Below are 230,686 nucleotides of genomic sequence, written 5' to 3'. Positions count from 1 at the left end.
GCCAAAAGGAATTCGGTACGAAAACCGAATTGAAAAACTTGAATTCATTCAACTTCGTTCGCAAAGGGTTGGAGCATGAAGAAATCCGACAAGCGGAAATCTTGAATGAAGGCGGCATAATTGAACAGGAAACTCGCCGGTTCGACGAAGCTACAGGCAGAACCGTACTAATGCGAATTAAGGAAGGCTCCGATGATTACCGTTATTTCCCGGAACCGGACTTATTGACGATCCATATTGATGAAGAATGGAAAGCTCGTATCGCTGCCGAAATTCCGGAACTTCCGGATGCACGGAAAAAACGCTATGTCGAAGAATTTGGCTTACCTGAATATGATGCAGCCGTTTTAACGGTAACGAAAGAAAGTGCGGATTTCTTTGAAGCGACAGTTGCTTCAGGTGCCGATGCAAAACTAGCATCTAACTGGATCATGGGTGAGGTTTCCGCTTTCTTGAATGCAGAAGGCAAAGAGCTGCATGATGTCAAATTGACTGCTGAATCATTGGCTGGAATGATCAAGCTGATTGAAGATGGCACGATTTCGTCTAAAATCGCTAAAAAGGTTTTCAAAGAATTGATTGAAAACGGCGGGGATGCTGAAACGATCGTCAAGGAGAAAGGATTAGTCCAAATTTCCGACGAAGGCGCATTGCGTACAGCCGTTGAAGAAGCATTAAATAATAACCCGCAATCCATTGAAGATTTTAAAGCCGGTAAACAAAAGGCAATCGGCTTCCTTGTCGGGCAGATTATGAAAGCGACAAAAGGACAAGCCAATCCACAACTTGTTAATAAAATTTTGGTGGAAGAAATCAATAAACGTTAATGTTGACCGTATCACTTTTAAAGTGGTACGGTTTTCTCTTGATTAAGGAAAGAGTTTACTGAGAAAAATAATAAGCGGAAAAATAACTTTGAGTTATCTGTAGGGGTAACTCCTTTTTGTGTCGTCTATTACATGAATGTTTATCAGGAAAGGGGGAAGAGAAGTGTCCGATGAGTTAGTTGAGATGGTAAGGGCTGGGAATGATCATGCATTCCGAATGTTGATTGAAACTTATAAACAGACGATTTATAGAACCGTCTATTCCGTCTTGCGGAATCAAAAGGATGCAGAAGATGTTACCCAGGAAGTCTTTATCAAAATCTACACTTCTCTTCCTCAATATAAGAACCAAGGCTTCAAAACTTGGATTACCCGAATTGCCGTCAATCATGCAATCGATCTAAAGAGAAAGAGGGAACGCCAAAAGGAAGAATTACAGGACGAACATTCATCGGAAGTTAATTTGGGCTTAACGGATGATGTCGAGGCAGTATTTTTTCGGAATGAAAGGCGAAAGCAAGTATTACGGAAGCTGAATGACCTTCCAGAGGGATATCGGGACGTTGTATATGGCTATTACATAAAGGAAAAGACATTCAAGCAAATTGCAGAGGAACAGCAGATTCAAGTGAAATCTGTGGAAGTGAAGCTATACCGGGCAAGAAATTGGATGAGAAAACATTGGAAAGAGGAGGATTTTTCATGAATCATGTTTCAGAGGCACAATGGGTTGCATATTTGGCAGATGAAATACCAGAGGCTTTAAAAATTGAATATGAAAATCATCTATACTCTTGTGACAAGTGTTTGTCCGTCTATATGGAAGCGATGGAAAAAGAAGAAACAAGTCTGGACCTTGAAGTATTTGATATTGCAGGTCCAGTCATGGACTCGATTAGCCGATTGAAAGGCGGCTCTGTTGAAGAGTCTTGGCCACACCGAAAAGAGAAGTCACTTCGGACAATCACAAGACATTACCTGATTGCGGCCGGATTTACGATTTTATTAATGGCAGGCGGGGTATTTCAATCATTGACAGAATACGTGGATTCTGTGGAATCAAGCAGTGATAAGAAAACGCAGTCCTTGACCGAGGACCTTATTGATAAAACATTTACTTGGATGGATACAATCGAAAAGAAAAATAAGGAGGGGTTTAGAAATGAATAAAAGTCCGGTATTAGCTTTTTTATTATCCTTTCTGCCAGGTTTCGGACATTTTTACCTAGGAAGGCAATATAAAGGGCTATTTTATTTTCTTGCCACAGCTGGATTGGGGCTTGGAGGTCTTTTTCTTTCGTTGATCAGTCAATCGGATGCGTTTCTGGCATTTTCCGTTATTGGAATGGTGTTTTATTTCATCAGTATATTTGATTTGGTGGTCACCTCACTGAGGAATCCTAAAAGTGAAGAGGGTATGGAGGGAATGGCAAATCAGCCGGAAGCGGAAAGGTTTTATGTAATCATCCTTTCATTCGTTCCTGGGTTAGGGCATTTTCATCTAGGCCTCATGAACCGTGGGCTCATTTTTCTCATCAGCTTTTTAGGCTTTGGCATCATGGTGATATTCATCAGTGTGATGACACAAATGGAAGGCCTGTTAATATTCATGGCACTATTGCCTGTTATCTGGATTTACAGCTTTTTTGATTCTGTTCAACAGCTGAATAAAAAGCAAAGAGGTGAGGAGCTTATCGATCGGACCGTTTTGGAAGATTTCGAGGAGAGACGGGAATCCGGGAAGAAGAGTAAAGCGGTCGCGACTTTATTCGCTATTTTCCCTGGTGCAGGTCACTTATATTTGGGGCTGCAAAAACGCGGGATTCAATTGATGGCCGGCTTTTTATTCGCCATTTACATACTGGATTTACTCCGGTTGGGTTTCTTCTTCTTCCTTATTCCGATTATCTGGTTTTATAGTTTTTTTGATGGATTGCAAAAAGCATCAAAAATGGAAGAGGGTCCAGTAGAAGATACGCCCATCATTTCAGGAATGGTCAATCATCAAAAATGGTTAGGGTTGGGTTTGGTGGGAATTGGAATCTATTTCTTGGCCAGTAATATGATCGTCCCGGCGATCGCTCCCCATTTAGATGAATGGATTGGAAGCAACTTGGAATATTGGTTTAGGGATTATTTTCAAAAAGGCCTTGTATGCATCCTTCTAATAGGCGGAGGAATCAAATTGCTGTCGGGAAGTAAAAAAGGGAGCGTCAAGGAGGAGACAAAATGAGAACATGGAGAGTCGGAACGATTTCAATGGGGATCTCCCTGGTTGGTTTGGGTTTTGTTTTACTCGTTTCTCAAATTGCGGATATGAATTTGACGACGATTCTGCTATCATGGTGGCCGTTGCTGTTCATTATCTTGGGTGCAGAGATTCTCTTCTATATTTATTTTTCCAGAAAAGAAAGTTCTTTTGTGAAGTATGATATTCTTAGCATTCTTTTCGTGGGATTGCTTGGAACGACGGGAATAGTTTTAATTCTGCTTACATCAAGCGGATTGATGGATCAAGTTAGGGCTGCCGTGAATAGTGAAGAGAAAACGGTCAATTTGCCTGGTTTCAGTCAAAAGGCAGGAAAAGGCATACAGAGAGTTGTCCTGGACCCTGGCCCATACCCATTGACAATTGAAAGTGGTAAGGACGAAGAAGTGTCCGTTTTTGGAACATATGGTGAGCGGGTAATGGAAGATGCTGATTCATTATTGAACAATGCGGAAGATTATTTACTTGTTGAAAGAAATGGTGATACTCTTTATATTAGCTTCAAGGATTTACCGAGTCAAAATGGACTTTTGGACAGTGGTACAAGGAATCTTAAGGCAACCCTTATAATTCCTGCTGAGTTGGCAGTGGAGATAGACGGTCAAAGTACCGATCTTGTCTTGAAGCCTAGAAAGCTCTTGAATGACTGGAGTGTGAAGGACAGCGGAAATCTAAGTATAGTCCTTCAGGATAATAGTGATATCAAGATAGATGCTAGAGGGGTCGAGGAACTTGAAGGCCCCGAGAGTGGCTGGAAGATGACTGAAGTGAAAAAAGGAACAAGTGATGAAGGCATTGTAAAAAAGAATGGGATATTCAATAATGGTGATGGGAAACATACTTTAACGGTTACCGATACATTTAACGTGAACGTTCAATATCCATGATTGAAATCATTTACTAGAATAAAATTGTAAAAAGCATTATAATTTTCCCTGATAAGATTTCTAGTAAAATGTAAAAGATATGGACCGAAATACGGTCCTCTTTTTTTCGAATATTGCTTTTCATGTAACGAAGGATTAAGATGTAAATTATGGAATCAATATGTATAAGGATGATGGGAAATGAAAAGAGCAAGGTTGATTTACAACCCGACTTCGGGCCGGGAAGCCATTAAGAAGAGCCTGCCAGGTGTGCTAGCGAAGCTTGAAGAAGCTGGTTATGAAGCTTCTGCACATGCGACGACCGGTGCTGGGGATGCGACGAAAGCGGCAAAGATAGCGATTGAACGCGGCTATGAGGTAGTTATTGCAGCAGGGGGCGACGGTACGATTTATGAGGTTGTTAATGGACTGGCCACTGCAGAGAAACGTCCGAAACTAGGAATCATCCCGACGGGAACGACCAATGATTTCGCGCGGGCGCTGCATTTACCGAAGTCGATCGAAGGGGCAGCCGAAATTATTGCCGGCGGGCATACGATGCCGATCGATATCGGGAAAATGAACGATAAGTATTTTATCAATATTGCTGGCGGGGGCAGATTGACCGAATTGACCTACGATGTGCCGATCAAGCTGAAAACGATGCTCGGTCAGCTAGCGTACTATATTAAAGGAATTGAAATGCTTCCTTCAATTAAGCCGACGGAAGTTTCTATTGAATATGATGGAAAGCTTTTTGAAGGGGAGATCATGCTTTTCTTGGTGGCTAACACGAATTCGGTCGGCGGCTTCGAGAAACTGGCCCCTGACGCCTCTTTGAATGATGGTATGTTCACGTTGCTTATTTTAAAAAAGGCAAACCTGGCTGATATTGTCCGTGTCGCAACATTGGCAATGCGCGGTGAGCATATCCATGATAAAAACGTCATTTATGAAAAAGCCAATCGAATTAAAGTACAGGCCAAAAAGGATATGATGCTTAATTTGGATGGGGAATTTGGCGGGATGGCCCCAGCTGAATTCGTCAATCAGTATCGCCATTTTGATGTATTCATCCCGCAAGGACTACTGCCGGATGATCCGGCAAATAAATAGGTTGAAAAGGCCACTGAATCTGGTGGCCTTTTCAGTTTAATGAAGCAAGGAGAATTGCAACATGTATATCAGGAAAGCGACACCGGAGGATGCGGACAAGGCAGCCATATTGACCCGGTTAGCGATTAAGGAAATTGCAGAGGTTTTGACAGGTGAAACGGAAGAAGAAAGAATACTTTCCGTTCTTGCCGAGTTGTTCAGGAAAAGTGGGAATCGGGTCAGCTATGAAAATACGCTTGTCAGTGAACATGATGGACAAGTATCTGGATTGATCATTGCTTACCATGGCAAGGATGCCGAAAGCTTGGATGAACCGATAGTGAAACAATTAAGGATGAAAATGAAAGACCCAAGCGTTACGCTCGATAAGGAAGCGGAAATGAGAGACTTTTATTTGGATACAGTATCCGTCGACCCGAATTTTCAAGGAAGAGGAATTGGCAGTGCACTGATTCAATATGTGGAGGAATACGCTAAACATAAGGGGTATCCAAGAATTTCTTTAGTCGTTGAAAATGAAAATGTAGCGGCGAATCGTCTCTATGGCAGATTAGGATATATAGAAATGAAAACCATTTCGATTAGCGGCCATGAATTTCGCTATATGGTAAAGGAAATAGAAGAACCTCCTGTTTAACAGGGGGTCCTTTTTAGTTCTTTGAAGTTTGGCATTGTATGCGATTACATTTGCTGACCATTCATGGCGGCCCAATCAGCGTAAGCTCCGGTGCCGTTACAGCCGGGACAGTCGTGTATATCGGAAAAATGATATTCCGTAGGTACGAAGGAGCTGTATCCACGTCCGTAACAATCTGGACAGAGGCCTTTTTCCTCCATACTCGCTCGATGTTTTTCTATCCTTGTAGCATTCCAGGCCGATATAGAGTTAAATAAACCCATTTCCTCACCTCTTTTGTTTTTCCTTATTTTTCTTTTTTTATTGAACTTTTATTCATGGAACTATGAAAAATCCGTAATTCCTTCCACTATATTTTTATGAAAACCAGGGTAAATTGGTGAGTGGTTTTGTGGCAAGGCCCCTATTGTGGTAAAATACAGGCTAGCATAAAAAAGAAAAGAGAAGATGATATGAAAAAAACAGCACCAGTTGCTAAAAATGATATAGTAGAGGTTTTATTTGAAGATTTAACACATGAAGGAGCTGGCGTCGCTAAAGTCGATGGCTACCCGATCTTTGTTCAGGGCGCCCTTCCAGGTGAAAAAGCAAAAATCAAAGTGATGAAGGCTAATAAGGGTTATGGCTTCGGGCGCTTGATGGAGATTATCGAAAACAGTCCATACCGGGTTGAGGTCACGACTGAAGACTACCATAAGTACGGTGGTTGTCAGCTGCAGCATATGAGCTATGAAGGACAGTTGGAATTCAAGGAAAAGCAAGTACGTGAAGTGATGACACGCATCGGGAAACTTGAGGATGTGAAGGTTCATCCGATCATCGGGATGGAGAATCCAACCCATTATCGCAATAAAGCGCAAGTGCCTGTTGGTGAAAAGGATGGCAAGCTAATAGCAGGGTTCTTCAAACCGCGGACACATGAAATCGTTGAAACGAAAGAAAGCATTATCCAAAATGAAGTGATTAATGAATCCGTTCAAGTCGTTAAAGAGATTTTCAGTAAACTTGGTATTCCCGCTTACAATGAAGAGGCACATAAAGGTGTATTGCGGCACATCATGGCCCGTTATGGCAAGCAAACAGGGGAATTAATGATTGTTCTTGTTACTAGAACGAAAAGTATCCCTTTCATTGAAACCATCGTGAAGGAAATCGTTGAACGTCTTCCACAAGTTAAATCCATCGTTCAAAACGTGAATTCCAAGAAAACGAATGTTATCTTAGGCGATAAAATGACTGTGCTATGGGGCGACGAAGTGATCCATGATATGATCGGTGATGTGAAATTTGCGATATCCGCAAAATCCTTCTATCAAATCAATCCAGATCAAACGAAAGTCCTTTATGATAAAGCTCTTGACTATGCAGGGCTGACTGGTGAAGAAACGGTGATAGATGCCTATTGCGGCATTGGGACCATCTCATTATTTTTAGCTAAAAAAGCGAAAAAAGTAATCGGTGTCGAAGTGGTCGAAGAAGCGATCGAAGACGCACGGCGCAACGCTGAATTGAATGAAATCTCAAATGCAGAATTCATGGTCGGCGATGCAGGTAACGTTATTGCTGAATGGTATCAAAAGGGCAACACTGCTGATGTCATCGTGGTGGATCCGCCACGCAAAGGTTGTGAAGAATCCCTTCTGAATACGATCATCGAGATGAAGCCTAATAAAGTCGTATACGTATCATGCAACCCAGGCACTCTAGCGCGTGATCTTCATATCTTGGAAGAAGGCGGATATAAAGCAGTTGATATCCAGCCTGTCGATATGTTCCCGATGACGACACATGTTGAAAATGTAGTGTTATTAGAGTTGAAATGATTGAATGTGGGCCCGGTCTAATTGACTGGGCCACATTTTTTATGTTTACAACAGTTAGAAAGGAGACCATGCCTCAGGAGGTAGCAGGGCTGCTTTGGGTCAGGTTGTTTCGGGAGAATATTTGAAGAAAGATAGGTTCCCGAACCCCTTTGTCAACGAACTGTTGGTCCCGGTCTAAATGACCGGGACCTTTTTCATGTAGTTAAATTGAAGAAAAGGGAGGGGGATTTTTTTTTTTGCATGATTATTCTTGACGCTCTGACTTGGACATATATTAAGAAATATATGGATTGGGAGGCAAGGTGATTTTATTAATTTTCAAAAAGCGGTGGCTGTCATTGTTGGTAGCTTTTTGGTGGGCATTGGAATAAATGGATTTTTGGTTCCTCATCATTTAATAGATGGCGGCGTAATTGGGATTGCACTCATCCTTCATTATTTCTTTAGTTTTCAAACGGGACTATCCATGTTGGTCCTTAGCATTCCTATATTTTTATATGCCTGGTATTATGAACGCCCTTTTTTCTATAGCAGCGTTCACGGATTGCTTTTGACATCCCTTTTTATGGATTGGCTTAATCCATTGAAAAAGGTTTTTTCCATTTCAATACTGGCAAGCTCCTTGATTGGCGGTGTCATCATAGGGATGGGCATAGGACTCATGCTTCGATATGAGACAAGCAGCGGGGGGACGGATATGCTAGCCAAAATCATCTCAAAATCCACCTCCATGGATATTGCTTTAGCGATTATCGTCATAGATACATTAATCATTTCAGCTGCAGCATTCACCTTAGGTATCGAAATTTTTCTTTTTTCATGTGTGACGATCGTGATCATTGGACTGGTCACATCGCTTATGAAAGTGAGGGAATGAATATATAATCAGTTCCTTAAGATATGGGCTACGTTATCTATTGCCTTTTGCAGCTTTTCGCTATTTTTGCTAAACATCTCTTTAGCTTCTTTTGATTCAGTTCCAAGTGCAAACAACTCCAAGTCCGCTTGGCACTTCTTCAAGGTCGCGAGCATAAGAGGCTTTTCTTGAGGAGAAGGGACTTTAAGTTTATCATCAAAAAGATCCACAGTTAATTCTCCGTTAGAATTAGCTTGACCAAGAAAAACATTTTCGAGGATTACTCCCAACTTATCAAGTTCAGTATGAAGCCAATTTCGGTTCAGGCCAATGGTGGAAAGTGGTTCATCAAGTATTAGGCCGTCCATGATGATGGTTTGTGGCTCCTTTACTGCAGCTACTGGCAGATTAAGGTCCTTAGGTGTTACAGGTTGATTTTGCTTCTTTAACATTACGGAAAAATCCCCATTGGCTTCCAATAAGGCAAACTCAACTTCAGAAATATCGAAGACATCCTTTTTTCGGAGCAATCCCAGCAATTCATCGATGGTATATTTCTCTTTTTTTAAATTATCTTCCATGACTTTCCCATCTTTGATGAATACCGATGCTTTTCCTTCAATAAGATCACGGAAAGTTTTACTTTTCAAGGATATTAATCCTGCAATGAAGGGTGCTATGGCAAAAACGAGAATGGACAGTACGCCATGTATAATATTGCCCTCCACTTTTGTAGCTAATTCTGCCCCAACATTACCAATGGTTATGCCTGTTACATATTCAAAAAAGGAAAGCTGGGACAATTGTTTTTTTCCTAACACTTTAGTGATCAAAAAAAGAACAATTAAAAAGAAAAATGAGCGTAAAAGAATTTCTATCCAATCCGGCATTACCAAACACCTCCTGCTTGATCATGGTTATTAAAAACCTTTATATTGTGGTTCTTCCCTTTCTAACTCGCCCACGCGCTTTTGTACATCCTTCCTGACTTCATTCACCACCAGCATCGTTTCATGCAAAATGCGTTTAGATTCATCATCTTGAGTCCGGAGTGCTAAGCTGGATAAGCCCGCTTCAACTCCTTTTAAGCTAGAAACACATTGTTTGACATTGGAAGCTATCGTCATGCAGCATCCTCCTTATCTTTTTAGGTCGTCTGAAATAATGACTCGGAACCATGAGCGGCTGTTATCCAGGCACTGGTTGCAAAACAACCGATCAATCGATGCTTTTTTCACACCCGCTAAGACTACGGAAACAAACTCCGCAGCCAAGAATTGTTCAACCAGTATGAGCAGGTGTGCGTGTTCAAACATTAAACCTTAGTTTTGTGCTTCTCCGTCATATTCAATCGATACGGCATGGGCGATGCATGGAATCGTCTCGCTTTGTTGAAAGGATAGGGGAGATAGCAAGGCGCCCGTGGCCACGACGAGCAATCGTTTTATTTCTCCTTTTTTCATGCGATTCAATAAATGACCATAAACGACGGTTGCGGAACATCCAGGGCCGCTTGCCCCGGCCAGGACCGGCTGACCATCCCTGTATATCATTAAACCGCAATCTTTGTATTGCTCTTCTATAATCGGCGTGCCATGTTTTTTAAATAATGCCAGAGAAACTTCATGTCCGATCTTTCCTAAATCCCCGGTCACTATCAAATCATAATAGGATGGGTCGATGTTTCTTTCTCTAAGATGCGCTTCAATCGTATCTACAGCGGCCGGAGCCATGGCACCGCCCATATTGAAAGGGTCGGTCAATCCCATGTCGATGACACGGCCTATCGTAGCTGAAGTGACCCTTGGGCCTTCCCCGGCACTGCTTAATAAAGCCACGCCAGCCCCCGTAACGGTCCATTGGGCTGTCGGAGGTTTTTGCCCTCCGTATTCAGTTGGGTAGCGAAATTGCTTTTCTACTGCGGCGTTATGACTTGATGCTCCTGTCAATAAGTACTCTGCCCCTTTGGTGTTGACAAGGTATGCACCAAGAGCCAGTCCCTCCATGGAGGTGGAGCAGGCGCCAAATAAGCCGAGATAAGGTGTTCCTAGTGTTCGACAGGCAAAACTGGTAGGGGTAATTTGATTGATTAGGTCGCCTCCTAGGAAAAATTGTATCTGTTCCTTTTGTAGACCCGCCTTCTCGATTGCTTTTGTACTCGCTTCCTCCAATAAGATTTTATGTGCTTTTTCATAGGTATCTTGGTTGATCCATAAATCGGAATGGAGAAGATCGAAATCATCCGCAAGCAAACCGTCTGCTTCAAATGGACCGCCAACGGTTCCTGTGGAGACGATGACAGGCTTTTGATCAAACACCCATGTGCGATGCCCCGTAAGCATTATTAAACCACCCCATTGTATGAGTATTGTCAGTAAGATTAAACAAAGGAATAACATAAAAATCCATCAGCCGATTTGAATATAGTACAGCCATTACCTAAAGGAAACCTTTGGCCCGATGTTCAATGGTCACCGCAACCTGAAAGTAACAAAGCAGCCAATTCGGTCAAACAAAATCCGGAGATAAAGCAGTCAGCTTTTACTTTTTATCATTTAACATCCTTGTATCTCATCATTCGGCGTCAAAAGTCTTTCTGAAGTCCAGGACAATCGTAATTCTCAAAACGATTTTCTACGATGATTATTAAGTGGCAGTCGATCATAATTTAAGAATTACAGCTTTTTCATCCGCAGTTCAAGTCTAGTATGTAACCCTTTGGTAGTTTGTGATTGGCTTAAAGATTTTGTTCTACATTATTTTTTGATATAGAAAAAGGAATGAAAATTTTATTCTTGGTTATGGAAAGAGATAAAAAAGGCTGGTTGCTTTAACCAACCTTTTTTATATGGATGATCATTGTTTATATTGAGGCTCCTCGTTTTGAATCTCTTCAATGCGAGGAGTGATGCTGTCGACAATCGTTTGTGTTTGTTGGGCAGCTTGTTGATACAATTGTTTGGCTTGCTCATTATCTGTAGAAAGGGCGAAGGTTTCAAAGCTCGCCTGAGCGCTTTTTAACCCTGCTATAGTTGTTTTGACATCGTTTATAACTGTCATATATGAACCCCCTAATTTTTTAACTGCCTTATTAGAGTGGGGAAAAAATGATTATCTATACCTTCCAAATATATCTATGAGTGAAATCAAGTGACTAGCTTCTTAATCAAACGTTTGATTAATGGGATGGAAACAGGCATTGTTTTAATCCTCCTTTTTCAATGTACGAATCGTTTTTATTGTTTAATTATTGACCGAATTCAGAATTTTAAATATAATGTAATGAAACATAACGTGAATACGTGAGGTGATGTGACATTTATATTATGGACGATTTATATAGTAGGGTAGTTATTGAAATTTCATCTGAAGAAGTGATAAAAGGACTGCTATTCCACAAAAGCAAACAGGAGTCGGAAATTGAATCAATCAAAGGTAAAATTCATAAATATGAGCAAAAACGACGAGCTGAGGAAGCTTGGTATCAATCCCTGTCACCATTTAAACGTTTTTTTACAGGGCGTGCCCCAAGTCATCACCAGGCGGTTGAACATTTGGTGAATGTGAAAGATAGATATAAACAAATCGAGAAAATAAAACAGCGGGTCGCTTTTTTAGATGAGGTGATCGGTTTACTTGAGGCTGAACCAGAAAAAAGGGAAATGAATTTACCATCAGACATCATTAAAGAAATAATGGCCTGGCAGAAAGCGGAGGGAACGCCGAGATGACTCTAGAAACGTTAAACGCAGGCTTGGATACGATTTGGGTGGTTCTTACAGCAGCCATGATACTATTGATGGAGGGCGGGTTTGCCTTATTGGAGGCAGGGTTCGTCCGTACGAAAAATAATGTGAACATCATCATGAAGGTTTTTGCCGATATTACGATCGGAACGCTTTGCTATTTCGTCGTTGGTTTTGGCTTAATGTATGGAAAGGATGTATTTGGAATCATCGGGGCAAGTGGCTTTCTGCTGAAAGGTGATTTGTCGCACATCGACCTTACGATTTCCATGGATGCATATTGGTTATTTCAAGGGGCATTCGTCATCGCCGTCATTTCCATCGTTTCGGGAGCAGTTGCGGAAAGGATCAATTTTCGGGCGTATCTTATTTTTGTCGTAATGATGACAGCATTCATCTATCCGATTGCCGGTCACTGGGTATGGGGTGGCGGATGGTTAAGTAGGATGGGCATGCAGGACTTCGCAGGGTCTGCTGTCATTCATGCACTAGGCGGTTTTTCAGCACTTGCGGCTGCCATTGTTATCGGGCCGAGAGCAGGTAAATTCACTTCAAGGGGGACCAGCTCCATTTCGCTGCCGAGTAATCTCCCCTTGGCATCTGTCGGGGCATTCCTTTTATGGTTTGGCTGGTTTGGATTTAATGCAGGAAGCACCTTGCAAGCTACAGATGTCCGAATTGGACATATTGCCATTGTCACGATGCTCTCAGCTGCATCAGGGGGAGCGGTTACCCTGCTTTATACACTGTTTAGATATGGACGCTCGGATGCACCTTCCGTCATCAATGGCTCACTTGCTGGTCTTGTCGGGATTACAGCTGGATGTGCATTCGTTAGTGATTTGGCGGCGTTGCTGATTGGAGCAGTTTCTGGAATGTTGATGTTAGCTGCGACAAATTGGTTGGAAGCCCGGAAAATCGATGATCCGGTCGGTGCCTTTCCTGTTCATGCGGCATCAGGAATGTGGGGGACGATAGCGGTAGGGCTTTTCTCCACTGAAAACGGATTGTTTGCCGGCGGGGGATGGCATTTGCTCGGAGTTCAAATATTAGGATTAGTGGTGTTATGCACCTGGGGCTTTTCAGTGACTTGGCTTGTTTTTAAAGTTATAAATGTTTGGCTGCCGATAAGATCGACTGAAGAAGAAGAAGAACTTGGGTTGGATATCAGTTATCATGGCATCATGGCCACACATACCTCGCCGGAGTTCATCAAGGTCGAGGATTACTATAAGCAGGATGAAGAATTGACAAGGTAATATCTATAATACAATGGTAAAATCAAGTAAGAGGTGAATTTTTAAATGGGTGTATGCAATCTTAATCATTCGCAGCAAGATGTCAGGCTAAAATTTGAGAGCCAAAAGGCATTTTTACCAACACAATTGAGTCAAACATTAGATCGATATCTTGAAAAAGGGATTTCGCAGGAAACATTGAATGAACTTTTTCATCTATTGAAGAAGTATGACTTGTCTACCCAGGAGGAACAGGAATCTAGAAACGAAAAGTTGAAACGGATCATGCCGTAAATTAGAAAGAGCAGGAGTGTAAATATGACTCCCGCTCTTTTATTTTCTTGGCTCTTTTCGTAAAGATTGTTGTTTTTAAAACGAAACTATCTAAGGTTGATTGGAGCGGAAGTGTGAGACTCCTGCGGGAGCGGCGGGACAGGTGAGAGCCCACAGGCGTTTACGCCGAGGAGGCTCACCGCCCGCCCCGCGGAAAGCGAGCATCTGGAGGGGAAATCAACCACACCTCACTACTTGGTAAATAGCAACAAAGTATGTGAAAACAGCCATTTTCTTATAAATAACTTGATGAATTCCGCGGGAATATGGCAGATTCCTATTTTTTATTCTGCAGATCAGTATTGTGTAACTACTTTTTTAAAGCAAGTAGCAGGATTCATATTTAAGGCGGCGAAAACAATTGTGTATATGACAAATAGTGAAAATCGTAAAGCTTTGTAACCCTGGACAAGGGTTTGGTGACCTTTAAAGATTAATCAATCGTTTGATTAAATCTTAAATGAAAAAGCGGGAGCTCACAATGAGCTCCGGCTATTTCCTTCATTAAAAACCATCATCTGTTGCGGTGAAGGGGATATTAAGGTTTCTTTCCACGGCCCGAAGTCTTTGATTCAGTCTGTTTAACCTATTCGTATGTCGCTGGTCCGCTTGACTTAGCCTGGTGATTTCCTGGTTAATGCGGTTCACTTCACGATTTATCCGCGTGATTTCTTGGTTCTGCCGATTGAGTTCCCTCGTTTGACGCTCGTTTTGACGCTCAAGTTCCCGGATTCTTCTTTCAAGTTGTTGAGGCTGCCTTTCAATATCGAATTGGTCTGGCACCTGGCTATATGGATTTTCTTGTACCTGCTGAAAGTTCCAATCTTGCTGTGGCATATAATCAAATCGTTCAGGCTGTTGGAAGTATGGGTTAAAATTTGGTTCAAAGTACTGATGATTTCCGTTTTGTTGTGGATAAGGATAAAATCCGTATGAATTCATGGTCAACTCTCCTTTTTAAAATCAGGATGGATACCCTATAACTTATGTCAGTTCCGGTGAAGTGACTAGGCGTTAGCCCATATGAATGGGAAGAAGAGGTAATTTACAGAAAAAATTTCAATAAATTTGCAGAAATCATCCGGTTCCTATATCGTTTAGGATAGGAGAAATTCTTTTTTTCATCTTGAAACCAATTCCAAGGATAATCCGTATATAAAGAAAAGAGTGTAAGTCAGGAGTGTAATGATAATGAATCGATTTGTTGCTGATTTTGTTCCAATATTGATTGCATTTCCAATGGTTTTGCCAGTTTGGATGATTAGCTATTTCGTATTGAATCAACCGTTTGCCCTGTCCGTTGTCATATCTTTAGCAGGAGGGGTACTTGCATACTGGCTGAGTTCCGTATATTTTTCATCAAGATACCTCAAAAAACATGAATTGACGAGAAAAGAATATCAATATATAAAGAAAAATTTAATTGAAGCAAAACCGAAGATATGGCGGGTGCAAAAAGCACTAATCTCGGTCAGGCATATCTCTTCTTTTAAACAGAGGAAAGAGATGATTAAAATGATCAGGAAAATATACAGTCTGACAAAAAAAGAACCGAAGCGGTTTTATCAAGCGGAACAGTTTTATTACTCCCATCTGGATTCTGCCATGGAGCTTGCGGAGAAATATGTTTTTCTAGCACAGCAGCCAAAAAAGAATAGGGAACTCGAACTTTCTTTAACGGAGACTCGTAAAACTTTAAAGGAACTTACTAATACGATAGAAAAGGATTTATATAAAGTGATTGCCGATGATATCGATGACCTTAACTTCGAATTGGATGTTGCTAAGCAATCCATTAAAACTAGAAAAGAGTCACAAGTAATTGATGAAAGCAGGAGGTTAAAATGAATAACAATGATCCAAACCTGTTGAATAAAACGAATAACTCCAGTTTGATCGATGACCTTTTAGCCAATCCATTTGATGGGGTGCAGGAGCTTGAGAAAGTATCTTCCCAGGAAGCGAAACCGGTTAAACTGATTGATGTCATTCCTGAAGAGAACAGGGCAAAAGCTTATCAGCTTGCCGAACAAATCGACCCAACGAATCATCAGGCAATGATATCCTATGGTACACCCGCCCAATCAAAGCTCCTGACCTTTTCTAATTCCATGCTTGAGCATGTCCAGAAAAAAGATGTGGGTGAAGTGGGCAGCATTATCAATGATTTAATGAAAAAGTTAAACGAACTCAGCCCGGATGAGTTAAAACCGGATAAGCCCTCATTTTTTGCGCGTATGTTCGGGAAGCTCTCGGGATCTGTACAGGAGGTGCTATCCAAGTATCAAAAAACCGGTGCCCAAATCGACCGAATCAGCGTAAAACTCGATCGGAGCAAGAATATCCTGTTATCGGATATCGTAATTCTCGAAAAGCTATATGAAACGAATAAGGAATATTTTCAAGCATTGAATGTCTATATTGCAGCTGGGGAAATCAAACTCGAAGAAATCCATGAGAAAACGATACCGGAGCTAAGGAAGTCCGCTGAATCAAGTAATGATCAAATGAAGTTTCAAGAAGTAAATGATATGCTGCAATTTGCTGAACGGTTGGATAAAAGGCTTCATGATTTGAAGTTGAGCCGTGAAATCACGATTCAAAGCGCACCGCAAATCAGGCTAATCCAAAACACGAATCAGGCACTAGTCGAAAAAATCCAATCTTCGATCATGACAGCCATCCCACTTTGGAAAAACCAGGTTGCGATTGCACTGACCCTAATCAGGCAAAGGCATGCTGTAGAAGCCCAAAAACAGGTTTCCAAGACTACAAATGACTTGTTATTGAAGAACTCCGAGATGCTGAAAACGAATACCATTGAAACCGCAAAAGAAAATGAGCGCGGACTTGTCGATATTGAAACATTAAAGAAAACGCAAGCTAACTTGATATCCACGCTTGAGGAGACCATGCGGATTCAAGAAGAAGGCAGGCATAAACGCCGTCAAGCTGAACAGGAATTGGCGTCAATGGAAAATGAACTGAAGCAGAAACTATTAGAGATAAAGGGATAAGGGGAGATAACATGGAGACTATCGAGGCTATAAAAACGAGAAGAAGCATTGGAATCGTTAAGCAGGATCCGGTTCCTAAAGAAATGATCGAGCAAATCATTGAAGCCGGAACATATGCACCTAATCATCATCGGACGGAGCCTTGGCGTTTTTTTGTTTTGACAGGGGAAGGAAGAAATAAACTTGGGCAGGTATTCGAAGAAATAACAAGAATCGAAAATGCTGATGATACCCCTGAAAGTTTAATCAGCAAGCTCGAAAGGCAAAAAAAGAATCCATTAAGGGCTCCAGTCATCATCGCAGTGGGCATAGAGCCTAGTGATAAGAATAATGTCCTCGTCGCAGAAGAATATGCGGCTGTGAACAGTGCCATCCAAAATATGCTTCTTGCAGCACATTCTCTAGGTTTGGGAGCAGTATGGAGAACGGGGAAAATAACTTATCATGACAAAGTCCGTGAATTTTTCAATTTATCCTCTAAGGGAGATGTGTTGGCTTTCATATACTTGGGTTATCCTGACATGGAGCCGAAACCTGCTAAGAAAACACCGATTGACGAATTGACCACATGGATCGGATGAGGATTAGGGGCTGCATCAGTTTATAGACACTGATGCAGCTTTTTTTATTGCCTTCAATAAGGCTTCTTTAATTATGTTTTTACTGAAAGGGATTTGACTTTGTCAGGCTTCGTTTCAAGTGACGATTGGTGAATTAGGTTGTACAATACAAAGGAAGAATAAATTTTGATGAATTAGGATGTGTCTATAGATGAGAACGATTGATCCATTTGAGATACTCGATGGAAAAGCGATAAAATATTTGGATGTATTTGGCGTTGAGGATGGCATTGCTTTAAAAAGTAAATACGAAGATAAATCGTATTGGATATATGATTATTATTGCATGCATCAGACTTGTGATTGCCAGGAAGTATACCTTGAATTCGTTGAGGAGCTTAAAGGCAATAAACAGGCGGGACAGCATTTTGGAGTGAGGGTTTCTTTCGGGGATAATCAATTCGTCCTGGAGGATTATAATATTTCGAAGCAAAAGGCGATGGATATCGCGGAAGATACGCTGAAGTACAGTAAAGATGTAATGGAGTTATTTAAACAGCGGTATCAGCAAATGAAGGAAAAAGGCACGCAAATTATCACGGAAAGTGCAAAGGCAGCTAAAATGCCGCATGTTCATGCAGAACCGGTCATTGGCAGAAATGAGCCTTGTCCATGCGGAAGCGGGAAAAAATACAAAAAATGCTGCGGTGCAGCTTAACATCTTGGAAGCTGACTCGATTCGGAGTCGCTTCTTTTTTATTGGAAAAGTGCGTGCTTGGGAAAAAAATGAGAAAAAAGTGTAGCATAAAACGAACATTTGTTCTATAATAAGAGTACCAGATAATAACACAAAAAGAAATAAAAACTAGTTATTTAGACGGAATTTTCCGAAAACTTCTTTTTTATTTTCATAAATCTGGTATATATAAGAGAGAAGAGTTTTTTGATCTCATCTCTTTCAACGGTAGACGGCAACCAGACGGGATGAAAATCCCTACACTGATGGCAGTTTAACTTATTGAACGAAGGAAGGGGTAATCAAATGACAAGAGAAAAAAGATTAATACCTTACAAAGTTCTTGAAGTAATGGAAACGGTGAAAGAGAAGATTCCTGAGGGTGTCGAGCTTGTGAAAGCACCGGCAATTTGGGAAAAAAGCAGCTATGGTGAGGGCGTGGTAGTTGCCGTCATTGATACAGGCATAGACAAGGGACATCCAGACCTCAAGGAAAGAATCATTGGCGGGAAGGATTTTACCAATACCGGGGATTATCAAGATGATAACGGACATGGGACACATGTTAGCGGTACGGTTGTTGCTGCCATTAATAATGCTGGTGTAGTGGGAGTGGCTCCGAAAGCAAGCATATTAGCGTTAAAGGCCCTAAATGGTCAAGGACAAGGCGACATTGATTGGATTAATGGTGCTCTAGAGTATGCCATCAATTGGCGGGGACCAAATGAAGAAAAGGTTTCGGTTATTTCACTTTCGCTTGGCGGACCTCCCGATGAGACTGAACACAAACTCATTCAAAAGGCACTTCAGAACGATATCCTTGTTGTTTGTGCAGCTGGAAATAGCGGTGATGGGCGTCATGAAACGGATGAATTGGATTATCCAGGAGCATATCCCGAGGTAGTGGAAGTGGGGGCTGTGGATTTAAGCAGAAATTTAGCGGATTTTTCAAATTCAAATGATGAAATTGACTTGGTGGCGCCAGGGGTTGATATTCTCTCTACGTATCCAGGAAATAAATATGCCAGGTTGAGCGGAACGTCAATGGCTACGCCTCATGTAAGCGGTGCGGCAGCCCTCTTGAAAGTGATTGCTGAAAAAGAATTTGAGCGCAATTTAACTGAAGCGGAATTATATGCACAGCTGGTGAAAAGTACGGAAGATCTGGGAATAAGCAAAAAAGCGCAGGGAAATGGACTGCTTAACTTAACGATTACGGAACAAAGAGCTGAAAAATCGATTAAGATTACGATAGAATCAGAAAATCTAAAGCTACCGAGTAAATCGGTGGTCATGGAATATTAGAGAAAAAAGGTGCCCCAAGAAATTTTTGGGGCACCTTCCATAATGATTATTTTTTATTTTTCCTTAGAGCTGCAAAAAGCGCTACAATGGAAAGAATTAATGATATGACAGCCAGGGTAATGATCAGCGTTTGGTTGCCATCACCTTCTGTTGTTGCTGCATCCTTTGAATTGTCAGGTGTCGTGGAATCATTAGTGTCAGCTTCATCTTCGTGACCATGGTCCGCAGGTGAAGCATCAGCCTTGGGTGCAACCGTGATTTCCGTTACAGAATGCGGTAGGTCTGAGCCTTCTTCACCGCTCCATTCAACAATTTCACCATCTTCGTAATATTGAAATGCATCCCAGGCAACTTTCGTTTCTTCTTTAGGATTTTGTGCTACGAAAGAGAATTGCTGGAATTGTCCAGCAGCTATTCCTTTGTCAGTTGCTGCCCAAGTTACCGTTTTTACATGCCCATCTTTGTCACCTTCTGTCGTTACTTTCCATCCCGGTACAGGCTGATAGCTTTCAAAAGTAACCCCTTCAGGTACTTTTAAAGTCACCTTTGTAGTGGCAGTTTCTTTTTCTACGGGTACTTTAATTGTATAAGTTTCCCACGCCTCAGGTGCAGATGAACTTGGCTTGACCGTAACGTGAGCATATGCTGAACCGGAAAAAATGAATAATGAAGCAAATGTAAAAATAAGTAGCTTTGATATGTTTTTCATTTGTATAAATCCCTCCTATTATGAATTCCCTATGAAAATTATAAAATCAGCATTGATTGAATCCAGGCTTTCAGTCAATCCATGAATATGGATATTCCACTTTCCTGGCATGGTTAATATAGACTTTGATGTAAATGTCCCTGTGTTTTTCTCCTTCATTTGAAGCTTTATTTCACCGCGTGGCGTATCCAATGGCTGCATCGTGATCGTAAGCTGCTCTATTTCAGCAATTGGCTTGCCTTCCTTGGATAGATTTACTTGAATCAGGTTATCCCCGACTTCATTGGGCGTCACCATTAATGTAACCTCGTTATTTTCTTCAGTCCGTAACGTTTTTTCAATGGGGCCGGGAGAAGACATGGCAGTTTGGACATTTGTTAATAAAGCTGCAACGAGAAGGATGACGATTCCTAAACCAAACTCCATCCCCACACTATAACCAAGTTTTTTCGTTTGCTTTTTCCCACTGAGAAAATGAAAGCCGCCTAAAACGATCATGATTAACATGAGACCGATTTTCGCTAGTATCAATTGGCCATATGTTGTGTTAAACATTGAATGGATAGTTGGTACATGCTGTAAACTGCTATATATTCCGCTAATAATCAGGATGATTACAAACAGAAATGCCCATTTGGAAAACCTTTGAATGATCGACCAGTAAAAGGTTTTCTTATCTTCTTGGACTGACTGCCGATCTGCAAGCCCAGGCAAAATCACCAATAAGGCCATAAGGCCGCCGAGCCATAAAGCCATGGACAATAAATGAAGGAAATCCATCAAAACGGCCAGTGCCTGATTAGGAACGGCTGCTGTATGTCCGGTGAATGCCTTACAAATCATCAAGCTGGCAATTATGATGAATGAAATGAAAGGTAGTGATTTATTCAATGAGTTCTCGAGCATGAAATAAATTACTAAAAATAGAAGGAGCAATATTAGAATTTCCATGATCCAGATCGTCCCAAAGTTTGTAGCATTCAATACTTCCTTTATATAACTAACATTAAATGCATCGGTCCAACCTACGCCAGCATCGATCGTAACTCTTAAAGGCAGACTGCAGAAGATGGAAAATGCTAAACCAGCATATGAAAGCCAAAGGTATAGACGGGTTCTTCTGCTTGCTTCAAAAAGTCGGGAATCCTTCATTAGCGATAATCTGAAAAATAGGATTCCGGTAAGGGCAGCGAAGCATATGTATTGTAGACTTTGCAGAATAACGTTGATGGAATTCGGAAAACTTTCATTCACTTCGGAATTATTTTGATCTGATAGGCCTGCCGAATCTCCGAATTTAAAGGGGATAGTTCCTTCAATAGGATGGCCATCACTCGAAACCACTCTCCATTTAATATAGTAAATCCCTTCATCGATCGTGCCCTTCCACTTAGCTTCCAGTATTTTTTCACTCTGTTCAGAGATTGTACTCTTTTGAGTTTGAATTTTGTCTCCATCTTGGCTGAATACCTCAAGCGAATGAAAAGCTGGTTGTATATTCTCGCTGAATTGAATGGTGATCTTTTCAGGAAGAGTATCCATCGCTTCATTCGGGCTAGGATTAGAGCTGATTACTGTAGCATGACCAGAAGCCATTGCCGGGTATAAAAGCAAACTGAATAGGCTGACTACCAGCCATAAATATTTTTTCATCTTGGTGTGCCATCATCCTTTCATCCGATTATGTAAGCCCATTATAAAAGGAAAATGTGAAAAAACAGTGAAAATAATTTAGTTATCTAAAGGCAGTTTAAGAGGTTCGCTAGAAAATGAGAACAATAAGTTTTAGTTTTGCCTTCCATTCCAGTATAGCCATAAATAAGTGGTGGGAATTCCACTTTGCATAAAGTTTATACCAAATAGGCATCCTCCTTTTGATATAAACTCCATTAAGAAATAATTAAGGTTCCTTTAGTAATCTGAACCTATCATGTTTAAGGAATTTGGAGGGATAGGTTTTGATGAAGAAGGGATTAAAAGAAACAAGTGTGAAGGTGATCTTGGTTGGTTCCCTTGTGGGGATGGGAACATCCACTTATATGCCAGCGACAGAAGCTGCGGAAGGCACTTCTGTCATTTTGGAAGAGGCACAAACGGTAAATAGTCTTTCAAAGCTAGAGATAGAGGGTATGGCATTGGATCAAAAGTTTACAGAAGATGTACACGACTATAGTTCAACAGTGGGGAATGATGTGGAAAAGATCACCTTGCTTGCAGCAAGCCCTAACGAGAATGCAGCCATATATGTGAATGGTGTCAAAATGACGGATGGTAAATTGAAGGATTTAACACTTCAAACTGGCATGAATACGTTTGTAATCACCGTCAGCGATGGGGAAAATGAAACCGTAACCTATACTCTCAAGGTCGAAAAACATGAAAGTGATGATAACCTTTTAACATCGATTGGATTATCAAAAGGCTCATTAACATTCGATTCTAAAGTGACAGCTTATCATGCTTCAGTTGAAAATGAAGTCCAGTCGGTTACGGTAACTCCGACATTGAGTAACAGTAAGGCAATTGTAAAGGTGAATGGAAAGGATGCAACCAGTGCAGGTGTAAAGGTTACCCTTCCAGTCGGTAAGACCACGGTGAAGATAACCGTTACAGCAGAAAATGGAAATGAAAAAAACATATACACTTACGATTACACGGGCTGCAGCCGCAGCTAAGGAAACGGAATCGAAAGCTGCTCCAAAAGAGGATGAAGTCCAAAAGGAGCCTTCTACAGGAACGAGTAAAGCCCATCCTTCCTCGGATAAGGGGAATAAATCATCTTTATCATCAGCAGGATCCTCGGATAAGGGGAGTAAAACATCTTTAACATCAGCGGAATCCTCCAATAATCAAAAGCCAAGCGGTGGTGTCAGTGAAGTAACGAATGCACAGCAAATTGAAAGTATTTCAACACAAAAAGTGAAAACGGATTCTGTTGAGAAAGTAACGTCCGCAGATTCTTTAGGCGAGGAAGGCAATAATGGACCAGTGTTGAACAGTCTGACGGTGTCATCCGGCGTATGGAACAAATCTTTTGAATCTAATGAGCATACCTATCATATCGAGGTCGATAATGATATTTCTTCAGTCGAATTGAATGCAACTACAAATGCCAGCGGAGCAACGATTGAATATGACGGTGCGAGCAGTGCAAAAGTGAAGATCAAGGATAAAGCGAAAACGGCCATTTCCGTTACCGTTTCAAAGGATGGGGAGCGTCGTACTTACGTCCTTGTTTTCGAAAAGGACATGGATGTTGAAATGGATGAGGAAGAAACCATGGATGATGTCAAAACAAAAGAGGTGGAAGTTGAGGCAGCGCAAACGAGTACAGCTGGTATGACGGAGAGCGAAACATCCAATGATTCAGAAGGTCAGACTAATGGGAAACAACCTGTTGAGACGGTTTCATTCTTTGGGAATATAAAGGAATTCTTCACCTCTCTGATAAAATAGGATGGTTTGAATCCTGCAAAAAAAGGACAAGGTTCAGGCTTGTCCTCGAAGTTCATATTTTTATGGGCAAAATGATTTGGACCTCGGTTCCTTGGTTCAGTTCACTGTTAAACCGGACCTTTCCCCGATGCGCCTCAATGATTCGGCAACTGACTGTCAGTCCTAATCCGGTTCCTTTTTCTTTTGAAGAATAGAAAGGCTCTCCAAGATGTTTTATGCGGTTTTTTTCTATTCCGCTACCGTTATCTTTGATGGTGATGGAAAGGTTATTGTTCATTCGTTCAAAATCAATCCAAATGTGGTCGGCGGATGCCTCCATGGAATTCTTGAGCATGTTTATGAAAACTTGTTTTAATTGGTTTCCCTCACATAATAGAAGCGGTATTTCATTTTTGACAGATATTGATATTTTGGTGGAGTACGAGTCCGCCTCTGGTTTCAACAAGGTTTTGACATCGTTCATCAGGTCGATGATTTGATGTTTGCTGAATGGAAGTTCCTGTGGTTTTGCCAGAACGAGTAACTCGCTTACAATAAGATTGATCCGGTCCAATTCACTTAACATGATCGTGTAGTATTGTTCATAGGGATGGTCGCTCTTTTTAAGCAGTTGGACGAAACCTTTTAAAGAAGTCAGCGGATTTCGTACCTCGTGGGCTACACTTGCGGCAAGTTCGCCGACTATCGATAATTTTTCGGTTCTTCTTAAGCGTGCTTCGGTTTCTCGAATTTGAGTGACTTCTTTAGCATAAGTAATGATTCCGACTAAATCCTCGCCAACCATCATCGGGACAAACGTACAAGAAAGTAAGATGGACTTCCCGTACTTCGTCAGGAATTCTATATCTTTCCCTTTTTTGATCCCCTTTTGGTTTTCCATGACATATTGGCATGATGTACGGATCAATTCCGCGTCTTCTGCTGAAAAATTCAAATTAATGAATGAAGCGCCATGTATTTCTTCCTGTAGAAAGCCTGTTACCGTTTCAAACCTTGGATTCACGGTCGTGATCATTCCATTTAAATCAAGCATCAGCATTGGATAAGGGTTGTGCTCAAACAATGATTTATAGCGTTGTTCGCTATCAAATAATTGATTCTCCGCGACAACTCTTTCAGATATATCCCTGCCAATGACGACTAAGCCTTTACGTGAACCATCTTCATTGAACAGGGGAACTTTAATCGTATCAAAGGTCTTGTGATTGCCATCGGGAAGAGGGATGATTTCCTCGCACCTAGTAATTTCCCCCTTTACCCACGTTTCTTCATCGGAAATTTCACAGTAGATCAACGATTCTTTATAAAATTCGGTGTATTCTGCGAGCTCACTGTCTCTTTTTCCCTTATAATCTACATTCTCCAATTGAAATAATTGCAGCCCGAAGGTATTGGATTCAAGCCATCGGCCATCCCCATCCTTGAAATTAACGAAATCCACCATTGAATTGATGAGTGTGCGCCGACGTTGTTCCGCCTCTTTTAATCGTTTGAATTCTTCCTTTTTAGCTAAATAAAGATATAGAATTAAGCCTATTGATAAAAGGAAAACAATGCCTTCCGCCCTTTGGAGTTGAATGAAGACCTCTTTATTATGGATATTTGTAGTTAAAAAATAGTCGAATACGACTAATGTAAGAATCCCGGATAGGATATATATTGCTAAGATGGAGCGTTTGGACATGGAGATTCTCCCTGTTTTTAAGACATTTCAAAGGTAAAAATACATACACATTTTAACAAACTATCGGAAAAAAATATATGCAGAATCTCTAAATAAAAAAACAGGGGCCAATGTGGTCACCTGTTTTTTCTGAAGAAGGTTAGTTTCTTCTTCTTTTTTGCACGCTTATAGACCATGAAGAATAGTAAGAAAAGGAGTGCAAGAGCAGCTAGCGTATATTGGTTCATTTCGACAGATAGCAGTCCATAGGGAATCAGTGATAGGAAGAAAAAGTATATAAGGTTGCCAAGTGCCGTCGCCAATAAATAGTCTTTGAAAGTGACGGTGCTGACTCCGGCTGCCAAGTTAATTAAGCTTGTGGGGATAAGTGGGAAAATCCTGCCTGTAAACACGTACATGAAGCCATGCTCCACTACAGATTCTTGCCACTTTTCACCAATCTTCTTTAAAAGAAGCTCCTGAAACCAGTTTCTTGCTGCATAAAAAATGAATCCTGAGGCAACAACACTTGTAAACCAACTCCATAGATAGCCATATATGAATCCGAATATCGTGACATTGATGGTCAGGAGCAAAATTAAGGGGATGATTGTAAAAGAATTTTGTACAAACATCAATACGAATGTCACAATAAATGTAAGCAAAAGATTTTCCTTCAATATGCCAATAACAGAATCCAAATCACTTTTCCAAACCAAAGTGAACAGTTCTGCATTAGAGTATATAAAAATTGCGATTACAAGTAGACCGATTATGGTCAGGACTTTTTTCAAAGGGCCACCACCATTCTTACTAATAGTTTATCATTTTAGAGTTCAATGGTGAAAAAAAAGAGCTGCCGCATCATGCAGACAGCTCTTTTCCATTATAGTGGCTTAACGGCGCGAAGATTCCTTTTAAAGCCACTTTTCAAACTGAATTCTTTTGTTCATTCCATAAATGATTGGCGCTCCAATCAAAAGGACAACGAACTCACCGACAGCTGTAGTCATCCAGCTTAGCCAGAATGGCAAGCCAAAGGCAAGGTTCAGTTCAATTGCAATTAAAAACATTGTGAACGTGAAAAAGATAATCGTAGCGACCATACGTCCTTTAATGCCTTTTATGAAACGAGAAACATAAATGACAAGCAATAAGGCGAGCAGGGATTGGCCCACCCCAAAAATCAAATCATATGGCACCATCGGCGAAAAGAGCAGATTCGATATGAAGACTCCTCCAACGATACCGTAGATATACTTTTTATTGAATACAATCAGATGATTCAACATTTCCGGTACACGGAATTGGAACATCTCAAAAGCTATTGGTTTAAACACCAATGAGACCGCCACATACAAGGCAGCCAATAACCCGTTTATCACGAGTGTACGAACATTCATTTTACTCTCTCCCTAGTTTTTTTATCGTGGGATGGTTACGAACCACGTGCAGGCGTTTACCCGATGATTAATAGTAGCCCATGTAAGCTTGTTTCGTCAATTTGTAAAGAATGGTTTTAATTTATAGGTTTCCAATCAGATAAAGTAGCACAAGTGGATTTTGAATTATTGCAATGAAGGATGATATTATTTCAATATGTACATAAAAAGGAGTGAATATTAATATGTCGATCGAAAGTGTCAAAAGCCATTTTAAACAATGGAATCGGGAAGGCGACGTAAAGGAGTTCGAAACATCTAGTGCCACGGTAATTGAAGCAGCGGAAACCATCGGTGTTATCCCAGCGCGGATTGCCAAGACCCTTTCCTTTAAAGGGGAAGGTGAACACGCGATTTTGGTCGTTGCCGCAGGGGACGCGAAAGTGGATAATAAGAAATTTCGTCAGACGTTCGGTTTCAAGGCACGAATGCTTTCACCTGATGAAGTGCTTGCACAGACCGGCCATGCAATCGGAGGCGTTTGCCCGTTTGGCCTGGCAAACGATTTAGCTGTTTTTCTTGATGTATCGATGAAGCGCTTCGAGTCATTGTTTCCGGCTTGCGGCAGTTCAAACTCTGCAATAGAACTTACACTCGCTGAATTATTTGAATATTCAGGTGCCAAGGATTGGGTGGATGTTTGTAAGGGGTGGGAAGAAAAGGGGAATGTGGAAACGGCGGCTGGAAATGCAGTTGATGGCATTTGTTGAATGGGATGGAGTCCACTAAAGTGAACTTTATTTGCGGGGGGGCCGCATTCATTTCTATTATTGAAAACGGGCAGAAAGTGTTCCTGATCGGAGGTTGAAAGATGTTAAATGGAAGCGAAAGAAAAAGCAATAGCAATAGCAGCTATCTGAGTCTTAAAACTCTTTATGAAGAAAATATAACGGTTAAGAGCATTGCCCAGGAGCTTGAGTTTTGCCATAAAAATGATCTGGCGCTGGATATCCAGAAAGCAATGAAAAAAAAGAATTTTGATATATTGGCAGTCCAAGATCAAGGGGAAATCATCGGATATATCGAAAGGCAAGAACTAGGTGAGGGAAGTATTTCTGAATATATGAGAAACTTCTCACCAAGGGAAATGGTTTCGAATTCAACCCCTTTGATCCAGCTTCTCCATATTTTTAAGAATAAGACAAGGGTGTTCGTATTAGAGAATAATTCAATTAAAATGTTGATTACCCATGCCGACCTCCAAAAGCCTCCGATCAGGATGCTGATATTCGGATATATTACCTTATTGGAAATGAGGATGAGCGATATCATCCTGGATAGATTCGGCGATGGCAGCTGGTATCCAATGATCAGCGAAGACCGTTTAGAAAAGGCAACCGAATTATATAAAAGGAGAATCGATAAAAATGAGGATATCAATATAATAGAGTGCCTGCAAATCAGTGATAAATTCGATATTATACATAAAGATAAAGAATTGAGGCGCTTCTTCCAAATCCCTTCCAAAAGCAAAGGGAAGAAGGATGCGAATGCCATCCGAAAATTACGGGATAAGATTTCCCATGCTAATGAACTGGGTCTGGACATGTCATGGATGGAAATCATCGAGGTTGTCGAGTCCTGCGGCCGACTGCTCGAAATCTCTGAATCCTATCCTTATGAAAAATAAGATCCGGCTAATCATGCTGGTTCTTTTTTTTGCGCATCCAGATAGAAAAAAACTGCCCGTATCAGGCAGTCTCCCCGAAAAACTCAAAACTCCGGCAGTTGATCCAGGTTATTTTCTTTAATCCCATCGGGCTCACTCCGTAATATGTCACGTCCATATTTATGAAAGACGTCTACATTGGCCAGGTTGCCAGCTTTCGCTTCCGCAAGGGCTGTGGGGTAGTCGAGTTCGCGGCCGGAGTCCGTCTTGATGGCGATAATATTGTCCTCTTCATTTTTCCTTACGGCGATGATTTCTTCTTTTCCTGCTGCTGAATCACTTTGGTTTGCTTGCGGTGTTCCCTGCTGTTTATATGACTCATAGGCTTCTTCAAATTGGTCCATGTGTTTTAGACACCTCCTATTTATAGGGTGAACCATTTTTCCTGCAATATACAAACCGGATTTCGTCCAACTTGAGCCGTTAATTCGTCCAAATGGGCCGATCTTTCGGCACTTTTTTTTGTGAATGCTGTCGTCTTGGCCTTTTTGCAGTGGCATGGCACTTGCATCTTGTATAAGTAGTAGCAAGAAATAATATCCACCAGATTAAGGGAGGAATAGTAATCATGAATGTAAAACAAGGGGCAAGCACTGTAAATGCAAAACAACAGGTCAAGACAATGAAAGCGGCGGTCGTCAATGAATTTAACCAAAAACTTGAGATTAAGGAAGTACCGATCCCGGAATTGGAATATGGTGAGATATTAGTGAAAATTAAAGCCTGTGGCGTGTGTCATACCGATTTACATGCTGCACATGGTGATTGGCCGGTAAAACCCAAGCTTCCGCTTATCCCGGGACATGAGGGTGTTGGCATTATAGAAAAGGTGGCGGAAGGCGTAACTTCCTTGAAAGTGGGGGACCGTGTTGGGATCCCTTGGCTTTATTCGGCCTGCGGCGATTGTGAATATTGTCTGACCGGCAGGGAAACGCTTTGCTTGGACCAATTGAATGCAGGCTATTCCGTGGACGGCGGATATGCGGAATATTGTAAAGCACCAGCCAAATATGTGGTGAAGGTTCCTGAAGGGCTTGATTTTGCGGAGATTTCACCGATTTTCTGTGCAGGTGTAACGACTTATAAGGCGCTTAAGGTATCAGAAGCAAAACCTGGCGATTGGGTAGCGATTTATGGAATTGGCGGATTGGGACATGTTGCCCTGCAATACGCAAAAGCGATGGGTTTTAATGTCATTGCTGTCGATATTCAAGATGATAAGCTTGATCTGGCAACGGAACTGGGGGCGGATTACACGGTTAATGGGCTTAAGACCGATCCTGTACAGGCCATTAAGGATAAGGTTGGCGGCGTGCAGGCATCCATTTCTGTGGCGGTTACGAAAAAAGCATTCGAACAGGCTTACAGTTCAGTCAAGAGGGGCGGCACACTTGTCGTAGTCGGATTGCCGAATGATGAACTTCCAATCCCGATTTTTGATACAGTGTTAAATGGGGTGACTGTAAAAGGGTCCATCGTCGGGACGAGAAAAGATTTACAGGAAGCTGTTCAATTTGCGGCTGAGGGTAAAGTCAGAACGAATATTGAAACAAGAAAGCTTGATGAAATCAATGACGTGTTTTCGATGATGGAAAACGGAGAAATCAACGGCCGCATCGTATTGACGCTAGAATAGGAACAGAGGAGGAAGCCCTGGAATGGGGCATCCTCCTTTTTATTATGTCTGGCTCTTCTCATTTAATATATAGCGCAATTTCCTTATGGATATTTGCAAGCGTTTGGCAGCTTCATTCCGGTTGCCGTAGGTTTTTTGCAGAGCCTGCATGACGAGCTCCTTTCCAATTGTTGATTGAAGCTGTTTGATTTCCGTAAGGATTTCTTCAAGCATCAGTTCATCCTTCTCATTAAAATCAGCCACCAGCCTTTTTCGCCACTCTACAAGAAGGTTTTCTGTTGACTGTATCTCAGGTGACACATTTTTGTCAGGTGTGATCTGGCTGTTGGATAGTGAGATATCATTGGCGGTTATTTCTGACTTATTGTCTGCAAGAGTTAGCGTGCGCAAGACCACATTAGATAGTTCGCGTATGTTGCCTGGCCAGTTGTATTGCTGTAATTTTTCAATGGCTTCATTGGAAAATGAGATATCTCCATGACCATTTCTCTCAACCAAGTGTCGGACAAGCAACGGAATATCCTCTTTTCGGCTCCTTAATGGCGGGATATCCAGAGTCACGACGTTCAGTCGGTAAAATAGGTCTTCCCGAAATTTATTCTTGTCCACTGCCTTTTGCAGGTTTTCATTGGAGGCCGCCACTAACCGGGCGTTCGTCCGTAATGTCACGCTGCTGCCAACCCGCATGAATTCCCGCGTTTCCAAAACCCGAAGCAATTTAACTTGAATGGCCGGACTTGCATCCGCAATTTCATCAAGGAAAAGCGTCCCGTTCCCAGCAATTTCGAAAAAACCCTTTCGCAGCTGGGTCGCTCCGGTGAAAGCGCCCTTTTCATGACCGAATAATTCGCTTTCAAGCAGGGATTCAGAGATCGCTCCGCAATTGATGCCGATAAAAGGTTCATGGTTTCGGGGGCTGGCTATGTGGATGAAGCGTGAAAGCACTTCTTTCCCGCTTCCGGTTTCTCCTTCGATTAATACATTGACGGATTTTTGGGCAACCTTGAAGGACGTTTCAATCAAATTCTTCATTAAAGGACTTTCACCGACAATGAGTCCTGAATCCTCGGCAAGCTTATGGATGAAATGCTGGTTCAAAGCTTCATTTTCATTCAATAGGTTATCAATCTGCCTTTCCAGTACTTCAATATCTACGAAGGGTTTTTCCATGTAATCACTCGCGCCGAGTTTCATGGCATCAACGGCGGTCTTGACGGTGCTGTATCCGGTCATGATCAGTACCTTGCAACGCGGCTGCAGTTGTTTTAGATGCTGCAGGAGGGAAAGTCCATCGCAATCCGGAAGCTTCAAATCTATCATTGCGACATCAAAACGCTGCTGATTCCAGTCGATTTCATGAAACTCCTTCCCGCTATTCACAACTTGTACGAGGTAACCTTTCATCGTAAAAAGCCGGGATAGAAAAGTCCCAACCTCTTTCTCATCGTCTACCACAAGTAAATGAATCACCTTATCATCCCCTTTCCTCTCCTTGTATAGGAAGCCTCAGAAAAAAAGTGCTTCCATGTCCTGGTATGCTCAAAACGTCGATCTTTCCGCCATGGTCCTTGGCGATGCCAAGGCTTACAGACAGCCCCAAACCTGTTCCCTTTTCACGGTCTTTAGTCGTATGAAAGGGATGGAATATGAAGGGCAGGCGTTCTTGTTCAATCCCCGTTCCGTTATCAGTCACCTGAACCACCATGAACTTGTTTTCTGAATAGGTAGCGATCGCAATCGATTTTTCCGTTTGCGCGGACTCATCCAATGCGTCCTTGGCATTCAATAGCAAGTTGATGATGATCTGTTCGATCTGCGGCTGGCTGCCCTTTATGAAAGGAAGGTCTTCCTGAAGGCTAAGATGGAGGGAGATTTGCTTCTTCCCAAGTTGGAACTTCAATAGGTTCAGAACCTGGTGAATGGCCTCGTTAATAGAGTAATAGTGGAACCTATACTCATCCTGCCTAGAAAAGGTAAGCAGGCTTTTCACGATTTGCCTGCATCGGTCCCCGCAAATCTTAATGTCGTCCAATAGCATATAATCCGGATTGTCCTGTGGGGTTTTCCGTAATAAAATTTGCGAGTTACCAAGAATGGCCGTTAATGGGCTATTCAACTCATGGGCAATCCCAGCTGCCATTTCACCAATCGCCCCAAGTTTACCGGCATGTAATAGCTGGACTTCCATCTGTCTTCTTTCGGTGACATTTTTATAATAAGCAATGACCCCATATACTTGATGCTCCTTATTCTGTATCGGGTAAGCATGCATTTCCAAGATGGTATCATGCTGAAGGAGTATTTCCTGAAACCCTGGCTTATTAAATGAAAAGGTATCTTGAATCAGATTTTGCGATTTTTCAATTAAAGGAACCAAGTTGGAAAAGCCCCTGGCTGAATCATTGGATTGATAGACCGTTCCTTTGTGATCGAAGACGATGATCATATCTTCAACTGCTTTGAATGTATCCTCCCACTCCTGTTTGGAATGAAGAACTTCCTTATAAAGCTGGGCATTCTCCAAAGTTAACGCAAGCTGATTGGATAGTTGCTCAAGAAATTCGAGTTCATCTTCATGCCATGTTTTCTTTTTCTTCCTGCCGAAAGTCCAAATTCCGATTTTTTTACTTTTTCCGTATAAAGGGACTAATAGAAGTGATTCGATCTCAAGGGATAATAGACGATCCTTTTCTGGGAAGTCCGGTAACTGGTTAACTTCCACCTGAATCGGCTGCTTTTCTTTCAAGGCCGATGAGAATTCCTGAAAAGGGTGTAACAGGTTTTTGGGATCCATTTCAAGATCGCAGTGACCATTAGGGCAGATGTGAAGCAGGGCAGGTTCTTCCTCATACAATATGACAAAATGACTGTCATCGAAGGTAATGAGCTGCTTAAGTTTTTCAATAACATTTCGGAGAATCTCTTGGATGTCGATTTCCATATTCATATTTTTTGTGATGTCATTAATGATTTCAAGCTGCATATTCTTCTTCTTCAGCTGATCCACGGTTTTCTTAAGTTCCGTGTAATACGTTTTTTTTGAAGATTTAACGCCTGTCATTAAATCTATCAATTCATGTTTGTTCATGCTTTTCACCTCTTATAGGGCTGTAAGAAGCAGCTGATTAATCTGTTCTAAGGACATATCACGGGGGTTTGTGATCATGCAGGCATCCTCAAGAGCGGTCATCCCTATGGGATCTATCATTTCTTTCGTAATGCCGACATCACTTAAACTCTTGGGAGCCCCTATGTCCTGCGATAATTCCCTTACGAAGTGAATGGCAGCCATTCCTGCTTGCTGCTCCGTCAATGCCCGTGTATCGATGCCCATTATGTCTGCAATCTCGCTGAATCGCCTTGGTGAGGCAATTCGATTGAAATCCATGACATGGGGAAGGAGTATCGCATTGATTTCACCATGCGGAAGGAGGTACTTGCCGCCTATGGCATGTGAAATGGCATGGGCAGCTCCCAAAATGGCATTGGAAAAAGCCAGTCCAGCCTGCAGGCTCGCCATCGCCATCGCCATTTTTGCTTCCTCATTATGCCTGGATGCAACAGAGGGGCGTAAGTGGCGGGAAACGATGGAAAGCGCGTTTTTAGCTTGTACATCGGTCAAAGGTGTCGCAGCGATTGAAACATAGGATTCAATGGCGTGGGTTAACACATCCATTCCGGTAGCTGCGGTCAAATCCGGTCCCAAGGTGGTTAAGGTGGCAGGATCGACTATTGCAATATCGGGGACGAGTGATTTAGAAATGATCGTCATTTTTTTCTCGCGGAATGAATCGACGATCACCGAAAACTGGGATACTTCCGAACCCGATCCTGCAGTGGTCATGATCATCACCATGGGAGGGAGGGGAGAGTGGACTTTATCAACACCTTCATAATCACTGATGATGCCGCCATTCGTTACTAAAAGGGCTACCCCTTTGGCAACATCCAAAGCACTGCCTCCGCCCAAACCGATGATGGCATCACATTCTTGTTCTTTAAATGCCAAACAGCCGGCCTCGATCTCCCTGTCCTTCGGATTGGTCGTCATTTCAATGAAGGTAGCAAAAGCAAGGCCTGCAGCTTGGCAGGATTCAATGACTTTATCCAACCAGCCAGCATTGGCCACCCCGGAGTCGCTTACGATCAGCGCCTTGTTGGCACCCAGCCGCAAGCAGGACTCACCGGCTTGTTCAATCGAACCTTTACCGAAAATCACTTCCGGCATCACGAATTTAGTTATCGACATCTTTGCGCCTTCTCCCTGTAAAAATTCAATATCTTCTGTATTATTTTCCCGAAAAAGTGCGAAAATCCTGTTTGGATTACAGGTATTTTTATATAATATGACAAAATATCGAATGAAGAAGGACTTTTGATACAGGTCAAATCACCTGATTATTTCTTGCATTTGTAAATTTGTTACTTTAGACATGCGTGAATAGGGATAAACCTACCTAGTTAGCATTTTCTATATATTGTAAAATCATGGTAGAAACTATTAAACTGGGAGGCAATCTATGAAAAAACAATTTCTGTCGTTAACATTAATTACAGCATTGACACTCGGGACAGCCGGGACAACCACCGCTTTAGCAGCGCCGCATTCATCGCCGGTGATATCTGAGCCATCCACGGACAAGCAAGTCATTAAAAGAATCGATGCCAATAAAATCTACAAGAATATTGAATACCTCTCACAAACACCTCGGGTAGCCGGTACGGATTCTGAGTATAAAGCCGTCCAATTCATCAAAAAGCAATTCCAATCTTATGGCTATAATGCCGATATCGAAGAGTTCAATTTTTTATCTTATACAGACCCAAATCTGGTCGAGCTATCAGTTGCCGGATTTGATGGGGAAATCCAAGCGAACCATTTAACCTATTCAGTTAATGGGGACCTATCCGGTGACGTTGTATATGCCGGTTTAGGAACAAAAGAAGAGCTTGAGGAAACCGATGTTGCAGGGAAGATTGCCCTTATACAAAGAGGGAACCTCACTTTTGCAGAGAAAGTATTGAATGCAGCGGAAAAAGGGGCAGCGGGAATCATCCTATTCAATAATGCAGATGGGGAATTAAACGGGACACTCGGGGAGGATAATGACAAGTATATTCCATCCGTCACGATCACCAAAAAGGATGGAGAAGCCCTTTTGGGAAAATTGAATGATGGAGTCAAATTGACAGCATCATTAAAAATTGAAGGAGCCCATTCAGGAGAAAAAACCTCTTATAATGTAGTGGCAACGAAAAAAGCAACAAAGAACAATAAAGCAAATAAGAGCGATATCATTTATATTACCGGACATCATGATTCCGTCGCGGGGGCACCCGGAGCGAATGATGATGCATCTGGAACATCCGTCACCCTTGAACTTGCCCGTGTTCTGAAGAATCTTCCTACAGATACGGAAATTCGCTTCGTCACCTTTGGGGCAGAGGAAAATGGATTGTTGGGATCGCAGCATTATGTGAGCAATCTCCCTGATGATGACATCAAGCGGACCATTGCAAACTTCAATCTCGATATGGTGGGAAGCAGGGATGCCGGAGATTTGGTCATTTTGACTAATGATGGAGAAATGAACCTTGTAACCGAGCTGGCCCAGGCATCAAGTACAAGACTGAATGGTGAGCCGACTCCATATGGACAAGGCGGCAGAAGTGACCATGTGTCATTTGCTGAGGCTGGAATACCCGCTGCTTTATTCATCCACAGTCCATCAGAACCTTGGTATCATACTCCTGATGATACCATTGATAAAATCTCAAAAGAAAAGCTTCAAGATGTTGCTGAAATTGTCGGCACAGCTGTCTATGACCAAGCAAAAATCGAAGCTAAAATACCTGATTTCAATCATAAAAAAGGGAAAAAGGTGAAAGTTCCGCATTTATTTGGCGAAAAGGAATTCAAATAATGCAGTAAATATTCAGAGGGTGCAGCCTGCACCCTTTCTTTATGTTTAAAAATGGAAATGCGAGGGTAAAAAGTCTAATTTGGAATTGGAGCGTGCGGGCTGAATTTCCTAATTCCGTAGCATAAATAGCTTATTTATCCCTATTTAACTCTAAGACTATAATCCTTATAATAAAAATTATGAAAAATATGACAGTCTACATAATGAGAATAGTATGTTTGAGGTGATTTTTTAGGTGTATGCAAATTCATTGAGTGAAATTCACTCTGCCCTCTCCAGTAAAACTTCCGATGTGAATGAAAAAATCAATCGTTTGGAGCAGGCAAAAAGACAAATCAAAGAAGAACAGAATGCTTGTCTTGGGGAAATAGCTAAAATTAAAAACCCGGACTTGGCAAAAAGCTGGACGGGAAACCGGGCAGAAGACTTTCAAGATGCCCGCAGTGATGCATACAAGGCAATGTCAACGATCATTCATGATGATTATGATGACTATCAAGAGAAAATCGACGGTAAAATCATGATGCTTAATATAGAGAAAAAGGCTCTGAGTGCAGCAGGTACGATAGCACATGAAGCGGATGTTCTTTTAGGCAAAGGAGAAGCCGTCATAGATCAATTGGAAAGCAAAATATCATATTTAAAAGGGTGGTTGTTTTAATGACGACAATCAAACTGAATCATCCTGCCGTAACGAAGCAAGTCGATCAAGTGAAGACGGCACTTGGTACAGTCACGCTTGGAAATTTGCCGGCAGGCGAGCTGGGCAACAATAAATTGGAATTTACCTCGAAATGGATCGATCGCGAAACGAACCTGGAGAAGGTCTTTGAGCAATATATCAAAATCGTCCAGAAAAATGTGGAAGATACCCGTGCCAACATTGACTTATTAAAAGAACAGGATGAAGCCATCGCCCATACGTCTTCACATGGGTATCAGCGATGAAGATATATGAAGCCGAGACATTGACAGCCGCAACCAAGTCGCGCGCCAAGCAATATGAAGAACTAAAGAAGGAAGTCACAGCCCTGAAAAAGGAATTTCAGGGCATCGTCGGCCTGGAAGACGAGTTCCAGGGAGCCGGTGCTACCGCCATCAAAAGCTTCTATGAAGCACAAATCGAGGTGGCGGACGCCTGGATGGAACTATTCACGACCCAGATCAGTTTTTTGGAAGGCATACCGGCCAGTCTGGAAGAAGCGGACCTCTCCGGAAATACGGTGGTCGAGGTCCCCTTTTTAGATGGCGAAGTCTCAAACGGCATCAACCAAGCGAAGTCGCTTGTCGATCAACAAGCGAACGACCTTCAAAGGATCCTGAACAGCATTGACGATATCCTGCCTCTTGATATGTTCGACCAAAAGGACTTTAATGAAAAAATCACGCTGGCCGGGCACAGGCTGGATGACACCGTGACAAAGGTCGAGAATGTCGACCGGCAACTGGTCGAGGAATATGATGTGTCCATCGGGCAGGAAAACGTGGCCGTTGGCCTCTTCCGTGCCTTGCTTGATGCGACCAAACAGGACGGCAACATTTCGCCGATGACATTCAACCAATCGGCATTCAAGAACAGTGACGTCTATCAAGTGAAGGATGAAGTCGCCGGTCAGATGAAAGACTATCAGACCTTCAAAAAGGAACAAGCCGAAGCCCGGAAAATCGAACAGGAAATGGAAGAACTCGAAAATCGTCCATGGTACGAAAAGGCCTGGGATACGACAAAAACCTTTACAGGGGAATTCACGGGATATTATGATTCAATCAGGGCCTCGACCGGAGTCGATCCAGTAACGGGCCGCAAGCTGTCCGATGCCGAACGAATCGCCGCCGGTGCCATGGCCGCCGCTGGATTCATCCCCGTCGTCGGCTGGGCCGGACGGGCCATCAAAGGCGGCAGCGCCATCTACAAAACGGCCAAAGGACTCAATGCAGCGAACCACGCGCTCGATGCCTATAAAACGTCAAAAGGCTTTAGCCTCCTCCAGAAAACCGAATACGGGATATACGGGCTCCTCGCAGCCAACGGCCTCGGTGAAGCAGCCACAGGCAAAGACATGTTCGGCAACCAGCTAACCGAGGAACAGCGCCAGAACGGGCTGTTGATGGCACTTGGAATCGGCGGTGTGGCAGGTGCGGCTAAAGTCGTAGATAAAGTAGCAAGTGGTACAAAGTTCGTCCCTTACAGCAAAGAATTTGCGCAAAAGCAGGTTCAGAAGGTTCAAGCTACAATAACAGACATAGCGAGATCAGGAAAAAACACGTTAAAAAATATAGGTGAAGAAATCGGTAAAAAAGAAATCCCTAAACGAATAAGTATGGAACAAGTATCCCTCGCAGGAGGACCAGCCCTTCCCCAAGTTGTGATGGAAAAGCAGACAATTAAGGAAGCCTATCAGAAATTCACGGTGAAGGATAGAAAAGTAGAGGGTGTTTCAGGGGAGAGTATTCCTAAGGGTACGGATGATCTTAAGTTTAAGAATGTTGGGGAGTATTTTAATAGTATCAATAATATTGGAAAACGAAATGATTTAACGAGTGAACAGAAGCTTGTAAAGATTCACGAAGCATATGCCGCATTAGAAGTAAAAGGTGATGTTACTGTTGTAAAAGGCACAAAATTCCTTCGTCCAGAAGGGTTTGGTCGAAATGGTAGAATGATTGTGGATTGGCCAGATAAAATGGGGTTTGTAGAAGAATCCATCCAGCCAATTAATAGAAATAGTCCGTTACCAGAAAGATGGGATAGAGTAGGTGGAAAAGGTGGAGAGAATTTCACCACTTTACCTCATAATGGTATTCCATACACATATGATCAACGTGCAATACCGTATATAGAAAACCCTGCTGCAAGGCACGTTGGGCATTTTAATAATGAATCTTATTTTGAATCTATTGATGCAGTCAAAAGTGGAAATCTTGAAGAGTTAAATCGAATTGTAGTGGCCAATGGAAGAACAGCAATTTCTGATTCAGAATTTGCTGATTTTAAGGCTTATTATGACGATTTCCAAGATAGAGTACAAAAATTTATTGGAAATACAGATACTACTTACGGAGTGAAAGGTGCTGCTGCTTCCTGGACTAGTAGCTCTACAGGTGAGAAGTTAATGAATGGTGGAGCAGAACAAATTGTAACGCCATTAAATGGTGAGATGCTAGAGATTATAGGAATTATACCTAAATACTAGGAGGGCTAGACGTGACAAAACAAGAGTTCTTAAATAGATATGAAGCTGAAAAACTAAATATTGGTGAATATATTATGGTACTAGATACTATAACGGATGAGTCGCTAGTAATAGGATGTGCACATGATCAAGGAGTGTGGAAAGTTTATAAAACAAGAGAGAGAGGAGGTCACTATATAATTAAAGAAATTGCTAGTGAAAATGAAGCATTTGATTTTCTTTATGAGTTAATATTAAGTAGACATAACAGAATTAATAATTAAAATTTGCATTAGATGGGAAAGTGTAAAAACACCACTTATTATTCAATTTATATTTTGCATACAGGAATGACCGAACTTGTAGCAAAACATGTACAGGTAATTGAAAAACAAAGCATATTTGAAGTGTACAAAAAAAGAAAAGGCCATTTTGAAGAATCGACTCTATGATGGTTGTACCATCAACAGTAGGTGCCATTACAGGAACAATGGCAGGTATGTACTATAAAATGGACGACATTCCTAAAGAATGACTTGAGAAAATCATCGGAAAAGAAGATATTGATGAATTAATCAACCAATTCCATAGTTTTTGTGCAGATAAAGCCATTAAAGAAAAGTATGGGGCTTGATGTAAATCCCCAATATAAACAAAAAACTCCTATAAAATTCCTTTTATAGGAGTTTTTTATGTCCAGAGTCCAGTTTATGCGATGTTAAACGGAAAGCAAGCAGTTTGAATTGGGTGATGGGAAGTTAAATAATGGAGTGAGTGGGAAAATGATAAGAAAAGGTGAGTATACGATCTATAATGGGAGAGAGTATAGATTCATAGAATCTGAAAGCAAAGGATTTATAGAACTAATAAGCAATAACAAGGAAGACATGAACTATGGATTTATCCAAAATAAAGATAATATTTATACAAAAGTTATTTCCTTAAATGAAGTAGAAAAGCTATTTTTAATTCATTCTTTTGCAAAATATAAAGGAGAATTATTTGGAGCTTCTAATGGTGGAAATGGAAAAAATAATTCTAGCAACTCCTCATTTAAAACTAGCTGAAAGATATGGCTTTAAACGTACACATAAATATCTTTATTCTAAAAATGTAAATTTAGATGAAGTTGAAATAATAGAAGAACGAAAACCATTTTCGTTAGATTAGATTATATATATATAAATCAATAAAACATATATAGAGAAAATAGGGGCTCCTAGTGTTACTAAAGCTGAGCATATTGAAGCGATAGGAGTTGCTGATTTATTTTGAAATGGGGATTCGCTAATGAATAACTTGAATAATGGAATATTGACAATAGAGGGAATTGAAGTAAAACAAGATACAAATTTGGATTTTTTGGAGAAGTCATTTGTAACAAATCCTAATTTTGAGGTTAGGAGAAGGCAGTCTGATGAAGCAGCAACAGTCGGATCTTTAAGGCCTATTCAATTGGGAAGCAAAAGATTTTCTGTTAGAATTTCTTTCGAAAATAATATAATACAAGGAATACGCTTAAAAGTTAGTGATCCATCCATTAACCAATGGGACTATGAAGAAAAACTTTCGCAGCATGGTGAATGGCTTACAGAGAAAATTGGGTATCCAGATGGTATATTGTCTGAAAATGTATTTGAATGGGGTAAGATTACCCAATGGTATGATCCAAGGTCATGTGATGCAGGAATCAGCATACTATATTTTCAAAGATAAAAAGAAAAAGGTGTTATATCCGAATCGTGTAAGAAGATAACTCGGATTATATATTTCTTGAGGTGAAGCTAAAGGTGAAATATGCCATATATAATCATAAGGATTACCTCTTAAATATCCGTAACGGCAGGTTAAGACTAAGAACCCATGAACCTGAACAAGGATTTCGTGAAGTTTTTGATCAAACAGGGAATAAGACAAATCTATTTATCAAGGATGTGACTAAAGAAGAAGTTGATTTAGTTTATGAACTAAAGTTTTTGGTCGCTTACAAAGGTAAAGAGTTTGAGCCATATTCATTAAGCAGGCATATCTTGGATGAAAATGAGATTTCGTTATTTAGTATGGATAGTAATGATGGAGACTGCTATGGATTCGAAAAGCAAGAGCAATTTGTTTTTAAAAAGGACGTGCCTCTTAACGACATAGAATCGATTATTGAGGTGAAAAAACCACTATTAATATTTGAAGATTTACCTGAAAGCAGGAAGGTTATACCTAGGGGAGAAGTTAGAGACTATATAATGAAGTTGAATAGTATATGAATGCAATTTAATTTTGATGATAAATACTTATCTGGAGGAACCTATGATAAGAAAAGGAAAGTATGCAATACATAATGGTAGCGAGTATAGTTTTAGTCTACTGGAAGATAAGTCTATAAGGTTAATAAGTAATAAATATGCTGATCTATCTCAAGGTTTCAAGCATTTAGGTGAAAATATCTATATAAAAAATGTTTCTGTAGAAGAGGTAGATTTATTTAAGATAAATTCAAAGGCAATATATAAGGGAGATTTGTTTCCAGCATCTGAAGAAAGAAGAACTGGAAAAGTATTGTTGGATACAACAAACACTGAACTTGCTAAAAAGATGGGGTTTGAACGGACAGATAAATATATGTACTCCAAATCTGTGGAATGGGATGAAGTGAAAATAATCAAGGAGAGGAAACCCTATTCATTAGATTAATTTCCTGATTTAAAGCCCTACATAAAGTAAAAGCGATTATTTCTTCAAAAAGTGGGGTATTAAGAATTAAGCGGTCTTTCATTTAATATCTAGCACTAAGTTTTCTTTATGTTGAATAAGGAGAATTTGGTGGGAGGTGATTAAATGAGGAAAGCCTATGGCATAAGAAGTTTAATAATTTACTTTGAGTCGGTAAATTATCCAATTACCGAAGAGGAAATCAATGATCTAATTTTGAATAAAAAGATCCCCCATCTCAGACCCATCGATAATTTGCTGATTTTTAATTTGGATCATATTGATGGCTGGCTTAGTGATCAGCAATCCAACCCTTAGTTAATGAAGCCTTGCTTTAAGTGGAGCTTGATTTATATGTGTACCTGTAATCTAAGTCTATTGATGCAAACATATTAATATGAAAAAGGAAAAGCTAGCCGAGGTGTTTCATGAAAACCTTGGCTGGCTTTTTATTTATCTCTTCATTTTCAGAAAAACGAATCAGTCCAAGTTGATTTGGTAGCGACAGTATTCTGCCGTTCTGCCTGGATTATAATAGTTTAAGCAAAGCCTGTGCACCTGTTAGGATAAGCCCTATGATAAAACCACAGACCGCCCCGTTCACCCGAATCCATTGCAAGTCTTTTCCTACACCGTTTTCCATCATGTCAATCAGCGTTTCATTGTCTAGCTTATCTAAGTTTTCTTGTACAAGATTGCCGATTTGCGTATGATTTTTTTCAATGAGAACAGTAATTTGTTTCTGTATCCATTGATCGATGCGGGTGCTATTTTCCTTAATATTGTCCAGTATATGATGAATCATTGGAGTCAGGTAAGTATCCATGAAATGTTCTTCTTCGACGAAATCCAATGCTTCTTGTTGAATTTGTTTTAGGCTTCCCTCTATTGTCGCCTCGGGCTCCCATTTTGTCAGAAGTTGTTTTTTCCATTTTTCAACTCCTTCTAACAGTTCCCGGTTATGGTTAATGCCTTGTATCTCTTTCCTGATATATAATATTAAAGCCTCTCTATTTGGTTCTTTCTCGTTTTGTAAATTATTTACGACACTTAATAGCAAGTTTTGGATGATATTCCCAAGTTTCTCTTCGTTAAGTAGACTTTGAATGGACTTAACGGCGAACTGAAGCATACCTTCCAGTTCAATCTTGCTGAGTACATCCATGGAAACAGTGCCAAGTCGGTGACTGGTTTCTTTTTTTCCTAACCAATCTTCAGCTTTTTTCAAAACATGATCCAAAGCCTTCTTATCAAATTCTTCGTTAAGTAACTCTGAACTTACTAAATGTAGAATCTTGCTCATGTCTATGCCAGAAAGTGATGCTTTTATTTTTTTTGCAACGAAAGGTGTAATCTTTTCTATATCTATATAACCAATCATTTGCTTGATCAGTTTAATCAGGACTTTTCTAAAAGTTTCACTTTCAATCTCTTTTCCTAAAATAGGGATCAATTTTTCAGTAAATGGAATATGCTTTACTTTGTCCTGAATGCTTTCCTTAGAAAGCCAGTCGTTTTTTAACATCGATACAAGTGCATTTGTCATTCTTTTACGATTGTTGGGCAAAAGCGCTGTATGAGGGATTGGTAATCCAAGCGGATGGCGGAATAATGCAGTGACTGCAAACCAGTCTGCCAATCCGCCGACTAAACCAGCTTCAAACCCTCCATGTAATAAATCTAAAGGCAATGTACCTTGAAATGGAGTGGTTGCAATATAACCCGCCCCCATGATAATTAGTGAATATCTAGCTATTTTTCTTGACGATTTTATTTTTGGTGACATTATATTCTCTCATCCTTAAAAAGAAATTCAATTACTATTAACGTATCATCCATATGTTTAATGTCTTACTTTTATCTAGTAGTAGTATAGCAGGTAGTTCAAAAAAATACTCCCAACAAAGGCAGTAAGTTCATTTATTTGAGAATGGGAAAATCACTTATTAAGTAATTACACTTTATAAAGCATTTCAATATGAATCGAAGTTAGTGGAAAACTAATTTATATGGAACCGGAAAGTGAATTAGTATTTGTTGTTTTACATGTTTAATTATTGCTATTGTATGTTTAGCCAGTGCTATAAAAGAAGTGGAGATGTGGTTTCTTTGATACATATATTAATTGCGGATGATGATCGGCATATTCGGGAGTTGCTTAAATTTCACTTGGAAAAGGAAGGGTACATGGTATCGGAAGCGAAGGACGGTAATGAAGCTTCCTTGTTACTGGAGAAGGAACGGATCCATCTGGCTGTTGTCGATATAATGATGCCGTATAAAAACGGACTGGATCTTTGTAAGGAAATCCGAGATCAATATGATTTGCCCGTCATTTTATTGACAGCTAAAGATCAACTTATCGATAAGGAAAAGGGGTACTTTGCGGGTACGGATGATTACCTCGTGAAGCCGTTTGAGCCAAGGGAGCTTCTATTTCGGATAAAAGCGCTATTGCGAAGATACCGTATGGTGAATTCTGAATCCATTTCATTGAATCAAACGGTGATTGACCGAAAAAGTTACGAAGTGCGAATAAGAGGGAATACGCTGCTCCTGCCGCTTAAGGAATTTGAGCTGCTGGCTCAGCTGGGGAGTTTTCCTGATCAGGTCTTTACGCGTGAGCAGCTTATTGAACTGGTGTGGGGTGCTGACTTTGCAGGGGATGATCGAACGGTTGATGTCCATATTAAACGGTTAAGGGAACGTTTTGCCGGCCGGACCGATGATTTTGTCATAACGACTGTCCGTGGCTTAGGTTATAAACTGGAGGTCAACAAGAAGTGAAAACTCTCTATTTCAGGATAGTTATTCAAACCATTTTGGTCATGGTGCTTGCCAGTGTCATCGCTTTTTTAATTTCCAATGTTTATTATCATCAGGTTCAAAAATCCTACAATGGTGAGAAGATAAACAAAGTCGCAAGTGAGATCGTCTCTTTATATGAGGAGAATCCTGATCAGGATATTGATGCGTATTTAACCCATATTGCAGGATTGCACTATCAAATGTATCTATTTAATGAGCAGGGTGAAGGAACTTTATATGGTGAGCCGTTTCGGGAAACGAGTTTGGACCGCGACACGATTTCCGGAGTCTTGAATGGGAATACCTATCAAGGGATCGCCAATTATAATAATGGGTTATTTATTACGGGTTTTTTTGAAGATGCATTAATTAATAGCATTGGGGTCCCGATGAACGTGAATGGCGAAAAGCATGCATTGTTTGTAAGGCCCAATATAGAGCTGCAGTTTGGCGAATTTCGCTTTTTCCTTGCAGTTTTACTCGTACTGACGCTCCTTCTCAGTTTTTTATTTGTGATCATTAATACGCGTTTCATCGTTAAGCCGATTACGAAATTAACGGAGGCTACAAAAAGAATCGCCGATGGGGATTATAGTAGTGAATTGAATGTCTCCCGAAGAGATGAAATAGGGGACTTGGCACAGCACTTCTCGAAAATGACTCAAAGCATACAGCGTTTGGATGATATGAGGCAGGAGTTCGTATCGAATGTATCTCATGAAATTCAATCTCCACTTGCATCCATCCAAGGTTTTTCCCAAACCCTTCAATCGGAGGAATTAACAAAGGAACAAAGAAATCAGTACTTATCCATCATTGAAAAAGAAAGCAGGCGCATGTCGTCGTTAAGCAAACAGCTGCTCATGCTTGCTTCGTTGGATAAAGTAGATGATCCGCTGCAGCGGTCAAAGTTCGATTTAGCGCAGCAAATCCGGCAGGTGTTGTTCATGCTGGAATGGAATTGGCGGGAAAAGGATATGGTGATCGAAATGGATTTGCCGTCAATCGTCATTTCTGCAGATGAGAAACTTTTAAATCAAGTTTGGACGAATTTGATAACCAATAGCATTAAATACTCGGAAAGCGGCAGTTCGATCCATATTCGGATTAAAAGTATAGGCAGTACTGTTGAAGTGATGATTGCGGATACGGGCATCGGTATTCCAGAAGAAGACCTCCCTTATATCCTTGATCGCTTTTATAAAGTCGACAAAGTGAGGAACAGGAGTGAAACAGGCAGCGGATTAGGACTTTCGATCACGAAAAAGACGGTTGATCTTCATGGAGGAACGATTGAAGTCCAAAGTGAACTTGGTAAAGGGACCACTTTTTATATACGGCTGCCCCTTATGTAATCAGTTGTTCATCTTCCATTCATATTGAGTGTTTACAATCAAGTCATACCGATTGAAGCAGGACTTGATTGGTAAACAAAAGAAAAGGGAGATGAAATGATGTTTTTGGCAATACGTGAACTAAAGCATTCAAAGTTACGTTATCTGCTGATTGGACTGATCATGGTATTGGTCGCTTTGCTTGTTTTTATCATTTCAGGATTAGCTAATGGACTTTCATCAGATAATGCTTCATCCATACAAAACATGAAAGCCGACTATTTTGTCATGGAGCATGACTCTAAAAATAAATTGAATCGATCGATCATATCGATGGAAAAGCTTGATGAAATCCGGGCTATATCGGATGTTAAAGCAGCCGAAGGGCTGGGGCAAATGATGATCACATTGAATAAAATCGGCTCTTCGGAGAAAACGGATGTCACGATTTTTGCGACTGATGCCAGTGGGATTTTAGCACCGAAGGTTATAGAAGGAAAGAGCTATGACAATAAGAAACAAGGTGAAGTCATTGCAGATCGTTCTTTAAAAGAAGTCGGTTATAAATTGGGTGATTCACTTAAAGATGACCTATCAGGTAAGGTTTTCACCATTGTTGGTTTTACTGAAAAGCAGTCTTACAGCCATACACCGGCAGTTTACATGAATGTTAAGGGGTGGCAGGAGATTAATCCTGGATTGAAAAATCAAGGTAAAGACTCAATCAGCACAATAGCCGTGCAAATGGATTCGAAGTCAGAAGAGAATGTACGTGAATCATTGCCTGAAGGTGTAACGCTCATTTCGAAAGAAGAATCACTTCAGAGTATACCAGGGTTCAAAGAGGAACAGGGTACATTGACGATGATGATTGCCTTTTTGTTTGTTATTGCGGCTTTCGTTTTGGCCGTATTCTTTTATGTGATTACTTTGCAGAAGACGAATCAATTTGGAGTCCTTAAAGCACTCGGGGCAAATACGGGCTACCTGGCAAAAAGCATCGTTGGTCAAGTAATGCTGCTTGCCGTGACATGCATAGCCATCAGTGTTGCCCTGACATACGGCGTCACTTTAATCATGCCAGAAGGAATGCCATTTGAATTGAGTGCCGATTTGGTCATTAAATATTCCGTGTTACTTTTGGCTGTATCGGTATTGGGTTCGCTGCTATCACTATACCGAGTAGCGAAGATAGATGCGATCGAAGCAATAGGGAGGGTATCATGATGGGGGATAAACTATTATTTGAAAACGTCAGTAAGGTTTATGGGGAAGGTGATAATAAGGTAATAGCCCTTGATGATATTTGCCTGAATGTAAGAGCGGGGGAATTCGTCGCGATTGTGGGTCCTTCGGGCTCAGGAAAAAGTACTTTCCTTTCAATAGCAGGTGCGTTACTATCCCCGAGCAAAGGCCGCTTACTGCTGAATGGTGAGGATATTACAACACTATCCCCAAAAGAATTGACTCGGGTGCGCCTTGAAAAGATTGGGTTTGTATTCCAATCGTCGAATCTTGTGCCATATCTCTCCGTACGAGATCAGCTTCTGCTGCTTTCGGAATTGATCGGCAAGCGAGATAAAACAACTGTGAAAAAAGCGGACGAATTGCTCAGCCAGCTTGGACTTGGGCATCGGGCTGGCCACCTGCCAGAAGCACTGTCGGGCGGTGAACGGCAGCGGGTAGCAATCGCCCGTTCGCTGATGAATGATCCAGAAATCATTTTAGCGGATGAACCAACCGCAAGTCTTGATTCCAAAAGAGGCAGGGATGTTGTTGAAATGCTTGCACATGAGGTGAAATCAAGAAATAAAGCAGCCATCATGGTCACCCACGATGAAAGAATGTTGGATTTATGTGATCGAGTGGTCAATATTACGGATGGCAAGGTATTTGGATGAATTTATACGTAAAAAGGCCGCCGCCTCTCCAAAGGAATTAGGAGTTGCGGCGGCCTGAATTGCTTGAAGGGGATGGTTAACCGACAGTAAGCGGATGGAATACTAATCGTTACTTTATATAAACGATTTGCGATTATGTATAATATTTTGCTTGTATCCCAGATGGTTATCTTCGGATTAATCATGTTTTTTTATTTTAAAGAACAAGCAGTGATAGGTTGCTTTCACACCTGAATCATTTCGGTATTCTGTGTCGTATATGTTGATTAACTCTCGAAAAAAGGAAGGGCGCTGGCAGTAGTTTTCTTTGTTGCTGTTAGCAGCGCCAATCTTTTTGATTGAAGTGAAAAATTCACGTACTGTCTGAAAGTACTCCAGTTCAAGCTTTTCTATTTTTGTAATCTCGATTGGAGCTGCTGCTGAATAGGGGATTGCTGCTTCGCAAACTTGGGATAATTCTTCCAGAGTGTAAAACGTTTGGCCTGGTGAACTATCCATGGAAAGTTGAAGCTTTTCTTTCGCTTGTTCATATGACCTATGAAGCTCTTGAAAGGTATCTATTCCGAACGTTGAAAATATCAGGCTTCCTTCCGCCGTTAATCGTGTAAAAAGTTTTTCAAGGGTTGCAGGAAGATCATTCAGCCATTGAAACGTTGCATTGGAAATAATCAAGTCGTAATTTTCATTTAGTGCCATTTCTTCGATGTCCGTACATAAAAATGTAACACGGTCTTCCTTTGTCAATCCTTTTGCCACTTCAACCATACCGGGTGCCAAATCAACAGCCGTAATGGCGGCATTAGGGAATGTTTTGACGAGTAACCTGGTTAAGTAACCGGTGCCGCAGCCGATTTCAAGAATATTGATTTTATGATTGGTGTTTTTTTGAGGAAGCAAATCCACTAATTGCTTTGCCATGTTTTTTTGAACATTTGCATACGCATCATATGTTTGCGCGTGTTCACTGAATCGCTTGCTTAACAATCGTTTATCTATCATGGACGTACTCCTTTTGAATAAATGTTTTTATATGCTCCATACATTCCTTTGGTTTTGTGAAAAATGGAATATGACCAGCACCTTCGATAATACGAACCTCGGCTTTCCCGCCCAACTTTTCTTTAATGAAAGATGAGGCTTCAAGTGGACAAATTTTGTCTTCCCTCCCATGAAGCATTAAAAAGGGGGCTTCAATCCGGTCGAGTCTTGCTCGAGCATCTTTCTGAAGTAAATAATCCAATCCAATCAGAAGCGAAAACACATCATCTCCATGAAACTCGCTTTGAATGATCTTGGTGAATTGATGATAAAAACCTGCTTCTTTTTCAGCATCGGAAAACATTTCTTCATAGAAGGAAGTCAAAGTCTTCTCTTTATTGCGCGGCAGTTGTTTCTTCATGCGCTCGACCATTCGCGGATCCCAGCCAACTGAATAATTTTCCCCTGTAGTGAACCGACTTGTTGCGCCAAAAAGGATAAAACCTTTTATTCTTTCTCGAAAACAACTTGAAAGTTCAAGTGATACTAGTGATCCTAATGACCAGCCCAATAAATAAACAGGACCATCGATGGAACCGATTGTGTTTATGACCCGTTCTTCAAAGTCATTTAGTGCCTTCATATCTCTCCAATCTATAAATGAAAGGTGAAACAGTTCTGACAGCGGTTTGATTAACGGTTGAAACGCCTCTTTTTCCATTCCCCAGCCAGGAAGCACGACTAAATTCGGCTGCTTCATTCAACAACACCCATTTCTTTTCCAATGATCGAAACTTTTTGAACTGCCCAATCAAGATCTTTTTTATCGTGGAGAGCCGTTACGGTAAACCGGATTCTCGCTTCATTTTCTGGAACGGTCGGCGGCCTGACAGCAATAGCGGCAATTCCTTCTTTTTGCAAACGTGCAGCAAATTCCATCGCTTTTTCGTTTTCCCCGATGACGATAGGAACAATTTGTGATCGGCTTCCGCAAATGTTAAACCCGTAATTTGTGAGTTCTTCTCTAAAGTATTCTGAATGTGTTTGGAGCAGTGAGCGGCGTTCTGGTTCTTGCTGTACAAGTTCAATCGCTGTTTTTATAGCACCGAGTATGGCAGGGGGAAGTGCAGTTGAATAGATGAATCCGCGCATGCGATTTTTTAAATAGTCGATGAGCCATTTTTTCCCGACAACATAGGCCCCGAATGAACCAAGCGCTTTACTGAATGTTCCCATTTGGATATCTATTTTATTTTGAAGATGGAGATGACCGGCATAGCCTTCACCGTTTTTACCGTAAATGCCGCTTCCATGTGCTTCATCTGTCATTAACATTGCGTTATAACGTTCCTTTAACCGAACTAGGTCTTCTAGATAAGCGAAGTCACCATCCATGCTGAAGACCGTATCCGTCACGATTAATTTACGTGCTTCAATCGGTGATTTTTTCAAAAATGCTTCTAAATGATCTAAATCATTATGACGATAGCGTACATGCTTTGCTCTGCTTAAAAGAGCTCCATCGACAATGCTTGCATGATTCAATTTATCGCTATAAATAATATCGTTACGGGACAGCAGGGTGGAGATTATTCCAAGGTTCGCGTTATAACCACTGTTGATGATGAGTCCTGCTTCAGCCTTCTTCCAATTGACAAGAGCTTGTTCCGCCTGCTCGTAAAGAGGATGATTGCCAACAATTAAACGTGAAGCCGTTGCTCCTGCACCATATGTATGTACGGCATCAACCATAGCCTTTTTCAGCCGCTCATCTCCTGCATATCCTAAATAGTTATTAGAAGCTAGATTAAGCATCCTGCACCCGTTGATCGTAAGCCAAGGCTGCTCGGCACATACGGTTGATACGAGTTCGCGCTTTTGCGAAATCTCTTCTAAATGAGCCAGTTCTTTTTTTATTTTTTCTTCCCAACAAAGTAAACGTTTTTCACTGTGCATGGCCATTCTCCTTTTTATATGTCAACTAAAAATAATATAGGTTAACACATAAAACATTCTAATCATGACTCAATGAAACTGTCAAGCTTTGAAAACGAGCATGAGAATAAAGTAATGATCCATTAATCTGGGAGAATTCAAGGGTCGGAAAAGGCTGGTGGATTATTTAGATACCAGCCAGGAACATGAATCTAACCAGAAAAATCAGTTTAAGGAGAATCGGGCAGCGGTGGTTTTGTTAAGTTAATGTATAAAAATATGTATTAAGCTCATTCATTGAAGATAATCTAACTTCCAAGGTAGTCTTTTTGTTAAACCTTCAAATCTTTGAAGGATTAAATGGGATTCCATGTTACTATAGAGCAGTGAAATTTAACAGAATTCACATTAACCATTACATAAAGGAAGGGTATAAATATGAAAAAGATTTCTTTAGATGTTTTCTTTATATTAATAGGAGCTTTTATTTTCGCTTTGGCAATAAATCTTTTCGTCATTCCCAATGAGCTTGGTGAGGGAGGAGTCACAGGGATAACCATCATTCTGTTTTATCTTTTTGAATGGTCACCAGGGCTGTTAAGTTTGATCATTAACGCTGTCCTGCTCATTGTCGGTTATAAATTTTTGTCGAAAATGACAACGGTATATACAATCGTAGCCGTTGCCTTTAATTCACTTTTCCTTCATTTAACCGAAAGCTGGACGATATCTTCAGATGAATTGGTCATCAATGCGATATTTGGCGGGGTTTTTGCCGGTGCAGGAATTGGCATGATCATTCGTGTTGGAGGCACTACTGCCGGTACGACGATCCTTGCCCGAATTACGAATAAGTATTTAGGATGGAGCTTAAGCTACGGACTTCTGTTTTTCGATTTAATCGTTGCGTTTTCATCTTATTTCATAATTGGCGCAGAAGGTCTGATGCTCACTATACTAATGCTTTATATTGGAACAAAAACGATGGAATTCATCATTGAGGGATTGAATCCGAAAAAAGCGATCACCATCATTTCAAAAGAAGCGGACCAGATTGCAAAACAAGTAACCGAATTGATGGACCGGGGAGTCACTGTTTTTAGTGGTCATGGATACTATACAAAAGAATCCAAGGATATTTTATATATCGTTATAAGTAAGCAAGAGGTACTGAAGTTAAAGAGAATAGTGCAGTCAACGGATAGCAATGCTTTTATAGCCATACATGATGTTCGGGACGTATTCGGTGAAGGTTTCCTGGATATATCGAAGTCCTGATGGTAATAATGTATAAGCGAAATGAAAAGGCCTAATTAGGCTTTTTTATTTTGTATGGCGAAAAATCTATAAATTCTGAATAATTTGTTATATTATGTAAGTAAGAAACCACACACCCTGAGGAGTGCAGCCATTAAATGTGGAGGTGTCCAAGATGATCCTTTTAAAAGTGGATGACAGAAAGTTTGGGAAAAGCAATATCAAGTACAGTGTCGTTGATAAGGAAACGAATGAATTGATCATTAGCGGTGTGTTTAAGGAATTTGGACAAGCAAGCGATAAATATTATGAATTGAAGGATGAATACGGTCCTTCCAATGTGAAGATGATATTGAAGTGAAAAGAAGGGGACCGACGGGTTTCCCTTTTTTCGTATAAATGAAAATGCCCGTACAATAAATAATCGGATAAAGGAATAATCAAAGGTTTCTAAATCATATAATTAGATTAAGAGAGTTCTTAACATCCTTTTTTTACAATATACTACAATTTTATTGTAAAGTATGGAATTTGGTGGTAATATAAAGCGCATAAATGTAAACGTTTGCAATATTTTTGTGAGGAGGTGATGTAAAAGAAGTACGATAGACTATGAATTTTATAGAATGAATGGCTTTTATTTTACTAATTTTATGCAAACGTTTTCTTAAAATTGCATGAATATTATGAGAAAAAGGGAGAGTGGGTAGGCATGAAGCGTAAAAAATGGTACGGGGGAATTCTTACTGTTTTATTGATTTTTAGTGTGATTTTGGCTGGATGCTCTTCTTCAACTGGCGGAAACAGCGACTCAAAGGATGTCGTGACGCTGGATATATTTCAATTCAAGGTAGAATTCAAGTCACAATTCGAGACATTGGCAAAACAATATGAAAAAGAAAATCCAAATGTGAAGATCAAGGTATCGACAGTCGGCGGCGGAAATGATTATAAATCAGCCATTACGGCAAAGTTCGCTTCAGGTGAGGAGCCAGCGGTGTTTAACATTGGCGGACCGGTAGATGTCGCACAATATAAAGATAGATTAACAGATTTAAAGGACACGAAGGCTGCTGCTGCAGCACTTGACGGTACTTTGGATGGCGTGGAAGAGGACGGGCAAGTCCTTGGACTTCCATTTAACCAGGAAGGATACGGCTTGATTTATAACAAACGGATATTTAAAGAAGCCGGAATCAATCCTGATGAAATTACAAGTTATGAAGCCTTAGAGGCGGCAGTTAAGAAAATCGATTCACAAAAAGACAAATTGAAAATCGATGCAGTTTTCGCTTATCCGATCAAAGAGAAGTGGGTGACAGGAAACCATTTATCCAATGTATTCTTATCACCGGAGTTTGATGGGAATGTGTTAGAAGCAAGTAAGGCACCAACGGTTAAATTCACGGATGGTGACAAGTTTAAACAATTGGTCGATATCCAAAATGAGTATTCCGTCCAGCCGACAGCAAGTCTTGATTACTCCCAACAAGTGGAGGAGCTGTTCTCGCTTGAAAAGGTTGCGATCATTCAGCAAGGTAACTGGGTGTATAACACAGTCTATGATATGGATCCTGAGTTAGCTGAAAAGGGAATTGGCATCATCCCGATTCCAAATGGAGACAATGCAGGCATGCCGGTCGGTGTACCGAACTATTGGGCAGTGAACAAGAAATCGGATGAAAAGGTACAGGAAGCAGCGAAGAAGTTCCTGGACTGGATGTATACATCCGAAGCAGGGAAAAAAGCCGTTTTGGAAGATTTTAAATTCATTCCTGCTTATGAAGGATATGATGTAGAGAAAATTGCCGATCCAATTTCAAAAGAAATTTATAAATACTCTCAAGAAGGAAATACGATTGGATGGGTGTTTAATGGATATCCGGTCGGTTGGAATGATGATCTTGGTGCAAGTGTCCAAAAATACGTAACTGGTAAATTGACTTGGGAGGAACTTGTCCAACAGAACATTGAAAATTGGGAGAAGATTCATAGCAAATAAGTGTTGGGGAATGCAAGTGACCAATCGGCAAGAAAAACGTGTCGATTGGTTGTTCCTTATTATAGAAAAGCCGCTAAGGGATTCATCAAATAACCCAGTCATGATCTAACCCATTAACTATTAAATCATTTCAAGGAGGTCGGTTTCGTTGAGAAATCGGGATGCCGCATATTGGCTGTTTTTGACACCTGTTCTTGCTGCACTCATTTTGGTTGTGATCGTGCCACTCATCTACGGATTTTATTATTCCTTTACGAATTGGAACGGTTTAGGGACACCGGATTTCATCGGTTTTAAGAATTATATAGACTTGTTTACGGATAAAGGGTTCCTTGATACATTTTGGTTCACGATTAAATTTTCCGTAGCGGCAATTGTGGTAATTAATATCATCGGATTAAGTTTGGCTCTCATCGTGACTTCGAAAATTAAATCAAGCAACATATTGCGGACAGTTTTCTTTATGCCCAATTTAATTGGCGGCTTGATACTCGGCTTTATTTGGCAGTTCATTTTTATTAAGGTCTTCGGTGCGATTGGAGACTTGACGGGGATCGAAGCATTTAATGGTTGGTTATCGACGACTGATACAGGTTTTTGGGGATTGATCATTTTAACGTCCTGGCAAATGGCCGGATATATCATGATCATTTATATCGCCTATCTGCAGGCAGTTCCTGAAGACTTGATCGAAGCGGCAAAAATTGACGGAGCTAACAGTTTCCAGCGCTTTCGCCATATAACTTTTCCGCTAGTGGCACCTGCTTTTACCGTCAGTTTGTTTTTGACGCTTTCCCACTCGTTCAAGATCTATGATCAAAACCTTTCCTTGACGAATGGAGCTCCCTATAATTCAACTGAAATGGTTGCGATGAACATTGTAAAATCCGCCTTCACCGAAAACGATATGGCATATGCACAGGCAAAAGCCGTTATTTTTTTCGTAATCGTGGCGGTCGTTTCGCTGACACAAGTCTATTTCAATAAAAAACGGGAGGTTGAGCTGTAATGAAGGGAAAATGGAAATTGTGGCTGATTGGATTCATCGGATTCATTTTGGCCATATTATGGCTCACTCCGTTTTATTTAATGCTTGTCAATGCTTTTAAAATGAAACGGGATATATTTGCCGATACATTGGGACTGCCTGAAACCTGGACATTGGAAAACTTCACTCAAGCTTTCGAGCAATTGGATTTCCTCCGGACTTTATTCAATTCTTTATTGATATCGGGCGTCAGTGTAGTCATCATCATCATTTTTTCTGCGATGGCAGCATACGCTCTTTCCCGAAATAAAAGTAAAATAAGTTCCCTGCTTTTCTTTGTGTTCGTAGCAGCCATGCTGATCCCGTTTCAGTCTGTGATGATACCGCTCGTTGCCCAATTCGGACAGCTTGGGATGCTGAACAAGGCTGGACTGATTTTCATGTATTTAGGTTTTGGCTGCAGTCTATCCATATTCCTATATCATGGTACCTTAAAAGGGATTCCCCTCTCACTAGATGAGGCAGCAAAGATTGATGGTGCAAACCGATTTCAAGTATTTTGGTATATCATATTTCCATTATTAAAGCCGATGTCCATTACTGTTGGGATCTTGAATGTCATTTGGATATGGAACGACTATTTGCTGCCATCCCTTGTTATTGGCGGCGCGGGATCGGAGACCATTCCACTTAAATTATTCTTCTTCTTCGGACAATATACGAAGCAATGGCATCTCGCCTTGGCTGGACTTACTTTATCCATCATTCCAGTCATCATTGCGTACTTTTTTGCTCAGAGGCAAATTATTAAAGGAATTGCAGATGGAGCCGTTAAATAACTATTTAAATATAGGGAATATTAAACCATGTGCGGTGAACGAGGAGTGTTGATGAATTTGTCTGTTACTATAAAAGACGTTGCCAAAAAAGCAAATGTCGCTCCATCAACGGTATCGCGTGTAATCCATAACAGCCCGACAATCAGTGAAAAGACCAAGCGCAAGGTATTAAAGGAAATGGGCTATCATATGAATGAAAATGCCCGGAACTTAGTCACGAAGTCAACTAAGGCCATTGGGATCGTCATGAAAAGTTCGGCAAGGGAATCACTTTATAATCCCTTTTTTCCCGAAGTGATCCGTGGCATCGGAGATTTCTGTAATAAAGAAGGGTACAGTCTTTCTCTGACTACCGGCGAGACGGAGGATGCCATCTTTGAGGATGTCGTGAAAATGGTCCAGGGCAGAAGAGTGGATGGCATGATTGTTTTGTACTCTAAAAAGGACGATAAAGTGGTGCCGTATTTATTGAAGCAGGGCTTCCCGTTCGTTTTGATCGGGAAGCCAAGTACGAACATGAGCGGTATCACATTCATTGATAACGATAATGTTCAAGCGGCCAGGGAAGTATCGGAGTTTGTAATCAATCTTGGACATGAGCGAATCGCCTTTTTAGGAGGCAGCCCCGAGTTTGAAGTGATCCAGGACCGCTTGACAGGCTTTCAACAAGCGATGGAACAGGCCGGGGTGGATGTGCGACAGGAATATATCAAATTGATTCCTTTAAATCGAACGGATGGAATAAAGGCGATTGACGAATTGCTGGAATTGAAGGAGGCACCAACCGCTTTTTTGGTTATGGATCTTTTATTGGGTGTGCTCTTACTTGGAGTGTTAGCCGAAAAGAACTTGAAAGTGCCGCAGCAAATAAGCGTCGTCTGTTTTAACCACTCAGAATTCATAGAATTTTTAAGTACCCCGCTGACAACGGTTGATATCCATACGTATCAGTTAGGGTATGAAGCCGCAAAATGCGTTTTCGATCTTATTGCGAATCCGGAAATGATGGAAAAGAGCATCAGCATTCCTACCAAAATCATAAAGCGGGAGTCGCATTTTGTTGCTGAAAAGGAAATTAAATGAAAATTGTAGAAATGTTTTACCAATTAAAGCTTGATTTTTGCTAACATAAATTTACAATATAGATTATCACTATTATTTTTGAAAATTCATACTTTCTAAGGTCGATAAGTATGTTCTTATATTTTGATCATCCCTAACGCAAACGTTTGCGTTTTGAATAAAGAGGTAATAGTTAAACATCAAAACAAGTTGTCGTGAAATGATTCTTGAATGGAGGAGGTTGTTCATGAGAGTCCTTGTATGGAATGAGTTTCGCCACGAGAAAACAAAGCCTGAAGTAGCAAAAGTATATCCGGATGGCATCCATGGTGCAATTGCCGGCTTTTTACAAAGTGAACAGGTCGAAGTGAGGACCGCTACTCTCGATGAAGAAGAGCACGGATTAACCGAGGAAGTACTGGAACGAACCGATGTACTGCTTTGGTGGGGTCATGTTGCACATGATGAAGTTCAGGATGAAATCATTGCAAGGGTTCACAAGCGAGTACTCGAGGGAATGGGTCTCATCGTCCTCCATTCTGGTCATTTTTCAAAGATCTTCAAACGATTGATGGGAACGACTTGTGATTTGAAATGGCGGGTGGCGGATGAAAGGGAACGGCTTTGGGTAGTCGATCCTAGTCACCCTATCGTTGATGGAATCGGAGAATATATCGAGCTTGAAAAGGAAGAGATGTACGGGGAACATTTTGATATTCCTGCACCAGATCAATTAATATTCGTCAGTTGGTTTGAAGGCGGGGAGATATTCAGAAGCGGTTGCACGTATCAGCGGGGTAAAGGGAGGATTTTCTATTTCCGTCCAGGACATGAAACATATCCTACCTACCATAATCCGGAGATTCAACGTGTGATTAAAAATGCCGTTGATTGGGTCAAGCCGGAATTCGGAATCGCAACGAACTATGGTAAAGCCGAACCGTTGGAATCCATCTCATCCAAAGAGCTGAAGTGAAGGAGAGAACAAAATGGGCATAGTGAAGGTAGGAGTCATTGGATGCGGGAGTATCGCAAAAAACAGGCATTTTCCGGAGTATGAATCACATCAGGAAACGGAGATCATTGCCGTTTGTGATATTGTGCCGGACCGGGCGAATGCAGCAGCACAAAGGTATGGAGCGCAAGCATATACTGATTATATAGAACTTTTGAAGAATGAGGAGATTGAAGCGATCAGTGTGTGTACACCGAATTACCTGCATGCACGCATCACGGTTGCGGCCTTGGAAGCGGGTAAGCATGTCCTATGTGAGAAACCAATGGCTACTTCTTTAGCAGACGCTGAAAAAATGAATGAAGCAGCAGCGAAAAGCGGCAAAATACTAATGATTGGCCATAATCAGCGATTTGTTCCCTCTCATCAAAAAGCGAAACAGCTTATTGAGAGCGGGGAGCTAGGGAAGATCTATAGCTTCCGGACGGCTTTTGGACATTCCGGGCCGGAAACCTGGAGCGTGGACGGACTGGAAAGCTGGTTTTTTAAAAAAGATCAGGCGGTCATTGGTGCAATGGGCGATTTAGGCGTTCATAAAGCTGATTTATTACGGTATATCCTTGGAGAAGAATTTGTTGAAGTGGGAGCCTTTGTGGAAACGACTGCCAAGAAAAACACGGACGTTGATGATAGTGCGGCCTGTATCCTCCGGACGGAGAACGGTATCATCGGAACTCTTACCGCCAGCTGGTCTTATGCAAAAGAAGACAATGCTACCGTCATTTATGCGGAAAAAGCGGTATTGCGCCTTGAAGACGATCCGAAATACTCACTGATCATCCATCATGATAATGGAAAGACAGAAACCATCCAATTAGGAAGCATCCAGACTAATGACTCAGAAGGACAGCATGATTCCGAAGTGATCAGCCACTTTGTAAAATGTGTGGTGGACAATGAGGAGCCTCTTGTCTCAGGAGTTGAAGGATTAAAATCATTAAAAGTCATTCTTGGCGCGATGGAATCAAATGCATCCCGAAAAATCATCCGCTTATAAAGGGGTTAAAAGTCATCATGTACAAATTAAAAATGGGTATTATCGGTGCTGGCGGAATTGCCCAAAAAAGGCATATCCCAGCTTTTCAAAAATTTCAAGATAAAGTGGTTTTATACGCCATTCAGGATATAGATGAAATGAAGGCGCGGGAAGTGGCGCGGGAATTTCATATCGAGAAGGTTTTCACGAATTATGAAGAAATGTTTGCTGAAGTGGATGCTGTTACAATCGCAACGCCAAACAAGTTTCACGCTGAGATTTCCATTGCTGCCCTGCAAGCGGGTGTACATGTGTTATGCGAAAAGCCGATGGCCATTACAACCGAGGAATGTTTAGCGATAACCGAGGCTGCAAACATATCCGGTAAAGTGTTATCGACTGCCTATCATTACCGCTTCATGAAGGAAGCCCAGGCTGCAAAGAAAATGATTCAGGCCGGTGAAATCGGTGAACCGTATGTAGCGCGTGTACAGGCAATCAGGCGGCGCAAAGTCCCTGGCTGGGGAGTTTTTACAAGCAAGGAATTGCAAGGCGGGGGAAGCGTGATCGATTACGGCTGCCATTTGCTCGATTTGGCATTATGGCTGATGGATGACCCAGAACCGATTGAAATCGTAGGTTCGACATATAATTATGTCAGTAAGGGTGTCGATCAGGTCAATTTATGGGGCAATTTCGATGCCTCGGTATTTGAAGTGGATGACCATGCCACGGCATATATCAAATTTGCCAACGGAGCATCTCTATTATTCGAAACATCTTGGGCCGCGAATATCCGTGAAGAAGCAACTGTTTTGAGTTTATCCGGAACGCAGGGCGGACTTGATGTATTTCCGCTGGTCTTGAATCAGGCTAAGCACGGCATGCTTTTAAACAGTGAGGCTGTATGGATGCCAGGAGAGGATACACCAGACCTGCAACAGGCAGAGAACTTTATCAACAGCTGCCTAGGGTTAGCGGAACCATTGGTAAAACCATCGGAAGCCATGAAAGTTTCGAAAATAATCGAAGCCATCTATCAAAGCTCGGCAAGTGGGAAGGTCATGAGCATAAATTAATGAAAAGGTGAGGTGGGGCAAGTGAAATTAGGGGTCTTTACAGTGCTATTTGCTCAAAAATCATTCGAGGATATGCTTGATTATGTCGCGGATTCCGGATTAAAAACAGTTGAAATCGGTACAGGCGGGTATCCAGGGAATATCCATTGTCCACTCGATAAACTGCTCGAAAGTGAAGAAAAGCGCCAAAAATACCTCGAAGCCGTTCAAACAAGAGGGTTAACGATCAGTGCATTCAGCTGCCATGGCAATCCAATCTCTCCTGATGAAACCTTCGCTAAAGAAAGTGATGAAACACTGATCAAAACAATCAAACTTGCATCCTTACTGAACGTCCCGGTCGTCAATACCTTTTCTGGTACAGCGGGTGATCACGAAGGAGCTAAATATCCAAACTGGCCCGTAGCCCCATGGCCGAATGAGTATACAGATGTGCTGAAATGGCAATGGGAAGAAAAATTGATCCCCTATTGGAAGAAAGTGGCCGCCATTGCCGATGAACACAATATAAAAATCGGCCTTGAACTGCATGGGGGCTTTCTCGTCCACACACCCTACACCTTGTTAAAACTGCGGGAAGCTACATCTGATGCAATAGGCGCCAACCTTGATCCAAGCCATCTTTGGTGGCAGGGCATCGAACCAGTAGGAGCCATCAAAATTCTAGGGAAAGCGGGAGCAATCTACCACTTCCACGCAAAAGACACATACCTGGATCAGGATAACATCAATATGTATGGATTGACCGACATGCAGCCTTATGGCAATATCCAGAGCCGTGCCTGGAACTTCCGCTCTGTAGGATGTGGCCACAGCCTGCAAGAGTGGTCCGACATCATGAGCGCCCTTCGCACATACGGTTACGATTACGTCGTCAGCATCGAACACGAGGATCCGCTGATGTCAGTTGAAGAAGGATTCCAACGGGCCGTAACCAATCTGAAAACTGTACTCATCAACGAAAGTCCAACTGATTTATGGTGGGTATAATTTAGAGCCGAAAAGAGCAGCCTAATGCAGGTTGCTTTTTATTTTCGCCCTTACTCGTGCAAAAGTGGATAAGTGGAATTCACGAGTAAAAGTGCGAAATTCACGAGTAAAACAGCATAATTCACGAGTAAAAGTGCGAAACTCACGAGTAAAAGCATAAAATTCACGTGTAAAAGCGTGAAACTCACGGATAAAAGTGAATTTCACGAGTAAAACAGCTTAAATCACGAGTAAAAGTGCGAAACTCACAAGTAAAAGCATAAAATTCACGAGTAAAACAGCATAATTCACGAGTAAAAGTGCGAAACTCACAAGTAAAAGCATAAAATTCACGAGTAAAACAGCATAATTTACGTCTGCTGTATCGAGAGAGCTAGTTTTAAAAAAAATCAATTTGACAGTCACCCTACTGCGTGTTACAGCATATCTTGTAGTAAGTAACACAATATACCGATATCACAGAGTAGTGAAGTTGCAGAAATATTTTTAAGAAATAAAGTTGACACTTCTGCTACTCGGTGTTACAGTTTAGTTGTAATAAGTAATACTAAATAGTGTGATTTCCCAAAACCTATTCAGTATAAAAATTTCCCTCGGAACTACGTTGTAATATAAGTCACAAAATAGAGGAGGCTGAGCATGGAAAATTTAACTGAAATGCTGAAGGGTTCGCTGGAAGGCTGCGTGCTGGAAATCATCAGCCGCCATGAAACCTATGGCTACGAGATTACCCGCCGCCTGAACGAGCTTGGGTTTACTGAAGTCGTGGAAGGGACGGTCTACACCATCCTCGTGCGATTAGAAAAGAAAAAACTGGTGAACATAGAGAAGAAACCGTCAGATATGGGGCCGCCCCGCAAGTTTTACTCACTTAATGAGGCTGGACGCCAGGAACTTGAATTGTTTTGGGAAAAATGGGATTTTGTTTCATCAAAAATCAATGTCTTAAAGTCAATCTAGCTTCATAAGATATTCCGTACGCATTTTTGGAGTGTCTTGTTTATAAAAAAGGAGGATAAATAACATGATGGAATTATTCAAAAAAATGATTGGTGATAAAAAAGAGTATAAAATGATGATGGCACGGGTTGAAGCTCTGCCAGAGGACTACCAATTTGTATTTAAGAAAATTCAAAACTATATGTGGAATTTCTCAGCGGGCAACGGGATGGATATGCTGCACATGCAGTATGAATTAATCGAGTTGTTCGAAGCCGGTGCTGCGGAAGGTAGGCAAGTGCTGGAAATCACTGGGGACGATGTGGCGTCCTTTGCCGACGAACTAGTGGCAAATGCTAGAACCTATTTCGCCAAGTATCGTGAGGATTTGAATGACAGTATCATGAAGCGATTGGGAAAAAATAAATTCAATAAATAATTCCGACTGAATAGCTGGTTACAAATGTGGAATGCCACCTTCGCTATTCAGTTATATTTTTAACCCAGTAGTAAGTTATACAGATTATCAGTAAGACTAAATAGAGGAGAATAGGCAACCTAGTCCGCTGGGTGCTCGGAAGGATAAATTCGAATCTTACAAGCGGCATTACTGCGCTATTAAAAGGAGGAAAAAAGTATGAGCCATGCAGTGATTACTGTAAAGGGGTTAAAAAAATCCTTTAAAGACAATGAAGTTTTAAAGGGGGTGGATTTTGAGGTGCGGCGTGGCGAAATTTTTGCCCTGCTGGGCTCAAATGGAGCGGGCAAGACGACGACGGTCAACATCCTCTCGACGCTGATGAAGTCCGATGGCGGCAAAGTAGGTATTTGCGGCTTTGACGTTCAGCATGAACCGGATCATGTTCGTCAGAGCATCAGCCTGACAGGACAGTTCGCAGCTTTAGACGGCATGCTCACCGGGCGGGAAAACCTGCTGATGGTCGCCAAGTTGCGGGGAGTTTCCAATCCCGCTCAAGTCGCCGACAATCTGCTTGCGAGATTCAGCCTGACCGATGCGGCCAACCGCCGGGCGGATAAATATTCCGGCGGGATGAAGCGCCGGCTTGACATCGCCATGAGCCTAATCGGGACGCCAGCAGTCATTTTTCTCGACGAACCGACGACAGGGCTTGACCCCGAAGCCCGGATTGAAGTCTGGGATACGGTCAAGGAGCTAGCTGGCGGCGGCACGACAATTCTGCTGACGACCCAGTACCTGGAGGAAGCAGAACAACTGGCGGACCGTATCGCCATCCTGCATGGCGGAAAAATCATCTCGACCGGTACCCTTACCGAACTCAAGGAGATGTTCCCGCCAGCGAAAGTAGAGTACATCGAGAAGCAGCCGACATTGGAGGAAATTTTCCTCGCAATCATCGGCAAAAAGGAGGAGATGTAAATGAATAGCAAAACAGGGGTATTACTAGGGCGTTTAATGCGCAACATCATGCGCAGCCCGGATACGATTATCACGGTGGCGATCACGCCAATTATGATGATGTTGCTGTTTGTCTACGTATTTGGCGGGGCCATAGAGGCAGGCTCGGACAACTACGTCAATTATTTATTGCCGGGAATCTTGCTGATGGCTATCGCATCCGGCGTCGCTTACACTTCAGTAAGGCTGTTTACGGATGTGAAGAGCGGGTTGATGGCGCGTTTCATTACCATGCCCATCAAGCGCTCGTCGGTATTGTGGGCTCACGTGTTGACCTCGCTAATATCCAATTTGCTTACTGTCGTCGTGGTTATCCTCGTCGCACTCTTGATGGGCTTCCGTTCCAGCGCTGATATCCTGGATTGGCTAGCGGTAGCTGGGATAATCGTGCTGTTTACGCTGGCGCTGACATGGCTGGCGGTCATTCCTGGATTGACAGCGGGGTCTTTGGAAGGAGCGACAGCCTACTCGTACCCGCTGATTTTCCTGCCGTTTATCAGTTCGGCCTTCGTCCCCACCGAAACCATGCCTAAAATTGTCCGTGCGTTCGCCGAGAACCAGCCAGTGACTTCAATCGTGAATGCGATTCGAGCCCTTTTGTATGAAGGGTCTGTTGGGAACGATATCTGGATTGCGCTTGCCTGGTGTGTCGGCATCATGGTCATCGCTTACTTCTTCGCCAGTAAAGTATTTAAACGCCAGTTCGGGTAAGTACACCATTATCGGATTGGTCATCTCATAGTCAGCCGGAGCGATGAATGCATCACATGGAAGACTGCTTAAATGCCGGAGCAACCATCGATGAAATCATGGAAACCTTCAAAATTGATGTGATTGGTGGCGGCCACTTATCCCATCATGGGATTTGCCATACTTGCTTTAGAAGAATTTACAGCAAAAGGGTAGTGGTCGTTCGCAGAGGAAAAATGAAAAGAATAAAGCACATAGATGTAATTGACAGGAAAAGAGTAGATCCAGAAACAATCTTTAAAAACTAGATTCCTATCATTATCATAAAATGCATGGAGCTCCCCGCCGGAATTCGCGAGTAAAAGTGCGGAATTCACAAGTAAAAGCGTGAAACTCACGAGTAAAAGTGCAAAACTCACGAGTAAAAGCGTGAAATTCACGAGTAAATCTGCAAAACTACGAATAAAAGCAAAATGATTGCAGGAAATTCTCCTGAAATTAAAAAAGCGATGCCCCCGGAATTCTGGGGGCATCTTCATTATCATCTTTTCCTAGGGGAATAATCCAATTCCTTAAATAGTTCCGTCAATTCATCCTCGGTCAGGTCACGCCATTGTCCGATCGCCAGTCCGTCCAGATGGATGTTCATGATCCGGATTCGATGTAAATCACGGACTTCATAACCTAGTGCGGAGCACATACGGCGGATTTGCCTGTTCAGTCCTTGCATTAAAGTGATGTTAAATGTGTATTTGGTCAACTGCTCAACTTTACAAGGAAGTGTTTTCGTATCCAAAATCTCCACTCCGGATGACATATCTTTGATGAAGGAAGCGGTAAGTGGCTTATCCACGGTTACGATGTATTCTTTTTCATGCTTGTTTTCTGCACGAAGGATTTCATTAACGATATCTCCGTCATTTGTAAGAAGGATCAGACCGCTTGAGTCTTTGTCCAGCCGTCCGATATGAAAAATGCGAAGCGGATGATTTACAAAATCAACGATGTTCCCTTTTATGTGTTTTTCGGTCGTACTTGTAATCCCTATCGGTTTATTCAGTGCAATATAGACATTTTGCTGTTCGACTTTTATCGGCTTGCCGTCCACCCGGACATCATCGCCGGGTTCAGCTTGACTGCCGAGCTCAGCTACAGTGCCATTAATCGTCACACGGCCCTCGGCTATCCATTTGTCTGCGCCTCGTCGCGAGGTAATTCCGGATTCACTGATAAATTTATTGATCCTCAACTAAAGCACACCTTTACTTTCAGATTTTCTTCTTTAAAGGATAACGTAAATCATGGTGCATAGACAAGGGGAAAAGAGAAGAAAGCGTTCGTTGGTGTGTATCACTGGATGCCCTTTACATGTTCTTCGTGATAGCTGACGGATCTGCTTTTTTCTTTTTGCTTGTCAGGTAGACGCCGAGGAAAACAAGGAGGCCACCGAGGGTTTGGATGGTCGTAATCGCATGACCCAAAATAAGGCTAAGAATGGCGGTAAATACAGCAATCAAATTTAGATAAATCCCAGCCTGGCCGGCATTGATATGACGAAGGGAAATATTCCAGAAAATAAATGAGCCGACAGAAGGGAAAATCCCGATATATAAGAGACCGGTGATGGCTTTACTGCTTAAATCAAGGTTCATTCCCGAGCCAATGGCAAATGGAGCAATGAGAAACAAACCGAGAAATACGGAAACGGCAGTGGCTGAGATGATCGGAATGTTTTTCAGTTTTTTACCGATTATAGAATAGAAGGTCCAAACGAGAATCGCCAGGATCATCAATAGGTCGCCTTTATTATAATTGAGCTCGAATATATCCAGAAGGTGTCCTTTTGTCAAGACTAATAAAACGCCGAATAAAGATATGATAAGTCCGAGTGCATGGATGGATGAAATTTTCTCCTTTAACAGCAAAGAAGAAAAAAGAACAATTAATGCAGGGTTCATGGAATTGACAAGAGCTGCATTCATGGAAGTTGTGTAGGTCAGAGCCCAATAAAGGAAAAAATTATAACTGATGATCCCGAGCACACCCATGACTAGTAGTAATTTCCAGGCTTTCCATACACTCTTCCAGTCTGGTTTTTCAATCCATTGCGCTAAAGGAAACAATAAGAAAACTGCGATTAGCCATCGCGCAAATGTTAGTTGGATCGGGGAAAGTTCGGTCACAACGTACTTTCCGAATATATAATTACCGGCCCAGAACAAATTTGCCAAGATAAGAAATAAAATAACAATAGATTTTTTCATCAGACTGCCTCTCCCTGAATTTATGGAATATTCACTAAATATAGCAAAATAGGGGTACCTAAGCAATATAGGGGGCCTATCAGTCAATTTTGAACAGGAAAAAGGCCGTTCAACTTTAGCTGAACAGCCTTTTCACACATCTATATTAAGCGAAAATGGCACTGATTTCGGCGATTTCATCCATGGTTAGATCGACGTCCAATGCTTGTAGGTTGCGTGTGACCTGTTCTGGTTTTTTCGCTCCGGGAATCAGTACATCTATCGAGTGCCTGGTTAAATACCAAGCTAGTACGACATCGGCGACATCGGTATGCTTCCTGTTGGCGATCGCCCGTACTTCTTCCACTTTTTGCAGGTTGCTTACAAAGGCTTGTCCTTGGAAAAGCGGACTTTTTGCCCGGCCGTCATCGAATGTTGAATCCTGATTATATTTGCCGCCGAGCAAACCGGAAGCAAGGGGGAAATAAGGAATGAAGGAAATATCATTTTCGGCTGTATATGGAAGCAGGTCTTGCTCTGCCTCCCGTTTGAATAGATTGTACTCGGATTGCAGGACATCGACATAGCCGTCTTTATTCGCTTCCTTCAATTGTTCAAACGAAAAGTTAGAGACGCCGATTGACTTTATCTTGCCTGCATCCTTCAATTCCTTTAAGGCACCCACTGCCTCATCTTTAGGGGTATCACCATCAGGGAAATGGATATAGAATAAGTCGATGTAGTCTGTTTGGAGCCTTTTTAGACTCGAGTCCACGGCATTTTTCAGAAAAGCGGGAGAGTTATCAAAAACGATGCTGCCATCGACAAATTTGTGTGCCCCTTTAGTGGCAAGGACTATTTCTTCGCGTTTCAGGCTCTCTTTAAGGATTTCACCGATAAGTTCTTCTGAACGTTCAGGACCGTAAATGTAAGCTGTATCCCAAAAGTTGATTCCTTCTTCCAATGCCGTTCTCAAAACATCCCTTCCTGTATCCTCACTTAGATTAGGGAATAGGTTATGTCCGCCAATTGCATTCGTGCCAAGGCCAATCGGGTTTACATACAGATCTGTTTTACCAATACGGGTTTGCTTGGACATATTACTTATCATCTCCTTTGACACCATCATAACAAAAAGTCGTTGCCGATTTCCAAAATAAAGCAATGAAGTAAGCAGATGACCGGAAAGATCACCTGCTTACTTCATTATTATAGTGTTTCGACTTCCAACTCCTCAGCGGGAGCAGTTTGTCCAATTTGACTGAGCAGAATGCCAAGGGCTGTACCGACGAGAGCAGGGATGACCCACTCCATGCCGTAAGCGGAAAGGGGAAGGACATCAGTCAAGGTTTGTACGGGTCCTAATTGTAAGCCGAAAGCATTCAGCCCATCCATCAAGGCGAATACTCCTGTGAAAGTCATTGCACTGCGATAAACCTTCTTCGGGTTTTTGAAATGACGGCTGAAGAATGTCAGGACAATCAGGACGATCGTTAGCGGATAAGCCATCACAAGGAATGGTACCGATACTTTCAGAATTTGATTCAGACCCATATTTGAAAGGATGAAACCGACGATTGTTACAATCAGAATGACGGTTTTATAGTTCAGCTTTGGGAAAAGTTTCGAGAAATACTGTCCGCAAGCAGTCGTCAACCCGACAACGGTGGTGAAGCATGCCAAAGTGAAAATGATGCCAAGAAGGGCCTTCCCGCCGGTTCCTAGTAAAAGGGTGGAAGCGACAGTGAGGATATCCGTTCCATTTTCGAATGACCCACCGGCCGCCATGCGTGCTCCCATTACACCTAAGGAGATATAAACTAAAGAAAGCAAAACGCCAGCGATGAGACCCGCTTTTACTGTATATCTCGTCAATTGTTTTCGTTCGGAAATCCCCCTTTGCTGGATTGAAGTAAGGATGACAATCCCAAAGGCCAAGGCAGCTAAAGCATCCATCGTGTTGTAGCCTTCGATGAACCCTTTTGAAAAGGCTCCTGCAGCATATGCTTCGGTTGGAGCTTGGAAAGGAGCATCAAGCTTTACGAACCCAACGACACAGAGAATGACCATGGACAAAAGTAGAACGGGCGTGATCCAGCGTCCCATGAAGGTTTCCATTTTTTCCGGATTCAATGAAATGGCATAAACGATGATGAAAAATATGGTTGTGAAAATGAATAGAAATAGTGGTTGATCCACAGAGTCGCCAAGATACGGCTTGAAGCCCATTTCATAGGCAACATTCGCATTCCGCGGAATGGCCAGAAACGGCCCGATGCTTAAATAGATTACGACCATGAACAACGTGCTGAATAGGGGATGTACTCGGGCACCGATGGTTTGTGCGCCGCCTTTAACAAGTGAGACTGCAAGAAGCACCAAAATTGGCAGGCCGACTCCGGTGGCGACAAAACCGGCGATGGCTGGCCAGAAAGAAGTTCCAGAAGATGCTCCTAAAAATGGAGGGAATATGAGATTCCCGGCTCCGAAAAACATTGAGAAAAGCATAAGGCCGATAAATAATGTGTCTGTTTTTTTCATGGTGATTTCTCCTTTTTTTTTAATGATAACTCCCGCCGACTGGCCTGAAAAAGGCTAATTAAAGTGTTTTGTGCAAATAAAAAACTCGCCCCTGAAATATCAGGGACGAGTTTGTGCTCGCGTTACCACCCATATTCCGCACTTCAAAGAAGCTGCGGCACTCAGTCAACGTACGAATTCATACGTGATCCATTGTAACGGCGGAAACCCGTCAAAGCCTACTGCATTTTCAGCTTTGCATCTCAGAGATGATTTTCGGATAGGCCTTGGACATCGACTTCCACCACATGTCGACTCTCTGTGGAACAGGGTTCTCATCTTACTCTTTCTCTTCATAGATTTTATAATATAAAGATAATTTAGCAAATTCTGATTATGAAGTCAACAAAATTTATCATTAATCCTTTCAAAGGAGCAGGAAATTAGTCCCCATTTGGCGAAACCAACTTTATCAAGAGTGTTTTTTAAAGAAGAATAGGATATTACTCCCTATTATCTTTCTAATCGCAACTATATTATAATAGAAGGCAGAACACTAAAGGAGACAACAACATGTCTGAAAATAAAAAATTAAGCCTGGCGGATGCAGTCAAACAAAAACTGGCTCAAAAGCAAGCAGGATCAAGTAAAGATAAACTGGAAACAGGCGTTGTGAAGAAAACGAAACAGCTAAAAAGCCAGTTGACCAAAAAGCCGAATAACCAACGTAAGCGTACAGGGGTATAATCCTAATTCGTCAAAGGACAAGTACTGTTCGGAGCTTATCATTGAGCAGTTACCTTTTATGAATGAGGGTACTGCTTTTTTATATGAATGCAAAAATGGGGATTAAGTAATGGACGAGCCAGAGTGATTTTGTTTTTTATCGTTTATAGGTAAGTTGAAGGGCTGGGCTTCTGGTCATTTAGAGGGATGGAGAATGGTTCGCTCACTTCTAGCTGATATGTAGAAAAACATATTTTCTCGAAAATGGAAATGACATCTCTGTATCGGTTTATTAAAAACATTACAGTTCCAGTTGTTTCTGTTTTAAAATTGTAAGAGTGGTGACATGTTGTTACCATATTGTTTTGCTAAAATAACATTTTAAGGTTTTGTAAATGATTTTTTAACTAAAGGAACCTATAAATTGAATATTAGGTCTGCTATGAGTCTTATAGAATCAGTGATTATCCTTTAATTGAAAATATGAAATATATCGGGGGAATAAAGATGGACGAACGTCTGATCGGAAAAAAATATTATGAAACGATGCTTGAGGATACAAGGAAGCACCCGATTCAAGCTTTGGGTGAAATGTTCCTCGTGGAACAAAAAAAGGAAAGATCCGATTTAACCGCAATTAGATTTGCTCAAGGAGAGGTGTATTTTCAGCACCATGACTATGAAGCAGCCATTTTTAAATGGGAAAACATAGAAGGGGAACTTGGTTCATGGGCGAAGAAAAACATCGCTGATGCGTATTTTGAATTGGAAATGTATTCAACCGCAGAGGATATCTATAAATCCGTCGATACGGATGAAGCTGTCTTGAAAACAGAAGTTCTTTTGCAGCTGTTTTCCCTGTACATAGTGGAATCGAGAAATGATTTGGCTTCCAAAGTCGTGAAAGAAGCAGTCGAGTTTCAACCAGACTACCCGAATGTCACTGAAATCGCACGCGCCTTTTTTGAAGAACAAAAGGATTGGAACAGTGCAGTGGTATTAGCGGCGAATGAAAGTATCCGTACAGAGTCAATGGGCTGGTTCGATGTGCTGAAAACGTATATCCAGCAGGGTGTTGCCCAATCGATGGAGCCGGATTATTTCTCAACTGTCCTTGGTTCGCTATACACACTCGACCAGGAACGTTTCGAGAAAATGACGGTTGCCCTTTGGAAAAATTATAAATATACGGATGCTTATTTCGAATGGTTAAGAGTGATTAATAATTTGATAGATACCATCGAATTGAACCATGCGGATGTATGGGATGAGCTTTCCGTCTATTACAGGGATGCATATGCAGGTTTGTTAGAAGGAACGCATCTAATCAAAGAATTAAGTCCTGTCGTGCCAAGGTTGCTGGAAAACTGGCTCAAAATCGCAGACGGGGAGCTTTCGCTGTTTGCGGCGGCATCCACGTTGTCCTGGAATGAAATCTTCCCGGATACGATCAATGCGCTGGTCATTCAGGATGCAGAGAGCCTGCTTTCGAAATCGCCTAAATTGGGAGGCGGACTGGAAGCGGGAGAGAAACTGTTCAATTCCATTATCCAGTGGGCTGAAGATAATGATTTAAGGGTTGGAAATAAGCTTAAATGGATGGTGGAGGGGCTTAAAGATACCAGCAATTTCAATCTCCTTCTTGCAGGAAGTACAGGAAATGGCAAGACATCCTTTATTCAGTCAATCGTTGGAGAGAGCATTGCTGCTGAGGACCATTCTTCCCTAGTCAGTGTCAAAGACGGGGATGATTTGGAAATCCTTGAAATTACCGATACAGATAGCAAAGTTGTCGAGGAGCTAACTGATTTGGATGAAACACGCCGTCAGCGCGGGACTATAGTCGATGTGACAATCATCAGTGACTACCTAAGAAATAATCATTTGCGATTATTGGATACACCGGGGTTCAATGGGGAACAAAGCGTGGAATCCGATTTCCAAGGCTATTTACATGGCAGTGATGGCCTGATGTTCGTTCTTGACGCCCGGGCTCCTTTCACCGGCAGCGAAAGGGATCTGTTATTGGAAATTCAAATGAAGGCACCTAAACTGCCGATTCATTTCCTATTAAATAAAATGGATACGATATACAGTGATCAGGTCGCAGTCCGGATGGAAGACGAAACATGGGATAAAGTGAATGCATATTTCCCGAATGCGAAAGTGTTCGCTTTCTCCAAACATTATGACAGCAGGCAGCAATTGAAGGACCTTTCAGCCTTCCTTCAATCGAATTATCAAGATGATAATTGGAAGGAAAGAAGATCTGAAAAAATCCTGGCATTCATTCGTAAAACCTTATCTTATCTATTAGAAAAACGGGTTGCCAATGAGCGGAAATGCGAGCATTCCATCTCTTGGAATGAGCAGATGGAAGTCAAACTGAATGGAGCGGTCAATCAACTGGCTGATCTGGAAAAAGAAAAAAGTGAAAATATCATAAGGTCGTATCGTTCGCTTAAGGACGAAGTGAGAAGTCAGCTTTATTCAAAAATTCCTGAGTTACTGAGGGATTGCTCTAAATCGTTAACGGAAAGCAGTGATTTCAGTCAGGTCCATGTACAGTTAAACCAGGAAATGAATGAGCGGATTCAAAACTTCATTTCTGACAAGATCATGCCTCAATATTACCGTTCTCTTCAAGACTGGATTGCCAGTTCCCAAATGGAGTTCACACAAAGCCAGCAGTTCATGGATGAGATGAGTGCCGGATTCAATGAATTATACAAAGAAGAACGGATTATGCTGGCAGGTGACTTCAGGGTATTGGATGACTGGCGCCGTGATGCCGACCGGATGACAAGCAGTATCCGCATCGAAAACGTTAATATCCTTTTGCGCAGGACTCCATCACAATTGTTGCTTAAAGGAGCAGGGAAGCTATTTGGGGCGATACCGCAAAATAAGGCCAATATGTACAATCGTTACAAGAAATACCTGGAAAGTGAAGATTACCTGGATGTTGCCGAAATGATCACGGAACGTTTCCTAACCCAATTTGGATTGTTTGAAAAATCATTGGATCGGGACATCTCACTTTTCTATCGCAGTTCATTTGCCTTACTTCAAAAAACGATAGAGCAGACGCAGACGGAAATAAAAGACTACCAGGCTGCATTGGAGCATATGAAAGAAAATCCGGAAGTTTACCGTGATCCGATCACGTTGTTCGAAGTGAAATTAAGGCAGTTGGAGAGGCTTGAAAAAATCGAGAAAAAGCGTCTAGCCCAGCTTCAAAGAAAATAAAAATAACGGGAAACATTTCAAATATTCAAAAATCTATTGACTTTACGACTATATCCCTATAAAGTGATAATTACGAAAACGTAACATAATATATCTCTTATCAAGAGTGGCGGAGGGACTGGCCCTAAGATGCCCAGCAACCGTTCCATTAGGAATTGGTGCTAAATCCTGCAAAACAGAAATGTTTTGACAGATAAGAGAGGGACAAGTCTGCAAAACAGCCGATTAAACCTCTCTATATTAGAGAGGTTTTTATTTTGGGATTTACACCGACTTAACTGATAAGACTAATGAGAAAACATGGAGGGGAAACAAGATGAGAAGGTCTATTAAAGGGATATTCATTTTTGCCATCGCTTCGGCTTTGCTTTTAACGGGTTGCTCTGCAGGGCAGAGTTCCACAGAATCGAAGAAAGAAGAAAAAGTATCATTTGAAAATGTCCCGGAAAGATTTGCTGATGGCGATGGAGTCAAGATCAAAGTGATCCGAAAAATTGGCGGTGATGATCATACTGCCCAATACTTGGCGGGGGCGAAAGAAGAAGGAGAAGCACTGGGATTTCAAGTCGATACGTACACAGCCAATGGTGATACGGCTAAATTCCATGATGCGATAGCACAGGCTTTGGAGGAAGATTACGACGGCTATATCATTTCACATGGTGATGATGCCGCAACTGTAAATGACGTTCAGAAGTTGGTTGATGCAGGTAAAAGCGTTGTCACATTCGATTCAATAAGCGATCTATCTAAAATAGAGGGCGTGACATTAACTTCACAAGATGATGAAGCGCTGGCAACACTGGCTTTCGATAAACTGATAAAAGAACAGAAAGGTGAAGCGGCAATTGCATATCTTTGGGTGGATGGTTTTCCTCCAATGGTAAGAAGAAATGCAGTCTATAAGGAAAAACTAAAAGAAAATCCTGGGATTAAAGAAGTCGAAAGATTCGGAGTGGCATCCGCTGATACTTCGGTTCAGACACAAAATGCTGTAGCCGCAATGCTGAATAAATACCCTAAAGGTAAATTGGATGCCATTTTCGCAACATGGGATGCCTTTGCTATCGGTGCAGCCCGGGCGATTAAAGAAGCGGGCCGCGATGAAGTGAAGATATATGGAATTGATGTTTCGAATGCAGATCTCCAGGAAATCCAATCCGCTGATAGCTCTTGGTCCTACACGGCAGCAGTCGATCCCAAGTTGATCGGTGCAGTGAATATGAGGATATTGGCTAAAAAATTAGCGGGTGAAGAAACACCGCAAACATATGATTTGGAGGCTTCACTCATTTCGCAAAAGCAAATCCAAGCTTCAAAAGAAGCGGTAAACATGGCCAACCTGTCTAATATTGTCGATGGCTGGGGTGTATCGACGGAATTTGAAGAAGATTGGATGAAGGTTTTGAAAGATCATTATAAAAAATAAAAAGAGACACTCTCTTTCCAGCGAAGGGAGTGTCTGTTCAATAAGGGGGAATGGACATGGGCAAGCAACTAGAAATGAAGATGATTTCGATTGAATTTCCGGGGGTGAAGGCGCTGAGTGATGTTGATTTTTCCGTACAATCAGGAACAGCCCACGCATTGGTCGGTGCAAACGGAGCAGGGAAATCGACGTTAATGAAAGTTTTATCGGGAGCCCATGTTCATTATTCAGGTGACATTTTTATTGATGGGATGAAGCGGGATATCCGCTCGCCAAAAGCTGCTCAGGAACAGGGCATTCAAATAGTTCATCAGGAAGTGGATACCGCCCTCATCCCTTATTTAACAGTTGGGGAAAATGTAATGTTGAATGATATGGTCCAAAACATGGGAAAAAAACAAAGGGTACATTGGAAAGAACTGCACAACAAAGCCACTTCCATTCTTGAAGATATGAAAATTCATGTCCCTTCGAAAAAGTTGGTTAGAGACTTGACCTTGGCTGAAAAACAGATGGTCCTGATAGCAAGAGCCGTTTCGACAGAATGCAAATTCCTGATTCTCGACGAGCCAACTGCTCCGTTAAGTCATACGGAGACGACGGAACTTTTTCGAATTGTAAATGAATTAAAGCAAAAAGGCGTGGCAATCATTTTCATTTCACATCGTCTGCCTGAGATTTTTGAAATCTGTGAGGAAATTACGATCATGAGGAATGGGGAGCTTGTCACTTGTCGAAAAATCGAGGACATAACCCGTGCCGAAGTGGTAGAGAACATGCTCGGGAAAACCATGGATGAACAGTTTCCTGAAGTGAATGCTTCGATTGGAGACGTAATTCTGGAAGTGAACGGATTGTCAGATGCCGAGAAAGTTAAGAATGTCAGTCTGAATATTAAAGCAGGCGAGATAATCGGCTTGGCTGGGCTGGTCGGGGCTGGGAAAACGGAGCTGTGTAAAACCCTTTTCGGTCATACGTCCATCACAGCGGGTGAAGTCATCCTGAATGGTCGAAAGCTTTCTCTGAAATCACCGCATGAAGCAGTAAAAAGCGGGCTGGCACTTGTACCTGAGGAACGCAGGAAAGAAGGGGTCCTTGTACAGGAATCAGTCTCGGCAAACTTGACTGCAGCCAGTCTCGGTAAATTCTGCAAAACATTCAGTGTCGTCGATCGTAAGGCGGAAAAGGAAAAGGCAAAGGAAATGATCGCAAGTCTTGGCATTAAGACTCCTTCGGGGGAAGTGAAGGTTGAAAACCTATCCGGTGGTAACCAGCAAAAAGTTGCCATTGGAAAATGGCTTATGGCAGATGCGGATGTATACATATTCGATGAACCAACGAAAGGGGTCGATGTCGGAGCCAAGAAGGATATATTCGAATTGATTGCAAAGCTTGCAAGGAATGGAAAAGCGATCATTTATGCATCCTCCGAGCTTTCCGAAATCATTGGCATTACCAACCGGACCTATGTGTTATATGACGGGAGCACTGTCATCGAATTAGAAACAAGCAAAACGAATGAAGAAGAACTACTATTCTATTCAACAGGAGGTAAATAGGATGAGCATACCCATTCCTGTTACACAGACAGCGAAAGCGAAGAAAAAGGTGGAACTATTCGACTTTTTCTATAAATACGGCACAATATTGACGATTATCATTCTGATTGGAATTTTCGCCGTATCCAATCCATCTTTCATCCAAACTTCTAACCTGATAAACATCCTGCGTTCCATTTCAATCGTGACCATCATTGCGATCGGCATTACGATATCACTGACCGTGGATGGCTTCGACCTTTCCGTCGGCTCCGTCGCATCATTGGCCAATGCCATCGTCATCTCGATGTTTGTCTGGTTTTCTCAGGATACATTCATCGCCATATTAGCTGCGGTCGGTGCCTCACTTTTCGTAGGGGCTTTGAATTCATTCATGATCGTTAAATTGAGAATTCCCGACATGCTGATGACTTTGGCTACCATGTTCATTATCCAGGGAATTGCCCTTACCTATACAAAAGGGGCCACGGTTTCGCAAAATATGGTCATGCCAGACGGGACGTTCGCAACAGGACTGATCAGCCCGTTTTTCGCCAAAATTGGCCAGGTACCGTGGATAATCCTGATCATGGCCGTCATTGTGATAGCGACCCATATCTTTTTGACTTATACGAAGCACGGTCGTTATATGTACATTATTGGGGGAAATAAGGAAGCGGCGAGGCTTTCCGGGATATCGGTTAATAAATACAAAATCCTTGCCTATCTGCTTTCGGCTCTATTTGCTGCAATCGGGGGGATTGTCCTTGCTTCAAGGGTCATGACATCGGAAATCAATTCAGGGTCACCCTATTTAATGGATGCCGTCGCGGCAGCCTTCATTGGTTCCTCCGTTTTAGGAGCGGGAAAACCGAATGCCTTTGGAACCTTTGTCGGAGCAGTCCTGATCGGAATCCTGCAAAATGGGCTGATCATGATGTCCGTTCCGTATTATGCGATGGATATCGTCAAAGGAACAGTGCTGGCCCTTGCACTCGCTGTAACCTATTACAAGCAAAAACATTAAAAAGAATTCGTTACGTTACTCAATAATATGAAAAAATCCTGTTGTAATGCAACAGGATTTTTCCTTTTTAAAAAGGGGTGGGTTAAGGAGATCGTCATCATTATACTTACGCTAAAATGGTGGCAGGAGCACTTTTTCAACCCTCATTTTGGAGTATAAAGATTGACCGCAATTGTAATTTTTATAGGGACCTTATTTACCTTTTAATAAGATTGATAATGATCTATTGTAAAGTATGAACATTCATATCATATACTTATCTAAAGGAGAGTGTAAACTTATGCGAGAAACCTGTGTTCCGGCAGGTGTGAAACCGAATGAAACTGGCTTTGGATATACGCTGTCCTTGATTGGCGGCAAATATAAAATGATCATAATGTATTGGCTGTCTGAAAATAAGGTCATGCGTCATAATCAACTGAAGCGAAGTATCGGTACCATTTCCTTTAAAACGCTAAGCATCATGTTAAAAGAGTTGGAGGCAGACGGCCTTATCATACGCAAGGAATTTCCCCAAATCCCTCCAAAAGTAGAATATTCATTATCTGAACGTGGTCTATCTCTCATCCCATTGTTAAATATGATGTGCGAGTGGGGAGAGAAAAACAGTTTGCCAGTTCAGGAGACTAAACAGCAGTAGGTGTTGCTATTTTGATTAAATCAAAAGAAGTATTTCCCTTACAAGGAAATACTTCTTTAATGAACTGCCTATTAAAGGTTATCGACAAAATTCAAATAATCTTGTGCGCTTTTTTCCAATTCGCTCACGGATGGCTCATTTTCAGCACCATAAAAAGCAAAGGATGAACGATAATCTGCATTGCAGTATAGGAAGGTAGTTTCAAAGGGAGATAATAAATGTTCAAGTGTATAGCGATATCTTCCTTCTTTACTATAATCCTCTTTGCTAATTCCGGCAGATACAGCTAGAGCTGCTTTGCGATTCTTTAATTTATCCCCTCCATTTGAACCATACGCCCAACCATAAGTAAAAACATCGTCAAGCCATCTTTTTAGGAGAGGCGGACAATTAAACCAATAAAAAGGGAACTGTAAAACAAGATTACTATGCGATTCGATTAATTGCTGTTCTTTTTCCGCATTAATGTTTCCGTCAGGGTAAACCTTATACAATTCGTGTACGGTATACTTTTCCGGATATTTCCTTAGCGCTTCTACCCATCGTTTATTTATGAGGGATGTTTCTAGACTGGGGTGTGCTACGATAACAAGAGTTTTCAAAGATTTCTCCTCCTTAACTATTATTTATTTTAAGTATAAAGTGCACTCTGCAAGTGCGTAAGTATGCACTTTTAGTATAGGTACTTACCTAAAGGAGAGTGTTAAATCTGTTATAACTAAAAAAACGATCTGAAAATTTCAATATAAGTAAGATGTTAATAAGGGAATCTTAAAAGGCCAGATAGACACGCTCATCCTAGGAGGGATATGTACGGCTTTGAATTAGCCAAAATTGTTCGAGAAGAAAATATTAAAGACGTATCTCAGTGTGTGAAGAAGGCTTTAAACAAAAACTCCTGGAATGGTAAATTGTTAGAGATGTGATTGATTCCTTTTTAGAGTGGGGGAAATAAGGAAGCGGCTAGACTTTCCGGGATATCCGTTAATACATATCTGATTTCAGCTCTATTTGCTGCAATCGGGGGAATTGTCCTTGCATTAAGGGGCGTGAAATCGGAAATCAATTCAGGATCCCGCTAATGATGCCGTCGCAGCAGCCTTCATTGGTCCCTCCGTTTTAGGAGCGGGAAAACCGAATGCCTTTGGAGGCTTCAGCGGTGCAGTCCTGAGCGGATTCCTTATCATGGATGCGATTGATATCATCAAAGGAACAGTTCTTGCCCTTGCGCTCGCGGTAACCTATTACAAGCTAAAACACTAAAGTTTTACGAAAGATTAAGAAGAAAGAGGGTTCTTTTTAACCCTCTTTCCAATACACTCACTATATTTTGTTTTTATAAATGACTTTGCTAACATCGTGTCTTACTGTTTTGTGACCTTCTTTCATTCCTTTCCCCATGGCAATAAGCATAACATCTAAATACCTATCGGAAATGTTTAAGGCTGACTTTAATTGTTCGGAATCATACCCGGACATTGTAATGGTTTCAAGACCTGCCTCGTTCGCCAATAAAACTAACGACATTGACGCCAGGCTTGCGTCTCTTATTAATTCAACCTTTAAATCTTCTTTTGATTTATTTAGATAATAATTGATTGCCGCGTTTGTTAGATAATCTCTTACTGATGCGTCAAAATAACCTTTTTGAAATTCATCCTCATGTATCATTATGATATTTTCTTTTTCAAAAGCTTGATAATCACCTAGTATAACAATCAGTACTGAGGCTTCAATTACCTGTTGTTGATTAAAAGCGATGGGCAGTAACAAATCCTTTAAATATGGTTCATCTATAACCAGGTATCGTGTTGCTTGAATATTGTTTCCGTTAGGCGATTTACTGGCTCCTTCAATAAGTGTCGCCAATGTTTCTGGACTAATTTTATAATGGGGATCATACTGCCTTACGGAACGTCTTTTTTCTATTGTCTCTTTTACACTCATCGTGTTCACTCCCAATGTTATATTTGCTTTATAATCAGAGTATAATGGACCCATGATGTAGAAGAAAATAACGCACAATAAAGTGGCATAGCCACCTTTATGTGCCTATTCAGGAGGAATGAGGAATGAAGAGTCTAAATACGGGAATAAATATTTTCATGAATACTGTAGGAGGAAAGTGGAAATGCTTAATCCTCTTTTTTCTGAGTCAAAAACCAATGAGGACAAAAGAGTTTTATATTCTAATACCGGCCATAACCCAGAAAGTCTTAACCGACCAATTAAAGCAGCTGGAAAGAGATGGGCTTGTCCGAAGAGAAGTATATAAAGTAGTACCACCAAAAGTAGAATATAGTTTAACTGAGTTAGGTCAATCATTTGTACCTGTATTAAATACAATGTGTGAATGGGGCGCTACATATGCAGTCGAACAAAACCTCGAAAGACAAGATCAAATCTGTCGTCATCATAAATAAGTAAGATATGCTTCAACTAAGGAGTGTGGATTTTTTTACAAGTTCAGTAAGGCAAGCAGAATTTAATATTAGTAGAGGAAATGTCTTGAAGATGACTTTTGGCATTCTCTCTAAAGATTGTATTAAACTAACAGGTGCTTTACTTTAAAGTTGCTTTGCCCCGCCCCGCTCTTTTTTTAATGTAACGGTTAGTTGCATAAGATTTTTTTTGCTTTATAATTAGTACCAGGTGTTAATATCAAGTTATAAAATGATGCAATTCATACACACGAGGTGGCTATTCTATGTTCAAATCCAAAGCACGTATTACTGCGATAGGTTCGTATGTTCCTGAAAAAAGGTTAACAAATAAAGACTTAGAAAAAATGGTTGAAACCAATGATGAATGGATTGTTAAACGTACCGGTATTAAAGAACGAAGAATTGCACATGAAGAGGAGTTTACCAGTGATATCGGTTATAAAGCTGTAAAGGATTTAATGGAACGGTATGATAAATCTGTCGAAGATGTTGATATGATCATTGTCTGTACCTTTACTCCTGATTTCAACACTCCAAGTGTAGCATCTTTAGTCCAAGCAAAGCTAGGCATTAAGAATACTGGAGCTATTGATTTAAACGCTGCCTGTGCAGGATTTACTTATGGTCTGCATGTAGCTAATGGATTAGTAACATCGGGATTAAATAAGAAAATCCTAGTTATTGGAGCGGACACTTTATCAAAACTTATGGACTATGAAGATCGAGCCACATGTATTTTATTTGGAGACGGCGGAGGAGCAGTTCTTGTAGAATATGATGAAAAACAGCCAAGTTTTCTTTCTTCACATTTATATTCGGAGGGTGAAGGCGGAAAACATTTATATAGTACAAACCTATCGACACGCATAAATGGTGAAGACTTAAATGATAGCGGCAACCTTGTACAAAATGGACGCGAGGTTTATAAATGGGCTGTCACGACCGTTCCAAAAGGAATGCAAACTGTGATGAAAAATGCTGAATATCAATTGAATGATGTTGATTGGTTCGTACCGCATAGCGCAAATTTAAGAATGATCGAGTCAATATGTGAAAGAAGCGGCTTTCCAATCGAACGAACTTTATATAGCTTAGTGGGGTATGGAAATACTTCTTCAGCAACAATTCCCTTATCTTTGGAAATTGGGATAAAAGAAGGGAAGCTCCGTGGTGGTGAGAAGGTTTTATTATATGGTTTCGGCGGTGGATTAGCTCAAGCTGGACTGCTTATCGATTGGACCCTATAAAGGTATTTTCTATAACTAATAACTGAGTTTGTTCCAGAAGAAGGCCTCTCATCGGGGGCCTTCTTAAAGTATGATTCTTTGCAGAAATATATATTCAAGGTAAGGTAAAAACCATCTATAAAACGATGCAGGGACATGACCTTCATTTAAACTACAAATAATGAGGAAAGGATATCTATAAAGAACAATTTCCGTTATGTTTTTTACTCACGGAATCATCCTGAAGAATTGGGAATTTTGCAAAAGTCAAAAAATGCTTCGTGAAATTAGGAAGCGATCTTACAAGGCTTTTCTCACCCACTTTCGTGTTAGCTGGCTGCTATTTTGTGAAAATTTAACTTTCTGCAGCAGTTCCATAAAATTAAACGGAAAACCCCGTTATATCAAGGGTTTTCTCGGTGTCACTCATAGGTTGCATAGTATTGCGCTTATTACTATCTTTACTTTGCACGATTCATCTCACAATACTAGGAGTAGGAAAGGCGATGAACTCATTATGATTTTTAGCGAACGTTTAAAAAAAGAACGGGAAAAAAGAAACTGGTCACAAAATGATCTTGCAGAGAAGATTCATGTGAGTCGCCAATCTGTGTCCAAATGGGAAACGGGAAAAAATTATCCAAGTATTGAAGTACTCATTAATCTAAGTGATTTATTTCAGATTACGGTAGATGAATTATTAAGGAGTGACGAGGAATTGAAAGAAAAAATAATACGGGAAAGTAAGCAGTTAGCATTTCCAAATTGGAAAATGTTTTTTGATATCGTGTTACTAATAGGAGCATTTTTATTAGTGTCCAAATTAATTATTTTTGGTCTTAACAAATTTGCTGGCACCGATATTACCATTTTAAAAAGCATGCCGGTTGTATCTAATTTTTTACCCTTAGCTTTGATGGTTATTGGCGGTATCGGTTCAGATTATTTGAAGGATAAATATCTAGATTAAAAATACTCTCTTCTAAAAAGGGATAGTGATTAAAGTGAATGAAAACCTTTTGGTAAACTTGATCAAAAACGAACAGAACCTTTGAATTTCAGGTTCTGTTCCCATTTCTTATTTGAACTTTTGCACTTCTTCATTTCCCTCGAATTTGTTATCTTTCAATATTCCAATTTCTTCAATGTGATTTCGTGCCGTTTCATCCCCTAATTTATAAATTAAGGCATAAAGCCTTTTCATGGCTGCATCGTATTTATCATTTGCCCGGTCATGATGATAGAGAAGGTAGGGCACATGTGATCGGGCATATGCCTCCAGGTCATCTGTCCGGTGTTCCTCCAAGCATTGTTTCAATTCTGCAAGTTCCTCATCAGTTGCGTGCACCGTGAAGCTTGGATTCTCTTCAAGTTTTTGTCCGAGTACGTCACCGCTGACCAAATCGACATGGTAGGTCTGTTTTTCCTGTATCATTCTGCACATCACCCTTTCCGGCATTTATCTATTCTGTACCACTATTTGTAAAAAGTTAATCATGAAAGTAAACATTTCCTTAATGAAAAAGATAGGAAATAAAGGTATCGGACTCCTTATCAAATGGTTTAAGATGGATTTACAGAATAATATGGTAAATGGAGTGGTGATATTGAAGAGGTCAATCATGGTTGTTTTTTTTGTGTTGATTGCTTCAGGCTGCGTAACAAGGAATTATGATTCCAATATGGATTTAGGGAAAAGTCAGTTGAATGAGGAAAATTATTTAGAAGCCCACGAGGCATTTGAATTAGCTTATAAAGAAGCAAAAACACCTAAATCAAGGGAGTTAATGGATCTTTCAGGTTTGCTGGCGAGTGGATTGAAGAAATACGACGAACAGGATTTTGAATCGGCCAAAAAAGATTTTGAAGAAGCAACCGCATATAAAGCAAAATACCGGGAAGGTAAACAAATGGTTTCAAAGGCGGCGGAAATGCACCCGGTATCAGACTCGGCCACGATAGAAGCAGTAGTGGGAAATGATGAAGTGAAATCCACGGAGGAAACAACCGAGGAAGGATCCAAAGCAGAAGATGAGGCGGCAACGGATACAAAAGGCAAAGAGGGAAGCAAGGATTCGGAGCGTGCATTAAGTAAATCTCAGGCGGAGAAGCTTGTGAGGGATTACGTGGATATGGAAAACTTTTCGCAATTGCAAATCGAATATGATCATGATGCCGAAAAGGGAGATTATATTTTTCATGTTTTCGAGGTAGATGAACCTAGTCAGAAAAGCGGACACAAAACCACTTGGGGCTGGTATGGCGTGAATAAGGAGACCGAAGAAGTTTATGAAGTCATGTAAGGATAACTGAATGGTCGAATGGGAGGCCCCTGTTGTGGCCTTTTTATTTTGTTGTGCGGCAACATACAGGATTCGATAAAATTTTATGATTTTTGTTAAAGGATAGCCGAATTTTTTATTTTCTTAAGGAATTTTTAATAATTCCTGTTTATGATTGGGGCAAGTAAAGGACAATCATAGGAGGGATAAAGATGGAGAATTATAATGGTGAGGAGCAAGTCAGAATCAAGGCAGAACGGAAAAAGGGTAAGTCTCTCTGGATAACTAGCCTTGTTTCCGGAACGGTTGCTTCTATGGTTACATCATCTGTATTTCTATTTGGCGGAGACTTTATAGATCAAGGGAAAAGTTCAGTGAATGAGTCAACCGAAACGGCAGGTGTACAGCAAACGGACAGTGTTGAAAAGGATAAAAATGTCACGGCGGAAAAGTTATCGACAAGTACGGATTCAAATGATAGGGCAGAGATGGTCGAATCAGCATCCAAATCGATTGTAGGGGTCGTGAATTTACAGGAGATGCAAAGCCAGAACCCGTACCAGCGGCAAAGCACGGAGAGCGAAACGGTTGAGAGCGGAACTGGCTCAGGGGTCATTTATAAAAAAGCTGATGGGAAAGCCTATATCATCACGAACAATCATGTTATTGAAGGAGCTAAGGAAGTCGAAATTTCATTGTATGACGGACAAAAGGCAACGGCAGCTGTTGTCGGGGCAGATGCTTTGACGGATTTGGCGGTTTTGACAATTGATGCCTCGAAAGCACCAGAGGGAATTAAATTCGGGAATTCTGATAGCATGCGTCCAGGTGAAGAAGTATTGGCAATTGGCAACCCACTTGGACTTGATTTTTCAAGATCGGTTACACAAGGAATCGTCAGTGCCAACGGACGCACCATTTCAGTCGATACCTCGGACGGGGAGTGGGCACTTGATGTCCTTCAAACCGATGCAGCGATCAACCCTGGCAATAGCGGCGGTGCTTTGATCAATACCGCTGGGGAAGTGATCGGCATAAACAGTCTGAAGATTTCCGAAAACGGTGTGGAAGGCTTAGGGTTTGCCATACCAAGCAATGATGTGATTCCGATTGTTACGGAACTGATTGAAAATGGAAAAATCACGCGTCCATATTTAGGAGTCAGCTTGGCCAGTATGGAAGAACTTCCGCAATATTATATTCAAAATGTTCCTGAAGCCGTAAAGTCCGGTGTAATGGTGACGAGTATAGAAGCGGGATCGGCTGCGGCGAATGGAGGGCTTAAGCAACAGGATATCATTGTTGAGATTGATGGAACGAAAATAAATACTTCCGCAGCATTAAGGAAATATTTATATACAGATAAGAAAATCGGCGATAAAGTAAAAATTAAAGTATACCGAGGTACTGAAGAGAAAACGGTAACGATAACCTTGCAAAAACCATAGAAAGAGGTAAGGCCCCTGATCATTCATTAGGGGCCTTTTATTTAGAAGTTTTTAATAGTAAACGCAATTTTAATATCGGAAAAATAGATAGTGTATTTGCACTGTTTTTTAGATTTTCAATCTAGCCCTTAATACCCAAAAGCTAATAGTGGCATGTTCTATTTGTCAAGGTTTTCATTGTGAATATGTTAAAATATAGAAAAGATTTGACAAATTTGTGAAATGTCATAAAATAGAAAGAAAGGGGATGAAATTATGGAAGCTAATCAGAAGATGTTAGATGCAGTGAAATGGGTATCGGGCACAGGTTGTGTAATCGGAACTATTATTTTTGCTTTAAGCTTCATTGTAAGCGATTACAATAAAGATTATATATTTACCTCCGTTGGAATCGCCATCACACTAAGCGCAGCTGCAATTTTTCTAGTTGGTATATTTTTTGTCCTGACAGAAGAAATGGTAATGAAAACACATAAAGGTGAAAGAATTGTACCGGAAACGACTAAAATCATAAAAATGAAGTCAAAGTCTAACACTCAAACAAAAAGAAGTACAGAATTCAGTAACTAAAACGAGGAATATAGCATAATGAGCATTCTAGCATCAGATTTACTAACATGGATGAACGCCTGTCTAAAGAATTTGAGTCAAAGTGATCCGAATGATTGAATGCGCTTTCATATTGTGGAGGACTTGGATTAATCATCAGTTGGCTACTTTTTAATTCAATACAATATACTGCACTCGTTATGTATCAAAAATATGACCAACCCTCTCATTAAATGGAATACACACGATGTGCTCGGATATCCAAACCGAACTGCCCGAGCGCAGGAAGTTCTGACTTTGAACTTTGAACTATATCCACGAGAAAAGGACATTTTTTAAACGTCCTTTTTTTGTGTTTTTTTTTGTACTTTTACTTGAAGTTTCATTCAATGAGGAAGTCGTGGGTTACAAAGGCGGAGTTTATTGAACAACCAAATGTCCTTTTCTGTAATTCAGTCCTGTCCTGCTGACCGATAAAAATCACTAGTTGCAACAAGTTTGACCGACCCCTGAATTATTTCACTCATGACTACTGGTAAACGGCTGGTTAGGAATACTGAAAGGGCAATAAGTATTGCGAGGAGAAAGAGCCCAATTTACCCACTCGTTGTTTCCTTATATACATATAATATTGACCAGTGTTGGATCATTAGAGTTTGGAAGCATGGATTTAACATCATATCGAATGCTGCTACCATTTACCAACTTCCCTGGCCGAGTGTAAAAGATCCGTTTTAAATCATGTTTTCCAACGATAAATACCTACTTGACAGGATAGGTAATATCATTCATATTCTTGAGGGAGGTTGAGGCAATAAACACGGAGAATATAATGTGAAATTTTCATTTCATTATATTAGAGTAATAATAAATGGGTAGTGGACCGGTAATATATGCAACCCTGTACTGATAAGTGAATGTCCATAGGTATGTTATTAAACAATTATTATATTTCATTTGCTGAAGATTTTCGAACATTTCCGTTCATTTACCATCTTCTTACTGCTCTTTATTGAACTTTATGTGACAGATGTCACTTTGTATTGTCTTTTTTTAGACTTGGGATTAATATTGGTATGTCGGGGTTTGTGAACATGGTAACACTTTGTCCGAATAATTACCAATTGGAATTTTATTATGTAAGAAAGGGGTAGTACTATGAAAATAAAATGGGCTCTATTAACTATACTTTTTACTATTGCCACTGTGCTAACCGGTTGCGATAACCCATTAATGGTCTTGGACCCTAAAGGGCCAGTAGCTGCAACACAAGCAGATGTTATTATGATTTCGATATGGACAATGGCCTTTGTCGTCCTTGTCGTTATGGTACTGTATATCTTCATGATAATGAAATATCGTGCTTCCAAACAACGTGATGATTATGAACCGCCTCATATTGAAGGAAGTAAGGTTCTTGAAATAATTTGGGTGGCGATCCCAATTATAATCGTCGCTTTCCTATCCGTTGTTACTGTTAAAACAACAAATGAAGTTGAGGCAACACCTAAAGGATACGGAGATCAAGAACCTTTAGTTATTTACGCTTCATCTTCCAACTGGAAGTGGCATTTTAGCTATCCGGAAGAAGATATCGAAACGGTCAACTATCTGTTTATACCGACTAACCGACCAATCGAATTTAAACTTTACTCATTCGGTCCAATCTCAAGTTTCTGGATTCCGCAACTTGGAGGACAAAAATACGCGATGTCGGACATGGTTAATACGTTGCACTTAGCAGCTGATGTACCAGGTGAGTATATGGGTCGAAATTCAAACTTCAGTGGTTCAGGTTTTGCTCAGCAAACGTTCAACGTTAATGCATTGTCAGCAAAAGATTACGATAAGTGGGTAGATGAAATTAAAGCTACTGCTAAACCGATTACTGAGGAAAAATTCAATGAATTATTAAAACCTGGTCATGTGGGACAATCCACATACACTGGAACTCATTTAGAGTTTTCACCAGCTCCTGAAGGTGAAAATGCTGGTCATGACCACGGATCTTCTGATACTGAAGAACATGATTCCAAGGATTCACACGAGGAACATTCAGAACACAGCAACATGAATCACTAAGAATTAATTTCGTTCGATAAAACAACTAGGTTTACAAGATAAGGAATATTTTCCTGAAAGGAGTCACAAAAGTATGGATTACTTTGATCGATTTGCCGTACCTCATCCAAGTCCTGCGATTTATGCATCCATGGTTGCCATTGGTTTAACCATGATTGCGGTTGTTGCCGGAATTACCTATTTTAAAAAATGGGGTTACTTATGGCGTGAGTGGTTAACAACGGTTGACCATAAACGTATTGGTATCATGTACATCTTGGCAGCACTGCTTATGCTTTTCCGCGGTGGCGTCGATGCTCTTATGATGCGTGCTCAAACGGCTATTCCAGATAACGGTCTTTTGGATGGACAGCATTATAATGAGGTATTTACAACACACGGGGTCGTCATGATCCTGTTCATGGCTATGCCATTTATCATTGGGTTAATGAACATTGTTACACCATTACAAATTGGAGCGCGTGACGTAGCATTCCCACGTCTGAACGCAGTAAGCTTCTGGTTATTCTTCATGGGGGCAATGCTATTTAACATCTCTTTCGTAGTCGGTGGTTCTCCTGATGCAGGCTGGACATCTTACTTCCCGCTGGCAAGTAACGATTTCAGTGAATCAGTCGGTTCGAACTATTACGCGATTTCACTTCAAATAGCAGGTATCGGTACATTACTGACTGGTATCAACTTTATCGTAACAATCTTGAAAATGAGAGCACCTGGCATGAACTTAATGAAAATGCCAATGTTCACATGGTCTATCTTGATCACTAACTTCATTATCGTTTTCGCTTTCCCTGTATTGACAGTGGCACTTGCGTTGATGACAATGGATCGTCTATTCGGAACTCAATTCTTTACGATGGCCAATGGCGGTAGCGATATGCTTTGGGCGAACTTGTTCTGGGTTTGGGGACATCCTGAAGTTTATATAGTAATTCTTCCAGCTTTCGGTATTTACAGTGAAATCATTTCGACATTTGCACGTCGAAACCTGTACGGGTATAATTCGATGGTTATCTCCATGGTAGCTATTTCTACTCTATCTTTCATTGTATGGGCTCACCATTTCTATACAATGGGTCACGGTGCAATGGTTAATGGTATCTTCTCGATTACCACGATGGCAATTGCCGTACCGACTGGTGTTAAGATTTTCAACTGGTTGTTCACACTTTGGAAAGGTAAAATCGTATTTACCGTTCCAATGCTATACTCTTTAGCTTTCATTCCGATTTTCACGCTCGGTGGGGTAACAGGGGTAATGCTTGCCATGGCAAGTGCTGACTACCAATACCATAATACAATGTTCTTAGTAGTTCACTTCCACTACGTTTTAATCCCTGGTACTGTATTTGCCGTACTTGCCGGTTTCACGTACTGGTGGCCAAAAATGTTCGGTTTCATGTTGAGCGAAAAAATTGGGAAATGGTCGTTCTGGTTCATTACAATCGGCTTTAATGTAACCTTCTTCCCGATGTTCATCACTGGTTTAGATGGGCAGGCACGTCGTATGTATACGTACTCTGAATCAACAGGGTATGGTCCATTGAATATGCTCTCTTTCGTTGGAGCGATTGGCTTGGCAATAGGTTTTGCACTTATTGTGTACAATATCTATTGGAGCACTCGTTATGCGTCAAGAAATATTTCAAACGATCCATGGGATGCACGTTCTCTAGAGTGGGCTACACATACTCCAATCCCTGAATATAACTTTGCAGTTGTGCCAACAGTTGCTTCTACAGAAGCATTCTGGGATGCAAAGAAAAAAGGCTTTAAATTATTTGGCGGTAAAGTAGAAAAGATTCATATGCCAAATAACAGTGGCGTGCCGTTTATCATGAGCTGTATCTTCTTCGTTTGGGGCTTTGCATTGGTATTCAGCATGTGGATCATTGCAATCATTGCAACGATCGGTATCTTTGCTTGTATGATTCATCGTTCATTCGAAAAAGACCACGGACGTTATATCTCTGTTGAAGAGATCGAAGAAACTGAAAATAAATTGCGAGGTGCTAAGTAATGAAAATAGATAACTCGCTGCCACTAGAATATAGCACGGAAGAAAATCGCTTGAAGATTTTTGGATTCTGGATTTTCCTAGGAGCAGAAATAGCTCTTTTCGCTACACTGTTCGCCACTTATTTTGTATTAGTTGATGGAACTGGAAATGGTCCAACAGGGGAACATCTTTTTAAAGTGCCAACCCTGATGTTTCAAACAATCTTTCTTTTAACCAGTAGTTTTACCATTGGTCTTGGAATCAATGCAATGAGACTTGGCAGGCAGAAAGCAACGATTGGTTTCTTCATCATCACCCTTATTCTTGGTTTAGGCTTCTTGGGAGTCGAAATTTATGAATTCGTGGAGTATGTACATGAAGGAGCAACCATTCAAACAAGTGCTTTCTTATCTAGTTTGTTTACATTACTAGGTACGCATGGAGCTCACGTTACACTTGGTTTATTCTGGGGAACCTTCATCATCATGCAGATCAAAAAGCGCGGTATGACTCCAGAAACAACAAACAAGGCTTTCATCTTTTCACTTTACTGGCATTTCTTGGACGTTGTCTGGATTTTCATCTTCAGTTTCGTCTACCTGAAAGGAATGATGTAATATGAAAGAATTATTCCCACGGGGCCAAGTTATGGGATTTGCCTTTTCACTAGTCCTGACTTTGGTCGCACTATCAGTTATTATGTTTGATCTCTCACTTAAAATGGGTGTGATCATCCTTCTTGTTACAGCTTTCATGCAAGCTGCACTTCAATTAGTTATGTTCATGCACGCAGGTGAGTCTGAAGATAAAGCATCGATTTATACAAACGTTTATTACGGATTGTTCGTTGCATTGGTTACAATTTTCGGTACAATGCTAACAATGATTTGGGGATATCAATAATCGATTCCGGAAAAGCTGGGTGTCTTGATGACGCCCAGTTTTTTTGATTTTTAAACCGGTCTATCCATTTCATTCATGGAAGTTTGTTAACAAGGATTTGGCCGAAACCATATTGTTTAGTATAACCATATCGCAACATTATATTTATAATGGGAAATTTTCACTTTCGAAGCGCGCCCGTACGTTTAAGTGCAATGTTTTGCTAAAGTAAAACGTTAATAGAACGGACACATCTACTAAGAAAACGATCAGCCACTTTTGATATAATAAGTTATATAAGAATTAATTAATAAATGTAGCGTAGATGATGAATTGACATTGCCGGTTTTGATTGTGACAATTATTATCTTAAGTTTGTTAAAATATTGGTTTCCTGTCTTCCGACAGATGCAGTTAATTGGATTATCAGTAAATTTAAAATATATTCAGAAATTAGTGGCGGGAATGCAATCGTAACCTTTGACGGAAAACGTTTGGAAGGTGAAGAAAAAATTCAAGTTATTAATTATTTTAATAGCGCTATTTTTGAAGAAAAATCATATATTCCCGGGTAATGAGGAATTGTTTTTACATCCAGAAAATAGTGGGACTCCATTGGTCATTGATACTAAAAGAGGCAAAAAGGATGTTAGGTTATTTGTATATATTTACAGCGACCGCGTGGATGTAGTTAAACAGTACTAGAAGAAGCTCATTTCTTATAGTCTGTTTTCAGATAGCCTTCAAGAACGTTCCATGCCATTAATAAGAAATTTAGTTTAATAGAACATTAAAAAGACGGTCCTTAAAAGACCGTCTTTGAGTTTATAAACAAAAGGGCTCTAACTAAACTTTAAAACATAGTTGATTGGAGCGGGTGTGCGAGACTCCTGCGGGAAAGCGAGTCCAAGGGAGCACTGCGGGCGCAAAGGCACCGGGGAGGCTCCCGGACCGCCCGCGGAAAGCGAGTGCCTGGAGTGGAAATTAACGGTTAAATTGTCTACAGCTGAGACGTGCCTTTAAAATACCTTCTTTTTTATAAGGCTTTTAATATAATTCCAGTTCAAAGATATTTTTTCATTATAAAAATTCTGGTACACAAACTGGCATCTTGATTCTAGGGCCTTTTGAAAAAAACAATTAAAAGTGTTTTTAAGTAGGAGGGAATTGCAAGAGGGTCGTTAATCGTGCATATGAAAAGTATTTGGGATAGTATTTAAGGTAATAAAAAAGCAGGTATCTATTGCGATGCCTGCTTTTTTATGCTTTCCACTGTTTTTCAACTTGATGAAGGGCTTGTTGTAAAATTACTTCATGATCAGTACCCGGTTTAGCAAGGACGTTAGTTTGATAAGATTTTCCTTGGAAATCAACTGTTACTGTAACTTTTACCATTATGCATCTTTCCTTTCCTAATTCAGAATTAAATGAGGTGGTTGTACCTATTTCTTTTATACCCGTGGCAGAAGGATAATCAAACATTTCAAAAGCTAAAATCGTGAGAATTAATATTCAAAATTATCTGATATTTTAAGTGAAGTGTCAACACTTTTTTTTGACATGCCCCATTTTCAGGTTTTTTAAAAAACGACCTGGCTTGTATACATGACAGCCAGGTTGTTTTTAAAACGAACTATATTCATATTTTAGTTAAAATAATACCGATTAATGCTGCGAGGACACCAGCAATTTGATAGTTTTTTAGTTTTTCCTTGAATATATAACATCCAGCGAATACGACAACCAAACAGTTCAGGCTGACGACAGGGAAAATGATGCTTGCGATGCCAGTGTTCAACGCAAAGAAATAACATCCATAGCCTATCATGCTTAAAAAGCCTACTAAGGAACCGATTTTGACTTCCTTTAGCTTGATTTTTTCTTTTTTAAAGGCTAGAGCCGAAAGAAGATAAAGCATTCCGCCTCCATACATTGATACAAGGATATCAAGGGAGTTTAATTGAAGACGTGTTGATGTCGTCATAAGAATGCCGAGCACACCAAAGGATAAGATGGAGAGTAATGTGTGCATCATCCATGGGACATATTGATGATTACCTTTTGCATTAGGTGTATATTGGATGACTAATGTAGCGATAAACATGCAGGCGATTCCACTCCACTGCAAGGAAGAAATATGTTCGTGAAAAATTAAAGCTGCACAGAGAATGGGGAATATGGCATTCGCTGCGATTAATGGAGATGTCAAGCTTGCCGGACCTTTTTCAAAGGCGCTTGCCATCTGGATGTTACCATTGGCGTTCAGTACACCGATTGCTGCACCAAGCATGATGGACAGCCAGTTCAGCTGCAAACCATCCATTAATACTCCATAAACAATGGACAAAATAAAAGCTGAAAAATAAAAGAAAAATTGGATATGTATCTTGGAATACCCTTTTCCGCTGCTCCATTTAAAAATGCTGTTATTGATTCCGAAACATAAACTCGTGATGAGTGCTGCAAAAATCCACATTGACTTAATCTCTTCCTTCATGTAGGATAAACTTCTTCTACATTTTAAGCTGAATGCCCTTAGGAATCAAAACAAATTTAAAATGTATGATTGACAGATTAGATATTTTTTTCTATATTTACTATGACAATTTTAAAATATTTCCCGATAAACGGGAGAGGTTCATAGCATCACCCTCTTAAAAAAACTATGGCTTTGATATTTTTTGCGAATCAACCATATCTTTGAGGAGATATGGTTTTTGTTATATAGAGGCCCATTTTATGAATCTCCCTGAAATGTGGGATTAGGAGGACTTTTCATGTCTGGAAGAAAAGAAGAAGAATTAAAAAAAGATATCACACTGCTTGGGAATCAAGGAACAAAATATACATTCGACTATGCTCCTGAAATCCTTGAGTCATTCGATAACAAGCATCCGAACCGGGACTATTTCGTCAAATTCAATTGCCCGGAATTCACTAGTTTATGTCCAATCACGGGCCAGCCGGACTTTGCTACCATTTACATCAGCTATATTCCCAGTGTGAAAATGGTGGAAAGTAAGTCTTTGAAACTCTACTTATTCAGCTTCCGCAATCATGGTGATTTCCATGAAGACTGCATGAACATCATCATGAATGATTTAATCGAATTGATGGACCCTAAATATATTGAAGTCTGGGGCAAGTTTACACCTAGGGGCGGAATTTCCATCGACCCTTACACGAATTATGGGAAACCAGGTACGAAGTATGAGGAAATGGCGAATTACCGCTTGATGAATCATGACTTATACCCGGAAACCGTGGATAATCGCTAAAGAATAGAAGGGACAATGGGCATATGCCCGTTGTCTTTTTTTAGTTTATAGCTAATTTCGATCAGTGATTCTGTCATTTGTCCTTTTTAAAAGTACAAATGTCCTCCTATAATGGAATTTTCACTTGATTGTTTCTGGAAAAAGCGTAATAATAGGGAGAGTTAATTTTGACAGAATATTTACGAAAATAGGGGATGTCGAGATGAAAGTTGCAAAGTTTGGTGGAAGTTCACTTGCTTCAGGTGATCAGTTGAGGAAGGTATTCGAAATTGTTGTTTCTGATCCAGAGAGGAAGATTGTGGTCGTTTCCGCTCCAGGAAAACGCAATTCCGATGACATAAAGGTGACGGATTTATTGATTGAAGCTGCGGAACAGCAGCTGCGCGGGGATAACGGAGAGCATTTGATAGAAGATGTTGTATCCCGCTATGCGAGCATTGCTGAAGAATTGGATATATCCGAGAGTGTCATCACAGGGATTCATGAAAATTTAATGGCGCTGCTGCATGCAGATCAAACTAACCCAAAGCGCTATCTGGATGCCTTGAAGGCAGGTGGCGAGGATAATAATGCGAAGCTGGTCGCAGGTTATTTCCAAAGCCTTGGAGTGGAGGCACAGTATATCAATCCGAAGAAGGCAGGCTTGATCGTAGCGGATGAAGGTGGATTTACCAGGGTGCTGCCAGAGTCTTATGATCGGTTATATGCTCTGCGTGATGAGCCGGGAATCGTTGTATTCCCAGGATTCTTCGGATATACGTTAGATGGTGATGTGTTAACCTTCTCAAGAAGCGGTTCCGATATTACGGGTTCGATTCTTGCTAATGGGGTCAAAGCTGATTTGTATGAGAACTTTACGGACGTGGATGCCGTTTATGCGGTGAATCCAAATGTGGTTTCCAATCCTAAGGGAATCCGGGAACTAACCTATCGTGAGATGCGTGAGCTTTCTTATGCAGGTTTCTCGGTATTTCATGATGAGGCGCTGATTCCTGCATTCCGGGCGGGAATACCTGTCCATATCCAGAATACGAACAATCCGGCGGCGCAGGGGACCCGCATTGTGAATACACGGGATAATACGAACGGGCCTGTTATTGGGATTGCAAGTGATAAAGGATTTTGCAGTATTTACATTAGCAAATATTTGATGAACCGGGAAGTTGGTTTTGGCCGGAAACTGCTGCACATCCTCGAGGATTATGGAGTTTCATATGAGCATATTCCATCAGGCATCGATGATGTGACGCTTATTCTAAGGCAGGACCAGATGAAAGGGGATGCCGAAAAGAAAATCATTTCCCGAATCAAGAAAGAGCTTCATGCCGATGAAGTGAATGTGGAACATGATCTTGCCTTGATCATGGTTGTAGGGGAAGGAATGCGCCATAATGTCGGTACAACGGCAAGAGCGTCAAAAGCCTTGGCCGAAGCAAAGGTGAATATTGAGATGATCAATCAAGGCTCTTCGGAGGTAAGCATGATGTTCGGTGTGAAAGGGCACAACGAAGAGACGGCAATTCAGGCATTATATCACGAGTTCTTTTGAGTATGAGCGTTTAGGGACCTCCTTTTAGAAGGAGGTTTTTTTTGATTGATCTTTTAATCACTATACATACGCTGGATTTTTTTTATCTGGTTCTTTATGGTAGTGGCAATGACCGTGGGGATAATCATTCCAAGCTAACAGACGCGCTGTAGGGTTTAGGGCGTCTGTTTTCAGGTGGCTAAAGCAATTGGAGGAGAACGGAGTTGACGCTCTTGAAACGGATATAAAGGGACGTCCAACCTCATACATATCTTACACCAAATTATAAAAGAAATAGATGTCAATGGCACATCAAGTTTACGAGCTAAATGATTTACTGGCACCAATTGATTTAAGTAATTACTTCGAGTTGATCTTGCTGAATGGAATCATGTTTAAAAAGCATCCTTACCTAGTTAAATACTTCTATATAAAACAAAAAAAGAATGTAGGAATAAGTTCTATCTATATGTGATTGGAGTGTAAGGCACGAGACTCCTGCGGGAAAAGCGAGTGCCTGGAGCGGAAATCGACGTTCAAAAAAGCAATAAAAAAACTGTAGAAAACCCGGTTTTCATCGAGTTCGTCTACAGTCTGAGCCTCCAACTGGAAGATTGGAGGCCTTCCTTTTATGTTAGTCCATGACGGTCAGGAGTTGATCGATCGCGTTCCTTGGACGAGGGGCAGGAATCATATCGGGATAGCCAACGTGAAGGCTGCCGACGACCTTCTCGCCTGGTTTCACGCCCAAAGCTTCACGAAACTCCATACTGTGTATCATGCCGTATGTTTCCCATATCATCCCGATTCCCTGTTCCCAGGCAAGCAGGCTGAAATTCTGGATCAAGGCACTTGTAGCCGCATAATCTTCTTCACGTGTCATGGGATTTGGATTCTCTTCCATGATCACTGCGACAAACATCGGTACACCTATGAGTTTATTATATCCTCGCTGTCCGGCTGCTTTTTTCTTTTCAGGGTCCTTCTCTTTGCCTTCCATGAATGCACGTGTTGCTTCTGCGAGTTTTAAACGGCTATCACCATGCACCACGACGAAGCGCCATGGCTGGGTCATTTTATGGTTCGGTGCCCATGTCGAAGTTTCCAATAATGATTGGATGGTATCAATAGGAACAGGAATGTCCTTAAATCGTTTGATGCTGCGCCGTTCTTTAATGATATCTTCTAGTTTCATGATCATCCTGCTCCTTTAATCATATATGTAAGTTTAATAGTTGAAAAAAATAGTCCCCGGCTGCCTAATATGCTTCCAATGTGAATAAATTACTTGAATAAAGAGGGGGCAATATTCTAGTGACTTGCATTCGCTAATGAGCATATAATTTTACTAGGCACAGAGAAGCCGGGGCGACATTGTATCTATGTACAATATCAAAAGGGTACGATAAGAGAATATCGTAATTGCTTATCAAATTTCAGAGATCGATAATGAAATTGAAAATCATTATCAATTAGAATTTTCGCTTATTTCCTGCTATTTGTCAAGGGTATTTACAAAAAAAATTAAGATATTTACCAATGCCTTAAAACAGTTAAAATCTTTTAAAAAATCTGTATAAAAATGTATAATGAGAGGATGAAAAGATGCTATTTACATACGGAGAATCGAAGGTGTCATAGATGAAAAAATTGTCCTCATTTCTTAAGCCATACTGGCTTTTGATCATTCTTGCTTTATCCTTAATGATTGTCGAGCTCGGGGTAGAGCTATTACAACCTCTATTTATAGCAAAAATCATTGATGATGGCATTTTGCAGAAAGATTTATCGGTGGTGATTAAATGGGGAAGTGTCATGGTTGGACTTTCCGTTTTTTCATTTCTTGGCGGGATCGTTAATTCATTTACGGCATCACATGTAAGTCAAAGCTTTGGACATGATGTCAGGACAAGCCTTTTTGGTAAAATACAGGCGTTTTCTTTTGCGAACTTGAATAATATCCCGACTTCCTCGTTGATCACAAGGATGACGAATGATGTGACCCAACTTCAAAATACGGTTTTTATGGGATTGCGTATCATGGCAAGGGCGCCGTTGATCGTAATCGGCGGAGCGATCATGGCTATTGCGGTCGATTTGAAATTATCCCTTGTATTGGTCATTTCAATTCCGGTTCTTGTTTTCTTATTGGGATGGATTATGAAACGGGCGGCTAAGCTGTTTAAGCTCGTCCAGAAAAAACTCGATAATGTCAATGGAGTCATGAGGGAAAACCTGATAGGCATGCGCTTGATCAAAGCTTTTCTTCGTAAGGAGCATGAAATCGGCCGATTTGACGATGCGAATGAAGAGTTGAAAAGAAAGACTGTGTCTTCCCTTCGTTTAATTGAAACAACGATGCCTGTGCTGATGCTTGTCATGAATATGGCGATTATGATCATTCTCTGGCTTGGAAGTGAATTTATAACAACGGGAGATATACAGGTAGGGGAAGTTGTGGCGATTGTCAACTATGCCACGAGGATAGCGGCATCTCTTTCCGTTTTTTCATGGCTGATCATGGTCATTTCCCGTGCAAAGGCTTCAGCGGAACGTGTGACGGAAATATTTGAAACCCCGATAGATATTGATGAAGGTAAAGCGGAAAGCAAGAATGGGGCGGTCAATGGGGGAGGCATTAAGTTTCTGGATGTATCTTTCCGCTATCCTGGAACCGAAACCCCGATATTGAAAAACCTGACCTTCTCCATCGATCCGGGAGAATCGCTTGCCATCATAGGAGCGACAGGATCAGGGAAGACATCACTGTTTCAGCTGATTCCGAGATTATATGAAGTTGAAAGCGGCTCCATTCAAATTGATGGCCAAGATCTGAAAGATATTCCCTTGAATTCGCTGCGGAACAGGATCGGCTATGTACCGCAAGAGGCCCTGCTTTTTTCGGGGACCATAAAAAATAATGTCGCTTGGGGAAAAGAGGGTGCCTCGATGGAGGAAATCATGGCTGCGGCCATGCATGCTCAGGTCCATGAGACCGTAATGAAACTTCCGAAGCAATATGAAACCCAGTTAGGGCAAAAAGGAGTGAACCTGTCTGGAGGGCAAAAACAGCGCTTATCGATTGCAAGAGCATTGGTGCGCAAACCGAAGATTCTCCTTCTGGATGATAGTACAAGTGCGCTGGATTTGAAGACGGAAAGTAAATTGCTTGCCGCTTTAAAGGACTATACATACACAACGCTCATCATTACACAAAAAATCAGTACAGCCATGGAGGCTGACAAAATCTTGTTGCTGGAAAGCGGTCAAGTCCTTGCGTTGGGGAAACATCAGGATTTGATGCAAACAAGCGATCTTTATCGAAAAATCGTTCGCTCACAGTTTGGGGAGGAGGGGATTTCGCTTGAGTCGAAAAATATCTCCCGATAAGGCAAAGTCTAAACCGGTCAACTCCTGGAATACGATAAAGAGGATCATTCCCTACTTGGCAACGAATAAAAGCCTGCTATTTTGTGTCCTTTTCATGGTACTGATAAGCTCGGTTTTGGGGTTGCTTGGCCCCTTTCTTGTTGGGATGGCCATTGATGATTATATTGTCACAAGTGATAGCGGGGGGCTGATCAGCCTTCTTTTAGGGCTTCTCGGAGTCTACATATTTTATTCCCTATCCATGTGGCTTCAGAATTATTGGATGATCGGAATTGCACAGGATACGGTTTATGCGATGCGCAATCAACTATTCAAAAAGCTTCACCAGTTGTCCATTCCCTTTTTTGATCGGCGTCAGCATGGGGAGTTGATGAGTAGGGTCACGAATGATATTGAAAATGTCAGTTCCACTTTGAATAGTTCCGTCATCCAGATCTTTTCAAGTGTGCTGACACTTGTCGGGACGATCGGAGTCATGCTGTATTTGAGCCCTTTATTAACTATTCTAACCTTATTCATCGTTCCTCTCATGTTCTTCGGTCTGAGGTGGATAACGAACAGGACGGGAAAGCTGTTTAAAGCACAGCAGAAGAACCTTGGAGAACTGAATGGGTTTATAGAAGAAACGATTTCCGGCCAACGGATCGTAAAGGCTTTTTCACAGGAAGATAAAGTGATCCGTGATTTTATCATCCGGAGTGAAAATTTAAAGAAAGCCGGATTCCTATCACAATCATACTCAGGGCTGATTCCAAAACTGATGAATTTACTGAACAACTTAAGTTTCACGGTAATAGCCGCTGTCGGAGGGTTTTTGGCGCTGAATGGCATAGGTACGGTTTCCATCGGGGTCATTGTCATTTTCACCGAGTACTCAAGGCAATTCACCCGTCCGCTCAATGACCTGGCTAACCAATTCAATACACTCCTCTCAGCTGTTGCCGGTGCTGAACGGGTTTTCGCCATACTTGATGAAAAAGAAGAAGAAGTGGATGAGAAACAGGCTTTTGAACTTCGTGAAGTCCGCGGTGAGGTGGACTTTGAGGGTGTTTCCTTTTCGTATAATGATGAAGAGCAAACGATATATGATGTTAGTTTCCATGCAAAAAAAGGGGAGACCGTCGCGCTTGTAGGTCCCACGGGGGCAGGTAAGACCACGATCATTAATCTTCTTGCCCGTTTTTACGAGCCGAACAACGGCCGGATATTGATTGACGGCCAGGATATCCAACAGGTGACGAGGTCCAGTCTCCGTAAGCATATGGGCTTCGTTTTACAGGATTCCTTCTTGTTTCAAGGTACGATTCGTGAAAATATCCGCTACGGCCGGCTGGAGGCGGAAGATGAAGAAGTGGTGAATGCAGCCAAGCTTGCCAATGCCCATTCCTTTATCATGAAACTGCCAGATCGATACGATACCATCTTGAATCAAGATGGTAGTGGAATAAGTCAGGGGCAGCGCCAGCTATTATCGATTGCCAGGGCTATTTTAGCGGATCCTGTATTATTGATTTTGGATGAAGCGACAAGTAGCATAGATACGATAACCGAGCTTAAAATTCAGGAAGCATTACACCGCTTGATGGAGGGAAGGACAAGTTTTGTCATTGCCCACAGATTGAATACAATTCAGCAAAGTGATCAAATCCTCGTACTTGATGAAGGAAAGATCATTGAAAAAGGATCCCATGATGAATTGTTGCGGCAGAGGGGTTTTTATTACGATCTAAACCGCAGCTCATTAAGGGAAAATCAGATAGGATAAAAGAAAAAATGTGTGCCATCCGGCGCACATTTTTTGTGTTGGTCCCATAATGAGCATCATAAACTTGGGGATCGCATCCCGTTCATTTAATGATGAACCTTCTAAAAATGCGTTCACACAATACGATTTTTTATAAAGCATGAAAATCATCGATTCCACCAAAGTGGGAAAAGAGGGAATTATCGACAAAATAATGGAAAATACTTTACAAATTGACTAAATTGCTATTGCTAAAAAACCTTACGGTAACATATAATTCAGAATATATATAAAATTCTTTAAATTTAATGGGCACGGGAAGAAATACAGCCCTGGCCCCTTATAAATGAAGGTTTTTTATAGTTGTACACTAGATCGATAGAGAGGAGATGGAAAAAATTGAAAGCGCTTAAGTCTGTTATTCTTTGGGGGATCATATCTGCATTGGGTGCGGTGAGTTTTGGTTTCGTCGCGCTAAACCGGGGGGAAAGCATCAATGCCATGTGGATTGTTACTGCGGCACTCTGTGTTTATTCAATTGCATACCGCTTTTATAGTAAATTCATTGCACGGAAAGTGTTTGAGCTAGATGACAATCGCCAGACTCCATCGGAAGCGAATAATGATGGGAAAGATTATGTACCTACAAACAAATGGGTGTTGTTTGGCCACCACTTTGCAGCAATTGCCGGAGCTGGACCTCTCGTAGGTCCCATCCTTGCAGCTCAGATGGGATATTTGCCAGGGACGCTATGGCTTGTAGTCGGGGTTGTTTTGGCTGGTGCCGTACAGGATTTCATCATTCTTTTCGGTTCGCTGCGCCGTAACGGCAAATCTTTGGGAGAAATGATCAAAGAGGAGATTGGACCGATTACAGGCTTGATAGCGATGGTCGGTATCCTCGGTATCATGATCATTTTACTGGCGGTACTTGCCCTGGTTGTCGTAAAAGCGCTGGTGGGCAGTCCTTGGGGAATGTTCACGATTGCCTCGACCATACCGATTGCAGTCCTGATGGGCATTTACATGCGTTATATAAGGCCGGGACGGGTTGGTGAAGGGTCGATTATCGGAATCATACTTTTGATGCTCGCATTATATTTCGGACGCTTTGTAGCCGAGAGTGCAACATTGGCCCCAATGTTCACTTTCGACGGGGAAACGATTGCCATCATGTTGATTGTCTATGGTTTCGTTGCTTCCGTTTTGCCAGTATGGATGTTATTGGCACCGCGTGATTATTTAAGCACATTCTTGAAAATCGGTACGATCATCGGACTTGCACTAGGTATCTTTATTGTCATGCCGAGCCTTGAAATGCCTGCGGTCACTCAATTTATCGATGGAACGGGACCTGTGTTTTCCGGAAATTTATTCCCGTTCCTATTCATTACGATCGCTTGTGGAGCGGTATCGGGATTCCATGCACTCGTTTCCTCAGGTACAACTCCTAAAATGATTGAACGTGAATCGCATGCACGTCCAATCGGATACGGGGCGATGTTGACTGAATCCTTTGTAGCGATCATGGCGATGATTGCCGCCTGTGTATTGACGCCAGGCATCTATTTTGCCATTAACAGCCCGGGGGCCGTTGTGGGAACGGAACCAGCGCAAGTGGCTGCTACGATATCAGATTGGGGTTTCCTTGTGACACCTGAGATGATTACCGGCCTTGCAGAAGATGTTGGGGAAGAGACCATTATATCCCGTACTGGAGGAGCTCCAACCTTTGCAATCGGCATGGCCCATATCTTCTCGCAAGTGATTGGGGGGGCGTCACTGATGGCGTTCTGGTATCATTTCGCGATACTGTTCGAGGCATTGTTCATATTGACCACCATTGATGCAGGAACCAGGGTGGGACGTTTTATGATACAGGATATCATCGGCACCTTTTACAAACCATTTGCCGAAACGAATAGATGGCTGCCCAATATAATTGCGACTGCCATTTGTGTAATCGGTTGGGGCTACTTCCTTTATCAAGGGGTCATTGATCCTCTTGGCGGAATCAATACCCTTTGGCCATTGTTTGGAATCGCGAATCAGATGCTTTCTGCCATTGCGTTGCTGCTTGGGACGACGGTCCTTTTCAAAATGGGCAAAAAAGCGTACACATGGGTCACTCTTGTACCCACTACATTCTTGTTGATAGTGACCATGACGGCAGGGTGGCAAAAGCTGTTCCACGAAAACCCGGCAATTGGCTTTTTAGCGCATAAGGATAAATTTAAAGCGGCTTATGATAGTGGGGAAGTTCTTGCTCCGGCAGCCAATCTGGCCGAGATGAAGCGGGTTATCGTCAATGATTATGTGGATGCTGCCCTATGTGCCATCTTCATGATCGTGGTGATCACGGTCCTGATATCTGCCATTAGGTTATGGATAAAAGTCTTGAAGAACCAGAAAATAGATTTACATGAAACGCCTTATGTATCAAGGTCGTCATAAGGGAGGGAAAGCGATGTTGAAAAGAATAATTACAATTCTTAGCTACAGAAAGCAATTCGTCAGTTTGCTCGTCGGCGTGCCAAGTTATGATACGTATGTGGCACATATGAGAAAGCATCATCCTGAAGATCCCGTGAAAACCAGGAAAGAATTTTTCTGCGAAGCCCAAGATGAACGGTATAACGCAAAGGGTGGTAAAGTGTCTCGTTGCTGTTAATGAATATTTATTGAAGGGTCCTCAATAGGAGGGCCCTTTTTTTAATGGTTTTTTCGAGGGGGAATAAGTGGAGGGTGAAATGTAACATCCATGGAGTCGTGAAGATGTGGAAAAGTAACTATTAAACCAAAAAAATCACATTTGCTGGTCCTTTATTCTTATTGATGTTATATAATCTAACATTTTTTCTGGAAAATACAAAAAATAAGTTGAATTATTAGAAAATTAAGTATATGATAAAAAATATAACATAATAGTGTTAATAAACATAACATATATAAAAAGGGGGAAAAAACAGTATGCAAATGGCAGATTCGGTATTCATGTTTTTGGCGACGATGATGGTTTGGCTAATGACACCAGGGATTGCCCTATTTTATGGAGGGATGGTAAAAAGTAAAAATGTCCTGAATACGGCAATGCATAGTTATATGCCTCTGGCTGTCATTTCTATTCTTTGGGTGCTGATTGGGTATTCATTATCATTTTCACCTGGTAATTCACTTCTGGGCGGTCTGGACTGGGTTGGTTTAAAGGATGTGGGTTTTGCAACTGGACCTTACAGCGAAACAATTCCCCATAGTTTGTTCATGTTATTCCAAATGACTTTTGCCGTTTTAACGGTCTCGATCATTGCGGGTGGCATTGCCGAACGGATGAAGTTTTCAGCATTCCTGATTTTTACGATCCTATGGTCTTTATTCGTATATGCTCCCGTTGCACACTGGTTATGGGGTGGAGGCTGGTTAGCGGAACTGGGTACACTTGACTTTGCAGGTGGCAACGTTGTTCATATTTCTTCAGGGGTTGCAGGTTTGGTATTGGCAATCATGTTAGGTAAAAGGAAAGAGTCGGGGGACAGTGCGCCGCATAATCTTCCTTTAACATTTCTTGGAGGTTCATTAATTTGGTTCGGTTGGTATGGCTTCAACGTCGGAAGTGCACTGACAATCAATGAAGTGGCGATGAATGTATTCGTTAATACAGCTGTTGCAGCAGCTGCTGGTATCATTGGATGGCTGATCGTCGAGTATATGGCTAATAAAAAGGCAACATTGCTGGGTGCAGTATCCGGAGCCATTTCTGGCTTGGTGGCCATTACACCCGCTTGCGGATTCGTAACGCCCGCTTCATCAATCATCATCGGTGTCATCGGCGGTGCCGTTTGTTTCTGGGGCGTATTCTTCCTGAAGAATAAACTGGGTTACGACGATGCGCTTGATGCTTTCGGATTACATGGTATCGGCGGGACTTGGGGTGGCATCGCTACAGGTTTGTTCGCGACAACTTCCGTAAACGAAAGCGGTGCAAATGGTTTATTCTATGGAGACTTCAACTTGTTGTGGAAGCAGCTTGTAGCGATCATTGCGACCTATATCTTCGTTGCCGTGGTCACTTATATCGTTGCTAAAGTCATTAACCTTTTCATACCGTTGCGTGTCAGTGAAGAAGATGAGTCAATGGGGCTTGATCTTACACTTCATGGAGAAAAAGCTTATCACGAATCAATCTAAAAGGGGGTGCCCATATGTCCGAGATTTTAACGAAAATAGAAATCATTACACGTCCTATCCAATTTGAACAATTCAAAGCGGAACTTGCGAAAATAGGGGTAAGCGGAATGACAGTATCGGAAGTAAAAGGAACGGGTCTTCAGAAAAGTTATGTGGAAACATATAGAGGCAGAAATCGTGAAATGTCATTGCATGATCGAATGAAAATCGAAATCGTCGTGTGTGAAGTGCCAGTTCAGGATGTTGTGGATGTAGCAAGGAAATTCTTGAGTACCGGTAAACCGGGAGACGGTAAAATCTTCATATATGAATTGGCGAATGTTGTGAATATCCGTACCGGTAAAGAAGGTCATGATGCGTTAAAGAATGACATCTGATGCTGTGATCAATTCCGCCGGATACAGAAGATTAAAGAAAGGGAGCTGAAAATGGGGAGACTGGTCCGAATTGTTAATGCAAAAAAACAGAAGATCGTTAATACGCTCATTTCAGAGGATGTATATCAACCTGATGACCGACCCTTTTTATTGGAATTGCCACTGAAAAATTTAGAAGAGATGTTTTCACTCCGATTAAAATCCCCGTTTCAAAATCCCCCTTTAAAAAAATGACCTTTCAGCCGTTATCCTAGGGGAGAGCGGCTTTTTTGTTTAATGTCCAGCTGGATTGTGATATTAAAATGTTTGTATAATAAGGAAACTTTTTTCTTGAATCCCCCATGGAAATCGCGGAGCATTCCAACTATAATGAATAAGGATATAAATTTAAATACGATTTTTTTGCTTTTTTCGACACTTTTCGCTTAGTTACTTCAATTTTTCTTTAATTTTCCGAAAAGTGAATTCAAAAAAATGTAAGTTTACCAATAAACTATGAATTACTTCATGAATGCCCTGTTTAATAATAGGGGAATTATTAATATGTTCTTTTAAGAGGTGAAAGGAAATGGATCAATTTACGGTCGAATCCGTTTTAAATATCATCAGGGAGTTTGTTCCGAAGGATGCTTCAATTTCTGTGGCTGATTCCGAAAAATACATTTATTATCAACCGAGCAAACAAGTGGACTTAAGAATAAAACCAGGTGATTTAATCAGTGAAAATACGGCGACATATAAAGCGCTGAGCGTCCGTAAAAAAATAGGGGTGCAAGTTGAAAGTAATGTATTTGGCGTACCTTACTATGGGCTGAGTGTTCCTATCATGGACGAGGGCAACCCTTTAGGGGCGGTAACGGCCATCTTGCCGTCAAAGCCATTAATTTTACCGACATCATTCCTGACCATTAAAACAGATGATCGCTGGATACCGCTTCCATATGATGAAATTATGTATTTGGAAGCTCAAAATAGGAAAACTAAAATTCAGTCCGAACGTGTGAGTGGATTTCATAAAATGAATTTAAGTGAATTGGAATTCATTTTACCTAGTGATTCATTCATTCGTGTGCACCGTTCGTACATCGTCAATATCAACTATATACAAGAGATCCTCCCTGATTTCCATTCTACATTTTTATTGATAATGAAAGACAACTCCAAAATCCAGGTCAGTCAAACATATGCAAGTCAATTCAGGAGGGCTTTGGGGTTTTAGTGATTCTCCTTTGTGTGAAAGAAATGCTGGTTTATGCCCAATTTAAGGCTTTTCATTCGAAAATGAATGTGACGATTACACAGGATTGGTAAAATTAAGTGTAAGAAAAGCGAAAAATGGGGGTCTTTTGTATGAACGAAAGCGTTTTCAAAAAAATTCGCAACGAACAATTTAAGGGGAAAGTAGTTACAGCGGAAGAAGCAGCTTCATGGATTAAAAATGGGATGAAACTCGGTATGAGTGGATTTACCCGTGCTGGTGATGCTAAAGTTATTCCGATGGCTCTAGTTGAAAGAGCTAAAACTGAAAAATTCAAAGTTGACGTTTATACTGGTGCCTCATTAGGACCGGAAGTCGACCAACATATGGCGGAAGCAGGTATCATAAATAAACGTTTGCCGTTCCAAGCGGATAAAGGCATTCGCAATAAAATCAATGCTGATGAAGTAACTTATGTGGATCAGCATTTGTCTCATACAGCTGAACAAGTTCGTCAAGGCATTGTCGGACCAATTGATTTTGCAATCATCGAAGCATTGGCGATTACGGAAGATGGATTGATCATCCCGACAACTTCTGTAGGCAACTCAGCCATATTCGTTCAAGAAGCTAAACATGTTATCATTGAATTGAACGTGTCCCATCCAGAAGGATTGGAAGGGATGCATGATATATATACACCGGCTAAACAAGGGGAACGCGAACCGATTCCTATGACTAAAGCAAGTGATCGCCTTGGATCGATCGGCATTGCGGTCGATCCTGAAAAAGTAATGGGAATCGTCGTTTCTACAGATCTTGATGCACCTTCCACAATCGTGCCGCCGGATGAAGAAACTGCAACAATCGCCAACCACCTCATTAACTTTCTTCGTGGAGAAATCAAGGCTGGCCGTTTAACTGAAAGCCTTGCTCCGCTTCAGTCGGGTGTAGGTTCAGTGGCAAATGCAGTATTCGCTGGCTTCCTTGATTCTGAATTCAAAGACTTGGAAGTTTATTCGGAAGTGCTGCAAGATGCGGTATTTGATCTGATCGATGCTGGAAAGGTTAAATTCGCTTCAGGGTGTTCGATTACATTAGCTGAAGAAAAAGGGAAACAAGTTTACGGTGAGCTTGAAAAATACCGTGATAAACTAGTTCTTCGTCCACAAGAAATATCTAACCATCCTGAGATCATCCGTCGTTTGGGCTTGATTTCAATCAATACAGCCTTAGAGTGTGATATCTATGGTAACGTAAACTCGACACATGTTTCTGGGACAAGAATGATGAATGGAATTGGCGGATCAGGAGATTTTGCCCGTAATTCACGCCTAGGCATTTTCGTAACGAAATCATATGCAAAAGGCGGCAAAATTTCCAGTATCGTTCCTTTCGTTTCTCATGTGGATCATACTGAACATGATGTTGATGTATTAGTGACAGAGCAAGGGATCGCTGATTTACGTGGCTTGGCACCAAAAGAGCGCGTAGAGTTAATCATAGAAAACTGTGCTCATCCTGACTACCGTCCGCAGCTTCGTGCATACTTCACTGAAGCAGTAGCGCAAACGGGCGGGCATCAAACTCCGCACATACTTGAAAAAGCATTTTCATGGCATACGAACCTAGCTAAAAACGGTACGATGCTTGAAGCGGTTCTTCAAGATCAAAAATAAGACTCAAAACCCCGCCAATACAGCGGGGTTTTTTATTTGGGTCCGTGTCCGGTATAGGTGAAAACCAATGAATCTTTCGTCACATCAATGGAATATTGAAAGGTAAATAGATTATTTCTCCTATGTAATTTGTATGGTGTTTCCTATTGATTCATTTTCCTGCGACAAATAACAGATTTAAAGTGTAAAATGATGCTTAACCATCAAATGGATAGGGAACTGTATCTTTAGGCTTTTTTCTTTTATTTTTGTATATAATTATTCATTCAAGTTATAGAAATATGGTAAACTGCTAACAATGAAAGATTATCATACATAGAGTTTTTCACATTCATGATGTTGTTTCCTTAGAAATAAGGAGTTATATAGAATTGCTTATAGTGGAGGAGATAATTTGTTCAAGCAAAAACTGCATTTTTGGACGTTAGAGTTATTACTATTGTCTTTACTTTTTTATGTTGGTACAAAGATTTCTTTTCTTTTTGAACCAATAGTCATTTTTACATCTACATTGTTCTTTCCAATCTTGATTTCGGGTTTTCTCTACTTCCTGTTCAATCCCACTGTTGATTTCCTCGTTAAAAGAAGAGTGCCAAGGGGATTGGCGATTTTATTGCTTTACGTATTTTTCCTAGGGTTGATTAGTTTACTGGTCGGTCTGGTTGGCCCGTCACTTTCCAAACAGGTTACGGACTTAATCAATAACCTTCCGGATTATTTCAATCAAACAAGGAAGTTCATTGAAGATTCTGCGGATTCAAAATGGTTTTTATGGACGGTGGAACAAGATTATGTACCTCTGCAAGAAGTAGGGGATTCGCTGCAAAAATATTTGACCAACTTACCTAGTAATATAACGAACAGTTTAACTTCCGTTTTCAGCGTGGTGACGAATATTACTTTAGTGGTCGTAACGGTTCCTTTCATCCTGTTTTATATGTTGAAGGATGGGGATAAGCTTCCGGCCGCCATTATGAAATTCGTACCGCTTCGCTATAGAAAACCAGCTTTAACTGTACTTCAGGAAACTGGCGGGACGCTTACTACATACATACAAGGGCAGATTCTTGTTTGCATGTTTGTCGGGATCGGAACGTTCATCGGGTATTTGATCATTGGTTTGCCTTACGCGTTCTTATTCGCGCTGATTGGTGCTGTAACCAATATCATTCCATATGTAGGACCGTTTATCGGAGCCGCTCCCGCTGTCATTGTGGCATTGATCCATTCACCGACAGAGGCATTATTGGTCATTCTGGTTGTAACGGTCATTCAGCAATTGGATGGTAATTTCATTTCACCGTTAGTCATCGGGAAGAAATTGAACACACATCCGCTTACCATCATCATCCTATTGCTTGTCGCCGGAAACCTTGCCGGTATCATCGGCATGATTTTGGCCGTTCCGACCTACTCGGTTGTTAAAACGATAGTATTGAATATCGTTAAATTCATCAGGATCCGAAAAGAGGAAAAGCTTGAAGAAGATATATTGGAATGAAAAAACGGGCCCGACTCAATTGAGTCGGGCCCGTTTTCTTAGTGTCACAAACCTAAGGAAATATATTTTACTTCCAGGAATTCTTCGATGCCCTGGTGTCCGCCTTCACGGCCGAGTCCGCTTTGCTTGAACCCGCCGAATGGGGCTTGCGGAACGGAAGGAAGTCCATCGTTCAAGCCGACAATACCGAATTCAAGTGCCTCGGTGAATTTGATGCCCTTTGTGATGTTTTCAGTGAAGACGTAAGCTGCCAAACCGAAGATGGAGTCATTTGCCCTCTTGATTGCCTCTTCATCAGTCTTAAAGGAGGCAATGGGAGCTAGTGGACCAAATGTTTCTTCCTTCATGCAGAGCATGCTGTCATCAATGTTGGACAATACGGTCGGTTCAAGAAAAAGGCCGCTTATTGATTTACCGCCAGCTTCGAGCTTAGCGCCGCTGCTGATTGCTTCATCAATTTGTTTTTGAACCTTATCCACTGCATTTTGATCGATAAGCGGACCGATATCGACGCCATCTTCCAGTCCATTTCCTACCTTTAGTTCCTTGACCTTGGCAACGAGCTTTTCGATGAAGGCCTCTTGAATGGCTTCGTGGACATAAATGCGATTTGAACAGACGCATGTTTGTCCTGCGTTACGGAATTTTGAACTGATGATGCCATCAACCGCTTTATTAAGGTCGGCATCCTCAAGAACGATTGCTGGTGCGTGACCTCCGAGTTCTAGCGAGATTTTCTTTACCGTGTCTGCGGAGCCCCTCATCAGGGTTTTGCCGACTTCTGTAGAACCGGTAAACGTCAATTTACGAACCCTCGTATCTTGAAGCCAAGTTTCGCCGATTTCTGAGGATTTTCCTGTCACGACGTTGATGACCCCTTTTGGAATGCCAGCTTCTTCGGCTAATTCAGCCATTTTTAAAGCTGTTATGGGAGTCAGGTTTGCCGGTTTAATGACGACTGTGCAGCCGACGGCAAGCGCTGGTGCCACTTTTCTTGTAATCATGGCTGCAGGAAAGTTCCAAGGCGTAATGACAGCTACAACTCCGACAGGCTGTTTAGTCACGAAAAGCCGCTTATTGGACACGGAAGCAGGAATCGTTTCGCCGTACACCCTTTTTCCTTCTTCGGCAAACCAAGATAAAAAGCCATTGGCATATGTCATTTCACCAAGAGCTTCTTTAAGGGGCTTTCCTTGCTCTTCAGTCATGATTTTTGCCAGTTCTTCTTTATGATCATCAATCAATCGATGCCATTTCCAAATTAGTTCAGCACGTTCGTAGACTGAGAGTGAAGCCCAGCCCGTAAAGGCTTCATATGCGGCATCTGTAGCCTTCGCCGCTTCAGTTGCACCGCCTTTAGGAACGGTGGCAACTACTTCATCCGTTGCCGGGTTTCTCACTTCAATTCTATCCAATCCAAAATCCGACCACTCACCATTAATAAATAATCCGTAATCCTTCATGATAAAACCTCCTAATTTGGTTAAATCCATCAAACTACTAAAATTCTAACTTTATACTTTTACCTGTTACATAAAAGTATAAACACTTTTCAGTGATTCTGAAATTTATTTGATTGGCTATTTATAGAAAAATGGCTTTTCATTGCTAGAAAGGGAGGAATGCACAAAAAAAAGAGGTGCAAGCTGCACACCTCTTCATTCAAGGTTCGATTATTTTTCCGATGAAACAGCCACTTCATTCATATCATCTGAGATGGCTTGGTTTGGATTGAATTCACCTTCTGATTTAGAAATGACCACCGTAGCGACACTGTTACCGATTAGATTGGTGATGGCGCGTGCTTCTGACATGAAGCGGTCGACTCCAAGCAGTAATGCCATTCCTTCAACTGGAATCATTGGGAAGGCAGCTAATGTTGCAGCAAGTGTGATGAAACCGGATCCCGTTACACCGGCAGCACCTTTGGATGTTAACATCAAGATTCCTAGAAGGGTCAATTCCTGCCAGATGCTTAAATCGACACCATAGGCTTGGGCGATGAAAATCGCAGCCATGGATAAGTAGATGGAAGTGCCATCAAGGTTGAAAGAATAACCGGTTGGGACAACCAAACCGACTACCGATTTTGAGCAACCGTATTTTTCGAGTTTTTTCATCACGCTTGGCAGGGCGGATTCCGATGAAGAGGTTCCTAAAACTAAGAGGATCTCTTCTTTTATATAGGCAATGAACTTGAAAATATTAAAGCCATACATTTTTGCAATCGAGCCAAGGATAAGAACGATGAAAAGTGCCATTGTGATATAAACACTGCCCATTAATTGTCCTAACGAGGATAAAGAACCAAGGCCAAACTTACCGATTGTATAAGCCATTGCTCCAAATGCGGCCAATGGAGAAACTTTCATGATCATACCTACTATGCCGAAGAAAATGTCGGCAATATGCTGAAAGAAAGAAACGACTGGCTGCACTCTCGGTCCCATTGCTGCCATCGATAATCCGAATAATACGGCAAAGAATAGAATAGGGAGTAAGTCTCCGCCAGCCAGTGCGGCAACGGCATTATCAGGAATGATATTAGAAATGAAAGCAACGGCGCCATGTTCCGTTTCGGAAGCGGCTGTCGTATATTGTGATACATCTCCGCCCTCGACTGAATCGATGTTAAAGCCTTTACCGGGTCCCAGCAGATTGACCACGATGATTCCGATGGCAAGTGCGAAAGTGGTAACGATTTCAAAATAAAGCAGGGCCTTACCGCCGATGCGGCCAACCTTTTTCATATCACCCATACCGCCAATTCCGATTACGACGGTTAAGAAGATGATTGGTGCAATGACCATTTTAATCATTTTAATAAATAAATCTGCTAATATCTTCAGCTGTTCACCGAAAGCAGGGAAGAAGAAACCGACTGCTATACCCAGAATGATACCGATGATGACCTGAACTGTTAAATTTTTTAATATTTTCAAGGGGCATTCTCCTTTGTTATATGATAGCGCTTTCTTAACTTGATAATAGTGTAACAGAAGAAAGAATCAGAATATTCTTTTGGTTATATTGTTTTCTTTTTGTTCTTTTTGGTCTTGGGGATTTTTAATAACTGAAGGGAAGAAGAGGAATTAAAAGTGACATTAGGATATAGAGATAGATTAATAAGCTGCAAAAAAAATACCGGTGGAGCACCGGTATTGGGTAAAGATCAATTTTCAAATGGTTTTATGAGTGCGTATAGAGTTCCGATCACAGGAAGTTTCAAACCGGCCTTGTCGGCTAGGCGCAGTGCACCGCCCTGCAAATGTTCAACTTCGAGGGTGAGGCCCTTCCGGCGGTCCTGGTGCATCGAAGAGGTGGATTCATCAGGTAAGACTGACATGTTTTCCAACGCTTGAGCAATATTCTCCGCAGTGATCCCGACATCATAAGCATTTGCAAGCTCCTTCATTTCACCAAGGACCTTTTCTAGCAATCCATTGGTTTCCGGGAATCTCCGTATCGTGCCGATAGGGAGGTTGGAGGCAGTTGTCACACCGGAGAACGCGGTGATGAACATGTATTTGATCCACATCCTGATCAATATGTTTTCCGTTCTGCTAACCTTCATGATAGCTGATTCCGTCGCCTGTTCGAATTCATCACAAATCTTTTTTTGTGACGGGTGAAGGGGGCCATAGATTAAATCGTGATTTTCATTGGAATGAATGACATGCCCTTTTTCATCAAGGGTGGCGATGATGAAGGCACTTCCTCCCAAGACAGCTTCATCTCCAAGCGCTTCCTGTAAAATGGATATATGCTCCAATCCATTCAAAAGCGGGAGGACCTTTGCCCCTTTTTCAACAAGGACCTTTAAATCTGTAAGTGTGCCTTGCAGATGCTGGCCTTTTACGGCGAGAATCACGAGGTCGACCTTTTCGATGTCACTTACATTCTCTGTGATATGAAGGTCCTTGAATTGGTAGTTTCCATGTGGGCTGGTTATGCTGATCCCGTTTTCCTTCAATTGTTTGGCGCGGTTTTTTCGGACAAGGTATTGAACATCCTGCCCGGCCTGCTGCAACCTGCCCCCAAAGTAGGACCCGAGTGCCCCGGCCCCTATAATGACAATATTCAAAGCGCACACCTCTCTTTTGATTAAGATGTACTAATCATAACATTGACTGAAATTTCAGTAAATATTTCCGTTTGAAGGTCAACTGGTTGTTTAGATGTTTGTAAGAATGGGAAAAACAAAAGACCAGCCTGAAAGGTTTCAGGCTGGTGCTTATCATTATTTATAGATTTTTACTTTAACGGTTTTTCTGCCCCAATTGATAGCTTTTGAGTGAGAAGAGTAGAAGACGTCAATTTTATTCCCTTTGATTGCGCCGCCTTTATCTGCCGCAATGGCATCCCCGTATCCTTCTACATGAACTTTTGTTCCTAGTGGAATGACCTTAGGGTCAACCGAGATGGCTTTTACGTTAGGATTTTTCTTTAAGTTAAGACCAGATGCTGTAATCCCGCTGCAGCCTTTACAGTTCGCTGTGTAAGCTGTTGCCTTCACCGTGATCGTTTTATATTTCTTGGATGATGATGTTGTTTTAGCTTTAGCTTTAGGTTTAGAAGAGGTCGATGTTTTCTTGACCTTTAAAACTTGTTTTGGATGGATGTTATCTTTTTTCAGGTTGTTCCAACTTTTGAGTTGATTGACTGTTATATTATGTTTATTGGCGATACCCCATAGTGTGTCGCCGCTTTTAACTTTGTATGTAGTAGTAGCAGCCGATGAAACTCCGGAAAAACTAAATACCAAAAAGAAAGCAGTGAATAGTGGAAGTAGTATTTTTTTCAAAATGAATAGTCTCCTTTGTTTTAAATCGTAGACTTAGAATAACAGGTCTTTATGACAATAATGTTTCGGTGGAATAGTAATTGTGTTACAAAAAGGTTTCCCTTGATAAATAAATGTAATATAAACTAGGTCAAAAGTACTTATCTAATTAATGTAAATATATTATTTATTATGTCAGTATAAGCGTATTTTTGTTAAATAGTGTTGATGTAATGGCGTATCCTGTTTAATGAGGTAATATATGGATGTGGAATCCCTGGTTTTAAAGTCCTGTATATTTTGTAAAAAAACAACGTAATAATAGACGATTGAATGCTGTTTATTTTAGTAGGAGAGGATATTCGGAACATGAAAAAAGCCGACATCTATGTAATGCCGGCTCAAACTGTAGACAAAATCGATGAAAATCGAGTTTGTCTAATTTTTTTTGAGAGCTTGTTAAAATTCGAACATTGATTTCCACTCCAGGCACTCGCTTTCCGCGGGCGGTCCGGGAGCCTCCTCGGCGCCTTTGCGCCTGTGCGGTCACCCTTGGACGCGCTTTTCCCGCAGGAGTCTCGCACCTTTCGTTTCAATCAACTTTGTTTTTAAAATGTAGATAGACTTCCTTTTGTCTATATGTGATGAAGGCTTTTTTCATGATTTGGATTAATGTAAAACAAATTCAGAAGCGAAATCGACCAGCATTTTTTGATAGACTGCTACTGATTCAAGATTGACGCATTCCCTATCTCCATGCCAGTTCTCGCCTTTTGGTCCGAATTCAATCGCTGGGATATCATATGCCGCAAAAAAGACGGTATCTGCGGAGCCATGTTGTCCGAAAATGACAGCGTCTTGCTTGGTGTTTCTTTCGATAATCGGTCGGAGCAAAGTGATGAATGGGTCTGACTCTTCGGTTTTTACAGGTTTACTGTACATATTAAGATGAACATTTTTTCCTGTCACACTTTCGATCTGAGCAATGATATCTTCCATTGTTTGCGTAGGGAGATAACGAATATCAAGACTTAGCAAACAAGCATCCGGTACCTTATTATAGACATCCCCGCCTTTTATTTTTGCTAGGTTAAGTGAAGGGAAAGGGTAAAGGGGAGTATGATCCCGGGTGAATGGAAGTTCCTTTATTTTTTGATAGAGTTCATAGGCCTTTTCAATTGCATTCACGCCTTCCCATGGACGGCTTCCGTGTGCAGATTTGCCGGATACTTCAATATCGAGACGAAGGGCACCCTTTGCCTGGAGTCCGATTCCCAATTGCGTCGGTTCAGCACAGATTACAAAGTCCCCCCGATAACCATGTTTCGCTAAATATCCGGAACAGTTCAACCCGCCAATCTCTTCATCCGATACGATCTGTAGCTGGATTTTTAATCTTAAGTCCTTATCTTTCAGTTCGGTAAATGCACACATCATCCCTGCAACTCCAGCTTTCATATCGGCTGTTCCGCGTCCATATAAATTTCCTTCATGAACCTCAGGGAAAAATTGATCCGGTGTACCGCTGACAACATCGACATGGCCATTCCAAATTAGGGTTTTTTCTCCGCTGCCAATCTCGCTAACAAGCATTTTATAACCGTTATTTACGATCACATTCACGGTAAGTCCTTGATCTTTAAGCCAGTCCGCACAGTAATCTACCGCTTGGTTGGCTCCTTCTTTCGATGAACTGTCGATGGATACTAAATCTTTAAGTAACTCGATGAGCAAAAAGAAAACCTCCTAAAAATATGCATACTACTATTATATATACCCTTTCTGAGTAAGGGTTAACTCGAAAATATTTTTCCTGTTAAATAACGTTTAGCATTTTCATCCCCTGGGGTATGTAAAGGGGGAGCGACAATTTACATTCTTTAAGGAGGATGATAGATATGGATAAACGTATAATTGGTGTATATGAAACTGGAGAAGAAGCCATAAAGGCTGTTGAGTCATTACAGGCCCAAGGGTATAATCGTGAAGATATTTCAGTGGTAGCTAAAGATAAAGAAGAATTAAATGCAGTGAATGAAGAAACGGGTACAAAAGTTGAAGAGGGGCTCGCAGCTGGTGCGGCGACTGGAGGCATTTTGGGCGGTGCTGCCGGATTATTGGCAGGTGTGGGTGCGTTGGCGATTCCGGGAATCGGGCCGGTACTGGCTGCTGGACCGCTTGCTGCAACATTAGCCGGAGCGGCTGTAGGCGCTGGAACAGGAGGATTGGCCGGTACATTAATCGGAATGGGCATACCTGAAGACGAAGCGAATCGTTATGAAGCGGATGTAAAGAGCGGCAAATTGCTTGTGTTAGTCGATTCGGATGCGAGAAAATCCAGTTCTTCTTACTCGGGAATAACCGAAACCGATGAAACGCTGACGAATGGCAGAAGAACTCTATAAGTCGTAATTTTTAAAAAGGACGGATCCCTTATGGGGCCGTCCTTTTTTTTGATTAGAATGTGAATTTCTTTATTTCTTTGTGCATTTCCTGGGATAGGGCATCCAATTCACTAGCCAGGGCATTTAATTGTTCCATGGAAGCTGATACTTCTTCAGTTCCTGCCCCAGTTTCCTGACTGATTGAATTTAATTTTTCTGCATTGCCCGCCATCCGTGTGACCTCGTTTACCATATCGTTCATCATCTCTTTTATTTCGTCAAAATTGCTGAATGTGGTCGCGATGATGGATGCAATGTGACTGAAAGCATTTTCCGTATGGATTCCTGCAGCTTTTTAATGGGATTCGTTAAAGAACGGGTAAAGAGGATGGCAGATAGTGCAGTGACGATAAAGACAATCAATAGTGTGATGATATTATCGATTATCATCGGGCTTGCTCGGACTTTCACTTCATTTTCCTCCATTACCCCTGCTATTCTCCATCCAGTGGTAGGATTTGTGACGTATCCGACGATCCGGCTTTGCCCTTCAAATTCCTCGATCATTGATCCGGATTCACCTTTCATTTTTTTGAAAATATTTTCCTTTGATATATCCTGTTGAATTTTTTCCTTGTCTGGATGTGTAACGAATGACCCTTTCTGATCCAGCAAAACCGTATAGCCCGTTTCGCCAAATTTCGTTTGATTGACCATCGTGATCAATGTATCGATCGAGATGTCGACACCGAGCACGCCTATTAATTCATCTCGATCATCATATATGGCTTTTGCTGCCGTAATGACAAGTTCATTCGTAGCCTGATCGGTATAAGGTTCCGTCCAAATGGTCTTGTTTTTTTGTTTCAATGCGGATTGATACCAATCCCTTTGTCTCGGATCGAAGTCAATCGGCAAATCCGCTTTAGGGAATATTAATGTTTTTCCATCTTTCTTGGTGCCAAGGTATAAACCATTTATTTCAGAACTGCTTGACTGTGTATGGGAAAACTCATCCATTATGGATTCGGGGTTCTTATCATAAGTACTCATGATAGGATACTTACTGATCCTATCCAATTGGTTTTCCGTTTTATGAAAGAAGATTTCGAAAGAATCGTTCATTGCCTTGGTTTGCTCTTCTGTCGTTCCGGTAAGCTCCTTGGTCGTCAACTCGATACTATTTTTATAGCTCATGTAAGAAATGGCCATTCCGCTTATCATGATCAAAGCCAAAAAAGGAATCAATATTTGTTTTTTTAGCGAATTAAAATACCAGTCTGTCAGTCTTTTCATCTGTAAAATTCTCCTTATATACTTCTAATTAATTTTGACTTTTATTTGATATTTCGGTCTTCTTTCGCTTTTTTGAAGTGACAAGTTAGAAAATTCCAATATTAATTTTGTCGTGAAGTGCAAAGGTGGGAAGGGAGTGGAATATAGTGGATAAAAAAAGAGCTGACTGCCATGGTCAACTCTTTCATTCATAGATTACTATTCGAATTGGATATTTTTTGTCCTGTCCATATACCATGTGTAAAATTCGTCTGCATATTCAACGGATACATCTTGGAGCTTTGTATGGTGTACAGGCTTGGAGCGATTGATCGTTTCAATTGTGGCAAGCCCGAAAAGCTTTTGCAGCTTCGAACGTTCCACCTCAATTTGAATGACCTTGCTTCTTTTGGTAATGAATAGTGATGTTTCCAAACTTCCGGATTTGAACTGAATGAACTCATCATTTAACAAGTAACGGCTATTTTTGTAATCCATTATTCTCAATGTATAAATGAGGACGAGTATAATCAGCGAGATATACCATAGGGAGGGTTTGAAATAATAAATCGCCAATGTTGTGAGAATCCAGAAAAAGCTGGGCCGCAGCATTCGGATTTTGAAGGCCTGTTTCGATAGTGATCTCATTGATCGTTCCACTTTGTAAGCGGGTAAAATCTCTTCTACCATCCCGTATGCCCGTTCAATTGATAAAAAAGGATAGAGGGTGTTCGTTTCCAGCTCTTCATCACCGGTGCTTCCTGCACTGATCAGTTTCACTTCTGCCAACCCCAGCACTCTTTTAATGATTGATTGGGTGATTTCGACTGCTTGTACTTTTTCTTTCCGAATGGAAAAAGCGGATTCGTCCAGTACACCTTTCTTGATATATATGCGCTCGTGATCGGATGAAATTTCATATTTTCCATATTTAACGAATGTGGAAACGATTCCGAAGGCAACGGCGACACATATGAGGCCTGCAATAACGATGGTAATGATCCACCATGTATCCAATAACTTGGCAAGAAACCCTTCGGCGTTTTCCAAATCAATAAAATCATCGAGTGTATTATATAACGTAGCCAATATCGGGATAAGAGCCAGGAAACTGAGTGATGTAAAGGAAGCTTTCAGCACATCATGTTTGCTTGGAGTGAAATGGATCGTTTTTTCAATGGCTGGTTCCATATCCTCAGCAATTCGTTCTTCGGAAATATCCGCTTCAATAACCGGAAGTTCCTGTTTTGAAGAATATTCCCCCTCAAGCCTTTCGGCCTCTTTTCGGGAAATCATCTCGAAAGGTACGCTACCCTGTTCACCAGTCATCCCCGTTTCGAATGTTAAAGAGGTCAATCTGAAAATCTTATGAAATAACGTCGTGCGTTGCTGGACATTCTGAACCTTATGAAGCGGGACAGTTCGATACGTTTTCGAGACAAGCCCTGAAGTAATGTATAAGGTACCATCTTTGATTTGGTATTTGTATGTATACCATTTAAGGATGACAGAAATGACTTTCCAAACCAGATAAACTAGAAAGCCAATTTGGAGTAATTTCATATACATCTTTTCAGAACCGAAATTCAGGATATAAAGCATGATTATGAAAAATACATTTCCTTTCAGCAATTTCCAAAATTCGAAAAGGATTTTGATAGGGTGTAATCGTTTTGCGTGTTCTTCCATCATTAATCCACTTCCTTAATTTTCGCGAAATGGGCAATTTTATCTCGTAATTCATACGCCTCTTTCTCGGGAATGGCCGGTATGTCATGAGAGTCGCCCATTGTTCCGATGCTTAGGGAATAAAGGTTGTATTTTCGCAAAAACGGTCCTTGGTTCAATTTGACGGATTGAACCTTCGTCATCGGAATGAGTTCATGCGTTTCACTCCAGGCTCCACGTTTTGTTTGAATGAATTCTTCGTTCACGTCGTAACGCCAATACTTTTGCAAAAGTATCGGTTCAATGAAGATGGACCAGATAGCATGGAAAAAAGATAATACGATAAGTCCGTTTAAAATCCATCCAATCCATTCTTTCCAAGTGAAATAATCATCAACAAATAATAGGATGCCAAGGACGGCGAGGATAATGAGATTGGTAATGGCTTCAGTCATCCGCCACACCTTCACTGATTCTTTGGATATTTTCTTCGTTGGTGGCTGTATCTTGGAATACATATATTCACTCCTTACTATGTCTTTATACTTATACTGATTATCTTGCAAAAAAGTTCCCTATTAAAGGTATATGTATAGAAATTATGCAGCCCATGCCGTGGAGTGGCGGGCGAATAATCCTGCAGTTTCCCGAGTATGTATAAATAAGGAGTTTTCTAGTGGATATTTTCTTTTTATATGACCGAATAATGGACAAGATAGAAGTGGTGAGTTTCTAGAGTGGGAGTGATAGGTTTGACGTATAAAAGGAAGTTGAGTTTTATATTCTTCCTGTTTTTGATTTGTTTTTTTAATGGAGAATCGATGCAGGCTGCGAATGATGATGGAAACCTAGGGCAGGAAATTCAACGAATATTGGAGCAATCGCCAGGATTGGCTGGGGCGTTGACGGGAATTTCCATCCGTTCAGCTGAAACGGGGGAAATGATTTATGAACGGGGATCGCAAACGAGATTGCGGCCTGCTTCGAATCTTAAGCTTTTGACAGCAGCAGCTGCGTTGGAAACTTTAGGGGAAGATCATGCTTTTCAAACGGAACTATACATAAAAGGAGTGCAGGTTGGCCAGGTTCTGCAGGGCAATGTATACCTGAAGGGAAAAGGGGATCCCACATTATTGGAAAAGGATTTTGATGAGCTGGCAGCTTCACTGAAGCAAAGGCACGTTAAGTTCGTTCACGGGGATCTTATAGGGGACGATTCTTGGTATGATGATGTTCGTTATTCCCAAGACTTAGTTTGGAGCGATGAACAGGAATATTACGGTGCAGCCGTTTCGGCTTTAACTGCTTCCCCGAATGAAGATTACGATACCGGTACCATCATCGTGGAGTTAGCTCCTGGGGAAAAGGCTGGAAAGAGGGCAACGGTAAAGCTGGAGCCTGAAACCGATCACGTGAAGGTCATCAACAAAACGAAAACTGTATCGGCAGATGCTAATGATAAAATTGAAATTGAACGGTCTCATGGCACACAAGTCGTTACGGTGACTGGGACCATTCCGGAAGATGCCGGGGTGACCAAAGAGTGGATTTCGGTGGAAGATCCCACAGAATATGCCTTGAGCCTATTTGAAAAATCAATGAAGAAACATGGAATTAAAGTGTTGGGAAAAAGGAAAAAAGGGAAAACGCCAGTAGGAGCGGACATGATTGCCGCTCATCAGTCCATGCCGCTTTCACAATTGCTTATTCCTTTCATGAAATTGAGCAATAACAGCCATGCCGAGGTTTTGGTGAAGGAAATGGGCAAAGAAGCAGATGGGGAGGGAAGCTGGAAGGATGGTTTGAAGGTTGCTCGAAATCAGCTGAAGAGTATGGGTCTTGATATGCAAACGATCATGATGCGTGATGGATCTGGAATTTCCCAAGTCAATATGATTCCAGCGAATGAAATAACGAAGCTGCTGTATGCCATTCAGGAAAAAACGTGGTTTCCTGCTTACTTGAATGCTTTACCGATTGCAGGCAACGAAAATCGGATGGTGGGCGGTACTCTTAGAAAGAGGATGAAAGGGACAATTGCAGCCGGGAATGTCCGCGCGAAAACAGGGACAATTTCAGGTACGAGCTCCTTATCAGGTTATGTGACGACCAAAAGAGGGGAAAAAATCATATTTTCAATCATCTTGAATAATTTTGTAGAAGAAAAAGGCATTACGGCAATCCAGGATAAGATAGCCGTAATGCTCGCAGAACAGGAAAACCTATTGGGAAGCGGCCATTAGTATCCATTGAAAGCTAAGTTGAAGTTCAGGATCTGCGAGAAAGAGGTCGGTATCAGCCAAATCATTTTCTTCAGCAAGTCCGAATTGGCAGCATAATGCCGCTAAGCCATTTTATTTGCTGACGATCAGGTTTCAAACGCAGATCCGAATGGATTATTCAATTCGATGGTCATTATATAAAATTGAATCAAGTCGGCATTCGAACATTCGAAGGCCTTTCTCCGATATATATGTCTATAACAAGAAGTTTTCAAGTCCATTACATGGAAAGTCCTAGCCGTTTGATCGTAGACAGTTTCTCCATGAAGTGGAGGGAAAGAGGCCCTTTTCCTCCTCTGTTTCTTTAATCAGACATGAAGCTTGGGAGCAAATTGGATTTTATTCAATGCCAGCACCTTCTTCTTATTTTTTTAATTATCCCCTCAAGGAAGGAGTTTAAGGGAGGATTAATAGAAATAAGTATATAGGGGGGAATGCTTATGAACTTTCCAACACTTAATGGACAGTATACGATCAGCAGTCTTATAGCTGAAATTCACGAAATTCCCAAAAAACGCTCACTCTATATATTGGCCATAGATGGCCGGGGCGGATCTGGAAAAAGTACACTCGCTGCCCGTATCCAAGCAGAATGTCCAGGTAGCGTGGCCGTTCATATGGATGATTTTTATTTGCCTTCATCGGATAGGGTTCAACTGCCTCCATCCCAAAAGCCGATTGGGGCGGATTATGATTGGGAACGGGTTTATAACCAAATCCTAAAACCGCTTACAAAGGGGAAGGAAGCAAGATATCAAAGGTATGATTGGGAAACGGATACTATGGCCGAATGGCATGAAGTTCCTGCTGGGGGCCTTGTGATTATAGAAGGAACGTATTCCATCCGTAAAGAATTGGCAGGGTACCATGATTTCACGATTTGGGTGGAATGTCCCCGTGATCAGCGTTTGAAACGTGGCCTTGAGCGGGATGGTGAAGATGCGCGTCAAATGTGGGAGGATAATTGGATGGTTCATGAAGATCTCTATGTGGGTGTGCAAAGGCCTCAAGAAAGAGCGGATCTTGTTGTGGACGGAACGAGCTGAGTCAGAGGATATTTTAATTGTAAGGGTTTACCTATAAAATATATTGTATGTTTAGATAAATTTCCGGGGAGCCGGAAACAGGGGGGAAATTATGTTTACTAATGAAGAACAAGCTGCCGTATATAAAGCCATTTATAACCGTAGGGATATCAGGAGTTTTTTGCCAAAGCCCATTTCAAAGGATATACTCCGCAGAATTTTGGATGCTGCACATCATGCGCCGTCTGTAGGATTCATGCAGCCTTGGAGTTTCATCGTGATTTCGTCTCAGGAAACCAAGAACAGTTTGGCATGGGCAGCGGATAAAGAAAGAAGGGCCCTCGCTATTCATTATGAAGGAGGTAAAGAAAATAAGTTTCTTAGTTTGAAAGTGGAAGGGTTAAAAGAAGCACCATATACCATTTGTGTTACATGCGACCCGACACGGGGAGGCTCCCATGTTTTAGGGAGGAACTCCATTCCGGAAACCGATATCCTATCCACTGCCTGCGCCATTCAAAATATGTGGTTGGCTGCCTATGCGGAAGGATTGGCAATGGGATGGGTAAGCTTTTATAAGAAAAATGATATTCGTGATATTTTGGAGATTCCGCCGCATATAGAACCTGTTGCACTCCTGTCGATTGGCTATACGGATCAATATCCGGATAAACCCATTCTTGAACTTGCTAATTGGGAAAAAAGAAGGCTGATGGATGACCTTATTTTCGAGGATAAATGGGGGAATAAATAAACCGATATATTATGATTCCACAACTGTTTATTAAGCCCCTGGTTCAGGGGTGGTAAATATAGAAGACTCTTACAATAAATACTCATTTGTAAGAGTCTTTTTAAAAATTCGGTTTGATTTTAAAATCTGCGCCGTTTTGAAGATCCCGGTATACCGAGGTCTTCACGGTATTTTGCAATAGTGCGGCGGGAGATCTTCGTCCCTTCATTTTCGAATATTTGACAAAGTTTCTGATCTGAAAAAGGCTTTATTTTATCTTCATCGGCAATCAGGACCTTTATTTTTTCTTTGATGGTGGCCGTTGATTCGGTTGCTGGGCTGTTCACGCGGTGTAACCCTCTAGTAAAGAAGTTCCTTAGTTTAAAGAGGCCATGCGGCGTCTGGATATATTTATTGCTCGTCGCCCTGCTGATCGTTGATTCATGAAGCTGAAGTTTTTCCGAAATATTCTTCAGTGTCATAGGTTTTAATCCTGTAATTCCCTTCATGAAAAACTCATGCTGCTCCTCCACGATTGACGCGGTCACTTTGTAAAGTGTCATTTGCCTTTGTTCGAGCCCTTTTAATAGTAATCGGGCATCATTTAAGTGCCCTTTTATATAATCTTTAGCTGGATTAACAGAATTGATGGCGACGTGGTTCTTGTAGTAAGGATTGATGGAAAGTTTAGGTGTACAGCTATCGTTGACCGTTATCAGAAAACCTTCTTTATCTTTTTCCACGTAAACATCCGGAACGATGTAATGAGTCATATCATCGGAAAAGTGACTGACAGGACGCGGGTTTAACGTACGGATGAAATCCGAGGCCTCTTGCACTTCCTGAACGGTCACTTGGTGAAAGGCGGCAATTTTCCTGTAGCGTTTTTCTGCTAAATCCGCTAAGTGCTTTTTAACGATCTTATACGCCAATTCATTGTGATTCTCATGCTCACGCAGCTGAATGAGTAAACAATCGGTCAGATCTTTAGCCCCGACTCCAATTGGGTCAAGGGATTGCAATATTTGAATCATATTTTCGATTTCTTCCACTGGTACGGAAAAATGCGAAGCAGTCCAATGGACATCCAATTCTAGAAATCCATAATCATTTAAGTTTCCAATCAAAAACTGGAGAATCTTCTTTTTAAATGCATTCAATGAACTTAGTAAACTCAATTGTTCCAGTAAATGGCTTTCCAGTGTTTCTGTGTTGACTGAATAATTGTTGATAGGGTTGTAATCATTGTCTCCGTTGAAACTTTTACTTTTAGAGGAAGAACCACGTATCTGAGAATTTATTTTATTTGTACGAATACTGAGCGATGCGGGGGGTTCTTTAAAGCTAATTTCGAGAACGGGATTTTCGTAAGCCTGTCGGTTCAGGAAATCTATCAGTTCATGGGTGGAATATTGAAGGATATTGATCGATTGCTGTAATTCAGGGGTTAATGACAACTTCAAGGTTTGTTTTTGGTACATTTCAAATCCTACCTGCATATATATCAACTTCTTTCATTTAGATTAACATAGCGGCTCAAAAGGAATGAAAAAATATTAACTAGATGATAATAATACAAATCTTCCGAAAATTCAACATTACGTGTCAGGTTTTGTAACATCAATTAGAAATAAAGAGGGCGATTCGAAAAAATGCTTGTCATTCAGTAGTTAATCTAATGAATGGGAGTTGAATGATTCGAATTTGAATCAAATGATTTATATGTGAATCAAATCGTGCTCCTATTGATTTATATATGAATCGTTTTAACTTGAATACCTTTAATATCAGGCTCATATAATTTGGCATGCATCTTGCTACATCTATAAATATAAAAATAAACTAGCTTGAAAAAATCCATTACATGAGAAGGGTGTTTTTTACATGATTAAAGAGACTACGAGTATTCAGGAATTAATCGATTTGGATAAAAAGCATTTTATTCATCCGACCACGGCAATCGAACAGCAGCAGGCAGATGGTCCAAGTTTCATCTTTAAGGAAGGGAAGGGAATATATCTTACGGATGTCACGGGCAGGACTGTCATTGATGGCATGGCTTCACTTTGGAATGTGAATATTGGACATGGACAAGAAGAGATGGCTGAAGTCGCGAAGGAACAAATGGCCAAATTAGCTTTCACCTCAAGTTTCGCCACTTTCAGCAATGAGCCGGCAATCCGTTTGGCGGCCAAAATCGCATCCATCGCACCTGGGGATTTGAATGCAGTTTTCTTCACTTCAGGTGGATCGGAATCGAATGATACGGCGATCAAACTTGCTCGTCATTACTGGCTTTTGAAAGGGCAGCCTAATCGTCAAAAAATCATTTCTCGCTCGAAATCCTATCATGGAGTGGCAATGGGAGCTACAAGTGCGACTGGGCTGAAGCCGTTCCGGGATTTCACGAATTCAATCGCACCTGATTTTTACCATGTGGACGGTTCCTCCATTGAGGAGTTGCGTAAGGTCATAGAACAGGAAGGACCGGAAACGATTGCGGCATTTATCGCTGAACCGATTCAAGGGGCAGGTGGCGTGAACCTTCCTCCTGAAGGCTATTTTAAGGAAGTAAGGGAAATTTGTGATGAATACGGCATTTTGATGGTGACGGATGAAGTCATTACAGGTTTCGGAAGAACAGGGACTTATTTTGGGATTGAACACTTTGGCGTTGTGCCTGATATGATGTGCTTTGCAAAAGGTGTGACGAGCGGATATGCACAGTTAGGCGGGGTCGTCCTGAATGATAAGATGCATCAGGATTTCATTGCCCTTTCAAAAGGTACGCTTTTACACGGCTACACATACAGTGGCCATCCGATGGCATGTGCGGTTGCTTTGAAAAATATTGAAATAATTGAACGTGAAAACCTTATAGAAAACTCGAAACAGCGTGGTGAAGAGTTGCTTGCCGGCTTTAAGAAGCTTCAAAGTAAACATCCGATTGTTGGTGATGTAAGGGCACTTGGACTAATTGGAGGCATCTCCATCGTAAAGGACAAACAAACAGGTGAAGGCTTTGACACACAGCTTGCTCCAAGACTTGTTGCTGAAGCTGCGAAGAATGGTTTGATTTGCCGTTCAGTTACGTTTGATCAAGATACACTCGTATTCGCACCGCCTTTAATCATTACTAAAGCAGAAGTCGAAAGAATGATTGAAATCCTTGATGAGACATTTACTGCAGTCGAAAAAGAAATTTTATAAGAGGTGAAAGTGATGGTCATGACGGAAACGCTGAAAAAGAAATTATACATTAATGGTAAATGGCAAGAAGCTGAAAAGTTCACGACACTAAAGTCTCCTTATAGCGGGGAAGTCCTAGCGGAGATTCCCTCGGCAAGCCTTGAAGATGTCGAGTTGGCCATAGAATCAGCCTATCAAGCTAGAAAAACGATGGCAGCTTTACCTAGTCATAAACGCGCTGCCATTCTTGAAAAGCTTGCGAGCCTTTTGGAAAGCCGCAAAGGTGAGGCAGCTGAAATTATTGCAAAAGAGGCAGCGAAACCGATTAAAACGGCAATGGTTGAAGTATCCCGGACGATTGCCACATATAAATTTGCAGCAGAGGAAGCAAAAAGGATTCATGGAGAAACATTGACGATGGATGCCACAGCTGACGGAGAAGGAAGGATAGGATACACGGTCCGTGAGCCTCTAGGCGTTGTGGGTGCGATTACGCCATTTAATTTTCCGATGAACCTGGTTGCCCATAAAGTGGGCCCGGCCATTGCTGCAGGAAATACACTCGTCCTGAAACCTGCGAGCCAAACACCGCTATCTTCACTATTTCTTGCTGAATTATTGGCCGAAACTGATTTGCCGGCAGGTGCGTTTAATTTAGTTACCGGAAGCGGTTCGGTAATCGGTGATAAATTAGTCACCGATTCACGGGTGAAGAGCATCTCATTTACTGGAAGTCCGGCTGTAGGAATCGGGATCCGTAATAAGGCCGGGTTAAAGAAAGTGAGTCTTGAACTAGGTTCGAATGCGGCTGTCATCGTGGATAAAGGGATCGATATCGATAAAATCATCCAACGCTGTGTATCGGCAGCATTCGCTTTTCAAGGGCAGGTCTGCATTTCCTTACAGCGCGCTTATGTTCATGAAGAGGTGTATGATGAGTTCGTCAAAAAATTCACGGAAGCAACGAATGGCTTGAAACTGGGAGATTCTTTGGACCCGTCTGTGGATATTTCAGCATTGATCAGCGCTGGGGATGTACAGAGAAGTCTGGATTGGATCGGTGAAGCTAAACAACACGGGGCGATAGTTGCAGCAGGAGGTAAATCTGAAGGTAATATCCTGCATCCTACTGTGTTGCTGGAAGTGGATGCCATGCTTAAGGTATCTTGCCAGGAGGTGTTCGCTCCAATAGTTTTGATCAATAAGGTTTCTTCCGTTGAGGAAGCGATTGACTTTGTCAATGATTCCGAATTCGGATTGCAGGCCGGGATTTACACAGAAAATATCAATCTAGCTCTTTCTGCCGCAGAAAAATTGGAAGTGGGCGGTGTCATTATTAATGATATCCCAACTTATCGTGTTGACAACATGCCATATGGCGGAGTCAAAAAAAGCGGGACTGGGCGCGAAGGATTGAAATATGCCATTGAAGAAATGACGGAAATGAAATTGGTCATTATTAATCGGAATTAATAAGAAAAGAGGTGAGCAGCTGCTCATCTCTTTTTTCTGTGAAACTTGGAAGAAGTTCTGCCTATGAGTTATGCAAAAATGAATAGGTAATTCACGACTGAATTTAAATATGACAGGAAAGGGCAAAAAAACGTGAGTTACCTAAAATTTCAAACTGGCATGAATCTTGCTCATATTATATATAGGTAGATAACTTAAAACAGAGGAGGAAATTACATGCAGGAAACTTTGCAAAATAATACGAAAAAAGAAGGAACGGGAGCATTGGACTTAAAGATGTTCATCAATGGGGAATGGGTGAATTCGACTTCGGGTGAGAAGAGGGATGTATTGAATCCGGCCACGGGGGAAGTTATTGCCAAAGCAGCGGAAGGAACACAGGAAGATGTGGATGCAGCGGTCGAGGCAGCAAAATATGCTTTCTATGAAGGTGGCTGGTGGGGAACTCCTGCCGTCGAAAGAGCTCGCATTTTATTCAAAATAGCCGACAAAATAGAAGAAAAAGCTGAAGAACTAGCTGCGTTGGAAACATTGGATAATGGGAAACCATTGCGTGAGGCTCGTTTTGATATAGCTGATTCGGCAGCATGTTTTAGATATTATGCAGGATTGGCCACAAAACCGACAGGTCAGACTTTTGAAGTTCCTGACGGCCAGCAAGCTATGGTCGTAAGGGAACCGATCGGTGTATGCGGGCAGATCGTTCCTTGGAATTTCCCACTAATGATGTCAGCCTGGAAACTTGCTCCGGCGCTTGCTGCAGGAAATTCCGTTGTGTTCAAACCATCTGAGATCACTCCGGTGACGGCGGTCAAACTATTTGAAATCATGGATGAGGTAGGATTGCCAAAAGGTGTCGCGAATCTTGTGTTAGGAGCGGGGCCAGTTGTCGGACAAGCCATTGCAGAGCATGAGGAAATCGATAAAGTAGCCTTTACAGGAGGCACGGCAACAGGACGTAAGATCATGGAGGCTTCCCTGGGTAACCTAAAGAAAGTCACATTGGAGCTCGGCGGCAAATCGCCTAATATCGTATTTGCGGATTCTGACTTTGAGACTGCAGTTGATTATGCTCTATACGGGATTTTCTGTAATCAAGGACAAGTGTGCTCAGCAGGCTCCCGTTTACTATTGGAAGAGTCCATTTACGATCAGTTCATTGCAAGTCTTACTGCAAAGGCGAAAAAAATCAAAGTAGGTTCAGGTTCTGATGAAAACAGCCAGATGGGACCTATCGTTTCAGAAGCCCATATGAACAAAATATTATCGTATATCCAAATCGGAAAAGAAGAAGGTGCCAAATTAATCGTCGGTGGAAATCGAATTAAAGAAGAAGGCATGGATAAAGGTTACTTTGTCGAACCTACTATTTTTGTTGATACGACACCGGATATGCGGATTGTGCAGGAAGAAATTTTTGGACCGGTGCTTGTCGTTCAAAAGTTCAAGGATGAAGCGGAAGCTCTTCGACTTGCCAATGATACGAAATATGGTTTAGCGGGAGCGGTGTTCACGAATGATATCTCAAAAGCGTACCGTGTCATTAAAAAAGTGCGTGCCGGCATCACGTGGATAAACTCATATCATCCGACTTATAACGAAGCTCCTTGGGGAGGGTTCAAGCAAAGTGGAAATGGACGCGAACTGGGAACTTTCGGTTACGAAGCTTACACCGAAGTGAAGCAAATCAATAACAACTTGGATATCCAGCCAACAGGCTGGTTTGATGAAGAGTAAATAGCTTGACGAAAAAAGGCTGTTCCTTGGAGAACAGCCTTTTTTCTATGGAATCGCAGATATAATCCGAGAATCGTAGATATATAATCCAGAATCGGAGATATAATCCGAAAATCGGAGATAAATTCGGGAATCGAAGATATAAAATCCGAGAACCGCAGATATATTCAAAGATTGCTAAACATTTCTTTACTATTGTTGGACTTTTTCAAGATCAACCCGTCCTGAAAAGAAAACGGCGCCATTACCCATATCCGCGAGGCGATCTGGGGTAAGGGAATTGATGTGTTGCTTTGTTTCGGGCGTATTCTGCCACAAGCCTTGGCTGACAAGAACGCCTGGTAACACATTTTCACCGGGAGCAGCGGTAAGCAAGCATTCACCGCGACCATTCCAGATTCTAACCATATCTCCGGCGGCTACCCCCATTGTTTTGGCATCAGCGGCATTCATGTGCAGTTTCGGTTCCTTTTCCATGGAGATATGTTTGGCATTATTAGAAAAGGTTGAATTCAAGAAATTGTGATTAGGTGCCGGAATGAATAAAAATGGCAGGTCGCTGTCTTTTATGATAGGCGTATATGTGGGCAATGGCTCGAATCCATCCCGCTTCATCCGTTCGGAATAAAGTTCGATTTTACCGCTTGGTGTCGGGAGTTTGCCTGGGAACATCGGCTGCATTTTGGCTTTGACAAATTGATTCCTTGAAAGGGAGTCATAGGTGATGCCTTCCAAATGCGGGTTGTCGGGAAAATCCAGAGCCTGCCGTATCATATCTTCCTCTGAATCTCCAAATGCTTGTTCCCCAAATCCCATTCCAGCAGCCAACAGTTTGAACAATTCAACATTCGATTTCGATTCGCCATATTTTTCGACTACAGGTTTTTGTATTTGGACGTAATTATGCCAATATGAATTATAAAAATCCTCCGTTTCATAAGATGAAGTGGCAGGAAGGACGAGGTCGGCAAACATGGCCGTTTCGGTTAAGAATAGATCATGTACCACTGTGAATAGATCTTCCCGCATTAGACCTTCCTGCACCTTATTTGCATTCGGAGCGACAAGTGCTGGGTTGGAGCCGTATACAAGCATAGAGCGAATCGGGTTTTCTTTTTCCATAAGAGCTTGGCCGATTTGGTTCATATTAATGGTCCGGGTAGCTTTATTTCGCAATAAATCAGGACGTCTTAAGGCATTTATATTAAAGGCTAGATATCCTGAATTACCTTTGATGGCTCCGCCGCCTTCCTCCATCCATTGGCCGGTAAGGGCAGGCAGGCAGGCAATGGTACGTACCGCCATGCCTCCATTGTCATGGTGCTGCAGGCCATTGCCTATCCGAACGAATGATGGACTTGTGGTGCCATACATCCTGGCAAGTTCATATAAGTCATCAATGGGAACGCCAGTTATCGCGGAGACGGTCGCAGGGTCATATTGGCGGACATGTTCACGCAATTCAGCAGCACCCACTGTGTATTCATCGAGAAAGGGCTGGTCGACTAGATTCTCGGCATAAAGAATATGCATTAATCCGAGGGCAAGTGCACTATCGGTGCCGGGCAGAATCGGAATGAACCAATCTGCCCACTTGCCGGTTTGGTTTTTATGAACGTCAATGACAACTACTTTGGCCCCGTTTTTTCTGGCTTGCTGGGCAAGCGTCACTTGGTGCATATTTGTGCTCACAGCGTTAATGCCCCACATGATGAAAAGCTTCGTATGGATCGTTTCTTCTGGATCGATGCCGAATGAACCACCCATTGTATAGCTGTATCCGATTGAGCCTGCCGCATTACAAATGGAACGCTCGAGCATGCTTGCGCCGAGTTTGTGGAAAAAGCGGCGATCCATTCCCTCGGCGCTGAGGTTGCCCATGTTTCCGTAAAAACTATAAGGAAGTATGCTTTCCGGTCCATGCATTTCGATCAAGTCTTTCCATTTGGAAGTGATTGTGTCAATGGCCTCTTCCCAGCTGATTGGAACGAAATTCCCTTTTCCTTTCGGACCGATGCGCTTTAATGGCTGTTTTAAGCGATTGGGGTCATATAGGCGGGCAGTCATGTTGCGGACTTTGTTGCAAATATTCCCTTTTGTGACTGGATGATCAGGGTCTCCTTGAACTTTAATGATTTTCCCATCTTTTTTGTGCAGCAGTAAACCGCATTGATCAGGACAGTCAAGAGAACAAACAGAGGGAAAGACTCCATCTGGCTGATTGATATAGGATTGCATGGCGTATTCCTCCTAAATGATTTATTCTAATAAAATGAATTTTCTTACTTATATTGAAAGTGAAATCGTTGAAAGGTGCAAGAACTTCTTAACATATGTTTTTTTTTCTGATAAGCTTACAAGATGAAAATTAACCTATAAATAGGAGGATTCATTTTTGGAATATGGAATTATAATATCAATTGCAATATACATGGCGGGTATGCTTTTAATTGGTTATTTGGCCTATCGGAAAACGGCTAACTTAACCGATTACATGCTTGGCGGCCGGAACTTGGGGCCGGCTGTAACGGCATTGAGTGCAGGGGCTTCCGATATGAGTGGCTGGCTGTTGATGGGTCTACCTGGTGCGATGTACATAAGCGGGTTGAGTGCTGGCTGGATTGTCATAGGCCTGTGTGCAGGCTCTTATTTAAACTGGTTATTCGTGGCACCAAGACTTCGGACATATACGGAAATTGCCGGCAATTCGATTACGATTCCCGACTTTTTGGGAAATCGGTTTAAAGATGGCTCCCGCGTCTTAAAAGTGGTATCAGCATCGGTCATTTTAATTTTCTTCACCTTTTATACCTCTTCAGGCATGGTGGCAGGCGGTGAGCTTTTCCGTACGGCTTTCAATTTAGATTACCGGTGGGGTATCTGGCTGACGGCAAGCGTTGTTATTCTTTATACATTATTTGGCGGATTCCTGGCTGTCAGCTGGACGGACTTCGTACAAGGTACAATCATGTTCATTGCCTTAATTTTAGTACCAGTTGTCACTATTGTAAATATTGGGGGCTGGGATCCCACCTTCAATGAAATAAAATCGATTAACCCGAATTTATTGCATGTTTTTGAGGGAACATCAACCATTGGCATCATATCTCTTCTGGCATGGGGGCTTGGTTATTTCGGGCAGCCTCATATAATCGTCCGCTTCATGGCGGTCTCATCTGTTAAAGAATTGAAAAGTGCACGGCGAATCGGCATGGGATGGATGATTTTTGCTATTGTTGGAGCGATGTTCACCGGATTGGTGGGAATAGCATATTTTAACCTGACAAATAGTCCTTTAGGGGATAGGAATGCTGAGTCCGTCTTCATCATATTAGCTAAAGAACTGTTTCCATCTTTGATTACAGGCTTCTTGTTGGCTGCGATTTTAGCAGCGGTCATGAGTACGATTGCATCACAGCTGTTAGTATCGGCAAGTGCTCTGACAGATGATTTCTATAAGCAGTTCATTCGGCCGAACGCATCTGATAAGGAATTAGTTCTGGTAGGTCGGTTTGGTGTGTTGGCGATATCTGCCATTGCCCTATTATTGGCTTTTAATCCAAGCGGTACGATCCTTAAATTGGTTGGTTATGCATGGGCTGGTTTTGGAGCGGCATTCGGTCCTGTCATTTTGTTAAGCCTGTACTGGAAACGGATGACGAAATGGGGAGCCTTGGCGGGAATGATTGTCGGTACGGCAACCGTGATCGTCTGGGATATGATCGATAGGTTTGCTGAAATATACGAAATCATTCCTGGTTTCATCGCTGGTTCAATAGCGGTGGTCGTTTTCAGCTTACTATCGGCCAAGCCTACAAAAGATATCGAAGAAGAATTTAATCAAGCCATTAAAGACCTCTCTTGATTTATTGAAAATCCAGTAGTAATGCTGCTGGATTTTTTAACGATATAAAACAATGATTTCTATATATATGTTACAATATCGATAGAGTCCTTATGTTGAAAACATGAGGGCTTTTTTTGAGTGATTTGGGAATAATAAACCAAAAAACAATACAAAGGAAAAAATATGAACCAATCTCATAAAATTGCATGTAAAGTGGCTTTTATATATATATTCATTGGGGTCTTATGGATTATCATTACGGATTACATCTCTATGACGCAGGCAAGGTCAGATGTTCAGATATATGCAATGTTTCAACATTCCAAAGGGTGGATGTTCATATTCATAACCGGACTTTTCCTGTACTTCATAATCAGGTATTGGACGGGGAAAATGCTGAGGTCCCAACAGGAATTCATTCTGAAGGATGAACAGTATCGATCGCTGTTCAAGCATAACCCGGATTGTGTCCTTGAGCTGAATCTCGAAGGAAATGTCGTTTCGATAAACCCGGAAGCAGAAAAACTGTTAGGTCAGCATAGTGACAATTTGAAAGGCAAGAATGCGAATCATCTCATCAACTGGAATGAAAGTGATAAAGTAGCTGAATTCTTTCTACAGTCCCTTCAAGGGGAGGCTGTAAAATTCGAAACGACCATTCAGAATAGCAGTGATGAACAACGGATAATCCGTGTAACTTTTTTACCGATCATCGTCCACTCGGAAATGCTTGGAGTATATGCCATAGTAAGGGATATTACCGAATTGCGGCGCGAAGAGGAATTGATGATCATGTCTGAAAAGCTATCTGTTATCGGACATCTGGCTGCAGCCGTCGCACATGAGATAAGGAATCCGCTGACATCGTTAAAAGGATTCGTACAGTTAATGGATATGACCCAGGAAGTGAACCCGCTGCATTCTGACATCATGTTAAAGGAAATTGACCGAATCAATATTATCTCAAGTGAACTTTTGGTTCTCGGGAAGAAACAGGATGTCGCATTCTGCAGGATCGATCTTGCCGACAGTTTACAACAGGTATTCACGTTGATGAAAGCAGAAACGAATTTGAATAATATCGAAATGGGGCTAAGGATTAAAACCGCCGAACCGATTTATATTATGGCTGATTCAATTGAACTTAAACAGTTGGTAATCAATATCGTCAAGAACAGCATTGAAGCGATTGAAGATAATGGGGAAATTCATATATCGCTGCAAATCATCGATGGACATGCTGTAGTCAGCGTGAGTGATAATGGCATGGGAATGGGGCCCGAGCGCCTTGAACGGATTGGTGAACCTTTTTACTCGACGAAGGAAAAAGGTTCAGGGATCGGGCTTGCAATTTGCCGGAAAATCGTTCATCGCCTTCAGGGGGAAATGGATTTTGAAAGTGAGATAAACAAAGGGACGACGGTTACAATTCGTATTCCGTTGGCTACTGGACAAGAATAAATGGTACTATGAAAGATAGGAAAAGTTTTATATTAAAGGAGAACGATATGAGCGAATTACCTGCATTAATAAACGATAGAAAACCATATATACAAGAAGCCTGGAAAAAGTCCGGATTCGGACAACTTACCCCGATACAAACGAAAGCGATCCCCGTGATTGTCGAGGGAAAGGATATCATGGCCGAATCACCGACAGGTACAGGAAAAACATTGGCATATTTACTGCCATTGCTTGAAAAGATTGATCCTGAAAAAAAATCGCCCCAAGCTTTGATTCTGGCATCATCACGAGAACTGGTCATGCAGATCAATGAAGAAATTCGCATTTGGTCAGAGAAAAGCGGCATTACGGGTGCAGCATTCATCGGCGGTGCTAATGTGAAAAGGCAGTTGGACAAACTGAAGAAGCGTCCACAGGTGATTGCTGGAACACCGGGGCGGATTTACGAATTGATTGCCCAAAAGAAACTGAAGATGCATGAAGTTAAGACGATAGTACTTGATGAAGGTGACCAATTGATCATTCCAGAGCATATGGGAACGATCAATAATATTATCAAAACAACACTAAAAGATCGGCAAATCATGGTATTTTCAGCAACCCTGCCAGAGGAAACGGAAAAAGCGGCCAGGGGATTCATGAATGAACCCGAAATGATCAAGGTCGATAAAAATGAAAAAATGGAATCCAAGGTGGACCATCTTTACTTTGTTGTTGAGAGACGGGAAAAGTCCAAGATTCTCGAGAAAATCACAAGACTTAAAGATGTGAAGGCACTTGCCTTCCTGAATGATATTGCGGAGCTTAGCGTCTTACATGAAAAGCTGAGTTATAAAGGTATTGAAATGGGCGTGCTTCACGGTGAATCCAATAAAGTCGACAGGGAGAAAGCACTGCGCAAGCTTCGTTCCGGAAAATCCCCGATGCTGATAGCAACGGATGTAGCGGCAAGGGGGCTCGATATTAAAGGCCTTACTGCGGTCGTTCATATTGATATGGCTGACAATATCGAACAATATATCCATAGATCCGGGAGAACTGGGCGTGCAGGTGCAGATGGCACGGTCATTTCAATCGTAACGGAAAGAGAAGAGCGAGAGTTGAAAAAAATGGCTCGTGAACTGGAGTTACCATTAACGAGAGTAACCTTCTATGGTGGAAACATCGTAGTCGATGAATGATTCGCAAAAAAGGGACGGCCATGGCGGCTGTCCCTTTTTTTGGGAATTCGAGTTAGGATTAAAAATTAAAAGAGGTGCTCAATTTGCAGGATCCAACTGAACAGAATGAAGCTTATTTTTACTAAATTCAGGGTTCATTTATGGGTGATAATCACGAATGAAAACGCTTCCTTTATGTGGGTTTTTGACATATGATAGCAATAGACATAGGTTAGGAGGAGACGGCATGACAAGAAAGTATAAACAATTTGAAACGGCAGTCATCCATGAAGGATATGACTCGAAGAAGCATTTGGGAAGCTTGGCAACACCTTTATTCCAAACCTCAACATTCACTTTCGAAAATGCCGAGCAAGGGGAGAGGCGTTTTGCCGGTATCGAAGATGGATATATTTATTCTCGCCTTGGAAATCCAACGGTACAAGTGCTTGAGGAAAAGATTGCCGCACTGGAAGGCGGGGAAGCTGGCCTTGCTTTCGGTTCAGGCATGGCAGCCGTTTCAGCAGTACTTTTTGCGTTAACTAAAACAGATGATCACATCCTCTGCTCTCAGGGGTTATATGGTTGTACATTCGGCCTTCTGCAGCTAATGAAAAATAAATACCGGATAACTCATGATTTTTGTGAAATGGATACTGAAGAACAGGTCAGGAAAATGATCCGGCCGGAAACGACCTGCATCTATGTAGAAACCCCGATCAATCCGACGATGAAAATGATTGACTTACAGATGGTGGTAAGGATTGCGAAGGAATATAATGTGACGGTCGTAGTCGATAATACGTTTTCGACGCCATACCTACAGAGACCGCTTGAGTATGGCTGTGATATCGTCCTTCATAGCGCTACGAAATATCTTTGCGGGCATGGGGATGTCGTTGCGGGACTTGTCGTCGGCAAGAAGGAATTCATGAATCAGGTAGCTGGGACTACACAAAAGGATATCGGTGGAATCATTTCACCTTTCGATGCCTGGTTACTATTGCGGGGGTTAAAGACCTTGCCCGTCAGGATGGACCGTCATTCGGCCAATGCAATGGCAATCTTTCATGAACTTAAGAAACATCCAAAGGTGAAAAAGGTATATTATCCAGGTGATGATGCTTCACCGGATCATTATATCATGCAGAAACAGATGAAACATGGCGGCGGCCTTATCTCTTTCGAATTGCATGGCACAAAAAAGGATGCACAGGAATTCCTCAATAAATTGAATCTAATTAAAATTGCCGTAAGTCTTGGGGATGCCGAAACGTTGATCCAGCATCCCGCTACCATGACGCACTCTGCCGTTCCTGAAGCTTCAAGGGAACAAATGGGCATCAGTGACCAGCTGGTCCGTCTCTCAGTTGGCCTAGAGGCTTGGCAGGATGTATGGCAAGATCTTCAGCAAGCATTTTAGGCTACCATATTCCTTCTACTTTTTATGAAGATGGTTATGGATATGATAAAAGTGATGGCAGCGAGGATATAAGAAATGTCCGTGATTATAGGATAGGCGGAGCTATTTCGTATCCCGATGCCTATGAACGCCCAAACGAATACGAGAGGATAGCACCAATCCCGGTTTTTACCTGCGAAGACAAAGGCCAGGGTTGTTGCTGCAATCAGCAGGACGATCGTCCAAGTTGATTCGGAAACCCCAAAACCGTCCCATTTGATATAGGTTAGGTAATAAGAAATGTCAGCTATAGTTGCGACACTTACCCAGCCTGTATAAACGGAGAACGGAAATAGGTCGAAAGTAGTGTGTCCCACTTTTTTTATGCTTGTATAAATGACCATTAAAGTAGCCAAAAGAGCAATGATGATGAATACGGATAACAAAAAGTGTTCATAGTGCCAAGCTAAAAGCCAAGCGCCATTCAAGACACAGCTTAAAGCGAACCAAGGGAAGGATGCCTTATAAGCAGGGCTGTTTTGATGTTTACTTAAAAACTGCCTGAATACCCAGATGGCGAGCAGGAAATAGATCAAGCCCCACATGGAAAATACATATCCGGCAGGAGTGAAAAGGACATTAAGTTTATCGGAAATCTCTCCTGATGTCTGGCCGTTCAATGGCAGGAAATTGGCTGAAAAATTCATCGTGACGACGAACAGATAGAAAATCAGGTTGATGATGGAAATAAGCATGGTCTTCCTCCTTATATGAATTGTGACCCTCTAATCCTATTCCACATATTAAGCCTGCCTAACCTTTTTGGAGCACATCGGGGTTAATGGGGATCATTTTTACATAAAGATAGGAAGTTCCTGTAACAATTGAACCATTTAAGGTTAGAAATTTTACATCTTCACTTTATGGTGATAAAATATTCAAAGATTCATATTATTTTAGTCCTTCGGGGTCGGGTGAAAATCCCAACCGGCGGTGATGAAGAAATTCTAAGCCCGCGAGCCTGTTAAAAGGCAGGATTTGGTGAGATTCCAAAGCCGACAGTACAGTCTGGATGGGAGAAGGACGTGTGGAACCCAAGTGTATACGTACGCCTAATTTTTCGAAAATGAAAATATTAGGCTTTTTAGGTATACAATTTTTTTCACTCATTTCTCCTGCTAACCCCTTAGGCCATCCTAAGGGGTTTTTTATATTTTATAAAAGGGGGAAAAACATGTTTACGGGAATCATTGAGGATATCGGTACCGTACATTCCTTGAAAAAAGGAAAAAGCAGTATGGAGTTATCGATTCGTTCTGAAAAAATCCTTGAAGATGTGCATCTGGGGGATAGTATTTCAGTCAACGGGGTCTGCTTAACGGTAACGTCCTTCACGAAAAGTTTATTTACGGTCGACGTAATGCCGGAAACGGTCAAAGCTTCCTCGATCCGGACGTTAAAATTGGGATCACCTGTTAATCTCGAACGAGCCATGAGTGCACAGGGAAGATTTGGCGGTCATTTTGTTTCAGGTCATATCGACGGAACCGGAACGATCATAAAAAAAGAACGGAAAGAAAATGCCGTATATTATGTAATCCAACTGGAAGAAGGGCTTAGTGCCTTTTGCATTCCAAAAGGTTCCGTGGCCATTGATGGAACAAGCTTGACGATATTTGGGATCGAAAGGAACCTTTTGACGGTATCATTGATTCCATTGACTCATCAGGACACCATATTGGGACAAAAAGCGGCTGGCGATATCGTTAACATCGAAAACGACATGATTGGGAAATATATAATACATCAAATGAAAAATGGCAATCCAAAACCAGGACTGAATTTAGAGTTTCTGGCAGAGCATGGATTCTAATAAAAGGGCGGTGTAATGATGTTCCATACAATAGAAGAAGCAATAGAAGATTTGAAGGCTGGCAAGGTAGTAATCGTGTCCGATGATGAAGACCGTGAAAATGAAGGGGATTTTGTAGTGTTGGCCGAAAAGGCGACACCGGAAGCGATTAATTTCATGGCGACTCATGGACGTGGTTTGATTTGTACGACCATCACTGAACAACTGGCAGCAAAATTGAAACTGCATCCTATGGTAGGCGAAAATACCGATCATCATGGCACTGCTTTTACGGTGAGTGTCGATCATAAAAGCACCTCTACAGGAATCAGTGCTTTTGAACGTTCCTTGACCATCCTTGAGCTTCTTAATGAAGATTCGGTCGCTGAAGATTTCCAAAGGCCAGGTCACACTTTTCCGATAGTCGCTAAAGAAGGCGGCGTATTAAGAAGGGCAGGACATACGGAGGCATCGGTGGACTTGGCGAAGTTATGCGGTGCCGCTCCAGCCGGTGTAATTTGTGAGATCATGAATGAAGATGGATCGATGGCCCGCGTATCCGATTTAGAAGTCATCGCTGATAAATTCAATCTGAAGTTCATTACGATAGCCGATTTGATTCGGTATCTTCAACATAATGATCCAATCGGGAAACAGGAACTTGAACTGAACATCCCGAAAGCTTGACGGATTTTTAAGGAATGAAATCTTAACATGAAAAAATTATTGTTTTTAAAAATTAGGAGGAATTGGACATGGGGAAAACTATTGAAGCACAATTAATCGGATCAGGATTGAAAGTAGGAATCGTGGTAGGAAGATTTAATGAGTTTATCACAAGCAAGCTTTTAGGAGGGGCAATGGATGGCCTTAAGCGTCATGGCGTTGATGAGAATGATGTTGACATCGCGTGGGTCCCGGGTGCTTTTGAACTTCCGTTAATTGCTAAGAAACTTGTGAATACAGGTAAATATGATGCGGTAATCGGTCTTGGAACGGTAATCAGGGGTGCTACTTCACATTATGATTATGTCTGCAATGAAGCAGCTAAAGGCATGGCTTCCGTTTCTTTGGAAACAGGTGTACCGGTTATCTTCGGTTTGCTGACAACTGAGAATATTGAACAAGCGATTGAACGTGCTGGAACAAAATCAGGTAACAAAGGCTATGAAGCGGCCGTTAGTGCCATTGAAATGGCCAACCTTGGAAAATTGATTGAACAGTGATTTCACATAAGGAGGCCGCGGGGAATAACATTCCTGCGGCTTTTTTTTGATGTGCCGGATCGTGGCCTGATTGAGTCAACTTTCTTCAACCATCTGGCAATTCTTTAAAGTTCGTAAAGTTAGCCATTGATCGATTAGCTAATGCTGCTCTTCGACCTCACCGAAACCCCTTCAATGGAAATACCCCGATTTCAAAGTAATGTGTTTTTTCATTATTTATTATACATTATGGGGAATAAGGAATAATTAGGTAATTTTTCGAAAAAAAAAACGAACAAAAGCGTCACGTAATGGAAGCATGATAAAATATGCAGATATGATTATGCTACAATTGTAAAGATTGCTATTGAAATTCATGTCTTTAGGGAAAAGTAAATTTATTAGTTATTAGGAGGGGTTTGTGTGTACCATCTCTTTACACATAATGATTTGGATGGAGTCGGGTGCGGCATTGTAGCTAAGCTGGCATTCGGAGATGAAGTAGTTGTTAGTTATAATTCAATTGGTCGCCTTAATCAGAATGTAGGCGCATTTCTTGAACAGGCCAAGATTGAAGATACATTGATCGTTACTGATCTATCGGTTGATGAAGATAATGAAAAAATGATTACCCAGTTTGTGGAAGATGGAGGCAAGGCGCTGCTGATCGATCATCATAAGTCAGCACTGCATTTGAACGAACATGATTGGGCATCTGTAACTGTCGAACAGGAAGATGGTAAACAGACGGCAGCCACATCATTATTCTATCAGTATGCAGTTGAAAATAAAATGCTGGATCCTTCAGCCATTGTCGCTGAATTCGTTGAATTGGTCCGTCAATATGATACTTGGGAATGGGAAGTCAATAAAAATACAACGGCAAAGCGATTGAATGACCTGTTTTTCATGATTCCGATAGAGGAATTCGAAATGAAAATCGCAAATAAGCTGTCCACGGCTGAAAGTTTCACTTTTGACGAAGTGGAGCAAACGCTTCTGAATGTTGAAGAGAGTCGAGTGGATCGGTACATAAACAGGAAAAAAAGAGAAGTTTATCAAGCTACGGTCGGTCCCCATACAGCTGGTGTGGTCCATGCAGAGTCATACCACTCGGAATTGGGAAATGAACTGTCGAAGGAGTTCTCACATCTGGATTATATAGCCATCCTGATGGTAGGAAGCAAAAGAATCAGCTTCCGGACAATCCACGATGATATAGATGTTTCTGAGGTTGCTGGCAAGTACGATGGTGGCGGCCACCAAAAAGCCGCCGGTTGTACGATGTCTGAAAAGGCATATAGCCAATATGTCGAAAAGACCTTCTATGCCGAGCCCCTTAAACGAGACGCACATAAGAATCAATTGAATGTAAAAGGATCCCCAGAGGGTTGCCTATATTCAACAAGAGACAAACAGGATATATTCATCTATGAAGATGAAGAAGAGGAATGGATTGTTGAGATCAACGGAAAACAACAGAAAAAAACATTCGATGCATTTGCGGAAGCGGAAAAATACATGAAGCGGAAATACGCTGCATGGCTGGCCCATGATGAAAGATATGAAGAGTTTGTCAATAAGGGGTAATTAGAAAGGCGGCTGTCCGAATGGGACAGCCGCTTTTCAATCTTGATTTTATCTTTTAAGCGGGACAGGATGAACGATCGTGCGTGACTGTTTTTTTGGAATGGAATTTTGGCGATGAAGAATTGCATTGATTTCTCCGCCGATCACAAAAATCAGTCCACTTAAATACAGCCATAGCATCAAGATGATGACGCCTCCTAAACTGCCGTAAGTGGAAGAGTAGTTGGCAAAGTTACTGACATAGAATGAAAATCCAAGTGATATTCCCAGCCAAAGTACTGTTGCGGTAACTGCGCCAGGGATGACATGTTTAATGGGAAAACTTTTATTCGGTGCAAAGCGATATAAAAAGGCCAGGACAAGTGAGATGACCACAACCGCGATGACCCACCGTAATAAGCTGAATAAGATTTGCGTTTCTTCTGGGATCGGAATGACCTGCTGTAATAATTCGATGATGACCTTTCCAAAGACGGGGAGACCTAACATGACGATGAATGCTACAACCAGGCCTAATGTCAGTATAATGGAAATGAAGCGGGCTTTAATGAAATTCCTTGTTTCTTCCACATCATAGGCGATATTCATGGAATGGATGAACGCGTTCATTCCGTTGGATGCGGACCATATCGTTCCAAGGATACCAAAGGTCAGTAAGCCGCCGTTCCGTTCAGATAATATGTTGATGATATTTTTCTCGATGACTTCCATCGTTTCCGCAGGCATGAAGGTTTTTATCGTGTCGAGGGCTGTCTGAATATCGATGTTCAGATAAGGTAATATGGACAGCAGTAATATGAGCAAAGGGAATAGTGCCAGTAAATAGTAATAAGCTTGTTCTGCTGCCAGCCCGGTCACACGATCTTCCTTTATTTCTTTAATAAGTTTCTTTGAAAATTGGATCGACTTATTCATCTGGGCATCACTCCTGAATAGTTACTTAGGTTATCTGCTTCTATTCCCTCTGTTCATGTAAGTTAATCCTCAAAAGAAAAGAAATTGAAACCTCTAATCCGGCACTTGTAGAAGCTTGTGTCAATGACATAGCCCGTAAAACAAATTTGGAGAGAGGCAAGTTTTAAATCCTCAGTAAAGAAATATCCCTCAATCTCGAAAGTTTCCAGAATAACTGTGAATAGGTGCTGTTGAAACTTCAAGTACGGCACCAATACTACTACTAGGTATGATTTTATGCCCGCTTTCTTCCAAGTATTATCATGTTAGTGAGTTATGAAAGGTAAACAGAAAAAAGGCCAGTAAGAAATTTCTGGCCTTTTTCTTCTATTGGATTTCTTTTTCCTGTTTCTTTTGAACTTTCGGAGGGGTCCATTTGAATACTTTATTTAGGATATTATAGATGTGTTTGGATTCTTTTGTAAGGATGGGCCCAAGAATCGCTAAGGTTAAAACATAAAGTGCCGCAAACGGGGTTAGTATAGGCATTAAACCTCCTGCAATGCCTAAGTTGGCTAAAATGATGGAGAATTCGCCGCGTGAAACGATCGTTAAACCGATGTTTGCGGAAGCTCTGTGAGATAAACCGGATTTGCGTCCGGCAATCATACCAGCTGCAAAGTTACCGATTATGGTGATGATGACGGCACCAAGAACCATCCAGACAGCTCCGCCAAGGGTCGTCGGATCGATACTCAAGCCAAAGCTGAAGAAAAATATGGCCCCGAAGAAGTCTCTGAAGGGAATGACAAGTTTCTCGATCCTGTCGCTATGCTCCGTTTCAGAAAAGACCAGGCCGAGCAGTAAAGCACCAATGGCTTCCGCAACATGAATCGTTTCCGAGAAACCGGCGATGAAGAATAGTAATGCGAACACGACGATGATAAAAATCTCATCGGAGGTTATATTGAATAATTTGTTAAGGACTCCAGATGCTTTCCGGGCGATAACGAAAAATATCAGCATATACCCAATCGCGATAAATGTAGAAAGTAATGTTCCCCAAACGGAACCAGAAGAGCTTAATACCAATCCGGATACGACTGATAAATAAACAGCGAGGAAGATATCTTCAAACATGATGATGCCAAGGATTAACTCCGTTTCATTGTTACCGGTCCTTTTAAGGTCCACAAGTACCTTTGCCACGATGGCACTTGAAGAAAAACTGATGATCCCGGTTAATATCAGGACCTCTTTTAGTGGAAGACCTAGCAGGAAACCATACAGCAAGGCCATTCCCACGTTGATTAAAATGTAATAGGTTCCGCCTGTCACGATATTTTTCCCTGACTTCATAAGCTTTTTGACGGAAAATTCAAGCCCAAGGTAAAACAGAAGGAATAAAATACCGACACGACCGAGGAATGCTATGATTTCATCACTTTCAATGAAACGCAGGTCAATTAATCCGAAGTGCGGGGCATGGGGTCCAACTAGCATCCCGATGATAATTAATAGCGGAACATTTGATATTTTGAATTTACCTGCAACGAGAGCGGCTAATGCCACTAGAAGTAGGGCAGTTCCCACTTCAAAGACTAAATGATCCATATGAGCTTAGTCACTCCTTTCGTCGGTCAATAATTCTCTTATCAAGTTACGAATATCTTTTCTTTCACCGGATATTACAAGGGTGTCGCCTGTTTCGATGATGGAGTCTGGACCAGGATTATTCAGTTGTTTTTTGCCTTTTTTAGAATGGGCGATGACGGTCACGTTATAATTGCTCCTGATATCAATCGAACCGATCGTTTGATTGATGGCCTTTGAACCGGGTTCGACTTTGAACCATTCGATCACCAAGTCACCCAATGACATTTCAATTGTTTCAAGTGCTTGTGGTTTATAGACCATGCCGCCTATGATGGAAGCCAGTTGCCGGGATTCCTGATCATTAAGGGTGATGCTCGATATGACGTCCTCATGTTCATTATCAAAATGGTATAATTCCCGACGGCCATCATCGTGAATGACGATTACTAACTTTTCATCATTTCTCGTTATGATTTCGAATTTTTGACCAATACCAGGAAGTTCACTTTCTCTAATTTTCACTGGAATTCCTCCTTAAAATGTTGGTTAGAGTTAATAGAAGATAGCAGAATGTTTATAAGTTAACGTCAATATTCGTCTTGAATTTCTTCTCCTTGGATAAACCGATGTATTTTAATGTCTCCGATGGACTGGAATGATGGTAGTGCTTCTGTATCAAGGCCAGAGACACTCCTTGTTTATAGGCATGGTAGCCAAAAGTCTTACGCATCGAACTTGCTCCGAATTTGCCTGTCAGCCCTGCACCTTCAACAGCATCATGGATGATTCGGTGCGCCTGTTGACGTGTAATCGGCTTTTTTGTCTTAGGGGAAAGAAATAAAAACTGACCTTCGATAACCTTCGAGCCTTTAAGGTATTCTTGTAAGGCGGTACGGACTTTCAGGTTCAAATAAATTTGGTTGACTTCGTCACTTTCCGTCCGTTGCTCATAGTACTCCTTGATTTTGCCCGTTTCATCCAGAACGCTGGCGACGGTGATTTCGAGCATTTCATTTATCTTCATACCTGTATTGATGCCGAGTACAAACAATAAATAATCCCGACTGGAGTGAGCGCGTAAGTATGTTTTTATTTTGCTGATTTGATTGATATCCTTAAAGGCTTCTACATATTCCATAGATCTTCTCCTCTTACCAATGTAACATAATTACATTATAACACAAGTTATGTAACATTGCATGCAATTAGTTCTGCACGTGATGCCTACCCAATCAGTAATGCTTGCTTTCGAACGTAAAAAATCTTTTTCCTTATTCTCTGCTCAAACGAGGTAAAATATTTCCGGGAAGTTATTTAATGTGGAGATTGCTGTTTGCATCATGGGGGGGGAATCGGTCTGGAATGATAAAAAAAGAAACCCCAAGTTGGGGTTTCCTAATCTTTTTAGTACACGGCTTTTTGTAATTTGTGAATGACCTCAAGTGAAAGCCCGGTTCCGATGGCAACTGATTCAAGCGGGTTATCCGCAAGTTTGACAGGGACGACGATTTCATTCGTCAGCCATTCCTGTACCCCGTTGAGAAGTGCACCCCCGCCGGATAAGATGACTCCTTGATCGACGATATCGCCGCTCAATTCAGGAGGACAATCTTCCAAAGTGGCCCTTATTGCTTCCAGTATATGAAGAAGCGATTCCTGGATGGCTTCCTGGACGTCAGTGGATGATATTGTAATCGGTTTTGGTAGCCCGGTTACAAGATCGCGGCCCCTGACTTCCATGGTGATCACGGAATGTTCAACGAGTGCGTAGCCGATTTCTTTTTTTATTTCCTCGGCTGTTCTTTCCCCAATCAGCACATTATGTTTTTTCCTGACATATTGGCTGATATCTTCATCCAGTTGATCTCCGCCAATTCTGATAGAATTGCAGGAAACGACACCGCCATAAGAAATGATTGCGACTTCAGTCGTTCCGCCGCCGATATCAACGATGACATTGGCAACGGGCTCTTCGACAGGCAGGCCCGCACCTATTGCTGCCGCTACCGGTTCCTCGATAAGGTGGACCTGTTTCGCTCCGCAGCTTTTGACTGCATCCTGAATGGCCCTTCTCTCAACTGAAGTGGAACCTGATGGTGTACAGACCACTACACTAGGTTTGCGAATCGATAAACCTAGGGCCTTGCTTGCTTTTTTCATGATTTCCTTAAGCATTTGCGCGGTCACATTAAAATCCGCAATGACACCATCCTTAAGCGGACGGATTGCCACGATATTGCCGGGTGTTTTCCCGATCATGTTTTTTGCATCAACACCGACTGCCAATACTTTATTAGTCTCTATATCAATGGCCACCACAGATGGCTCATTAAATACGATTCCTTTATTTTTACTGTAAACTAGCGTATTTGCAGTTCCTAAGTCAATGCCTATTTCTGTATTTGATAACATCTAGTCACCCCTCCATAAGAGTTTGACCCCCTATATATATTATTCTACCTTTTATTGCGAGTTTGTGGGGGTGGGAAATCTAGTAAATGGTGGAAGTGCCATGCTGTTTCTTTTCATGGAGCGAAAACATGATTAAATATAAAAAAGTGCACTGAAGAAGGTATCTCTGCTGGGCTCCTCGCTTCAGTCGAAAGCAAGGGTGGATGACAGCTTTGAACCAACTTATTTTATGTTAAGATATAAATGAAAAACCGCTTAGATAAAGAAGGTAATTTTGTGAGTGCAAATTTAATCGATAGTAAGAGTTTTAGAATCATTTTTACAGCTTTTCTAGCATTCCTGGGTGGTTACGCGTTTAATAGCCTTGGCATATACCTGCCATGGATGCTAGGACCATTATTCGTCGTGATGATTGCGAAAGTGAAGGTAAGGAAGTACTTATATTGGTCTAAAACCTTTAGAAGTACTGGATTGGTCATTCTAGGTTTACAATTGGGCAGTTCATTCACGAAACAATCGTTAAATGAGATGATTGAATATCTGCCTGTAATGCTTTTTACGACAATCGCAATCATTTCATTTACAGTGTTGACTGGCTGGTTTATCGGAAAACGAATGAACTTATCCTTGGGCACATCCATGCTGGGCAGTTTCCCGGGAGGTCTTTCCCAGATGGTGGTCTTAAGTGAGGAAATGAAGGATAGTGATGAAACGGTTGTAGGTTTCATGCAAACACTGCGGGTCATCCTGGTAATTTCCATTGTCCCTTGGATTGTGACTCATGTAATGTCAGTTGAACCAGGTGCGGTAATGGCCATAACGGAGCGGCCGTTTTTCTTATTTGAATATGATGGGAAATTTGCCATCATGATGTTGTTAACCTTGCTAGTGTTCATTTTCATCACAAAGAAAGCCAATTTTCCGTTGCCTTTTTTGCTAGGACCTCTCATGGCCGCAGCACTATTCAATTTAGCAGGCCCAGGTGCCCCGCAGATTCCTGACTTTTGGTTGAACCTGTCGCAATTGCTGATCGGCGCACATTTAGGCTACACACTGAAGGTAGATAATCCCCGACTTTTCAGAAAGATGTTCGGAGCCGTATTCGTCAGTAATGTCCTATTGATTGGATTTTGCTATTATCTTTCCATTCAGTTTGCCCCGACCCTATCTTTACAGGCGAATGAACTTTTTTTGAGCATGGCGCCAGGCGGCGTTGCCGAAATGGCAGTCACAGCCATGTCTGTGCATGTGGATTTATCCGTTGTCACAAGCTTTCATTTATTCAGGATCTTATTCATTTTATTTTTTCTGTCCCCCATCATAAAATGGCTGGCCGGAAGAAATCATGGAAAACAAGAACAGGGACAAAGCTGACAGGCTTTGTCCTTTTCTTTTGGAAAAACTGAAGAGTGAAAAAAAATGTCAGCGATATGCGGAATTCACGAGTAAAAGCACGAAACCCACGAGTAAAAGTGTGAAACTCACGAATAAAAGCGTGAAAACAACGAGTAAATTCGTATATTCCAGATGTTATGAGAAAATCATGTACGGAACAGCTTGAGGTTCCATTCTTGAAGGAATATTTGTGCTGTTGATAAGCACATGCAGGCAATAAGGTGGGAAGATTTTATGATGATTTAATGAAAATTGAAACTGAATAGTAAAATAATCCTCACTTTTTTTGAACTTCATCCGATATAAGGAGGAGACGAGACTTTAAATGAATGGGTGAGTATTATGGATATAACATCAGTTTTGGGCATAGTCCTTGGTATTGTGGCCATCTTAGTCGGAATGGTGCTGAAAGGTGTTAGTGTAACGGCGCTGATTAATCCGGCGGCTATTTTGATCATCATTGTAGGGACGATAGCTGCTGTCGTAACGGCTTTCCCTTTGTCGGAATTAAAAAGACTGCCAAAAATATTCAAGATTTTATTCTTTGAACAAAAATTGACAAAGCCGGAAGATTTGATAAAGACCTTTTCGGAATGGGCGGTCATTGCCAGGAAGGAAGGATTATTGGCCTTGGAAAGCATTTCGGATCAGGTGGATAATGCCTTTTTGAAAAATGGCTTGAACCTTGCAGTCGAAGGTCAGAGTGCCGATTATATTCGTGATATTTTAGCAGAGGAAATAGACGCGATGGAAGAACGTCATTTAAGTGCGGCGGCGATTTTCAGTCAAGCCGTTACATACGCACCGACGCTTGGCGTATTGGGTGCCGTAATCGGGCTGATTGCTGCATTGGGGAATATGGCTGACACAGAGGCATTGGGACATGCCATATCTGCAGCGTTCGTCGCGACCTTGATGGGGATTTACACGGGGTATGTGTTATGGCATCCATTTGCCAATAAGCTCAAACGGAAATCGCAGCAGGAAATCAGAATCAAAGAAATGATGATTGAAGGGATTTTATCGATCATCGAAGGGGAAGCGCCGAGAACGATCGAACAGAAATTAACATCATATTTGCCTGCTGGAGATCGTAAAAAGTGGTTGGAAGGCGAAGTGAGAGATGATGGCTAGGCGCAAAAAGAAACAAAGGCATGAAGAGCATATCGATGAATCATGGCTGGTTCCCTATGCCGATATCTTAACATTGCTTCTTGCGCTTTTTATCGTTTTGTTCGCTTCAAGTTCGGTTGATGCAGTAAGGTTCCAGCAGTTGTCCAATGTATTTAACCAGGTTTTTACAAGCGGAACGGGTTTTATGGATTTTCCAAGTGATTCCCCCAGCAATGAGCCGACGTCACCCGAACAAAGAACAGGTGCAGAGAATCTTGAGAAGCTAGGGAAAAACGAGCAGGAAGAACTTACGGAAGTTCAGGAGCGCGTAAATGCCTATATCGAAAAAAATGATTTAACGAATAAATTGGGAACGAACCTTACGGATGAAGGTATGTTGATTTCAATTAGGGAAAACGTGCTGTTCGAATCGGGTGTGGCCGAGGTGAGAAGTGAAAACCGTAAAATGGCTAAAGAAATCTCGGGGTTACTGGTCATGGACTTACCCAGAAACATCATCGTAAGCGGACATACCGATAATATTCCTATTAAAAATTCCAAGTATGAATCCAACTGGGACCTGAGTGTGATACGATCCGTGAATTTTATGAAACTTCTCCTCGAAAATAAGGATTTGGATCCCGAAATGTTCAGTGCTAAAGGACATGGGGAATTCAAGCCGGTTGCTTCCAATGAAACGAAAAAAGGAAGGGCGAAAAACCGGAGAGTTGAAATCCTAATTGTTCCACGGACAGCGATAAATGAGTGAAAACCTGACAGGAATGGATGGGTTTTTTGTTTTTGAAGGGGAATATATGGAAAGAGAATACACTAATGTGATGGATGAAATCGTTGTGACATGGGTGCAGGTTTTAATGTCAGGTATAGAATACCAAACATTTTGTTCGTGCAGGAAATGTAAAAATGACATCATCACATTATCATTGAATAACCTGCCTAATTACTATGTAACCACGGAAGTAGGTCGGATTAGGATATTTGGAAATTTGAATACAGAAGAAAATGGGAAATGGATCAATAAAAGAATCATCAATGCTATACACGTTGTTGGCCAGTACCCTAAACATTGATTCGCGGTATTTTACTCATAAACAAAAGGTCAACTATTAATTATGTGTTTTATTTATCGTGTCAGAGGGAACATAAATAAAGTGCAAAGTAGGTTCATTCGATCAAAAATTGAGGAGATGAATGATTATGGGTAAAAAAATCGCATGTGTAGTAACGAATATGTTTGAGGACTCGGAGTATAGTGAACCGGCAAAAGCATTTGAAGAAGCTGGCCATAAGGTAACGACGATTGAAATGGTGAAAGGGAAAACGGTTAAAGGGAAACAAGGGGAGGTGGAAGTCGAGATTGATGAAAGCATCGACTCGGTGAAACCGGAAAGTTTCGATGCGTTATTCATCCCCGGTGGGTTCTCGCCTGATCAACTGCGTGCTGACGAACGCTTCGTATCTTTCGCAAAATCGTTCATGGATGATAAAAAACCTGTCTTTGCGATCTGTCATGGACCGCAGTTGCTGATTACGGCCAAAACACTTGAAGGACGCCACGCAACAGGGTATACATCCATTAAAGTCGATATGGAGTATGCGGGTGCCACATATTTGGACAAAGAGGTCGTGGTTTGCGGCAAACAGCTTGTAACCAGCAGGACTCCTGAAGATCTACCGGCATTTAACCGGGAATCGCTCAATCTATTGAAATAATGAAAAATCCCGGCGGCTGCCGGGATTTTTCATTTTAAAGGATTCATATACTTCAATCTTTGCAGTAAAATAAAAGGAGAGACGAATAAAAAAGGAAGTGTCACGATTGATCGTATTAAAATCTGCACGTGAAATTCAAGCGATGCATGAATCGGGTAAAATTTTGGCAGCTTGTCATAGGGAGATTGCAAAGTTGATTGTTCCTGGTGTGACAACATGGGAAATAGAAGAATTTGTTGAAGGATTCTTAAAAAAACATGGTGCGAAGCCGGAACAAAAGGGTTACAAAGGGTATGAGTATGCGACATGTGCCAGCATAAATGAAGAAATCTGTCATGGTTTCCCTCGTAAGACCCCTTTGAAAAACGGAGATATCGTAACGATTGATATGGTCGTCAATTATAATGGGGCCCTTGCTGACTCTGCTTGGACGTATACGGTCGGTAAGGTTTCAAAGGAAACCGAACATTTAGTGAATGTGACGAAGGAATCTTTATATAAGGCGATTGAAGTATGTGTGGAAGGTAATCGGATTGGAGATATAGGTCATGCCATACAAACATATGTCGAAGCGGAAGGCTTTTCTGTCGTTCGTGATTTCATCGGACACGGGATAGGGAATGTCATTCATGAAGAGCCTCAGGTTCCGCATTATGGACTGCCGAATAAAGGTCCGCGTCTTAAGGAAGGAATGGTATTCACCATCGAGCCAATGGTAAACGTAGGTACATATAAAGCAAGCCGGAATCCGAATGGATGGACGGCATCCACAGCAGATGGGAAATATTCGGCTCAATATGAGCATACGATTGCCATAACGAAAAACGGTCCGTTGATTCTAACCGAACAGTGAACATTTAAAAAACAGCATCGATTATGATGCTGTTTTTCATTTTAATCAATGGGGCGTTCCAATGAATACAAATCCTCTTCGATATTTCCTAATCTGTTCTCCATGACTTTTTTAGCATCTTTGATCCCTTCATTGTAAATAAAGGGAGCGATATTTTCGAAAATGAACTGCAAGTGATTTTCAGCAGCAATTTCACCGATTTCCTTCCCATGTTCCTGATACACATATTCTTGGATACTTTCGATCATTTTGCGGCGTTTTTCTATGGGGAATTGAATGAACATTGTCCCACTCCTTCATATTTGTTCTAAAAACCATGTAATGAATTGATCCGAATCCAAAGGGAAGACAGGTACTGAAGCATGATTCCTGGTTCGTTCAAGACATTCGGGCCAAGCCACCGCTGCCTTGACATTGGTAAGCCGTTCCAATAACGGGAGGTCACTTTCTTCCTTGATTAAAATGACCTTGGGAAAATCCTCTTGCTTATACCCTTCTATTAAAATCACATCAGGGAGAAATAGACACAGTAATTGAATCAGCTCAGTGATAGGGGCGCTCCCCCTGAAATTGCCGAGCAGCTCGATTGTTCCATCTCCTTCAACAAGTGAAGCGGCCGCCCCGGCAAGAAAGTGTTTATTGGAATCCTTCGTGCCTGTAACATCTGGTTTTCCGCCATGTCCATGATGTTTTAAAACGGCTGTCTCTAAATTTGCTTCGCGCAGTTTTTTGATTAAATTCGTTATGAAGGTCGTTTTTCCTCTATTTTGGTAGCCAACCACCTGAAAAATAAAGGGCTTCACCAAGGCCATTTGGAACCTTCCTGGTCATCGAGGAGCAGGATGTCCACGAAGTCTCCCGTTTGGAAACCACGTGTCCCCCCAGGTAAGACGGTCAGTGAATTGGCACCTGCCAAGCTTGTTGTAATATTGGATTTATCCACACCGCTTGGAATTACCTTCAACTGGCCGGATTCGTAAAATAATCGGGTGCGAAGCAGACGTGAGAATGGATTGGGTTTTAAGAAGTCCTCTGCCAATTGGGCCGTCTCTTTTCTTAAATGCGGATATTCCGAGAACAGCATGGTGCGGATGATCGGTCTTGCAAATAGTTCAAAGCCGACATAACTGGCGGATGGATTGCCGGATAAACCGAATAAAAATTTGTCATTATATACCGCTACGGTCGTCACGCTGCCGGGGCGCATGGCCACTTTGTTGAATAATACATCGGCGCCAATCTTTTGATAAATATCCGGAAGAAGGTCAAAATCACCGACAGAAACTCCTCCTGTTGTAATGAGCAGGTCCACTTCCTCCAAAGCAGTTGAAATGGCCTCGTAGCTTAATTCGAATTCGTCCTTAAGCTTTCCATAAAAACGGACTTCCCCCCCGGCCCTCCGAATTTGGGCGGAGATGGCATGTGAGTTGCTGTTTCGGATCTTCCCAGGCTGCAACGGTTCATGAACATCAAGCAGTTCCGATCCCGTAGCGAATAATCCGACGACAGGCTTCCTGGCAACTGGCACTTCCGCATAACCGAATGTTGCCAGCAAGCCGATGATCCCTGGATTGATCGCTGTTCCTTTTTTTACAAGAACATGGCCTTTCTTAGCATCCTCGCCTTGAAAAGAAACGTTTTCGCCTTCCTTAAGTGAGCGTTTAAATGATATGTACTTCTTTCCGTCCTTTTCGAATTCCTTCGTAAGTTCAAGCATGATTACGGCATCACACTCAGCTGGCATTTGGGCTCCAGTCATGATTCTTGCCACTTGATTTTTTTGAACGGGAATAGTCGATACCATACCCGCAGCCAACTCTTCCACCACTTCGAACTCGAGGGGGTTATTTATGGAACCTTCAGAAGTATCCTTGGACCTGAGGGCGAATCCATCATATGGGGAGCGGTTAAAATGCGGAACATCATTTGTAGCTACAATATCCTGAGCCAAAAAGCGGTCTTGGCTGTCCTCGAGGGGAATCAGTTCCACATGTCCTGTTAATTTATGCTTCATCACTTTTCCCACTGCTTCTGCGATGCTGATGGGCGTTCTTCTTTCTACCATGCCTACAACTCCTGTCCGTTTTCAATTTCTATATCAAATGTAGCAGAATTTTTTTGAAAATGAAAAAAATCCTCACCGGTATGGGAGGATTTGAATGTTACTTATTACGCAGTCTTCCAAGTTCTTCAGCGATCGCTTCCATTTCACGGACACTGAAATTCGTTTTTTTCATCACCATTGTATAAATATCGTGCAGTTCTTCGTACATTTCAATATCAAAATGAGTTGATTTGATTGCACCGAAGTTCATTACTTTTAATTTATCCTTGATTGCCTCGATCATAAACTCGACACTTTCAGCTGTGTTTTGCGTTAAATCCATTTCCTTCATCCTTTCATACGTTCCTAAATTATTTTCATCTTTGCATGATTACCGCTGGAAGTCAATGAGTATTCGGGTGGGATATGAAGCTTGCCCCCCGATAATCTTGGTGATCTTTGCGTTTTAAAGTGAGAGAGTTTGGGAAAAGATAGGAAAAAACTTTTTTAAACATTGTATAATGGAGAGAGCTACCATTATCCATCAACTAATATATGACGAGGAGGAGAATATATGAGCAACATTCGAGAAGAATATAAGTGTGCCAAGAAAAGTAAGTTTATGCAAGCGGTCTTTATTGGGGCGTTAGCTGGGGCGGCAATAAGCCTTTTTGACAAGCAAACGCGTTATTCTGTATTGGAAAACAGCAAAAGCTGCATGAGTAATATGAAGGAATTCGTGAAAAATCCCAATGGGGTGCTTACACAAGTACGTGAAACATCATCCAAGGTCCGTTCCACTGTGGAGAAAATTTCCGAAGATGTATCCTTCATTTCCCAAAAGGTTGAGGAAATGAAAGATATTCCATCACAAGTTGCCCAAGTGGTGATGGAGACGAAGGAAGTTTTTACTGCAGAGGAAGAAGAGCCGTCTTCTAGAGACCACGAACGAATTTCCTTAAATTAGAAAATGGGGTGGGGGTATGGCCAATAAAAAAGAATGGCTGAAAGGCTCATTCTTCAAGACTTTGGTAAAACGGTTACAGGTCGATGATGTGTCGGGGCTTGCCGCACAGCTGTCTTATTTCTTCTTACTTTCCCTGTTTCCGTTGCTTATTTTTTTATTCACTTTATTGGCCTATCTGCCATTTTCACAAGAAGATATATTAAATACCGTCCGTACATATGCTCCTGACGATTCGATGAAAATTATTGAAGCTAACCTATCGGAAGTGTTGGAAGCGAATGGGACTTTATTGTCGTTTGGTGTCATAGGAACGATATGGTCGGCATCGAATGGGATGAATGCAATCATTAAAGCATTTAACCATGCATATGGTGTAAAAGAAAGTCGAACTTTCTTTATTTCCCGGGGAATGTCGATTCTTCTCACTTTAGCGATGATTTTTGTTTTTATTGTCGTTTTATTGCTGCCGGTATTCGGAAAACAGATCGGAGTGTTCCTATTTGCAGAAATTGGACAATCCGATGAGTTTCTTACGATTTGGAACCAACTTCGCTGGGTGGTCAGTACGCTTGTATTTTTAATTGTGTTCACCATCCTTTATTGGATTGCGCCCAACATTAAGCTAAAGTGCATAACCGTACTGCCTGGTGCAATCTTTGCAACAGCAGGATGGAGCCTCGCTTCTTTTTTGTTTTCATTTTATGTGGAGAACTTCGCTAATTATTCCGCAACATATGGAAGTCTTGGAGGGATAATCGTATTAATGGTCTGGTTTTATTTATCGGGCCTCATCATCATACTGGGCGGGGAAATAAATGCGCTCATTAGTGAAAGGAAAAAGCCAGAATGTGCATGAGCTTCCTGGAGTTTCCGTAATAGCGGATTATCATGCTGCGGATACTATTCAAGAAATGACAATTTTTAAAGAGGAGGAGTTCTTTCATGAGTAAAAAGGATGGCGGCACAAAACAAAAAGGAAAAAATAAAGGTTCGAACCATAAAACATCAGGTTCTGCAAACGGTAAGAACGGATATCATTAAATGAACATAAAAAAAGGGAGCCTTGGATGGCTCCTTTTTCATGGTTTAGTTTCTCAAAAGTCTTAAGCTGTTCAGTATAACGAGGATTGTGCTTCCTTCATGGCCAATGACGCCATATGGGAGGTCCAGGAATTGAAGGAAATTGGATGCTATCAGGATCATGATGACCGAAATGGAAAAGATGACGTTTTGTTTGATGATCCGATTCATCTTCTTGGATAATTTGACAGCTTCCGCGATGCGCGGCAGGTCATTCTTCATCAGAACGACATCCGCTGTTTCCAAGGCAACATCCGTTCCTTCACCCATTGCAATACCAACAGATGCTGTTGCCAGAGCAGGTGCATCATTGATGCCATCCCCAACCATCGCTACAGTGCCAAAATGTTCTTTAAGCTTTTTCACTTCAGTCACTTTCGTTTCTGGCAGGCATTCGGCAATATATGCATCAATATGGCTCTCCGAGGCAATCGCTTTAGCCGTTTTTTCACCATCGCCTGTCAGCATGACGGTATGGATGCCCTCATTCCTCAAAGCTTCGATGGCTGCTACGGTTTCATCACGCACGACATCTTTCAAAGTGAGTATACCGGCAATTCCGTGATCATCTTTAGCATACACGATTGTCTTACCTTGTTCAGCCAATGTCAGCGCAATGCCATTTTGGAATCGTTCTGCTTCACTGCGACCGACGAAATCAGCTTTTCCGACTTGCCAAAGCACGCCATTGATATATGCTTGAACCCCATTACCTGAGATATCTTCCATGTTATCCGGTTTAATGATATCTCTTTGCAATTTCGTTTTGGCATAACGAACGATCGAAGTTGCCAAAGGGTGGTTCGAATAATTTTCAACAGATGCAATGTGAAATAAGAAATCTTCTTCGTTTAAATCTTCGCGTATAATGACATCCGTTACCTCTGGTTTTCCTTTTGTCAATGTACCGGTTTTATCCAAAGCAATTGCCTGCAGGTTACCTAGATTCTCAAGGTGGATGCCGCCTTTAAACAAAATGCCATGACGAGCACCATTTGAAATGGCTGAAAGTGTAGCTGGCATAATAGAGGCCACAAGGGCGCAAGGAGAAGCGACAACGAGCAGGATCATCGCTCTGTAGAATGTTTCGGTCCAGCTCCACTCCAATAGGAAATGGGGTACGAACATCATCAAACCGACGACCGTCAATACCACTTTTACATAAGTCCCTTCAAACCGTTCAATGAACAGCTGGGAAGGGGACTTTTCACTTTGTGCGGATTGAACGAGAGTGATTATTTTTTGAAATAATGTTTCACTTGCCGGTTTGGTGATTTCCACGGTAATCGTACCACGGAGATTAACCGTTCCAGCGAAAACTTCATCATCCAATGATTTACTGACTGGTATGGATTCGCCAGTAATGGCGGCTTCATCGATATTGGTACGTCCGTCCGTGATTTTTCCATCTGAAGGAACTCTCTCACCTGGTTTCACTAAAATCAGATCCCCGACATGCAACTGGGAAACGGACACGGTTTCTTCATATCCGTTAGTGATGCGCAGTGCTTCTTCAGGCTGCAAGTCCATAAGTGCCGAAATTTCTTTATGGCTTTTATTCATCGTGTATGTCTCAAGGGCGCCGCTTAAAGCGAAGATGAAAATCAATATGGCACCTTCCGTCCAGTATCCGATGACAGCAGAACCGATGGCCGCAAAAATCATCAGCATCTCAACATTCAATTCCCGGTCGGCAATCGTATCTTCTATGCCTTCTTTTGCCTTGGCATATCCGCCAATCAAGAAAGAGGCTAAGTATATGACTATGGAAGCGGACTCCATTCCGTTCTTTGAAAGGGCCCAGCCCAAAACTATTAATAAACCGCTGAATAATGCAGCAATAAGTTCTAAATGAGGTTTTGCTTTTTCCAACCAAGTGTTTTTGCATGTAGCCGGTTGGGTTAAATGTTTAGTATCTGTAGTCATAAGATTCCCTCCCACATTCTTCTCTATTTTGTGTAAATGATATAGATTATCATTTGCTTTGTATCTAATTGAGAAAGATAATCAACGTCATTTCTCTGGATAAAATATGAAAGCTGCCACCGTAATTGCGATGACAGCAATGTTTTCAAAGGTTTATAAAGGTGATGTCCCTTTTGTTAATATTATATTACCACATATCCTATTCGGAAATAAAGAAGAATGATTCTAATCTAGTAAAAAATATAAAGTATTGAATCTCCAATATACAGGCACTCTTGATAAATACCGTTCAAATTGAATAATAAAAGAAGTAGTCCAGATAATAAACTATATTAATTAACTGAAGCAGGAAGTTTCTCCTTAAACAAGGCCAATGAAATGAAGACAAGGAAAAGCATGATGCTGATCATGTAGAAAAAATTCCCGCCTTGGATATGTTCAATGACCAGGCCGCCAAAAAATGGACCGCCGATGCTGCCGAGACTAAAGAAAATACTGCATAATAAATTTCCTGCAGGTAATAGGTTTCGAGGCAAAAGATCTGCCATATAACTGATTCCCAGCGAGAAAGTCGAACCAACCATCATTCCGCCAAACATAAAGCAGATGAATAGACCAAGCACTGAATCGGAATATATCCCTGCAAGCGTGAATATGGCAAACCCTGAAAAAAGGATCGTCAGCAAGGTCTTTCGCCGTCCAAAACGGTCACTTATCATCCCCAAGGGAATCTGGGTAAGCAGGGTCCCCGCGGAAAATGCCGGAATGATGATGGAAACTGCGGTTAAATCGATTCCGGAGCGCAGGGCGAATACAGGAAAATTGCTATTCAATGATGCCTCAAGCACGCCAAATGTGAACGGAAGCAAAAATGCGACCCAAGCTATGCGGCTCACTTTCGAAAACCTTTTGAGTGTGCCAAGGAATGAGGTGCTTTCGGAATCATCCTGTTCAGGAAGTTCATTTCTAATAAGGAAAACAGCAGACCAGGCGAGAAGGCTAAGTATGGATGTGATGATGAAAGGCAAAGACTGATTAATCTCGAGAAGCTTCGTCATCAGCGGGCCAACCATGAAGCCAAGACTGAAGAAAAGTCCATAAATGGCAAGATTCCTTCCGCGCTTCGTTTTAGGTGAAATGGCAGTGATCCAGGTCTGGGTAGCAAAGTGAAGTGTATGATCGCCGATTCCAATGAAGAAACGAAGGACAAACCAAAACCAGAATGATTTCCAAACTGGAAATAGGGCAAGCGATAGAATGACCGTTATCCCGCCAAATACTATCAAAGGCTTATAGCCGTATTTACGGAGGGGTGCTTCCATAAAAGGAGAAATCAACAGAATTCCAATATAAAGCGAGGCTGCATGAAACCCGTTCAGGGATGAACTAATTCCGTCATTTTCAAAAATGATGGCAATGATCGGAAGAAGCATCCCTTGAGAAAACCCCGATATGCCGACAATTAAGATTAAAACGCTAAAAAGCAATTTATTATTCATAAAATCAAGTCTCCTAAGAAATGTATACCTTCTTGATGTTACATCTTAGGAAGAGGATTAAGCAATAGAAATTTGGGTAAATATTGACAAGGAGAGAGGGGATGATAAAATTTTCCTTTGTCTTCGCCCGAAGATTTTGTATGATAGTTTTTGTTACATAAAAAGAACTATAGGATTGTGAGGAGAAGTATCGTGAATAAAATATTTTTGGGGCTTGTCCTGCTGGGAGTCCCTATATCTGTCATCGGGTCATTTTTGCATTGGCCGAGTGTGATCATGTTCATCGTATATTGCTTAACCATCGTCGCGCTTGCAGGCTTCATGGGCCGGGCGACTGAAAGCTTAGCGATCGTCATGGGACCAAGGATTGGCGGTCTTTTGAATGCAACCTTTGGGAATGCAGTGGAATTGATCATATCCATCTTTTCATTAAAGGCGGGGCTTGTGGGGGTCGTGTTGGCTTCTTTGACTGGTTCCGTATTAGGGAACTTATTGTTGGTGGCAGGCCTTTCATTTTTTGTCGGAGGGACTAAATACAAACGGCAGAAGTTTAATGTATTCGATGCGAGACATAATGCCGGTCTATTGATTTTTGCGGTTATTGTAGCCTTTGTCATACCGGAAGTATTCACACAAGACATGAGTGAATCAAGCACGATGTCGTTAAGTGTAGGAATTTCCATTATACTGATATTATTATATCTTGCTGCATTATTCTTTAAATTGGTGACTCACCGCGGGGTATATCAGCATACGGAGAAACCCGAGGAACATGAGGAAGAAGTACCGGAGTGGAGCAGGAAAAAGGCAATTATAATACTTGCTGCCGCTACATTGGCTGTTGCGTACGTATCGGAGAAACTTGTCCATACGTTCAGCGAAGTGGGGGAAACCTTCGGATGGTCGGAGTTATTCATCGGTGTCATTATCGTTGCAATCGTGGGTAACGCGGCAGAGCATGCGTCCGCCGTCATAATGGCCTATAAAAACAAAATGGATGTCGCAGTGGAGATAGCCGTCGGTTCCACGCTTCAAGTAGCGATGTTCGTAGCTCCTGTACTCGTACTTATTTCGTTAATGTATTCAACGCATATGCCGCTCGTCTTCACACTGCCAGAACTGATCTCAATGGTTACAGCAGTCTTCTTGATGATCATGATTTCCAATGACGGGGAAACGAACTGGTTTGAAGGCCTTACCTTATTGGCCGCTTACTTCATTATGGGAATTGGATTTTACTTATTATAAGAATGCAGGCCTTCCGATACGGGAGGTCTTTCTTTTAATAAAATAAAAATGACTCTGCTCAGGTTAGATTTAGCAGAGTCATTTCTATATTAGTAAATTACCATTCATAAGTTATTCCAAAATTTTTCATCATGCTTTTGTAAAAGTTGAGAAAATATTCTAGAGTGTCACACCATCCTTTTACATCAGATTTAAGTATTGGCGAATTCGTTTTCTGTCATCCTTTAAAAGGGTGTCATGGATTGTTCGATAAGCATACCTCCTGAAGGTTTAATAGGTATGAACGATTTCGCCTCCTTTTTATAATGTAAATTAAGTATAACCGATTTGAAAAGAAAAGTAAATATTCTGAACTTTACAAATTCATTACAAAGATGAAATCTGAATGAAATGTATAGAATGTTGGCTAAAAACAAAATCTATAAAAAAATGATTGAACCCCTCAAAAGGAGTGCGACAGCATGAGAAGAACTATTCTTATTACGATGATTGCCCTAATTGCCTTCATACAGGCGAATGTAAGTTTTGCAGCAGATATACCAGAAGTCAAAGCAAATCCGAATAAGGTGAATATCCCTCCTTCCGTATTGAATATTGCAAAGGAGAATACGTATCCGAATCCGACCCAGGATCTTCCGATGCTGCAGCCAAGTAATCTTGCCGAACAATTGATCGAATCGTCGGATATCAAGATTGAAAATCCAGAACTCATCCAAATGTTGAATGAATCCGCAATTGCAAAGGCCCCGCTTGCTTTTGGATACAGGGCGACCATTTACCTTGGTCATTGGGCCTTGAATTATGAGTCTTCGGAAACGGCACCAAACTGGGAATACCAAAAAATCAATACGAATTACTATGATAATCGCGGCGGTGAAGTTCCATATAAGATCCGTTATGTCCAGGAAAGTCAGAAGGCAGTGAGTGGCGGTCTGACGGCGAAAATTCCTAAGGCTGAGGATGTTCAAAAGATGATGCTGTTAAAAGCCACCGAGAAAACGAATTTGCCTTTGGCTTTTGAAACGATCATTGGAGCTGGTACGAAAAAAGATCAAGTATACAATGTTGCGTCAAATAGGATTGGTTACTTATCCAGTTTTGCTTCCGCCGTAAATGAAAAAGGCAAGGTCACATATGGGGAAGTGTATTTGAACCTAAAAGGAAATAAAAGAACCATTACGATAAAGAACATCACTTCCCAAGGCATCGGTGCATGGATACCGGTTCAGGACCATGTTTCCTTCAGTTTTACAGTCTCACAGCAACCCAGGTAAATTGAAAAACTCGCCGGATTGGCGAGTTTTTCTTCATATGGTTGACTTCCTGATCCTGAAGTCCTCTTTCGGGTAGTATGCATTTTTGACGAGTACATTCGGGCCTAGACATTTGACTGCCGGGCAGTGGCAATTCAATTCATTGGCCAGTTTCGAATTCGTCCATGTTTCATAGGATTCGGTCAAGGGCTGATCTTTGATATTCCCTAATGTAGGCGCGTCCCCAAAATCGGTCACGATCACTTCCCCGGTGAAAATATTGATGTTCAACCGTGATCGTCCATCAGGATCATTTCGCACAGTCACTTTATGTGAACCATAAAGGCGTTGAAGCAGCTTAATATCCTCTATACTGTTATTGCAAGGATAAAATGGCAGGGTACCGAAAAGCATCCAAACATTTTCATCCCGGATATCAAGCAAATGATGAATTGCTTCACGCATTTTGTCCAGTGATAAAGTTTCAAGTGCCGAAGCGAAATCGCTTGGATACATCGGATGAATTTCATGCCTTTGACATCCCATTTCATCGACGATCTGCCTGTGAATATGCTCAAGATGAGGCAATGTCCGTTTATTAAGCATCGTTTCCGCAGATACCAGTACACCAGCCTTTGTCAGGGCACGGGAATTTTCGATCATTTTATCAAATAATTTCTTTCGCTGTTCCCGGGATGGTTTTCGGTCCATCATGGCAAAGCCGATATCAATGAATTCATCGATCGTTCCCCAATTATGGGAAATGTGGAGAACATCCAAATAAGGAATGATTTCCTCATACCGTTCCAAGTCAAGGGTCAAATTGGAATTGATTTGTGTCCGGACCCCGCGACTACGGGCATATTTCAAAAGAGGCAAAACATAATTCTTCACTTGTTTTCTTGAAAGCATCGGTTCCCCGCCAGTAATGCTGAGCGAACGAAGCAAAGGGATCTCATCAAGGCGCTGGATCAGTAATTCCAGAGGCAGTGCATCCGGGTCCTTGGGCTGGAGTGTGTAACCGACGGCACAATGCTCACAACGCATATTGCAAAGGGTGGTGGTGGTGAACTCCACATTGGTAAGGCTGAGTTTTCCATATTGTTCAACGTCCATATATGCTTCCCAAGGATCATACTTGGGTGTAATTGGTGTTAAAAGATCTTGCTTGATTATTGACATATTTAAAACTCCTTACGTAATAATGCACTAACCCATTATGAACAATGGGGACAAAAATTGTCAAATGGCGGAGAGCTGCATTTATAGCTTGCCATTGCACTTTCAAGCAGATTTCGTTACGATGAAAGAAGAACGGAAGGAGAGTGCCTCATGGGAAAATCCATTACAGGTAAAAACGAACAATTAACATACTTAAAAGAACGCCTCACGATGTTCATGGAAGTTCTTGATCATATCGAACCGGAAAATACGGAGTTGGAAGATATAGACCGTTTAATCGGCATGATAGATGATTTGGAAGGCAAAGTGGAACAATTCAAAACCCGCGAAGACTAATATCTGTTTCGATAGTATGATTTTTTCAATGTTAATATTCATGAAGGGATGACGAGAAACTTCGTCGTCCTTTTTTGATGGAAATGTTTGGTGATGAAATTTAACATATGGGCTATTTCTGGCGCTTTACTCATTTCTCTCCAAATTGCTGTTCATTAAGAAAAATAATTACTTGTTTTCGAAAGATTATGTTAGATGTATAATAAAACGGGTGTGAATCATTCACTATTTATAGAGAAGCAGGGAAATGATTAAATCTAATCTAGGGGAAATAAGAGGGGGAAGAGAAATTTGGATATTCAAAAATTCCAAGAAAGTATGTACAGTCTTATCGTTGAAACTTCAACGAATCTTCCAAAGGATGTTCGTCGTGCGGTCAAAAGTGCAAAACAACGTGAAAATGCAGGTACTCGTTCTGCATTGAGCCTGACCACCATCACGAATAATATTACAATGGCTGACGACAATGTATCACCGATTTGCCAGGATACTGGTCTGCCGACTTTCAAAATAAAAACTCCAGTTGGCGTCAACCAACTTGAAATAAAAAAAGCAATTCGAAATGCAATCATTTTAGCGACAAAAGGCGGAAAACTTCGTCCAAACGCAGTTGATTCTTTATCGGGTGAAAATAGCGGGGATAACCTTGGGGAAGGTCTTCCTGTCATTAAATTCGATCAATGGGAAAAAGACTATATTGATGTTCGTCTCATCTTAAAAGGCGGCGGCTGTGAAAATAAAAACATCCAATACAGTCTGCCTATGGAACTTGAAGGATTGGGAAAAGCGGGCCGTGATTTGGACGGAATCCGTAAATGTATCCTTCACTCTGTCTACCAAGCACAAGGACAAGGCTGCAGTGCCGGCTTCATCGGCGTGGGTATCGGAGGGGACCGTTCATCCGGATATGATCTGGCTAAGGCTCAACTTTTCCGCAGTAATGAAGATGTGAATCCGAATGAAGATCTTCGTCAACTTGAAGATTACATCATGAAGACTGCTAATGAATTGGGCATCGGCACGATGGGCTTTGGCGGCGAAACTACACTGCTTGGATGTAAAATCGGTGTCATGCACCGTATTCCGGCAAGCTTTTTCGTATCCGTTGCTTACAACTGCTGGGCGTTCCGCCGTTTAGGAGTGAAAGTCAATCCTGAAACAGGCGAAATCAATGAGTGGTTGTATCAAGAAGGCGAGAAAATCGACTTTGCTCTGGAAGCAGAAAAAGCAGCGAAGGATGAAGTGGCAGCCGCTGCAGAATCGGACGTTGAAGCTTCCCGTGAAATCACCCTGCAAGCACCAATCACGGAAGAACAAATCCGTGAATTAAAAGTGGGTGACGTAGTTCATATTAACGGCAGAATGTATACAGGCCGTGACGCTATCCACAAGCACTTATCTGAAAATCCTGCACCAATCGACCTGGATGGACAAATCATCTATCACTGTGGACCAGTTATGCTGAAGGATGAAGAGGGCAAATGGCATGTAAAGGCCGCCGGACCAACAACAAGTATTCGTGAAGAACCATACCAAGGCGATATCATGAAGCGATTCGGCATCCGTGCAGTTATCGGTAAAGGCGGAATGGGACCAAAAACACTAGAAGCATTAAGTGAACACGGCGGCGTTTATCTAAATGCAATCGGCGGGGCTGCTCAATATTATGCAGACTGCATCAAATCCGTCGAAGGTGTGAACTTCACTGAATTTGGTATTCCAGAAGCAATGTGGCATCTGAATGTTGAAGGATTCACTGCAGTAGTTACCATGGATTCACATGGAAACAGCCTGCATAAAGACGTTCAGCAATCTTCATTGGAAAAATTGGCACAATTCAAAGAACCGGTATTTAAATAAATGTTTGGCAAAAGACGCTCACCAAAAGGTTGAGCGTCTTTTGCATATCTTACTCTTTGACTTCCGGCAGTGGATCGATCCTTGATGAATCCTCCAAATTCAATCCGCTTTTCACAAAATGAACAAACACTCCACCACTTAAACCAAGACAACCAACAAAGCCAAGAGTGATAACCCATTCCAGCATTTCATTCCCCCCTTGGTACATGTATATGAAAAAAAAGGCGAAAATTACCTCAAAAAAGTACAATCTTTTGGAATGGTCGCACATACATTAGAAGAGAAAGGGGGGATTTTCATGCAGAATAGCTACATCTTATTCTTTATCGCCATGTTAACCGGTTTTGCTTTCATCCAACTTCCTGTGGCAAATACGATTTTCTCCGGTCTTGAAACATTCCTTGACGTAGTCGGAATTGTAACCGTTCTCATTTTCGCTATCGCCATTATTTGGAAGGCGGCACAAGCGTTATTTAAAGGATAAACAAAACATGTAGGCCTATCCTTTTCGGAGGAAGGGCCTTTTTTTTGTTTTGCGAGGAATTTGACCTTCACAATATCATGCATATAAATCTCCATGTTTCAAACAATAAGAAAAAAGACATGGGGGATATTCCAATGAAAAAAATGGTGATTTTATCCGCTTTTATATGCTTGATATGCTCTTTGGTCAGTCCAGCTTTTGCAGAATCCTATAATTGGGGATTCAATAAAGGAAAAAATGGTACACCTGCCGATGCCGGAAAAAAATTCAATGAAATGCTGCCTGAATATGAAGCGATTTATAAGGGGGATACAAAGAAAAAAGTCGTTTATTTAACCTTTGATAACGGTTATGAAAATGGCTATACGGCCCAGATTTTAGATGTTCTGAAGAAACATGGTGCTCCTGGAGCTTTTTTTGTCACGGGTCATTACTTAAAAACGGCACCTGAGCTTGTTGTCCGTATGGCCAATGAGGGGCATATCGTAGGAAACCATTCATGGAACCATCCGGATATGACCGGCGTGACGGACGATGTGATCCGCACCGAGCTTGAGCGGGTAAAAGAAGCAACGGAAAAATTAACGGGGCAAAAGGGAATGAACTATTTAAGGCCGCCTCGTGGCGTATTTAATGAGAGAACAATGAGGGTCGCAAAAAAAGAAGGGTATTACCACATCTTCTGGTCACTGGCATATAGGGACTGGATTGTAGATCAACAAAAGGGTGCCGCTTTTGCACATGATGAAGTGCTTAAGCAGATTCATCCCGGCGCGATTTTATTATTGCATACTGTATCGAAGGATAATGCGGAAGCATTGGACTCGATTCTGACTGATCTTGAAAAACAGGGGTACACTTTTGGTAGCCTTGATGAATTAATGATTGCGAAACAGTTGCCGAACCGAATGCTTTATTAAAATGAGAAGCGGGTCCTGTCGTGATATTTCAGGTCCCGCTTTTATCCATTCTTCTCGATTTCAAGTAATATTTCAGGAAACATGCTATAATACGTGGAAAACTGCTAAAGGATGGATCGCTTGTGTGGACAGAAAAATTACAGGTTCAAGGACCCTATAATTTCAATCTTGTTCTCGAACGATTATCGTTAGACCCACTTCAGGTAGTTGATTTTACTAACAGGACGGTAAAAGTTCCGCTATATATAGAAAAAGAACCGATCGTTTTGCAGGTTCAGGCAATAGGAAATATCGATGAACCATCTTTTATCATCAAAGGTCAATCAGAGGTGTACAAGTCAAAAGCAATCGAACGGTTAAAAAAGGTTTTTCATTGGCATGAGCCATTGGAAGGCGTTTCCCGGCACTTCCGGGAATCCGATTTGCGGGAAATCTTCGAAGAGCACCGCGGTACTGCCATCGTCTTGGACTTCGATTGCTACAGTTGCCTCGTGAAATGCATCATACATCAGCAATTGAACTTATCTTTTGCCCATACGCTCACGGAACGATTCGTTAAAACCTTCGGCTTCCAGATGGAAGGCGCCTGGTTTTATCCGACACCGGAAACAACCGCCCAACTACAAATCGAGCAATTAAGAGCCATTCAATTCAGTGGCCGGAAAGCGGAATACGTCATCGGACTTTCCGAGCAGATCATTCAGGGCCATCTCAACCTTGATATAATGGAAAAGCTATCCGATCAAGAGGTTATGGATACACTAATAAAAATACGCGGTATCGGTAGATGGACGGCTGAAAACTTCCTGCTTTTTGGACTTGGCCGGCCGAACCTATTTCCTAAAGCCGACATTGGCATTCAAAATGCCTTGAAAATATTATATGGCTTACCGCAAAAGCCAACCCAAGAAGAAATGGAGTCCTATAGTGTGAAATGGGCTCCATATCTAAGCTACGCTTCCCTCTATTTGTGGAGAAGCATTGAAAAACGGAGTGAAAAGAAATGACAAACATTCAAGATACAAAACTAGAAGTGAATCAAACCCTTCCCCTTACGATTAAACGGCTGGGAATTAACGGAGAGGGAGTCGGTTATTTCAAAAAGAAAGTCGTCTTCGTCCCAGGAGCATTACCTGGTGAGGAAATTGTAGCTTTGGTTACAAAGGTTCAGCCAAACTTCACCGAGGCGAAAATAAAAACCATCCGTAAAGAATCACCGCATCGCATTGCAGCGCCATGTCCGGTTTACGCTGAATGCGGCGGTTGTCAGTTGCAGCATTTGAGCTATGACCAGCAGCTTATTGAAAAACGCGATATCGTCATTCAAGCGATGGAACGTCATTCAAAATTTCCAGTTTCTTCATTAAATGTAAAAGAAACGATCGGTATGGAAGATCCTTGGAATTATCGCAATAAAAGTCAGTACCAAGTCGGCCAAAAAGATGGCAAGCTGATTGCGGGCCTTTATGGCATGAATTCCCATACACTGATCGATATCCCGAATTGCCTTGTACAGCATAAGGCAACGAATAAGGTAACACGTACAGTGAAAAAGATACTGAAGAACCTGAACATCTCGATTTATAACGAAAGAAAAAGAAAAGGTGTCATCCGTACTGTCATTACACGGGTAGGATTTGAAACAGGTGAAGTCCAGGTTGTCCTTGTTACGGGAGCGGAGGAAATTCCACAAAAAGATCAGTTGCTAAAACAAATTCGTGACCAATTGCCAGAAGTGAAATCGGTCGTACAAAACATCAACAACCGGGACACATCACTGATCTTTGGCGAAAAAACGATTCACCTGGCAGGCGAAAAAGTCATCAACGAAACATTGGGTGACCTATCATACGAACTATCGGCCCGTACATTCTTCCAGCTTAACCCGGTTCAAACTGTCCGCTTATATGATGAAGTGAAAAAAGCAGCAGCCTTAACCGGCACGGAAAAAGTCGTTGATGCTTATTGCGGTGTTGGAACAATTGGGCTATGGCTATCTGAAAACGCCAAGGAAGTCAGAGGAATGGACGTCATCAAAGAATCCATTGAGGACGCCAAGAAAAATGCCAAAAAACATAAACGCAACAATGTATACTATGAAACAGGCAAAGCCGAGAACATCCTTCCACGCTGGACCAAAGAAGGCTGGAAACCGGACGTACTGGTCGTCGACCCGCCAAGATCCGGCTGTGACCAATCTTTACTGCAGACAATCTTGAAAGTTAAACCGAAAACCATAGTGTACGTATCATGCAACCCGTCCACATTGGCGAAGGACTTGCAAGAAATGGGCTCTTCATATCGAGTGGAGGCCATGCAGCCCGTGGACATGTTCCCGCAAACGAGCCATGTGGAAGTAGTAACCTCATTGAAGCTGATTAAAGAATAAGCAGAGTGATCCGGGAATCTGTAAAAGGTTCTCGGATTTTAATCTGCGTTTATTTCCAACCATTTGTGAAATAATGAAAGTACTGTGAAAATCGAGAAATACATAGGAGGGTTTTGGATGCATAATCATGATATATTAATTCGATTAAGATATGCGTTGGATATAAAAAATAAAGATATGGTTGAGATATTTAAACTTGGGGAGATCGAAGTGACAATGGAAGAAGTCATGCAGATGCTCACAAAACCAAAAGATGATTATTATGATGAATATGAAGAATATGATGATTTGGATGAAGCTGATGATGGGGTAAACTGCAATAACATGATGCTAGAGTCCTTTTTAAATGGTTTGATCATTTTTAAAAGAGGGAGACAAGAGCCAAAACCTGGTCAGCCTCAAAGTCCGGCACCGGCTGTGAAGCATAAGGAAAGTGTGAATAATATCCTTCTGAAGAAACTGAAAATAGCATTATCATTAACCAGTGAGGATATGATTGATATTTTGGAAGAAGCAGGAGTCATGATAACCAAAGGGGAATTAAGCGCTATATTAAGAAAAGTGGGTCATAGGAATTATAAAGAGTGCGGAGATCGATACGCCAGGAATTTCTTAAAAGGATTAACTTTAAGATATAGGGGATAACACTGTAACATGCCCATTATGAATCAGATCATGAAATCGTGAAAAATACTTTTCACGATTTCATGATCTTTTTTTATGATGTTATTGAAGGGATAGAAAGTGCGAAATAGTAAAAAAACACAAGGGACCCTCAAGGCAGGAAAAATGGAAATGGTACGATGGAGAAAAGAATTTTACAAGAGCAGAGGCTATGAAAAAGCAAGAAAAGGGGTTAAAAAACCAATTCGATTCGGAAGATATGAATAGAAAAGATGATCGAAATCATCCCGGCTGACCACCATAAATTCCGTACTGTCCATCCCGAGAAAACGGAAAAACAGATGAAGGAGACCGAAAAGGAACGGTGGGACATGGAAATCTGATTTATGGAGCACTACTGTCCTAGGATTAGTGAAGTAGAGGAGTAATTTGTTAGTTATGCATGGATTGTGGACAAGGAAGAGAAATAGGGAAAATCCTTATTCTTAACTCTTTTATCCCATTCCTTTGCATGACTTTTTTGTTTTTTTGGACGTGAGATTCAATTCAATATCCGAGCTGGTCAGCAGCTCATTTTTTATTGTTGTAATGGACTTAAGCGTCCATTAGTACAATGTAAAACAGACAAAAAAGAGGATAATTAATCCCCTTGATGACTATAGAATAATTGGGAGGACTTGGTATTTCGTACAGTTTTTATCTTAAAAAAACAATCCAGTTGATTGGAGCGGTTGAACGGGACTCCTGCTTAAAAAAGCGACCCTCAGGCGCAAAGCCCCCCCCGAGGAAAGCGATTGCCTGGAGAGGGAAATAAGCCTCAAAAACAGTTCATAATCAGGAATGAACCATTCTGAACTTCCTTTTGTCAACAAACTGACTGAAAGAGATTTCTCCCCTTGGTTTACTTGTCTTCGTTTGTTTGTTCATCAGGTTTTTGGACGATTTCTTTTAATTCTCCAATGTCACCTTTTGCATTGATAATCTCAAAAATCTCATTTAGGCCTTCTGAGGTTTTTTCATCTTCCGTTCTCACTATACCCCTCCTTAATTAGGTTAATGGTTAAGGTCTCCAAAAAACCAGTAGATATAACATCGTTTGCCTTGGAAAATTGATGAAATTCTCTTCGTATTTTCATTGATATAAACGCATTTTAGGCGGATGTTGATTGTAAGAACTACAAAAATTCAAATTTTTTTGTCCACACAATATGGACAACATTAAAATTATCCATTATTATGAGTGTTATAACACTTAGTATAAAGGGATTTTCGCTAATGCTGTGTGTGTTTTTGGAGAAGACACGTGTATTTTTAGAAAAAAGGAAAAAAATACAATATTTTTAAAATTGGTGAAAAACATAAAAAAATCCTGCATGTATTCCAACCATCAATAAGGGGGTATATTAAATGTCAAGTGAAATATTAAATGAATTTTTGAAAGAAAATTTGGAAGATTTAAAAGAAAAGGGACTTTACAACGTTATTGATCCAGTGGAAGGTGCTAATGGTCCGGTTATCACGATTGCGGGCAGGGAGCTAATTAATTTATCATCCAATAATTATTTAGGTTTAGCAACAGATAGACGATTAATAGAGGCTTGCATAGAAGCGACGAAAATATATGGTGTCGGTGCAGGTGCCGTTCGTACGATTAACGGAACGTTAGATATTCATGTCAAATTAGAAGAAAAGCTCGCCGAGTTTAAGCATACAGAAGCAGCCATTGCTTATCAATCTGGATTTAACTGTAATATGGCAGCGATTTCAGGAGTGATGGATAAAAATGATGCCATTCTTTCAGATGCTCTGAATCATGCTTCAATCATTGATGGATGCCGACTATCCAAGGCAAAAATCATTCCCTTTATCCATTCCGACATGGACGATTTACGGACAAAAGCACGTCAAGCAAAGGAGTCCGGATTGTATAACAAGATCATGATCATTACCGACGGAGTGTTCTCGATGGATGGGGATATAGCCAAACTTCCTGAAATTGTGAAGATTGCCGAAGAGTTCGACTTAATTACGTATGTTGATGATGCGCATGGTTCGGGTGTATTAGGTAATGGTGCAGGAACGGTTAAGCATTTTGGGTTATCGGATAAAGTGGATTTCCAAATTGGAACATTATCCAAAGCCATTGGTGTTGTGGGGGGCTATGTAGCAGGAAAGAAAGATTTGATTGATTGGTTAAAGGTGAGAAGCCGTCCATTTTTATTTTCAACGGCTGCCACACCGGGAGCAGTTGCGGCTAGCATAGAAGCCATCAATATTTTGATGAATAGCTCAGAACTTCAAAATAAGCTTTGGGAAAATAGCGATTACTTGAAAAAAGGCCTAAAAGAATTAGGGTTTGATATCGGGGAGAGCGAAACACCGATCACGCCTTGCATTATAGGTGATGAAGCAAAAACGCAGCAATTCAGCAAGAGACTGAATGAAGAAGGTGTGTATGCTAAATCCATCGTATTCCCTACCGTTCCAAAAGGTACTGGAAGAGTGAGGAATATGCCTACTGCGGCTCATACAAAAGAGATGTTGGATAGCGCATTGGCCATTTATGAAAAAGTAGGAAAAGAGATGTCGATCATATAAGTAGATTGCTTGTTTCAGAGTTTAAAACATGGGGAGGGATTTTTGATGAAAAAGGTCTTGGTAACGGGAGCTTTAGGTCAAATTGGTTCAGAACTGACGCTAAAAATGAGAGAGGTTTATGGAGCTGACAATATCATTGCGACAGATATCCGAAAAACGGACAGCGATGTTGCTCAATCAGGTCCATTTGAAGTTTTGGATGTTACGGATGAAAAAGCGATGTATAACATGGCAAAAAAACATGAAGTGGATACGATTATACATTTGGCCGCTTTATTGTCGGCAACAGCTGAAAAGAAGCCGCTTTTAGCTTGGCATTTAAACATGGGCGGATTGGTCAATGCTTTGGAAACGGCACGTGAACTCGATTGCCAATTATTTACACCTAGTTCCATTGGTGCGTTTGGTCCAACCACTCCTAAAGATTGGACACCGCAAGACATCATTCAACGGCCAAATACGATGTACGGCGTGAATAAAGTATCCGGAGAGTTATTATGTGATTATTATCATCATAAATTTGGGGTTGATACGAGGGGGCTTCGATTCCCGGGACTGATTTCGTATGTCACGCCTCCTGGCGGCGGAACTACCGACTATGCAGTTGAAATTTACTATGAAGCGATTAAAAACAAGCGTTATACTTCTTACATTGATAAGGGAACGTATATGGACATGATGTATATGCCGGACGCTTTAGCTGCCATCATTGCTTTAATGGAGGCCGATGCTTCAAAATTGAAACATCGGAATTCTTTCAATGTTTCTGCCATGAGCTTTGATCCGGAGCAAATCGCAGCCGAAATTAAAAAGCATATACCGGAATTTGTCATGAATTATGAAGTCGATCCTGTAAGACAATCCATTGCAGACAGTTGGCCAAATACAATTGATTCAACATGTGCAAAGGAAGAGTGGGGATTCAAGGCGGAATATGATTTGGAGAAAATGACCAATGATATGTTGTTAAAGCTGAGATTAAAGTCCCTTTTGGTAACAGCGTAATAAACCTGCCAGCCGAATAAAAGAGTTGCAAAACTCTTTTATTCGAGTTATTTTATACAGGGGAATTTTTACGTTTAAGGGGTGAACTTGTTATAACCGGTAAAAAGTAAGCGCTTTCTATGGCACCTCGGACAGAATAAAGAATTAACATGAAAATGGATAGTTCCAACTGTCAGGAATGCTTAAAAGTGAAGAGTGATTTTATGAGGCGGCTTTAAGAAAGATTAAATAAAGTGGTGCCTGCTATATCATTTCTATACTAAATAGGGAGTGTAATAAGCATCTTGCATAAAATTTCGACTATTAGTAGTGTAGGGGGAAATGGAATGGCAAACAAAGACTTGAATAGGGACTTGAAAGGTCGTCATATTCAGATGATCGCTTTGGGCGGAACGATTGGTGTCGGTTTATTTATGGGTTCAGCCAGCACGATTCAATGGACAGGTCCGTCTGTAATGTTAGCTTATGCGATCTCTGGTTTATTTATATTCTTGATCATGCGCGCAATGGGGGAAATGTTGTACTTAGAGCCAAGTACAGGTTCATTTGCAACATTTGGTTATAAGTACATTCATCCATTGGCAGGGTATATGACAGCTTGGAGTAACTGGTTCCAGTGGGTTATCGTCGGGATGGCAGAAATTATTGCAGTGGGGACGTACATGCAGTATTGGTACCCTGATCTCCCTGCTTGGATTCCAGGTTTAATTGCAATGGTGATTCTTGGAGCAGCGAACTTAATTTCCGTTAAATCCTTTGGGGAAATTGAATTTTGGTTTGCACTGATTAAAATCGTAACGATTATTTTAATGATCGTTGCAGGTTTTGGATTGATTTTCTTTGGGATCGGTAACGGTGGGGAAGCCTTAGGGTTATCGAATCTTTGGGAACATGGCGGTTTATTTACAGGCGGCTGGAAGGGCTTCTTCTTTGCTCTCTCACTGGTGGTTGCCGCTTATCAAGGTGTAGAATTAATCGGGATTACGGCTGGTGAAGCAAAAGATCCGCAAAAAACGATAACCAAAGCGATTCAAAGTACCATTTGGCGTATTTTAATCTTCTATATCGGTGCGATCTTCATTATTGTAACCGTTTACCCTTGGGATCAATTAAGTTCGATTGGCAGTCCATTTGTTGCGACCTTTGCGAAGGTTGGTATCACGGCAGCAGCCGGAATCATTAATTTTGTCGTTATCACGGCTGCAATGTCTGGCTGCAATAGTGGTATTTACAGTGCAGGACGCATGCTGTACACATTAGGGATGAATGGACAAGCGCCAAAGTTCTTTGCAAAAGTATCTAATAGCGGTGTCCCTTTATTCGGTACGTTCGGAGTGATCGTCGGTTTAGCGATTGGGGTTGTTTTAAGTTATATTGCACCAGAAAATTTATTTGTGCATGTATACAGTGCGAGTGTACTTCCTGGAATGATTCCATGGTTTGTCATTCTGATCAGTCAAATTAAATTCAGGAAGGTCAAAAAAGCTGAAATGCACAATCATCCATTCAAGATGCCGTTTGCACCTGTTACAAACTACCTGACCATCGCTTTCTTGGTCATGGTATTGATCGGTATGTGGTTTAATGATGACACACGTATATCTCTTATGGTTGGAATAGGTTTTCTGGCTATCGTAGCAATCAGTTATTTCGCTTTTGGAATAGACAAGCGTGTACAGGCAAATGCTCAAACAGAGGCTAAGAAGGAGGACAAAGTGGGTTAATCCATCACTCACTTTGCGTTTTGCAAAGGGTTGCTGCGGCAGCCCTTTTCCAATGAAATTAATGATAAAATGGATTAAAATGATTTGCTTCATTGTGAAGGGTGAACTTTTTATGTTTGGACTTAAAATTCAGATGAAAAGGAGAAATTGACCATGACCATTTCAAAGAAGAATTTGAGGACTTGCGAAAAGGGACACAAATACTATAAATCCAGCGACTGTCCGACCTGCCCTGTATGTGAGCAGGAACGAAAACCTGATACAGGATTCCTTTCAGTGCTCTCGGCACCGGCCAGACGTGCATTGGAAAGCAATGGGGTAACCTCTTTACAACAGCTATCAGCATATAGTGAAAAAGAGATTTTGAAATTCCACGGTATGGGACCAGCTTCTTTACCGAAACTTAGGGAAGCTTTGGAGACAGGTGGATTATCATTCAAAGCTTAATCAATTTAGTGAATAAGGGATCAGGAACATCTTTTTTATGGACATCATCCTTGTTAAACTGATAGTAACTCTAAAAAGTGAGGTAACGAAAAATCATGAGTTCCTATACTCCCTATTTTGAATTCAATCGAAAAAAGTGGGCATCTTTGCGAAACCATACCCCTCTTCCTTTAACTGAAGAAGAATTGGATAACTTAAAAGGAATAAATGAAGAAATATCCATTCAGGAAGTGGAAGAGGTTTATTTGCCCTTGACCCGTTTAATCAATTTACATGTTGAGGCATCTCAGCAGCTTAACACAGCCACTTCTTCATTTCTAAAAACTGATGCTAAAAAAGTACCTTATATCATTGGGATTGCAGGGAGTGTAGCTGTAGGAAAGAGTACGACTGCAAGGTTGCTTCAGACTTTATTATCCAGATGGGATAATCACAGAAACGTAGGTCTTGTCACTACCGACGGTTTTTTGTACCCAAATGATCTTTTAGAAGAAAAAGGATTGATGAAAAGAAAAGGGTTTCCTGAAAGTTATGATACCCAAAAATTAATCAATCTTATCGGAGATGTAAAAGCGGGAAAAAATAAAGTGGAAGTTCCAATCTACTCACATTTGAAGTATGACATTTTGCCAAATGAAGTGCAGACGATCTGTAATCCGGATATTTTAATAGTGGAAGGTGTTAATGTTCTTCAAGTTGACAAGGAAAATCAAGTATTCGTCAGTGACTTTTTTGATTTCTCACTCTATGTAGATGCAGAAGTTAATGACATAGAGCGGTGGTATGTCGAAAGGTTCCTTTTACTTCAAAAGACTGCATTTCAAAGTCCCGAATCCTATTTCCATCGTTATATTGACTTTTCTAAAGAACAGGCCATAAAAAAAGCGACTCAAATTTGGGAAGAAATTAATTTGAAAAATTTACATGAAAATATACTGCCGACAAAAGGACGGGCAAAACTCATCTTGAAAAAAGGGTCGGAACATAAAGTTGAAAATATCTTTTTGCGAAAATAAGAGAAATAATGTTTTTTTGTAATAGCAATAAGTTAAGAAATTATATTAATGAGGGACTATGAGATAAGTCTTAAAATTAAGAATATTATCGATGATATTACCTTATATTGGTTTAATTTTCAGTAATTATTGGTATTGTTATAATATCTAATAATTGGGTGGAATTTATGATACTAGTTAAAAAGTTAAGAGTTTAGCAATTTCAGGAAGGTCCTAGTTTTTTAGGGAAATGGTTACAGAAAGTTCTAATTTTCCTTCTGTTTTTGTCAATAAATGTGTATTTTCCTGGCTTTTTCGAATCTGTCAATATTATTTCACTAACAGTTTCTTCCTTCAATGATGGGGAGTTGCTGAAGAAATCTTTTAATGCGACTATCGGGGCGGATAAGTTTAAGCTAATTTCTTTTCAAAATCAACATTTTAACAAAAAAAGTAATAGTAGAATATTTTAATCTATGAAATAATAATAATAGATTATGATATAGTTATAAGGAGACAGAAAAGGTGTGTTCCTAGTTCGTGCCGGGATTTTTTTTGACACCTAAGCAGGAGCGCCTACATCTTTTTTGCAAATATAGGGGATAAGGAAGGTTATAATGAGCAACATACAGAAACAAACAGACGTTATCTTAATTGGCGGCGGAGTCATGAGCGCGACTTTGGGATCATTACTGAAAGAGTTAGCACCGGAATGGGAAATCAAAGTATTTGAGAAGCTTGCAAACGCAGGAGAAGAAAGCTCTAACGAATGGAATAATGCGGGTACGGGACATTCTGCACTGTGCGAGCTTAACTATACATCCGAAAAAGCTGACGGATCTATAGATATTAGCAAAGCAATTAAAATAAATGAACAGTTCCAAGTTTCATTGCAGTTTTGGTCGTATCTTGTAAACTGTAAGCTGATTGATAATCCGCAAGACTTTATCATGCCATTGCCTCATATGAGTATGGTGCAAGGGGATAACAATGTAGCGTTCTTAAAGAAACGTTTTGAAGCGCTGTCCAAAAATCCTCTGTTCCAAGGTATGGAGTATTCCGATGACCCAGCAAAACTGATGGAATGGATTCCACTTATTATGCAAGACCGTCCATCGAATGAATCTATAGCGGCAACAAAAATTGATTACGGTACAGACGTTAACTTCGGTGCTCTGACACGCATGTTGTTTGACCACTTAAAGGCTCAAAACGTCGATATCAAATATAAACATAGTGTTGATAATGTTAAACGTGCCAGTGATGGCTCATGGGAATTAAAAGTGCGTAATGTCGATACCGGTAGCGTAGAACGTCATAATGCTAAATTCGTCTTTATCGGAGGCGGGGGCGGAAGCTTGCATTTACTGCAAAAATCCGGCATTCCTGAAGGGAAACATATCGGAGGATTCCCGGTAAGTGGATACTTCATGGTATGTAATAATCCGGAAGTTGTTGCACAGCATCATGGGAAAGTATACGGAAAAGCTAAAGTTGGTGCACCACCAATGTCTGTTCCGCATCTTGATACACGTTTTATCGACAATAAAAAATCGTTGCTATTTGGACCATTTGCGGGCTTCTCACCGAAGTTCTTAAAAACAGGTTCAATGTTCGATTTAATAACTTCCGTAAAACCGAATAATGTTTTAACTATGTTGGCGGCAGGTGCAAAAGAGATGCCATTGACAAAATACTTGATCCAGCAAGTTATGTTATCGAAAGAACAGCGCATGGAAGAGTTACGAGAGTTCATCCCGAACGCTAAGAGCGAGGATTGGGATTTAGTAGTAGCTGGCCAACGTGTACAAGTTATCAAAGATACTGCTGAAGGCGGCAAAGGTACACTTCAATTTGGTACGGAAGTTGTAAGTGCATCCGATGGCTCTATTGCAGCATTGCTAGGTGCTTCTCCAGGGGCTTCTACTGCTGTTCACGTTATGCTTGAGGTAATTAATAAATGCTTCCCGCAACGCATGAAAGAGTGGGAACCGAAAATTAAAGAAATGATTCCTTCTTATGGAGAGTCACTAATGGAAAATACAGAGCTTTTGCACGAAATTCAAACTTCAACATCAGAAACGCTTGGTCTGAGCAAAAAAAAAGAGCTAGTTTATAGTTAATTTTTGGATATCGAAGCATCATTGAAATTAAAATCAACAGAACCTTTAATCGATCTTTGATTGAAGGTTCTTTTTTTGTTTTAAAGCTTATTCAATTTAGGATGCATATTAGCAGGCAAGTTGATTGGAACGAGAGGCACTCGGATTTCCGCGGGCGGTCCTCCCTCGGCTTGCGACTGCGGGGTCTACCCTTGACGCGCTTTTCTAAGCAGGAGTCTCGAACACCCGCTCCAGTCAACTTAGTTTTAACTTTAGATAAAACCCTTTGTCTACAAACTGAGGGATGCTATTATAGCATCCCTAAAGATTTCTGCTTCTAATGTATTTTTGAATTTATTTTGGAAATGGTCTCTTTATCGCAAATAATGAAAAGCTGTGCATCATCGGGAATTCGTGCATCTAATTTTTGGTTTATGTTAAGATCACCACGATCTGCTACCAGTGTGGCCCCTTTATTAAGAAGGTCCATGAATGCATCACGATAGGTTCGCCATTCATCTTGTTTAGAAATCTCATACATCGTCTCTTCATACTTTGAGCTCATGAGTTCTGAATACATGTGAGTGACTCCATGAGAAAATAATGATCGTACTGCTGCGTGGGAGATCATTTCTTGTGTAGGAATAAACTCATCCACCTTTACACGCTCAAATAAACGAATATGCTTTTGATTGATTACCTCAGCGGTGACGTGTATTGCCGTATTGGTTATTTCTTCAATGGACGTTATGGCAGTGGCAACTAATAATGTCTTTCCATCGACAAGTAACGGATCCTTTGTAGCATAATTATCTTGTGTTATTTGGTCAGCAAAAATGATAACGCCTTTTGCTTTAGGCAGATTTGCACGGAGTAATGTTTCTTCATCGGTGGCATCCCCGCGAACATAAAACAGACGCTCCTCCATCATGGGTGATTTTTCCAGGTTATCAATGATAACAATATCAATGGTTTCATCAGATTTAAAAATTTCTTGAATTGCTGATTTTGACTTTTCACTCCATCCAATCAGAATGATATGATTTTTACCTGTATATTTCATTTTTCCACCAACTTTACGTTTTTCGATAAGATATACAGATTTAATGATTTTTCCAATAAAAAGACTAACAAGCCCAATACCCGTTATGTATAGACCGATGGTAAATGCTTTTCCAAGATCGGTGACCGGTGCATAGTCACCAAAACCAACCGTAGCAAGCGTTGTAAGAACCCAGTAAACTGAAGTTAAATATGATTCGAACGTCTGTGGCTCTATAGAAAAAGCAATATATGCTGCAACTAATATGTATAAAATGGCAAATGGTATAAAGATTTTCCCTCTTAATTTAATCAGGTAATATATTATTTTTTTTACCTTAATTCTCATCATACCCATCCTAGTTATAAAGTCATCGTCGATTGAATTTATATTTCCCCAATTTAACAGATAATTCACGTAAGTGTAAGAACTATTTATTCCCAAGTTGGGAGTAAAAAAGTATATAAAAGAAAGTTTGGTTGGATGTATGACGTTCAGCTCTGTTTCTTATGCAAAAAAGGGGGCAGGAACACTTAGTTTTTCTCTGCCCAAGCTTAATAGACCACTCATTCAGTTAGTTTTTGGTACCAAAACTATAGATTCTGCTCTTAAATTTCGCTCTGATTTTAATATAGATTATAAAAAGGACAATAATAGATGAATTTTAGAATATAAATTATAAAATAATCATCAAAAAGTAAAATTATTATTAGAATTTTCAGTATACAATGAATGTTAAATAATGAGGAGGACAAGCAAAATGAAAGCGGATACAAGTGAAAGAGTAAAGATATTAAAAAAAGAACAGGATTGCATATAAAAGTCTCGCAACAAGTGGCAGTGCTTCGCATGTTAATGAACAATATTACCGGGTTGTAGTTGTGCACCGGTACACGGGGGATTGGAAAGCGGCACATAGCTGGGGTGTTTTGCTGCTGGAATAAGGTGATACTTTACGTGATTGGATGTGGGCATGACGCAGAATTTACCCAGTAGGCAATTAAATTAAAGGGGGAATGATTATGGAATCACCAAATGTTGCGACAAATACGAAACAAGAGGAGCCGCAGATTCAATCTACTACGAATGTACTGAAGTTTATTATATACAGTTTAATTGGAAGTTTTATGTTTTTTATTCCCATTACCATAAATGGTGTTTCAAGCATACCAATTGATCATATAGTAACATGGATCAAAGTAACCTTACCGTCAGCCGTTCCCATTTATGCTCTTATTGTCATTCTTTTAGGAGCTGTTTATCCATTTATTTCAAAAAGCTGGAGCAAAGATAAGGTATCAATCGTTTTTTCTTTATTAAAAGTATTAGGTGCTGTTGTTGCGATCTTAATATATTTCAAGATCGGACCCGAATGGTTAATGGCCCCAAGTATGGGTCCTTTCCTTTTCGAAAAACTTGTCATACCTGTAGGTCTTGTCGTTCCTTTAGGTGCTATATTTTTGGCGCTTCTCATTGGATACGGGCTTCTCGAATTTTTGGGTGTACTGATGCAGCCGATCATGAGGCCGATATTTAAAACGCCGGGGCGTTCAGCGGTTGATATGGTTGCTGATTTAGCAGGTAGCTATTCCATTGGTATGCTTATTACGAATCGACTATATAAAGAAGGAAAATACACCCTTAAAGAGGCAGCTATTATTGCAACTGGCTTTTCAACGGTTTCAGCAACGTTCATGATCGTTGTAGCAAAAACCCTCGGGCTTATGGACTTATGGTCGCTTTTCTTTTGGGTTTCTTTAGGAATCACGTACCTTGTCACTGCCATTACCGTACGCATTTGGCCATTAAATAAAATGAGCGACGAATATTATTCGGATAATGCGGATCCAGAAGAAGTTATCAAAGAAGGACTTTTCCGAAATGCCTGGAACAGTGCGATGGTGGGAGCAAATAATTCCGTAAGTCTTGGCAGAAATTTATGGGAGAACTTAAAGGACGGTTTTCTTATGACAATGAGCATTCTGCCGTCCATTTTATCCGTTGGTCTCATCAGCCTTGTATTAGCGGAGTACACTCCAATATTTAATTTACTTGGCTATCTTTTTTACCCATTTACCTGGGCATTGCAAATACCTGAACCATTTTTGGCTGCAAAAGCTTCAGCTATAGGAATTGCAGAAATGTTCCTGCCGGCGCTTCTTGTAGTTGATGCACCTCTGGTAACTAAGTTCATCATTGCCGTGGTTTCTGTTTCATCCATATTGTTCTTTTCAGCGACGATACCTTGTATCCTATCAACCGAAATCCCGATCAGCATTACGAAGTTGATTGTAATCTGGTTTGAACGGACACTCATCACGTTAATTATTACGGCACCCATCGCAATATTGCTGCTTTAGTGCAAATCAATGAATCTTAATTCGATCACAAATCGAACGGATGCGTTCTTATTATAAGGTCGACCAGTAAAAATTACTGGTTGGCCTTTTTTTGATAGAAGTAGACATGGTAGGACTCACGGTTGCGCGGGACATTTGAATCAGGGGGAGTGGAGGCGGAAAAACAATTCCTATATTCTAGTTTAAAAGGATCCAAAAGTTAATTGATTTAGTTTTTTTCTTATCCAACTAATGGGGCATCTCCTATTAGGGATGACCAAAGGAACCCTGGTGAATACCACCCTCCAATGGTCTTGTTTTACAGGTATTGATGACATGATCGGCTATTTTTATCGAGAAGGATTCCATAGCCTTTTTGTATTTTCCATCACTGTAACAATATTAGGAAAAACGTCCATAAAAATTATTTAAAGAAAATAATAATTATTCTAAAAATTCATATTATAATACTTTATTCTTATGCTATATTATAGGGAGAATTATTTATTATCACGTATAATTAAGAATTGGAGTGATTTAAATGAAGAAACTTGGTTTATTGAGTATGTTTTTGATTTTAACCATCTTTATCTCGGCTTGTGGAACCAATGAAGGAAAAAATGCAGGTGAGGAAAAGAAACCTGAAAAGGTATATAAAGTTGGTGTGGATACGACTTATCCTCCTTTTGAATTTAAAGAGGGGAACGACTATAAAGGTATCGATATCGAATTGATCAATGCAATTGCGAAAGACCAGGATTTCAAAATCAAATTGTCTCCAATGGATTTCGGTGGAATCATTCCGGCTATGCAAGCCAATCAGCTTGATGTGGCCATTGCGGGAATGAGCATTACAGAGGAAAGAAAAAAGGTAGTGGATTTCTCAACACCGTATTTTGATGCAGGGTTAACAATAGTTGTTAAGAAAGATAATACAAGCACTAAAACCGTTAAGGATCTTAAAGGAAAAACCATAGCAGTGAAAAAAGGAACAACAGGTGCTAAATATGCACAGGACAATGCTACGGAACTAGGAATCAAAGTTGTTCAATTCAATGATAGTCCAGCGATGTTCCAGGAAGTGGCCAACGGTAATGCGGATGCCCTTATAGAAGATTATCCTGTCATCTCATATGCAATCGCCCAAAAAGATCTTGGGTTGAAAATCGTAGGTGACCGTTTGAATGGTGACCAATATGGAATAGCTGTATTGAAAGGGCAAAACGGGGATTTATTGAAAAAAATAAATGATGGTCTTGCCAATCTTAAAAAAGACGGCACATATGATGAAATTATAAAAACGTATCTTAGTGAATAAAGTTAATAAACAATAGATTAAAGTTCATTAGGCGCGCTTATGGCGCGCTTTCTTTTTCAAAGGGGTGAAAGAAATGGATATAATTGTTGCGGCGTTGCCACTTTTATTAAAAGGACTTCAGGTGACACTTTATATCTTTGTGATTGCCATTATCCTAGGTTTTTTGATTGGTTTACTTGTCGCTTTGCTGCGACTTGCCCCCATCAAAATCTTGAACTGGATTGCAAAGGTTTATGTGGATGCAATACGAGGGACACCGTTCATCGTTCAGTTATTTTTTATCTATTTTGGTGTAAATTCATTGAATGTGATTTCTTTGGACAGTACAACAGCTGGAATAATTACCGTTGCGATCAATGCAGGGGCATATTTTGCTGAAATAATAAGGGCGGGGATACAATCAATCGATAAAGGGCAAACGGAGGCGGCAAGATCCATCGGGTTCACTGGAGCTCAAACAATGAGATATGTCGTGCTTCCGCAAGCCTTTAGAAGGATGCTCCCTACCATTACGAATCAATCGATCATCAGCTTGAAGGACACTTCTCTATTATCCGTAATTGGTATAGCCGATTTAACCCAGCAAGGTCAGATTCAAGCTTCGGCAACCTTTGAAGCATTCAAGGTTTGGCTGGCCGTAGGTGTAATTTACTTTATCATCATCTATTTGTTAACCCTAATTGCTAATTTCATAGAAAGGAGGGTACAAGTTCGATGAGCATCATTATAGTAAAAAACCTAAGAAAATCATTTGGAACTGTCGAGGTTTTAAAAGATATAAATGCAGAAGTGCAGGAAAAGGAAGTAATTTGCGTAATAGGCCCTTCTGGATCTGGAAAGAGTACATTCCTGCGTTGCCTGAACCTCCTTGAGGAAGTTACGGGCGGCGAGGTGCTCATTAACGGACATGATATTACCGATCCTAAAAGGAAAATCAATATAAACAAAGTCAGGCAAGAAGTTGGAATGGTTTTTCAACATTTCAATCTATTTCCACATAAGACCGTTTTGGAGAACATAACCTTGGGCCCTATTAAAATTCGTGCCACCGATAAAGCGGAAGCAGGAAGATTAGCGCTTGAGTTATTGGATAAGGTTGGTCTAAAGGAAAAAGCAAGTAGCTATCCAGGGGAACTTTCCGGCGGACAAAAACAGCGGGTCGCCATCGCAAGGGCATTGGCGATGAACCCGAAGATCATGCTATTTGATGAACCGACTTCTGCCCTTGACCCTGAAATGGTCGGTGATGTTTTGGAGGTAATGAAACAACTTGCTAAAGAAGGAATGACAATGGTCGTCGTTACACATGAAATGGGCTTTGCCCGTGAAGTCGGGGACCGGGTGATATTCATGGATGGAGGGTATATCGTGGAAGAAAATGAGCCGAATGAATTATTCGGTAACCCTCAGCACGAAAGAACCAAAGCATTCTTGAGCAAAGTGCTTTAACGGGATGCTTTTAAGATCGTAAGTCATGAATGAAGTTGTGCATAAAGTGTGGACAAAGCAATGCGGGAAATGAGGGGAAACCCCAAACGCATAGCCTTTCCCTCATCTTTGTGCATAACTTTTTTTGTTTTTAGAGCAGGAACCTATCAGTCAGGAGATGTTTTTATTCATATCAGCTTCAATCGGGCAAACGTCACAGAAAAGAAACCTATGCATTTAACACATGCATAGGTTTCTTTTTATTTATTTGGCACCGTAACTAATCAAGTTCGTCATGATTCGATATCCGCCTGGGACCTGGCCTTGAATTTGCCTGTATAGGACAAGGTTGGTATAGAGGTAGGTGCCATTACCGTATTTAGCCATAAGGATACCGCCATCAAATGGTTCTTCATTCGGATCAGCCATGGAAATGAATGTTTCATACCGTTCATCCCATTCCATTGGGAAATACAATCCTCTTTCTTGGACCCAATTGCTCCAGTCATCACTTGTTATTTTATTTGGATAGGTAAAAAGCGCCGATTCTGGTTTCGACACGTTTACTGTGGCTCTTTCATCGGTTATCCGCCAGCGAATCGAAGGATTCCCGAGGGTAAGAGGATATGGAGCCGTCTTCAAGGCATCCCATCCATCACCCGGTTTATGGTATTGCACGACGAGATGTCCGCCGTTTTCCACATACTCAAGTAAGCGCGCGTTATATGCCTTTAAATCTTCCCTCGATAGATAGGCACGGATGCCTGTAACGATCGTGTCATATTGACTTAAATCACCTTCAGCTAAATCAGCTGCAGTTAACTTCGTAATGTTCAGCCCTGCATTGCTTAAATAATCTGCCACTTTATCGAATCCGCTTTCAATGTACCCTACTTTTAATGAAGCTGGCTTCAAAAGCTCAAATGCAACGGTATTGATAGCTGCTGGGTATTGGTAATAGAATGTTCCGATATGGTCATAGGAAATTTCCTGAATGGTCGAATCAAAGGTTTTCCCATTGACAGTGGCAGCAGCCTTCACCTGATATTCGCCTTTTTGGATGGCCTTCGGCGGTCTGAGGGTGAACTTCACTTGTTTTTCTTCTGATTTTTCATTAAATGATACAGTGGCATTTTGGGGATGAACTCCCCAATTTTCAGGGACTTTTAAAGCGACCTTTGCTGATGCTTTTCCTTCTGTATAGTTTTTCAAGGTCACCGCCACTGGGATTTTCTCTTTTACATCTGCTGTATTTACGACGATATCTTCAGGAGATAAGGTAAGGGCAACGTCGGGAAGGACGGCGATCGTTCCATCCAATTCTTCCTTGATGGAAGTTTTTGTGCTCCCGTATTTATAAGAAATGCTGGCTGTAATGGTTGATTCATCATAGGCATGGTAATAAGCTGCATCTTCAGGGACTTCAACCAGGTAGGTCATTGTCGCTGATTTATTAGGTGCCAGATTGACATCTTTTGATTTTATTTTTGTCTTCCATCCTTTAGGCACGTTCAATGCAGCAGCGACTTTTTTCAATGTTTGTTTCCCGTTATTCTTCATGGTTATGGTTACGTACGTATTTTGACCTTTCGTAAGAATCTTTGAAGCTGCTTCAGCTTGAACCTCGAGCCCTGAGGAGACAAAACTGACGTTTTGCAATTGCTCTTCTTTTAATGAGAGCTTATGAAGCAAGTCGTTTTGGATGGCAGGGCTTAGCTTTGCCTTTTTGACTTGCGCAGTCATTGAACGAACATTGGAAAGAGCTTTTTGGGATGTTGAAAAAACACGTTTAGCATGGGGATAAGACTCAATAACAGCGTCCAGATTCCGTTGCAGGTACCTAAATTCACCTTTTAATTTTGAAGCTGAGCTAGGGAGTTTTTCAGCCCATTCAGTAAAATTGTAAGGCACACCTGCAAAAAGGTCCGACTCGCTTTTTGTATCAACTGCGCTTTGCTTCAAATCCAAATGGATTTGGCGCGGTACTGCAGGGATATCAGAACCCATGCCTTGGCTTTTGTGCAGATAGCGGGATTGTTCTCCAAGCTGTGGGTAAGTCATTTTGTATATTGGGTCATATTTACCGATTTCTATCGAAGTGGTTGCTTGATCTGCCGAGGAAACGGGCAAATATAACTTTTTCACTTGCCATACCGATAGACCTTGTTTCAATTGTTGTGGAAACACAGTTGGGTCGGCGGCATCCGTAAAGGCACGTTCACTTAGGATTGTCATTGTTCGATGATGTCCATGCTGGGTATCATCATTTTGAAAGGATGGCATCAATATATCTGGCTGATACGTCCGAATAAAGCGGATAAGCCGTTCATATGTGAGTTCCTCGCCCCACTTTTGTAATGTTTCCTCTGGTGTTTTAGAGAAACCGAAATCATAAATGGGATCAGAGGTGGTTTCGCTTAGATGATAGGCTTTAACCCCGGTGATTTTTGCAGCTTCTATCATTTCCCTCGAACGGATGATTCCAAGAGCGTTGTCCAGTTCATCCCCAATTTCATTTTGTCCTCCCTCACCACGGTTTGCAATCAGGCTGGATGTTTTCACCCCTAACCCTCTCGATAGATAAGCGAGAAAGTCACTGCGTTCATCATCGGGATGGGCACCGCTGTTCAAGAATGTCACAGTCGTTTCGAGCGGCTTGACCGCATTCCATAATTCGACGTTGGTTTCATCAGGATTTGCAGCGCTGCCTCCAAGCGGCAATGATGCAAAAACCAACAAAAGGGAAAACAACGATAACAAAGCTTTTTTCATTCTTCTTTTAACCCCCTTCAACTTTTATAAAACACCTAAAAAAAATGTAGGTTAGTAATGTTTTCTAACTAACCAGATAAAAAACCTACCTAATAAATAACACTAATGGTTATAAATGTAAATAATTCGAAGTAACTATTAAAAAATGAACATTTTAAGTGTTCTGAAAAATACTTGTGCGTTGAAATTATTTAAGTTATATTTTTACTTAATTAGGAAGATTTACTAACTAAATAATGTAAGGCCGTGATGTGATGAGTTTTAAAAGGACACCCAGTCATCAAAAATATGTAAATAAAAAAAGGATCATTCAATGCATCCAAGAATGTTCACCCATTTCAAGAGCTGAAATCGCCGTTAAGCTTCAGCTAAGTAAACCAACTGTTTCTCAGGCTGTGGATGAACTTATACAGGAGAAATGGGTATTCGAGAAAGGAATAGGAGTATCCTCATCCCAAGGCGGGAGGAGGCCCATCCAGCTCTTTTTTAATGAAAAGGCTGCCTATATCATCGGTGTCGATATAGGCGGGACGAAAGTGAAAATCGTTTTAAGCGATTTAAGCGGCAACATCCTTGCTGACACTAGTTTTTCAACAAACACTTATTTAAATTCAGGGCTGCTTAAACAAATGGCGATTGAAACGGAGCGGTTAATTGCAAAGAATCAGATTGCGAAGGAAAGGATATTGGGGATGGGAGTCGGGATCCCTGGCATTACGCAAACGGCAAGCGGATTAGTAATAGAGGCACCGAGTTTAGGCTGGGTTCAATATCCATTTATAGCAGAAGCGAAACGTTATTTTGATTTCCCCATCTTTCTGGACAATGATGTAAACGCGGCTGCACTAGGTGAACAGTGGCTGGGTAATGCACAAAATAAGCGGAATTTACTGTTCATTGCGGTTGGCACGGGAATCGGAAGCGGCATCATCTTGAATAACCAGTTATATAGAGGAGCTTCCAGTGCCGCTGGGGAAATGGGATATATGGTGACGGACAAAGAGGATATAAAACGTGAATTCAAGCCGATTTTCCAGAGATATGGCTATTTGGAAAGTGTCGCTGGAGGCAAGTCGATTGGCGGTCATTTCACCAGGGAGGTCCTCAAGGATCCTCACCATTTTTTATTCGAACGGGCCAAATCTTCCGAACTATCGGGGGAGGATGCTTTTTTGGTAGCAAAAAAAGGAGACACTGCAGCTATGGCCATCATAAATGAAGCCATCGAACATTTAGCCTGCGGAATTGTCAATGCGGCTAGTTTGCTAAATCCGGAAGTGATCATTTTAGGGGGTGGTGTATTAAATTCTGCTGAATACATTTTACCTAGAATTCGGGAGGTCGTTGATCGATATCTTCCAAGTTTAGTAGAAATGAAAACTTCACAACTGGGAGAAAACGCAGGGGTGCTTGGAGCGGTTTCCCTATTTTTAAGGGAACATGATGGCATTTTGAATTTTCGTGATGAGGGGGAATATTAATGCATAATAGGAAAAAGTCGCTTGTTTCAGTACTGACCTTATCGGCAGCACTATTAATTTCAGGATGTAACGGTACAGATACGAAAACGAATTCGGATGCTGGCGAAAAGGGTGAGCTGGAAGATAAAATCGTGGTTTATTCACCACATGGCAAAGATATTTTATCAAAATTCGAAAAGCAATTCGAAGATAAGTATGGTATTGATGTTGAGTGGCTTGATATGGGGTCTCAGGAAATCCTTGACCGTGTTCGTTCAGAGAAAAGTAATCCGCAGGCAGACGTTTGGTGGGGTGCACCTTCCACGAACTTCAATCAAGCAAAGGATGATGGGCTGCTGGCCGCTTATAAGCCTAGCTATTCCGATAGTCTCGATGAAGGATTCCGCGATCCGGAATGGTATTGGACAGGAACGAGCCAGACACCGGAAGTCATCATGTATAACAGCAAAGAATTATCAAAAGACGAGGTACCGAAAGATTGGGATGAGCTGCTTGATCCGAAATGGAAAGACGAAATCATCATCCGCTATCCGTTATCCTCCGGAACGATGAGGACAATTTTTTCTGCGATGATCTATCGTACGTATAAGGATACAAATGATCCGAAAGAAGGGTATGACTGGTTAAAGAAGCTCGACCAAAACACGAAGGAATATTCAGCGAATCCGGAAATGATGTATAACAAGGTAGCCAAAGGAGAGGGCTCACTTTCCGTTTGGGCAATGCCGGATGTCGTCATGCTGAAAGAAAATAAAAATTATCCATTTGAGTTCGTCATTCCAGAAAGCGGAACGCCAGTATTGACAGAAGGTATCGCCATCGTTGAAGGTGCCAAGCATCCAAAAGCGGCTGAAGCCTTTTATGAGTTCGTGAATTCACAAGAAGCCGCAAAAACATTAGCAGAAGAATTTTACAGGATTCCGACCAGAAGTGATGTGAAGGGTTTACCTGAATGGATCACGGAAACGGAAATTAAAGCGATGGATATTGATTGGAATACATTCCAGGAAAAAGGTGACGAGTGGATGAAATACTGGGACGAAAATATTAAAAGTGGAGATAAAGAAATTAAAGAATAAGGAAGTGTCGTTGGGATGGCGTCAATAAAAATAGAGAATGTCCAAAAAGCCTTCGGGAAAACGATAGCTGTTGACCAGTTAAATCTGGACATCAAAGAAGGTGAGTTTTTTACCTTTCTTGGTCCAAGCGGCTGCGGTAAAACGACAACACTTCGGATGATTGCCGGTTTTTATTATCCAACTAAAGGTGTCGTCCGATTTGGCGACAAAGATATGACGCGTGTACCTCCGGAGAAAAGAAATACAGGCATGGTTTTTCAAAACTATGCCCTCTTTCCCCATATGACTGTTTTTGAAAATGTAGCGTTTGGCTTGCGTGTGAGAAAGGTTTCTTCTGCTGACTTAAAGAAGAGAGTGCTGGATGTCCTCCAAAAGGTCAGGCTGGAGAGCTACTCGAATCGTCAAGTGAGCCAGTTAAGCGGAGGACAGCAGCAGCGGGTGGCCCTGGCGAGAGCACTGGTCATTGAACCGGAAATATTACTGCTGGATGAACCATTAAGTAATCTGGATGCCAAGCTTCGTGATGAAATGAGAGTGGAAATCTTAAGGCTGCAGCGTGATTATAAGATTACCACCATTTATGTCACTCATGATCAGGCTGAGGCATTATCCATGAGTGATCGAATCGCTGTGTTCAATTATGGTGTATGTCACCAGGTCGGGACGCCAACAGAAATTTATAATCGTCCGGCCAATGATTTTGTGGCGAGTTTTATAGGCGAGATTAATCTTTTACCCGTTCAAGTTGAAAAAGTTCAACAAGATAATATAGAGATTGTCCTTAAGAATAGTGAAAAAACGATTAAATTGAAGGTGGAAAATCAAGCTGGGAACGGAATTTCAATCATACAGAGTGATGCTGACCTTGCTGTTTCGATTCGTCCTGAAGCAATCAGGATTCTGGATGTGATCGAGGAAGGAAGGAATATCTTTAAAGGCAAAATAAATTCGGTCCAATTCTTTGGATCTGTTGTGAATGTCATGGTGGATGTTCAAGACGTGTTACTAAGGGTCGACGTATTTAACACCCATGATTTTGGATACTTTTATCAAGGAAAGGAAGTGTATGTCCAGCTTCCCGAGAAACAGCTGCGTCTTATCCCTGTCATAAGCGGTGATGCGCCATGATTAAAAATCGTGATACGAGATTGACGGTTTGGCTCCTTATACCAGTTGTATTGGTGCTCATAGCATATGTACTCTACCCGTCATTGAGGACCTTTATTGAAAGTCTGCAAAAAGACGGAACGATATCCCTTGGAAATTATCAGGACTTCTTCGTACAGGAATCGAAAACGAACTTAGAGGCTCTTTGGAATTCTGTTTATATATCCTTATTGAGTGTATTGGTCAGTGCCTTGATTGGCATTCCGCTCGCATTCATTTTTAACCGTTACGATTTTCCCGGCAGAAGCTTCTTTTCATCAGCAGCGATTTTGCCGATTGTCCTTCCATCATTGGTAGGGGTCATGGCCTTTATGTTTTTATATGGTGAATCGGGATTGATTCCAAATGCCATCAAGGACCTGTTCGGTCTCGATAAGGTTCCATTCAAGATTAGCGGGGTATCGGGAATTCTTATCGTGCATGCCTATACGATGTATGTTTATTTTTATATGACCGTATCCGCTGCAATCAATAAAATAGATCCATCACTTGAAGAAGCCGCTTTTAACTTAGGCGCAAATAAATTAAAGGTTTTTTGGAAGGTGACATTTCCATTATTGACACCTGCCATCGTTGCCGCCTCTTTACTTGTTTTCATGATATCGATGGCTTCTTTCAGTGCCCCATTTTTATTAGCTGGCGGATACAGGGTGTTGAGCCTGCAAATTTATTTTTCAAAAATCAATGGTGATATGGAAATTGCCGCTACCCAATCGGTCATTCTATCCATCGTTTCGATTTCATTTCTATTATTCATGCGTTGGTATCAAAATAGGAAGGATTATCGAATGGCCTCGAAAGGGATTGGGGCGCACAGGAGTGAAGTGAAGAACCCGGTTATGAAATGGGTGATGGTCGTAACGGGGGGCATCGGCGTAATTATTCTGCTTTTACCGCACTTTACGATTCTTTTGCTTTCACTTGTGCCGGATGGAACCTGGACATTTCAAACGTATCCCACAGTATTTAATGTTGAAAATTACAGGCTTTTGTTTGAAGACCCTAATATCTTCAAGCCGTTAAGAAATAGTTTACTGATGGCGTTTATTGCAACGTTGGCAAATCTGGTGTTTGGTGTCATTGCGTCCTATGTGCTTGTCAAACGGAAATTCGTCGGGAAAAGCTTTGTCGATATTCTAGTCATGATTCCTTGGGCGTTGCCTGCAACGGTCATAGGGATGAACTTGATATTCGCATTCAATAAACCTAGCGTTTTTTCTTTCGGTCAAATCTTGGTAGGCACATTTTGGATTTTGCCGCTTGCCTATTTCATTAGGCATATTCCACTCGTTGTCCGGTCGACTAATGCCGTTCTGGAGCAGCTGGATGATTCGATTGAGGAAGCAGCCAGAAACTTGGGGGCTAAGTGGTTTTATACCTTCAGAAGGGTCATATTTCCGATTATTATGCCTGGTGTTTTATCAGGGACATTATTGGCATTTATCGAATCTGTGGGGGAATTCCCGACCTCGGTCCTGTTGTACACGATTTCAAACAGGCCCATATCCATTGAAATCATGAATCAGCTTCGGATGTTCAATATGGGGCAGGCCGCTGCCTATGGGATGATTCAAATCACGCTGATTGTAATCGTTCTCTTTATTTCGAACAAGTTTTTTGGAATCAAAGCGGAAAAAGCTTTATGAATCGGAGGTTCAAAGATGAGCAGGCTTGAACAATTTATCAAAAATGAAGGTAGTGTCTTTCCCGGAAAAACCTATGTTAGAGAGCTTCTGATGCCTGTTTTTAATGATCAAAGAGATTACTTATTTGATGCAATGTTCGATATTCATCGGGCACATGTCATCATGCTTTCGGAACAAAAGATCATTAAAGATGAAGAGGCGAAAACCATGCTTGATGGGATTCGGAAAGTGGCCCATACAGATCTCACGCAGTTGACCTATCAGCCCCAATTCGAAGACTTATTCTTCATGATGGAGGCAAAGATCGGTGAGGAAATCGGCCATGAACTTGCAGGGAAGATTCATATCGGCCGCAGTCGTAATGATATGGGGGTTGCGATGTACCGGCTTGTTTTGAGAGGTCATCTGCTCCAATTGGTTGGCTATGCAAACCAATTGAGTGAAGCATTCTTGGTGCAGGCTGAAAAACATACAGAAACCTATATTACAGGTTACACACATACCCAACCGGCTCAGCCGACTACAATAGGACATTACTTTTTAGCCATTTATGATGTGCTTCAAAGGGATATTGGCCGGTTATGGGCAGCCTATGAAACGGTTAACCAATCCCCTTTGGGTGCAGCCGCGTTAACGACCACCGGTTTTCCGATCAGTCGGAACCGTACGGCTGAACTGCTTGGGTTTGATTCGGTTATTGAAAATTCCTATGACTCGATAGGCGGGGCAGATTATTTATTGGAAACCGCAACTGCCATCATGACGTGCATGGTCAATACCGGAAGGTGGATCCAAGATTTCCTGCAGCATGTGACAAGGGAGTTTGGTACATTTCACGTGGCGGACCCTTATGTTCAAGTGAGCAGCATCATGCCGCAAAAAAGGAATCCTGTCTCCATTGAACATTCCCGTTCGATTGCAAGCAGTGCGTATGGTGATGCACTTGCTGCAATGAATATGATTCACAATACACCATTTGGTGATATCGTCGATACGGAAGATGATTTACAGCCGCATTTATATCGGGCTTTTTCGAATGCAGGCCGTGTCATGAAACTAATGTATGCCGTCATGTCGACTTTGAAAGTAAATGAAGAACATACAAAGAAAATGGCCGCAAAATCCAGTATAACGATTACTGAATTAGCGGATACCCTTTCAAGAGATTACGACATATCCTTTAGAAAAGCCCATTCCATAGCCAGTCATATTGCAAAAAAGTCGATTAGTGAAGGGAAAGAGCTATATGATTGGGACACACAAGAAATCAACAAAATCATCAATGAATTCGTATCAGTGAACATAGCAGAAGATGAATGGAAAAAAATAATCTCTCCCGAATATTTTGTGAAAATCAGAAGCATTCAAGGCGGGCCCTCCCCGAAAGAGGTTGCGAGAATGATTTTAAATAGAAAACAAAAACTGGAACAAGAGTTGCAGGAATATAAGAAAGTGGTCAAAGAATTGAATGATGGCAGGAAGGCCTTAGTGGATTACTGAAGGTATGGGCTAAAAAGAAAATATGTTTTAACGGGCATGAAAGTCACGAGTATTTGCTTCAAACTCACGAGTAAAAGCATGAAAGTCACGAGTATTTGCTCCAAACTCACGAGTAAAAGCATGAAAGTCACGAGTATTTGCTCGAAACTCACGAGTATTTGCTCGAAACTCACGAGTAAAAGCATGAAAATCACGAGTATCTGCTCGAAACTGACGAGTAAAAGCATGAAAGTCACGAGTATTTGCTTCAAACTCACGAATAAAACCCGAACCTTCTGAAGAGAGTATTTTTTGTTGGCTCGGAAGCAATACGAAGCATTTTACTGAGGAAGCTTCATATTTTATGATTTATAGTCATTCTTTATGAGGGTGGCTATTTATTTTGGATTTTTATGCAACTGAGTCATCCCCAGTGACCATGAATGTAGATTATTCCTAAAAGCAATTCTATTATTTGGAAAATATATAATGTGAGGCGGAATGTTAATGTCAAATAGATCTCAGTTCGGTGTTATCATGATTTTAATAGCTTTTGTAATATCGATTACTTTTTGTTTGAATCCGGAAGTCTTATTAAGAGGTGGATATGATTTAGCTAATGATGGCCTGGTAGTATCCAGAACCTTGATGATTATTTTTTCGTTGTATTTATTAGTTAAAATAGGGGATTTGTTTATAAACAGAAAAGATTAATAGTCTAAAATGAGGTTTCCCATAAATAATATTGAGATAAAGGACACTATGCTTGGAAGCCGAGAATAAGGAAGGCTCAGTCTTTTGACTGAGCCTCCAATGTTTATTGATCCATAACCAGTTTCAAAATTTGCTTCATATATCATTAACGGATTTAGGTTCCAACTGAACCGCGTGCTTTCTGAAAGCAATACTCACCGTGATCATCACAATGAAATTGACTGCCAATGCAATGATTCCCACATTCAAATCTTTTGCTGCTTGCGGCAAGGATGGAAACAAGGTCCCTATTGTCGATTGACTGAGTGTAATGCAGATTACGATGGCCAATCCGGTAATGATGCCAGCGATTGCGCCAAATTTATTGATCGGATTATTCCTTTTCAGACTTAAGAGAAGGGATGGGAAGAGCTGTGTGATGAGACTGTATCCCATAAGAATTAATGCCGACATCGTTTCGCCGCCGTTTAAAGTGAAGTAGACGGCTATAAGGGCAATGATTGGCACAAGGAACTTTGCCAATCGTACAATATGGCGATCGGATACGTCAGGTGCAAATTCCTTATAAACGTTTTTTGCGAGCAGTGTAGCGACGCTCATCAAAAGCATGGATCCCGGCACCAATGCGGTCAACAATCCAGCGCCGCCGATTATGCCTATAAACCATGGATCAAAGGTCTCGATCGAAAGGCGCAGCAATGAGAGGTCCGCATCTGCCCCAACGAGTCCGGGCACTTTCAATATAGCTGTAAACCCAACGAAAAAGACGAATAACAGCATGAGTGTATATAAAGGGCTGATGATGGCGTTCTTTCGAAATACCTTGCCGCTGCGTGCTGAATAAACAGCGCTGAAAACTTGTGGCCACATATAGAAACCGAATACGAGCAATATTACCGTGGAGATGAACCATGATACGCTAAGCCCCTGATCAGGGAACTTTAGAAAACCAGGCTTGGCGGCATCAACCGCTTCAAACATCGGCTGAAATCCGCCAAAGTAATGAATCGGCAGATAAATCCCCAAAAATCCTATTATGGCGACCATCATGATATCTTTAATGACCGCGGTCCAAACTGAACCGTGTATACCGGAGATCATCACATAAATGGTAAGGCTGATCGCCCCCATCCAAACTGCCTCAGACATTGAGATGGCACCATAAGATGCTTCTGAGACAATGATCCCCAATCCTTTCAGCTGCACGACGATCACTGGGATCATCGACACCACACCGACAAGTGCAGCCAAAATTCCTAAACTGGGACTCTTATATTTGCTTACAAAGAAATCGGATTGAGACATCAGTTTATTTTCTTTGGCATATCTCCATATTTCCGGAAGGAGCCAATAGGATAATACGTAAGACAAAGTAATGTAAATCAGAACATATAGAGCGGGTGCACCCTTACCATAAGCCCAGCCGCTGCCGCCAAGGAAGGAGAAGGTCGTATAGATTTCCCCAGCCATCAGCAGAAAGACGAATATCGCACCAAAACCGCGTCCGCCCACCGTCCATTGTTCCAAGTCCATATCTTTTCCTTTTGAAGAGCGTATTCCTAAAAATATCGATAGAAGTAAAAATGCTAAAATGATTAAGAGAGCAATATTCATTCCTGGTCACCTTCCCGATTCCTGGGATCCAGCTTATACATGATGCCGAGTATGGCAGAGGTAAGGACCACCCACATAGCCATCCAGAACATATTGAAAGGCATCCCTAATACGTATGGTTCTATTTTATTAACAAAAGGTAGAAATCCCAGTATGCCTATAAAAGGAACTAGTGTAAGAATATATATAATCTTCATTAAAAAACCCCCTCCGTTTTAAATAAAGTGAAACGCCCACCAATGGGGGTTTATTCTTCAATGCCACTGATGGATGGGTGAACCAAACCGGATGGAAAATTCATACATGACGGAAAAGGTCCGATAATATATATTAGCTTACACTATTTTGATATAAAATTTAATGCAGTTGCCTGATATATTTTAGCAAAAGTGTGCAGAAAGCCGAAGGCCTAATATGTTCATAAGCAGATAAAGCCTTGAATTCATATTGAGTTCAAGGCTTTATTTCCTTTAGCTATCTTTTTTTTCGATAATTATATAGTATCACCAAGAGGATGAACCAGATTGGGGTCAAGAGCAGTGATAGCCGTGTAGCTTCAGCGAATAGCATAACAATAAGGATGAACAGGAATAAGCCTAAAATGACGTAATTGACCAAAGGGGTAAAAGGAGCCTTGAAAGTCGATTCGGCTCTTAGGTCAGGCCTTGTTTTCGAATATTTGATATGGGAGATCAAGATAATGCTCCATACCCATATGAAACAGATGGCACTGATGGTAGTCACGACAGTAAATGCCTGTTCCGGTATCAGCTTGCTTAATAATGCCCCTATTGATACAACGATTGTGGATGTGAATAAGGCATTGCTCGGAACAGCCTGTTTATTTAATTTTTCCAGCTTAGCTGGGGCTTCACCATTCCTGCTTAACGTATAAAGTATTCGGCTCGTTGAAAATAAACCGCTGTTGCATGCAGAAGCAGCGGATGTCAAAACGACGAAGTTGATGATCCCTGCAGCGACTGGAATGCCGATTAACGCAAAGACCTCTACAAATGGACTGCTTGTGGCATCCAGTTGTGTCCATGGGTTGACGCAGAGAATGACGAATAGTGCACCAACGTAGAAAAGCAAAATCCGGACAGGGATTTTATTGATGGCAGATGGAATGTTCTTTCGCGGGTTCGCCGTTTCTGCTGCAGAAACCCCGACCAATTCGACACCGACAAATGAGAAGACGACCAACTGTAAAGATAACAGGAATCCGGAAATGCCATTGGGGAACATGCCGCCATGATTCCAAAGGTTCGTTAGGGAAACCGTTCCGGTATTGGTATTGAAGCCGAGGATCAGAAGGATGATCCCCACGACGATCAAGGCGATGATCGTGATTACTTTAATGATGGCAAACCAGAATTCCAATTCGCCAAAGATCTTAACGGTCAATAGGTTCAATCCTAACAGAATGACCAGACAAAGCAGAGCCGGAATCCATTGAGGGACATCAAACCAATATTGCATATAAACACCGACAGCTATGATATCGGCCATTGCGGTCATGATCCAACAAAACCAATATGTCCAACCGGTCACGAAGCCGGCCCATGGACCGACATATTCAGTTGCGAATTCAGTGAATGATGTGTACCCTGCATTGGATAAAAGCAATTCCCCCAGGGCCCTCATCACAAAAAACAAGGCAATCCCTATTATCATATAAGAGAATACTATGGAAGGACCTGCTAATTGTATGGCTTTTCCGGAACCTAAAAATAAACCGGTGCCAATGGTTCCTCCTATTGCAATCAGTTGTACATGTCGGTTTTTTAAATCTCTTTTTAATTCTTGTTTAGCCAATTCGTACGCCCCCGTTTTTATAGTCTTGGTAGTGAATGTTTACCTGCATGGTCTTGGAGAGAGGGACGTGATTATCGTCCAGCTTGCCTTTCCCATTTGTTGTTTTAGTCCAATCACAAAATGGACAATAAAAAAAGAGATTGGATAATACCAATCTCTTAAAGGGCTCAGAATAACAATATATCATTCGTTACTCTTCTGTCCTTTTGCCTGAGATTGTGAATCCTTCGGCGCTGCATCTTGTACAGTCTCTCCAGAAGCTGCTCCTGCTATAGTGTCATCCATAGCATTCATCGCTTGCTTGTATGCGGTTGTGAAGAAATGTCAGTCAGTGATGATTTTCCACTGCTTGATCATTTCATTATGCTTATAAAATAATATTGGAATTCTATCATCTATTTTTCGGTAGGTCAACAAATTTTTTGAAATGAAACAGGCATTACCTGTAGATTAATAGTGGTCTGTAATTAACTTAAGGTCTAAGCAGAAGTGATTGTTTTCTACTCATTATGAACGATCACTATAATAGAATACTGAACATCATTTTTTTAAAATGATATTTTTAGATTAGAAAAATCAACAAGATATTATTGGCAACTGTTTATTTCAAAAATACAATTGTATTTTTACAGAATATTTACTATTATAAGATAAGAAAACATAAATGAAGTGTTATTGATATTTTTTCGATAGAGCATTTCTAACTGCAATAATTAATAAGTTCGTGGTAAGGATAGAAAAGCATTACCGATATTGCATCTGGGGGAGTTAATCATGTCGAACAAGGAATTAAAGAGAGGGCTGGAAGCACGTCACATTCAAATGATAGCTTTGGGCGGAACCATCGGAGTCGGGTTATTCATGGGATCTGCGAGCACGATCAAATGGACCGGGCCCTCTGTAATGCTTGCTTATGCCATTGCAGGTATTTTTATATTTTTCATCATGCGTTCCATGGGTGAGATGCTTTATTTAGAACCGACTACAGGTTCTTTTGCAACCTTTGCGAGCAGCTATATACATCCTTTGGCAGGTTATATGACTGCTTGGAGCAATTGGTTTCAATGGGTAATCGTCGGAATGTCCGAAATCATTGCGGTTGGGCTGTATATGCAATATTGGTTCCCGGAGTTACCGGCATGGATACCAGGTGTAGTGGCCATGATCATCTTGGGGGCGGCCAACCTCATTTCCGTTAAATCATTCGGGGAATTTGAATTCTGGTTTGCACTTATAAAAATCATAACGATTATATTGATGATCGTTGCCGGCCTGGGCCTTATCTTCTTTGGAATAGGCAATGGCGGGGATGCGCTTGGATTATCGAATCTATGGGCAAATGGCGGCTTCTTTACGGGAGGCTGGACAGGATTCTTCTTTGCGCTTTCACTTGTCGTGGCATCCTATCAAGGCGTTGAGCTTATCGGCATCACAGCCGGGGAAGCGAAAAACCCAACGAAGACTGTAACAAAAGCGATCCAATCAATTATATGGCGCATTTTAATTTTCTACATTGGTGCCATTTTCGTCATCGTGACAGTATTCCCTTGGGATCAACTGGATGACTTAGGCAGCCCGTTTGTTTCGACCTTTGCCAAAATAGGTATCACTGCAGCGGCAGGCATCATTAATTTTGTCGTAATCACTGCGGCAATGTCTGGTTGCAACAGTGGGATTTTCAGTGCAGGTCGTATGCTTTACACACTGGCATTGAATGGCCAAGCTCCGAAAGTCTTTGCTAAAGTATCTAAAAATGGAGTTCCGGCATATTGCACGATCGCTGTACTATTAGGGTTGGGCATCGGGGTTATCCTGAATTACCTTGCACCGCCGCAAGTATTCCTTTATGTGTACAGTGCGAGTGTTTTGCCTGGGATGATTCCATGGTTTGTCTTACTTATCAGTGAGCTTAAGTTCAGAAAGGTAAATGCCGCTGAAATGGAGAAACATCCGTTTAAAATGCCGTTGGCCCCTTATAGTAACTATGCGACAATAGCCTTTTTACTGATGGTGCTGGTAGGTATGTGGATCAATCCTAGTACAAGGATTTCCTTGGTAGTCGGGATCGTTTTCCTAGCCTTGGTAATAGCAAGTTATTACATGCTGAAAATGGATAAACGAACACCATTGGATGTTAAATCTGATGATGAGATTTCAGGATAAGAAATTCTAGTAAAAAGCCCTTCTCTAATTCGAGAAGGGCCTTTTTTGTCCTTGTAGATCAATTGTGGAATTCACGAGTAAAACAGCGAAACTCACGAGTAAAGTCGTTGAATTCACGAGTAAAACAGCGAAATTCGCGAGTAAAGTCGTAGAATTCACGAGTAAAATAGCAAAACTCACGAGTGTAGCTAATTTGACCTCGTAACAAGGGAGCGACGCAAGGGGAATGTATCTTCATGCCAGTTTTTTTCATAGGAAGTTACATATTTACCCGAGGAAGGGGCTATCTTTTGGAAAGAACAAAGCTTACCGGGCGTAGCGTTACACCATTAAAGATTGACCAGCTGCGTATTATGGAGAAAATTTCAAACGGCTTCGAGTAGTGAAAAACGAGGTATGATCCATACAATGCGTTTAAGTTCCCGCAAAGCATACCGCCATTAAATAAGTGGGGGTGAAAAAGCTTGGATTCAACAAATAAATTCGTTACATAAAGGCCTATTCCTGAATTTGGATATAGGCCTCTGTATTCTTGTTTTGAATCAATTAATCGAGATAATCCCCAAAATCATTCCGTTTGCTGAGCTTGTACTGTACTGTATTGTAAACCTAATTTACGGAAGATTGGGCTTGGGCAATTTCTTGAGCAGCTTGTTTAATGGCTTCTTGTGCCAAAGTTGGATCAGAGGAAGATTTTTCAATTGCTCTTGTGAAAGTTAGGTTTGCGTAAGGGGAACGTTTGCTTTTGCTTGATTTAATTGATTGATATCAATTTATTGTTGAGGCATGTAGTTTCTCTCCTTATGTCATTATTGCTCCATTAGGATGACCGTTCTTTTCTATTTTATAAGAAGAAAAAAATATAACGTTGACAGGATGAACAGCTTGGAAAAGTTCAATCCAAATTCATCCTGAAATTTTCATCTGCATAAATAGATTGCGTCCCTTGAATGAAAATTGTAAGATAATGCAAAAAAAATGTGATTTATTCTTTGTTAAGTTAATTAAATTGTACTTTACTTATTGGTTTTATCAGATTAAAATCGGAGAAAGAATTATTATAAGAGGATGAGCTGATTGGACAACCGAAAGCTCCTGAACGCGATAAGCGAACAGGAGCTTTTTGCGTTCATTTTGGAAAAAGGAGTTGGCTAGATGAATATTGATCATATTGAAGCGTTTATGTATGTTGTTCACCTTAATAGTTTTCATAAAGCCGCAGAGGCGATGTTTTTATCACAGCCAACGGTTTCGGCAAGAATTAAGACGCTTGAGAGTGAACTCGATTCAGTACTATTTGAGAGGCAAGGAAGAGGGATTATTTTAACCGAAAAAGGAAAAGCCTTCATTCCATTTGCGGATCAAATTATTCGTACCTTTCACCAGGGGAAAAAGCAGTTGAAGACAGGAAGCGAACTGGAGGAAATAACGATAGGGGCTAATATCATTACATCGCAATACTTTATTCCATTTGCTCTTCCTCTATGGAAAAAGGAAAACCCAAATTTACGCTTTAAATTCATTTCAGCAACAAATGATGCATTAATGGAAAAATTGCTTCAGAAACAGGTTGATATAGCCTTTATGAAGGATGTTACACATAGTGGTCTGCAAAATTACAAAACCCTTGATAATTCAATTCGTTTAGTCGTGTATCCAGGACATCCATTTCAATTTCGAACTGGTCTAACAGTACAGGAATTAGCAATGGAGCCGTTGGTATTTTTTGAGTGTGGTGCGCTTGACTGGAACCACGTTCATAAAATTTTTGAAGTATCAAATGTAGAGCCGCGCATTGATTTTCAGGTTGATCACCTGGAAGTGGCGAAGTCGCTAATTCTTAGCAGAAGCTGTGTCGGATTTTTACCGTACTTATGTATCAAAAAAGAGTTAGAACAGGGAGCTTTGATTGAAGTGGATGTGTCACATTTAATCAAGATAAAGCAGCACATCTATCTGACGCATTTAAATCACGGGATGGAATCCCCTTTATTATGGAAAGACATTCTTTTATCAATTCGGAAATTTGAGAAAACCCATCAGCAATTACAGATACAATCTAATTGATAGATATTTTCTATCAATACAATATTTTTTTCTATTAGTAAAACCATTGCCATTAACATGTTTTAGGTGATAGGATATGTCAAAATATAATTATTCGCATAAGTGAACTTTGAATTAAATCGGAGGAGAGAATATGAGTTATAAGCTTGGCATTTTAGACCAGAGCCCGATATTTCCAGGAGCTTCAGCATTTGATGCACTGCAGCAAACCATTAACCTGGCTAGACATGCAGAAGAGTGGGGTTATACCCGTTTCTGGGTATCGGAACATCATCATGCCGAACAGCTGGCGGGGTCCTCCCCGGAAGTATTGATTTCTTATTTATTAGCCCAGACAAAATCGATTCGGGTAGGGTCCGGAGGTGTTATGCTTCAGCATTATAGTCCATATAAAGTGGCGGAAAACTTTCACGTATTATCGAATCTTTCGCCAGGCAGGGTAGACCTTGGCATCGGAAAGGCACCAGGTGGGCTCCCCTTATCAACGAAGGCGCTACAGTTTGGAACTGTGAATGATGGAAAAGATTTCGAAGAGCGGTTATCTTTCCTGCAAGAAATAATCGAGAATTCAGTTAATGAAACTCATCCGCTTGCAGGCATTCAAGCGACACCGCTACCTTCCGAAAAGCCTAAGATGTTTCTGCTTGGTGCAAGTACTGACAGTGCCAGGTTAGCAGCCGAACTTGGGATAGCTTATGTATTTGCTCGATTTATCAACAGTAATGAGACTGTACTTGAAGATGCTGCACGCATTTACCAAAGTATCTATCCAACTGGTAGCTTTAAGGTATCGGTTTCAGTGATTGCTGCTCCTTCACAACAAGAAGCGGAACAGTTAACAGGTGACCAGAAGATTGTGAAAGTTCATCTCAAAAGCGGCCGTTCTGTCACAGTCCAAACCTTAGCGCAAGCAGAGATATTCGGGAAGCAGTCTGGGGAGCCTTACGAAATAGAAGAACAGGATTCCAATATTATTGCTGGAACTCCTTCTTATGTAAAAGAAGTCTTAGCAAATATACATGAAAAGTACGGAGTAGATGAGTTTATCCTACATTCGCCGATTTTAAAGGAAACAGAAAGGTTCAGATCTTTTCGATTGTTGAGTCCACTTCAATTAGTCGGTATCTGAAAAGAAACACGTTACGAGCCAAAATTAAAAAGGCCTCAGCAATCAGGGGAGATGTGGGATGTCAGCAAAGTTGAAAACCGACTAATTAAAGGAGGAGTATCGATGTCTGAACAGAGAAAGTTGAAATTTGGAGCGCTTATTCATGGAGTTGGAGGGAGTATATCCGGTTGGAGACATCCAGACATTCAAGCAGATGCCAGTGTAAGTCTTGAATTTTATAAGGAGCAGGCCCAGAAGGCTGAAGAGGGAAAGTTCGATTTACTTTTCATTGCTGACGGATTGTTTATCAATGAGAAGTCAATTCCGCATTTTTTAAATCGATTTGAACCACTTACCATTTTATCCGCACTCGCTGCTTTTACATCAAGAATAGGGCTTGTCGGAACAGTTTCCACCTCATACAGTGAGCCATTTACTGTAGCCCGGCAATTTGCTTCACTTGATCACATTAGTCAAGGTCGTGGCGGATGGAACCTTGTTACTACCCCTCTTGAGAGTACGGCCTTGAACTATAACAAAACGATTGAAGAACACCCTGATCATGCCAAACGCTATCGGATTGCATCAGAATATATACAAGTCACCAAGGGACTTTGGGATTCATGGGAGGATGACGCGTTTACTCGGGATAAAGAGTCCGGTGAGTTTTTTGATCCTTCTAAAATGCATCAATTAAAGCATAAAGGAGAATTTTTTTCCGTGCAAGGACCACTCAACATTGCCAGATCAAAACAGGGGAGACCAGTCGTTTTTCAAGCAGGTTCATCAGTAGCTGGAAAAAACCTTGCGGCTAAAGAAGCGGATGCAATCTTTACAGGTCAACCAACTTTGGGAGATGCCAAGATTTTTTATCAAGATGTAAAAAACAGGGCTATTGCATTCGGTAGAGATCCTGATGAAATTGTTATTCTGCCAGGTATCGCGCCAATCATTGGAGCAACTGAGGAAGAAGCGGAGCACAAATATCAAGAACTCGCTAACCTGGTTTCTATAGATAAGGCGCTTGACTATTTAGGACGATACTTCGATCATCATGATTTTTCCCAATATGAACTGGATGCACCTTTCCCAGATCTCGGAGACATCGGAAAAAACAGTTTCCAAAGTACAACTGACCGAATTAAACAGGAAGCCAAGGAGAAACAGTTAACGCTCCGTCAAATAGCACTTAAGGAGACTACACCCCGGACTTCTTTTATTGGAACTCCCGAGAAAGTGGCGGGTTTGATACAGCAATGGTTTGAAGAGAAGGGGGCGGACGGATTTATCTTTTCTTCAAGTGTTCCTAATGCTTTAAGTGACTTTGTAGACGATGTGGTCCCTATCCTTCAAAAAAGGGGAATATATCGTACAGAATATGAAGCAGAAACATTAAGAGGCAACTTGGGGCTTCCATTCCCGGAAAATCGTTATGCGAAAGAAAGCATTAATCAATGATTGAAGAATCAATTTAAAAATTGAAGGAGGAATAAGAAATGGGAGAAGCGTTATCTGTCGTCGTTTGGTCAAAACAAGGATGTCACTATTGCGAGGAGGTTAAACAATACTTAAAAGAAAAGAAGATCGCTTATCAAACGGTGGATGTTACCAATAATGATGATCGGCGAGATATTTTAGAAATCAAATATGGAGTTCGGTATGTGCCCATTATTGAAATTGGGCGAGGTAGTGTATATGAGAGCGTTACGGAAATTGGAATTCCTCATCTTGAAAAAGTACTCAAACGAGTACAGTAACAAAAAAAATACGCGCTTAAATCTGAGTCTATAAGTATGACTGATTGAATTAAGGAAAGATTGCAAAAAAATAAATCCGACTATTCTTGTGTAAATAATACGTTATAGAAAAGGGGAATTAATCATGACACAGTTAATCCGACTTGCCACTGTAAATGATGCTCCAGAAGTGCTAAACGTCACACTTCGGGCTTATGAACCAATCAGGGAATTGAATATTAACTTTCTGGCTGCGACAGCTGATTTGCAGCTAGTGACGAATAATATTAGGCGGAATCTCACTTATGTTTTAGAGGAGGAGGGCCAAATTGTTTCCACCGTGACAGTTCGTCAACCATGGAATGATCCTGAACATTTCAGTCCGTACCCATTCATTTGGTGGTTTGCAGTCGATCCCCTTTATAAACAAAAAGGTTTTGGCTCGACTTTGTTAACCTGGGTGGAAGAAAACATACTTCGGAAACAGGTGAAAGCGCCGGCCGTCTATTTGGCGACAGCTGAACGTCATCCTTGGCTTGTTTCCATTTATGAAAGAAGGGGTTATGAGATTTTTGCTGAACGAGATCATGATGGAGAAAAAATTGTGTATCTTCGTAAAATTCTAGATGAAACGCTGTATCGCATTATTGAAAATAAAGAACCAATTGTTAGTAATTAAAAATATTCGGGGGAATTGAGATGAAAAAAACATTATTAATTGTTCTGGCACTGCTACTAACTTTTTTAGGAGCTTGCTCTTCAGAAGAAACAACCAGTACAGCAAAATCTGGGGATTCAAAAGATAAAGAAGTTCAGAAAATCATTGTTGGAACAGGGACGCAATTCCCTAATATTTGCTTTTTGGATAGTAATGGTAAGCTGACAGGGTATGATGTCGAATTGGTTCGTCAAATCGATGAAAAACTGCCTGAATATGAATTTGAATTTAAAACGATGGAATTTTCTAATCTATTATTAAGTTTAGAAACGAACAAAATAGATTTTGTTGCTCATCAAATGGAAGTGAATGATGAACGGGAAGAAAAATTTTTATTTAATAAAGAACCATACAATGTCTTTCCGCTTCAAGTTACAGTTCATCAGGACAACAATGATATCCATTCCATTAAAGATTTAAAAGGAAAAAAAGCGATAGTGAGTGCAACGAGCAATTCTGCTGTTTTTCTTGAAAAGTATAATAAAGAAAATAATGCCGGTATTGAAATTGTCTATTCAGGCCAAGGCGCAGATGATACGAAGAATCAAATCAAAACTGGTCGGGCGGATGCTACCATTACTACACCATTTGCCGTCGACTTCTTAAATAAACAAGCAGATGCACAGCAAAAGGTTGTGGGGGAGCCGCTGCTTAATTCAAAAGTATACTTTTTGCTAAGAAAAGACGAAACGCCTTTACAGAAGAGAATTGATGAAGCACTTGTGGAACTGAAAGAAGAAGGGGTAGTTAGCGAACTAAGTAAAAAGTGGCTGGGCGCAGACTATTCAGTGGGATTTTAATTAGATAGTAGTAGAGTAGTAGGCGCGGAGGTGCTAAAGCATGGGGAAGGCATTTGATCCTTCATTAATCGTCGATTTCATTCCGACATTAATATATTATCTTGGAGTAACATTGCAAATTCTGACAGCATCCGTTTTATTAGGAATGGTCATCGGGATAGCGGCAGCCATCCTGAGAGTATTTCGTATCCCTGTCTTGAATCAATTTGTCATATTATATATTTCATTCATTCGGGGAACGCCTATTTTAATACAATTATTTCTAGTTTTTTATGGACTGCCTGCAATCCTGTTGTTCATTAATATTGATATTTCTAGAATGGATGCTCTGTATTTTGTCATTATTACGTATGCATTAAGTAATGGGGCACATTTTGCAGAAATATTCCGGGGAGCGATTAAGGCTGTCGATTACGGGCAAACGGAAGCAGCCTATTCTGTTGGAATGAATAATAGTCAAAGCTTTTTTAGAATTGTGCTTCCTCAGTCCATACGGATTGCTTTTCCGAATATCGCAAACTCTATTATCGGATCCTTAAAGGATTCCTCACTTGCCTTTACCATTGGCGTAATGGATATGATGGGGAGGGGAGAGACATTGATTGCCGCAACTGCACATGCTCTCGAAGTCTATCTCTCATTGGCAGTTATCTATTATGCAGTCGTGCTATTGTTCGAGAAGATATTCAGACTTTATGAAAACCGCATTAATCGGCATCAATCTGTTGATGTGTCTGTTACTGGATAACAAAGGGAGGAGGGAAGGACTTGACGATTGATATATTATTCATTTGGACTGCTTTTAAGGAGATTATTAGAGCACTTCCGATCACACTTATCTTAACGATTCTTCCTCTTCTTGCAGGTTTTATAATCGGTCTCGCTGTTGCCCTGATTAGGATTAATAAAGTGAAATTTCTAAGTGGAATTGCAAATGGCTATGTTTCCTTCTTTAGAGGAACACCGATTATCATGCACATAATGCTCATCTATTTCGGTTTTCCATTATTAATCGATCAAATTTCTAAAAAGTTTGATTTGGGTATACAATCTGATTCCATTCCGATCATCTTATTTGTCTTAACCGCCTTATCGTTGAGTGCGGGTGCTTATTTATCAGAAATATTCAGATCGGGAATTATCAGTGTCTCCAATGGCCAAATGGAGGCAGCCTATTCAGTGGGGATGAATTCGTTTCAAGCCATGACGCGAATTGTTTTGCCACAGGCCATTGCTCAGTCCATCCCGAATTTCACGAATATTTTCATTGGATTTCTGCATACGTCATCCATTGCTTTCATTGTATCCCAAAAGGAAATGACAGGAGCAGCCAATATTGTTGCATCCACCAATTTGAAATTTTTGGAGTCTTTTATCGCTGCTGGTTTAATTTATTGGGGTCTCACAATCATTGCAGAGGGGCTTTCGTTTTTAATTGAGAAAAAGGCCACTGCCTATAATCGAGGAGGAGTACAATGATTTATTTAAAAGATATAAAAAAATCATTTAACCAGCAGCCTGTTTTAAAAGGGATTAATTTGAAAATAGGCAAGGGAGAAGTAGTTACCATTCTAGGACCAAGTGGATCTGGGAAAACGACCTTGCTTAGGTGCTTGAATTTTCTGGAGAAGCCAGAAGAGGGTATCGTTCAAGTGGGAGATATACAGGTGAAGTCCAAGAAGGCGACGAAAAGGGAAATCTTGTCACTTAGGAGACAATCGGCAATGGTTTTTCAGCATTATAACTTATTTGCTCATAAAACTGTTTTGGAAAATGTAATGGAAGGGTTAATTGTTACAAAAAAATATAAGAAAGCTGAGGCGAAACGGGAAAGTGAGCTGTTATTGGAAAAAGTAGGTTTGGGAGATAAGCATGACCATTTCCCTTCGCAATTGTCTGGAGATCAACAGCAACGTGTTGGAATTGCCAGGGCACTTGCTTTAAATCCGGAGGTCATTCTATTTGACGAGCCAACGTCGGCACTCGACCCTGAGTTGGTCGGGGAGGTGCTTTCTGTCATAAAAGCAATTGCACAGGAAGGCATCACGATGGTGATTGTAACCCATGAAATGAGTTTTGCTAAAGAGATATCGGATCGTGTTCTTTTCATGGATGGCGGGGTGATTGTAGAAGAAGGTTCACCATTGGAGATTTTCAATGCTCCAAAGGAAGATCGAACACGACAATTTTTAAATCGGATATCAAGAGATTTTTCCGTATCATTTTTAGAAGAAAGGGCCAATTAAAGGAAGGGGCAAAAGGAGGACGTATGATTAATACAATCGTAGTCGATGAATTGATTGAAGCAGATAAAGAGACGGTGCGCCGCTTATTGGTAGAAAGTTATCAACAATATGAACATGAATATTCGAACCCGGAAGCTTGGGAAGGATATTTAAAAAATATTGAATCCTCGTTGGATAATCCACATGTTGATAAGGTGTTGGTTGCAAAGTGCAATCAGGATATCCTTGGCACATTACAGATTTTTCAATCATCTCAAAAAGCATATGAAAAGCCGGAACTTGGGATTTTTTCACCAATCATTCGGTTGTTGGCCGTTCATCCCGAAACAAGGGGACGCGGTATCGCTCAGGAATTATTAAAGGCTAGTGTAAATTATGCAAAATCGCAAGGTGCGTCCAGTTTGTATCTACATTCTACTGATAAGATGCATAAGGCCATTAAACTATATGAATGGTTTGGCTTTAAACGGGATCGAACGAAAGAATTTCAAAATCAGGATATATTAGTAAAATGCTATCGCTTGGATTTATAGAAGGAGGCGACTGTATGAGTCGAGAGCTGGAAAAGCGCTTAATATCGATACGGCGCCATTTACATCAATATCCGGAATTATCAAATGAAGAATTTGAAACGACAAAATCAATTCAAAATTGGCTCGAGGAAGAGGGCATTGAAATCCGTCATACAGGATTGAAAACAGGTGTTTTGGCAGATATAAAGGGTGGCAGACCCGGACCGACAGTAGCCATAAGGGCGGATATCGATGGACTTCCGATTGAGGAACGAACCGGGCTTCCATTTGCTTCGAAAGTAAAAGGGGTGATGCATGCTTGCGGCCATGATTTTCATACGGCAGCCGTTATAGGTGCTGCCTACCTTTTGAAAGAATATCAATCAGAGTTGTGCGGGACAGTGCGATTGCTTTTTCAACCCGCAGAAGAATTAGGCGGCGGAGCTGTACATGTGATAAAAGATGGTCAAATTGACGATGTAGCGGCTGTGATTGGGCTGCACAATAAACCCAATTTGCCTGTAGGCACCATTGGGATAAAAGATGGTCCGTTAATGGCGGCAGTGGACCGTTTTCATATTGTTCTTCAAGGGAAGGGGAGCCACGCGGCCATCCCTCAACACGGAAAAGATCCAATAGCAGCAGCGGCTCAGCTTATTACCGCTCTTCAAACTATCGTCAGCCGGAATGTATCCCCTTTAGAAAGTGCCGTGGTAAGTGTTACGAGAATAACAGGTGGAAACACGTGGAATGTAATTCCGGGTGAAGTCATATTGGAAGGAACGATTCGAACCTTTAGTTCTGAGATACGCGAAGAAGTAAAAGAAAAGTTTTATTCGATTGTGAATCATATCGCCGCTGCTTTTTCACAGGAACCTGTGATTGGTTGGTTTCCTGGACCACCCGCGCTTCATAATCATCCAGCTGTCACAGAGATGGCCCGCTTGTCTGCTCGGCAGCAATCATTGCATGTAATCAATCCAGAACCTTCAATGGGTGGTGAAGATTTCGCTTATTACCTTCAACATATCCCCGGTACCTTTGCCTTTTTTGGTACAAACGGAAACGAAGACTGGCATCATCCAGCTTTTACTATTGATGAAAATGCCATTATTAAGGCCGCTTATTTTTTATCTGAAAGTGCCAAGGATTTATTATATAACCATGGTAAGTGGTGAATATACATGACAAAGGTGCCAGACACAATTTTGTGCCTAGCACCTTTTTTGTTGTAATTCCTAAGGTTTTGGTCCAATTTGATTTCAAAGCATATTCATGATGCGAACATTCCCCCCATTTTAGCTTCCATACATAGTCACTCTTCATTTTTTTTATTCCAGCTTTTCATAGACTCCTCTCCCTCTCATTGATTAATTCTATTCTGATAGCGGTAAGAAGAATAAATCTCAAACATGATAGGCGAGAGCATGGTTAATTATTAGGCAAAGGCATTCCAAATTCATAAGCAATTAATAGAATTTTTTTATCAATTAAATAAATTTTTCTATCAAATAAGGTGTTGTCAAGTGCTTGTTTACAATGTTAGGATGAATTTCAATTACATTAAAAACAACTAATTCGATTTGTTAACTCGGTATTAATGATTGGAGAGAAAGTCATATGAGTTTTAAGCTTGGAATATTAGATCAAAGCCCCATTTTTCCTGGGGAATCGGCAGTTGATGCACTTAAGCAAACCGTAAACCTAGCTCAAAAAGCTGAAGAATGGGGATATACCCGTTTTTGGGTATCGGAACATCATCATATGGAACAAGTTGCTGGGTCTTCACCGGAAGTATTAATTTCTTATTTATTATCGAAAACCACAACCATTCGTGTAGGTTCGGGAGGTGTCATGCTTCAGCACTACAGCCCTTATAAAGTCGCTGAAAATTTTCATGTTTTATCCACTCTTGCCCCGGGTAGGGTAGATCTTGGCATTGGTAAAGCACCAGGTGGATTTCCTTTATCAACAAAGGCGTTACAATTTGGAACTGTGAATGATGGAAAAGATTTTGGGGAACGTGCATCCTTATTGCGAAAGATAATTGAAAATTCAATCGATGATATTCACTTGCTCTCTGGTATTCAAGCAACACCGATACCGCCTGAAAAGCCAGAAATCTTTCTGCTTGGTGCTAGTTCAGACAGCGCTCAACTAGCCGCTAACCTCGGAATGGATTTTGTATTCGCCAGATTTATTAATAGTGATGATACCAAGCTGTATGAAGCGTCTTCTGCTTACCGAAGCAAGTACCCAGAAGGTCGCTTTATCGTATCAGTAGCGGTTGTGGCAGCTCCTACCCAACAAAAAGCAGAGGAGCTGGCAAGCGAACACAAACTATTTAAAGTTCATCTACAAAGTGGCCGGACGCTGACAGTTCAATCACGTGAGCAGGCTGAGTCATTTGAGAAGCAGGCTGGTGAAGCTTATGAAATAGAAGAGCAGAACGCAAGTATTATTGCTGGGACTCCAGGATATGTTAACGGGATTTTAAAGGAAATTCAGAAAGTTTTTCAGGTGGATGAATTTATTTTGCATACACCGCTTCGAAGAGAAGCAGAACGGATCCAATCCTTTCAGTTGTTGAGTCCTCTTCTCTTAGGGGAAGAGACCAACATATAGAAAAGATCCAGAGGGTATGAAGCAGCGATAAATATTTGTTATTTCCAATATAAAAGGATAAAAAAGGAGCGAGAAACATTGAAGAAAATTAAATGGCTGTCCGTTACGGTTTTAACAGTAGTATTGCTGGTATTAGGAGCTTGTGGAAGTAATGAGCAAACATCATCGGAGAGTAAAAGAGACAAGGATGAGGAAGTGACTTTGAAAATTGGTGCAGCCTCAATACCCCATGCAGAAATTTTAGAGTTTATCGCACCGGATTTAGAAAAACAAGGCGTGAAACTGGATGTAGTGATTTCTACGGATGGTATTCAAACGAATCAACAAACAGCAGACAAAGAATTGGATGCAAACTTCTTCCAACATACCCCTTACTTAGAGCAAGTAAATAAAGATAGTGGTTTGAATTTGGTTAATGTGAAGGGTGTACATATTGAACCATTTGGTGTCTATTCCAAAAAAATTAAGTCTATAGGTGAATTGTCAGACGGAGCGAAAGTAGCCGTACCGAAAGATCCAGTAAACTTTTCGCGGTCGTTACAGCTTTTTGCGGCAAATAATATCATTGTGTTGGATGCTTCCAAGTCAGGGGATTATACGATTGAGGACATTACAAAAAATGATAAAAAAATAGAATTCATTCCAGTCGATTCCCCTCTTTTAGTTCACTCGCTAGATGATGTGGAAGCATCGGCCATTAACACAAACTATGCTCTGGAAGGACGGTTAAAACCTCTCGATGATGCACTGATAATTGAAGGGAAGGACTCACCATATGTAAACATTTTAGTTGCTCGTCCAGACAATAAGGACGATAAAGCGATCCAAAAGCTTGCGAATGCATTAACGACGGAAAAGGTCAAAGAATTTATTTTTGATCAATATGAAGGAGCCGTCGTGCCCGCTTTTTAAGGGGTGTCTATACCAAGCTAGTTAATAAGAGGAGGTGGCCAATTTGATAGAATTTCGTCGGGTTTCAAAAGTTTTTGATGGCGGGGAGAAGAAAGTTGAAGCGTTAAAGGAGATTAATATAACCGTTGAAAAAGGGGATATATTCGGGGTTATCGGTTTTAGTGGAGCGGGAAAAAGTACACTCATCCGAACTGTCAATCTACTTGAATATCCTACTTCAGGTGAAGTGATTGTAGAAGGAAAAGATCTTGCCAAGATGTCTGAAAAAGATTTGCGTGAAGCTAAGAAAAATATTGGCATGATTTTTCAGCATTTTAATTTACTTAATTCCAAAACAGTCTTTGATAATGTGGCGATGCCATTATTGTTAGGTAAAAAAAAGAAAAAAGAGATTGAAGAACGAGTTAATGAGATTCTCCGTTTTGTTGGTCTAGAAGACAAAGCAATGAACTATCCAAATCAACTTTCAGGTGGACAAAAGCAGCGTGTCGGGATTGCCCGTGCTTTGGCTACAAACCCTTCGATTTTATTATGCGATGAAGCAACATCGGCATTGGATCCACAAACAACAAAAGCAATCCTGAATCTGTTGAAACGGATTAATGAAGAATATAAAATTACCATTCTAATTATCACGCACGAAATGGAAGTGATTAAAGAAATTTGTAATCGGGTTGCAGTGATGGAGGATGGGAGCGTGATTGAATCAGGAAATGTGATCGATATTTTTGCCCGTCCACGAACAGAAACAACACGTAACTTCATTCGATCGGTTGTTCGCGATGAAGTGCCATCAAGTGTATATGGATTGCTCAATGAGGATGCCTATTTCAGTCGAATTTTTAAAATTGATTTTTTGGGATTGAGCTCTGGGCAGCCTATCGTTTCAAAAACAGCGAAGAGGTTTAATGTGGAAATAAACGTTCTGTTCGGCAATATTACTGAGTTACAAGGCATCCCATTTGGTAATTTAATTGTTGAAATAATAGGAAATGAGGATGAAATTGATCGGGCATTACAGTTTATAAAGAATCAAAATGTCAAAGTGAAGGAGGTTACGAAGGATGGAAGTAAGCAAAGAGCTCATTTTAAACGCCTTGTGGGAAACGCTGTACATGGTTAGTATTTCACTTTTTTTTGGAAGCATCATTGGAATATTCTTAGGCATTTTATTGGTTGTAACAAGAAAAGGTCATATTTATGAAAATAGATTTATTTTTTCTATCGTGAATCCGATTGTGAATATCTTCCGATCGATTCCGTTTATTATCTTGCTTGTGGCGATTATTCCATTTACAAGACTAATGGTTGGAACGTCGATTGGTACAACAGCAGCAATTGTGCCACTCGTGCTTCATATTGGCCCATATATCTCAAGACTTGTGGAGAATTCGCTATTGGAAGTGGATGAAGGCATTATTGAAGCCGCGAAAGCCATGGGAGCAACGCCGATACAAATTATTTTCAGGTTTTTAATGCCTGAGGCTTTTGCGTCATTAATTCTAAGTATAACAACTGCAACAATTGGTTTAGTGGGCGCTACAGCCATGGCAGGAGCTATAGGTGGCGGTGGACTTGGAGATGTAGCGATAACTTATGGCTATCAACGCTTTAGCACTATTACGATATTCGTCACCGTTTTAATTCTAGTAATTGTTGTTCAGGGAGTACAAAGTTTAGGAAATATATTCGAACGGAAAATTAGAAGAGTGTAGTGCGGTAGTGTACAAAAGGGAGAGTGGAATGAATGATGAAAAAATGCATTTTACCTATACTGCTTATCTTGGGGGTGTTATTGGCAGGTTGCTCAAGTGATTCAACGAATGCAGGAGGGAAACAGAAAGTGAAGGTAGGGATTAGAAATTCTGAACTTCGAACATGGGAATTTTTAAAGGAACAGGCTGAAAAAGAAGGGGTGGAAATTGAACTTGTTAATTTCTCTTCGGCATATGATCCGAACGAAGCGCTGGCAGAAGGGGATATTGATATCAACGCCTTTCAACATGTTGCCTATTTAGATTCATTTAATGCAAACAATAATACAGACATCGTTCCAATTGGGACTACAATTATTGCTCCTCTCGGTTTGTATTCAAGCAAATATAAATCGGTGGAAGAGATCCCAAATGGTGCACAAATTGCTGTGCCCAATGACCAAGCTAACTGGGGAAGGGCTTTATTGCTATTACAAGAAGCAAAACTCTTAGAGGTTGTGGATGACTTTGACGGGAATGGCGGACAGGACAAAATAAAGGAAAATCCGAAGAAAATCAAAATTGTTCCTGTCGATGGTGCCAGTGCCCCGCGTGTGATGGAAGATACAGCTGGTTCGGTGATTAATAATGGAGTTGCGGTAGAAGCGGGACTAAATTTAAAAGATGCTCTTATTTATGAAAGCAGTACTGCAAAGCCGTATATTAATATCATAGCGGCTAGGAGTGAAGATCAAGACAATGAAATTTACCGAAAATTAGTTGATCTCTATCAATCAGAGAAAACGGCTAAATTTATTGAAGAGGCTTACAATGGAAACTATATTCCAACATTCATTACCTTGAAAGAATTGAGCAGTTATAAGGAGATTTATTCTAATAAATAAGGAAGGAGAGATTAGAAATGGCTCAAGACAGACAGATGAAGTTAGCTGCTTATCTTATTGGAACAGGTATGCATGTTGCGTCGTGGCGGCATCCGGCATCAAATCCCAATGCAAGTATTGATGTGAAAGCTTTGCAAAGACTCTCGAAAATTGCAGAAAAAGGGAAATTTGACCTTGCCTTTGTGGCAGATAGTTTGGCCATTAATCATGAATCGCATCCTCAAATACTTAATCGATTTGATCCGATTGTACTAATTACAGCATTAGCTGCAGCGACAGAAAAAATCGGCATTGGGGCGACAGCTTCGACAACGTATAGTGAACCATATGTACTCGCTCGCCAATTTGCTTCTGTTGATCATATAAGCGGCGGACGGGTGGGATGGAATGTTGTTACTACAGCTGATGCGACCGGAGAGACGGCCTTGAATTTCAGTCGTGATAAACATTTGGCACACGATCATCGTTATGAACGAGCGGAGGAGTTCATCGACGTTGTCCAAGGATTATGGGATTCGTGGGAAGATGATGCGTTTGTGCATAACAAAGAAACGGGACAATTTTTTGATCCTGATAAAGTGCATGAGCTTCGGTATAAAGGCAACTATTTTTCGGTAAAAGGTCCGTTGAATATCGCACGTTCGGCGCAGGGGCAGCCGGTTATCATTCAAGCGGGTGCGTCTATACCAGGGCAGCGATTAGCCGCTCGAACAGCCGAAGTCGTTTTCACACATTGGGATAACATTAAAGAATCCAAACGATATTATCAAGAATTAAAAACGTCTTTATTGGATTTTGGAAGAAGCGTGGAAGAGCTCCACATCCTTCACGGCATTTCCCCTATTATTGGAGAAACCGAGGAAATAGCTATTCAAAAATACAATAAACTCCAAAGTCTCGTCGACCCTTATGAGAGTTTGAAATTCGTTTCTGGTTATATGGGCAACGTGGATTTTTCAAAATATTCTTTAGATACACCAGCGAAGGATGTTGAATTTCCATTAGTAAATAGCATACAAAGTAACTTTAATGAAATGAAGGAAATTATTGGTGAAGAAGACATAAAAGTGGGTGAATTATATGCGAGATTTTTCAGTCCTGCCAGACGAGATAGATTTGTCGGTACACCAACTCAAGTAGCTGATGAAATGGGGGTATGGTTTACTGAAAAAGCTGCAGATGGCTTTATGCTTCAATTTCCATTGTTACCAGGCGACTTAGAGGATTTCGTCGAGAAGGTTGTTCCAATTTTACAGGAGAGGGGTTTGTTCCGTTTGGACTATGAAGGAGACACTCTCCGTGATCACCTTGGATTAAAGAATCCAAAAAATCGCTTTGCTAATGAAGAAATATGAAATTATTTGGAATAAGGGATATCTCGGATTTTCAATTAGAGGGACATAGGAGAAATCCTAGTCCCTCAAATTCTATTCTCCTAAATATCAACCGCTACTAAAACTAACAAGTTAAGTTCAGCCTTTTCCTGCTTGGAAACCTGGATATTTGGTCATTCCGCCATCAGCATATAAGGTCAAGCCCGTTACATAGCTCGATTCAGCGGAAGCGAGCCAAGCGGCACAAGCGGCAATTTGTTCCGGTTTTCCGATGTATCCCATCGGTATCAGGTTGATGACTTCTTGTTTAGCTTTCGGGTCATTGAATTTTTCGGCATTGATGGGTGTGTCGATTGCACCAGGTGAAATATTATTAATGCGAATCCCTTTAGGAGCATATTCAAGTGCAAGGGTTTCTGTCATCATCTTGACTCCGCCCTTACTTGCTGCATAGTGGACAAAATGAGGCCAAGGTATCCGGTCATGAACGGAAGACATGTTAATGATATTGCCCTTAATGCCATGATCGAGCATATAACTGATTGCTTCCCTGCTTGCCAGGAACATCCCCGTTAGATTTACATCGATGACTTTCTGCCAATCTTCAAGAGTCAATTTTTCACTGGGCACTTCATTTTCAATACCAGCATTGTTGATCATGATGTCGATTGTACCAAAGGTGTCCACAGCGAAAGAAAGCAATTTCTTCACATCAGCTTCCTTTGAAACATCACCTTGAATGGCTGCGGCTTTCCCGCCTGCAGCTTCAATCGTTTTGATGATTTCCTTATGTTCGCCATTTTCAGTGTGATAATTTAATACGATATGTGCTTTTTCTTTACCGAACCTTTCGGCCATGGCTTTTCCTAATCCTTTTGCCGCGCCAGTGATCACGACCACTTTTTTTTCTAAATCTTCATACATCGTTCAGCTCTCCTTTGACTATTCTTTTGTAAAGCCAATCATGATTCCGCCAGCAATTACGAGTACACACCCGATGATGACAAAGGCCATTTGCTTTTTGGATTTTTTCTCTCCTAAAAGAAAGATGCCGCCTAAAGTGGAAATGACGATTCCCATTTGGGAAAATGAGAATGCGATGGCCACGCCCACTTTCGGATTAGCGAGCAGGAGACCGATATTACCGACAGCCCACATCATTCCGGTAAGGATATTCCGTCCGGCATACTTATTAAACGGTTTATGTTTGATGGAAAGGAGCAAGGCAGCCAGGAACATGCCAATTGCTTGCGGCAGGATCGCCGACCATCCGTCAACCTCATTCCATCTGACGACGATGACATATGTAACATAACCCACCGTAGAAATGGCAAGGTAAAAAACCCCTTTTTTCATGCTTCCTTCTTTTTTGTTATCACCATCGCCATAGCTTGTCAGCAAGACACCTGTAATCAAACAGATGATTGCAACAATGCCAATGATGATTGTCATCTTGTCATTCCATTCCCTGAAAATGATGACTGCAAAAAATGTATTTCCTAGAATTTGCAGTCCTGTTGAGATTGGAACGGTTTTCGATACCCCGATTTCCTTGACGCTATTGAATTGAAATAACTGCCCGAATGCCCAGCCTATCCCGGAAATGATGCCGACAATCCACACTAGACTGCTCCATTCCGGTGGATTGATGAAAGACATCATGATGGCGAACAGTAATGAACCGATTGTAATGCCAAGTGTTTGATTATAAGAGTTGCCTCCGAGTTTTTCGGAAACAAGCACTAAGCTGCCCCATGTCAATGCAGGGAGTAGCGCAAAGAGAAAGCCTTCCACAAAATTTCATCTCCTAAACTAGAAAACAATGTTTTTATCAATATAAAATAGTTAGTAAGCTATTGAATGTATGTATAGTTTCCCCTTTACACGGGAAAGAAAACATGGATTTAATTTACCAATTTGTCATTTTATTTTTCGATGTGGAAACAATGAAATAATAAGTGGTTTATGGTACTTTTAATTTAAAGAATAGTTAGGAGAAATACGATGACGACACTGAATGAATGGTTTGAAAAGGGGATTCCCGCTCAAGAATTTGTATCTTCGATGAAAGTTCATAAAGAAAACTTACAATCGATCCAGCAAGGTTTTTCCACTTCTGCAGAGGACCAAGATTTTTTTGATGCATTAAAGAGGAAGGAACTTCGAGTTATTGTCATTACTGAAGACTGGTGCGGAGACGCGATGATGAATATTCCTATACTGCTGAATATATCTGAAGCGGCAAATATCGAAACTCGCATGATTTTACGAGATCAAAATCTTGAACTGATGGATCAATATTTAACGAATGGAACAGCGCGTTCGATTCCCATTTTTATATTCATTGATAAGGTGGTGAAGAAAAAGCTGTTTGGGGACCTCGTGCACCAAAGGTACAAGAGTTCGTAATGGAGTTAAGGTCTGACCTGCCTGCCAAGGATGATGAACGTTTCGAGGCAGAGCAAAAAGCAGTTATTAAAAAGATAACTGCGGCTTTTGCTGAAGAAAAACACCTGTGGGACGAAGTATACAGCAGTATAAAGGAAACATTGGGGAGCTGCTGATTGCGGGTGCATCACTTTTAGTCATGTCCCATAACGGGTGGTAAGCCCATTATGGAATTTATTGGGCTGTTTCAAAACACGGACTGCAACCTGACTGGTTGGTGAATATATAGATATGTTTCTTAACGTGTTTTTCTATAATATTCGATTTTGAGTCCAAGGTTTTGGAACAGCCTTTTCATTTTTTATGATTCTGGAATAATTGTAACGCCGATTGTTCGAATAGGAGAGTCTTGTTTGGCACTTTGATTCGTTGCTTTGTAGTATTTTAACATTAGATCGTTCAATTCATTTTGGAAGTTAAGGAAGCTTTCATCATCAAGCTTTAGTTCTAAAAGGGAAAAGGTTGAACCATCTTCTGCGCAGTCTCTTTCTTCCAATTTAGTAAGATAGTTTTGATATTGGGTCATAAGGGATAATTGATAATAAGAAAAATAGTTCACCTTTTTTTCATTAGAGGATTTTTTCCATTCTTCCCCGCTAAGTCGTGCTTCTTCTTCATTTAAAACGTAGTATTTTTCGGAAACGGATCTCACTTTTTTCTCTTTTACTATGCGAATGACCCCTGAATCCAAAAGGACCTGTATATGTCTATATAATGTTGCCTGGGGTACATCTTTAATGATTTTTAACATTTCTAATGGTGTTAAACCATTTTCCCTATTTCTCATTAAAGCTTGGGTAATCTTTATTCTTACTGGGTGCATTAAAATTTCAGCTTTATTAATCATCTTATTCTCCTCACATTGGAAATTATAACTGGATAATTTTTAGTGAACTTTCCTGTTGGCCATGAATAATACGTTTAATTCTTCATATATTGTAATGTTTGAATCATTGTCATTTACATAAAAATGACACGGTTCGAAAAATAATAGTACCTAAATATTTTTTCTAAGTAAATAATAATTATTTTTTAATTATTTTAATTTTTTAAAAAAATGTCTACATTTCATGAAAATTAATAAATATCGCTATATTTTTATTATTATTCATAATGATAATATTATCATTATAAATAACAATAAAAACTAAAACAATATTTTATTAAGAAAAAAATAGGTGCAAAATTCCAAATTAGATGTTATCATTATCGATAATGATAATAATATTTCGTTACCAAAGGAGTGGTATATATGGAATTGCATTATGGATGGAACGAATTGAAAGATATTGATTTCATGTCTATTCTGCCGATCATTTTACCGGTAATTGCAATTGGAATGATTTTAGTGCTTATAGCATTAATTGATTTATACAGAAATCGAAAGACGAGGAAAAATGTTTTATTGTGGACACTCATCATTATTTTTGCAAATACTATCGGTCCAATTCTGTACTTCGTTATCGGTAGAAAGGACAGTGAAAGAATATGAAATTAGAAATTAAAAATGTTACAAAAAAATTCAAAGAAAAAACAGCGGTCAATAATTTTTCAATGGAATTGCAATCAGGGGAATGTGTTGGATTGATTGGGCCAAATGGGGCTGGTAAATCGACACTGATAAAAGTGATTGCAGATATTATAGATCCAAGTACGGGAGAAGTATTGCTTGATGGTAAGAAAATTTCAAAAATGAAAAAGGAAATAGGCTACTTACCACAATACCCTAACTTCTTTCAATGGATGACCGCCAAAGAAACCCTTACTTTCATGGGGCAGCTTTCGGGTATCAAGAGGGAAGAATTATTAAACGGCATCCCAGAGATATTGTCGAAAGTGGGGTTGAGCGGGGAAGAGAATTCAAAGGTGCGGACTTTTTCAGGCGGAATGAAACAAAGGCTTGGTATTGCACAGGCGCTGTTACATAAACCGGCATTGATTGTCATGGATGAACCGGTTTCGGCATTAGATCCCATCGGCCGGAGAGAAGTGTTGAATATCATAAAAGAGATAAAGAAAGATACGACAATTTTATTATCGACGCATATATTAAGCGATGCAGAAGAAATATGTGAGAGGTTTGTCATTATAAAAAGCGGTAAAAAAATTGAGGACACAACGATGTCAGAATTATTGAACAGGAATAGCGGAAATAAAATCAATGTCGACATAACCTCTAAAAGTCAAAAATGGATTGAAAACGTTAAAAGCTTGAACTTCGTCAAGGGTGTAGAGGTAATGGGGAACAAATTGAAGATAGAAGTGGAAGATATTGAGTCAAACAAGAATATGTTACTGGCGAATGCTTTGGAGCATAATGTTGATCTTGTCAGGTTCGAAATAGATAACGATACATTGGAAGAGATATTCTTAAAATTGGTGGTGGAAAAATGAATAACTTTGCCGTTTTAGCTAAAAAGGAATTTGTTCAGATGGTACGTGAATTTAAAGTGATTTGGCTGCCGCTTGTATTTATATTTTTAGGAATAACTCAACCAGTTGTAAGCTATTATTTACCTTCAATATTAGAGGCACTGGGCGGGGGCCAAGGGATCACCATTGATCCAAGCATGGCTGCCCAAAAAGGCGGCGAAGTTCTTGCCAGTACTTTAGGGTCTCAATTTGATCAGTTAGGGGTCATGATCATCATCGTTTCCATGATGGGAGTCGTTCAATCCGATAAAGCAAATGGGATGCTTGCTTTCATACTTACAAGGCCTGTGACGGTTGGATCTTATATAAGCGGGAAAATCATTTCCAATTACCTGTTTGTTGCCTGCAGTGTGGCATTGGGATATTTGGTTTCATATCTGTATGTAGTTTTTTTGTTTACGAGTGTTGATTTTGGGGATTTAATAGTGGCTTTACTGTTCTATCTGCTGTGGATCCTATTTATCGTTTCATTCACGACGATGATCAGTACCATTTTTAATAGCCAGGGTATCATTGCATTAATTTCGATAGTATTTCTCCTCGGCTGCAGAATCATAGTTGGATTAAGTCCGGTAATAGACAATGTGAATCCGGCAAGCATGAGTAAGCATGCCATGGAAGTACTGATTTTAGGCACAGTCAATTCACAAGCGCTTTGGGGTGTATTAGCTGCACTTGCATGGACGGCAGTAACGATATTGATAACGAACATATGGATTTCTAAAAAGAAATTCAATAATGAATAAGTTGAGGATGGAAATGTTTTAATCATGAAGTGATGGGAGGATAATAACTTTGTTAAGCATCACAGATTTGGAGAAAAGCTACTCGGCCAAGAAGATTTTGAATGGTGTAAATCTAGAAATCAAAAAAGGGGAAACCTTAGGTTTTATAGGAGCAAATGGTGCAGGGAAAACCACGACGCTGAACCTCATTACAGGCATTTTAGATTCAGAAAATGGAAAGGTTGAAATAAATGGCCTGACCAAAGAAGACGGCATAGAATATAAAAAACAATTTTTCTTCATTCCTGATACTATCAATGTGTTTAACAATGTTTCGGGATTTGATTGGATTCGTTTCTTGATGAACCTATATGGAAATGATGACAAAGAACGGTTGGGGAAATATATCAATCGGTTTGGGATGCAGGAGTCCATTAAAAAGCCAATGGGAAGTTATTCTTATGGAATGATGCATAAGGTATCCCTGATAGCGGCTTTTACCATTAATCCCCCGATCATCATTATGGATGAACCATTGAACGGATTAGACCCAAACGCCGTTTTAGTTTTCAAGGGGTTAATCAAACAATATGTTGAAATGGGCGGTACAGTGTTTTTCTCGACGCATCTGCTGGATGTGGCAGAGAAAATTTGTAATACAGTGGCTATTTTAAAAGAGGGAAAAATCATCCTGCATGATGAGATACAAAATATAATAGGTGAAAGTTCATTAGAATCTACCTTTATGGAGGCTCAGGTATATGAAGGAAAAACTTCAGTTAACTAGATTTTTCGTTTCTTCCTTCTATAAAATGCCCAAGCAGACAATGTTACAGGCTGTCCTGATAATAGCCGTTTTTTATATGTTTTTGCAGCTGACTGTCGTTAACGCCTTTGTTTATTTTCTTGGAGATACCCAGGTCTTCCTGTTTTATAATTTAACGATTTCCAGCATTCTCGTCTTTGCGTTGGTTTGCTATTTGTCCACATCACAAATATTTTCTTATGATGAATTTAAAGTATTGGCACCTCTGCCACTCACCTATAAGGAAATATCAAGGGCCAAAGTGTTAAGTAGCTTATGGGTCCCGATCATCTTATCAATGATGATCCAAGTGCCAACATTAGGCTTCTTGATAGTCGATCTAAAGTTTATCGAAGCGATTAAATTAATCACATTTTTACCAATCGTCAATGGTTTAACGGCTTTGTTCCTGCTTTTTATCCTATCGTGCATGAATAGGCATTATTATAGATTCAAAAGTAAAGTAGCATACTTAATGGTTAACATTGGTATCATCCTAACGCTTATGATTATTTCCATTGTATATTTTGCAGGAAAATCATCAGTTGCCATTTCAAAGGTCATCTCGGAAATAGATTTGAATTCTTTTGAAGGGCTAAAAAACTCGTTGGAATTGTTGATGAGACATATATTTGAAACCGCAAATATGATTCCAGTGATCAAATGGATATTGGATGCTTTTGTATCAAATGAAATAACCGTTCAATTTTTCATTATTTATATTTCGATAATGGTAATAGGTTTCCTTTTGTATTCAATGATTATAGAGAACATTTCTGTTCATTACTTTAAAAATGGGATATTGGGAAACAACAAAACGAATATGAAAAACTCAAAGGTAAATATATCAAAAAATCAATGGAGTAACTATTTACAAAGAGAGATATGGATCATTAAGTCTGAAGCATATTTTAAGATGCAAATCGCTTTAGGTCTTCTTTTGCCTCCGATCTTTTCACTTGTCATGTTATTGCTGATTCAGAATGAAGTATTCCCGAATTATTTGAATATAACGAAAGAGGGAGTCTTTGATAAATACTTTTCCTATTCGGTCCTTTTCTTGTGTTGTATAAATAATATAAGCGGAACCCCATATTCAAGAGAAGGTAAATACCATTATTTACTAAAAAGCGTCCCGTTTGATGAAAAATATGTTTATTTTTCTAAAGTGATATTTTCATCAATAATCAGTATTATAGCCGTGGTGATCAGCTTTTTGATATTTGCTCTATTTGGCTATTGGGAAATGGAAAATGCAGTCATGTTATTAATCACTTCTTGTTTAGTGGTTTGCTATAATCTTCTAACACCATTATATGATATGAAAAATCCTAGTATTGAATGGGAGAACCCATCTGCTGCAATTAAATCCAACCCCAATGTATTAATAAGCCTGCTTTATGGATTGCCATTATTGATCTTGGTAACAGCGATTCATTTTGGCTTGGTTTGGTTCAGTGTCCAACCCCTGATTGGGGCGCTAGTGATTTTAGTGATCGCAATAGCGATCAATTCCATTTTGATTAATAGATTGAAATTAAATTTATGAAAGTCTTTATATTAGAAAAACATTTTCGTTTGATAAAAGAAGTACAGAAAATCGGCACTAAATAAATTTAAAAAAGGAGTGTCTTATTATGGGGAAGCACCATGATAAAGATTTTAAAATTTATGCTGCTCGATTAGTCCTGGAAGAAGGCAGAAAGCCTAGAGAATTGGCCGAAGAACTTAATATATCCATACCTACATTAAGAAATTGGATCAATATCTATAAAGAAACAAATGAAGTTGGCTCGGCGGACTCCAGTAATGGTTTTTCAGGGCTCAGTCTGAAAGAGGAAAAGGATAAAATAATTAAAGATCTACAAGAAGAGAATGAGATATTAAAAAAGGCCATGCACATTTTCATTAAACAACCAAAATGATTGAACAGTATTAAAGCCATATTTTATTTTTCACAAATTATAGTGAAAAATAAAATATGGCTTTTTTAATTAGAAAATTTCAAGTTGATTTTTTCATTCTAAATTTCACACGATAAGTCCTATGAAAATACTACTAAAGTAGAAAAATAATGAAAATTGGTAAAGTTATTATGTAATGTAGATAATTTACAAATTTTTAATGGACTCGGCAAAATTGTTGTGATAAAGTGTTATCGATAATGATAATAGGTAATATTTAACCCAGAAAATGAAATAATTGTTTTAAAAAAGAAATTTTAGAGGTAAAAAATGGAGAAAAAATGCGGGATTTCTAGAAAAAAGAGGGGAGGAAAATTATAAATGATTGAATACTTTATGAATAAGACAAAAATTTATAAATCTTATATCAAGTATTATGAAGCGGATTCAGTCAATTTGGACTATATTGATGATATTTTTAACGAAAAAGAATGGAATTATTTAAATTTGCAAAATGGTCCCAAAAGATCCATCGAAGCAAAGAAAAGTTTGTACTTTGGAAAAAAAACAATTATGGAGTTTTTTGGTATCGGTTTGGATGAAATAAAGAATGTATCCCTGTTGAAAGGAGTCTTTGGACAGCCGGTCATTGTTACAAGCTTGTTCTTTTTAACGAACATAGGTATATCCATCACACATACGGATAAAACATTCGGAATATTGCTTTTTGATCAACTGCATCCAATGGGAATCGATATTGAGACTAAAACGAAATCCGATTCTGAATTTTTAGAAACCTACTTAACGGAATCCGAGAATAAAATGATTAAGGAAAGCGATGGTGTTTTAAGTAAAGAAGTTTTCTTTAGTGCAAAAGAAAGTCTATCAAAGATATTAAAAACAGGATTGACCTCTCCACTTGAAATCTATGAAATTTCCAAGGTTGACATGGATCATGATAACATCTCACTTTTCTATAAAAATTTTACCCAATATAAATCAACGGTTGTACTCGTGAATGATGAAATAAGAAGTGTTACCTTTCCGATAAATTCTACGAAAATAATTGAGGGGGAATACCAATGGAATTAAAAATGGAAGCAAATGCTGAATTAAAAAACAAAAACAAATTAGTACAATATCTTTTTAAAAAAGAGGATAGAGTTCACAAGTTAATCATTTCGTTATTGATACTCAGTTTAATAGCAGGTATCGAAACGACGCTTTTGTTATATTCTGCAGATCAAAAAGGGATGAACGTATTAAATGGCATGTCCATTTCAGAGATTGGAGCCCTTAGTTTTGCCATTAACACAATTGTAATGGGAGCTCTTGGATTATTGGTTACATTCATCATTCAAATATTAATTGTGTGTCTATTATTTTTAGTTTTAAAAGAAAGACCGGTAAATATAAAAGGGGTTTGCCAAGCTGTCATAAATGCAGGGGTATGCATCGTAATTGGATCCGGTGTTAATGCAATCATCGCATTATTGGTTAAGAGCAAGGAAACGACATTCACTAGTTTATCCTTACTGGTGCATGATAAAAACTCCATCCTTCACACATTCATGGCTGAGTTTGAGTTGTTTTACATTGTCAGTTTAATTCTATTCAGCTATAGTCTGGAAAAATTGGCGCTCATTAAGAGAAGAAATGCATGGATCATAACGATTGTAATCGCTTTGGTTTCTTTGGTTTTTCATATGTTGACAGTTGCATCAGGCACATATTTAAAATAATGGGGGAAAATGATGAATATGAATTCTTTAGCGAATTTATTTGAAGAAAGTGTCAGGCAATATGGAGACAATATTGCAGTAAGAAATAAGGGTATGCAATTTACATATAAAGAAACGAATATCTTGGCAAATAAAATGGCAATGTACATAAAGGACAAAGGGATAAATAAAGGAGACAATGTCGGAATCTATATTGAAAAATCCGAGCAGGTTTTATTTTTGATCATAGCCCTGCTTAAATCGGGTGTTACTTATGTACCTATCGACCCTAAAAGTCCTGATGAAAGAGTAAAGCATATAATAAAGAATTCAGAATTGAAGTTATTAATTGGGGATAAAAGCCGGATTAGCGACATTGGTTGTAATTATGTATCCATTGATGAAGTGATAGATAAATCAAAAGGTATGACAGGTGAGAATGTACATACTTTAATTGAACCAGAAGATCCAGCCTATATCATTTTTACATCGGGCTCAACGGGAAAGCCTAAAGGAGTTTGTGTTTCACATGAAAACGTCATGAACTTGTTTTATGGCTGCGACGATTTGTTCGAGTTTACTAATAAAGATAAATGGACATTTTTCCATTCCTACGCATTTGATTTCTCCATATGGGAGATGTGGGGGGCTTGGATATATGGCGGAGAAGTTGTTGTGGTTTCATTTGAAGAAAGCAGAAATCCAATATCCTTTGTTGAGTTAATGATAAATACACAAACAACCGTTTTTAATTGTACGCCAAGCGCTTTCTTCGAAGTGAGTGGTGAGCTCATAAATCGTCAAAATGAATTAAGTTTAAAATACATTATTTTTGGAGGGGAAGCATTAAACTTCAAGAAATTGGCGCAGTGGTTTTCACCCGAAAATGGCAGGCTGCCAAAGCTAATAAATATGTATGGAATAACTGAAACCACCGTTCATGTAACCTACAAAGAAATCGCTAAGGGTGATGTTGAAAAAGGAATGACCAATATCGGAAAAGTCTTGCCTCATCTTGGGTTCAAAGTGATGAATCAAAATGGAGAAGAAGTAACTGGAGATGAAGAGGGCGAATTATACGTTTCAGGAAAAGGTGTATCGCTTGGCTATTATAAAAACCCGATGATGAATGAGATGAAATTTACGGATATCGATAATGTCCGCTACTATAAGTCAGGGGATATAGTGAAACTGTTGGATGATGGTGATCTGCAATATATCTCCAGAAATGATGAGCAAGTGCAGCTAAGAGGTTTCAGGATTGAATTAGGGGAAATTGAGAGCGCGTATAATGAATTGCAAAACATCAAGAACGCAGTTGTTACGATGGATAAAGCGTTTAATGATGATATGCATTTATTTTTATACTATGTTGCTGATGAAGAATTAGCTGCTGATTATTTGAGGGAAAGTGTAAAAAACTCATTGCCAGCGTATATGATACCAAGCTTTTTTATCAAGGTGGACAACATCCCCCTAACTGTAAATGGAAAACTGGATAAATCTTCATTACCAAAATTCATAATAAAAGACCGTGAAACTATACCGAATTTCAAGAATCCAGTAGATGAAACAATAAGTGAAAAAGTAAGGGAATTGGTGGTTAGCATCCTAGGCAATGGGGTTATAAAAAATAATCAGTCGCTACTTGAAAGTGGAATGAACTCATTATCGATAATGAGATTGATTGTCAATATTAAAAATCAATTTCATATTGAAATTGCTCCTTCCGTTTTATTGGAAAACGATACGATTATGAAATTATCCGAAGTCATAGAAGCTCGTCAAAAAGAAGAGGGAAAGCAAGATTATACACCTATCCATATCAATGCCAGAAATACATATCCTTTAACATATGAGCAAGAAAATTTGTGGTTCATTCATCAAACCAATGTAGACAAATCATTATATAACATCGTTTTTTCGTATGAAATAGCAGGTGAAGTGAATGAAGGAAACCTGGAATTATCGTTAGATAAGCTAAGCAATAAACATCAAATCTTAAAAAGTGTCATTAGGGAAGAAGCTGGAATGGGCATCTTGGTTTTCGATGAGTCGATTCATCATGATATTAATTATTTCGATGTTTCGGATCTTCCTTTAGACATGCAGGAAGAAAAAATGAATCACTTTGTGAAGGAAGAAACGGAACGGCAATTTGATTTAGTAAATGGTCCCCTCCTATCAATTACGTTAGTGAAGAGGAATGAAAGTGAATATCAATTATTATGTAACATCCACCATATTATTTTTGATGGTTGGTCGATTCCATTATTGATCAATGAATGGTTTGCCATTTATGAGGAAATCGAGAATGGCGACCGAAATGATAGAGATAACCAATCAATCCAATATGGAGATTATGCTTTATGGCAAAAAAACTCACCAAATTATGTAACAGGTAAGGATAATGAGTTCTGGAGTAATGAAATAACGGCATTACGGCAAAAGTCTTTTTTACAATATGATCATCAAAAAACCGGAGAAGGTAAAAGCACGTCCGATATTATCAGCTTTTTGTTACCTAAAGAAATTCAAGACAACCTGGAAAGTCTTCATAAAAAAACGAAATCGACTTTGTTCATGAGTTTACTTACCGCCTATCAAACCTTTTTATCGGTTTACTTTGATGAAGAGGAAGTTGTCGTGGGCAGTCCTTTGGCGAAGAGAAACCATGTGGATACTGAACAATTGATAGGATATTTCGTCAACACCTTGCCCTTTAAATTACATGTATCCCAGGAAGATTCATTTGAAGGGATTTTGCGAAAAAACATAAAAAATATTGCAGGTGTTTTTGACCATCAAAATTTACCTACTAAGGAGATTTTGAAATATTTATCGGCAGAAAGAACCATGGAAAATACTCCATTGTTCGATACAGTATTCGTCCTGCAAAATAACCAAAAAGAAAAGCTGGCATATAGGAATTTCAAGTTAAAACCGAAAAAAATCAATACCTTTAAAGCTAAATTTGATTTGGTTGTTCAGGCAGAAGAAATGGATGAGGATGAATTACTCATTTCGTTTGAATATAACAAAGCATTATTCAATAAAACGACGATTCAAAGAATGGCTAGTAATT

General features: G+C 40.9%; 216 protein-coding genes, 5 pseudogenes, 5 riboswitches and 1 other annotated feature (2 of these 227 cut by a window edge). Of the genes and pseudogenes, 158 read left to right on the top strand and 63 right to left on the bottom strand.

Annotation, left to right across the window (positions count from 1 at the left end):
• From gatB to A6755_RS24700, 9 genes are all read left to right on the top strand, one after another.
• Positions 1 to 827: the 3' portion of an Asp-tRNA(Asn)/Glu-tRNA(Gln) amidotransferase subunit GatB gene (gatB, locus tag A6755_RS24745; RefSeq protein ID WP_034306078.1), read on the top strand. 601 nt of this gene lie to the left of the window's left edge; the window shows 827 of its 1,428 coding nt (coding positions 602-1,428); its start codon lies off the left edge, out of view; the stop codon is at positions 825 to 827.
• 163 nt (positions 828 to 990) lie between these two features.
• A complete protein-coding gene (locus A6755_RS24740; RefSeq protein ID WP_244889714.1) occupies positions 991 to 1,533 on the top strand; it encodes an RNA polymerase sigma factor in 543 nt (180 codons plus the stop codon).
• Positions 1,530 to 1,997: a hypothetical protein gene (locus A6755_RS24735; protein WP_034306073.1), complete on the top strand. Its 468-nt coding sequence runs from the start codon at positions 1,530 to 1,532 to the stop codon at positions 1,995 to 1,997. Before A6755_RS24740 ends, A6755_RS24735 begins: the two co-directional genes overlap by 4 nt.
• Positions 1,990 to 3,060 carry a multi-TM2 domain-containing protein gene (locus tag A6755_RS24730; protein ID WP_034306071.1) on the top strand — a complete coding sequence of 357 codons (1,071 nt, stop codon included), beginning with the start codon at positions 1,990 to 1,992 and terminating at the stop codon, positions 3,058 to 3,060. The genes A6755_RS24735 and A6755_RS24730 overlap by 8 nt, the downstream gene beginning before the upstream one ends.
• Complete coding sequence (locus A6755_RS24725) at positions 3,057 to 3,983, top strand: LiaF transmembrane domain-containing protein (RefSeq protein ID WP_063592285.1); 927 nt, start codon at positions 3,057 to 3,059, stop codon at positions 3,981 to 3,983. Before A6755_RS24730 ends, A6755_RS24725 begins: the two co-directional genes overlap by 4 nt.
• 180 nt (positions 3,984 to 4,163) lie before the next feature.
• A complete protein-coding gene (locus A6755_RS24720; RefSeq protein WP_034306067.1) occupies positions 4,164 to 5,078 on the top strand; it encodes a diacylglycerol kinase in 915 nt (304 codons plus the stop codon).
• Positions 5,079 to 5,139: 61 nt separating this feature from the next.
• Positions 5,140 to 5,715, top strand: coding sequence for a GNAT family N-acetyltransferase (locus A6755_RS24715; RefSeq protein WP_063592284.1), 576 nt, complete (start codon positions 5,140 to 5,142; stop codon positions 5,713 to 5,715).
• A gap of 452 nt (positions 5,716 to 6,167) precedes the next feature.
• Positions 6,168 to 7,538: a 23S rRNA (uracil(1939)-C(5))-methyltransferase RlmD gene (gene rlmD, locus A6755_RS24705; protein WP_063592283.1), complete on the top strand. Its 1,371-nt coding sequence runs from the start codon at positions 6,168 to 6,170 to the stop codon at positions 7,536 to 7,538.
• A 328-nt stretch (positions 7,539 to 7,866) separates the two neighbouring features.
• Positions 7,867 to 8,415 carry a YitT family protein gene (locus A6755_RS24700; RefSeq protein ID WP_235568398.1) on the top strand — a complete coding sequence of 183 codons (549 nt, stop codon included), beginning with the start codon at positions 7,867 to 7,869 and terminating at the stop codon, positions 8,413 to 8,415.
• 8 nt (positions 8,416 to 8,423) lie between these two features.
• Here A6755_RS24700 and A6755_RS24695 read toward each other — a convergent pair whose 3' ends face one another.
• From A6755_RS24695 to A6755_RS24680, 4 genes are all read right to left on the bottom strand, one after another.
• Positions 8,424 to 9,284, bottom strand: coding sequence for a DUF421 domain-containing protein (locus tag A6755_RS24695; protein ID WP_063592282.1), 861 nt, complete (start codon positions 9,282 to 9,284; stop codon positions 8,424 to 8,426).
• Between the two features lie 30 nt (positions 9,285 to 9,314).
• The gene (locus A6755_RS24690) at positions 9,315 to 9,521 is read right to left on the bottom strand and encodes a DUF1657 domain-containing protein (RefSeq protein WP_034306058.1); all 207 of its coding nucleotides are present in this window, start codon (positions 9,519 to 9,521) and stop codon (positions 9,315 to 9,317) included.
• Between the two features lie 195 nt (positions 9,522 to 9,716).
• Positions 9,717 to 10,736, bottom strand: coding sequence for a stage V sporulation protein AD (gene spoVAD / locus A6755_RS24685; RefSeq protein ID WP_063592281.1), 1,020 nt, complete (start codon positions 10,734 to 10,736; stop codon positions 9,717 to 9,719).
• Between the two features lie 514 nt (positions 10,737 to 11,250).
• A complete protein-coding gene (locus A6755_RS24680) occupies positions 11,251 to 11,454 on the bottom strand; it encodes a DUF1657 domain-containing protein (protein WP_057278507.1) in 204 nt (67 codons plus the stop codon).
• Positions 11,455 to 11,720: 266 nt separating this feature from the next.
• On the opposite strand from A6755_RS24680, the gene A6755_RS24675 reads away from it, so the two are divergent.
• The 3 genes from A6755_RS24675 to A6755_RS24665 are packed head-to-tail and all read left to right on the top strand — an operon-like array spanning position 11,721 to position 13,672.
• On the top strand, positions 11,721 to 12,125 hold the full coding sequence (locus A6755_RS24675) for a hypothetical protein (RefSeq protein ID WP_241637333.1): 405 nt from the start codon (positions 11,721 to 11,723) through the stop codon (positions 12,123 to 12,125).
• Positions 12,122 to 13,399 (top strand): ammonium transporter, encoded by a 1,278-nt coding sequence (locus A6755_RS24670; protein WP_063592279.1) that lies wholly within the window; start codon positions 12,122 to 12,124, stop codon positions 13,397 to 13,399. The genes A6755_RS24675 and A6755_RS24670 overlap by 4 nt, the downstream gene beginning before the upstream one ends.
• A 45-nt stretch (positions 13,400 to 13,444) precedes the next feature.
• Positions 13,445 to 13,672 (top strand): hypothetical protein, encoded by a 228-nt coding sequence (locus tag A6755_RS24665; protein WP_063592278.1) that lies wholly within the window; start codon positions 13,445 to 13,447, stop codon positions 13,670 to 13,672.
• Between the two features lie 543 nt (positions 13,673 to 14,215).
• Here A6755_RS24665 and A6755_RS24660 read toward each other — a convergent pair.
• The gene (locus tag A6755_RS24660; protein ID WP_034306570.1) at positions 14,216 to 14,548 is read right to left on the bottom strand and encodes a coiled-coil domain-containing protein; all 333 of its coding nucleotides are present in this window, start codon (positions 14,546 to 14,548) and stop codon (positions 14,216 to 14,218) included.
• A gap of 354 nt (positions 14,549 to 14,902) precedes the next feature.
• Between A6755_RS24660 and A6755_RS24655 the strand changes: the two genes are divergently transcribed.
• The 5 genes and pseudogenes from A6755_RS24655 (at position 14,903) to A6755_RS24635 (ending at position 19,329) form a co-directional block, all read left to right on the top strand.
• Positions 14,903 to 15,559, top strand: coding sequence for a 5-bromo-4-chloroindolyl phosphate hydrolysis family protein (locus A6755_RS24655; protein ID WP_034306048.1), 657 nt, complete (start codon positions 14,903 to 14,905; stop codon positions 15,557 to 15,559).
• Complete coding sequence (locus A6755_RS24650; protein WP_063592277.1) at positions 15,556 to 16,728, top strand: toxic anion resistance protein; 1,173 nt, start codon at positions 15,556 to 15,558, stop codon at positions 16,726 to 16,728. The genes A6755_RS24655 and A6755_RS24650 overlap by 4 nt, the downstream gene beginning before the upstream one ends.
• An 11-nt stretch (positions 16,729 to 16,739) precedes the next feature.
• Positions 16,740 to 17,309, top strand: coding sequence for a nitroreductase family protein (locus A6755_RS24645; RefSeq protein ID WP_063592276.1), 570 nt, complete (start codon positions 16,740 to 16,742; stop codon positions 17,307 to 17,309).
• Positions 17,310 to 17,928: 619 nt separating this feature from the next.
• Positions 17,929 to 18,006: pseudogene (locus tag A6755_RS28400) on the top strand (SEC-C metal-binding domain-containing protein); the annotation flags it as partial.
• 324 nt (positions 18,007 to 18,330) lie between these two features.
• Positions 18,331 to 19,329 carry a S8 family peptidase gene (locus A6755_RS24635; RefSeq protein ID WP_063592275.1) on the top strand — a complete coding sequence of 333 codons (999 nt, stop codon included), beginning with the start codon at positions 18,331 to 18,333 and terminating at the stop codon, positions 19,327 to 19,329.
• 46 nt (positions 19,330 to 19,375) lie between these two features.
• Here A6755_RS24635 and A6755_RS24630 read toward each other — a convergent pair whose 3' ends face one another.
• Together A6755_RS24630 and A6755_RS24625 are read right to left on the bottom strand one after the other, a co-directional pair.
• Entirely contained in the window at positions 19,376 to 20,038 is a 663-nt protein-coding gene (locus A6755_RS24630; RefSeq protein ID WP_063592274.1) for a YcnI family copper-binding membrane protein, read from the bottom strand.
• An 18-nt stretch (positions 20,039 to 20,056) separates the two neighbouring features.
• Positions 20,057 to 21,691, bottom strand: a complete 1,635-nt coding sequence (locus tag A6755_RS24625) for a copper resistance CopC/CopD family protein (protein ID WP_063592273.1) — start codon at positions 21,689 to 21,691, stop codon at positions 20,057 to 20,059.
• Positions 21,692 to 21,999: 308 nt separating this feature from the next.
• Between A6755_RS24625 and A6755_RS24620 the strand changes: the two genes are divergently transcribed.
• On the top strand, positions 22,000 to 22,713 hold the full coding sequence (locus A6755_RS24620) for a cadherin-like beta sandwich domain-containing protein (RefSeq protein ID WP_134402184.1): 714 nt from the start codon (positions 22,000 to 22,002) through the stop codon (positions 22,711 to 22,713).
• The gene (locus A6755_RS24615; RefSeq protein WP_063592271.1) at positions 22,664 to 23,494 is read left to right on the top strand and encodes a cadherin-like beta sandwich domain-containing protein; all 831 of its coding nucleotides are present in this window, start codon (positions 22,664 to 22,666) and stop codon (positions 23,492 to 23,494) included. Before A6755_RS24620 ends, A6755_RS24615 begins: the two co-directional genes overlap by 50 nt.
• A 52-nt stretch (positions 23,495 to 23,546) precedes the next feature.
• On the opposite strand, the gene A6755_RS24610 is transcribed toward A6755_RS24615, so the two are convergent.
• The 3 genes from A6755_RS24610 to A6755_RS24600 all read right to left on the bottom strand — a co-directional run bounded on the left by A6755_RS24610 (position 23,547) and on the right by A6755_RS24600 (position 26,560).
• Entirely contained in the window at positions 23,547 to 25,178 is a 1,632-nt protein-coding gene (locus tag A6755_RS24610) for a PAS domain-containing sensor histidine kinase (protein WP_063592270.1), read from the bottom strand.
• A gap of 116 nt (positions 25,179 to 25,294) precedes the next feature.
• The gene (locus tag A6755_RS24605) at positions 25,295 to 25,951 is read right to left on the bottom strand and encodes a TVP38/TMEM64 family protein (RefSeq protein ID WP_034306033.1); all 657 of its coding nucleotides are present in this window, start codon (positions 25,949 to 25,951) and stop codon (positions 25,295 to 25,297) included.
• 123 nt (positions 25,952 to 26,074) lie between these two features.
• A complete protein-coding gene (locus A6755_RS24600) occupies positions 26,075 to 26,560 on the bottom strand; it encodes a QueT transporter family protein (protein ID WP_034306030.1) in 486 nt (161 codons plus the stop codon).
• Between the two features lie 6 nt (positions 26,561 to 26,566).
• Positions 26,567 to 26,612, bottom strand: a riboswitch (PreQ1 riboswitch).
• A gap of 172 nt (positions 26,613 to 26,784) precedes the next feature.
• Here A6755_RS24600 and A6755_RS24595 point away from each other — a divergent pair.
• Together A6755_RS24595 and A6755_RS24590 are read left to right on the top strand one after the other, a co-directional pair.
• Positions 26,785 to 27,309, top strand: coding sequence for a YbaK/EbsC family protein (locus tag A6755_RS24595; protein ID WP_063592268.1), 525 nt, complete (start codon positions 26,785 to 26,787; stop codon positions 27,307 to 27,309).
• 101 nt (positions 27,310 to 27,410) lie between these two features.
• Positions 27,411 to 28,229, top strand: a complete 819-nt coding sequence (locus A6755_RS24590) for a CBS domain-containing protein (protein WP_063592267.1) — start codon at positions 27,411 to 27,413, stop codon at positions 28,227 to 28,229.
• Between the two features lie 83 nt (positions 28,230 to 28,312).
• Here the strand turns inward: A6755_RS24590 and A6755_RS24585 are convergent, their stop codons facing one another.
• On the bottom strand, positions 28,313 to 28,612 hold the full coding sequence (locus tag A6755_RS24585; RefSeq protein WP_034306021.1) for a DUF3892 domain-containing protein: 300 nt from the start codon (positions 28,610 to 28,612) through the stop codon (positions 28,313 to 28,315).
• A gap of 278 nt (positions 28,613 to 28,890) precedes the next feature.
• Here A6755_RS24585 and adhP point away from each other — a divergent pair, with 278 nt between their 5' ends.
• On the top strand, positions 28,891 to 29,904 hold the full coding sequence (adhP, locus tag A6755_RS24580) for an alcohol dehydrogenase AdhP (RefSeq protein ID WP_063592681.1): 1,014 nt from the start codon (positions 28,891 to 28,893) through the stop codon (positions 29,902 to 29,904).
• A gap of 42 nt (positions 29,905 to 29,946) precedes the next feature.
• Here the strand turns inward: adhP and A6755_RS24575 are convergent, their stop codons facing one another.
• The 3 genes from A6755_RS24575 to A6755_RS24565 are packed head-to-tail and all read right to left on the bottom strand — an operon-like array spanning position 29,947 to position 34,153.
• Positions 29,947 to 31,374 (bottom strand): sigma-54-dependent transcriptional regulator, encoded by a 1,428-nt coding sequence (locus tag A6755_RS24575; protein WP_063592266.1) that lies wholly within the window; start codon positions 31,372 to 31,374, stop codon positions 29,947 to 29,949.
• A 4-nt stretch (positions 31,375 to 31,378) separates the two neighbouring features.
• Positions 31,379 to 32,992, bottom strand: coding sequence for a sensor histidine kinase (locus A6755_RS24570; protein ID WP_063592265.1), 1,614 nt, complete (start codon positions 32,990 to 32,992; stop codon positions 31,379 to 31,381).
• Between the two features lie 12 nt (positions 32,993 to 33,004).
• Entirely contained in the window at positions 33,005 to 34,153 is a 1,149-nt protein-coding gene (locus A6755_RS24565) for an iron-containing alcohol dehydrogenase (RefSeq protein ID WP_063592264.1), read from the bottom strand.
• Positions 34,154 to 34,424: 271 nt separating this feature from the next.
• On the opposite strand from A6755_RS24565, the gene A6755_RS24560 reads away from it, so the two are divergent.
• From A6755_RS24560 to A6755_RS24515, 11 genes are all read left to right on the top strand, one after another.
• Positions 34,425 to 35,828 carry a M28 family peptidase gene (locus A6755_RS24560; protein WP_063592263.1) on the top strand — a complete coding sequence of 468 codons (1,404 nt, stop codon included), beginning with the start codon at positions 34,425 to 34,427 and terminating at the stop codon, positions 35,826 to 35,828.
• Positions 35,829 to 36,063: 235 nt separating this feature from the next.
• Positions 36,064 to 36,489, top strand: coding sequence for a YwqH-like family protein (locus A6755_RS24555; protein ID WP_063577498.1), 426 nt, complete (start codon positions 36,064 to 36,066; stop codon positions 36,487 to 36,489).
• Entirely contained in the window at positions 36,489 to 36,776 is a 288-nt protein-coding gene (locus A6755_RS24550; RefSeq protein WP_034306007.1) for a YwqI/YxiC family protein, read from the top strand. The genes A6755_RS24555 and A6755_RS24550 overlap by 1 nt, the downstream gene beginning before the upstream one ends.
• Positions 36,773 to 39,022 carry a ribonuclease YeeF family protein gene (locus A6755_RS24545; RefSeq protein ID WP_063592262.1) on the top strand — a complete coding sequence of 750 codons (2,250 nt, stop codon included), beginning with the start codon at positions 36,773 to 36,775 and terminating at the stop codon, positions 39,020 to 39,022. The genes A6755_RS24550 and A6755_RS24545 overlap by 4 nt, the downstream gene beginning before the upstream one ends.
• A gap of 11 nt (positions 39,023 to 39,033) precedes the next feature.
• Positions 39,034 to 39,285 (top strand): hypothetical protein, encoded by a 252-nt coding sequence (locus A6755_RS24540; RefSeq protein ID WP_053533616.1) that lies wholly within the window; start codon positions 39,034 to 39,036, stop codon positions 39,283 to 39,285.
• A 459-nt stretch (positions 39,286 to 39,744) separates the two neighbouring features.
• Positions 39,745 to 40,068, top strand: a complete 324-nt coding sequence (locus A6755_RS24535; protein WP_134402183.1) for a hypothetical protein — start codon at positions 39,745 to 39,747, stop codon at positions 40,066 to 40,068.
• Positions 40,016 to 40,171 carry a hypothetical protein gene (locus A6755_RS28460; RefSeq protein WP_488656222.1) on the top strand — a complete coding sequence of 52 codons (156 nt, stop codon included), beginning with the start codon at positions 40,016 to 40,018 and terminating at the stop codon, positions 40,169 to 40,171. The genes A6755_RS24535 and A6755_RS28460 overlap by 53 nt, the downstream gene beginning before the upstream one ends.
• 120 nt (positions 40,172 to 40,291) lie before the next feature.
• Complete coding sequence (locus A6755_RS24530; protein WP_063592261.1) at positions 40,292 to 40,717, top strand: hypothetical protein; 426 nt, start codon at positions 40,292 to 40,294, stop codon at positions 40,715 to 40,717.
• Positions 40,718 to 40,791: 74 nt separating this feature from the next.
• Positions 40,792 to 41,262 (top strand): hypothetical protein, encoded by a 471-nt coding sequence (locus tag A6755_RS24525; RefSeq protein WP_063592260.1) that lies wholly within the window; start codon positions 40,792 to 40,794, stop codon positions 41,260 to 41,262.
• Between the two features lie 43 nt (positions 41,263 to 41,305).
• Positions 41,306 to 41,689 (top strand): hypothetical protein, encoded by a 384-nt coding sequence (locus A6755_RS24520; RefSeq protein WP_063592259.1) that lies wholly within the window; start codon positions 41,306 to 41,308, stop codon positions 41,687 to 41,689.
• Positions 41,690 to 41,833: 144 nt separating this feature from the next.
• Complete coding sequence (locus A6755_RS24515) at positions 41,834 to 42,025, top strand: hypothetical protein (protein WP_034305984.1); 192 nt, start codon at positions 41,834 to 41,836, stop codon at positions 42,023 to 42,025.
• A 211-nt stretch (positions 42,026 to 42,236) separates the two neighbouring features.
• On the opposite strand, the gene A6755_RS24510 is transcribed toward A6755_RS24515, so the two are convergent.
• Positions 42,237 to 43,493 carry a DUF445 domain-containing protein gene (locus A6755_RS24510; RefSeq protein ID WP_063592258.1) on the bottom strand — a complete coding sequence of 419 codons (1,257 nt, stop codon included), beginning with the start codon at positions 43,491 to 43,493 and terminating at the stop codon, positions 42,237 to 42,239.
• Between the two features lie 323 nt (positions 43,494 to 43,816).
• Between A6755_RS24510 and A6755_RS24505 the strand changes: the two genes are divergently transcribed.
• The 4 genes from A6755_RS24505 to A6755_RS24490 all read left to right on the top strand — a co-directional run bounded on the left by A6755_RS24505 (position 43,817) and on the right by A6755_RS24490 (position 47,750).
• The gene (locus tag A6755_RS24505; protein WP_063592257.1) at positions 43,817 to 44,494 is read left to right on the top strand and encodes a response regulator transcription factor; all 678 of its coding nucleotides are present in this window, start codon (positions 43,817 to 43,819) and stop codon (positions 44,492 to 44,494) included.
• Positions 44,491 to 45,870, top strand: coding sequence for a sensor histidine kinase (locus A6755_RS24500; RefSeq protein WP_063592256.1), 1,380 nt, complete (start codon positions 44,491 to 44,493; stop codon positions 45,868 to 45,870). The genes A6755_RS24505 and A6755_RS24500 overlap by 4 nt, the downstream gene beginning before the upstream one ends.
• A 99-nt stretch (positions 45,871 to 45,969) precedes the next feature.
• A complete protein-coding gene (locus A6755_RS24495) occupies positions 45,970 to 47,076 on the top strand; it encodes an ABC transporter permease (RefSeq protein WP_063592255.1) in 1,107 nt (368 codons plus the stop codon).
• Complete coding sequence (locus tag A6755_RS24490; protein ID WP_063592254.1) at positions 47,073 to 47,750, top strand: ABC transporter ATP-binding protein; 678 nt, start codon at positions 47,073 to 47,075, stop codon at positions 47,748 to 47,750. The genes A6755_RS24495 and A6755_RS24490 overlap by 4 nt, the downstream gene beginning before the upstream one ends.
• 177 nt (positions 47,751 to 47,927) lie before the next feature.
• Here the strand turns inward: A6755_RS24490 and bioC are convergent, their stop codons facing one another.
• The 3 genes from bioC to bioF are packed head-to-tail and all read right to left on the bottom strand — an operon-like array spanning position 47,928 to position 50,684.
• Positions 47,928 to 48,749 (bottom strand): malonyl-ACP O-methyltransferase BioC, encoded by an 822-nt coding sequence (gene bioC, locus A6755_RS24485; RefSeq protein ID WP_063592253.1) that lies wholly within the window; start codon positions 48,747 to 48,749, stop codon positions 47,928 to 47,930.
• The gene (locus tag A6755_RS24480; protein WP_063592252.1) at positions 48,739 to 49,488 is read right to left on the bottom strand and encodes an alpha/beta fold hydrolase; all 750 of its coding nucleotides are present in this window, start codon (positions 49,486 to 49,488) and stop codon (positions 48,739 to 48,741) included. Before A6755_RS24480 ends, bioC begins: the two co-directional genes overlap by 11 nt.
• On the bottom strand, positions 49,485 to 50,684 hold the full coding sequence (gene bioF, locus A6755_RS24475; RefSeq protein ID WP_063592251.1) for an 8-amino-7-oxononanoate synthase: 1,200 nt from the start codon (positions 50,682 to 50,684) through the stop codon (positions 49,485 to 49,487). The genes A6755_RS24480 and bioF overlap by 4 nt, the downstream gene beginning before the upstream one ends.
• Positions 50,685 to 51,101: 417 nt before the next feature.
• Between bioF and A6755_RS24470 the strand changes: the two genes are divergently transcribed.
• From A6755_RS24470 to A6755_RS27365, 15 genes are all read left to right on the top strand, one after another.
• Positions 51,102 to 51,941 (top strand): YitT family protein, encoded by an 840-nt coding sequence (locus A6755_RS24470; protein ID WP_034305961.1) that lies wholly within the window; start codon positions 51,102 to 51,104, stop codon positions 51,939 to 51,941.
• Between the two features lie 154 nt (positions 51,942 to 52,095).
• Positions 52,096 to 52,281: a hypothetical protein gene (locus A6755_RS24465; RefSeq protein WP_034305959.1), complete on the top strand. Its 186-nt coding sequence runs from the start codon at positions 52,096 to 52,098 to the stop codon at positions 52,279 to 52,281.
• 351 nt (positions 52,282 to 52,632) lie between these two features.
• A complete protein-coding gene (locus tag A6755_RS24460; protein WP_063592250.1) occupies positions 52,633 to 53,922 on the top strand; it encodes an ABC transporter substrate-binding protein in 1,290 nt (429 codons plus the stop codon).
• A gap of 148 nt (positions 53,923 to 54,070) precedes the next feature.
• Positions 54,071 to 54,931 carry a carbohydrate ABC transporter permease gene (locus A6755_RS24455; RefSeq protein ID WP_034305954.1) on the top strand — a complete coding sequence of 287 codons (861 nt, stop codon included), beginning with the start codon at positions 54,071 to 54,073 and terminating at the stop codon, positions 54,929 to 54,931.
• Positions 54,931 to 55,749: a carbohydrate ABC transporter permease gene (locus A6755_RS24450; RefSeq protein WP_034305951.1), complete on the top strand. Its 819-nt coding sequence runs from the start codon at positions 54,931 to 54,933 to the stop codon at positions 55,747 to 55,749. The genes A6755_RS24455 and A6755_RS24450 overlap by 1 nt, the downstream gene beginning before the upstream one ends.
• A 57-nt stretch (positions 55,750 to 55,806) precedes the next feature.
• Positions 55,807 to 56,832, top strand: a complete 1,026-nt coding sequence (locus A6755_RS24445) for a LacI family DNA-binding transcriptional regulator (protein ID WP_063592680.1) — start codon at positions 55,807 to 55,809, stop codon at positions 56,830 to 56,832.
• 226 nt (positions 56,833 to 57,058) lie between these two features.
• Positions 57,059 to 57,787 carry a ThuA domain-containing protein gene (locus A6755_RS24440; RefSeq protein ID WP_034305948.1) on the top strand — a complete coding sequence of 243 codons (729 nt, stop codon included), beginning with the start codon at positions 57,059 to 57,061 and terminating at the stop codon, positions 57,785 to 57,787.
• Between the two features lie 13 nt (positions 57,788 to 57,800).
• On the top strand, positions 57,801 to 58,823 hold the full coding sequence (locus A6755_RS24435; protein WP_063592249.1) for a Gfo/Idh/MocA family protein: 1,023 nt from the start codon (positions 57,801 to 57,803) through the stop codon (positions 58,821 to 58,823).
• A 17-nt stretch (positions 58,824 to 58,840) separates the two neighbouring features.
• Positions 58,841 to 59,881: a Gfo/Idh/MocA family protein gene (locus tag A6755_RS24430; RefSeq protein ID WP_034305944.1), complete on the top strand. Its 1,041-nt coding sequence runs from the start codon at positions 58,841 to 58,843 to the stop codon at positions 59,879 to 59,881.
• 21 nt (positions 59,882 to 59,902) lie between these two features.
• Entirely contained in the window at positions 59,903 to 60,871 is a 969-nt protein-coding gene (locus A6755_RS24425) for a sugar phosphate isomerase/epimerase family protein (protein ID WP_063592248.1), read from the top strand.
• 639 nt (positions 60,872 to 61,510) lie between these two features.
• Positions 61,511 to 61,831, top strand: coding sequence for a PadR family transcriptional regulator (locus A6755_RS24420; RefSeq protein WP_033796096.1), 321 nt, complete (start codon positions 61,511 to 61,513; stop codon positions 61,829 to 61,831).
• A 64-nt stretch (positions 61,832 to 61,895) separates the two neighbouring features.
• Positions 61,896 to 62,249 carry a DUF1048 domain-containing protein gene (locus A6755_RS24415; RefSeq protein ID WP_034305937.1) on the top strand — a complete coding sequence of 118 codons (354 nt, stop codon included), beginning with the start codon at positions 61,896 to 61,898 and terminating at the stop codon, positions 62,247 to 62,249.
• 198 nt (positions 62,250 to 62,447) lie between these two features.
• Positions 62,448 to 63,209, top strand: coding sequence for an ABC transporter ATP-binding protein (locus tag A6755_RS24410; RefSeq protein WP_063592247.1), 762 nt, complete (start codon positions 62,448 to 62,450; stop codon positions 63,207 to 63,209).
• A complete protein-coding gene (locus tag A6755_RS24405; RefSeq protein WP_063592246.1) occupies positions 63,210 to 63,959 on the top strand; it encodes an ABC transporter permease in 750 nt (249 codons plus the stop codon).
• Positions 63,960 to 64,006: 47 nt separating this feature from the next.
• Complete coding sequence (locus A6755_RS27365; protein ID WP_174878679.1) at positions 64,007 to 64,246, top strand: hypothetical protein; 240 nt, start codon at positions 64,007 to 64,009, stop codon at positions 64,244 to 64,246.
• Positions 64,247 to 64,479: 233 nt separating this feature from the next.
• On the opposite strand, the gene rluF is transcribed toward A6755_RS27365, so the two are convergent.
• The 4 genes from rluF to brnQ form a co-directional block, all read right to left on the bottom strand.
• Positions 64,480 to 65,187, bottom strand: a complete 708-nt coding sequence (gene rluF, locus A6755_RS24395) for a 23S rRNA pseudouridine(2604) synthase RluF (protein WP_034305927.1) — start codon at positions 65,185 to 65,187, stop codon at positions 64,480 to 64,482.
• 115 nt (positions 65,188 to 65,302) lie between these two features.
• Positions 65,303 to 66,202, bottom strand: a complete 900-nt coding sequence (locus A6755_RS24390) for a DMT family transporter (protein ID WP_034305924.1) — start codon at positions 66,200 to 66,202, stop codon at positions 65,303 to 65,305.
• A 145-nt stretch (positions 66,203 to 66,347) separates the two neighbouring features.
• Positions 66,348 to 67,280: an aldo/keto reductase gene (locus A6755_RS24385; RefSeq protein ID WP_034305921.1), complete on the bottom strand. Its 933-nt coding sequence runs from the start codon at positions 67,278 to 67,280 to the stop codon at positions 66,348 to 66,350.
• 110 nt (positions 67,281 to 67,390) lie between these two features.
• Entirely contained in the window at positions 67,391 to 68,722 is a 1,332-nt protein-coding gene (brnQ, locus tag A6755_RS24380) for a branched-chain amino acid transport system II carrier protein (protein WP_063592245.1), read from the bottom strand.
• Between the two features lie 98 nt (positions 68,723 to 68,820).
• Positions 68,821 to 69,067, bottom strand: a binding site (T-box leader).
• 207 nt (positions 69,068 to 69,274) lie between these two features.
• Here brnQ and A6755_RS27360 point away from each other — a divergent pair.
• The 6 genes from A6755_RS27360 to A6755_RS24355 all read left to right on the top strand — a co-directional run bounded on the left by A6755_RS27360 (position 69,275) and on the right by A6755_RS24355 (position 77,310).
• A complete protein-coding gene (locus tag A6755_RS27360) occupies positions 69,275 to 69,448 on the top strand; it encodes a hypothetical protein (RefSeq protein ID WP_164468807.1) in 174 nt (57 codons plus the stop codon).
• A 486-nt stretch (positions 69,449 to 69,934) separates the two neighbouring features.
• Positions 69,935 to 72,676 carry a GTPase domain-containing protein gene (locus A6755_RS24375; RefSeq protein ID WP_244889713.1) on the top strand — a complete coding sequence of 914 codons (2,742 nt, stop codon included), beginning with the start codon at positions 69,935 to 69,937 and terminating at the stop codon, positions 72,674 to 72,676.
• 94 nt (positions 72,677 to 72,770) lie between these two features.
• A riboswitch (SAM riboswitch) is annotated at positions 72,771 to 72,876 on the top strand.
• 116 nt (positions 72,877 to 72,992) lie between these two features.
• Entirely contained in the window at positions 72,993 to 74,105 is a 1,113-nt protein-coding gene (locus A6755_RS24370; RefSeq protein WP_063592244.1) for a sugar ABC transporter substrate-binding protein, read from the top strand.
• A gap of 56 nt (positions 74,106 to 74,161) precedes the next feature.
• Complete coding sequence (locus tag A6755_RS24365) at positions 74,162 to 75,664, top strand: sugar ABC transporter ATP-binding protein (RefSeq protein ID WP_063592243.1); 1,503 nt, start codon at positions 74,162 to 74,164, stop codon at positions 75,662 to 75,664.
• Between the two features lies 1 nt (position 75,665).
• Entirely contained in the window at positions 75,666 to 76,670 is a 1,005-nt protein-coding gene (locus A6755_RS24360; protein ID WP_063592242.1) for an ABC transporter permease, read from the top strand.
• A 280-nt stretch (positions 76,671 to 76,950) separates the two neighbouring features.
• Positions 76,951 to 77,310 (top strand): winged helix-turn-helix transcriptional regulator, encoded by a 360-nt coding sequence (locus A6755_RS24355; protein WP_034305910.1) that lies wholly within the window; start codon positions 76,951 to 76,953, stop codon positions 77,308 to 77,310.
• A 71-nt stretch (positions 77,311 to 77,381) separates the two neighbouring features.
• On the opposite strand, the gene A6755_RS24350 is transcribed toward A6755_RS24355, so the two are convergent.
• Positions 77,382 to 77,912, bottom strand: a complete 531-nt coding sequence (locus A6755_RS24350; protein ID WP_063592241.1) for an NAD(P)H-dependent oxidoreductase — start codon at positions 77,910 to 77,912, stop codon at positions 77,382 to 77,384.
• Between the two features lie 342 nt (positions 77,913 to 78,254).
• Between A6755_RS24350 and A6755_RS27815 the strand changes: the two are divergent.
• Positions 78,255 to 78,573 (top strand): annotated as a pseudogene (locus A6755_RS27815) (ABC transporter permease); the annotation flags it as partial.
• Positions 78,574 to 78,633: 60 nt separating this feature from the next.
• Here A6755_RS27815 and A6755_RS24345 read toward each other — a convergent pair.
• On the bottom strand, positions 78,634 to 79,257 hold the full coding sequence (locus A6755_RS24345) for a nitroreductase family protein (RefSeq protein WP_034305905.1): 624 nt from the start codon (positions 79,255 to 79,257) through the stop codon (positions 78,634 to 78,636).
• 125 nt (positions 79,258 to 79,382) lie between these two features.
• Between A6755_RS24345 and A6755_RS24340 the strand changes: the two genes are divergently transcribed.
• From A6755_RS24340 to A6755_RS24330, 3 genes are all read left to right on the top strand, one after another.
• On the top strand, positions 79,383 to 79,733 hold the full coding sequence (locus A6755_RS24340; protein ID WP_063592240.1) for a winged helix-turn-helix transcriptional regulator: 351 nt from the start codon (positions 79,383 to 79,385) through the stop codon (positions 79,731 to 79,733).
• A 284-nt stretch (positions 79,734 to 80,017) separates the two neighbouring features.
• Entirely contained in the window at positions 80,018 to 81,001 is a 984-nt protein-coding gene (locus A6755_RS24335; RefSeq protein WP_034305901.1) for a ketoacyl-ACP synthase III, read from the top strand.
• A gap of 496 nt (positions 81,002 to 81,497) precedes the next feature.
• Positions 81,498 to 81,950, top strand: a complete 453-nt coding sequence (locus A6755_RS24330) for a helix-turn-helix domain-containing protein (protein WP_034306554.1) — start codon at positions 81,498 to 81,500, stop codon at positions 81,948 to 81,950.
• 108 nt (positions 81,951 to 82,058) lie between these two features.
• Here A6755_RS24330 and A6755_RS24325 read toward each other — a convergent pair whose 3' ends face one another.
• Positions 82,059 to 82,415 carry a hypothetical protein gene (locus A6755_RS24325; protein ID WP_048684962.1) on the bottom strand — a complete coding sequence of 119 codons (357 nt, stop codon included), beginning with the start codon at positions 82,413 to 82,415 and terminating at the stop codon, positions 82,059 to 82,061.
• A 187-nt stretch (positions 82,416 to 82,602) separates the two neighbouring features.
• On the opposite strand from A6755_RS24325, the gene A6755_RS24320 reads away from it, so the two are divergent.
• The 8 genes and pseudogenes from A6755_RS24320 (at position 82,603) to A6755_RS24285 (ending at position 91,005) form a co-directional block, all read left to right on the top strand.
• Entirely contained in the window at positions 82,603 to 83,283 is a 681-nt protein-coding gene (locus A6755_RS24320) for a hypothetical protein (RefSeq protein ID WP_134402182.1), read from the top strand.
• Positions 83,284 to 83,474: 191 nt separating this feature from the next.
• Entirely contained in the window at positions 83,475 to 84,710 is a 1,236-nt protein-coding gene (locus A6755_RS24315) for a S1C family serine protease (RefSeq protein ID WP_063592238.1), read from the top strand.
• Between the two features lie 255 nt (positions 84,711 to 84,965).
• Positions 84,966 to 85,280, top strand: a complete 315-nt coding sequence (locus tag A6755_RS24310; RefSeq protein ID WP_052137210.1) for a hypothetical protein — start codon at positions 84,966 to 84,968, stop codon at positions 85,278 to 85,280.
• A gap of 1,137 nt (positions 85,281 to 86,417) precedes the next feature.
• Entirely contained in the window at positions 86,418 to 87,341 is a 924-nt protein-coding gene (gene qoxA, locus A6755_RS24305; protein ID WP_034305893.1) for a cytochrome aa3 quinol oxidase subunit II, read from the top strand.
• A 73-nt stretch (positions 87,342 to 87,414) separates the two neighbouring features.
• Entirely contained in the window at positions 87,415 to 89,361 is a 1,947-nt protein-coding gene (gene qoxB / locus A6755_RS24300; protein WP_063592237.1) for a cytochrome aa3 quinol oxidase subunit I, read from the top strand.
• Positions 89,361 to 89,957 (top strand): cytochrome aa3 quinol oxidase subunit III, encoded by a 597-nt coding sequence (gene qoxC, locus A6755_RS24295; protein WP_034305890.1) that lies wholly within the window; start codon positions 89,361 to 89,363, stop codon positions 89,955 to 89,957. Before qoxB ends, qoxC begins: the two co-directional genes overlap by 1 nt.
• 1 nt (position 89,958) lies before the next feature.
• A complete protein-coding gene (qoxD, locus tag A6755_RS24290) occupies positions 89,959 to 90,243 on the top strand; it encodes a cytochrome aa3 quinol oxidase subunit IV (RefSeq protein WP_034305888.1) in 285 nt (94 codons plus the stop codon).
• Between the two features lie 317 nt (positions 90,244 to 90,560).
• Positions 90,561 to 91,005 (top strand): annotated as a pseudogene (locus tag A6755_RS24285) (YfmQ family protein).
• A 477-nt stretch (positions 91,006 to 91,482) separates the two neighbouring features.
• Here A6755_RS24285 and A6755_RS24280 read toward each other — a convergent pair.
• Complete coding sequence (locus A6755_RS24280; RefSeq protein ID WP_034305885.1) at positions 91,483 to 91,617, bottom strand: BA3454 family stress response protein; 135 nt, start codon at positions 91,615 to 91,617, stop codon at positions 91,483 to 91,485.
• Positions 91,618 to 91,861: 244 nt separating this feature from the next.
• The gene (locus A6755_RS24275) at positions 91,862 to 92,719 is read right to left on the bottom strand and encodes an EamA family transporter (protein WP_230134444.1); all 858 of its coding nucleotides are present in this window, start codon (positions 92,717 to 92,719) and stop codon (positions 91,862 to 91,864) included.
• Positions 92,720 to 92,849: 130 nt separating this feature from the next.
• Positions 92,850 to 92,895, top strand: a riboswitch (PreQ1 riboswitch).
• Between the two features lie 104 nt (positions 92,896 to 92,999).
• Here A6755_RS24275 and queF point away from each other — a divergent pair.
• The gene (gene queF / locus A6755_RS24270; protein WP_034305880.1) at positions 93,000 to 93,500 is read left to right on the top strand and encodes a preQ(1) synthase; all 501 of its coding nucleotides are present in this window, start codon (positions 93,000 to 93,002) and stop codon (positions 93,498 to 93,500) included.
• Positions 93,501 to 93,702: 202 nt separating this feature from the next.
• Positions 93,703 to 95,049 carry an aspartate kinase gene (locus A6755_RS24265; RefSeq protein WP_034305877.1) on the top strand — a complete coding sequence of 449 codons (1,347 nt, stop codon included), beginning with the start codon at positions 93,703 to 93,705 and terminating at the stop codon, positions 95,047 to 95,049.
• 613 nt (positions 95,050 to 95,662) lie between these two features.
• Here A6755_RS24265 and A6755_RS24260 read toward each other — a convergent pair.
• A complete protein-coding gene (locus A6755_RS24260; protein ID WP_063592236.1) occupies positions 95,663 to 96,223 on the bottom strand; it encodes a nitroreductase family protein in 561 nt (186 codons plus the stop codon).
• A gap of 446 nt (positions 96,224 to 96,669) precedes the next feature.
• Here A6755_RS24260 and A6755_RS24255 point away from each other — a divergent pair, with 446 nt between their 5' ends.
• The 9 genes from A6755_RS24255 (at position 96,670) to A6755_RS24210 (ending at position 109,102) form a co-directional block, all read left to right on the top strand.
• The gene (locus tag A6755_RS24255) at positions 96,670 to 98,418 is read left to right on the top strand and encodes an ABC transporter ATP-binding protein (RefSeq protein WP_063592235.1); all 1,749 of its coding nucleotides are present in this window, start codon (positions 96,670 to 96,672) and stop codon (positions 98,416 to 98,418) included.
• Entirely contained in the window at positions 98,393 to 100,183 is a 1,791-nt protein-coding gene (locus A6755_RS24250) for an ABC transporter ATP-binding protein (RefSeq protein ID WP_084738106.1), read from the top strand. Before A6755_RS24255 ends, A6755_RS24250 begins: the two co-directional genes overlap by 26 nt.
• Positions 100,184 to 100,561: 378 nt before the next feature.
• The gene (locus A6755_RS24245) at positions 100,562 to 102,616 is read left to right on the top strand and encodes a carbon starvation CstA family protein (RefSeq protein ID WP_063592233.1); all 2,055 of its coding nucleotides are present in this window, start codon (positions 100,562 to 100,564) and stop codon (positions 102,614 to 102,616) included.
• A gap of 13 nt (positions 102,617 to 102,629) precedes the next feature.
• Positions 102,630 to 102,833, top strand: a complete 204-nt coding sequence (locus A6755_RS24240) for a YbdD/YjiX family protein (RefSeq protein WP_057278587.1) — start codon at positions 102,630 to 102,632, stop codon at positions 102,831 to 102,833.
• A 299-nt stretch (positions 102,834 to 103,132) separates the two neighbouring features.
• Positions 103,133 to 104,347, top strand: a complete 1,215-nt coding sequence (locus tag A6755_RS24235) for an ammonium transporter (RefSeq protein WP_063592232.1) — start codon at positions 103,133 to 103,135, stop codon at positions 104,345 to 104,347.
• Between the two features lie 14 nt (positions 104,348 to 104,361).
• Positions 104,362 to 104,724 (top strand): P-II family nitrogen regulator, encoded by a 363-nt coding sequence (locus A6755_RS24230; protein WP_048685015.1) that lies wholly within the window; start codon positions 104,362 to 104,364, stop codon positions 104,722 to 104,724.
• Between the two features lie 568 nt (positions 104,725 to 105,292).
• Positions 105,293 to 105,943 (top strand): LytTR family DNA-binding domain-containing protein, encoded by a 651-nt coding sequence (locus tag A6755_RS24220; RefSeq protein WP_063592230.1) that lies wholly within the window; start codon positions 105,293 to 105,295, stop codon positions 105,941 to 105,943.
• Between the two features lie 131 nt (positions 105,944 to 106,074).
• Positions 106,075 to 107,601 (top strand): succinyl-CoA:acetate CoA-transferase ScpC, encoded by a 1,527-nt coding sequence (gene scpC / locus A6755_RS24215; protein WP_034305854.1) that lies wholly within the window; start codon positions 106,075 to 106,077, stop codon positions 107,599 to 107,601.
• 394 nt (positions 107,602 to 107,995) lie between these two features.
• Complete coding sequence (locus tag A6755_RS24210; RefSeq protein ID WP_063592229.1) at positions 107,996 to 109,102, top strand: AI-2E family transporter; 1,107 nt, start codon at positions 107,996 to 107,998, stop codon at positions 109,100 to 109,102.
• A 44-nt stretch (positions 109,103 to 109,146) separates the two neighbouring features.
• Here A6755_RS24210 and A6755_RS24205 read toward each other — a convergent pair whose 3' ends face one another.
• The 5 genes from A6755_RS24205 to A6755_RS24185 form a co-directional block, all read right to left on the bottom strand.
• On the bottom strand, positions 109,147 to 110,565 hold the full coding sequence (locus A6755_RS24205) for an NAD-dependent succinate-semialdehyde dehydrogenase (protein WP_063592228.1): 1,419 nt from the start codon (positions 110,563 to 110,565) through the stop codon (positions 109,147 to 109,149).
• A 210-nt stretch (positions 110,566 to 110,775) separates the two neighbouring features.
• Positions 110,776 to 112,044, bottom strand: a complete 1,269-nt coding sequence (locus tag A6755_RS24200; RefSeq protein ID WP_063592227.1) for a dicarboxylate/amino acid:cation symporter — start codon at positions 112,042 to 112,044, stop codon at positions 110,776 to 110,778.
• Between the two features lie 230 nt (positions 112,045 to 112,274).
• Positions 112,275 to 113,186 carry a ketopantoate reductase family protein gene (locus A6755_RS24195; RefSeq protein ID WP_063592226.1) on the bottom strand — a complete coding sequence of 304 codons (912 nt, stop codon included), beginning with the start codon at positions 113,184 to 113,186 and terminating at the stop codon, positions 112,275 to 112,277.
• A gap of 156 nt (positions 113,187 to 113,342) precedes the next feature.
• A complete protein-coding gene (locus A6755_RS24190) occupies positions 113,343 to 113,906 on the bottom strand; it encodes a 3D domain-containing protein (protein ID WP_063592225.1) in 564 nt (187 codons plus the stop codon).
• 648 nt (positions 113,907 to 114,554) lie between these two features.
• Positions 114,555 to 115,619, bottom strand: coding sequence for a M20 family metallopeptidase (locus A6755_RS24185; RefSeq protein WP_063592224.1), 1,065 nt, complete (start codon positions 115,617 to 115,619; stop codon positions 114,555 to 114,557).
• A gap of 164 nt (positions 115,620 to 115,783) precedes the next feature.
• On the opposite strand from A6755_RS24185, the gene A6755_RS24180 reads away from it, so the two are divergent.
• Positions 115,784 to 116,290, top strand: coding sequence for a general stress protein (locus A6755_RS24180; protein ID WP_048685038.1), 507 nt, complete (start codon positions 115,784 to 115,786; stop codon positions 116,288 to 116,290).
• A 52-nt stretch (positions 116,291 to 116,342) separates the two neighbouring features.
• On the opposite strand, the gene A6755_RS24175 is transcribed toward A6755_RS24180, so the two are convergent.
• The 4 genes from A6755_RS24175 to A6755_RS24160 form a co-directional block, all read right to left on the bottom strand.
• Positions 116,343 to 116,522 carry a hypothetical protein gene (locus A6755_RS24175; protein ID WP_063592223.1) on the bottom strand — a complete coding sequence of 60 codons (180 nt, stop codon included), beginning with the start codon at positions 116,520 to 116,522 and terminating at the stop codon, positions 116,343 to 116,345.
• Between the two features lie 17 nt (positions 116,523 to 116,539).
• Positions 116,540 to 117,565, bottom strand: a complete 1,026-nt coding sequence (locus tag A6755_RS24170; protein ID WP_063592222.1) for a cache domain-containing protein — start codon at positions 117,563 to 117,565, stop codon at positions 116,540 to 116,542.
• Positions 117,566 to 117,763: 198 nt separating this feature from the next.
• Complete coding sequence (locus A6755_RS24165; protein ID WP_063592221.1) at positions 117,764 to 119,236, bottom strand: PH domain-containing protein; 1,473 nt, start codon at positions 119,234 to 119,236, stop codon at positions 117,764 to 117,766.
• Positions 119,236 to 119,730, bottom strand: coding sequence for a PH domain-containing protein (locus A6755_RS24160; RefSeq protein WP_034305830.1), 495 nt, complete (start codon positions 119,728 to 119,730; stop codon positions 119,236 to 119,238). The genes A6755_RS24165 and A6755_RS24160 overlap by 1 nt, the downstream gene beginning before the upstream one ends.
• 303 nt (positions 119,731 to 120,033) lie before the next feature.
• Between A6755_RS24160 and dacB the strand changes: the two genes are divergently transcribed.
• The 3 genes from dacB to bluB all read left to right on the top strand — a co-directional run bounded on the left by dacB (position 120,034) and on the right by bluB (position 123,273).
• Complete coding sequence (dacB, locus tag A6755_RS24155; protein ID WP_084738236.1) at positions 120,034 to 121,455, top strand: D-alanyl-D-alanine carboxypeptidase/D-alanyl-D-alanine endopeptidase; 1,422 nt, start codon at positions 120,034 to 120,036, stop codon at positions 121,453 to 121,455.
• Positions 121,456 to 121,934: 479 nt separating this feature from the next.
• The gene (locus A6755_RS24150) at positions 121,935 to 122,540 is read left to right on the top strand and encodes a uridine kinase family protein (protein ID WP_063592219.1); all 606 of its coding nucleotides are present in this window, start codon (positions 121,935 to 121,937) and stop codon (positions 122,538 to 122,540) included.
• 91 nt (positions 122,541 to 122,631) lie between these two features.
• On the top strand, positions 122,632 to 123,273 hold the full coding sequence (gene bluB / locus A6755_RS24145; protein WP_034305824.1) for a 5,6-dimethylbenzimidazole synthase: 642 nt from the start codon (positions 122,632 to 122,634) through the stop codon (positions 123,271 to 123,273).
• 119 nt (positions 123,274 to 123,392) lie between these two features.
• Here bluB and rpoN read toward each other — a convergent pair whose 3' ends face one another.
• Entirely contained in the window at positions 123,393 to 124,733 is a 1,341-nt protein-coding gene (gene rpoN, locus A6755_RS24140) for an RNA polymerase factor sigma-54 (RefSeq protein WP_161784835.1), read from the bottom strand.
• A 403-nt stretch (positions 124,734 to 125,136) separates the two neighbouring features.
• On the opposite strand from rpoN, the gene A6755_RS24135 reads away from it, so the two are divergent.
• The 3 genes from A6755_RS24135 to A6755_RS24125 all read left to right on the top strand — a co-directional run bounded on the left by A6755_RS24135 (position 125,137) and on the right by A6755_RS24125 (position 129,651).
• Positions 125,137 to 126,462: an aminotransferase family protein gene (locus tag A6755_RS24135; protein ID WP_063592218.1), complete on the top strand. Its 1,326-nt coding sequence runs from the start codon at positions 125,137 to 125,139 to the stop codon at positions 126,460 to 126,462.
• An 18-nt stretch (positions 126,463 to 126,480) separates the two neighbouring features.
• Positions 126,481 to 127,914, top strand: coding sequence for an aldehyde dehydrogenase family protein (locus tag A6755_RS24130; RefSeq protein WP_063592678.1), 1,434 nt, complete (start codon positions 126,481 to 126,483; stop codon positions 127,912 to 127,914).
• A gap of 216 nt (positions 127,915 to 128,130) precedes the next feature.
• Complete coding sequence (locus tag A6755_RS24125; protein WP_063592217.1) at positions 128,131 to 129,651, top strand: aldehyde dehydrogenase family protein; 1,521 nt, start codon at positions 128,131 to 128,133, stop codon at positions 129,649 to 129,651.
• A 192-nt stretch (positions 129,652 to 129,843) separates the two neighbouring features.
• On the opposite strand, the gene A6755_RS24120 is transcribed toward A6755_RS24125, so the two are convergent.
• Positions 129,844 to 131,889 carry a molybdopterin oxidoreductase family protein gene (locus tag A6755_RS24120; RefSeq protein ID WP_063592216.1) on the bottom strand — a complete coding sequence of 682 codons (2,046 nt, stop codon included), beginning with the start codon at positions 131,887 to 131,889 and terminating at the stop codon, positions 129,844 to 129,846.
• A 157-nt stretch (positions 131,890 to 132,046) separates the two neighbouring features.
• Between A6755_RS24120 and putP the strand changes: the two genes are divergently transcribed.
• From putP to megL, 4 genes are all read left to right on the top strand, one after another.
• Positions 132,047 to 133,516 (top strand): sodium/proline symporter PutP, encoded by a 1,470-nt coding sequence (gene putP, locus A6755_RS24115; protein WP_034305814.1) that lies wholly within the window; start codon positions 132,047 to 132,049, stop codon positions 133,514 to 133,516.
• Positions 133,517 to 133,891: 375 nt separating this feature from the next.
• A complete protein-coding gene (locus A6755_RS24110) occupies positions 133,892 to 134,959 on the top strand; it encodes an ATP-binding protein (RefSeq protein ID WP_174878769.1) in 1,068 nt (355 codons plus the stop codon).
• A 47-nt stretch (positions 134,960 to 135,006) separates the two neighbouring features.
• Complete coding sequence (locus tag A6755_RS24105; protein ID WP_034305811.1) at positions 135,007 to 136,143, top strand: DEAD/DEAH box helicase; 1,137 nt, start codon at positions 135,007 to 135,009, stop codon at positions 136,141 to 136,143.
• Between the two features lie 226 nt (positions 136,144 to 136,369).
• On the top strand, positions 136,370 to 137,545 hold the full coding sequence (gene megL / locus A6755_RS24100; protein WP_063592214.1) for a methionine gamma-lyase: 1,176 nt from the start codon (positions 136,370 to 136,372) through the stop codon (positions 137,543 to 137,545).
• Here the strand turns inward: megL and A6755_RS24095 are convergent.
• On the bottom strand, positions 137,542 to 138,279 hold the full coding sequence (locus tag A6755_RS24095; RefSeq protein WP_063592213.1) for a tryptophan-rich sensory protein: 738 nt from the start codon (positions 138,277 to 138,279) through the stop codon (positions 137,542 to 137,544). The two genes, megL and A6755_RS24095, sit on opposite strands and share 4 nt — an antisense overlap.
• Positions 138,280 to 138,480: 201 nt before the next feature.
• A riboswitch (FMN riboswitch) is annotated at positions 138,481 to 138,612 on the top strand.
• 146 nt (positions 138,613 to 138,758) lie between these two features.
• Between A6755_RS24095 and ribE the strand changes: the two genes are divergently transcribed.
• From ribE to A6755_RS24075, 4 genes and pseudogenes are all read left to right on the top strand, one after another.
• Positions 138,759 to 139,397 (top strand): riboflavin synthase, encoded by a 639-nt coding sequence (gene ribE, locus A6755_RS24090; RefSeq protein WP_034305702.1) that lies wholly within the window; start codon positions 138,759 to 138,761, stop codon positions 139,395 to 139,397.
• Positions 139,398 to 139,415: 18 nt separating this feature from the next.
• A pseudogene (gene ribB, locus A6755_RS24085) lies at positions 139,416 to 140,054 on the top strand (3,4-dihydroxy-2-butanone-4-phosphate synthase); the annotation flags it as partial.
• A 77-nt stretch (positions 140,055 to 140,131) separates the two neighbouring features.
• A complete protein-coding gene (gene ribH, locus A6755_RS24080; protein WP_034305700.1) occupies positions 140,132 to 140,602 on the top strand; it encodes a 6,7-dimethyl-8-ribityllumazine synthase in 471 nt (156 codons plus the stop codon).
• Between the two features lie 402 nt (positions 140,603 to 141,004).
• Positions 141,005 to 142,171 carry a DHH family phosphoesterase gene (locus A6755_RS24075; RefSeq protein WP_063592212.1) on the top strand — a complete coding sequence of 389 codons (1,167 nt, stop codon included), beginning with the start codon at positions 141,005 to 141,007 and terminating at the stop codon, positions 142,169 to 142,171.
• A gap of 48 nt (positions 142,172 to 142,219) precedes the next feature.
• Here the strand turns inward: A6755_RS24075 and A6755_RS24070 are convergent, their stop codons facing one another.
• From A6755_RS24070 to mreBH, 5 genes are all read right to left on the bottom strand, one after another.
• Positions 142,220 to 143,086 (bottom strand): YihY/virulence factor BrkB family protein, encoded by an 867-nt coding sequence (locus A6755_RS24070; RefSeq protein WP_057278615.1) that lies wholly within the window; start codon positions 143,084 to 143,086, stop codon positions 142,220 to 142,222.
• Between the two features lie 366 nt (positions 143,087 to 143,452).
• Positions 143,453 to 144,679, bottom strand: a complete 1,227-nt coding sequence (locus A6755_RS24065; RefSeq protein ID WP_034305693.1) for a cation:proton antiporter — start codon at positions 144,677 to 144,679, stop codon at positions 143,453 to 143,455.
• Between the two features lie 6 nt (positions 144,680 to 144,685).
• Positions 144,686 to 145,183 (bottom strand): cation:proton antiporter regulatory subunit, encoded by a 498-nt coding sequence (locus A6755_RS24060; protein ID WP_034305691.1) that lies wholly within the window; start codon positions 145,181 to 145,183, stop codon positions 144,686 to 144,688.
• Between the two features lie 52 nt (positions 145,184 to 145,235).
• The gene (locus A6755_RS24055; protein ID WP_034305689.1) at positions 145,236 to 145,799 is read right to left on the bottom strand and encodes a tyrosine-type recombinase/integrase; all 564 of its coding nucleotides are present in this window, start codon (positions 145,797 to 145,799) and stop codon (positions 145,236 to 145,238) included.
• Between the two features lie 266 nt (positions 145,800 to 146,065).
• Positions 146,066 to 147,073 (bottom strand): rod-share determining protein MreBH, encoded by a 1,008-nt coding sequence (gene mreBH / locus A6755_RS24050; protein WP_057278618.1) that lies wholly within the window; start codon positions 147,071 to 147,073, stop codon positions 146,066 to 146,068.
• Positions 147,074 to 147,349: 276 nt separating this feature from the next.
• Between mreBH and A6755_RS24045 the strand changes: the two genes are divergently transcribed.
• From A6755_RS24045 to map, 6 genes are all read left to right on the top strand, one after another.
• Positions 147,350 to 148,447, top strand: coding sequence for an AbrB family transcriptional regulator (locus tag A6755_RS24045; RefSeq protein WP_063592211.1), 1,098 nt, complete (start codon positions 147,350 to 147,352; stop codon positions 148,445 to 148,447).
• 363 nt (positions 148,448 to 148,810) lie between these two features.
• On the top strand, positions 148,811 to 149,602 hold the full coding sequence (gene motA / locus A6755_RS24035) for a flagellar motor stator protein MotA (protein WP_063592209.1): 792 nt from the start codon (positions 148,811 to 148,813) through the stop codon (positions 149,600 to 149,602).
• The gene (gene motB / locus A6755_RS24030) at positions 149,595 to 150,350 is read left to right on the top strand and encodes a flagellar motor protein MotB (RefSeq protein WP_063592677.1); all 756 of its coding nucleotides are present in this window, start codon (positions 149,595 to 149,597) and stop codon (positions 150,348 to 150,350) included. Before motA ends, motB begins: the two co-directional genes overlap by 8 nt.
• Before the next feature lie 46 nt (positions 150,351 to 150,396).
• Positions 150,397 to 150,672, top strand: a complete 276-nt coding sequence (locus A6755_RS24025) for a late competence development ComFB family protein (protein WP_063592676.1) — start codon at positions 150,397 to 150,399, stop codon at positions 150,670 to 150,672.
• A gap of 127 nt (positions 150,673 to 150,799) precedes the next feature.
• Entirely contained in the window at positions 150,800 to 151,315 is a 516-nt protein-coding gene (locus A6755_RS24020; protein WP_063592208.1) for a type 1 glutamine amidotransferase domain-containing protein, read from the top strand.
• A 106-nt stretch (positions 151,316 to 151,421) separates the two neighbouring features.
• Positions 151,422 to 152,168 (top strand): type I methionyl aminopeptidase, encoded by a 747-nt coding sequence (gene map, locus A6755_RS24015; RefSeq protein ID WP_034305678.1) that lies wholly within the window; start codon positions 151,422 to 151,424, stop codon positions 152,166 to 152,168.
• A 41-nt stretch (positions 152,169 to 152,209) separates the two neighbouring features.
• On the opposite strand, the gene A6755_RS24010 is transcribed toward map, so the two are convergent.
• From A6755_RS24010 to A6755_RS23995, 4 genes are all read right to left on the bottom strand, one after another.
• Positions 152,210 to 152,452, bottom strand: coding sequence for a DUF2164 domain-containing protein (locus tag A6755_RS24010; RefSeq protein ID WP_063592207.1), 243 nt, complete (start codon positions 152,450 to 152,452; stop codon positions 152,210 to 152,212).
• 12 nt (positions 152,453 to 152,464) lie between these two features.
• The gene (mobB, locus tag A6755_RS24005) at positions 152,465 to 152,980 is read right to left on the bottom strand and encodes a molybdopterin-guanine dinucleotide biosynthesis protein B (RefSeq protein WP_063592206.1); all 516 of its coding nucleotides are present in this window, start codon (positions 152,978 to 152,980) and stop codon (positions 152,465 to 152,467) included.
• Entirely contained in the window at positions 152,968 to 154,233 is a 1,266-nt protein-coding gene (locus A6755_RS24000; protein ID WP_063592205.1) for a molybdopterin molybdotransferase MoeA, read from the bottom strand. The genes mobB and A6755_RS24000 overlap by 13 nt, the downstream gene beginning before the upstream one ends.
• Positions 154,234 to 154,330: 97 nt before the next feature.
• The gene (locus tag A6755_RS23995; protein WP_034305672.1) at positions 154,331 to 154,555 is read right to left on the bottom strand and encodes a DUF1128 domain-containing protein; all 225 of its coding nucleotides are present in this window, start codon (positions 154,553 to 154,555) and stop codon (positions 154,331 to 154,333) included.
• A 231-nt stretch (positions 154,556 to 154,786) separates the two neighbouring features.
• On the opposite strand from A6755_RS23995, the gene A6755_RS23990 reads away from it, so the two are divergent.
• Together A6755_RS23990 and A6755_RS23985 are read left to right on the top strand one after the other, a co-directional pair.
• Positions 154,787 to 155,179 (top strand): hypothetical protein, encoded by a 393-nt coding sequence (locus A6755_RS23990; RefSeq protein WP_048685126.1) that lies wholly within the window; start codon positions 154,787 to 154,789, stop codon positions 155,177 to 155,179.
• Positions 155,180 to 155,195: 16 nt separating this feature from the next.
• Positions 155,196 to 156,035, top strand: coding sequence for a YihY/virulence factor BrkB family protein (locus A6755_RS23985; protein WP_063577426.1), 840 nt, complete (start codon positions 155,196 to 155,198; stop codon positions 156,033 to 156,035).
• A 230-nt stretch (positions 156,036 to 156,265) separates the two neighbouring features.
• Here A6755_RS23985 and A6755_RS23980 read toward each other — a convergent pair whose 3' ends face one another.
• Positions 156,266 to 158,185 (bottom strand): heavy metal translocating P-type ATPase, encoded by a 1,920-nt coding sequence (locus A6755_RS23980; RefSeq protein ID WP_063592204.1) that lies wholly within the window; start codon positions 158,183 to 158,185, stop codon positions 156,266 to 156,268.
• A 332-nt stretch (positions 158,186 to 158,517) separates the two neighbouring features.
• Positions 158,518 to 159,684, bottom strand: coding sequence for an MFS transporter (locus tag A6755_RS23975; protein WP_063592203.1), 1,167 nt, complete (start codon positions 159,682 to 159,684; stop codon positions 158,518 to 158,520).
• Between the two features lie 189 nt (positions 159,685 to 159,873).
• On the opposite strand from A6755_RS23975, the gene cax reads away from it, so the two are divergent.
• Together cax and A6755_RS23965 are read left to right on the top strand one after the other, a co-directional pair.
• Entirely contained in the window at positions 159,874 to 160,932 is a 1,059-nt protein-coding gene (gene cax / locus A6755_RS23970) for a calcium/proton exchanger (RefSeq protein ID WP_063592675.1), read from the top strand.
• 461 nt (positions 160,933 to 161,393) lie between these two features.
• Positions 161,394 to 162,206 (top strand): YfkD famly protein, encoded by an 813-nt coding sequence (locus tag A6755_RS23965; protein ID WP_034305665.1) that lies wholly within the window; start codon positions 161,394 to 161,396, stop codon positions 162,204 to 162,206.
• A 33-nt stretch (positions 162,207 to 162,239) separates the two neighbouring features.
• On the opposite strand, the gene yfkAB is transcribed toward A6755_RS23965, so the two are convergent.
• A complete protein-coding gene (gene yfkAB / locus A6755_RS23960; RefSeq protein ID WP_376708046.1) occupies positions 162,240 to 163,361 on the bottom strand; it encodes a radical SAM/CxCxxxxC motif protein YfkAB in 1,122 nt (373 codons plus the stop codon).
• 156 nt (positions 163,362 to 163,517) lie between these two features.
• On the opposite strand from yfkAB, the gene A6755_RS23955 reads away from it, so the two are divergent.
• Together A6755_RS23955 and A6755_RS23950 are read left to right on the top strand one after the other, a co-directional pair.
• Positions 163,518 to 163,703 carry an SE1561 family protein gene (locus A6755_RS23955; RefSeq protein WP_034305661.1) on the top strand — a complete coding sequence of 62 codons (186 nt, stop codon included), beginning with the start codon at positions 163,518 to 163,520 and terminating at the stop codon, positions 163,701 to 163,703.
• 291 nt (positions 163,704 to 163,994) lie between these two features.
• Positions 163,995 to 165,563 carry a fumarate hydratase gene (locus A6755_RS23950; protein ID WP_034305659.1) on the top strand — a complete coding sequence of 523 codons (1,569 nt, stop codon included), beginning with the start codon at positions 163,995 to 163,997 and terminating at the stop codon, positions 165,561 to 165,563.
• A gap of 49 nt (positions 165,564 to 165,612) precedes the next feature.
• Here the strand turns inward: A6755_RS23950 and A6755_RS27355 are convergent, their stop codons facing one another.
• A complete protein-coding gene (locus A6755_RS27355) occupies positions 165,613 to 165,750 on the bottom strand; it encodes a hypothetical protein (protein WP_174878768.1) in 138 nt (45 codons plus the stop codon).
• A 111-nt stretch (positions 165,751 to 165,861) separates the two neighbouring features.
• Between A6755_RS27355 and A6755_RS23940 the strand changes: the two genes are divergently transcribed.
• The 5 genes from A6755_RS23940 to A6755_RS23920 all read left to right on the top strand — a co-directional run bounded on the left by A6755_RS23940 (position 165,862) and on the right by A6755_RS23920 (position 170,001).
• The gene (locus A6755_RS23940; RefSeq protein ID WP_053533703.1) at positions 165,862 to 166,047 is read left to right on the top strand and encodes a hypothetical protein; all 186 of its coding nucleotides are present in this window, start codon (positions 165,862 to 165,864) and stop codon (positions 166,045 to 166,047) included.
• Positions 166,048 to 166,181: 134 nt separating this feature from the next.
• Positions 166,182 to 166,967 (top strand): delta-lactam-biosynthetic de-N-acetylase, encoded by a 786-nt coding sequence (gene pdaA, locus A6755_RS23935; RefSeq protein ID WP_063592674.1) that lies wholly within the window; start codon positions 166,182 to 166,184, stop codon positions 166,965 to 166,967.
• A 122-nt stretch (positions 166,968 to 167,089) separates the two neighbouring features.
• Entirely contained in the window at positions 167,090 to 167,974 is an 885-nt protein-coding gene (locus A6755_RS23930) for a DNA-3-methyladenine glycosylase family protein (RefSeq protein ID WP_063592201.1), read from the top strand.
• Positions 167,971 to 169,356, top strand: coding sequence for a 23S rRNA (uracil(1939)-C(5))-methyltransferase RlmD (gene rlmD, locus A6755_RS23925; RefSeq protein WP_063592200.1), 1,386 nt, complete (start codon positions 167,971 to 167,973; stop codon positions 169,354 to 169,356). The genes A6755_RS23930 and rlmD (A6755_RS23925) overlap by 4 nt, the downstream gene beginning before the upstream one ends.
• 117 nt (positions 169,357 to 169,473) lie before the next feature.
• On the top strand, positions 169,474 to 170,001 hold the full coding sequence (locus A6755_RS23920) for a YehS family protein (RefSeq protein ID WP_063592199.1): 528 nt from the start codon (positions 169,474 to 169,476) through the stop codon (positions 169,999 to 170,001).
• A gap of 880 nt (positions 170,002 to 170,881) precedes the next feature.
• On the opposite strand, the gene A6755_RS28040 is transcribed toward A6755_RS23920, so the two are convergent.
• Positions 170,882 to 171,013 carry a hypothetical protein gene (locus A6755_RS28040; RefSeq protein WP_283867064.1) on the bottom strand — a complete coding sequence of 44 codons (132 nt, stop codon included), beginning with the start codon at positions 171,011 to 171,013 and terminating at the stop codon, positions 170,882 to 170,884.
• Between the two features lie 374 nt (positions 171,014 to 171,387).
• Here A6755_RS28040 and A6755_RS23915 point away from each other — a divergent pair, with 374 nt between their 5' ends.
• From A6755_RS23915 to A6755_RS23890, 6 genes are all read left to right on the top strand, one after another.
• A complete protein-coding gene (locus A6755_RS23915; RefSeq protein ID WP_034305646.1) occupies positions 171,388 to 172,578 on the top strand; it encodes a glycine C-acetyltransferase in 1,191 nt (396 codons plus the stop codon).
• 45 nt (positions 172,579 to 172,623) lie between these two features.
• The gene (locus A6755_RS23910; protein ID WP_034305644.1) at positions 172,624 to 173,583 is read left to right on the top strand and encodes an L-threonine 3-dehydrogenase; all 960 of its coding nucleotides are present in this window, start codon (positions 172,624 to 172,626) and stop codon (positions 173,581 to 173,583) included.
• Positions 173,584 to 173,909: 326 nt separating this feature from the next.
• Positions 173,910 to 175,307: an amino acid permease gene (locus tag A6755_RS23905; RefSeq protein ID WP_063592198.1), complete on the top strand. Its 1,398-nt coding sequence runs from the start codon at positions 173,910 to 173,912 to the stop codon at positions 175,305 to 175,307.
• Between the two features lie 153 nt (positions 175,308 to 175,460).
• The gene (locus A6755_RS23900; protein WP_034305639.1) at positions 175,461 to 175,754 is read left to right on the top strand and encodes an RNA polymerase alpha subunit C-terminal domain-containing protein; all 294 of its coding nucleotides are present in this window, start codon (positions 175,461 to 175,463) and stop codon (positions 175,752 to 175,754) included.
• A gap of 95 nt (positions 175,755 to 175,849) precedes the next feature.
• Positions 175,850 to 176,770 (top strand): type I pantothenate kinase, encoded by a 921-nt coding sequence (gene coaA, locus A6755_RS23895; RefSeq protein ID WP_063592197.1) that lies wholly within the window; start codon positions 175,850 to 175,852, stop codon positions 176,768 to 176,770.
• Between the two features lie 596 nt (positions 176,771 to 177,366).
• On the top strand, positions 177,367 to 178,872 hold the full coding sequence (locus tag A6755_RS23890) for a malate:quinone oxidoreductase (protein WP_034305633.1): 1,506 nt from the start codon (positions 177,367 to 177,369) through the stop codon (positions 178,870 to 178,872).
• Positions 178,873 to 179,188: 316 nt separating this feature from the next.
• Here A6755_RS23890 and A6755_RS23885 read toward each other — a convergent pair whose 3' ends face one another.
• Positions 179,189 to 180,241: a potassium channel family protein gene (locus A6755_RS23885; protein WP_063592196.1), complete on the bottom strand. Its 1,053-nt coding sequence runs from the start codon at positions 180,239 to 180,241 to the stop codon at positions 179,189 to 179,191.
• A 674-nt stretch (positions 180,242 to 180,915) separates the two neighbouring features.
• On the opposite strand from A6755_RS23885, the gene A6755_RS23880 reads away from it, so the two are divergent.
• The 4 genes from A6755_RS23880 (at position 180,916) to A6755_RS23865 (ending at position 184,999) form a co-directional block, all read left to right on the top strand.
• Positions 180,916 to 182,253 (top strand): YjiH family protein, encoded by a 1,338-nt coding sequence (locus A6755_RS23880; protein ID WP_063592195.1) that lies wholly within the window; start codon positions 180,916 to 180,918, stop codon positions 182,251 to 182,253.
• 520 nt (positions 182,254 to 182,773) lie between these two features.
• Entirely contained in the window at positions 182,774 to 183,550 is a 777-nt protein-coding gene (locus tag A6755_RS23875) for a transporter substrate-binding domain-containing protein (RefSeq protein WP_063592194.1), read from the top strand.
• Between the two features lie 73 nt (positions 183,551 to 183,623).
• Positions 183,624 to 184,268 (top strand): amino acid ABC transporter permease, encoded by a 645-nt coding sequence (locus A6755_RS23870; RefSeq protein WP_063592193.1) that lies wholly within the window; start codon positions 183,624 to 183,626, stop codon positions 184,266 to 184,268.
• A complete protein-coding gene (locus A6755_RS23865) occupies positions 184,265 to 184,999 on the top strand; it encodes an amino acid ABC transporter ATP-binding protein (protein ID WP_063592192.1) in 735 nt (244 codons plus the stop codon). Before A6755_RS23870 ends, A6755_RS23865 begins: the two co-directional genes overlap by 4 nt.
• 243 nt (positions 185,000 to 185,242) lie before the next feature.
• Here the strand turns inward: A6755_RS23865 and A6755_RS23860 are convergent, their stop codons facing one another.
• On the bottom strand, positions 185,243 to 187,750 hold the full coding sequence (locus A6755_RS23860) for an NEW3 domain-containing protein (RefSeq protein WP_063592191.1): 2,508 nt from the start codon (positions 187,748 to 187,750) through the stop codon (positions 185,243 to 185,245).
• A gap of 254 nt (positions 187,751 to 188,004) precedes the next feature.
• Here A6755_RS23860 and A6755_RS23855 point away from each other — a divergent pair, with 254 nt between their 5' ends.
• From A6755_RS23855 to argH, 5 genes are read left to right on the top strand one after another with little or no spacing between them, the layout of a single operon-like run.
• The gene (locus A6755_RS23855; RefSeq protein ID WP_063592190.1) at positions 188,005 to 189,231 is read left to right on the top strand and encodes an ROK family transcriptional regulator; all 1,227 of its coding nucleotides are present in this window, start codon (positions 188,005 to 188,007) and stop codon (positions 189,229 to 189,231) included.
• Complete coding sequence (locus tag A6755_RS23850) at positions 189,231 to 190,310, top strand: extracellular solute-binding protein (RefSeq protein ID WP_063592189.1); 1,080 nt, start codon at positions 189,231 to 189,233, stop codon at positions 190,308 to 190,310. The genes A6755_RS23855 and A6755_RS23850 overlap by 1 nt, the downstream gene beginning before the upstream one ends.
• Positions 190,311 to 190,325: 15 nt before the next feature.
• Positions 190,326 to 191,438, top strand: a complete 1,113-nt coding sequence (locus tag A6755_RS23845; RefSeq protein ID WP_063592188.1) for an ABC transporter ATP-binding protein — start codon at positions 190,326 to 190,328, stop codon at positions 191,436 to 191,438.
• Positions 191,435 to 193,123 carry an ABC transporter permease gene (locus A6755_RS23840; protein ID WP_063592187.1) on the top strand — a complete coding sequence of 563 codons (1,689 nt, stop codon included), beginning with the start codon at positions 191,435 to 191,437 and terminating at the stop codon, positions 193,121 to 193,123. Before A6755_RS23845 ends, A6755_RS23840 begins: the two co-directional genes overlap by 4 nt.
• 15 nt (positions 193,124 to 193,138) lie before the next feature.
• A complete protein-coding gene (gene argH, locus A6755_RS23835; RefSeq protein WP_063592186.1) occupies positions 193,139 to 194,623 on the top strand; it encodes an argininosuccinate lyase in 1,485 nt (494 codons plus the stop codon).
• A 27-nt stretch (positions 194,624 to 194,650) separates the two neighbouring features.
• On the opposite strand, the gene A6755_RS23830 is transcribed toward argH, so the two are convergent.
• The 4 genes from A6755_RS23830 to A6755_RS23810 form a co-directional block, all read right to left on the bottom strand.
• The gene (locus A6755_RS23830) at positions 194,651 to 194,932 is read right to left on the bottom strand and encodes a hypothetical protein (protein WP_134402180.1); all 282 of its coding nucleotides are present in this window, start codon (positions 194,930 to 194,932) and stop codon (positions 194,651 to 194,653) included.
• A 519-nt stretch (positions 194,933 to 195,451) separates the two neighbouring features.
• Positions 195,452 to 196,930 (bottom strand): sodium:solute symporter family protein, encoded by a 1,479-nt coding sequence (locus tag A6755_RS23820; RefSeq protein ID WP_063592183.1) that lies wholly within the window; start codon positions 196,928 to 196,930, stop codon positions 195,452 to 195,454.
• A complete protein-coding gene (locus A6755_RS23815) occupies positions 196,927 to 197,127 on the bottom strand; it encodes a DUF3311 domain-containing protein (RefSeq protein ID WP_048685209.1) in 201 nt (66 codons plus the stop codon). The genes A6755_RS23820 and A6755_RS23815 overlap by 4 nt, the downstream gene beginning before the upstream one ends.
• Positions 197,128 to 197,404: 277 nt before the next feature.
• The gene (locus tag A6755_RS23810) at positions 197,405 to 198,745 is read right to left on the bottom strand and encodes an amino acid permease (RefSeq protein ID WP_063592182.1); all 1,341 of its coding nucleotides are present in this window, start codon (positions 198,743 to 198,745) and stop codon (positions 197,405 to 197,407) included.
• 188 nt (positions 198,746 to 198,933) lie between these two features.
• A riboswitch (glycine riboswitch) is annotated at positions 198,934 to 199,012 on the bottom strand.
• Positions 199,013 to 199,519: 507 nt separating this feature from the next.
• Between A6755_RS23810 and A6755_RS23805 the strand changes: the two genes are divergently transcribed.
• The 19 genes and pseudogenes from A6755_RS23805 (at position 199,520) to A6755_RS23720 (ending at position 217,586) form a co-directional block, all read left to right on the top strand.
• On the top strand, positions 199,520 to 200,908 hold the full coding sequence (locus A6755_RS23805; protein ID WP_063592181.1) for an amino acid permease: 1,389 nt from the start codon (positions 199,520 to 199,522) through the stop codon (positions 200,906 to 200,908).
• Between the two features lie 413 nt (positions 200,909 to 201,321).
• Positions 201,322 to 201,366, top strand: a pseudogene (locus A6755_RS28395) (hypothetical protein); the annotation flags it as partial.
• A gap of 697 nt (positions 201,367 to 202,063) precedes the next feature.
• Entirely contained in the window at positions 202,064 to 202,975 is a 912-nt protein-coding gene (locus A6755_RS23800) for a LysR family transcriptional regulator (RefSeq protein WP_063592180.1), read from the top strand.
• 133 nt (positions 202,976 to 203,108) lie between these two features.
• Complete coding sequence (locus A6755_RS23795; RefSeq protein WP_063592179.1) at positions 203,109 to 204,104, top strand: LLM class flavin-dependent oxidoreductase; 996 nt, start codon at positions 203,109 to 203,111, stop codon at positions 204,102 to 204,104.
• A gap of 102 nt (positions 204,105 to 204,206) precedes the next feature.
• Positions 204,207 to 205,541 (top strand): LLM class flavin-dependent oxidoreductase, encoded by a 1,335-nt coding sequence (locus A6755_RS23790; protein WP_063592178.1) that lies wholly within the window; start codon positions 204,207 to 204,209, stop codon positions 205,539 to 205,541.
• A gap of 38 nt (positions 205,542 to 205,579) precedes the next feature.
• Positions 205,580 to 205,840, top strand: coding sequence for a glutaredoxin family protein (locus A6755_RS23785; protein WP_063592177.1), 261 nt, complete (start codon positions 205,580 to 205,582; stop codon positions 205,838 to 205,840).
• A gap of 124 nt (positions 205,841 to 205,964) precedes the next feature.
• A complete protein-coding gene (locus A6755_RS23780) occupies positions 205,965 to 206,498 on the top strand; it encodes a GNAT family N-acetyltransferase (RefSeq protein ID WP_063592176.1) in 534 nt (177 codons plus the stop codon).
• A 20-nt stretch (positions 206,499 to 206,518) separates the two neighbouring features.
• Positions 206,519 to 207,337 carry an amino acid ABC transporter substrate-binding protein gene (locus A6755_RS23775; RefSeq protein ID WP_063592175.1) on the top strand — a complete coding sequence of 273 codons (819 nt, stop codon included), beginning with the start codon at positions 206,519 to 206,521 and terminating at the stop codon, positions 207,335 to 207,337.
• 40 nt (positions 207,338 to 207,377) lie between these two features.
• A complete protein-coding gene (locus A6755_RS23770; RefSeq protein WP_063592174.1) occupies positions 207,378 to 208,085 on the top strand; it encodes an amino acid ABC transporter permease in 708 nt (235 codons plus the stop codon).
• Positions 208,086 to 208,105: 20 nt separating this feature from the next.
• On the top strand, positions 208,106 to 208,816 hold the full coding sequence (locus tag A6755_RS23765; protein ID WP_063592173.1) for an amino acid ABC transporter permease: 711 nt from the start codon (positions 208,106 to 208,108) through the stop codon (positions 208,814 to 208,816).
• Positions 208,813 to 209,583, top strand: a complete 771-nt coding sequence (locus A6755_RS23760; protein WP_063592172.1) for an amino acid ABC transporter ATP-binding protein — start codon at positions 208,813 to 208,815, stop codon at positions 209,581 to 209,583. The genes A6755_RS23765 and A6755_RS23760 overlap by 4 nt, the downstream gene beginning before the upstream one ends.
• Before the next feature lie 23 nt (positions 209,584 to 209,606).
• Positions 209,607 to 210,116, top strand: a complete 510-nt coding sequence (locus tag A6755_RS23755) for a GNAT family N-acetyltransferase (protein ID WP_063592171.1) — start codon at positions 209,607 to 209,609, stop codon at positions 210,114 to 210,116.
• A gap of 14 nt (positions 210,117 to 210,130) precedes the next feature.
• Entirely contained in the window at positions 210,131 to 211,273 is a 1,143-nt protein-coding gene (locus tag A6755_RS23750) for an amidohydrolase (protein WP_063592170.1), read from the top strand.
• Positions 211,274 to 211,715: 442 nt separating this feature from the next.
• Positions 211,716 to 212,720 carry an LLM class flavin-dependent oxidoreductase gene (locus tag A6755_RS23745; RefSeq protein ID WP_063592169.1) on the top strand — a complete coding sequence of 335 codons (1,005 nt, stop codon included), beginning with the start codon at positions 211,716 to 211,718 and terminating at the stop codon, positions 212,718 to 212,720.
• 78 nt (positions 212,721 to 212,798) lie between these two features.
• Positions 212,799 to 213,632: a MetQ/NlpA family ABC transporter substrate-binding protein gene (locus A6755_RS23740; RefSeq protein ID WP_063592168.1), complete on the top strand. Its 834-nt coding sequence runs from the start codon at positions 212,799 to 212,801 to the stop codon at positions 213,630 to 213,632.
• 43 nt (positions 213,633 to 213,675) lie between these two features.
• Positions 213,676 to 214,755: a methionine ABC transporter ATP-binding protein gene (locus tag A6755_RS23735; RefSeq protein ID WP_063592167.1), complete on the top strand. Its 1,080-nt coding sequence runs from the start codon at positions 213,676 to 213,678 to the stop codon at positions 214,753 to 214,755.
• Complete coding sequence (locus A6755_RS23730) at positions 214,697 to 215,347, top strand: methionine ABC transporter permease (RefSeq protein ID WP_063592166.1); 651 nt, start codon at positions 214,697 to 214,699, stop codon at positions 215,345 to 215,347. The genes A6755_RS23735 and A6755_RS23730 overlap by 59 nt, the downstream gene beginning before the upstream one ends.
• A gap of 35 nt (positions 215,348 to 215,382) precedes the next feature.
• Positions 215,383 to 216,231 (top strand): MetQ/NlpA family ABC transporter substrate-binding protein, encoded by an 849-nt coding sequence (locus A6755_RS23725; RefSeq protein WP_084738234.1) that lies wholly within the window; start codon positions 215,383 to 215,385, stop codon positions 216,229 to 216,231.
• 17 nt (positions 216,232 to 216,248) lie between these two features.
• Complete coding sequence (locus A6755_RS23720) at positions 216,249 to 217,586, top strand: LLM class flavin-dependent oxidoreductase (protein ID WP_063592164.1); 1,338 nt, start codon at positions 216,249 to 216,251, stop codon at positions 217,584 to 217,586.
• Between the two features lie 117 nt (positions 217,587 to 217,703).
• Here A6755_RS23720 and A6755_RS23715 read toward each other — a convergent pair whose 3' ends face one another.
• Positions 217,704 to 218,489, bottom strand: coding sequence for a glucose-1-dehydrogenase (locus tag A6755_RS23715; RefSeq protein WP_063592163.1), 786 nt, complete (start codon positions 218,487 to 218,489; stop codon positions 217,704 to 217,706).
• 18 nt (positions 218,490 to 218,507) lie between these two features.
• Positions 218,508 to 219,359 (bottom strand): GRP family sugar transporter, encoded by an 852-nt coding sequence (locus A6755_RS23710; RefSeq protein ID WP_063592162.1) that lies wholly within the window; start codon positions 219,357 to 219,359, stop codon positions 218,508 to 218,510.
• Between the two features lie 210 nt (positions 219,360 to 219,569).
• On the opposite strand from A6755_RS23710, the gene A6755_RS23705 reads away from it, so the two are divergent.
• Together A6755_RS23705 and A6755_RS28170 are read left to right on the top strand one after the other, a co-directional pair.
• Positions 219,570 to 219,974, top strand: coding sequence for a thioredoxin family protein (locus tag A6755_RS23705; protein ID WP_343929644.1), 405 nt, complete (start codon positions 219,570 to 219,572; stop codon positions 219,972 to 219,974).
• On the top strand, positions 219,974 to 220,129 hold the full coding sequence (locus tag A6755_RS28170; RefSeq protein WP_343929646.1) for a hypothetical protein: 156 nt from the start codon (positions 219,974 to 219,976) through the stop codon (positions 220,127 to 220,129). The genes A6755_RS23705 and A6755_RS28170 overlap by 1 nt, the downstream gene beginning before the upstream one ends.
• A 185-nt stretch (positions 220,130 to 220,314) precedes the next feature.
• Here A6755_RS28170 and A6755_RS23700 read toward each other — a convergent pair whose 3' ends face one another.
• Positions 220,315 to 220,860, bottom strand: coding sequence for a helix-turn-helix domain-containing protein (locus A6755_RS23700; RefSeq protein WP_034305549.1), 546 nt, complete (start codon positions 220,858 to 220,860; stop codon positions 220,315 to 220,317).
• 405 nt (positions 220,861 to 221,265) lie between these two features.
• On the opposite strand from A6755_RS23700, the gene A6755_RS23695 reads away from it, so the two are divergent.
• The 9 genes from A6755_RS23695 to A6755_RS23655 all read left to right on the top strand — a co-directional run.
• On the top strand, positions 221,266 to 221,505 hold the full coding sequence (locus tag A6755_RS23695; RefSeq protein ID WP_034305547.1) for a PLD nuclease N-terminal domain-containing protein: 240 nt from the start codon (positions 221,266 to 221,268) through the stop codon (positions 221,503 to 221,505).
• Positions 221,502 to 222,407 carry an ABC transporter ATP-binding protein gene (locus A6755_RS23690; protein WP_034305544.1) on the top strand — a complete coding sequence of 302 codons (906 nt, stop codon included), beginning with the start codon at positions 221,502 to 221,504 and terminating at the stop codon, positions 222,405 to 222,407. The genes A6755_RS23695 and A6755_RS23690 overlap by 4 nt, the downstream gene beginning before the upstream one ends.
• A complete protein-coding gene (locus tag A6755_RS23685; protein WP_063592161.1) occupies positions 222,404 to 223,192 on the top strand; it encodes an ABC transporter permease in 789 nt (262 codons plus the stop codon). The genes A6755_RS23690 and A6755_RS23685 overlap by 4 nt, the downstream gene beginning before the upstream one ends.
• A gap of 49 nt (positions 223,193 to 223,241) precedes the next feature.
• Positions 223,242 to 223,958 (top strand): ABC transporter ATP-binding protein, encoded by a 717-nt coding sequence (locus A6755_RS23680; RefSeq protein ID WP_063592160.1) that lies wholly within the window; start codon positions 223,242 to 223,244, stop codon positions 223,956 to 223,958.
• The gene (locus A6755_RS23675; RefSeq protein ID WP_063592159.1) at positions 223,933 to 225,525 is read left to right on the top strand and encodes a hypothetical protein; all 1,593 of its coding nucleotides are present in this window, start codon (positions 223,933 to 223,935) and stop codon (positions 225,523 to 225,525) included. The genes A6755_RS23680 and A6755_RS23675 overlap by 26 nt, the downstream gene beginning before the upstream one ends.
• An 88-nt stretch (positions 225,526 to 225,613) precedes the next feature.
• Positions 225,614 to 225,901 (top strand): transposase, encoded by a 288-nt coding sequence (locus tag A6755_RS23670; protein WP_053533732.1) that lies wholly within the window; start codon positions 225,614 to 225,616, stop codon positions 225,899 to 225,901.
• A 360-nt stretch (positions 225,902 to 226,261) separates the two neighbouring features.
• Positions 226,262 to 226,972, top strand: coding sequence for a 4'-phosphopantetheinyl transferase family protein (locus tag A6755_RS23665; RefSeq protein WP_063592158.1), 711 nt, complete (start codon positions 226,262 to 226,264; stop codon positions 226,970 to 226,972).
• Complete coding sequence (locus tag A6755_RS23660; protein WP_063592157.1) at positions 226,963 to 227,622, top strand: hypothetical protein; 660 nt, start codon at positions 226,963 to 226,965, stop codon at positions 227,620 to 227,622. Before A6755_RS23665 ends, A6755_RS23660 begins: the two co-directional genes overlap by 10 nt.
• Before the next feature lie 12 nt (positions 227,623 to 227,634).
• Positions 227,635 to 230,686 carry the beginning of a non-ribosomal peptide synthetase gene (locus A6755_RS23655; protein WP_063592156.1) on the top strand. It continues 4,484 nt past the right edge of the window, so the window shows 3,052 of its 7,536 coding nt (coding positions 1-3,052); the start codon lies at positions 227,635 to 227,637; its stop codon lies off the right edge, out of view.

Source organism: Peribacillus frigoritolerans (assembly GCF_001636405.1).
GTDB lineage: Bacteria > Bacillota > Bacilli > Bacillales > DSM-1321 > Peribacillus > Peribacillus frigoritolerans.
The sequence above is the reverse complement of the archived record's forward strand: the minus strand, read 5'-3'. Positions and strand labels throughout refer to the sequence as shown.

Excerpts from the sequence above, each read along its gene's own strand:
- A6755_RS24735 (WP_034306073.1), top strand. The coding sequence starts at position 1,530 with ATGAATCATGTTTCAGAGGCACAATGGGTTGCATATTTGGCAGATGAA.
- A6755_RS24730 (WP_034306071.1), top strand. The coding sequence starts at position 1,990 with ATGAATAAAAGTCCGGTATTAGCTTTTTTATTATCCTTTCTGCCAGGT.
- A6755_RS24725 (WP_063592285.1), top strand. The coding sequence starts at position 3,057 with ATGAGAACATGGAGAGTCGGAACGATTTCAATGGGGATCTCCCTGGTT.
- A6755_RS24720 (WP_034306067.1), top strand. The coding sequence starts at position 4,164 with ATGAAAAGAGCAAGGTTGATTTACAACCCGACTTCGGGCCGGGAAGCC.
- A6755_RS24715 (WP_063592284.1), top strand. The coding sequence starts at position 5,140 with ATGTATATCAGGAAAGCGACACCGGAGGATGCGGACAAGGCAGCCATA.
- rlmD (WP_063592283.1), top strand. The coding sequence starts at position 6,168 with ATGAAAAAAACAGCACCAGTTGCTAAAAATGATATAGTAGAGGTTTTA.
- A6755_RS24695 (WP_063592282.1), bottom strand. The coding sequence starts at position 9,284 with ATGCCGGATTGGATAGAAATTCTTTTACGCTCATTTTTCTTTTTAATT.
- A6755_RS24690 (WP_034306058.1), bottom strand. The coding sequence starts at position 9,521 with ATGACGATAGCTTCCAATGTCAAACAATGTGTTTCTAGCTTAAAAGGA.
- spoVAD (WP_063592281.1), bottom strand. The coding sequence starts at position 10,736 with ATGCTTACGGGGCATCGCACATGGGTGTTTGATCAAAAGCCTGTCATC.
- A6755_RS24680 (WP_057278507.1), bottom strand. The coding sequence starts at position 11,454 with ATGACAGTTATAAACGATGTCAAAACAACTATAGCAGGGTTAAAAAGC.
- A6755_RS24675 (WP_241637333.1), top strand. The coding sequence starts at position 11,721 with ATGGACGATTTATATAGTAGGGTAGTTATTGAAATTTCATCTGAAGAA.
- A6755_RS24670 (WP_063592279.1), top strand. The coding sequence starts at position 12,122 with ATGACTCTAGAAACGTTAAACGCAGGCTTGGATACGATTTGGGTGGTT.
- A6755_RS24665 (WP_063592278.1), top strand. The coding sequence starts at position 13,445 with ATGGGTGTATGCAATCTTAATCATTCGCAGCAAGATGTCAGGCTAAAA.
- A6755_RS24660 (WP_034306570.1), bottom strand. The coding sequence starts at position 14,548 with ATGCCACAGCAAGATTGGAACTTTCAGCAGGTACAAGAAAATCCATAT.
- A6755_RS24655 (WP_034306048.1), top strand. The coding sequence starts at position 14,903 with ATGAATCGATTTGTTGCTGATTTTGTTCCAATATTGATTGCATTTCCA.
- A6755_RS24650 (WP_063592277.1), top strand. The coding sequence starts at position 15,556 with ATGAATAACAATGATCCAAACCTGTTGAATAAAACGAATAACTCCAGT.
- A6755_RS24645 (WP_063592276.1), top strand. The coding sequence starts at position 16,740 with ATGGAGACTATCGAGGCTATAAAAACGAGAAGAAGCATTGGAATCGTT.
- A6755_RS24635 (WP_063592275.1), top strand. The coding sequence starts at position 18,331 with ATGACAAGAGAAAAAAGATTAATACCTTACAAAGTTCTTGAAGTAATG.
- A6755_RS24630 (WP_063592274.1), bottom strand. The coding sequence starts at position 20,038 with ATGAAAAACATATCAAAGCTACTTATTTTTACATTTGCTTCATTATTC.
- A6755_RS24625 (WP_063592273.1), bottom strand. The coding sequence starts at position 21,691 with ATGAAAAAATATTTATGGCTGGTAGTCAGCCTATTCAGTTTGCTTTTA.
- A6755_RS24620 (WP_134402184.1), top strand. The coding sequence starts at position 22,000 with ATGAAGAAGGGATTAAAAGAAACAAGTGTGAAGGTGATCTTGGTTGGT.
- A6755_RS24615 (WP_063592271.1), top strand. The coding sequence starts at position 22,664 with ATGAAAAAAACATATACACTTACGATTACACGGGCTGCAGCCGCAGCT.
- A6755_RS24610 (WP_063592270.1), bottom strand. The coding sequence starts at position 25,178 with ATGTCCAAACGCTCCATCTTAGCAATATATATCCTATCCGGGATTCTT.
- A6755_RS24600 (WP_034306030.1), bottom strand. The coding sequence starts at position 26,560 with ATGAATGTTCGTACACTCGTGATAAACGGGTTATTGGCTGCCTTGTAT.
- A6755_RS24595 (WP_063592268.1), top strand. The coding sequence starts at position 26,785 with ATGTCGATCGAAAGTGTCAAAAGCCATTTTAAACAATGGAATCGGGAA.
- A6755_RS24590 (WP_063592267.1), top strand. The coding sequence starts at position 27,411 with ATGTTAAATGGAAGCGAAAGAAAAAGCAATAGCAATAGCAGCTATCTG.
- A6755_RS24585 (WP_034306021.1), bottom strand. The coding sequence starts at position 28,612 with ATGGACCAATTTGAAGAAGCCTATGAGTCATATAAACAGCAGGGAACA.
- adhP (WP_063592681.1), top strand. The coding sequence starts at position 28,891 with ATGAAAGCGGCGGTCGTCAATGAATTTAACCAAAAACTTGAGATTAAG.
- A6755_RS24570 (WP_063592265.1), bottom strand. The coding sequence starts at position 32,992 with ATGAACAAACATGAATTGATAGATTTAATGACAGGCGTTAAATCTTCA.
- A6755_RS24565 (WP_063592264.1), bottom strand. The coding sequence starts at position 34,153 with ATGTCGATAACTAAATTCGTGATGCCGGAAGTGATTTTCGGTAAAGGT.
- A6755_RS24560 (WP_063592263.1), top strand. The coding sequence starts at position 34,425 with ATGAAAAAACAATTTCTGTCGTTAACATTAATTACAGCATTGACACTC.
- A6755_RS24550 (WP_034306007.1), top strand. The coding sequence starts at position 36,489 with ATGACGACAATCAAACTGAATCATCCTGCCGTAACGAAGCAAGTCGAT.
- A6755_RS24545 (WP_063592262.1), top strand. The coding sequence starts at position 36,773 with ATGAAGATATATGAAGCCGAGACATTGACAGCCGCAACCAAGTCGCGC.
- A6755_RS28460 (WP_488656222.1), top strand. The coding sequence starts at position 40,016 with ATGGTGGAAATGGAAAAAATAATTCTAGCAACTCCTCATTTAAAACTA.
- A6755_RS24530 (WP_063592261.1), top strand. The coding sequence starts at position 40,292 with ATGAATAACTTGAATAATGGAATATTGACAATAGAGGGAATTGAAGTA.
- A6755_RS24520 (WP_063592259.1), top strand. The coding sequence starts at position 41,306 with ATGATAAGAAAAGGAAAGTATGCAATACATAATGGTAGCGAGTATAGT.
- A6755_RS24515 (WP_034305984.1), top strand. The coding sequence starts at position 41,834 with ATGAGGAAAGCCTATGGCATAAGAAGTTTAATAATTTACTTTGAGTCG.
- A6755_RS24510 (WP_063592258.1), bottom strand. The coding sequence starts at position 43,493 with ATGTCACCAAAAATAAAATCGTCAAGAAAAATAGCTAGATATTCACTA.
- A6755_RS24495 (WP_063592255.1), top strand. The coding sequence starts at position 45,970 with ATGTTTTTGGCAATACGTGAACTAAAGCATTCAAAGTTACGTTATCTG.
- A6755_RS24490 (WP_063592254.1), top strand. The coding sequence starts at position 47,073 with ATGATGGGGGATAAACTATTATTTGAAAACGTCAGTAAGGTTTATGGG.
- bioC (WP_063592253.1), bottom strand. The coding sequence starts at position 48,749 with ATGATAGATAAACGATTGTTAAGCAAGCGATTCAGTGAACACGCGCAA.
- A6755_RS24480 (WP_063592252.1), bottom strand. The coding sequence starts at position 49,488 with ATGAAGCAGCCGAATTTAGTCGTGCTTCCTGGCTGGGGAATGGAAAAA.
- bioF (WP_063592251.1), bottom strand. The coding sequence starts at position 50,684 with ATGCACAGTGAAAAACGTTTACTTTGTTGGGAAGAAAAAATAAAAAAA.
- A6755_RS24470 (WP_034305961.1), top strand. The coding sequence starts at position 51,102 with ATGAAAAAGATTTCTTTAGATGTTTTCTTTATATTAATAGGAGCTTTT.
- A6755_RS24465 (WP_034305959.1), top strand. The coding sequence starts at position 52,096 with ATGATCCTTTTAAAAGTGGATGACAGAAAGTTTGGGAAAAGCAATATC.
- A6755_RS24460 (WP_063592250.1), top strand. The coding sequence starts at position 52,633 with ATGAAGCGTAAAAAATGGTACGGGGGAATTCTTACTGTTTTATTGATT.
- A6755_RS24450 (WP_034305951.1), top strand. The coding sequence starts at position 54,931 with ATGAAGGGAAAATGGAAATTGTGGCTGATTGGATTCATCGGATTCATT.
- A6755_RS24440 (WP_034305948.1), top strand. The coding sequence starts at position 57,059 with ATGAGAGTCCTTGTATGGAATGAGTTTCGCCACGAGAAAACAAAGCCT.
- A6755_RS24435 (WP_063592249.1), top strand. The coding sequence starts at position 57,801 with ATGGGCATAGTGAAGGTAGGAGTCATTGGATGCGGGAGTATCGCAAAA.
- A6755_RS24430 (WP_034305944.1), top strand. The coding sequence starts at position 58,841 with ATGTACAAATTAAAAATGGGTATTATCGGTGCTGGCGGAATTGCCCAA.
- A6755_RS24420 (WP_033796096.1), top strand. The coding sequence starts at position 61,511 with ATGGAAAATTTAACTGAAATGCTGAAGGGTTCGCTGGAAGGCTGCGTG.
- A6755_RS24415 (WP_034305937.1), top strand. The coding sequence starts at position 61,896 with ATGATGGAATTATTCAAAAAAATGATTGGTGATAAAAAAGAGTATAAA.
- A6755_RS24410 (WP_063592247.1), top strand. The coding sequence starts at position 62,448 with ATGAGCCATGCAGTGATTACTGTAAAGGGGTTAAAAAAATCCTTTAAA.
- A6755_RS24405 (WP_063592246.1), top strand. The coding sequence starts at position 63,210 with ATGAATAGCAAAACAGGGGTATTACTAGGGCGTTTAATGCGCAACATC.
- A6755_RS27365 (WP_174878679.1), top strand. The coding sequence starts at position 64,007 with ATGCATCACATGGAAGACTGCTTAAATGCCGGAGCAACCATCGATGAA.
- A6755_RS24390 (WP_034305924.1), bottom strand. The coding sequence starts at position 66,202 with ATGAAAAAATCTATTGTTATTTTATTTCTTATCTTGGCAAATTTGTTC.
- A6755_RS24385 (WP_034305921.1), bottom strand. The coding sequence starts at position 67,280 with ATGTCCAAGCAAACCCGTATTGGTAAAACAGATCTGTATGTAAACCCG.
- brnQ (WP_063592245.1), bottom strand. The coding sequence starts at position 68,722 with ATGAAAAAAACAGACACATTATTTATCGGCCTTATGCTTTTCTCAATG.
- A6755_RS27360 (WP_164468807.1), top strand. The coding sequence starts at position 69,275 with ATGTCTGAAAATAAAAAATTAAGCCTGGCGGATGCAGTCAAACAAAAA.
- A6755_RS24375 (WP_244889713.1), top strand. The coding sequence starts at position 69,935 with ATGGACGAACGTCTGATCGGAAAAAAATATTATGAAACGATGCTTGAG.
- A6755_RS24370 (WP_063592244.1), top strand. The coding sequence starts at position 72,993 with ATGAGAAGGTCTATTAAAGGGATATTCATTTTTGCCATCGCTTCGGCT.
- A6755_RS24365 (WP_063592243.1), top strand. The coding sequence starts at position 74,162 with ATGGGCAAGCAACTAGAAATGAAGATGATTTCGATTGAATTTCCGGGG.
- A6755_RS24360 (WP_063592242.1), top strand. The coding sequence starts at position 75,666 with ATGAGCATACCCATTCCTGTTACACAGACAGCGAAAGCGAAGAAAAAG.
- A6755_RS24355 (WP_034305910.1), top strand. The coding sequence starts at position 76,951 with ATGCGAGAAACCTGTGTTCCGGCAGGTGTGAAACCGAATGAAACTGGC.
- A6755_RS24345 (WP_034305905.1), bottom strand. The coding sequence starts at position 79,257 with ATGAGTGTAAAAGAGACAATAGAAAAAAGACGTTCCGTAAGGCAGTAT.
- A6755_RS24340 (WP_063592240.1), top strand. The coding sequence starts at position 79,383 with ATGAAGAGTCTAAATACGGGAATAAATATTTTCATGAATACTGTAGGA.
- A6755_RS24335 (WP_034305901.1), top strand. The coding sequence starts at position 80,018 with ATGTTCAAATCCAAAGCACGTATTACTGCGATAGGTTCGTATGTTCCT.
- A6755_RS24330 (WP_034306554.1), top strand. The coding sequence starts at position 81,498 with ATGATTTTTAGCGAACGTTTAAAAAAAGAACGGGAAAAAAGAAACTGG.
- A6755_RS24325 (WP_048684962.1), bottom strand. The coding sequence starts at position 82,415 with ATGATACAGGAAAAACAGACCTACCATGTCGATTTGGTCAGCGGTGAC.
- A6755_RS24320 (WP_134402182.1), top strand. The coding sequence starts at position 82,603 with ATGGTTGTTTTTTTTGTGTTGATTGCTTCAGGCTGCGTAACAAGGAAT.
- A6755_RS24315 (WP_063592238.1), top strand. The coding sequence starts at position 83,475 with ATGGAGAATTATAATGGTGAGGAGCAAGTCAGAATCAAGGCAGAACGG.
- A6755_RS24310 (WP_052137210.1), top strand. The coding sequence starts at position 84,966 with ATGGAAGCTAATCAGAAGATGTTAGATGCAGTGAAATGGGTATCGGGC.
- qoxA (WP_034305893.1), top strand. The coding sequence starts at position 86,418 with ATGAAAATAAAATGGGCTCTATTAACTATACTTTTTACTATTGCCACT.
- qoxB (WP_063592237.1), top strand. The coding sequence starts at position 87,415 with ATGGATTACTTTGATCGATTTGCCGTACCTCATCCAAGTCCTGCGATT.
- qoxC (WP_034305890.1), top strand. The coding sequence starts at position 89,361 with ATGAAAATAGATAACTCGCTGCCACTAGAATATAGCACGGAAGAAAAT.
- qoxD (WP_034305888.1), top strand. The coding sequence starts at position 89,959 with ATGAAAGAATTATTCCCACGGGGCCAAGTTATGGGATTTGCCTTTTCA.
- A6755_RS24280 (WP_034305885.1), bottom strand. The coding sequence starts at position 91,617 with ATGGTAAAAGTTACAGTAACAGTTGATTTCCAAGGAAAATCTTATCAA.
- A6755_RS24275 (WP_230134444.1), bottom strand. The coding sequence starts at position 92,719 with ATGAAGGAAGAGATTAAGTCAATGTGGATTTTTGCAGCACTCATCACG.
- queF (WP_034305880.1), top strand. The coding sequence starts at position 93,000 with ATGTCTGGAAGAAAAGAAGAAGAATTAAAAAAAGATATCACACTGCTT.
- A6755_RS24265 (WP_034305877.1), top strand. The coding sequence starts at position 93,703 with ATGAAAGTTGCAAAGTTTGGTGGAAGTTCACTTGCTTCAGGTGATCAG.
- A6755_RS24260 (WP_063592236.1), bottom strand. The coding sequence starts at position 96,223 with ATGAAACTAGAAGATATCATTAAAGAACGGCGCAGCATCAAACGATTT.
- A6755_RS24255 (WP_063592235.1), top strand. The coding sequence starts at position 96,670 with ATGAAAAAATTGTCCTCATTTCTTAAGCCATACTGGCTTTTGATCATT.
- A6755_RS24240 (WP_057278587.1), top strand. The coding sequence starts at position 102,630 with ATGTTGAAAAGAATAATTACAATTCTTAGCTACAGAAAGCAATTCGTC.
- A6755_RS24235 (WP_063592232.1), top strand. The coding sequence starts at position 103,133 with ATGCAAATGGCAGATTCGGTATTCATGTTTTTGGCGACGATGATGGTT.
- A6755_RS24230 (WP_048685015.1), top strand. The coding sequence starts at position 104,362 with ATGTCCGAGATTTTAACGAAAATAGAAATCATTACACGTCCTATCCAA.
- A6755_RS24220 (WP_063592230.1), top strand. The coding sequence starts at position 105,293 with ATGGATCAATTTACGGTCGAATCCGTTTTAAATATCATCAGGGAGTTT.
- scpC (WP_034305854.1), top strand. The coding sequence starts at position 106,075 with ATGAACGAAAGCGTTTTCAAAAAAATTCGCAACGAACAATTTAAGGGG.
- A6755_RS24205 (WP_063592228.1), bottom strand. The coding sequence starts at position 110,565 with ATGAAGGATTACGGATTATTTATTAATGGTGAGTGGTCGGATTTTGGA.
- A6755_RS24180 (WP_048685038.1), top strand. The coding sequence starts at position 115,784 with ATGGATAAACGTATAATTGGTGTATATGAAACTGGAGAAGAAGCCATA.
- A6755_RS24175 (WP_063592223.1), bottom strand. The coding sequence starts at position 116,522 with ATGGTAAACGAGGTCACACGGATGGCGGGCAATGCAGAAAAATTAAAT.
- A6755_RS24170 (WP_063592222.1), bottom strand. The coding sequence starts at position 117,565 with ATGAAAAGACTGACAGACTGGTATTTTAATTCGCTAAAAAAACAAATA.
- A6755_RS24165 (WP_063592221.1), bottom strand. The coding sequence starts at position 119,236 with ATGATGGAAGAACACGCAAAACGATTACACCCTATCAAAATCCTTTTC.
- A6755_RS24160 (WP_034305830.1), bottom strand. The coding sequence starts at position 119,730 with ATGTATTCCAAGATACAGCCACCAACGAAGAAAATATCCAAAGAATCA.
- dacB (WP_084738236.1), top strand. The coding sequence starts at position 120,034 with ATGCAGGCTGCGAATGATGATGGAAACCTAGGGCAGGAAATTCAACGA.
- A6755_RS24150 (WP_063592219.1), top strand. The coding sequence starts at position 121,935 with ATGAACTTTCCAACACTTAATGGACAGTATACGATCAGCAGTCTTATA.
- bluB (WP_034305824.1), top strand. The coding sequence starts at position 122,632 with ATGTTTACTAATGAAGAACAAGCTGCCGTATATAAAGCCATTTATAAC.
- rpoN (WP_161784835.1), bottom strand. The coding sequence starts at position 124,733 with ATGTACCAAAAACAAACCTTGAAGTTGTCATTAACCCCTGAATTACAG.
- A6755_RS24135 (WP_063592218.1), top strand. The coding sequence starts at position 125,137 with ATGATTAAAGAGACTACGAGTATTCAGGAATTAATCGATTTGGATAAA.
- A6755_RS24130 (WP_063592678.1), top strand. The coding sequence starts at position 126,481 with ATGACGGAAACGCTGAAAAAGAAATTATACATTAATGGTAAATGGCAA.
- A6755_RS24125 (WP_063592217.1), top strand. The coding sequence starts at position 128,131 with ATGCAGGAAACTTTGCAAAATAATACGAAAAAAGAAGGAACGGGAGCA.
- A6755_RS24120 (WP_063592216.1), bottom strand. The coding sequence starts at position 131,889 with ATGCAATCCTATATCAATCAGCCAGATGGAGTCTTTCCCTCTGTTTGT.
- A6755_RS24110 (WP_174878769.1), top strand. The coding sequence starts at position 133,892 with ATGCTGAGGTCCCAACAGGAATTCATTCTGAAGGATGAACAGTATCGA.
- A6755_RS24105 (WP_034305811.1), top strand. The coding sequence starts at position 135,007 with ATGAGCGAATTACCTGCATTAATAAACGATAGAAAACCATATATACAA.
- megL (WP_063592214.1), top strand. The coding sequence starts at position 136,370 with ATGACAAGAAAGTATAAACAATTTGAAACGGCAGTCATCCATGAAGGA.
- A6755_RS24095 (WP_063592213.1), bottom strand. The coding sequence starts at position 138,279 with ATGCTTATTTCCATCATCAACCTGATTTTCTATCTGTTCGTCGTCACG.
- ribE (WP_034305702.1), top strand. The coding sequence starts at position 138,759 with ATGTTTACGGGAATCATTGAGGATATCGGTACCGTACATTCCTTGAAA.
- ribH (WP_034305700.1), top strand. The coding sequence starts at position 140,132 with ATGGGGAAAACTATTGAAGCACAATTAATCGGATCAGGATTGAAAGTA.
- A6755_RS24070 (WP_057278615.1), bottom strand. The coding sequence starts at position 143,086 with ATGAATAAGTCGATCCAATTTTCAAAGAAACTTATTAAAGAAATAAAG.
- A6755_RS24065 (WP_034305693.1), bottom strand. The coding sequence starts at position 144,679 with ATGGATCATTTAGTCTTTGAAGTGGGAACTGCCCTACTTCTAGTGGCA.
- A6755_RS24055 (WP_034305689.1), bottom strand. The coding sequence starts at position 145,799 with ATGGAATATGTAGAAGCCTTTAAGGATATCAATCAAATCAGCAAAATA.
- mreBH (WP_057278618.1), bottom strand. The coding sequence starts at position 147,073 with ATGTTATCAAATACAGAAATAGGCATTGACTTAGGAACTGCAAATACG.
- motA (WP_063592209.1), top strand. The coding sequence starts at position 148,811 with ATGGATATAACATCAGTTTTGGGCATAGTCCTTGGTATTGTGGCCATC.
- motB (WP_063592677.1), top strand. The coding sequence starts at position 149,595 with ATGGCTAGGCGCAAAAAGAAACAAAGGCATGAAGAGCATATCGATGAA.
- A6755_RS24025 (WP_063592676.1), top strand. The coding sequence starts at position 150,397 with ATGGAAAGAGAATACACTAATGTGATGGATGAAATCGTTGTGACATGG.
- A6755_RS24020 (WP_063592208.1), top strand. The coding sequence starts at position 150,800 with ATGGGTAAAAAAATCGCATGTGTAGTAACGAATATGTTTGAGGACTCG.
- A6755_RS24010 (WP_063592207.1), bottom strand. The coding sequence starts at position 152,452 with ATGTTCATTCAATTCCCCATAGAAAAACGCCGCAAAATGATCGAAAGT.
- mobB (WP_063592206.1), bottom strand. The coding sequence starts at position 152,980 with ATGGCCTTGGTGAAGCCCTTTATTTTTCAGGTGGTTGGCTACCAAAAT.
- A6755_RS24000 (WP_063592205.1), bottom strand. The coding sequence starts at position 154,233 with ATGGTAGAAAGAAGAACGCCCATCAGCATCGCAGAAGCAGTGGGAAAA.
- A6755_RS23995 (WP_034305672.1), bottom strand. The coding sequence starts at position 154,555 with ATGGATTTAACGCAAAACACAGCTGAAAGTGTCGAGTTTATGATCGAG.
- A6755_RS23990 (WP_048685126.1), top strand. The coding sequence starts at position 154,787 with ATGAGCAACATTCGAGAAGAATATAAGTGTGCCAAGAAAAGTAAGTTT.
- A6755_RS23985 (WP_063577426.1), top strand. The coding sequence starts at position 155,196 with ATGGCCAATAAAAAAGAATGGCTGAAAGGCTCATTCTTCAAGACTTTG.
- A6755_RS23980 (WP_063592204.1), bottom strand. The coding sequence starts at position 158,185 with ATGACTACAGATACTAAACATTTAACCCAACCGGCTACATGCAAAAAC.
- A6755_RS23975 (WP_063592203.1), bottom strand. The coding sequence starts at position 159,684 with ATGAATAATAAATTGCTTTTTAGCGTTTTAATCTTAATTGTCGGCATA.
- A6755_RS23965 (WP_034305665.1), top strand. The coding sequence starts at position 161,394 with ATGAGAAGAACTATTCTTATTACGATGATTGCCCTAATTGCCTTCATA.
- A6755_RS23955 (WP_034305661.1), top strand. The coding sequence starts at position 163,518 with ATGGGAAAATCCATTACAGGTAAAAACGAACAATTAACATACTTAAAA.
- A6755_RS27355 (WP_174878768.1), bottom strand. The coding sequence starts at position 165,750 with ATGCTGGAATGGGTTATCACTCTTGGCTTTGTTGGTTGTCTTGGTTTA.
- A6755_RS23940 (WP_053533703.1), top strand. The coding sequence starts at position 165,862 with ATGCAGAATAGCTACATCTTATTCTTTATCGCCATGTTAACCGGTTTT.
- pdaA (WP_063592674.1), top strand. The coding sequence starts at position 166,182 with ATGAAAAAAATGGTGATTTTATCCGCTTTTATATGCTTGATATGCTCT.
- rlmD (WP_063592200.1), top strand. The coding sequence starts at position 167,971 with ATGACAAACATTCAAGATACAAAACTAGAAGTGAATCAAACCCTTCCC.
- A6755_RS23920 (WP_063592199.1), top strand. The coding sequence starts at position 169,474 with ATGCATAATCATGATATATTAATTCGATTAAGATATGCGTTGGATATA.
- A6755_RS23915 (WP_034305646.1), top strand. The coding sequence starts at position 171,388 with ATGTCAAGTGAAATATTAAATGAATTTTTGAAAGAAAATTTGGAAGAT.
- A6755_RS23910 (WP_034305644.1), top strand. The coding sequence starts at position 172,624 with ATGAAAAAGGTCTTGGTAACGGGAGCTTTAGGTCAAATTGGTTCAGAA.
- A6755_RS23905 (WP_063592198.1), top strand. The coding sequence starts at position 173,910 with ATGGCAAACAAAGACTTGAATAGGGACTTGAAAGGTCGTCATATTCAG.
- A6755_RS23900 (WP_034305639.1), top strand. The coding sequence starts at position 175,461 with ATGACCATTTCAAAGAAGAATTTGAGGACTTGCGAAAAGGGACACAAA.
- coaA (WP_063592197.1), top strand. The coding sequence starts at position 175,850 with ATGAGTTCCTATACTCCCTATTTTGAATTCAATCGAAAAAAGTGGGCA.
- A6755_RS23890 (WP_034305633.1), top strand. The coding sequence starts at position 177,367 with ATGAGCAACATACAGAAACAAACAGACGTTATCTTAATTGGCGGCGGA.
- A6755_RS23885 (WP_063592196.1), bottom strand. The coding sequence starts at position 180,241 with ATGAGAATTAAGGTAAAAAAAATAATATATTACCTGATTAAATTAAGA.
- A6755_RS23880 (WP_063592195.1), top strand. The coding sequence starts at position 180,916 with ATGGAATCACCAAATGTTGCGACAAATACGAAACAAGAGGAGCCGCAG.
- A6755_RS23875 (WP_063592194.1), top strand. The coding sequence starts at position 182,774 with ATGAAGAAACTTGGTTTATTGAGTATGTTTTTGATTTTAACCATCTTT.
- A6755_RS23870 (WP_063592193.1), top strand. The coding sequence starts at position 183,624 with ATGGATATAATTGTTGCGGCGTTGCCACTTTTATTAAAAGGACTTCAG.
- A6755_RS23865 (WP_063592192.1), top strand. The coding sequence starts at position 184,265 with ATGAGCATCATTATAGTAAAAAACCTAAGAAAATCATTTGGAACTGTC.
- A6755_RS23860 (WP_063592191.1), bottom strand. The coding sequence starts at position 187,750 with ATGAAAAAAGCTTTGTTATCGTTGTTTTCCCTTTTGTTGGTTTTTGCA.
- A6755_RS23855 (WP_063592190.1), top strand. The coding sequence starts at position 188,005 with ATGAGTTTTAAAAGGACACCCAGTCATCAAAAATATGTAAATAAAAAA.
- A6755_RS23850 (WP_063592189.1), top strand. The coding sequence starts at position 189,231 with ATGCATAATAGGAAAAAGTCGCTTGTTTCAGTACTGACCTTATCGGCA.
- A6755_RS23845 (WP_063592188.1), top strand. The coding sequence starts at position 190,326 with ATGGCGTCAATAAAAATAGAGAATGTCCAAAAAGCCTTCGGGAAAACG.
- A6755_RS23840 (WP_063592187.1), top strand. The coding sequence starts at position 191,435 with ATGATTAAAAATCGTGATACGAGATTGACGGTTTGGCTCCTTATACCA.
- argH (WP_063592186.1), top strand. The coding sequence starts at position 193,139 with ATGAGCAGGCTTGAACAATTTATCAAAAATGAAGGTAGTGTCTTTCCC.
- A6755_RS23820 (WP_063592183.1), bottom strand. The coding sequence starts at position 196,930 with ATGAATATTGCTCTCTTAATCATTTTAGCATTTTTACTTCTATCGATA.
- A6755_RS23815 (WP_048685209.1), bottom strand. The coding sequence starts at position 197,127 with ATGAAGATTATATATATTCTTACACTAGTTCCTTTTATAGGCATACTG.
- A6755_RS23805 (WP_063592181.1), top strand. The coding sequence starts at position 199,520 with ATGTCGAACAAGGAATTAAAGAGAGGGCTGGAAGCACGTCACATTCAA.
- A6755_RS23800 (WP_063592180.1), top strand. The coding sequence starts at position 202,064 with ATGAATATTGATCATATTGAAGCGTTTATGTATGTTGTTCACCTTAAT.
- A6755_RS23795 (WP_063592179.1), top strand. The coding sequence starts at position 203,109 with ATGAGTTATAAGCTTGGCATTTTAGACCAGAGCCCGATATTTCCAGGA.
- A6755_RS23790 (WP_063592178.1), top strand. The coding sequence starts at position 204,207 with ATGTCTGAACAGAGAAAGTTGAAATTTGGAGCGCTTATTCATGGAGTT.
- A6755_RS23785 (WP_063592177.1), top strand. The coding sequence starts at position 205,580 with ATGGGAGAAGCGTTATCTGTCGTCGTTTGGTCAAAACAAGGATGTCAC.
- A6755_RS23780 (WP_063592176.1), top strand. The coding sequence starts at position 205,965 with ATGACACAGTTAATCCGACTTGCCACTGTAAATGATGCTCCAGAAGTG.
- A6755_RS23775 (WP_063592175.1), top strand. The coding sequence starts at position 206,519 with ATGAAAAAAACATTATTAATTGTTCTGGCACTGCTACTAACTTTTTTA.
- A6755_RS23770 (WP_063592174.1), top strand. The coding sequence starts at position 207,378 with ATGGGGAAGGCATTTGATCCTTCATTAATCGTCGATTTCATTCCGACA.
- A6755_RS23760 (WP_063592172.1), top strand. The coding sequence starts at position 208,813 with ATGATTTATTTAAAAGATATAAAAAAATCATTTAACCAGCAGCCTGTT.
- A6755_RS23755 (WP_063592171.1), top strand. The coding sequence starts at position 209,607 with ATGATTAATACAATCGTAGTCGATGAATTGATTGAAGCAGATAAAGAG.
- A6755_RS23750 (WP_063592170.1), top strand. The coding sequence starts at position 210,131 with ATGAGTCGAGAGCTGGAAAAGCGCTTAATATCGATACGGCGCCATTTA.
- A6755_RS23745 (WP_063592169.1), top strand. The coding sequence starts at position 211,716 with ATGAGTTTTAAGCTTGGAATATTAGATCAAAGCCCCATTTTTCCTGGG.
- A6755_RS23730 (WP_063592166.1), top strand. The coding sequence starts at position 214,697 with ATGGAAGTAAGCAAAGAGCTCATTTTAAACGCCTTGTGGGAAACGCTG.
- A6755_RS23725 (WP_084738234.1), top strand. The coding sequence starts at position 215,383 with ATGAAAAAATGCATTTTACCTATACTGCTTATCTTGGGGGTGTTATTG.
- A6755_RS23720 (WP_063592164.1), top strand. The coding sequence starts at position 216,249 with ATGGCTCAAGACAGACAGATGAAGTTAGCTGCTTATCTTATTGGAACA.
- A6755_RS23715 (WP_063592163.1), bottom strand. The coding sequence starts at position 218,489 with ATGTATGAAGATTTAGAAAAAAAAGTGGTCGTGATCACTGGCGCGGCA.
- A6755_RS23705 (WP_343929644.1), top strand. The coding sequence starts at position 219,570 with ATGACGACACTGAATGAATGGTTTGAAAAGGGGATTCCCGCTCAAGAA.
- A6755_RS28170 (WP_343929646.1), top strand. The coding sequence starts at position 219,974 with ATGGAGTTAAGGTCTGACCTGCCTGCCAAGGATGATGAACGTTTCGAG.
- A6755_RS23700 (WP_034305549.1), bottom strand. The coding sequence starts at position 220,860 with ATGATTAATAAAGCTGAAATTTTAATGCACCCAGTAAGAATAAAGATT.
- A6755_RS23695 (WP_034305547.1), top strand. The coding sequence starts at position 221,266 with ATGGAATTGCATTATGGATGGAACGAATTGAAAGATATTGATTTCATG.
- A6755_RS23690 (WP_034305544.1), top strand. The coding sequence starts at position 221,502 with ATGAAATTAGAAATTAAAAATGTTACAAAAAAATTCAAAGAAAAAACA.
- A6755_RS23685 (WP_063592161.1), top strand. The coding sequence starts at position 222,404 with ATGAATAACTTTGCCGTTTTAGCTAAAAAGGAATTTGTTCAGATGGTA.
- A6755_RS23675 (WP_063592159.1), top strand. The coding sequence starts at position 223,933 with ATGAAGGAAAAACTTCAGTTAACTAGATTTTTCGTTTCTTCCTTCTAT.
- A6755_RS23670 (WP_053533732.1), top strand. The coding sequence starts at position 225,614 with ATGGGGAAGCACCATGATAAAGATTTTAAAATTTATGCTGCTCGATTA.
- A6755_RS23665 (WP_063592158.1), top strand. The coding sequence starts at position 226,262 with ATGATTGAATACTTTATGAATAAGACAAAAATTTATAAATCTTATATC.
- A6755_RS23660 (WP_063592157.1), top strand. The coding sequence starts at position 226,963 with ATGGAATTAAAAATGGAAGCAAATGCTGAATTAAAAAACAAAAACAAA.